The following is a 206,151-nucleotide window of genomic DNA, read 5'->3' on the forward strand; positions in this document are numbered from 1 at the left end:
ATATTTACTCAGATAATTCCGCTTTAAGGTTAGATCATTATTGATGTTCCGCATAATTGAATTAACGTTTTTTATTGCTTGTTAATTCTGTTACCGAATTATCTAACCTTTACAATTGCGAGCGCAGCGCGGCAATCGCATTATACAGAGCGGCTCTGCTTGCGTGCGATTGCCGCGCTGCGCTCGCAATGACATATCTTTTGAGTATTCTCAACAAACCCTATCTTTAACTCATGGAATTTATGTTCGGCATCCTCGGAACAATAGGTATTGCCATAGCCGGGTTGCTCTATTTTATACCGGCAGCCATCGCCCGCAAAAAGATTGATTTCAAGCTGATCTTTGCACTCAACCTTTTCCTTGGCTGGACCATTATCGGTTGGATCTGGGCGCTGATCTGGGCTTGTCAAAAAGATACAGAACCTTTAGGTTATTATAAACCAGGTTACCCGGGATATACACTCGAGAATGCACTTAGGTTAAAAGAGCTGCAAAAACAATTTGATGCAGGTGTACTTACCAAAAGCAATTATGATAATGGCGTAAAAGAGATTTTGGAAGCTATTTAAATAAACCCATCATTGCAGGGATTGAAACAATAACGTTTTTCACATCCTTTACATTATTCCAAACAATCTCAACGCGAAGCTATTTATAGCTACATTAGCCATGCAATCTACTGTATCCAAATAGCCCGCCTATGAAAAAAATGTATCCGTTTAAATCCCTGATAGTTTTACTTCATTTACAGGCTTTAATTATTTGTTTACCCCAAAAAGTTTCTGCCCAGGCCGATACCGCGAAAATCACCAGGAACAGTCCGGCGTTCATCCCCCCTGCCGTACAGCGCTGGGACGATAGGGTAATGATAGATCTGCAAAATCAACGTACGCCAAAGCAAACCGGCTTCTTCATGTTTTTGAGCGAAAATGTTTTGTATGGCGATATTGGCATCCCGGCTGGGTTATTGGTGGGCGGGATAGTAAGTAACAACAAAGAGATGCGGCAAAACGCGGGCTATGTAGCCAGTAGTACGGCGCTATCATACGGTTTTATGCTGCTGATCAAGCACGTTGTAAAACGTCCGCGGCCATTTGTACAAAATATCCAGATCACGCCGGTTTACAGGGCCAGCGGTACTTCATTCCCCTCGGGGCATACTTCATCAACTTTTGCTACAGCTACGGCACTTTCGGCGGCGTATCCTAAATGGTACGTGATAGCGCCGTCGTTTTTCTGGGCCGGGGCTACCAGTTACTCGCGCATGTACCTTGGGGTACATTATCCTACAGATGTTGGTGCGGGGATCATATTGGGTACGGGGAGCGCAGCGGCAATGTCGTTTTTGAAAAAGTAGGGTAATAATTGTTTAACAGACCTGTACATTAAGGATCATAAGCACAGGAAAAAGTTCACCTCGAAAGTATGATATTGAGATAATTAAATTCCGATTTTAAGAAACGTTTTTACCATGATCAATTTTAGGTTTGAAGATTATTTTCTATTCCTAACAACTACACCACTGTGATTCTCGTCGTGTGTGTAAATGCGTTCAAATCTTTTAATGGCGAGCATTCTTTCAATTATTCTCACCCCATCCGCATGATCTTCATAAATGCCCACAGGTAAAGGGTGATATTGTTGCGTGGATTTAATGAAACTTGTAAAAAAATAAGGGTCTAATCCGCCAAATTCAAGCCCAAAAGTAAGCTCCACTTCTATGATCTGCCCGGATTTTTTATGTTCAAATCCACAATGAAATCCATGAAAAAAGTACCTCCATTCTTCAATATTCCCAAATTGCTGTTTGGCAAAATATGGACTAAACGAATCAAGAGGGTAAGCTGGATCAATATCAACGCCCAGTTTTACAGCTAATTTATTGATCAGTATGTTTCCTAAAATGCCATAGTCTTTTGCACACTGTTCAAAAAACAATTGATTATTGTCTATTTCCTCATCTGTTATCAGCTTAGCAATGTTTATTTCGGGTTGAATGGTATGTATGGATACCTGAAATCCCACAAAATCCTTTTTTAATTTAATGCCGATTTCTTGTCTGGAATCTTGCAGCGGTTGTTCAAAAAGTAATTTTATTTTTTCCCCGCGTGGTATTTTATTAATTGCTTGTAATGTGGGTATTTGGCTGATCGAATTTATTTTTATTGTTTGAGTTATTCTTTCCACTACTTGATTTATCAATAAAATAAAGTTAATTTTTTTATAGTTATCGACAAGTAAAGATATCATTCATGGCATCTAACCATAGTTGGCTTTACCGACTAACGCGTATTTTGTAAAGCTTTGCTAAGGTTCTAATTAATAGTAGCTAACTTTATGTTTTTACTGAAGTAATTAATTATTTGCCTAATTATTCATAATATAATCGCTCAGAAATATCCTATGGAAAATACAGCTAAATCAATTCGTCCTTTTATCGGTGCCCAAAACTTCGAAACATCCCGCAGCTTTTATCGCGACCTTGGTTTTGAAGAAGTTGTGCTAAGCCATAATATGAGCTTATTTAAAACCGATGGCTTAGGTTTTTATCTGCAGGATGCTTATGTGAAAGATTGGATTGATAATACAATGGTGTTTTTAGAAGTTGCCGACGTTGATGCTTATTGGGATAAACTGGTGACATTAAACTTGCCCGAAAAATACCAAGGGGTTAGGTTAACACCTATCCGCAGAGAATCATGGGGAAGCGAGTGCTTTGTTCACGACCCATCGGGAGTTTTATGGCATTTTGGGGCGTTTAATAAGTAGCCCCCGTTTACTTAAGGCGCTTTCCAATCATTAGCATTTAAAACAGGATTAAACTCAATAGCAGTAGTTGTTGAAGTAAGCTTATTTTTTCCATCCGATGTTTCGGTAACCGCCGGATAGGTAACACCATTTACCTTAGTGAAGTTTTTATAAACAGAAATATTGGGCGAGGCTGAGTTTATAGAATAAGCATTCCCTTTCATGCTATAATCGTTACCCACCAAATAAATTACCTTGTTTTTATTTTTATAAAAGGTGATGATATAGTCATCGCCCGATGGCGTTACTGTTGCATTCAGAAAATAATTACTAAACTTTTTGTGCAGACCCAAAATGCCTTGGTATAGGTTTAGGTCCAGCTCATCTTTTTCATCTTGCGATAACGTTTTTTTCGAGCCGTTTATCCATTGCCACCCTTCATTCCTCTCAAGTTGTTTTACTATCAGCAATTTGCCGTTTTGCCTTACTTCGGCACGGATGCGGTTGTTGGCCAGGTCGGTAATGGCTACCATTTGCATATTGCCGTTTATATTAGCGGTTTCTTTAACGGTAGTGATCTTATCGATGCTTTCTCCGCCGTATTGCGCTCGGAGTTTGGTTAAAAGAATTGCCGGAGTGGGTGTACCTGCCTTTACAATTGTATTGGTTTGAGTTTTTGCTCCGGTTGTGGTTTTTGATGCTATCGAGGGGTTCTCTTTTTTATCATCCCTAAAATAAAATTCCCCATTTAACAAGATCAGGTCTTCCCCATTAGGCGGACTGTAAAAGAAACTTTGTTTGGAAACCGCTCCGTTGCCAAAGGTTAATGTTATTTCGCCGTCACCTAATTTATAAGTGCCGCTGGTTTTGCTGTTATTTTCAAATTTCCCGCCCACGGTACCGCCCGCCGCATCACCGCCTACGCCAACAACGCTTGATCTGTCTGTCGAGAAATTGCCTTTGCCATCTATATACAGTAAATTGGATGAGAATGCGCCGATCATTGGTGTGCCTGTGCCGCCGCTGGTAGAGGCGCTTCGCTTTTCATAAACGCCCTCAGGGATAGTTGTCACCTTTTTAACTTTGTGCAGAGTGTGCTTTATACCTGCGGTACTTTCGAGGTTTCCGTTGGCAGCGAGTTTGTATTTTTTGCTTTCGTAGCCGTTTTTAAAATTAAGTTGAACGATTCCGCTTTTGATAGTGTACGAGCCGGTTGCTTTGGTTTTCCAGTCGACCTGGTTCAAGGCATCGTTGAAGGAGCCATCGCTTTTAAAATAAAAAACGAGGTTGTTGATCTGCATGCCATTGAAAGGCGTGTTGTATAATTGGGCACCAACGTACACACCGTTGAGCGATTGAGCGTGCGCTGCAAATGCATTTACAATAAACAGGCACAGGAGCAGGAATTGTTTTTTGGCCATCGTTTAAAAAGACGGATAACGGGCCGGATTGTTTTGGTAGGGAGTTAAGTTTGAGAGTGGTAATAGCTTGTTGCGAAGTGAAGCTTTTAAAATATGTTTTCTAAGCCGCTTCTTTAGGAACTGTAGTAGCTATTTTTTATCATAGTGCCCCATTGCAGATACAACAAATACAGTCACTATATCGTCTTCAACTTTGTAAATTAGCCGATCTTTTTGATTGATCCTTCGTGACCAAAAACCAGTAAGCTCATACTTTAAAGCCTCTGGTTGGCCTATCCCTGTGTATGGAGTTTCAGTAAGTTCAATTAATATTTTTTCTATTTTTTTAATGCTTGCCTTATCTCCTGATTTTACGTGTTGCCGAATATGGCTTTCGGCCAATTCCTCTATCCTCTATTTTAAGTTTAAACTTCCCCATACATCGTCAGGATCAATTGTTTTGTAATTCCCTCTCTTTTCGGCATCTTTTATCATCGCCACAAAGTCAGGATCATACGGGCTTTTCTTTGTTTCAAAAGAAACTTTTAATGCTTTGGCTATCGCTTTTAAAGCCAATAACTGTTCTTTGTTCTCCGGGTGCATTATTAATGTCTCCATATAACAAATTTACGATTTTCAAGGGTAATTATCATTATCTGATATCAAACAAAAAAGCCCCCCGCTCACACGGAAGGCTTTTAAAAACCTGTTTTCCTACAAGGGCTCGAACCTCAATCTTCAGAGCCAGAATCTGACGTGCTACCATTACACCATAGGAAAATCTTATAGTGTACAAGGGCTTTTTACAGCACCATTTGCACACCACAAATATATAAATTATGCAAATTGCTGTAAAGTACCTAATGTAAAAAGCCGCCATCCAGGTTAAGGATTAGCGGCCTTTTTTACAGTATGATTATGCTTAGTCTTCGTTTACGAACGAGCGCAGCATCCAGGTGTTTTTCTCGTTGAACTGCATAAAGCGGTTGATCATGTCGTTGGTGCCATCGTCGCCGGCATCGGCGGTAATGTTCAACAACTCGCGCTCAAATTTGATCAGGGTAGCCAGGTCATCGATAATGGCTTTTACCATTAGGGTATCTTTTAAACCGATAGTTTGGATCTCTTTAAGCGTAGCAGTTTCGATATAATCTTTAAAAGTGCTGATTGGCGGCTTGCCTAATGCAAGGATCCTTTCGGCCAGCTCATCTATTGTAACAAGGGCTGCGGTGTATAGCTCTTCAAATTTAAGGTGCAGGGTAAAAAAGCTGGTGCCTTTCACATTCCAGTGGCAGCCGCGCAGTTTTTGGTAGTGGATATGGTAATTGGCCAGCAGGTCGTTCAGGTGGTCGACAACGGGTTTTACTTTGCCTTCTTCAAGACTTATTTTTTCAGCGTTCATAAATAAATTAGTGATGTTTTAAGTGTAACATGCCTTTGGCGGCAATGTTTGGTAAAGATAAACAGTTTTGATTTTAATAAGCATCTTTGCAAAATTATGACCACGCTGTTACCCATCATCCGCAAAAATTACCAGGCCCCTATATGGCGCATGGAAATTGACAACAGCACCCAAACGCTCTTCCTCGAGGTGCGCGACCACGCCAACAAACAGGTAAGTTTTTCGGCCCTCAGCCTGCAAACCGGCGAAGTTTATTTCGAAAACCTAACCACGCCCGAACGCTGGCTAACAGGCATCGAGGCGGTTTATAATTGTGTTTTACTGCTCCATAATTATCAATCAGAAACAGGCCCGGTACACAAAGGCCTTACCGCTATTGAAGGTACATCAGCGCAAAACCTTTGGAGCAATTTTACATTGGCTTTTGATCAGCTTTCGGTGAATGGTCCAATAGTTTACAATAGTCAGCTACAGCCAAAAAGGTTAACGCTCATCGATATTAAAACGGGAAACACCATCAGACCCTATGAGCCAGTGCTGGATCAGTCTTTGTATAATCAGATCAGCAGCCCCGAAATGTTGCCTGCCGACCAGATCGACGACAAATTTCTGCCCCAGCAGCCTTATGCAAATGTGGTTCATTATATCAGTTACAATAGTTTCAGAATTGTATCTTTGCACACGCTTTTGCAGGAGCAACTTATACAGCATCTTTATATATTTGACGATTCGGGTTTGCAACTATACCACGATTTGTTAAATACCGCTATAACAAAACTGCAACCCGAGGCGTTTGTACTACATAATAACCAGCTCATTTATTTAAAAGATAGATCGGCCGTAATAGTGTTGAACTTGTAAATTATTGTATTGTAACTTATTATGAAATTTAAGATTGTTTTACTGATCGCACCCATACTTACACTTTCCATATCCGCTTTTGCAAATCCCCTTGTCGATTCGATAGGTGTTGAAAACCTGAATGGCAAGAAAGTTATCCTCCATAAACTCGACCCAAAAGATAATTACTACTCGATAGGCCGTAGATACAATGTTAGTCCGAAAGCTATCATTTCATTCAATAACAACGCGGCGCTTAAAATTGGCGGCACTGTAAAAGTGCCCACCGAGTTGCCTTTTTCGGGCGAGGCAGTTGCAACTGCACCAGTACAGGCTCCGGCAAAACAGGTGGTAACTACCCCGGCACCGGCGCAGCAAAAACCGGTTACTCAGCAAGTACCAGTTCAAAATAAACCGCAGGCATCAACCCAGGCCCAGGTAAGCTCACCAGCCCCGGTTGCACAGGCTCCGGTTAGCAAACCGCAGCAAGCTCCTGCCGATACTGTAAAAAAAGTAAGCATGCTTAATGTACAGCAGTATAAAGTATCAGCAGGCGAAACTTTGTTCTCTATCGCCAAACGTTTCAATACTTCTGTTGATGATATCAAGGCTTTAAATAAATTAAACTCCGATACCCTTGCACCAAACCAGGTGATCAACGTGCGTACCGGTATGCCGCCCGAAGATACCACGGCCAAACAACCGGTAATGCAAAAGGATTCGACCAATGTGGTAATGCAGCAAGACAGCACCGGCGATCATGGTAAAGCCAACCGTTTTGGCCTGTACGAAAAAGTTGAAAAAGGTGTAGCCACCTGGATGGATGATGCCGGTCTGGATCCTAAAAAGGAACTGGTTTTACACCGCACCGCGCCGATAGGCACCATCATTAAAATTACCAACCCTATGAACAACCACACCACCTTTGCAAAGGTAGTTGGCCGTTTTACCGATAACGAAACCAACAAAAATGTTTTGATCATCATGACCAAAAACACTGCCGATGCTTTAGGTGCATTAGATAAACGTTTCCAGGTAAATATCAGCTACGGTAGCCCGAATGAATAAACCTTATATTATTGGAATTGCCGGGGGAAGTGGTTCTGGCAAAACCTTTTTTTTAAAGTCGTTTTTAGAACATTTTACTGCCGATGAGGTGAGCCTCGTTTCGCAGGATGATTATTACATCCCTGTTGCTCATAACATGACTAAGGAGGAGAACAAATTATACAACTTTGATCTTCCCTCTACCATTGATCACGAACATTTTCAGCAGGATATCAGCAAGTTGCTGAACAAAGAGTCTATCCTAAAACAGGAATATACTTTTAATAACCCGGATGCTATCCCTAAAATGATCGAGATCAAGCCTGCTCCAATTTTAATTGTGGAAGGTTTGTTCATCCTGCATTTTAAAGATATTGCCGAATTACTTGATCTGAAGATATTTATTGATGCAGATGAAGACGTTGCCCTTCAACGTCGTTTAAAGCGCGATTTAATAGAGCGTGGTTATTCAAACGATGATGCGATGTATAAATGGATCAATCACGTTGTTCCTGCTTACAAAGAATACCTGTTACCCTACAAAGATGAATGCGACCGCGTGGTGACCAACAATTCGCACGTGGCCGATGATATCATGATAATCACCGAGGAAATCTCGGCTGATTTGCGGAAGAAGTTGTTTTAAGTTTGAATTTAGCATAAAAAGCCAGGTAATTATACTACCTGGCTTTTTACAATAATAAGAATTAGAGGGACAATTGTATTTTCTCTTACCCTAACTTCTCAATAATTTCTTCGGTAGTTCCCACCTCTCCTATCCTCGGGAAAATATATTTAAAGCTATGCTCATGCGCTTCGGCAAACATGTCTGTCATGGCATCACTGGCGAATGCTATGTTGTACGCATATTCATTGGCCGAGCGGGCGGTAGCTTCAACACCAATGCTGGTAGCTACACCTGCCAATACTATTTGGGTAACACCACGTTTCTGCAATTCCCCGTGCAACCCGGTATTATAAAAAGCACCCCATTGTTTTTTAGTGATAAAAATGTCGGTAGGTTCGGTTTGTATTTCGGGGGCTATTTCGTTCCAGTCGGCAGGGAGTTCTGTCATGCTGTTGCCTTTGCTGTCGCGGCGGGTTTTAAAAGCCGGACTGATAGGTTCAACCCTTACAATTACTATCGGCTTACCGGCTTTGCGGAATGCGGCAACCAATTGAGCCGATTTTTCCAGCACACCCGGCATGGGGTGGGCACAGTTTAGCTGTACAATGTATTTTTGCAGATCGATAAGTACTAAGGCTGTGTTTTGATCAATTGTAGTTATCATATGTAATTATTGTTTTTGAATTAAGAAATTGCTTCAACGGGTTGTTGCTGCGTGGCAATCGCCTCGGCGGCTTCTTTTTTAAGGCGACTTTGACGCAGGAACCTGAAATGGATGATCCCTAAAAGCAAAGCCACCATGCCTTCGGCCATCACAGTATCCGGCACACCTATTTTTTGCGATACCGAACCTACAAGCAATCCGCCCAGGGGCTGCATACCGAAAAAGGCCATGGCGTAGTAACTGATCACCCTCCCCCGCATTTCGGGACTGGCTGTTGTTTGAATAATGGTATTGCCGATAGTTATCTGCGACATCATCCCAAAACCCGTAACAGCCGAAAAAAACAGCGCCACAGGGTAATTATGCATATGCGAAAACGCTACCAGGCCCACGCCGAACACCAGCGTGTTAATAGCGAGGATCTTTTTCAGATCGGTACCTGCCTGCAACGAGGCCAGGAAAATTCCGCCACCAAAAGCACCAAGACCAATAACACTATCTATCACCCCAAAAGTTGATGCCGTACCTTTAAAAATATCTTTGGCATACACCGGGATCAGCGTGCTGAACGGCAGTACAAACAAGCTTACCGATGCCAGCATCAGCAGAATAAATTTTATAGTAGGTGTATTTTGGATATAAACGAAGCCTTCCTTCAATTCGGCAGCTATGTTTTTATCGTGTTTTTTTGCAGCGACTTTGGGCAGGCGCATCATCAGCAAAGAGCCAATTACCGCTATAAAACTCACGGCATTGGCACCAAAACAAACGGTATCGCCAAATTTCTCCAACACCAATCCTGCTATACCCGGACCAATAAGCCTTGAAAGGTTTACCATCGAAGAGTTTAGGGCGAGGGCATTAGGCAGATCGGCCTTATCATCAACCATATCATACACCAACGATTGCCGGGCCGGTACATCAAAGGCGTTGATGATACCCAAAACCGCGCTTAAACCAATAATACCCCAAACCGAGTAATAACCTAAAAACACCATGGCCGAAAGCAGAATGGCCTGCACCATAGATGCCACCTGGGTAAGCAGCAGTAACTTAAAACGGTCATATCTATCGGACATTACCCCGCCAATAAATGAGAATAAAAACGAAGGGAACAAGCTGGCGAACAGCGTAAGCCCCAGCATAAATTTAGAATGTGTTTGCGAATAGATCACCCAACTTACAGCTGTTTTCTGCATCCAGGTGCCCAGTAGGGATACCGATTGGCCCGAAAAATACAACCTGTAGTTGCGGCTTTTAAACGCGCTGAATGTGCTTATCTTACTCATCAAAAATCTTTTCTATCAATCAAATTCAACCAGTTTGGCCAGTGGGGCCAACGCTTTTTTTAGTATCTCCAGCTCTTCGGCAGTGCAAGTGGCCTCGAGGGCGCGGTTAAGCCACTCATCTTTTTCGCTACGTGATTTATGGATGAGGTTCAACCCTTCGTCGGATAGTGAAATGATCACCTTACGTTTATCCAGTTCGGAGATTCGCCTTTTAATCAACCCGAGGTTAAGCAGGTTATTCAATATCTGCGACATGGATTGGGTAGTGATCTTTTCCATCGACGCCAGTTCGTTCGGCAGGATCTCACCATATTGAAATATCAGCGCCATGGTTGATCGTTCGGTTAACGAAAGCCTGCCGGCGGTTTCCGAATTGCGACGGATCTTTTTGCTTAAACGCCCTACCATAAACCGTAATTCCGATGCCAGCTGAATATCTTTTTCTTCACTCATAAATTTAATCAGTTAAACTTGTAAGTTTACCTTACAAATATACATATTGATTTATCATCCCTTTGTAAAACCGTTGATTTGTTTTATTACGCTGATTTGGTTGATGCCTGACGATGTAATGATTACTGGAAATGCCTATACTCCTTTCAAAAAATCGGTGTAACCAGAAATCAATCGGTGTAATCCCAAAAGAAAAAATCAACGAAATCAACGTAATCATCCCCAATCAACGGTCAGGTTTAGTTACTTTTGCCCCGTGCCTCCTGCCGATAAAAAAACACCTGTAAAAAAGAAAGCTCCAGTGCGCAAAAAGCCTGCGGCCAAACAACAGCAGCGAACGGTGATCTCTGTCGATTGGATAATAGGAGGTTTCGTTGTATTGCTGCTTCTGCTCTCTCCTTTCTATTACGGTTACATTTTAAAATTTGGGAGTGCCACCTGGCGTTGGATAGCCGATTCGACTGAAGAGGATACGCATTATCGCAAATACAAGAGTTTTAACATTCATATCCCCGATGGGTATGGCATTCATGGCATTGATGTATCATCGTACCAGGGCCGCATTAACTGGAAACAGGTAAAAGCCATGCGTGAGGGCAACGTACATATAAGCTTTGCATTTATCAAAGCTACCGAAGGCGTGCTGAGCGTTGATCCGTATTTTCAACGCAACTGGCGCGAGGCCCCCAAGGCCGGTATTGTTTGCGGAGCCTATCATTTTTTTCTACCGCAAAAAAGCGGAACATGGCAGGCAAAGTTTTTCCTGCAAACTGTAAAAACCGAAAAAGGCGACTTGCCGATGGTAGTAGATGTGGAACGCCTGTACCGAGTTAAGCCCGAAAAAATGCGTGAGCAACTGGAAAGCTTTATTAAAGTAATTGAAAGCCAAACCGGCATAAAGCCTATTATTTATACTAACGTTAAATTTTACCAGGATTACCTGCAAGGTTACTTTGATGGCTATACTTTGTGGATAGCTCATTACTATCAACCCCAATTGCTGGTATCCAACAAAACCAACTGGCGGTTTTGGCAGCACTCGGATAAAGCGCGGGTGAACGGAATTAACCATGTGGTTGATTTTAATGTTTTTAAGGGTGATAGCACGGAATTTGAGCGATTGTTGGTGCCGTAGGAGCGATACTTTATCCACCGCGTCATTGCGAGGTACGAAGCAATCCCCAAGAAGCAGAGGGGCTAAGCAAATCCGCCCTGTAAAGTCGGGGATTGCTTCGTACCTCGCAATGACGACGTTTTATAGACATTAGCAGCAATTCCCAACAAACTCATTACCTTTGCTATCCAAAAGATATCATCATCCTAAAAGATAGTAAGCATGGAAGAGAGAACCCCACCCACCCATTATTCAAAAGAGGCGTGCAAGGCCAGCGTATCCGCGGTGCGCGATACCCTTTATGTTTTAAATGGCAAATGGAAATTGCCCATGCTGGTAAGCCTCATCAACGGACCCAAACGCTTTAAAGAATTGCAGCGCGAACTGGAGGATATTACCCCTAAAGTACTCTCTAAAGAATTGCGTGAACTGGAACTGAACGGCTTTATAACCCGCACCGTTTATGATACTACCCCGGTAACAGTAATATACGCCCGTACCGAATACTCCAACTCATTGAGCAAAGTTATTGGTGAACTGCACGATTGGGGCGTTAAACACCGCGAACACATTAAAAAAATGAGTCGCGAAGAGGCTGAAGCTAAAAAACTTACGGCAGTTTAACTTTATAGATCCGGTAAGGATACTCTGTTTTATCTACGCCATCATTATACCTCGGTAAGCGGTGCATTTGCGAGGCGCTAAGGTACAGGTAGCCGTCACTGCTTATACCGAATGAATCGGGCCAGATGAGGCGTTCATCTTTCACTAAAAAATGCACCTTTCCATCAGGCGTAACATATTGAATTGCATGATCGGGCGAATCGCTTAAATAAATATTTCCTTTGCTATCGGCTATCATCCCGTGGCAAATTCCGGTTTCAGCTACGGTTTCTACTTTGGGAGATAGATCGGCATCCGTTAAATTAGCATCAGCCAAAAATTCAGTTTTGATGCGATAAAGTTTGGTTTGGTTAATAGCCCTGAAATAAAAGTACGTATTATCTTTAGTAAGCGCGATACCATTAACGTTAGATACAAAGGGGTTTCCACTTTGATCAATCACATCTTTACCATCCAAATGCAGTTTTAAATCCGGTTCTACTACAACAGACTTATCATCTCTTAACAATACCCTGCTTTTACCCGATTTAAGATCAAGCACTACAATGGCATGCAGTCCTGGATCTGACAGATAAGCCAAACCTTTGATATTATCAATACACATATCGTTCAGCGCACTTTTGTCTTTTGGCAGGTCATCAAAAGTGTAAATGTGTTTAATGGTATTATCGCTTAGATCGATCCTGATCAATTTAAACCTGCCCTGCTTAGCGCTATTTCCCTTATCAAGCACCGAAGCCGCACCTGCCGGGGCCGAATCCAATACCCAAAGGTTGTTTTGATCATCGGCATATATATCCTGTGCATTTACAAAATGAGTATCCGGGTTTTGCATATCATATTTATTCCACTCGGCGTTAGGGAATGGTACACGCTTGCCGTTAACTATTTCGGTAAGCCCGTACAAATAGGGTTCGTGGTGCGGAAAGGAAACAAACAACCGGTTAGTTTTGGGTGCTACAGTTACCCCTATCGGCTGGTTTTGTCCGAAGGAAGCCACCTCGATAAGTTTATTTTGCTGCGATTGAGCATTAAATGCTACTGCCATGATCAGTATAAAGGTAAAGATGCTTTTCATTGGGAAATAAAAATACAAAACGCCTTTGCCTGGTAAGCAAAGGCGTTTTTATTGATAACAATATTACGCTTTTTTATGCTCGGGATGATGGGTACTGTCCCTGCCCGATGTTTGATCGGAGCGTTGTCCCCCGGGCGTTACTGATACCCTTTTGTTTTTGGGCATCATTATGGTTAGTAAAGGCACGGTCGGCAGTTGGTTTGCCTTGCGCGTTGTTATTGAAATTCTGTTGAGCTTTCATAATGGTTGTATTTAAATTCAACAATGTTTATATTATAAATACAGCCTAAAAGCGATTGGGTTTTATAAAAATGCCTTAAAACTATTCCTGTTTAATAGTACCGGCCTCTACTAACTCCATAGCTCCCTCTGCACCAAGGCGTTCCATTAATTTAAAATCTTTCGATTCGAGGCGGCTGTAATTGGTAAAAAAAGCCTCGATCTGGTCGGTAAGGCTATGTGGCAGTTGCGCGGCATCATGCAGATCTGAAAAAAACTTGGATACAACCGGCACGGCCAAAAACCTATCATTACGGTAAGCGGTTCCCTCGGGACTGGTTTGTTCCACCTTAAAAGCGCCAACCAACCTGCAATCAATCACACATCCCGGAAAGGTACTTACTTCAGATATGATCAGCACATCCAGCGGATCGCCGTCGCCGCCAATGGTGTTGGGAATAAAACCAAAATCGAACGGGAAAACCATCCCGGCAGGCAGCAGTTTTTTCAGCTTGAACTGGTTTGTTTCGGCACTATATTCGTACTTATGCCCGCTGCCCTTGGGCGTTTCAACAATTACGGTTATGTTATTGGTTTGATTATCCATTTTATGTGTTTATAATCCCGGAATTTTTATTCCTGATGCTTTAATATCCTGCAAAATATTTTCTTGTACAGCAAGCTTGGTGTCCTGAAAACCGTGTGCGTGCACCCAAACGTTTACACCTACGCGGTATCCATCCGAATCAAGTCCGGCGATACCTATCCTTCTGTTAGGCGTTTCCAAAATATTTTTTGATTTATCGATAGATGAATTGATCACCGATTTAACCTCGTTATAATCAATATTGTTGGCAAACTTAAGTTCGATATCAAGTCGGCGGGTTCCCTCACGACTGATGTTGATGATCACCTCGTTGGAGAGCTTGCTGTTGGGTATAACCACAATCCTGTTATCAAAGGTTTTTACAATGGTATAAAAGATCTGGATGGATGTAACCGAACCTTCCAATCCCTGCGCTATAATATTATCGCCCACTACAAAGGGTTTAAGCAATAAGATAAGCACACCGCTGGCAAAGTTTTGCAGCGTTCCGGATAGTGCCAAACCTGCCGCCACACCAAAAGCACCAACCAGAGCGGTAAATAAAGTGATCGACACACCCATTATTTGCACTACCCCCAATATCAGCAATACCCGTAGTACCACTCCAACCAAACTTTGTAAAAACGGCTTAATGGTAGGGTCGATCTCTTTTTTTTGCATATGGCCCTGCCACCATTTCAGCAACAGATTAATGAGCCAAAGCCCGATAAATAATACCAGTAGTCCTATTAAAAATCCAGGCCCGTATTTGAATATCCAAACGGTGGCCTGGTCGTAAAACTTTTCTATCTTCATAATAACAACGTTAAGCTAAAGCATAAAAATTCATTATTGCTTAACGTTGGTTTAGCGGGATGGTTTGGATTAGATGGGGATAGTAATTAAAAACTCGTTTCGAATAGTAAGTAAAAAGGTCGTGGTGTCTGAGGGAAACGTAACATCCGGCCACGTCGTCGTGCCGAATTTGTTTCGGCATCCCACAGGACAGGTCGCCGCTTTGCTTAGCAAGTGGGATGCTGAAACAAGTTCAGCACGACCTCAATTTTAATTGTTATAGGTTGGCAGCAGTCAATCGCACGTAAACATAGCCGACCTGTATAGTTCGCGATTGCTTCGTACCTCGCAATGACATGGTGGTGATGCATTTTAACAGCCATTTAACATTTCCCCTCCCCAACTGTTAATAATTGTTAAAAGTGTTAAATTTCAATCAGTTACCCTAAATAGCCTTTAATTTAGTGTTAACTATTTGAAAAAACTTTACACTTTATCCATGACCTATAACAAAACCAACAACCTGCTGGGCTGGCTGTGTTTCACTATCGCTTCCCTTACCTATATCCTCACCCTCGAGCCTTCTGTAAGCTTTTGGGACTGCGGCGAGTTTATATCCTGTGCCTATAAACTGCAGGTATCGCATCAGCCGGGCTACCCGCTTTTTGCCATGATAGGCAAGGTATTTTCATTACTCAGCATGGGCGATGTTACTAAGGTAGCCTACTTTACCAACCTTGGTTCGGCATTGGCCAGCGGGGCAACCATTATGTTTTTGTTTTGGAGCATTACCACACTTGCCAAAAAGCTGCTTGCTGTAAAAGGTGAGGCACTTACCCAAAACCAAACCCTTCAAATTATGGGGGCGGGCTTAACCGGCGCATTGGCTTTCACATTTACGGATACCTTTTGGTTTTCGGCTGTGGAAACCATTGTTTTTGCATGGTCGTCGCTATGCACGGCGGTTGTTTTTTGGGCGATATTGAAGTGGGATACCGTTGCCGATGAACCCCGTGCCGATAGGTGGCTGGTTTTTATCGCTTATGTTATCGGTCTTTCTATCGGCATCCACCTGCTTAATTTGCTAACCATTCCGGCACTCGTGATGGTTTATTATTTCCGCAGGCACAAAAACATTAATCTTAAAAGCGGGCTGGCGGCTTTTTTCATCAGCATAGCGATACTGGCCTTTGTGCAGTTTGGCGTAAGAGGTTATACTATCAGTCTGGCAGCCCATTTTGATCTGTTTTTTGTAAATACACTCGGCCTTGGTTTTGGCACCGGCGCAATGTTCTTTTTCGCGCTGATTATCGGTGGCCTTGTGTTTGGCATCCGTTATAGTATCCGCAAGCAAAAGCACTTTTTAAATGTGGGCCTGCTTTGTGTGGTGTTTGTTTACTTTGGCTATGGATCATTTGCATATATCCCTATCCGCGCCACTGCTGGGACCAACCTCAACAACTCGCACCCAAGTGATGCTTTTACTTTGTACGAATACCTTAACCGTACCCAATACGGCGAAACTCCGTTATTGACCGGCCCTCAGTTTGATGCCAAAATTACAGACGTTACCGATGGTACGCCGCTTTACCGTAAAGGCGCAAACAACTATGAGATAGCTTACAAAAAACCCAACTATGTTTACGATCATACCACGTTTTTACCCCGCATGTGGTCGACCGAGGAAAATACCACATACACCCAGGATGCTCAATTTTACCGCGATTGGCTGCAACTGAGCGACAACGCCACCCCTACTTTCGGCGATAACATGCGCTGGATGTTCAGCTGGCAAATGTACCAGATGTACTGGCGTTACTTTATGTGGAACTTTGTTGGCCGCTACAACGATGATGATAACGAAGGCCAAACCAATATGCAGGGCATTGGCGGCAACTGGACATCCGGCATTTTTAATAACACTACCAATACCCCTAAAGCGATACTCAACAACGTTACCTACACTCCGCTTTACGCACTGCCGCTTGTGATAGGCTTAATTGGTATGTATTTCCATTTCAAGAAACGTAAACAGGACGCACTGGTAATTATCCTATTGTTTTTTTTTACAGGGTTAGCTATTGTGCTTTATGTAAACCAGCCTTCCATCCAGCCACGCGAACGTGATTACTCCTACGTTGGTTCGTTTTATGCTTTCGCGATATGGATAGGTTTAGGGTTGATAGCACTGATCAATCTCATCCCTAAAAAAATAAACCCGCGGTTTGCTACCATTGGTGCAACAATGATTTGCCTGTTGGTTGGCCCGGTTTTGTTAGGCGTTAAAGAATGGCGCAATCACGATCGGTCTACCAAAATGGCTGCGCATGATATGGCCTATAACTACCTGATGTCGTGCCCTAAAAATGCTATTTTGTTTGATCTGGGCGATAACGACACCTATTCGTTATGGTACGATCAGGAAGTAGAAAACATCCGTCCGGATGTGCGCATTGTAAACCTGAGTTTATTAAGTGCCGATTGGTCGGTTAGGCAAATGCAGCGCAAAATAAACCAGGCCGACGCCCTTCCTATTACCATGGCCTTTGATAAATACAAACTGGGCACCCGCGATGTGATCAGGTATAACGATGTTAAAATACCAGGCTATACCGAGGTAAAAGACATCTTCGATTTCATCACATCAGATGATAAACGTACCCACGTTGAATACACCAACGGTACTACCGAAAACTTTTTGCCTACCAAAAACTTCAAGCTCACGGTTAAGGCCGATGATGTGACGAAAAACAAGGTGATCACGCCCGAACAAAAGGGGATGCTGACCGATACCATGAAATGGCAGTTCCCACCAAGCTATATCACTAAAGAGAATTTGGCCATGATAGATATACTGGCGCATAATGATTGGAAACGCCCTATTTGCTTCACTACATCTATCAGCCGAGCAAACATGATCGGCTTGCAGCCCTATTTGTATGAAGAAGGTTTTACTTTCCGCCTGCTTCCGTTAAAAACCGATTCATCATTAAGCGATCAGCTTTCAAAAACCAATAGCCTGGTGATGTACAGCAACGTGATGAACAAGTTTAAGTTCGGCAATTTTAAAAACGCGAAGTATCTCGATCAGCAATCAACACAGGTATTTTACCCGCAATTGGTGAATACATTTTCTGATCTCTCGTTAGGGTTGATCAAAGACGGCCATCCCGACCTTGCCCTGAATACCCTGAAAAAATATGAAGAGGTGATGCCGGATATTAACCCCAGCCTGCTGGCAGCACAAACCAAAATGACACTGGCTGATACCTCATACAAACTCAAGTACGCCAAACTGGGCAACAAACTGATCAACAGTGTTCACGAATACATTACCGATCAGCTGGACCATAACTACCACCAGTTACAACAAGATACCGGAAAATTAAACCCACGCGAGGTACAAATAGGAATGTCGTTCCTGAACAATATGGTAGCCATTACACGCGACGGGCATCAGGACGCCTTGAGCAAACAATTAATGGCTCAGCTAACCGATTATGAAGGAAAATTCAAGAGTATTCTGCAGCTATAAAAGTCATTAGGTCATTTTGCTGCGCGTCATTTGTTTCACGTCATTGAGTCATTTTGCTTCGCGTCATAAGGTCATTCTTTATGATGCAAAGCAAAATGACCTAATGACTTAATGATTAATGACCCAACGAGCAAAGCAAAATGACTTAATGACCCAATGACGCGTAGCAAATGACGCGTAGCATTAATAATTTACGTAACTCTCGTTAAAAGTACCATCGGCATACAGATCGATCAAGCCGTAGCCCGGTGCGGTTTCGCGGCGGTTGCCTTCCCACCAGGCCCCAGATACAGCACCGTTACATAAATAAGTTACGTTATTATAGATCACTTTATCGCGCATATGCAGGTGACCGCTTAAGCACAGCTTTACGTTGGGGTGCTGATAGAACAGGTTAATGATCTTAGCGGTATCGGTGTGCATATCGCCGCCCAGCATGGTCCATTTGTTTACGATATCATCTTCTATCATCAATAAAGCAGTTAGTATAGGTATGTGCGACATTACCATCACCGGCACTTTAGCATCTGTAGCTTTTAACTCGTCGCTTAGCCAGGTCATTTGCTCGTCGCCAAGTTTGCCAATGTACCAGGTGTTATCAATATCAAGGTGCACGCTATCCAGTACAATAATTTTCCAGCCGCCTTTTACCATGCTGTAGTAAGGTTTCGCCAGTTGTAACTGATCCATCGAGTATTTTTTGCCATAGATAGCCTGGCCTTTATCATCCTCATACCACCAAATATCATGATTACCCAGGCAATAATTTACCGGCAGACTGCACTCGTTTTTCATGATGTTGTGCATCAGCTTCCATTGATCATTAATAGTGTCGATGTTTTCTTTGTTCATATCAAAAACCACATCGCCGCCGTTCAACACCAGGTCAACTTTTGGTGTTTGTTGCTGTAGGTGGTGCAGGCATTTGGTAAAACGTGCCGGGGCGTTAAATTTATCTTTCAGGTGCACATCGGTAATATGTGCAACCCTCAGTGATGGTTTACCCGGTTTTATGGTGTTATTGCCAAGGGCCAGTGACGGGGCCAACAATAGGCCACCAATATTTTTTAATGCCGATCTTCTTTCCATATTGTTAATGTAGGGTTGCCGGGATACAGCAACCGCGCGCCAAAATTACGCCTGTTAGTACTTTTGAAGTAAAGATGTGATGTTAAGATTTCATTAACAAATAAACCGCTATAAAAACAAAAGCCCGCCTGTACGGGCGGACTTAAGTATTGATTTGCGTAGGGAAGGTATGATATTTTTAAGCCTAAGCGTTAACTATCTTAGGTATGGCCTATCTGTAAAGTATTGGTTTTGGGCATTAACCACTAAGTTGCCCTCCTGCTGTTGCTGCTGGGTAGACTGGTAGTAAAGCAGCAGGAAATCGTACACAAACAATTCGTGTACACGCTGCTTGGTTTTAAACAAACGGTTCATGCTCATTTGTACCAAACTGATCAACAACAAATTCAGATCCTGCGGAACGGTATTAGATGAGATCAGCTCAGATAAAAGCAAAGCTGCCGGGCGGTTATTCAAACTCCTGAACCTGAGCAGGTCTTCGCCAACAACATCGCCGCCTACCGCGAAAAGCGATTCGATGCGACCGCGGTAATGCCTATACCTGAAGGCCAGTTGCCGGGTAAGCAGGTTATCATCAGCATCTTCCTGGTGCGATGATTTGGCAAGCAGTTCCATAACCGCGATCTTTTGCGTAGTATCCAGTTCAAAATCGCCCAATAGCCTATCTATAGATAATAAACCCCAAAGCCACCTGGCCTCGTCAAAATTATCGGTCATGTCCATTCTGGATAGCAGGCTGGCAATGGCCAGGCTATCATTAAAAAACAGTTGTTCAACCAACTCTATCGAAGCTTCGCCGTAGCGTTCCAGTTCACGCTCGTAGGTATCAAACTGTACTTTCCAGATCTGCTTTGATTTGATCAATTCCGAAAACGTGTTGTTAATGCTCTGAATAACCCTGCCCAGCGCAAATACCGATGCCAGGTGCACCCTGAAACGGATATGAGGTTCGGGATCGGCATGGCGCACGTAAAACCACTGGTCTATCAAATCTTCGTGATAAAGCTTTTTACTTAGCTGGATCAGCTCATTGCCAATTACCTGGTCGGCAGTTTTAAGGCCGCAATACAGTTTAACATACAGCCATTCATCCCCCGGAAAAAACTGCCTTTTAGCAATATTGGCGCTTAACGGGGTGGCGGTAGCGTAACGGTTTTCCGGTGTTTTTTCGCCACGTTTTAAAACGCCTACAAACTGGGTAGCAATCTGCTTTTCCTCTTTCTTTTTTAAGATGATGTTGCTGCTGCTACCTATATATTCTTTTAGTACAATTTGTTGCTTTTTCTTGCAGCTTGATAACCAGGCCACAACCTCAAGCCTGCTTGTAGTATGCACAACAAGCTCGTTATCGGCATCGGCATAGGTAAAAGTATCGGGCAGTTGCCAGTAATTCAAAAAGCGCTCCCATGCTTTATCATAGTCGCCGGTTATTGCCTGTTGCAATTCTGTTATGGCGGTGTTATTAATATACCAGGTTTTTAATGCCAGTATAACGCCTTCGTAAACAATACGCGGAGTTTTAGTTACACCTAATGTTGGCAATATATCAAGGTTGATGCCCAGTTGTTGTTTCGCGCTTTGTTGTTTTATATCATCTAAAAAACGGTAAACAGCTAAATTGTTAAGGCCATAGTTACCTGCGTTGGTAGTTGCAGGTATAACGCGGCGGTTAAGGCTAACCGAGCGTAACACCACCTCATTATTTTTTACGGTTACCATTAAATCGTTAAGGTAAACTTCGGGTTTACCGTTGCCCTGGGCATCGGTTAGGGGCGCCTGGTAGCCGCGGGGGGTACCCGGTATAAAACTGCCCAAGCTATCCGAGGGCGAATGCACTATCTCGGCCACTAAAGCCGGATCGTATATGTATGCTTCTGTTTCGGCAATTTCCGCAACAATTTGTTTAAAGCTTTTTTCGGCCGAGGCCAAGCGGTTAAAAATGGCGTTACCTGTAGGTTTGCCACAACTTTCAAGATATATTAACGGCTGCTCATCGTCAGAAACGCGGAACACAACCGAAAAGCTTGGCGGCAACTCATGTTCATCATCCATATCAACATGGCCCACCAATGCCTTTGGAAGATCAATAACTTCGCTTGCCGGATTATTTACTACCTGGCTTATCAACCACTTTACAGTAGCCGGATAACTGGTGCCGTTAATATTTACCTGCGCTTGCTTATCCTTTTTTTCGCTATGATAGCCAATCCCCGTTTCCGGATCAAGCACCTGCATTAAAGGCACTTCCTGCTCATGATATCTTTGCTTAAAGCGCTTTACAAAATTTTCCAGATCGCTATGTTTTGGCTTCGGGGTGATATTGTTTAGCATATCAATGGCATTTAGCAATTTATCAGTATAAGCTTCATCAAGCGTTGCTGTTGCCCCCTGCCTGAAATAGTCAACCTGCAAAAATGTCCCTCCCGAAACTTCGCCTATTAAATTTTTCAAAATCATAGCTATCTTATTGTTTTTTGTAATTACACTATCGGCACAGTTTAAAACCTGTTTAATGGCATCAAAACCTGCCAGATAGGTATTGGCCGAACTTGTATTTGGAGCAATACGGTTTAACACACATATGGCGTGATCAATGTATTCATTGGCGTAAAACCTCGGCTCAAGCTCACTCCATAAAACCTGGCTATCAATTAGTTCATTCAATCTTTTTGCCGCGCCATCGGCTTTCATCCCAAACGTGTGGGTAATAAATTCCAGCAAATCGCAATACGGGCGCTCAACCTGGCAAAACTCAATTATATGTTTCACATCGTCGGATACCGCTATTGATGTGGTTCGGCATTTTGCATATTGTAAAGTTTGTCCATCAATTTTGCGATACTCTTTATTGTGGGTATAAAGGGTTTTATTTGCGTGGTAGCTTAATAATGGTCTGATGGCATCATCATTAAGTAACCCAAGGCAAATACTATAAATGGCCGCCGGATTAAGTTTTGTATGCTGATGGGTTTCATTAAGGTTGAGGCTGGTTTCTGCCCCCAGGCTAACAGGCGCGTAGCCGCCAAACAAGCCGGCGGGCATATCGCCGGTATTAACCCGGTTAATAAATTTGGCCAGCGTTAGTTCAAGTTTTTCGCGCTTCTTGGCATCTGTTATGGCATCGATATTTAAAACGGCCTCGTGCAGATCTTTTGAGGTTAACCATAGGGCCTGCATAAACAGATCATCATCAATAAATTTACGCACAGAAGCCGATGTCAAAGCCTCATCGCAATTAAACGCGTGAAACTTTAACATCAGCCCTGATGAAAATTTATATAATTCAGATAGTTTTTGCATTTTCATGTTAGATGGTTAAAGCAACCTCATTAATGAAAAACCAGTGCCTGGTATAGCCCTTAAGCGCGGTATAATACCTCACCTATTAATAAATTCCAGATACCGTGTTTGTTGGCGGAACTTCGGTCGGATTCCAGCCCATCATTCCATTTACACCACCTTGTGCACCGCTTTTTGCAGCATTATTAGTTAAAACCCTGTTAAGTACCTGCACTTGTTTAATTTGAATTTTTGGCAATGAAGCTTTGTCGTGATTTTTCATATTTTTAAACTTTTAAATGGTTATGGATTAGTACTTTTTAGCCCTGATGATATAAATGTGGCTAAGGGGCTTGTGAGGAGAAAATAATTAGTACCAATGCCCGTTTCCGGATGACCAAAACCGCGTTTAAATGGGACGAAAAAAACAACCAATTAAATTTTGCAGTGAATAAAAAGATGTTTAAAACCATAGCCCAGCATTTGTTATTCTGGGTGATCTATATGGCTTACGAAAGCGTAGCAGCTATTGCCGGAGGCGTTTACAACGGTGTTATTGCCACTGCATATCCCTTTCTGATCAATGCTGCCGATTTTTATATTTTTTGGGGATGTTACGTGTGGTTGGAGAAAAAAATAAGAAACAAACCTTTAAGAATTACAACTATAGTTATATCAACTATAGCCCTCGTCATATTATCAGCCTATTCCAAAATTTGGCTTTCTATGCTGGCCCAATACCAATCATTTTCAAGCTTAGGTACTCATGAGCGTTTAATAGCGATGGGATCAAGAGCTACCTATTTTGGAACAATGGGGGTTGCGTACGGATTTTTTAAGAGGATAATAACCAAAGAGCGTGAGGCCGCACAGCTCCGTTTAGAAAAAGTTAAAATGTTGCAGCAACAGGAAAAACTGGAGAAACAAGCACTTCAGGCCGAATTAAATGTGATCAAATCGCAAATTAACCCGCACTTTGTATTTAACACCCTGGGCTTTTTATATTCTGAAACTTATAAAAAACTGCCCGAGGTTGGCGATGCCATTATCACACTTTCAAACATTATGCGGCATGCCTTAACCAAAAATGAAGACGGGTTTAGCACGCTTGAAAGTGAATTGGGTTATATAAAGGATTTTATAAAGATCCATGCTTCCCGAAGCCCTTCGTTTTTTATGAAAATAAATATCGAAACAGTTACCGCTCAGTATAAAGTAGTATCACTTATTTTAATAACGCTGATCGAGAATATGTTTAAGCATGGCATATTTAATCAGAGCACTAAAGAAGCCACTTTGAATATTACGGTTAATGATGGAATATTGCATTTTTATTCGCTTAACTTTAAAGGGGGCAATACAATGAACAAGGTAGAATCTAACGGGATAGGGTTAAGCTATATTAGGGAGAGATTGACAGAAGAATATGGGGAGAATTTTGAACTTGCTATTAATGAAACACATAATAGCTACGAGTGTAAACTTACAATGCCATTAAAAACAGTATGAAAGTAATTAATTGCATTATAGTTGAGGACGAGCAATACGCCATTAATATTTTGAGCGATTTTATCTCGAAGGTGCCTTTCATTAACCTCGAACATACGTTTAACAATCCGATAGAAGCTCTGTTGCATTTAAAAAGCACCCCCGTCGACCTGATATTTCTTGACATCAATATGCCCGAACTATCGGGTATCGACCTGATCAAATTATTACCCAAAAATACCGAGATCATCATTACATCGGGCTACAGCGAATTTGCCGTGGCAGGTTTTGAAAACAATGTGCTTGATTATCTTTTAAAACCATATTCGTTCGAGAGGTTTTTACAGGCTTCGCAAAAGGCGCTCGACAAACTTTTACTGCTTGATATACCCAAACCCACACCGGTTAGCGAACAAAGCGATTCGTTTTATCTTAAAACCGATCATGGCCGCATTGTACGGATCAACTTTAATGATATTATTTATATAGAGGGGCTTAAAAACTACTGCTCGGTATTTACCGAGCACGAACGCCATATATCGTTAGTAAGTATGAAAACCCTGGCGGATAACCTGCCGCAGCAGGATTTTGCCCGCACTCATAAATCGTACATTATCGCCTTAAAACGCATTAAATCAATAGATGGTAATATGGTGATGTTCGATAAGATCAAAGAGAAGATCCCCATCGGCGTTACCTACCGTGATAGCTTTTTCGCGCAGCTGAACAATAAAATGTTTAAATGATCAAAGCTTTTTGCGCGCTTTTTCCGATTTAAGGTATTTAAGCATCATGCCGTACAATATGCACTCGTGCAGGCGTTGCCGGGTGCTGAAGTAACGGTTAACGGCCATATGGATAATGCTGCTTAAAAATCGTTCGTTCCAATCAATGTGATAGCGTTGCAGTAAGTTCACAATGTTTTCCCGTTTTTGCTGCAACAGGTTATCATATACTAAAAGCACATTATCCAGGTTACCGTGATATTTTCTAAACAGCTGATCGATCTGTATCTTAACCGCTTTATCATCAAACTCGTTTAAAAAATAATTCAAGCCTTTTTCAACAAATTTTATTTGCACGTTAATATCATTGGTCATCAGGTTCAGGTAATCTTTTATCAACCAAAATATTAAAAACCAATCTTCAGTATCATACCGGTTAGTTTCAAGCAGGCGGAATACGTTGCAACAAAACAGCGTTTCTATACAAAATAAGCCTTCTGCCTGTTCAATTTGGTGGCCATAGCGCTCCAGCTCGCGTACATAAGTATCCAACTGAACAAGGTGTACCTGCCCGCTTGCCAAAAATGGCGACAGCGCCTCGCGTACGGCCAGGTAAACATCCTGAAAATCATCTTCCTTAAACAAATTAACCCGCACCCTGATATGATTATCGGGATCATTATACCGGATAAAAAACCACTGTTTAACATTTACAATACCCGAATGATCAAGCAGTTCATTAAACCTTAAAATAACATTATTGGCTATGTTAGTACTCAAATACAACTTGATAAACAACCACTCGCTACCCGGAAAAAAGTTACGCTGCAAACTATGCTCGGTATATTGAAAATAACCGGGCCTTACCGGGCGTTCAAAATAAAAAGGAGCCACCAGCTGATGCGCGTATGGGCTTTGATCAGGCCCCTTAACAACGCTTTCATACTGTAAATGGATACACTCCGACAGGATGAGCACCGCGCCCTGTTTAGCTATCTCTTTAGCCAGCACCTGCACCCCAACTTCGTTATTTACATCTATTAGTAACTCGTTATCGCCCTTTACTATAAAAAACTGATCGGGCAATAGCCATTGCTGCTTAAAAGCCGTAAACAATTCGGTAAACCTGGTTATTTGCTTCTCGGCCTTACAAAGCTCGGCTAATATAACCGGCGTAAATTTCCATGTAGCCCGGTGTAAAATAAGCCCGTATGTAGTTTCAACCCGCGGAAAAAAAACAAAATCTTTTGATAACGCGCCCCAGTTAAAAGATAGCGAGCCATTACTGTACTGATGCTGGATATCGCACAAAAAAGTATAAATAGGGTGTTGCGAACGATTATAATTATAAGCACTGCTCAGCCTCGGGATTATTTCCTTTTGATATTTTTTTGAAAATAGCCTGAACGCGTTTTGCTCCAATTTTACATAAATATCATCAAGCTGTAAAACAGAATTGCCCTTGGCATCATCAATGTAAGCCAGCTCATGCGGCCAAAACGGCGGATGCGACATTACGTTCAATATCCGCTCTTCGGGCATGTGGATCACTTCGGCAAACATAGCTTCCGGACTGTTTTCGGCCTCCTTTTGGGCTACTTCCAATCCGGTTTGATAGATCTCTTCATTGCCAACGGCAAAGCGTGCTACCATGTTCAAAGCACCGGGTCCGGTAAGCCTTTCCAGGTATATGATATCGTTTTCAAAAAGCTGAAAAACGGCACACATGGCAAAGGGTAGTTTATCAACCGGGCGTTCTTTTACAAAATTATCGGGCATAATGATCTTGTATTGCCGCCCAGCCTTAGCCTGGTTTAACAGATCAAGCATTTTGAAATCGAGATCGGCATACTCAATTTGCGTACCTCCTCCATCCATACCTGTGTAAAGGCCTTCTGTAAAAAGGGTTTCATGCTCATACCATTGGCCATATTCAATACCGGTATCAGTATCAAAGGCCTCGAGCAAGGCAACGCTTTGTTCTTCATAGCGTTTTCTGAAACGGTTTTTAAACTGCTCGATCCGCTTGTTTGTACCAGGATTAGTAAGATTATTGAGCAAGGTTATCCCCCTGGATATTTTCCATTGCAGCGGATTGCTGACCACCCCTGCTTCCAGCCCGTTAAAACGGGTAATATGGATCTGGTCTTTAAGCGTACGGCCTGTTATGTGATTGGTTAATTGCTCTACCCGGGTATAAAACGAGAGCCAGCGCGTGTTATCTGCAGGTTCGTCATTAGCCTCATCAAGCAAGCCCTTTAACTGATTGATGGTATCATTTAAAACCTGGTTTTCTGTTGCTTGAATAAACAACGGAAAATCGCTTCCAATAACCGGCTCATACGCGGGTTTAAGCAACTGCCCATCTATCAGGTCGTCAATAAATTCAAGCAGATCGTCGCTATCAAAATCAGGGAACCGATCAAGCAATTGTTGCTTATTCCATACATCGGTACCAATACTTTCAATAATATTGTCAAGCACCGGGTTTGAATCGATCGCGCTTACCTGGTAAACACGCTGGTTATCAATTACCTGATAAGTAATAAACCTAATATCATCGCCTACCTTATAAATAGTATTGTTTATTTTATAACCGGCAGTTAACTGGTTGGCTGTTTCAATTTGCTTTGCCAGGGCAAAACTCACCACAGCATCGGGCACTATATGCTTTTGATATTTCCCGTTAAGCCTGATATTATTGTTTGTTCCCCAATTTGCAGGAGCACAACCGGCAAACAAGCCAAACGGGGTTGCCCGGTTACTCATACGCGACAGGTATTTGTACAAGCTTGATATTAATTGTACCTCTTTAACCGGCGCTTTTTCTCCACCCGCAAAAAAAGTATCCAATTCATCGTAAAGCGATTTACTGGCTATGTAAATCCCCTCTTTTATTAACGGGTTATGCCATAGCATATACAGATTTTCTTTATCAAGCTTTTGACGGTATGATAAAGCGGCAGAACGTAAAATTAAACCGTTAATAAAATTAACTTTCATCAGCATGGCGGCAAGGTTAGGGAGCCTAAACAGTGGAACTTAAGGTACTGTTATTTTATTTAGCTGTCAAAAAACAATATATTTTTAATATATATTTCCCAATAATAAAAAAAGGGCAAAGTTTTTTTCAAGACTTTGCCCTTTTGCGGGTCAATTTAATAAAGAAATGGAATTTTAAACCAAATTACTACCCTTAAAACACGAGGTGGTTAATTAAAAGTATTTTATAGAAAATAGCAACAATGGACAAAACAACCACAGTTAGCTTAAATTAATACTATCATAAACCGGGTGGCAGGCTTTTACGGCGGTTAAGTTGCTTTATTTTCTCCTTTACCAAATATCATTCTTAAGGCCTGGTCGCGGGTTAAAAATGCTACCGCCCAGTTATAAAGCGTTTTGATTTTATTATTATAATTTACCAATGATATAAGGTGGATAAACAGCCAAACAAATAAAGCCGCTATACCGCTTAAATGCACTTTGTGCTTAAACAGATCAACCACCGCGTTATGGCGGCCTACTATGGCCATGTCTCCCCTGTCAAAATATTTAAAGGGTTTAAGGGGCTTGCCTTTTGCCATGGCTACAAAGTTTTTGGCAGTATTACGCCCGGTTTGTATGGCCACCTGTGCCAATTGCGGATGGCCTTTAGGATACAGCGGATCGGTAGTTTGTACGCTGATATCGCCAATAGCATATACATCTTCCAGGTCTTTAACCCGGTTATACTCGTCGGTTATCATTCGGCGGCCAATACCCAGGCTTGTTGCCGGGATCCCTTCAAAAGTATTGGCGATGATACCTGCCGCCCAGATCAGGGTTTTGGCTTCCAGTTTTTCGCCGTCGGCAAAGGTTACCACGCCATCGCTAAAATCACTTACATGGGCATTTAATTTAACCTCCACACCCAGTTCAATTAAAGCCTGGCGTGTTTCTTTATGGGTTTTATCGCTCATGGGTGCGAGCAGGTTAGCACCGCCATCAACAATGTAAATTTTGCCTTTGGCACCATCCAGCTCGGGGTAGTCTTTTTTAAGGATGAATTTCTTCATTTCGGCAAGCATACCGGCCACTTCAACACCAGTAGGGCCACCACCTGCTACTACTATGGTTAACAGTTTTCTACGTTCTTCCGGATCGGTAGTGATAGCGGCCTGCTCCATGGTTTTGATGAGGGCGTTACGCATACGCAGGGCATCGTCAATTTCTTTTAGCGAGATGGCATTTTGCCTGATACTTTCAATGCCGTAAAAGTTGGTGCTCGCCCCTGCCGCAAAAACCAGATAATCGTAAGGTAACTCGCCATTGGTAAGGTAAACTATTTTTGCAACCGGATCAACCTTAACCACCCCAGCCATGCGGAAGGTTAAGTGTTTATCCCTAAAAAGTTTGCGAAATGGGTAACTGATACTTGAAGGTTCAAGGAAACTGGTTGCCACCTGGTAAAGCAGCGGGGTAAAATAGTTGTAGTTGTTTTTATCAACCAAAGTTACCTCGTAATGCTTGTTTTTATATAAATGCTGTGCTACGTTTAAACCGGCAAAACCGCCGCCAACTATTACTATTTTCTTTTTGCCGCTGTTGGGTGTTGTGCTTATCATGATATGGTATGTTTTACTATCATTATACCGGCAAATAAAGCTTGGTTTGGGGTGAACCTTTTAAAAGCAGTGTAGCCTTTATTCGCCTTTGTTTTATGGTATAAATTTAGCAAAAAGTGGCGCAAACAGCTTCATCTTAGTGTAATTATTACACACTCAAAAACACACCCAAAAGCATTACAATACCCGGTATTTATACCAGATATAACAAGCCGCATACCAAACAAATAAACAACTGAATTACAATACATTAAATAATATTAAAACCACAACCTAAGCGATATACCGCCAAACATCATCGCATAGTTATGATATTTCGGCACACGTTGAATAGGCCTTGCGCTTACTGGATAATTTTTATTCCGGCGGGAGCATCTACAATAGTTTTTACCTTACCTGTACCCTGCTTCACGTGCTTTATTTTCACTACGCCAAGCGGTGTTGGATAAGTACCTTCGGCAAAAGTCAGGTCGCCCAGATGAGGTTCAATCTTGATTACCTTGCAACCCGGAGCCATTACTTTTACACCAAGCACATACTCGGTTAGCCATGGCGTTGGCCCCGATGCCCAACCATGCGATAGGCTGTGCCTGAAACCTTTGTAACAATAAGCACCATAATCGCCGTGGATATCTTTTTTACCATCGGGCACCAACTCATCAATGCGCGATGCATTAGGCAGCCAATCGATATTAAAATCTTCCCAAAATGTAGTGGCACCCAAGCCAAGCATCGGCCCCCAAAAATTACGGATGGCATCAATACCTCCCTGGTAATCGCCAGCCTTAGCTTTGGCCAGCAACATGTAATAACCAAAGAAAGTAGAATAATTATGTACCCCACCTGCAGAGAGTATCTCATTGGCCTCTCGGGCAGGCAACAAACCAGATAAACCTAATAAAGCAGCCGCCTGTTTGGATCCGGCAGCATCAGGCACATTGGTTTTAAGCTTAGCCACGGCTTTATCGCATTTTTTCGCGGTAGTGGGATCATTTAAAATTTTGCAAAGCTCAGAACCGGCGTTTAACGTCATTACCAGCATGGCCTGCAAACCGGCATGGATAGCTGGTTTGTTCTCGCTGGATGGCCAATCCAAAAACCGACCGGCACCGTCCAGTTTTTCACTGCCATTTGCATCAACCTGTACGGCGTATTGGTTTAACAGTTTAACAAGGTAATCTTTTTGCTGCCGCAGATATTTCAGATCGCCGTTGTGCATGTACCAATCGCGCTGGATCAAGATCCACCACATGGAGTAGGATACCATGCCATTCATATAGCCGGGCAATGGGGTGATATCACGCGCCAGATCGAGACTTTTGGGCACTACCGGATTGTTGCCAAATACCACGGCAATGGTTGAAGTTTCGGGGTGCATATCGCCTACCCAAACCAGGCGGTCGCGCTTGATGCCATCCCAAAGGTAATCCTGCATATTGAGGTGTACAGTGTATGCTCCCGTAAGCCAGATCTTATTAAGCAGGGTATCGCTGCATTTAAACGAGCCTAAATATGGGATATCACGATAAATAAAAATAGCCCGTGCTTCTTTCAATTTCAGTTGACTGTTATCATCAACCAGATCGATCCGCACAAAACGAAAACCTGTATTGCCTATCTCTAACTTGCCCAACCATGGCAGTGAAACGATCATATCCCGCATGGCATGATCATTAGTAGCACCCTTAATGGTATCGATGTTCGACATGGCTTCGCTGGCCGATTCTCCAAAACGGATGCGCACCCTCACAGGCTTACCTCCTCTTGATTGATCAGTTACTAATTGCAGGCCACCGTGCAGTTCTTTACCAAAATCAAACAGGATACCAGGTTTGCCTTTATCGTTGCTTTGCATAACGCAAAGGTCTCTACCTGAAAGATCGGCCTGGCCATCGCCTTGCTTTAATAGTTTTTCGGCATTGATGATATTGGTTGATGCATCAGGCGATTTCCAAAGGATGCGCGTTGGGGAAAGATATTTTCTAACCGTTTCTGTTGATTGGGCTTCGGCAGATCGTTTGGCATCAAAAACCGGGGGGAGTTTTTGAGCATGGGCAATGAGGATTGCAAACGATAATGTGAGTATGAATAGAGCTTTTTTCATGCAAGATTATATTAAAAAACAAGCGGCCGCTCGGCTCCAGCCGAGTTGCTCCGAAAAAAACATGTCATTGCGAGGTACGAAGCAATCGCATGCTATACAGGGCGGCTATGCTTCCGTGCGATTGCTTCGTACCTCGCAATGACATATTGGTATAGCTGAATAACTGTAAAATATTAATAAGCTTTTCTTTATCAATACAACACTTCCTTAACCGTAACCGGCCCGGTCAATCCTGAAGCCTCTAATTTGCTTTCAGGCTTATATGGATTAACATTAGTCCAGGTGTGGCGTTCGCTTACTGGTAGCTTGCTATCGCCAATTAAACGGTTAACCCATGTATTTGTAACCTCAATATCAACCGTGTTGGCACCGGTTTTCAAAACGCTGGTCACATCCAACTGGTAAGGAGCAGTCCAAACTCCGCCAACATATATTCCATTCACTTTCACCTTCGCCATAGCTTTTACCTGACCAACGTCAAGCAACAGGTGTTTGCCTTTTTCCAACCTCGCAATGTTAAAGGTATTATGATAAACCGCCGCGCCAGAATAGTATTTGATCTCATCTTCCGGCCTCAAGGTCCAGTCAACCAATTTATCAAAAACAACCGGCTTAGTTGGTCCCCATCGTTTCGCATCAAAGGTAACTGTCCATGGGGTATTTAGCTCCGTTAAAACTTTCTGAGCTGGAAAGTTCTCATGTTTGGTATTGCCTACGGAGGCGGGTTTTCTAAAAATCACGAATGCGCTTTGATAGGCATCCAGCTTAAGCGGTACGGTTGTTACGCCATCTTCCTGCTTATATTCGGGCAGGCTACGGCTTTGGCCTGTTGTGGCATCCCAAAGTTCCGGGGCTTTACCACTTACCCTGAAAGCGGCATTAATATCAATGTTCTGAGCCGTTTGGTTGGATACAAAATACATATCGCCATCGCTTAGTTTACGGTGGATAAACAGGGCCTGCCCTACGGTGTTAAATTTGCAATCGGGCACTACTTTAACCAGGTTGAGTACCTGCTGCATATCCAATCCATTAATCACTAATCCTTTGCCGTACTTGTTGGTTTTTACCGAAACGCTATCGATATTGCCCCAAAGTGATGCCGCCATCTTTTTGATCTCGGCATCGGCAGTAGCATAGTTTTGTAAACTCGGTGAGCGTTCAGGCTTTGGCCCCAATACCGTTAAACCATCGTTAACCAGCTTGGTGATGGTTTTTAACAATTCGGGACGCATGGTTTTTAGTTTAGGTAGCACCAACACTTTATAACTCATACCGCCGGGTAGTACTAATCTGCCGTTTATTACTTTAGCACGCTGGTTCAATACCTCGCCATTGATATAATCAAACGAATACCCCTGGGGCAATTCGGGGTCGCGTACGCCAGTCATTTTAGGGGCATCTTCGCCAATAAAGTAGGCCACATCGGCCACGTAATTGCCCTGCCTAAGCATATAATTGCAACGTTTAATATAGGCCAAAAACAAATCCATATCATTAAACCAGGTGTTGTTGCGGTTAAACTCGTTCGAGAACCAGGCGTTTGTTCCCGGCACCCGGTTATCAGCAAGTTGCGAGATAAATACATGCAGCAAGGTATTATTGATGCCTTCGGTAAAAAAGCGGTCGCCGCGTTGTTTCATCATGGCCGGGTAGCGTGTAAACGAGCCGCCCGCACAGGTAAATGATTCGGCAGAAACTTTGGTTTTACCATAAATATGTGCCGACGATGAGGCCGCCCTGTTTTCGATATTACCCAAATCACCCTCGCTCCAAAACTCCCCACCTATCTCATCCGATTGTCCTCCATATTGCAAAAACTCACCCGGGAAACCCCAATGTCCGTAATTCTCCAACCAGGTAGTGATACCGTGTTTATGGCTTACTTCACGCAGTCCGCCCACATAATCATAGGCTACCCTATCGGCAACAAAACGGCGCAAGTCCCATAAAAACCTATCGCTTTGATCCTGGCTGCCAACTACGCTGCCGTTTAGCACGGGCAGATATGGTAAGGCATCATAACCATATTTGGCTTTGAAGTTTTTAAGCATATCGTCCGTCCAGTTTTGACTACCGGTTTCGTAGCTATCTTCTACCGCTACTTTAAAGCTTTTGCGGTCGGCAGCGGGGATCCGTTTGATGATCTGGCCCAGGAAAGCGTCGAAGTGTTCGGCGATATGTTTCTTGCTCATCTTATCCACTTCCAGTCCGCGGCCTTCCGGTGGTGCGGGGGCATTGGTAACCTGCGTAGGTGCCATGCCACTACGCATAATGATCCAGTTGCCGGCAGGCACATCCCATTTCAGCGTGCCATCAGCCTGCATGTATTTGGAGATATCAATAACTTTTTGGGGATCGATAGTATAACGCGAATCGTCAATTACCGGCTGCGGCTGCCATTGGTATTCTTTCCAATACGGCAGCGGGGTTTGATACATTTTAGCCAGCGATTTCTCCGCGTAATTCTCTATGCCTGGTGATGCCGAAATTTTCAGTTCGGCAATATCACTCCCTTGCGAACCATTGTTAAACACAATACGGAAGCTGTTGCTTGTAGTGGCCGGGATAGATTTAACGCCCGGTGCATATGGATTAAAGCCCACGTTAAGGTTATCGTTGCTCCTATCTACCACAAAATGCTTAACAGTTTGATAACTACCCGAGGCATCACGTGCCTGGATATCGCCTTCAAAGCGCAATGCCTTGTGCGCGGGGTAGAAAACAAAACTACGTGCTGTATAAGGTGAAGCGGCTTCGATGGTAACCATCGGCTTCGGATCATTAGGGATAGTGTAAACCGTGCTCTCATTACCATCCATCAAATTGGCGGCATGCGCATCTACCGGCTGCGAACTAATGAACGAACTTTTCATCGCCTCGCCAAAATCTGCCGGTGCGGGGAAAGCGATAACCCTTACATCCTGAAATTGCTTTTGCGGCTGATCCAGCTTTTGATCAAGCTTAAGCGGACCTTTTACGGTTAGTGTTGATGAAGCCAAATACCGCATCGACTGCTCCGGCTTGATCCATGGTCCACCGGACTGGCTCCAACCCGGACCATTGAAAATGCCGATATCGATTTTAAGTTTCGTGGCTGTTTTAAGTGCGGCGTGCAAAATATCCCACCACTCGGGTGTAAACATTTTTACTTTACCATAGGGGATCTCATCCAAACCAATATTGCCGATAAAAGCCCGGTTGATACCTACCTTTTTCATCGACTCGAGATCTTTGATAACACCCTCTTTAGAGATATTTCCCGAGATCCAGTACCAATACACACTGGTTTGCACCGAATCGGGCACAGTTTTGAAACCGCTGTACAGTTTGTCCTGCTTAGGGGTTTTGGTTTGCGCGGAGGCCTGTTGGGTTAAGCCGGTTGCACCGAGCGTTAGTAGGGTAAAAAGAGCTTTTTTGTAGATATTTTGCATCAGAGATAGTGTTTCTGCATTTATAAAAATCACGTACATCAACCAACTGGTCGATTACACAAGTTTTATAGATGAAAGCTGCTAAGTTTATAATTAAAACAATACTAAGTTTTTCAATATAAACCGGCATCCTGTACTATCCTGTGTGGGAAATTGTTTAAGAAACAGATAAAGCCGCTATTGCGAGTAGCCATCCTGGAGCCTGCGCAATTCATGGTTCAAAAAAGCCAACAGATCATTTTTGCGCAACTCTTCCTGTTTGGCAGCGGTGATATCAACCATAGTGCCCATCATTTTCATGGCCAGGCCATCGCTGCAATAAAGTTTGCCGGTTAGTTTTAACCAGCGGCTATCGCAGTTATTGGTATTGATGTGCAGCTCAGTTTCAAACTCCTGCTGCGAAACGCAGGCGGCTTTGGCGGTCTCCAGCACGTGTTTTTGCTTCCACTCTACCAACTTTTGCATTAAAATACTCAGGCCAAATGTGCTGCTGCCTTTCATCCCTAAAAATCCGCTGGCTACAGGGCATAGGTGAAACTTTTTGCTGTAAATACTGAAACTCCACATACCTATACCCGCGGTGGCCAATACGTTGCTCACTGCCATTTCGCGGGTGTGTGCCCGTTCTGAAATATCTACCAAAAAAGCATATGGATTCAGTACTGTACCGGGCAAAACAGGGCGGCTAAAACTTTCGGCATTGCCACCAACTGAAAATTGCTGCCCGGCTTTTACTATTTGCTGCGAGGTAAGGGTTGTTGCCATGAGTTTAATTTTGTTATGATAAAACTAAGGCGATTGGCGGGCGGTTGGGGTTGTTATTCGTTGAATGGGCAAAAACTGTCGGTGAGGGATGGGACTTCAGTTTTTTTAGTTAGCTCTTACGAGAAGTATAATCGTCAATTTAAGAATAAGATTTTTAAGTTCCCCTCTTGAGAGGGGGCGCGATGGGAAAAAGTGAGAGCAGGGGTGTGTTATACGAGCGATAAACGTCGCGCAGAATAACACACCCCTCCACCCGCTCTCAAGAGGGAAATCGCACACTCCCAGGCTTTTTTCTTCCATTTACTTTTACACCAACGTAGCGTAAAACAACTTAGCTTCATCAATGGCGTTCAAACACACCGAAGTTACATCATTAACCAGCTTAAGGGTATCCATACCGGCATCTTCAACCGTTTCGAGCGCGTCAAGTATCGGCTCCAGTTTAGGTAACAGCCCCATAATGGATACCGTGGTCTTCATGTTATGGGCGATGCTTTTTAACGCGCCGAGATCTTCTGTAGTCAGCGCATTTTTTAGGGCGTTGATATCGGCCAGCGTAAGTTCGATGAATTGCGAGGTTACCAGCTTTTCATAAGCCAGGTTGCCTTTGCTGATATCTTTCATATAATTGAGATCGATGCATTGGTAAGCAGGCTCCACAACTTCCGGCTTAGCTTCCTGTTGTTGCGATGCATCGGGTACAAACTTTAATATCAGCTTAAACAGTTCATCTTCATTTATGGGTTTGGCTATGTAGCCGTTCATGCCATGACTCAGGCATTTTTCACGCTCGCCTGCCATGGCATGGGCTGTCATGGCTATAACCGGAACGTTGAGTTTTAATTCATTGCGGATCTGGTAGGTGGCCGTGTAACCGTCCATTTTAGGCATCTGGATATCCATCAGCACTAAATTATATGTACCGGTTTTAAGCTTGCTGATCGCTTCCTCTCCGTTTGATACGATATCGAAACCAGCATTCCATTGCGTGAGCAGGTGCTTCATCAGGCTTTGGTTCATGGCGTTATCATCAACCACCAGAATATTGAGCGATTCGCTTACCTTATCCTTGTTTTTTCCGGTCTCTTGATGCGCGGTTTCTGTAAACTGCTCATCGGCTATGGTGTATGGGATATAAAAGCTAAATTCGGTGCCCTTGCCCAGCTCACTGGTAACTTCTATTTGCCCTTGTTGCAAAACCACCAGATCGCGTACTATGGATAGGCCCAAACCGGTGCCTCCGTAGCTTCTGGTAATGGAATCCTCGGCCTGGTTAAAGCGCTCGAATATGGAGGCCAGTTTTTCTTTTTTGATGCCGATGCCTTCATCAGCTACCTTAATGCCTAATTGTATGGTTTTGCCTGATATCTGTTTGTTGTAAACTTCTATCCTGATCTCGCCACGCTCGCTGAATTTTAGTGCGTTACCTATCAGGTTAACCAGTATTTGCGTTAAACGGGTAGCATCCCCAATAAGCGTATCGGGCACATCAGCATGGATCTTATTACTGAATATAAGGCCTTTTTCTTTGATACGTTCATGAAATAATGTTTCTATCGAATCGATCAATCCCCTTACACTAAACGGCGACTGCACAATGCGCATCATTCCGGCTTCAATTTTTGATAGATCGAGGATATCGTTAATAATATCGAGCAGACTTTCGCCCGCCTTTTGGATCGAACCTACAAACTCATCGGCATCCTGATCAATTTTACGCCTTTTTAGCAGGTTGGTAAAACCCAATATAGAGTTGAGCGGCGTACGGATCTCGTGGCTCATATTGGCCAAAAAGTTCTCCTTGATCAGCAGTGCTTCGCGGGCTGTTTTTTCTGACACATCCAATTTATTGATCAGCCTGCTTTGCTGGCGAAACTGGTTCACTATAAACCAGCACAAACCACCTCCGCATAAAAACATAAACACCATCAGCAAATTACCGTATAAACGCGCCATCGAGCTATTTTTGATCACGGCGGCGCTCAGGCCGTCCATCATTTTTTGGCGGTTATTGTATATTTTATGGGTAACGTCGGTTATCTCGTTCGAGATGCGGCGGGCACGAGGATTAGCTATAAAACTGGTATCGTTCATGTTACCGGTTTGGGCGTAACGGTACAGCAGCATGTTTTTTATCTTCACCTTTTCGTCTGCCAAAACACTGAGGCGGTCGAGATAACCTTTCACTTGCGGGTCATGTACGCCTATCTCTATTGAATCGAGATAATCCTTTACATACTTGATCTTTGAATCTACCCCTTGCAGGTGCGAAGTATCATCGGTAGCGATGGCCGCCCTAATGCGGGATTCAACACCCAACAAATCGCGGTCAATTTCGCGCAGGTGGTTGCTGGTATGCAGTTCTCGCAACAGGCTATCATTGCCCTTGCGCATGGAGCGCATGTTTTGCGAAAAGTTGAATTGAATAATTAACAGCAATATAGTGCCGGCAGCAAATGATGCCAGTATCAGGTAAGCAAATTTCTTATTGGTCATTACAAAAGGCGTTGAACGCATTGATGATCAGTAAATATGCAGCTGTTAAACCTAAATTAAATCTACAAATCGTTGGCAGGGGAATATCTGTCGGTGAACTGGCCTAAATTAACGATGGCTAAAAAACGTTCATCCTGCTGTTAAGCGCCTTGCGGTAAGCATCGGCCACTGGTAAAAATTTACCGCCAATTACCAGTCCGCCATCCTGCAGGGTATCTATTTTATCAATGGCGATGATATACGAGCGGTGCACCCTGATAAACCTTGCGGAAGGCAGTTTCTCTTCGGCCGATTTTAACGTGCCATGTATGGCGTATTCTTTTTTTGGGGTATAAAACTTTACGTAATCGCCCATAGCCTCGGCATACAAAATATCATCAAGTTTTAGTTTGCGAGTGATGTTTGAATCGCGTACAAAAATAAACTCGTCGTTTTTTACCTGTACATCATCATCTTTGCGGCTTTCAATAATTTCGCGGGCTTTGTTTACGGCCTGTAAAAACCTGCCGGGCGTAACGGGCTTTACCATGTAATCGGCAACGTTCAGTTCAAAGGCCTCTACGGCGTACTCTTTTTTTGATGTGGTGAAAATGATAACCAGATCTTTATTTTTAAGGTTGCGGGTAAGCTCCAGCCCGTCCATTTCGGGCATTTCGATATCCAGGAAAAGCAGATCGACAGATTGGGTTTGCAGGTGGTTATAAGCCTCCATCGCGCTGCAGTACTCGCAAATTACATCAAGATCTGTAACCTGGCTGGCCAAATGGCTCAGCGTGGCACGGGCAATAGGGTTATCGTCAACAATTAAGCTGGTCATTACAGGCAGGTGGTTTTTTATGCTAAGATAAGCATATTTTGCTTTTTGCCCCGGCCCTCCCTCCCAATACGGGAAGGCCGTTTTGTGGGGCAATAAGTGGTTATGATAGTGGGGTATTGCTTATCTGAAATGCGACCTCAGCATCCAGGCCATGCCTTCGTGGGTTTCCATCAGTCCGGTAATAAAATCGCTGGTACCTGCGTCATTGTAATCGCCTGCAAAAGCATTGATATTGCCGCGGATAAATTCGATGATACTTTCATGATCTTGCAGCAGTTCTTTAATAAAACCGAGGCTATCGTTTTTATGGTCGAGCTTTTCGGTTAAGTGGGTAAGCTGCAATAGCTGGGTTAAAGTAGCAGGCGCGTAATGGCCAATTTTGCGGATGCGTTCGGCAACGCTATCCATCACCTCATCAAGCTCATTGTATTGTTGCTCGAAAAAGATGTGCATGGCATGGAAATCCGGGCCTTCAATATTCCAGTGGGCATTGCGGGTTTTGGTGTATAATACAAACTCGTCGGCCAGTAATTTGGCTAACTGATCTGAAACGGCCTTGCGGTCGGCTTCGTTTATTCCGATGTTGGTTTTCATAAAGCGTTTTGATTTATTGTGATCTATTCGATGCGTGATGGATGGCTGTAATTGCTAAACAACCGTTTAATAGGGCAATACATGGTGAAGGCAGTTACTTCGAGGTAAAAAATAACCGGGGCTATCAGCAACATGGTGTGGGTATGATAATTCCAATCAACAGCCGAAAGTACGGGCATAGTAAACACCATGGCGCCACGGACCACGGCTTCGGTAGTGCTTAAGTTTTCAGCAGTATCATCAGGAAAAAGCTTAGCGGTAAGTTTACTCCAGGAAAAACCTTCGTGTGTAACCGGATCAGATTTTGAAACGGTTTTTAGTTTGGCAGACCTGTGCTTGGTGATATCTCTGGGATCGGGTGGTAAAAGCAATGTTTTCATGGTATCCTGTTTTACTTTGGTACCATAAAATTAGCCGCACGGCCTTAAAGCCCGCAGTTAAATTCGTTGAGCGGGCAGTTTGAATCGGTAAAAGGTATTTTGAGTAGGATGATGTTTAAACAGCTACTTAAACCAACACCATTTCGATGTGATCGATGCCGTCCTCATCGTAAACATCGCCTTCGGCTTTAAAACCGAAAATCTCGTAAAATTTAACAGCATAAAGCTGCGCTCCTATCCTGAGCGGTACATCACCGTACAGTTTTTTAGCAATATCGATGGCCAACTGCACCAATACTTTTCCTGCTCCCTTGCCCCTTACTTTACTGCTGCTAACTATTCGGCCAATGGATGCTTCGGGATATGATTTACCTGCGGGCACTATACGGGCGTAAGCCACCAATTCCTGTTCTTCATCAAATAATAGCAGGTGATGACAGGCATAGTCTTTATCATCCTGATCAAGAAACACGCAGTTTTGCTCCACTACAAAAATCTCGCTTCGGAGTTTTAGCGCCTGGTATAGTTCGGTAACAGTGAGATCGTTAAAAGGCTTGCAGATGTGGGTGTAGCTCATGGTGTAAATCTTATTTCGCACAAAGGGGAAACCGCAAAGCTTTCTTTGTGCGAATACGCTAAGGTATGAATTTGTGCAGAAGGGAAAAACTATAGTACTCTTTGCATAAAATCACTTACCTCGCCATACGATGAACATTGATTGGAGCAGATTTTTTAGCCCGTTCAATTGCCGATTGATAAGCTATAAAGGCGTTAACTTTTACCTTGATCGCGTTGGTGTTTATTGACGTGGTAACATTTCCGGTTAATTGAAGCGCCTGGTTCAGCAGCGGATCTGCCGGGTCGCCAAATTGTTTGAGGGGTAGTTCTGCAAACTCATCAACGGTATAATCGGGTATTAAGCCATTGCTGTAATCGCCTTTTCCGTTAGCGTTGTATAACTTAAATATCAGCGGATGTAGAACAAGATTTATCTGTGCCGGCTTACGTTCATCACCAATGGCAAAGCTGGCCATATCCTTGCCTATTGTTGTTTGCCCTATTTGTATAACAGACGTATAAGGTTTGAGGGCGTTGATCAGCAATTCGGCAGATGAAGCTGTAGCGGCGGTGGTTAATACGATCACTTTTTCGAGGTTTAAACGCCTGCTTTTAATATCCGAAAATGATTGCGGTTGATAATCGTTCTCCAACATGGTTTGTTGGAAACTGCGGTTGCTTCTGCCCCCGTTTTTATTGGCCTGGTATATAACAAAGGTTTGATCAGCATCTGTGTTGGTTAGCATCCCCCCTATTTTCGCCGCCGATGAAACGTCTCCGCCGGGATTGTAGCGAAGATCGATAATGAGGTTTGAGATGCCTGCAGTGCCTAATTTTGATAAAGAATCGAGCATGTTCCGGTCGAAAACGCCGTTAAAAGCATCATAAAAAACATACCCTGTTTTTTTTCCTCCCGAGCTGAATATTTTAGTGAGATATACAGGCTGCTCTGTAAAATATTGGGCGGATAAACTAAGCGTACCCGCGTTGATAAAAGCGCCTTCATTCAGGCTGGCCAATTGCAGTTTAACAGGACTGCCTTGCTTAAGGATATGCTGAATATTGTTAATACTTGTGCTATTAATAACGATATCATTAACAGCGGTAAAAAAGTCACCGCGCTTTAAACCTGCTTTGTAAGCCGCGCCGCCGGGTACTACCAGGGTTACTGTGGCAACTAACCCACTGGGTGCAGCAGTATTAGTGAGTATAGCATAATCAAACCCGTAATAGCCAAATGATGAATATTCTGTTTTTACTTCATCCGGATCATCCAGGTAGGAGAACCTGTCGGCACTGTTGAGCAGGCTTTTGAAAAATGACGTTGCCGATGTGCCCAAGGCTGGGCTTTTAGGTAAAGCTTCATTCCAGTAATAATATACCTGCATACTATCCAAAATCCATTTTTGAGTGGCAGATAGGTTATTGGATGGCACATTATCCTTTTTACACGATAAACAGGTTATTATCAGCATTAAATAGAAAAGAGGGAAACAGCGCGGGGTTTTCGTTTTCATCAGATAGTATTGTACTTGTCTATGATACGTTTGGCAAAAGCCCTATTCCCTATTGAAGAATGATATTTTTATATTCTACGATATTTTCAGCCTTGATTCCTTATAACTCATTCAATAAATCACCGGCATCCTGCAATTTAATCTTTCCCTCTTTATATAATCTGATCTCTCGGGCGGATTTTTTTAAACGATCATAGATGACTTGCTCCGACAGGGTAAGTGATTTTTCAGGAATGTCAGACCGCTGTTCCGCGTAGTCTAATCCCAAGGCATCAAAAATGGCTCTAACAGCTTTTTCCATTTTTTCGTCCTCAATATCTACGATTAATCTTGACATCTCTAACAAAAATAAAAATATAATGATGCTAATCATATGCCGACCAGTTAAATACTAACAAAATACTACAGGACACATATAGGGACTAAACGCATCTATTTAATTTCTATCAACACGAACCAACATAGGCTGCCGTATCGCGATTTGGTTTCCTTGCATCTGATAATGGCGTTCAAGTGATCTAAAAAAACTATTTCAAAAAAACTTCAAATACCAATAGGGAATCCCCCTCTCCCCGGCGTAATACCAATAAAAACGGAAATACACCACCACATGGCCGATACGATCACCAAAGCATTACTCAAAAAATATTTCGAGGGCAATTGTACACTCGATGAAAAGAAACAGGTATTAGCCTACCTGGAACAGGATGATCAATCGGTACTGGATGAGTATATTATGGAACAGGCTACTGAAGGCAAACCTATTGAAACCTCGGAGGGAATTAAAAAGGATTTTTTTGCCCGGCTTAGTGCCATTATCAACAAACCTGCCGAACGTAAAATAATCAGCTGGAAAATCAGCTGGAAGCCTGCAACAACCTACCGCGTGGCGGCAAGCCTGGCTTTATTGATGGTAGTTGGTATGGTGTATTGGCTGGGCAGCAACAGGAAAAACGGACAGGCGCAACAACTGGTTACCATCAGCAACCGCGAAAAGCTTACCCATAAAATTGTTTTGAGCGATGGTACACAGGTATGGCTTAACCCCAACTCATCCATTAGCTACAGTAAAAACAACTTTGCCGATACCAGCAGGGAAGTCAGCATGACCGGCGAGGCCTTTTTTGATGTAAGCCATGATGCTAATAAACCATTCAGGGTAACATCGGGCAATATTGTTACCCGGGTTTTGGGTACGGCCTTCAACATCACTGCTTATAAAGCCGAAAAAAACATCCATGTACTACTTGTACGCGGCAAAGTACAGGTAACATCTGGCACACAACACAGGGTGCTTTTACCGGGACAACTATTAAGCTATAACAATTACAACAGCAATATCGATGTACACAGTGTGGCTATCGATGGCAAAATGGAAGCATTTACCAGCGGCAAAATGGTATTTGACAACGTTCCCTTGGCCTCTGCAATTAAACGAATTGCTGATGCTTACGCTGTGCAAATCGACCTGAAAGATAGCTCGGTGCTACAAAACAAAATGATAACAGGTGCATACGCCCGCAACACACCCGACGAGGTTTTACGCCGCGTGCTGTTCATTCACGGGCTGAAGTTTAAAAAGAAAGGGGAACATGAGTACACGATAAATAACTAAGCCCTTTCTGTAAAAATTGGGAATACCGCGGCAACGGTATCCCCGGTTAAATTTTGAAATGAGTTCTCGAAAAACGCTATCCAAAAATTTATGTACGTAATTACTAATAATAATTTCTTCAAGCAAAAAAAATACCCGTTCATCGTTCTTATCATCTTTTTTGTTCTGTTTTATGCTGTAACCAAGGCAAACGCTCAGGCTAACGTATCCCAACTGCGTAACCCGGTAAGCCTTACAATTGCTGCAGCCAATTTAGATGACGTACTGGTACAGTTAAAAAAACAATCGACCTATGATTTTTTCTACGATAAAGAAGCCGCTAAAAAAGTAAAGGTCAATAACCTAAAATTCAGCAACGCCCCCATGGGCAATGTACTAACCGACCTAAAGAAAAACCTTTCGCTCGAATATGATCTGGAAGGGAAAGAAATATCGGTGCGGATTGAAAAACGCCCAATACAAACTCCATCCAAACAACAAAAAGACGGTAAAATTACCGGTAAAGTACTTGACGATAAGGGCGAAACCCTCCCCGGCGCTACCATTAAACTGGTAGAAGCCAATAAGGCCATCCAAAGCGCGCCCGATGGTTCGTACCTGTTTGTAATTGCGCCGGGCACTTATACTATCGAAATCACTTACATCTCGTTCCAATCGCAACGCATCTCGGCCATTTTAGTTAATGCTGATAAAAGCACCTTGTTAGATATTGCCATGAAACCGGCCCAAAACGCGTTGAGCGAGGTGGTGATCAAATCCGATTACAAAAAAGCATCTGTAGAAGGCCTTTACGCCAGGCAGAAAAACAATGCCTCGATGTCTGACGGTATCACCGCCGAACAGATCAGCCGTACGCCCGATAACAATACCGCGCAAGTGCTTACCCGTGTTAGCGGTTTGCAGGTATCCCAAAACCGGTTTGTGGTAGTACGCGGTATGAGCGATCGTTACAACAACGTTATGCTTAACGGTTCACCATTACCAAGCAGCGAACCAAATCGTCGCGATTTTGCTTTCGATGTGATCCCGAGTTCGCTGGTTGATAACATCGTTGTAAACAAAACCGCCACCCCCGACCTGACCGGCGAATTTACCGGCGGGCTGGTGCAAATAACCACCAAAGATATCCCCGACGAAAATTATGTGCAGCTTACCATTGGCGGCGGCTATAACAGCCGCGCTACCGGTAAGGATTTTATAAGCGGATACCGTGGTACGGCCAACTACTTCGGCTTTGCGAATGATTATCAGCGTAAGCCAACGGGTATGAGCCTGGGCGAATATGATAATTTAGCCTTGCTAATTGCAGGCAACACCGCAACAGCCAATCAAAAGGCACAAGGCGCTAAGTTTTTGAGCACCTTACCCGATAACTGGGCTTTACGTAAATACACCGCCCAGCCCATTCAAAGCTACCAGTTTACGGCAGCGCACAGCTTTCCGTTTAAGGATAATTCAACGCTGGGCATCGTAGCAGCCCTCACCTACCGTAATGAACAGCTCAATAACCAGCATGATGTTAACCAGTTAGGAACACGAGATTATAAGGGCACAGATTATATATTCAATACACTTTGGGGCGGAAGCATAAACCTTGGCTATGCCAGCGGTAAAAATAAATTCACCCTCAAAAACACTTATAACCGCCGCTTTAATGATAAATATTTTACGTTTTCGGGTAATAATGAGGAAAATAGCGTTTACGCCAACGCCTATAGCAATCAAACGGTTATTAACCAGCTATTTCAAACCAATTTTACCGGCGAGCATACTTTAGGCAAACGCGGCATAAAGGCTGATTATGGTTTTGCCCTGGCCACTGTAAACCGTGATCAGCCTTTTACCAGGCTTATGTACCAATATCGCACCAAAAACATCCAGAATACTGATTATTACTTTTATAATTTTAACGACGGAGGCTTTAGTAACGGCAATATATTTTACTCAAATCTTGCCGAGAAACGTTATACATGGCAAGGCAACCTTAGTTTCCCATTCCGCTTTAACCAGCTAAACCACACAGTAAAACTGGGCTACCAAGGCAGTTACCGCCGCGCCGATTTTGGGGCCGATTTTTATCGCATTAAAAACACCGATGGCTTTTTTGACAATCGATATGACGGCTTAGCATATTATGATGTTTACAACTCGTCCCAATTTGCCAACGGAAGCCTGTTTTTGTTTCCCACCGTTGCGCAGGGAAACGGTATAACCAGAAATGATGCCGGCACCGGTTATAAAGGCAGGCAAAATTTAAACTCGTTTTACGGCATGGTTGATGTGAAACCTGTTAAAGACCTGCGTCTTATTGCCGGTGTAAGGTACGAACGCAACCAGCAAAATGTTTTTACAACCACGCGCGGCAAGGCCCTTCCTGGCGGAGTGTACCCACTTGTTGACAGCCTGATCCAATCAAAAAATAACGACTGGCTACCATCAGTTAACGCCATTTATGCCCTAAACCCTAAAATGAATATCAGGGCCGCTTATTACAAAACCATAGCCCGGCCCGATTTTAGAGAGCTATCGTTTTTTAGCTATTTTGATTACGACCTGTTTGCATCAGTAAGCGGAGGTAACCTAAAGCGTACCACGGTGCAAAATTACGATTTGAGGTATGAGTTTTACCCCTCTCCCGGCGAGATCCTGTCAATTTCGGGTTTTCATAAAAAATTTACCAACCCTATTGAGGTGGTGGTATCCACATCAGCATCACGTTACCAATATTATGTAAACCTGCAATCGGCTAAAAATACCGGTTTTGAGATTGATGCCCGTAAATCGCTAAATTTTATATCTCCCTCGTCCTTTTTGAAAGACATATATCTTTCGGGCAACTTTACCTACATAGATGCCAGTGTCGACCTCGGAAACGCATTTACGAAAGACCCTGATGGTAAATTAGTGTCGGCTAAACGTAACCGCCCGTTGATAGGCCAATCACCCTATATTATTAACGCGGGCATATTATACACCGGTAAGCATTTTGGCTTTAATACTACCTACAATCGCTTTGGCCGACGCATCGTATTCGCATCGCCCGACAGATCGGAAGATCTGTATGAAAACGGTAGAGATGTGATTGACTTGCAGTTGAGCTACAAGTTTATGAAGGATAACAAAGCCGAGTTTCGTTTAAATGTGAGCAACCTGTTGAACAGCCAGATGTTTTATTACAGGAATCACTATAAATCAGCTAATCCGGATAATACCCAGCTAATCCCCTCGGTGCAGCCTTACCCGGGTGCCAGTGAAGAACCTTTGCCGGCCGAACAAATTGACCCTAAAGGCACAAAATATAATGCTAAGTACGATACTAAGATATATACCTGGCAGTACGGCACTACATCTACGCTCAATTTTATTTATCGCTTTTAATTACAACCATCATATAAATTTTAAAAAGAAAGGAACACAACACATCTACCTAAAAACAAAAAAGCCCGAGCAGCTTACCGGCTTAAAAGGTGAAGCCAATTAAAAACCCAAATTGAATAAACAGAACCAAATTTCTATTTATTTAAAAAAACGCATACTATGAAAATGCAATTTAAATCTATCAGTTTATTTGTACTTGCTGCAGCTTTAGGCTTAAGCAGCTGTAAAAAAGAAGCGGCCGTTAACACTCAAAATGGTGATTTCGACCGTTCATCAAAAGCTTTATTTCCTGATACCCACACGCTGCCAACAGCTACCGGTACCATCAGCGGCCTTATCACCAGCAATATCACCCTTACAAGCGATAAAGTATGGTTTATTAACGGCCCAACCTTTGTTGATAGCTTAGTTACCATCACAATCCAACCTGGTACTTATGTAAAAGGCTTACCTGCTACATCTACAACAAGCGGTTTCCCATCTTACCTGGTAATCAGAAGAGGTGCTAAGATCGATGCGCAGGGTACTACTGCTAACCCTATCGTATTTACATCATCTAAACCAGCCGGCCAACGTAACAAAGGCGATTGGGGCGGTGTGGTACTTTTAGGTAAAGCGCCAACCAACCAGGCTAAACCACAAATTGAAGGTATCCCGGCAGCACAAATCCCTGCAGGTTTAGCAGGTAAAGACGCTATCGGTTACGGTGGTTCAACCGAACTTGATAATTCAGGTATTTTAAGAAACGTTCGTATTGAATTTGCCGGCGTAATTGTTGACGTTGAGCTTGGTAACGAACTTAACGCCCTTACTTTAGGTGGCGTTGGTGCAGGTACTACTATCGATCACGTACAAACTTCTTATGGTGCTGATGACGGTTTTGAATTTTTCGGTGGTTCGGTAAACGCTAAATACCTGATCTCTTATGGTAATGATGATGATGATCTGGATTTTGACCAAGGTTTCCAGGGTTCAATCCAGTTTGCCCTTGCAGCTAAAGATTTAACCAAATCTTTTTCATCAAGCCCTAACGGTATCGAAAGTAATAACATCTCTGCTCCTATCGCTACAACAGGTGGTTCATTTCCTACCCGCGTTACACAAGCGGTTTTATCAAACATTACCTTTGTTGGCGGTGCTACAGCAGGTCCGTCTGCAGGTATCGGTCATTTGTTCCGTGTAAACTCAAGCTATAAAGTACGCAACTCAATTAACTTTGGCTTTGATAACGGCGCAACTTTAATTAACACTACCGGCAGCGAATATTCAAACAGCTATGTACATGGTTATAGCTCTGCTGTTACAGGTACCGCTGCAACTTCAACTGCTGTTACTTCATTAACTGGTGCTAATCCTAACAACACAATCAAATTGGTTCTTCCGTTCAGCGCAACTGCTCCTGATTGGAGAATCCAGGCATCTGCACCGGCAGGTATCAGAACAGGTGCGGTATTTACCGGTTTAGCTGTTACTCACCCAGGTGGTACTTTCACAGCATTTGATACTACTCCTGCTTATTTAGGAGCATTTGGTTTACAATCTGCTGCCCGTTGGGATAGCGGTGGTTGGGCTTCTTACGAGCCTTTCACCAATGCTTACTAATTAAAATTTATTCTGAGCGGTTATAATTAAAAGATTCTGAGTACCGTGGGCATAAGCCTACGGTACTTTTTAAATTAATTTTATGAAAAAAATCAAACTCCTGTTTTTAATTACATTGATCAGTCAACTCTTTTTTGCTTGTAAAAAAGACGGGGAACTTATAGAAGCTAAAAGCTACGGAAGCTTCAACATTAGTTCAACAACTACTGCCGAAGTAGGCAACCTTTTAGTTGATGTTGATGGAAAAATAACAGATACGCTAAAAGCACCATCGGCTACCAAAACCATTAAAACATACGTAGGTAAGCGTAAAATTAAGATATATCAACCTGGTAAATCGGGCACCCCCGTAGTCGATACTACTTTAGATATAGAAGGCATAACCTCAAAACTGACATTTTTGTACACCGGCGATTTGAAAATTATTGGAGGAGGCTATGATGGCAGCACGAAACCCGCGGCCGGTAATAGTTTGGTGCAGTTTGTTAACCTTGATAAATCGTTGCCACCAGTATTGAATATGAAAATTTACGAAATTTACTACAACGAGGCAGGAGACTATTTTACGGACGAGGTAACTGCTGTAAAAGGAATAAGCAGAACAGGATTTACTCCTTATCTTGAATTACCGCCACCAAAACACGTTGATGATGGCTTTGGTGGATATTATTTTGAAGTTTTTAACGCTGCTAACAACGAAAAATTGGTTGACATTCTAACAGATTTCCCGACAATATATTTTGATTTGACAGGAGGATCAGTATTCATATCCAATAAGGTGATGTCGTTAGGGATATTAAAAGACCCTGGAAGTGGCACTTTTATTTCAACTGTTATTTACGATACAGAGATCAAATAACTCAAAAACAATCAGCATATATAACAAAAAAAGCCGGCCCCAAATCACCGGCTTTTTTTAAAAATGCAATTTATCCATCAGGTAATTTCTTATCCGGGGATATCTGCAAAAATAAGATTTTTTAGCTATTAATTCTATGTAATTTTAATATTAACCAGCGGTTGATATTTTTTGAATTAATTAAAACCGAACAACTGTGTTGTAGTTTTTCAGCGCTTTATATCAGCCCCTCAGTAATTCGGTTAATAACACCACGGTTACTGACGACAGGCTACCAACCTCGTAAGCAAGCTTTACCTGCCGCCTAATCTCTTTCGAAGCCTCATTTAAATGATTATCAACTGTTTTGGGGGAGATCCCTAAACTAAGGGCTATATTTTTATAACTCAGCCCATCCTCCTTAAACATACGGTAAACGCGCTGGCGCTTTAAAGGCATTTTTTCAATAATACGCTGCACTATCCCCTCGTACTCCTTCAGTTCGGTATTACCTGCAACTGTGTTTGATGTGCCAACTGCAAGGTAACCTAATTCTTCCTGGGCTATTTCGTGACGGCATTTTTTTCGCACTTCGTCCCTGAAAGCGTTGCGGGCGTAAACATATAATATGGGGGCATAATTGCCCTGATCTTCAAGCTCATCAAGCTTTTCCCATAGTTTAATGTAAGCCGTTTGCAGCAGATCGTTGGTTTGCTCTTCGTCGCGCGTGAGTTTTAAAAAAGTACTCCTGAGTGTGTTAAAGGTTTGGTTATAAATATCTCCGAAACGAGTTAACCGGGCGGTTTTATCAGTTAATTTCATATGCAGGTTTTACGTATGTAAATTACCCGCATCATATTAACTGAATGTTAAAACCTAAAGATATTTATAAGTATTACAAACTATCTTATAAATAATAAATACAACTAACCAATAATCAAAAGATAAGTTCCCGCTATCTAAATTAATTAGCCCCTGCTATCAACTGGATAGCCTCTTCGCGGGTTTTATTTTCGATGGCCATTACAAACTCAACCGGGCCACCACCTTTGCCGCAGCCAAAGCATTGAAAAATATTTTTTTCGGGCGATACCATCAGTGATGTTGCCTGGTCTTTATGAAAAGGGCAACGGCCTTTCAGGTTTCGGCGACTGGCCTCAAGCAATACATATTTTGAAACAATTCGTACAAGATCGGCCTGTACCGGCGACAGGGAATGAGATGCAGACATGTTGTGCAGTAGTATATTTAATCAGACCGCGAAAATAAATCTTTACCGCAAAGCACAGCGGAATTGTTGAAAAATAGCACCTTTTCAACAGGGCATTACAGCATTTCCCCGCCATAATGTAGCGATTTGCCCACCCTTCCCGTAATCCGTTATAAATCCTGTATAATTATGAAATTGATATTAAGCTTTATTTTATTAGCGGTTGTTTCGGCAAATTCATGCAAAAAAGCGAACGAACCGGTTGCCAATCTTAACGGAACTTATAAAGGTACCTTTCAACGCAAGGTTTCTGGCGCGGGAGACGTGGCCAATGTAACTTTAAATTTTTCGGCCGATAAGTGGAACGGGCAATCGCAAATAGCCAAATATCCGGCTTTAAGCGAGGGTACATTCAGCATTAAAGGCGACAGCATCAGCTTTAAAAACGAAAGTATGTGGACGGCAGAGTTTGATTGGTCGCTGATATTAAATGGTGGTTATCAGCTTAAATCATCCGGCAAAAATGTGGTGATCACCAAAACTTACAGCAACGGTAATATTGATATTTACACCCTGGCCAAACAATAGTAAATAAAAACGGGCGGGCAACTTTCATTGTCCACCCGTTAACACTAAAAGAAAACTCTTACAAAGCTGGTGTACCGCTATTAAGTATTTTCCAGATAGCAGCACCCGGCGTAGGGAAACTAACACCTTTTGTACTACCCTTAACACCGGCATCCTGGCCGAAAAAGTACAATGGGTGATTTTTATAAACCAATTGCGATTTGCCAAAAGTGTTGATCAATGTAAAATCGCCTTTGGTAAGTATTGATGGAATGCTGCCGATAGCATCAACATTATCTAAAGGCCAAACAGCATCATTGCTGAAATCAGATTTGGTAAAATTGTTTTTTTGCGACGCATCCTTAGTAAACAAGTAAAGTGTATGGCCTTTGGCATCGGTAAGGTATGATGACGCGCCTGTGCCTGCTATACCCTGATCGTTATAGTTTGCACCATCGTGGCCAACAAGTTGCGCCGAAGCAACCATCACGGTATAATCGGCTTTAGCAACTACCCAAAGACCGGCAACACCATCGCCCTTTACATCGCCCTGAGCCGCATCATTCATAAAATAATATAGTGGCCAATTTTTGTAGGTGGTTTGTTTTGAACCATCGGCACGGGTAATTACGCCAAAGTCGGCTGCATCAAGACCTGTACCAATTGATGGATTTGCTTTGTAAAATACTGGCCAGGTTACCGCGCAGCCGTCAACGCAATTTGAAGTAGTCCCGGCATCTTTGGCAAAAGCATACAACGCGCGACCTGCATTATCCGTAATTATGGCACCGAACTTAGCATCGGTAGTAAGTTTCACACCTGTAACTGCAACAGGCGTAGGCGTTGTTGGTTTGTTATCATTGTTTTTTGAGCATGAGCTGAAGATAGTAGCAGCCGAGATAAAAGAAGCTATAGCTAAATAGCGCAGATTTTTCGTTTTCATTTTTTAAAAGATTTGATTTTTGGTTGTTTTTCGAAAGCATTACAAGGCGATATGGGGATGCGTTGCTTGTAGTGAAAAAAAAATTTAAACGATTGAGCTGCTGGGGATGCTAAATTTTTCTGAACCGGGATTTGGGTGGATTTTTGAGATTAATGGGATAAAAAACAGGCCTACGGGACGTGAAGACACGCCCGCAGGGAAAACAAAATCCTATCCATCCTAAAAATCCCCCCAAATCCCGGTTCAGACCAACAACTGCCCACTGCCTACTTAAAACTGCAAACTGATATTTCTTCCTGTTAATTTTTTTTCAAAAGGCGAGGCAACCATTTGCCCGGTTTTGCTGTGATACCCTCACAATGGAAAACAAATACCGTAAACCAAAACGCCCCCAATGGTTGAAGAAGAATTACAAAAAGTATTAGCAGGTTGCCTGAAACAAGATCGGAAGGATCAAAAACTGTTATATAAGTCTTTTTATGGCTTTGCCATGGGTATTTGTTTACGGTATGCCGGCAACAGGTATGAAGCATCGGAGATCATGAACCAAGGCTTTTTGAAAGTTTTTACCAAGCTTGAACAGTTTGATACCAATAAGCCATTCAAAGCCTGGTTAGGGCGGATCATGATCAACACATCTATTAATTATTATCGCAGCAACCTTAAAATGGCCTATGCCGATGACATTGACGAGGTAGAGGTAATGAGCAATCACGAATTGCCCGATCATAAACTGGCCTATGATGATCTGCTGGCTATGGTGCAGCAACTGCCTCAGGCTTACCGTACGGTATTTAACTTATATGCCATTGAAGGTTACGCACACGAAGAGATAGGAAAAATGCTGGGGATAAGTGATGGTACATCAAAATCGAATTTATTTAAAGCGAGGGAGAAATTACGGAAGATGATCCTGGCCGCTTCTACCCTGCCGGGCACTTATGGCAGTGGTTATAGCGCTCACGACAACGCCAGTCCCTTCAAATTAAATACCTCTATTAATAACAAATAAATGGACCATTCTGATAAAAATAAAATAGATAGCCTGTTTAGGGAAAGCTTCGCGCTAAGCAACAGGCAACCCGTTTTCGTTGAGGAAGAATGGGAGATGATGGAAAGCCTGCTGGTACAGGAACCCGTAAAAAAAAACAACATTATATGGTTGTACCGCCTAACAGCAGGTATAGCCGCTGGTTTGTTATTATTTATTGGTATCCATTTCGCGGTAAAAAATACGGATAACGGGGATCAGCAAATAGCTGTTATCCCGGTTAAAACCGATACGCTACAGCATAATGCAACAACCATCAATAAGCCTTTAAAGCAGGATACCCTACCTGTTTTAAAAAATCCGGTTCTGCCTACTGTTATTTCTGCCCGGGATTATACGATGGCTAAATCGAGGAGTAGCAAAACCGTTGCGCCATCAACACAGCCGTTAGATAGCACTACCGACAAGCCAGATGATACAATAACGGAAACCAACAATAAGCTGGCCGATGCAAACGTGATAAAAACAGATACCGTGGTTAGCAATACAAACCTCACTGCTAATACTACCGCAAGCGTTGATACACCCTTAACAGTTGCGCCTCCAATTAAAAACGGTATAGCCAAAAAGCAACATTCATTCAGCGGACCAAAAATAACATTGGCCATTTTAGCCGCGCCTGATGTTAATGGGGTAAACTCGTTTAAGGGAGCGCAAACCGGTGGTAACTTTTCTGTACAAGCATCGGTTAAGCTAACGTCAAAATTAAGCGTAACTACGGGAGCCGCTTATGCTATTAAGCCTTATGAAACCGGGTTTAGTAATTACCGGTCGGGCAACCCAGCCTGGTGGCGCACCATGTGGGCAGCGAAACCGCAGGATGTGATGGCCAATTGCAAGGTGCTGGATATTCCGCTTAACCTGGATTATCAGCTGTTTAAAAAGGGAGGTAACGATTTTTCGGTAGGTGCTGGCGTGTCATCTTATTTTATGCTGAACGAACGGTATAGCTTCGCCTTTGCCGATCCTTCGGCTACTCCGGCACAGCTACAGGTTAGCAACCGTAACCAGCATCTGTTTGGAGTATTCAACATTCAGGCTACTTATCAGCATAAATTAAACAGCCGCTTTGGGTTATTGGTGCAGCCTTATGCTAAACTACCTTTTAGCCGGATAGGCTTGGGGCAGGTAAATCTGAAATCGGCAGGGGTAGCGGTTGGTTTTAACTGGAATATACATTCGTTTAACAAATGATCTGTTTGCGAAAACATCACGTTTTTTAGTCGGGGATTACTCCGCGCCTACCCATGACATAATAAAATTAAGGTCGTGCTGAACTTGTTTCACTGTTGTCCGGGGAACTTTCGTTTCCTATCTAAAAACCTTTTTTAAGGCCTCAAAAAGGCCTTTTTTTATGCTGTTTTAAATGCAAGCCCCCTGTGTTTTTAAATTATTGAATCTCTTTTTAAAATCCGGCTGTCCGGTAAAAATTTAATCGAAACTAAGCTTTTCCTGCGGTTAGACCGTTTATGGTTGCGTTGTAGTGTTTCAAAAAGTTTTTAGTGTATAATATCGCAGCTATTTCGATACCGGCTGTCCGGTAAAACTTTTTGAAAAACCTTTCCCCGGACAACAGTGAACTTGTTTCAGCATCCCACTTGCTAAGCAAAGCGGCTACTTGTCCTGTGGAATGCCGATCCGCTAACCAGCGTACGACACGACGGCGGAGAAGTGTCATATCTCCTTCAGAGGCCTCGGCTTTTATTTACAACCCATGAATAATTAAAAATGGGTGTCATGCTGAGCCTATCGAAGCATGGTGGGCAGGGCCTCTGCGCGCGACTCTTCGACAAGCTCAGAGTGACAGGCACACCCCCCAAATGTAATATATACTTAAGAGGCAACCGCTTTTACTTCCTCGCAATGACGTGGGAGAATTTATTCGTTTTTAAACAGCTTCTAAGATGATAATCAAAATAATATCCCAATTAAAGTAGCTTTTTCGCTGCTTTCAACCATTCGCGGGCTATTAATTCGTGTCCTGCTGGCATAGGGTGAACGCCATCCCAAATCCAGTGTTCAGCCGGTGCTTTTTGGAGGGCTTTGTTAAATACCTCCTGCAACGGAACATAAACCGCGTTAAACTTTAACGCGAGGGTTTTAACAACCGCTTGTCGCTTTTTAACCTCGGTAGTCCACAGTTCAGCATTTTTGTTTACCATGCCCAATGGTAAAATAAATGGTTCAAGCAAAACCAGTTTAACGTTAGGTAAGGCGGCAAGGGTATCGGTTAGCAGTTTATCGTAAGCATGTTCAAAATCTTCAACGGTAGCCTTATCGCCTTGCATCACTATCCTGTGCACATCATTAACGCCAATTAATATACTTAATACATCGGGATTGAGATCCAGCGTATCCTTTTGCCAGCGGTTGGCCAGATCGTTTACTGTATTACCGCTGATGCCGCGGTTAAAAAATTGATAATCTTTACCGGGATAATCAAAATTGGTGCGTGCTGTAATTAGATAAGCGTAACCTTGACCGTACACATGGTTCCAGTCTTTATCAAAACTGCGCCCGCCATCGGTTATCGAATCGCCCTGAAAAAGGATGACCTTTCCCTTCGCATCATCAGATAGATCATGTCCTGCTTTTGGGAATGCAGAAACTAAAGCCGGAACAGCCATAGCTGCTCCCGCAAGCGAAGTTTTCTTTAAAAAATCTCTCCTGGTATTGCTCATAGGGCGCTGGTTAACTGGTATGATTTACCTTTTTGAGTATTGAACACCAACTCATATCCTTCTTTTACTTTAGATGGCGCGGCGGCTACACCAGTCACCTTTAGTTTTGATGAAGATACTACACGGCAGGTGCCTCCTGTTTTTGATAGAATGCTTGCGTTGGTTACTTTCCCGGCGGCCCATTTCATATCTACTACAAAAGCGCCTCTTGCTACTAAGCCTTTCAACTGGCCTGCGCCCCATGCGTCTGGCAATGCAGGTAGTAAATGAATATTATTGTTTTGGCTTTGCAGCAGCATTTCGGCTAAGCCTGATGTGCCGCCGAAATTACCATCTATCTGGAATGGCGGATGGGCATCAAACATGTTAGGGTAAAGTCCCCCACCCTCGCTATAGTTGGTTTCGCTGGTTCCGGTAAGCCTTAGCAAGTCGCGGTATAATTTGTAGGCGTGGTTACCATCTCTCAACCTCGCCCAAAGGTTTACCTTCCAGGCCAGGCTCCAGCCTGTACTTTCATCACCACGCAGCTCCAAAGTTCTTTTGGCAGCGGCAGCCAGTTCGGGGTTTTTAGCTATCGAAATTTCGTTAGCCGGATAAACCGAATATAGATGTGAAACGTGACGGTGGTGCGGATCTGGAGATTCCTGATCTTTGTACCATTCCTGCAATTGTCCCTTGCTGCCAATTTGGTATGGAATCAGTTTACTTTTTTTGGCGATAAGCCTATTACGAAAATCCGCGTCAACCCCTAATATTTTGCTTGCAGCTACGAGGTTATCAAACAGATCGCGGATGATGCCCATATCCATAGTAGTGGAAACGGAAACCTCGCCGGTTTTACCGGGAGCGTATATAAAATCATTCTCGGGCGACATGGAAGGGGCCGTAACCAAATGCCCCTTACCATCAGGTACCAGCCAATCTAAAGTAAATTCGGCAGCGCCTTTCATTAATGGGTAGGCAGTATTTTTCAAAAACTCTTTATCGCCAGTGTACAGGTAATGCTCCCATAAATGGCGTGTAAGCCAATCACCTCCCATAGCCCAGTTGGCCCATTTTGGTTCGCCTTTACCAAAATCTCCTACCGGGTTGGCCATAGCCCAAAGATCAGTATTGTGGTGTGTTACCCAGCCTTGCGCATGGTAATAGCTTTTGGCTACTTCACCGCCTGTTTCAGATAAACCTTTTATCAATTGAAACAGCGGCGTGTGCATTTCAGAAAGGTTACAATCTTCAGCCATCCAATAGTTCATCTGCACATTGATATTGCTGGTATAGTTTGAGCTCCATGGCGCGCGAAGTTCTTTATTCCAGATGCCCTGCAGGTTGGCAGGTACATCTTTGGTACGTGAGCTGCTGATTAACAGGTAACGGCCATATTGAAAGTACAAAGCTTCCAAACCCGGATCGGCACCGTTGTTTTTATTGTATTCGGCCAACCTTTTATCGGTAGGCAACTCACCATGATTGCCCTTGCCATTATTCAGATTAAGGCTTACACGGTTGAAATATTTTTGATAATCGGCAGTGTGGGCTGCAAGTAATTGCGCATATGTTTTTTTAGCGGCGTTGTTCAGATAAGTTTCGGCTACTTTTTCGTTGCCATCGGGGCATTTGTTATAGGCTACAAAACTGGTTGCAGCTGTAACGTACAGCGTAATTGTCGATGCGCCTTTTACAATAATACCGCTGGTATCGGAAGTTATTTTGCCATCGTTACTTACGGCTTTGGCCAATAATTCGTAACGCATGCCTCGGCATTTATCATCATCGGCATAAACAATCGGGTTGCTCGAATCAACATAACTTGGTTCAACATGCGCGGGGGCTTTACCGGCCAGTTGCAAAACGTTGCTACCAATAACACTTTTTTGAAAACGGAGTTGGCTGCCTGTGTTTATTTTGAGATCGAGTTGTTTAGGTTTATCGGCCGAGATCCTGATCACAATAACCTTATCAGGTGCTGAAGCAAAGATCTCGCGTTTATAATTTACACCATTTACCGTATATTTTGTGGTAGCCACCGCGTTGCCAATGTTCAGGTCGCGGTAGTAAGCGCCTTGTTTTGCGCCGCCGAAAGTTTGTTTGATATGCAGATCGCCAAGTGGTAAAAAACTTTCAGAGTACAAACCCTGCATCTTTTGAGTAAGATCATGCGCTTTTTGATAATCTTCTTTCAATAAGGCTTCGCGCACTTGTGCCAGGTGTTGAAACGCCTCGGGGTTAATGTTTTTCTTAACCGGCCCGCCCGACCATAAGGTGGCTTCATTTAGCTGCAGCAACTCATCATCAACACCTCCAAAAACCATAGCACCTAACGTACCATTACCTATAGGGAGGGCTTCAGTCCATTCCTTTGCAGGTTGTTTATACCATAATGTGTTGTTTTGCGCGTTGGCAGTAAGGGCGGCGAGTTGCATGCATAGTGGTGCAACCACTAACATTAATGTTGCTTTCAGACCTTGGTTCATAAAATAGATTACAATTGTTTTTACAAGTATAACAATGCCATCGCGATAAAAAATAATGCTTATTGGCATTTTTATGCGCAAAAACGTAGGCAACTACAATTTTCAGGCGCAACACAAAATAGCGGGATGCAGTTCGCGCCTTTTAAAACGATCTGATGCGCCAGCCACAGCAAACTGTTTAAAACGCGCCATACTTTTGATGTCTTCCAGCTTACGGGAGCTTTCCGGATCTGATTGTAATTGGGCCAATACTTCAAAATCGTCTTTCAGCAGGTCTGATTTCTTGATTATTTCTTTTTCAAGAGCATTTCGTAGCACCTCTGCCAGCTTAATATTAGCATAAACATGCTCGGGCTTTTTAAAGTATTCATTGTTCAGTTCGGTGAATTTATTACTGATCCATTCGGCTGTTTCCATGCTTACTAAAGCCATTCTCCCGTCCTGCAAAACCAATTGAGATAAGAAACGGCGAACATCGTCAATACTGGTTAATCCGGCGTGGTACAGGTCACGAAGCGTATAATCAACCCTGTCCGCACAAAGATCTGGCAGCGGTTGTTCGAGTATGCTGTAGTCTTCTCTAAATAAAATTCCCTGCTCAAAACCATGCTTTTCTAAAATCGACGGGATCTCAGATCTCATGATCACTTGTTTGTAAATGCTTTCGTGATAATCTTCGTTAGCATTATCAAAAATATAATCGGCAACATGCGAGAAGGCGGTATGCGAAACATCGTGCAACAAAGCAGCGATCTGCTCTTCCATACTACCGCCAAGGTGTTTTACCAAATACATTACCCCTACCGAATGCTCGTAACGGGTATGGTTAATTGCCGGATCAATCAGGAAAATAGCCCCACCCTGGTGTACATTTTTTAACCTTTGCATTGGGGCGGAATTAAGCAAATCGATTAGCACCGGTTCTATCTCAAACTCACCGTATAGGATATCATTAAGTTGCATCATATTAGTATTACCAATGTTTGTACCAGTTACGTTGTAAAGTTAGGAACTTTAATTATAAATACTAATATTTTTAGCAAAAATCAATCGACATAAAACAAGAAAACCCGCTTTAAAAAGCGGGTTCTTTAACCTTGATGTCATTTCGACGAGGTATGAGGAGAAATCTTACACGCCTTGCAAAGCGGCTTTACAGGGCGTATAAGATTTCTCTTTCGCCCCAGCGCTCATTCCCTCCCTGCTCTATCGAAATGACATTTTTGAGATATTTTGACCTTCGAAATATTCTTTTATCTTCTTTCATTATAAACCTGGAACTCGGCTATTGAAGCCTGTTTTTCAGATTTTTCTATCGAGATCCTTACTTTACCGGCCCATACCCTATCGAAGCGGTGCACCTTGATCCTGTTGCCGTTTTCGCCTTCAAACAATGGTTTCCAAACGCCATCGAGGTAGTACTCCAATTTATAATTGGTGATGTTCGCTTTTTCTTCGGCAATAACAACGGCGTTGATGGCCTGCTCTTTTTTAAAGTCGATCTCGTACCATGGCGATTTTACGGTTGGATTTGAAACCCACGAGCTATGAAAATCATCATCATTGGCAAAATCCATAATAGCAGAATCATCGCTCCAACTTGCGCTTGCCGGTTGGTTTTTAGCCAGGTTTGATGAAATTATAGGCGCATCAAGTTTGGATAGTTTAGCCAGCGGGCCTTCGTTTTTCCAGAGCTTGCCTATTTCTTTCAACGCTGCAAGCGCGTTATCATCAAATAAACCATCACGGTTAGGCGCCACGTTCAAAATGAAGTTACAATCCACATTATTAAGCGGTTTGATAATATCATTAACCAATTTTGCAGGTTCTTTTACAGGCGTAGTTGGATGGCTTGTTTCCCAAAACCAGTTGGCCTGCAACGGTAAGCAGGCAATGGCCGGCATACGGTTGTCTTTAGTTGATACACGCTGACCGGCGCCCATTTCGTAAGTTTTAATATCTGTATAATACATGCCTTCGGCAGGATATTTGGCGCCATTCAAATCCATTACCAAACAGTTAGGCTGTAATGATTTTACCAAAGTATAGATCTCTTCGAACGGTACATCATCATAAGAGATCCTTGACCATGGAGCATCCCATCCATCAATAATTAAAGCCTGGATCTCGCCATATTTGGTCATCAACTCGGTGATCTGCGCTTTAACCATGTCAATATGTTTAGGCGTGATCATGTTTGGCCTTAACCTGTGGTGGGTATCCAGTATCGAATAATATAAAAACACCTTTAAGCCGTTAGCCCTGAAAGCATCCACATATTCCTTAACCACATCTTTTTTTAACGGACTGTTCATCACGTTATAATCGTTGGTTTTGGTATCCCAGATACAAAAGCCGCTATGATGCTTGGTAGTGATACAACCGTAGGTCATGTTGGCCGATTTGGCGGCTTTGGCCCATTGGTCGCAATTCAGTTTTTTAGGATTGAATATGGCAGGCGAGGCATCCGGATCGGCCCAGTCCTGGTCCATATAGGTTGGGATATTAAAATGGATGAACATGCCGAAACGGAGGTCGACAAATTCCTGCTGGAGCTGTGCAAGCGGTTTTACAGGCTGCGCGGCTGTTTGTGCTTTTAGTGAGAGTGTAAAAGCACAGCATGCAATTAAGCAAAATGATTTCAGTTTAAGCATAGATTGGGTAAAACGTTTAATCAACTTATTTTATCGCAATATGCCACTAAAAACAGCTCGGATAGTGTATTAAATTAACATTACGTTAAGCTTATTTGGCGTGATGAAATGTCGGTGTTACAGTTGAATGTTACTACAAATAAATCATGTCATTGCGAGTAATTAAAAGCCAAGGCATCTGAAGGATTATATGACAAAGCAGGTAAGACTTACGAAGTTTTAAAAACTTCGTAAGTCTGGACTCTAAAACTTGTCATGGGTAGCGCATCGTGGCAAGCGCACGGAAGCATGAACGCCCTGTATAGTATGCGATTGCTTCGTGCCTCGCAATGACTTGTAGGCTAACCTATTTCTTAAACACACCCAGATCCCAGCTATCCAGCCAGTTTATCTCCATATCATCGCCTTTAAAAGTAATTGGCAGCCACAGGTAGCGCCCGTCAATAGCATCTTTAGGTGTCCATTTATCGGCCATAAAAATAAACGCGTCTTTTTTACCGGCTACAGGGAGTACATGGGTGCTTTGTCCGCCGTAAGTGATGGCACTATCTGGCCCTTTGCAAGGGTTGCCATGATAAGTCCACGGCCCCCAGATGGATTTGGCCGAAAACCAGCGGGCCGCGTTAGGTGCCCAACCCGTACAGCCCGAGCCTACCATATAATAAACACCATTGCGCTTAAACAAGGCTGGAGCCTCGGTTTGGTGACCGATGTAGATGCGGATGAATTTGCCGGTATGACCGGTATAATCGGGCGTTAACTCCGCCAAGTCGAGGGTGTAATTTTCTTCGGATGAAAAAACATGGTAAGCTTTGCCATCGTCATCAACAAAAACGGTCATGTCGCGGGCCATTTGTCCGCCGGGAAGGTCGCGGCAAAAGAAGCCGTCGGTTTCTGATGCAGGGGCTGCGCAATTCACTTTCTCATTTTCGGGGGTAAGCGGCGTATAAAACGGCATTTGCCCCGGATTTGGGCGATAACTTTTAACGAAAGTATATGGGCCGGTAGCCTTATCGCTTGTAGCAACACCTGCACGGGCGGCTGCATAGCCTTTGCCCAACAGTTCGAGGTGGAACCACATTACATATTTTTTGGTGAGTTTGTTGTAAACCACTTTTGGGCGTTCGAGGATACAGCCTTTGGCGATATCGTTTTTAGGATCATCAGAAACATTTAAGGCTATCCCTTCATCCTTCCAGTTATACAGATCGGTTGAAGAGTAGCAATGCACACCTACCATGGCTCGGTTACCCGCATCGCCGGCTATTTTATGTTCGCCAAACCAATAATATTTTCCTTTTTGGTACAGGATACCGCCGCCATGCGCGTTGATATGCACACCTTTATCATCGGGCCAGATCTTACCGGGCTGAAATTCTTTTTCTTGAGCTTCGCTATGCAAGCCGACACAAAGCAGAGCGGCCGCAAGTAAAGTTGTTTTTATTTTACGTTTGATATATGGGATAGTATTCATAGTTCAATTTTATTTGAGGTCGAGCGCGTGATCCACCGGAACATCCTGCCCGCTCCAGATCTTTACGGCTGTCCATGGCAAAGGTGGGGCACTCCAAAACTCATCTGTTTCGGGCAAACCTAATGGCAGAAAAGCATCGGTACACAGGTAAAGGCTTCCTGTGGTGATATAGGAGTCTGCAAGGCCGGGTTGTTTTCCATACAGGCCAATATTTAGCCATCCGTCTTTAGTAAAGGTAGATGACGATTCGAGCGTTTTTTTGATCATAGCCGTTAACGCACAACGAACCTGGGCAGGCGGTAATGAAGCAGGCAGTTGCTTATTCAACGCCACGTTAGCCAGATGATGAAAAACACCTCCCCGGTAAACTATAGAGCGGCCGGTTGCAGGGTAACTTCCGTCAGCATTAATTAAACGCTCTAAGATCTGCGCGTAACGCTGTTCTATCTTTTTCGCTTTCTCTGCCTGGGCTTTGTATTTATCTTTTTTCTCTACCTGAACCTGTAAAATGGCACTTAGGTAAGGTTGGATCACAATGCTGTTATAATAATCCAAGTGAAAATTCATTCCGTCCGAATACATGCCATCGCCAACATACCAATGCTCGGTAAACTCGCGGATGCCGTATTCGGTACGTACCGGGTCATCGCCCAGATCATATTTACACAAAAAAGCCTCTATCATGCCTGAGAACAGGATCCAATTAGAATATACAGGCACTGTGGCGCGAGTAGTTTTCATTACCTCAACCACATTCTTTTTAGCTTGCTCATCCAAATGCTCCCAAAGCCAGGGCGCGCGTACCAATCCCAAGGCCATGAACGAGGCATCAACCAATGGCTGCCCCCCTTTCCATTCCAGGTAATCTTTTGCTTGCGGGTTTACCGCATTGGCAATAGCCTTTAATGTCCATTGGCGGTATTGATCGCGCAGTTTTATTTCGGCTGGGGTACCGCCTTCCAGTTGCAGCCAAGGGGCAATGCCGCTCAATGTGCGACCAAAAGCTTCGAGATAAGCCACTTTTGAACGGGTTTCTTTATTGTCGATATTATCGGCAAGCATTACGGGCATGTTTTGCTTTAGCTTATCTTCGGCCAAGTTGGATAATACCGGGCGGGCTATCTTATCCAGGTAATCCAACCACAACTTTCTATCGGCTAAACCATTAGCAGGTTTATTTTGTGCCGATGCGGATACGCAGGCATAAATCAACAATAAACAAACGGTAGCCTTCCTCATCTATCTATTTTTTAGCTTTTTTAATTTTCACAGGCTTCAGTTTTTCAAATACATCTACCGGTAAAATATTGCCGTCAGCATCAAAGCGCATAGGTGATACGCAGGTTTCGCGGTTATAACCATTACCATCCGGAATAGCGAAGCGGTGATAAGCGATATACCAATCATCAGTACCCGGCACCTGTACCACCGAATGATGGCCTGCCCCTTTTACCACACCTTTACCTTTTAAAACCGGGTGGCCAACAGCCTTTGTAAATGGCCCCAGTGGCGATTTTGAAGTTGCATAAGCAATTGAATACCGCGGATCGCGGGTATCATACTCCGACCACATCAAATAGTAAATCCCCTTACGTTTGATCATGAACGGGCCTTCGTTATAACCTTCGGGTTTAACCGATATAATTTTCGAGGTATCGCAGGACACCATATCATCATTCAGTTTAACAATGTTGCATTGCCCTTGCCCCCAGTACAGGTAAGCTGTGCCATCGTCATCAATAAAAGCCATTGGGTCAATCATCTGGCCGCCGCGGGTACCTCTCGGGATAAGTGGCTTGCCAATCGGATCTTTAAACGGCCCTTCCGGTTTATCAGCAACAGCTACACCAATGTTTACATTGGCCGAGTAGTAGTAATAGTACTTGTTATTTTTTGTAGCGATGGTTGGTGCCCAAGCACGTTCCTTAGCCCAGGTCAGATCGCGCGGCAGATCAAGGATCACACCCTCGTTTTTCCAATCCAACAAATTATCCGACGACCAGCAGGTAAAACTTGTAGACATCCAGCCCTCAGTACCATCGCTGGTTGGGTAGATATAAAACTTTTTGCCAAAGGTTGTGATATTAGGATCGGCATACAGGCCTTTCAATACAGGCGCAGGAGCGTTCAGGGTATCGGTGGTTTGGGCGGATGCGAAACTTGTTACACAAGCTAACAAGGCAGCGCCTGCCAGAGTTTTAAAAGAGAAGGCTTTCATTTTAAAGATATACATCAGTTTAATACATTATTATCCGAACCTAAATAAATATAATTAACCTGGTTGTAACAGGGGTAAAACTGTAAATTGTAGGGGGTAAATCGCTACTTAAGGTTAGCATCCCCCTTCAGAACTTCAAATGTATTAAATAGCCAAGCGCTATACTTAGTGTATTTTACCCTGTTTAAAGTTGATTTTGTTATACGCAAGCAAAAACCAAACAAGTGTAAAAGCAAACTGCGAAAACGTTGTAGTAGATTTATCCGCACGGAACAAGCTTTACCGATAAATAAATTTAACGATTAGTTATATTTGGGTAATTATAAACCGGCATCCTGCAAGCCTGGCCTTAAAATATCTTCACAGCGTAAATACGCTCCAGTATTTTGATCCTGCTGCATGTTGCCAACCGACTGACCAAACATTTATCAATTTGAATAAACTTTTATATACCTGCTTACTATGCTTTTTGGTGTCGCACTTAAATGCGCAACAGATCATCAACATTGATAAAAACTTACAGCAATATAAGTTTACGCTGAACGAAGTGGAATACCTGCAGGATAGCAGCAACCTCCTTACTTTTAGCGATGTACAGAAGCTAAATTCGGCATTTAAAACCAACCATACCTATTACCCTAAAAACAGGCATCAGCAAAGTACCTACTGGTTTAAGGTTAAAGTCCGCTTTACCGAATCAATTGCCACCAATAACAGTATTATTGAACTGTTTGATCAAACTACCGATAACATAACAGCCTACATGCCCGATTCGGCAGGCAGGTATGTTGAAATTGCCTCGGGAGCAAATCTTAGTTTTAATAACCGGCTTTTTCACCACAAAAACTTCGAATTCCAGATCCCCAATACCCGCAAAGGCGAATACACTTATTACTTCAAGGTAAAATCGCACATTGTGGTTAATGTGATTATTGTTTACCGCACCATTGGTTACTTTATTCATTATGCCCTTAATGAGTATATTACCTATGGCCTGTTTTACGGCATGGTGCTGGTTTTTTGCTTTCATAACTTGCTCATGTTTTTGGCGGTAAAGAAGAAACAATACCTGTACTATGTTTTCTACATACTGAGTGTTGGTTTGTATGAAATGAGCGCCGACGGGATAGCTTTCGAATACCTGTGGCCCAATTTACCGGTGCTGAACAATTATGGTAATGGCATAGCGATATACCTCACCAGTATTTTCGCGCTGATATTTACCAAGCAGCTTTTACAGGTTAAGCAAAAGGCCCCTGTTTTTGACAGGATGATCAACTACGTGTTGGTGCTCCGGACAATTTACCTGTTGCTATGCCTGTTTTTCAATAAATCGTTGTTCGTTTATAAGTTTGTAGAGGTGATCCCGCTGTCGTTGGCATTTGCTACCGGTGTGTATATTTATAGACAGGGTTATAAACCGGCGCGCTTTTTTGTACTGGCTTATTCTATTCTTTTTGTGGGCTTTATAGTAAAAGCTTTAACCGCGCTCGGCTATACTTATTTTCTGCCAGCGCCGGTAAGTTATTACAGTCTCAGTTTTTGTTTTATTATCGAGATGGTGCTGTTATCCTTTGCCATAGGCGATCAGGTGCGGATACTGCGAAAAGAGAAAGATACAGCCCACCGGGAAACCATTTTGCAAATGGAGTTGAACAGCCAGCTGAAAGACTCCATTAACGATGAACTTGAACGGCAGGTTGAAGCCCGCACCCATGAACTGGTTGAAAAATCGGACGTGCTGCGAGAGCAAAGCAATATCATCGAAAAACAAAACCAGGAGCTACTAAAAGCCAACCTGCTCCTTGAGCAACAAGCCGGCGAAATACTACGGATGAACGTGTTGCTTGAAAACGACAACGTACAACTAAAAAGTAACATAGAAAAAGTAACCGAATCGCGGGCGCTATCCACAGAACTTGATTTCGACGAGTTCAGCGCCAAATACCCCGACCAGGAAGCCTGTTACAAATTCCTATCTACGCTGAAATGGAAAGACGGCTTTATTTGCACCCGTTGCAGCAATACCACCTATTGCGCGGGCAGGTTGCCGCACAGTCGTAGGTGTACCAAATGCAGCTATGAAGAATCGGCCTTGCACAATACCCTATTTCAAAACAGCCGGATACCCATTAACAAAGCTTTTTATTTAACCTATCTTATTTACAGCACTAACGGTACTATATCCTCGCACCAGCTTTCGGAAAAACTGGAGATAAGGCAAAGCACCTGCTGGACATATGCCATCCGCATAAAAAAGGTACTACAGGAAAAGAAGAAATCGCGTAAGAAAACTGATTTACAGCAAGGTTGGACGGTGTTGGTGATGTGAGTTTCTGATTGCCTTTATTCTATCTTTTAAATGCTATTATCGCTCTTCGTATATTCTGTCTATAGATAAAGCTATGTATGTAGTCTACCAAGAGATTTGAAAGGCTGCACCAGAGGTGCAAAAGGTTTGTAGATATAAAATGATAAGCTTTCAGCGTGCCAGAGGTACGCCACCTCCGATGTTCCGTACCTCTGGCACGGCTAATTTAAAGGAACGTTCTACTACAAACCTGTTCCCCCTCTGGGGGATTGCCTTAACTTAATGAGATTGCGCCCTGAACTTGTCGAATGGGAGCGCGCAGAGGCCCGTCCACCATGCTTCGACAAGCTCAGCATGACACCCATTTTTAAACATGTCATGGGTAGGCACGAAGCAATCTCACATGAACAAATCAGCTCTGTCGAGCATGCGATTGCCGCGTCGCCCCCTCGCTCTGCCCCATCCCGCTCCTCGCAATGACATGATTTCATTTGTTTTTATAAATAATTCCACGCTTTAACTCCATTGAGAATACTCTCAAAACCACAAAATCGCCCCAATTACCCTCCCAAAGCCCTTTTTAACTCCCGGTAAAACCGTCGCAATTGTCATTTTTTAAAATATTTTCAATTTTTTTCATTGTTCAACAAGCGTATCACCTGCAAAAGCAACCAACACGTAACGTGCTGAAACGGGGCATCTATAACGTTTGAGTAGTTCGCGGGCAAAGCGTATCAAAATAATTGTAAATATCTTTATATCAATAAGTTACACAAAATAAACTATTGCATTTCTCAGGTATTCCACGTTAAATTTACCCCACCAATTACCAATAATAACACCGCTAACCAAAAGTATCACCAATGAAATAGCTGTTTTAACCGCAGGTATACCCGCATTGCTTTTTGCACGGACAAGGTTCGGGCCGAGGCTCAATCCGGCAGCTATTGCTGCTTAACCAACTAAAGAACAATTAATTATGAAGAAAAAATTTACACTGATCTTTATTTTACTGCTAACCATACTCACACAGGCATTCGCACAGAATGCTACTGTAAAAGGTACCGTTAGCGATAACCAGGGCCAGCCGCTGCCCGGGGTAACCGTAAAAAACAAAGCGACAAATGCCGCGGCGGTTACCGATGTAAAAGGCAACTATTCAATTGCCGCAAATGCCGATGCTACCTTAGTATTTACCTTTGTAGGCTTCACTACACAAGAGCAAAAAGTTAACGGCCGCTCCGCTATTAACGTTACCCTTGCCGATGCCAATAAACAACTGGAAGAGGTTGTGGTAATTGGTTACGGCACACGTGCTGTTAAAGATGTAACGGGCGCAATCAGTAGCGTTAAGGCCGAAAAACTGGAGAACGAACACCCGGCCAGCACAACAGATATCATCAGGGGTAACGTTCCAGGTATTTCGGTTGGTATGAATACATCTGCCAAAGGCGGTGGTGTGGGCGATCTTCAGATAAGAGGAAAAGCCTCACTTTCGGGCAACGTACAGCCGGTTATCGTTTTAGATGGGGTTATCTATCCGGGCCAGCTGGCAGATATCAACCCAAATGATATCGACCGTGTGGATGTACTGCGCGATCCAAGCGCCCTTGCTGTATATGGTGCGCAATCTGCAGGCGGTGTAGTAGCCATTACCACCAAAAAAGGAAAAAAGGGCGGCACGGTTATTACGTTTAACGCAAACGTAGGCGTGGCGCAGCTACTTCAAAACCAGAAATTTTATACCGGCGACGCGTTTTTAAACTGGCGTGCCGATGGTGCCCGCAGCTCAAACACTTCAAACCCATATTACTATTACAGCAATCCTAATAAACTGCCTGACGGTGTAACGCTTGCCCAGTTTTTAAATGGTGCAACCGGCGATCCTACTACCATTTGGCTGCAACGCTTAGGTTTGTTCCCTAATGAGATTGCCAACTACCAGGCTGGTAAAGTAACCGATTGGTCTAAACTGATTTTCCGCAACGGTTTCCGCCAGGATTATACCGCGAGTTTTTCGGGCAGTAATGAAACCGTTAAATATTATGTATCCGGCAACTATGTAAAAAACCAAAACCTGATACAGGGTGGCCAATACACAGATGGCCGTGTGCGTATGAATTTGGAAGGCAAAGCCGCTAAATTTTTAACCATTGGTATTAACGCGCAGTTTGCCAGCCGTGATGAGGGTGCAGCAAGCACTCCGCTAAGCGGTCAGGGTATTGATGGTACTGAAGCCGATTGGACACAGATCATCAACTCATCACCTTACGGCGATATGTACAATGCTGATGGTTCATTACGCCGTATTGATACTGATGATAGCGGTTTGAATCAGCGCAACCCTTTCCTGGGCAATCGTTATAACCAAAACGTGGCGGTGCAAAACACCTTGTTCTCGGTATTATTTGCCCGCATGGATCTTCCTTTTGGCATTAAGTACACGGTGAACTACTCGCCAACTATCGAATCGTACCGGAACTTCTTTTTCCGCCCGATAGCTAACCCTAACGAGCTTTCTGGCGGTACCGCTATCCGTACCCAGGAAAGCCGCTACAGGTATAACCTCGATAATATTTTAAGCTGGAACAAAACTTTTGGCATCCACAACTTTGATGCAACCTTCCTGCTTAATAAAGAGAAATACCAAAGCTGGTACACCAAGGCATCAAACACGCAATTAACCCCAACCGATATTTTGGGCTACCACAACATTGGCGCGGGCAACCTGCCTGTTGAAAGCAGTGATGATAATATCTACAATGCCGATGCTTTAATGGGCCGTATCAACTATACGCTATTGGGCCGCTACATTTTAACGGCTACTGTACGTCGTGACGGTTTCTCGGCATTCGGTTTGCAAAACCCGCGCGAGGTGTATCCATCGGCAGCAGTTGCCTGGGTATTCAGCGATGAATCATTTATGAAAGGCGATGCCTTTAAATGGCTCGATTATGGTAAACTACGTTTCACCTATGGCGCAAATGGTAACCGTACCTCAACCAGCACTCCAGATCCTACCATATCATTAGCTGTATTGGGTGGTGTTAAATATCCAACGGCAAACAACTCGGGTACAGTTACCAACAATAGCGGTATCTACGTAAGTACCTTACAAAATGCCCAGTTGAAATGGGAACGTACCGTAGGCCCCAACATTGGTTTGGATTTCACCATGTTGCACAACAGGTTAAGCGGTTCGATTGATGTGTATGACCGTAAAACCACCGACTTGCTGGTTAAACGCAGTATCCTTGATTTACAAGGCTACAATGCATCAGGCGATTTAGTAGGCGGCCAAAACAACTCAAATCCATTCACCAATATAGGCCAGGTTAATAACAAAGGTTTCGAGATCTCGCTGGAAGGTAAGATCATCCAAAGTCAAAATTTTAAATGGACCGCTGCCGGTACTTTTTTCCTTAACCGCAACAAAATAGTTCACCTGTATGGAGCCTTCCCGGTTACCGATGCAAACGGCGTTACAACCAATATTGAGAAGGATGATATCGGCAACGGCTGGTTCATTAACCATGATATCAATGCAGTTTGGGATTACAAAATTCAAGGCGTTTGGAAAACCGACCAAGCTACTGAAGCCGCTAAATACGGCGCGAAACCCGGCGATTTCAAATTACAGGATGTGGATGGCGATTTTAAATTCACCAATGCAGATAAACAATTTCTTGGTTCAACCAATCCAAAATTCAGCTGGTCGTTACGTAACGATTTTAACTTCCTTAAGCATTTTGATGTATCGTTCCTGTTGATATCAAGCATTGGTCAGTTAAAACAATACAACCAGGCTTTGAACAACCCAGGCAGCGTTGGCTTTGCCCGTATGAACTCGTACGTATTGCCTTACTGGACACCTGATAACCAGCTTAACGATTATGCCCGCTTAAACTCAGGTTCATCGGGTACTACTATTAACGTTTGGCGCAAAAACTCGTTCGTTAGGCTGCAAACCGCATCTATAGGGTACACTTTCAGTCCGCAATTGCTAAGCCGTGTAGGTGTAAAAAGCGCCAAATTATTTGTTAACGCAAGTAATGCCGCCGTGTTTTCGAGCTGGCCGCTTTGGGATCCGCAAAACAACGGACCAACACCACGTTACTTGTCGGCCGGTTTCAATGTAGTTTTTTAAAGGAGGGATTTAATACATGAATAAGATAAATAAAAACATCATGGCGGCGGCTATTACAGCAGCAACCATATTTATAAACGCGGGCTGCACCAAGCGGTCAGATTTATATCCGCAGGCACCATCAAAATTTACGCCCGACGTAACCTATACTTCACCGGCTGCATTTAGGGCTGCGTTGGCAACATTGAATGTGAGCGTTAGGTTTGAGTATTTCGGAGATTCGGCACCGTTATTAACCGAATCGATATTTACCGATGCGGCAGTAGAAGGCACAACCGATAAAACAACACCGGCGCAGGATCTGAACGCCCGCATCACTCCTACTGCCAACCTAAACAGCGACGACTATAACAAAATAGGCCGCTACTGGAGTTCGTGGTACCAGGGCATACATGATTGTAATGTTATTTTATCGCGGATAGATAACATTAAATGGCCTACTGATGCGGATAAAAACCTGGTGAAGGCCTCTGCTCTATTCCACAGGGCATACCGTTATTATCGTTTGGTACATGAATTTGGCGATGTGCCATTGCTGCTTAAAGAAGAAACCGCTGTAAACACAGGTTACTTCACCACGCAACGCATCGTGATCCTCAAACAAATGAAAACCGACCTGGAGTTTGCCGTTGCCAACCTTACCGATGCTAATGCTAAAGGCGATATCTCTAAAGGCGGCGCTGCTCACCTTTTATGTAAGGTTGATTTGGCACTTGGTTTATTTGATGATGCTATCACAGCTGCAAACGTTGCCATTAATGGCCCATACCACCTCATGACAAGCCGTTTTGGTATTGTAGCCAACGATGCAACGCGCAACGTGATCTGGGATCTTCATCGTCCGGAAAACAAAGCTTTAGGTTCAAACGCCGAGGCTTTGTATGTGGTACTTGACCGCGAAACACTGGATGGCGCTACGCCAAACGGATCGCAGGTGATGAGGAACTGTGTGCCGATGTGGCATAACGGTACCATCCTTACACCAGGAGCGTTAAAACCGGGTATCTCAGATAAAGTTACCGAAGAGTTTCCGCTTACCTTGTGGTACGGTCGTGGTATTGGCCGTTTACGCGGTACGCCATATGCTACCAAATACATATGGACGGATACCAGCGACTTACGCCACTCGCACGGTAATTGGATGAACATGACCGACCTTGTTTACAACAGCCCGGCCATCAAAACATCTGATCCAACCTGGTATGGCAAACACCTGGAGCAATACACCGATGCCAACGTAAACCAACGCTTTTTAAATGGCGCTAAAGATACCATTCGCGCATGGTTTGGCTGGCCGCACTACAAAGTGTTCATTGGCTCTGGCCCAATAGCGCTTGATAAATGGTGGAGCCCGCCACGCGGCACCAATACCGACTGGTACGTATTCCGCTTAGCCGAAACCTATTTATTACGTGCCGAAGCTTACGTATGGAAAGGCCAAACCGCACAGGCCATGGCCGATATTAATGTGGTTAGGGCACGTGCCAACGCGGTGTTGCTAACCGATCCATCGCAGGTTAACATCGGCACCGTATTGGATGAGCGCCAACGTGAACTTTACTGGGAAGAGCCACGCAAAACCGAGCTTACCCGTATTGCCTATATTTTTGCGCAAACAGGTATCACGGCCTACAATGGTAAAAGTTATAACGTTGCCAATTTCTCAACCAATAACTTCTTTTACGACCGTATTATGGAGAAGAATGATTTTTATAAAAACCCTAACGTTGTAACCAACTCGGGCAATCACTTCACCATATCGCCTTACCACGTTTTATGGCCTATTCCGCAAAGCGAGATCGACCTGAATGTTAACGGGCATATTAACCAAAGCAAGGGGTATCCTGGTTCTGAAACCAATATCCCACCGTTGGATAAGGTGCAATAATTTAGCAGCGTTGCTGTAACATTTAAACCGGGCAATAGTCAATGTGATTATTGCCCGGTTTTGTTTTATCCCCTATCAGTGAATAAAATAAGCGTTTGCATTAAAAATAAATACCCAATAAAGCTTTGACCTATCCGTTTTTTTTACATATTTATTTAATTATTTAAACCATTATACTTTACAGTATGGGCCTTTTCGACAGAATTGCACACGAATTAATTGATATAATTGAATGGGTTGATAACACCCAAAACACCCTGGTTTGGAAATTCCCGAGGTATGATAATGCCATAAAAATGGGCGCCAAGCTGATCGTTCGCGAATCACAAGCGGCAGTTTTTATGAACGGTGGCAGGGTTGCCGACGTTTATATGGCTGGTACTTACGAACTGCAAACCGGCAACATGCCAATCCTCACCACGCTAATGAGCTGGAAATATGGCTTTAACAGCCCATTTAAGGCAGATGTTTATTTTGTAAGCTTACGCCAGTTCACCAACCAAAAATGGGGCACCAAAAACCCGGTTATGCTTCGCGATGCCGAGTTTGGCCCGGTAAGGTTAAGGGCATTCGGATCATTTAACTTTAAGGTTAACGATCCAAAAGTATTTATTACCGAAATAGCCGCCACCAACCCCGAGTTTGTGTTGGAAGATATTAACGAGCAGTTACGGAACACAGCCGTATCGCGCGGTATGGATGTGGTGGCCCAATCAAAAATTCCGGTATTAGATCTTGCCGCTAACTATGATGAAGTTGGCGCTTTAATAACCAAAAACATCCAGCCTGATTTTGCTGAGATAGGCCTCCTGTTAACAAAATTACTGGTTGAAAATATTTCCCTTCCACCGGAGGTTGAGCAGATGCTTGATAAACGCAGCGAGATGGGCATTTTGGGTAACCTGGGTGCATACGCGCAATTCCAGGCTGCTAACGCGATAGAAAAATCGGCCGAAAATACCATTGGGGGTAACCTTGGCTCGGCAGGTATGGGTTTAGGTGTTGGCGCAGCCATGATGGGCCAGGTTGGCAATATTTTTCAGCAAAACCAATTTAACCCGAATGCTCCTAAAGCGACATCAAGTGCGGATCTGCCACCCGATCTTCCACCTACTGTACAATACCATATTGCTAAAGATGGCAAAGCCGATGGCCCGCATACATTAGCCGAGATCAATGTAATGGTAGCGAGCGGACAGATAAGCCGTGAAACTATGGTTTGGACAAAAGGAATGGCAGCATGGGCAGCAGCATCAACCGTTGGCGAAGTGGCAGAACTGTTTAATAACGTTCCGCCGCCGTTGGCTTAATTGCATGCATATCCTAAATCTATCTTGTGCTAAATGAATGATCAATCCAAGCCGTCGGCCGTTAACAACTCATTAAATTGTAACGGTTGCGGTGCCTTACTGCATTTTGCTCCGGGCACTCATAACCTGCAATGTGATTATTGCGGGGCCAGCAACCCTATTGAACAGAAAAATACTGACGGGTTAATCTACTCGTTCGATTACGATCAGTTTCTGGGTGAGATCGCCGTAGCCAAACCAAGCGATACCTTTAAACAGGTAAGCTGCAAAAACTGCGGTTCGCAAACCGCGCTCGATTCATTTGTAACATCAGATAAATGCCCCTTTTGTACCGCGCCATTGGTGTTGCTACCCGAGGGTGGGCAGCAATATGTTGAGCCTCATTATATCCTGCCTTTCGCCATCACACAGCAACAGGGTACCGAGGCATTTAAAAAATGGATAAAAAGCTTATGGTGGTCGCCAAATGATCTGGCTAAAAAGCTGGTTAGCGATGCTACTGGTTTAAAAGGCGTTTACCTGCCCCACTGGGCTTATGACAGCGATACCGTAACCGACTACACAGGCGAGCGTGGTGATTATTATTACACCACCGAAACCTACACTGAAACAGTTGACGGTAAAACGCAAACCCGTACCAGGGAAGTAAGGCATACCCGTTGGTCGTACACATCGGGTACGGTTGATGTTGATTTTAGGGATGTGATAGTGCCAGCCAGTACCTCCCTCCCCGAAAAAACACTTAACCAGCTTACGCCCTGGCAGTTTGATATGCTGGTGGATTTTGATGAACGCTACATGAGTGGTTTCCGTTCCGAAACATACCGTTTAAACCCGGAGCAGGGCTTTCAAAAGGCAACTGTGCAAATGGAACCGGATATCCGTTCGGCCATACGTGATGATATTGGAGGTGATGAACAACGCATTGACAGTACCGATACCGATTACCTGAACAAAGGCATAAAATACCTGATGCTGCCTGTTTGGGTGAGCGCCTACAGGTACAACAATAAAGTATATCAGTTTACGGTGAATGCCAGTACCGGCGAGGTGATCGGTCAGCGGCCGTTGAGTGCTATTAAGATCACATTAGCGGTACTATTTGTGATAGCGCTGATCATAGCGATAGTTATTATGGTGCAGAATGGGCAGGCGCAGCGTTAAGTTTGAGTGCAATTGCTTCGTAATTACCCATAAAAACCCGTTCTATCCAGACTTACGAAGTTTCAAAAACTTCGTAAGTCTTACCTGCTCTGTTTTACCAAATTACAATGGCCGCTTTCTTAAATTTTTCAAGCCCCCTCTAAACCATTTTTCCGTTGCCTGTTCACAATCACACATAAAACAAAACCCAGGAAAACCATCAGCATACTAAAAGGAAAAATATAAAGCATCCCGAAGTTACTGGCCACACCGCCAATAAGCGGCCCGGTTAGGCCGAGCGAAACATCAATAAACAAGCCATAGGCACCTAACGCAGCACCTTTATTTGAAGCGGGTGCCAGCTTAACAGCCTCAACCCCAAGTGCAGGGAACACAAGCGAAAAACCTAACCCGGTTATACCAGCACCAACAAGCGCCAGGTGCGGTGTACCAGCCAGCCAAAGGATCATTAACCCTATTGATTCTGTCGCTAAACAAACCATCGCCGTTTTTAAACCACCGTAATTGTTGATAGCATTTGCAAACATCAACCTGCCAAGAATAAAGAAAGTACTAAAAACTGATAGGCATAAAACGGCGTTAGTCCAGTTTAAGTAGGCGTAGTATAAAGTTATAAAGGTTGATATAGCACCGAAGCCCAAACCACCAAGACCCAAACCAACACCATAAGGTGCCACAATTTTTAAAACCGCGAGGAACGATTTTCCAGGTTCAATACTATCTCCACGTACGTTTTCTTTCTGCTGAGCCAGGAAATATCCTGCAAGTCCCACTAAAAACGTAACAATTCCCAGGCTCACCAAACCATAGGCATTAGCCAATAAAATGCCAACTGGGGCACCTGCTGCAAGCGCGCCATAACTGGCTATACCATTAAATGATATTGATTTGGCGGTATTATGCTCGCCGGCTGCGTTAATGGCCCAGGTAATAGGACTTGCCCCTATCAACCCCTCGCCAAAACCGGTAGCAAGGCGGGTTAAAGCAAGCAGTAATAAACAAATTTCGCGGTATTCTTTAAGCGATAGGGCTACCAATAAAAACAAACCACTGATGGCAAAACCGGTCATGCTGGTCAACACAGCAGGTTTCGGACCTTTTTTATCGATAATTTTACCGGCAAAGCCCCTGAACAAAAAGGTACTTAAATATTGAAGACTGATCACCACGCCGGCAACCATAGCGCTATATCCTAACTGGTTATGGATAAACACAGGCAGCACACCTAAACTTAAACCAATAGTAAAATAGCCTATAAAAGTAAATTTAACGTAGCTTATTATACTTAAGTTGATGTTTGATGATGTGCTTTTTATACCGGTATCCGCTTCCATGCTGCAAAGATACATTGTTAGGCCATATAAGGTAAGTGTTATTTATACACTTTACTTTGAGGTAACATTTTAATAAAAATTTAATGCAGAGATGCATCATCGGCATCCTGTAGAAGCATATTCATAACAGTTGTCGGAAAACGGCTTCCCAAATTTTGATTAATGCTTTTTATCAAAATTCTTGCTCAAACTTTAATTTCTGGTTGCTCTGGTATTTGAAAAAGCTCTTCATACATTTATTGTTAGCAAACATCAAACAAACCTTTTGGTTATTACGCTATGGAAGAGTCCAATAAAATTACCATAACAGGCAGCAATGCAGGCGAACACCTTGCCATTGCAGGTGGCCAATACCGCATCCTTGTAAGTGGAGATGCAACTAATGGCCGGTATGCCATTATTGAAATGAACGTACCACCCGGAGGAGGCCCTCTACCCCATGCGCATCCCGAAATTGAAGAACTGTTTTACGTAGCCGATGGCGAAGTGCAGTTTAAAACGGACTCTGGCCCTGTTACCGCCGCTACAGGTGCTTTTATCCGCATCCCGCTTGGCGGCGGCGTGCATGCGTTTAAAAACATCTCGGATAAACGGGCAAAACTGCTTTGCACCGTGATGCCTGCCGGCCTGGATAAAATGTTTGAGGAGATCAGTGCCGCCGGGCCGGGACAGGCGATAGCTATTACACAGAAATACAGGCAGCAGGTGTACCCGGCTGACTATTTTGATGGGAAGAAATAACGGAGCAAGCCAGACTTACGAAGTTTTAAAAACTTCGTAAGTCTCCGCAAGATGGCTCTACGCAGTTGTACGTTCAGCAGCCGGTCCCCTTTGTAGCATCCCGCTCAAACCTTCATATTCATCACCGCTCATCCCAACCACACCCGCTATAACATCTAATATCCCGGCACCTTGGTTAACAGTCAATAGCAGGTTAATAAACCCCACCAGTGTTTTGCTTTGAGTGATACTTAAACTCTGGAAAATTTTAGGCTCGGTACAATAAAGCTCTTTTACCACAGCTACCAGGTTGTCAGTTTTACTATTGGGTGTAGGGAGTATACCCTTGGCCTCATATTCGTTGATCAGTTTATCGGCCTGTAAATCCCTGATAAAATGTTTCTCTTTAATAAACACCAGGGTATTCAACGCTTTCAGCAGACTTTTAAATGATGGATCGGTTTGGTTGCTGCCAGAGAAACCGAATACCGGGTTATCATCTATCGTCTCCTTAAAATTATCGAAGAAGGGCGATGCAACATAAACCGAATGGTGAAAATCGATGGCCTTGTTATTGAATGAGGTATGCTTTTTGGCGGTTTCCTTTTGGTTTCCGCCTAAAAAATAGAAGTAGTACTTATCCCCTATCTTCTGGTTCCAGCGGATGAAAACGATTTTAAAGCGGTCGTCGCCAACCTCATGTATCATTTCTTCGCTATCTCCAATGATATCGGTATAAGGCAGCTCAACTTCGTTAATGAATATTTTATAACCCTTTTCCCTGTTGAGGAATAAAAACCAGCCAAACTCGCTCGACAGGAAGTTTTTAAACTCCCGTGAAGCCAGCATACCCGAACTCAGATCATAAAAATTATAAAAATTCACTACAGTGCCCGTATTTTTTTCCCGGACGATAAGCGTATCAGCCAGATCAAAATTTTGCAGGTCGCCTTTATTGATGCCGATGCTGTATCGCAGCATTTTGCCTTCCGGGCCTTTAAAAACTGTTAACCAGCTACAACTATTGGCAAACGTACTGAAGGCATAACGCCCTTTCCCCTTACGCCCTCTCACAAAACCATCGTTATTTAAAGGATCAGCCTTATGCGAATCGAGGAAATTGCCAAATGTTTCATCAATGGTTTGGATATCTATACCCGAGCCATTATCACTGATGGAAAACGCCATGAGATAGCCCAGTTCATTACCTTCAAAGTCTAACCTGACCTCTGTAGCGCCCGCATCAAAGCCATTCCATATGTATTCGGCTATGGCTTTTTTATAGTCGTTAGGCAGTCCGCTTTGTTCAATACTTTTAGTGGTAATTTTTGATGTGTGTCTGTTCATCCTTGAGGCTTAATCAAGATACTAATATACTTAGTATATCAATAATAACTTTGGGTTATTTTTCAACACAACAAGGATACCCCATTTAACTACTTAAGCGGCGTAACCACTATTGACGATGCAAATCCACCTTTACCAATTGATGATGACAGGTAAACGGGTACGCCGTTTTTCCAAAAGGTAGCGACCGATTTTTTGTCGTGAGTTGATTGACCCGATGTGTAAACATCGTTGTCTTGTACCTTGATCCCGGTAACTTCAGTATAATCACCAGGGAGCAAAGTTAACTTTTTATTTTTGAAGTAACCGGCCCCCTTGGCTGTGAGACAAGCCAGATAAACATCAGCACCGCTTACTGCTATCTCAATGGTGTTAATCGCAGTGGTTCCGTCGGCTACCGATACAGGTGTGTCATCTATCCAATAATTGGGTATCGGTTTAGCTGAAACGAGATTGTATGTAGCCGGAATATACATATGGCCATCCTGAAAAGCTATATTTTTCCCTGCGTATGACCCTACATCATTGGGAAGCTTTGTTGGAACACTGTTTTTCCAATACACCGTCGATGCCCCTCCCGCCCCGAGCTGGTAACCAGATATATAAATATCTGAACCCTGAATAGCTATACCCGCGGTACTTCCGCTATTTTTATCAGACAATAAGGAAAGTGTAACCCTTTGCCCATTTTTCCAGTAAACGGCAGAACTTTCAATAAAACCTGTTATATAAACATCATTCCCATCTACTGCTATACTGCCGGCCGACGCATTTACAGCATTGGTTGTTAAATTTACCTGCACTCCATTTTTCCAATATGTTGCAATGTAAGCGCCGTTGGCATCAGTAGTATAACCAGCAGTATAAACATCATTACCATTAACAGTAATGGCGTTCGCGGCCGCGTTTTTTGTACCATTGGTAAGAATTGTAGCAACTCCGTTTTTCCAGTAGGCTGCTTGCCTGACATAAGTTACCGAGTCATAAGTACTGCCGGCAACGTAAACATTCGCGGTTTGAACATACTTGGGGAGCGTATCGGTTTTAACAGGTTTAACGTCTGATTTATGGCTACAGGCCGCAAAAAATAGCGAAAAAGCTAAAGTTGTGTTGATAAGGTGTTTTAAGGTTTTCATAACTGTTTAATTGCAACAAATTAACAGGAGCTAATATACCTTTTTTATGATTTGTGAATCTTAAAATTTAAACTACAGCCTATCTTTAACTTATCCGCTACCTCATCAGCTTAGCATAAACCTCATTGAGCTTAGCATTACGAAGCTGCTTTTCATCCTCCAATTCACCTGCCTTTAAAAAGCCGCCATTCAACTTGTTAAATTTTTCGTCAATTAATGCTGATTGTTTTTTTAATGCGATGATAGCCGGGCGGTATTTAGTTTTCGCGTCCTCGTTAAACTCCGGGCTGTTCATTGCGGCTTCCACCTGTAATATATTGAGATAAAACAGTCTGATCTCGGCCATTAAAAGGTGCTGTTCAAACTCCTGGCTATTTTTCTGCGGGACAAGTTTATTGAGGGTGGCAAAAGCAGTCTTCGCGCTATCAACTAAATTGTCCAGCGATAAGTCCGCATTACCTTTTACCTTACCAAGTACAACGGGGTATGGAGCTGTAAACAGAGCTTTTTTAAACTGATCGGCATCTGCCTCACTAAAACCGTAATTAGTTTTGCAATAGCTTCGAATAAATGCCGAAATATCCAAAGGCTGATTGGCTTTAACAGCAGTTGTATAAGCTGAGATCAACAGGTTAAAGGCGGAAAGAGGATAAACCCTGCGGACAGGATATAAAGCTACCGGATCTTCATTCGAATCAAAAACGGTGGAATATGCGCCCGAAGTTGACCAGGAAGTCATCACTACGCCCTGGTAATGCAAAGCCTTGATCTGCGGTACAAAATTGCGGATGTTTTCGAAATGGTTATGCCATTTTTCGATGTAGAAATTATCCGGCTCGCTGCGAATGGATGGCGCCCCCCATACTTCGTAACCGCTGGCCAGCAGCTTATCGCGGTTACCGAAGAGGTTTGGGTCCCAACCGTAGTTCCAGTCAACAAATACGGTTTCTTTAGGTAACAGGTGGATATAATCCGGATATTTCAGGGCGATATCAGCCCACACTACCGGCTTTTTTCCCAGGCTGCTTACAATATCACAGATGAGCTTGATGTGATCAAAATATAACCTTGATAAACCAACCTCGGCCGCTTTTTTCTTACATTTTTCGCAATGGCCAAGCAAAAAAGTTTCGTCGCCGCCAATGTGTACGTAAGGGGAATTATGTAGGCTGATCATATCTTTGATCAGTTTGGTGAATAACTCACGGTTAAGCTCTGGTTCGCTGGGGCATACCTGCGAAAAATCTTTTTCATCTTCACGCAGAGCCGCGTATTTATAGTTTTTCAGGATATACTCAACATGGCCAAAGGTCTGCTGCAAGGGGATCACATCTATATTTAAACCTTCGCAGTACTTTATAAAATCTTTGACCTCAGCACGTGTATAAGCGTATTTGTTAGAGATAACGGCCTCGCCATTGTACGGATATGAACCCTCCCACTCCATAATTAATGTATTGATACCCTGGTTATGAAGCTGAAGTGCCAGCTGTTTTAACGCGGGCATGGTCATTACCTGGATACGCAGATCGACATGAAACCCTTTTACTTTTAATTTATCCTGCGCGTAGCTTTGATAAGCTATCGAACAAAACAAAAAAGCTATTAATAAAAAAAGCTTTGCAGGCTTCAAATAGTTGGCGCGAAGGTTTTTCATATCTGATTTCGTTTTGTCGTGTACGTACACGACAAAACGAAACTACAGGGTTGATTTTAAATTTCCAAATATTATCGCTGTAAAAAATAAAAATTAAGCTTATTTACGCTGTTCGAAGTCCCTGACTTCGAATTAGCTATGCCTGGAGTTTGTAACTCCAGGCTGTAGTCACAGACTACAGACATAATGGTTCGAAGTCTCTGACTTCGAACAGCGGTTATTTTTAAATTTCCAAATATTATCGGAGCAAATTGGATAAAATATTTAAAACCGTATCATTTGAATGTTCCCTCCAATCAACAATTAAAAAATATTTTTTTGATTTTAAAAAATCACTATCATTGCAACCGTGTACGTACACGAAAAACCATGACAAAACCAAAAACACTTTTCCCCATGCTGTTGCTTTGCGCAATGTTTTTTGCGTTTGGTTTTGTTACCTGGGTGAACGCTATCCTTATCCCCTTTTTTAAAACCGCGTTCGAGCTGGATCATTTCGCATCGTACCTTGTAGCTTTTGCGTTTTATATTTCCTATTTGGTTATATCATTACCAGCCGCGCACCTGCTTAAAAAAAGAGGGTTTAAAACAGGAATGAGCCTTGGTTTCTGGATCATGGCAACCGGTACCGCGCTTTTTATCCCTGCTGCGTATTTTAAACAATACTCTATTTTTCTACTGGCTTTATTAGTGATAGGCACAGGCCTGGCCATAGTACAAACGGCAGTAAACCCATACGTTACACTATTAGGCAAGCAGGAACATGCCGCACGCCGAATTAGCATTATGGGTATCTGTAATAAAGTTGCCGGCATTATCGCGCCTGTGTTTTTAGGCTCGTTCATCTTTTTAAATAAAGACCAGCATTTTATTGACGCGCTGCACCACATGCAACCCGCCGCTAAAGAGGTTTTCCTCGCGGCATTTATCCGCCGGGTTATTCCGCCCTATATTGCGGTTTCGGTGGTATTAGCGGCTTTGGGGGCTTTAGTGAGGTTTCCCATCCTCCCCGAAATTGAGGTGCAAGCTACAGATGAGCAGGCTTCCTCGCCGCAAAAGATCATCCATTACCCGCATTTGATATTAGGCGCGCTGGCTATATTTTTCCACGTTGGTTCGCAGGTTGTAGCTATCGATACCGTTATCAGCTATACCCGCGATATGGGCTTGCCTATCGAGAAAGCCCGGTATTTTCCTTCGGCTGTATTATTCATGACCATCTGCGGGTATTTTTTAGGGATCATTTTTGTTCCCTGGAAGTTTTCGCAGTTAACAGCTTTGCGTATTTGCAGTATATTGGGGCTTACGCTTTCGTCGCTGGTCTTGTTGTGTCACAACCAGATCTTGCTTTGGGGACATACGCTGAGCGCCTCGGTTATATTTTTAACTATGCTGGGGCTGGCCAACTCCATGATCTGGGCTTGCATATGGCCACTCTCGCTCGATAGGTTAGGCGATAAGGTGCGTATAGGCAGCTCATTACTTATTATGGGGCTATGTGGAAACGCTATAATGCCCTTAATTTACGGCTACCTGGCCGATCGTATCGGTCTGCAAAACGCTTACATTATCCTATTGCCCTGCTACACATATTTGGTATTTTTTGCCCTGCGGGGATATAAACTGAACACATGGAAACTAAGGAACAACTAATGTCACCTTTTCTAAAAATAACTAACGCACGCATTGTAATGCCCAAAGGTATCATTACCAATGGCACACTAATAGCCGAAAACGGCCGGATCAAAGCCATTGAGTACGGCCCGGTTGATTTTGCCTGCGATAACGAGATCGATGCTGAAGGAAATATCCTAAGCCCAGGTTTTATAGATATTCACGTGCATGGCGGTGGTGGATATGACTTTATGGATAATACCGTAGATGCTTATTTAAAAATAGCCGAAATGCATGCCCGATTCGGCACTACTGCTATGGCTCCTACCAGCTTAAGCACTGGCCTGCCCGACCTGGTGAATACCCTCGCCTGCTATGAAAAAGCTATAACACAAAACCATAACGGTGCCGACTTTATAGGTTTCCATATAGAAGGTCCCTATGTTTCGATGGAACAAAAAGGGGCGCAAAATCCGCTTTATATCAGGGATCCTAATCCTACGGAATATACTTCTATAATAGAGCGGTTTCCGTTTGTAAAACGTTGGAGTGCTGCCCCGGAGTTACCGGGGGCTATGGAGTTTGGCCGGTATTTGAAAGCCAATCACGTGCTCCCAGCCATTGCCCATACCGATGCTGTTTTTGAGGATGTGATCGAGGCTTTTAATAATGGCTTTACGCATGTGACACACTTCTACAGCTGCATGTCTACCGTGTTTAGGAAAGATGCCATGCGCTACGCCGGTTCGGTGGAGGCGACTTACTTTTTGGATGATATGACCGTGGAGATAATTGCCGATGGCGTGCACCTTCCTCCTGCCCTGCTCAAACTTGTTTGTAAACTAAAGGGCTATGACAATATTTCGCTGATTACCGATGCCATGCGTGCAGCGGGCTTGCCTCCCGGCGAGAGCTACCTCGGCACCATCGAAGATAATTTTAAAGTGATTGTTGAAGATGATGTAGCCAAACTCCCAGACCGTTCAGCCTTTGCCGGTAGCGTGGCCACCTGCGATAAGCTGGTTAAAAATATGGTTCAACTGGCAGATGTGCCATTCGTGGAAGCCATTAAAATGATGACCATTAACGCGGCAAAAATAATGGGGGTTGATGGACAAAAAGGCTCATTAGAGGTTGGCAAAGATGCTGATCTGGTTTTAATGACCGATGATTTTAAGGTATTGCAAACCGTTGTTAGAGGGAAAACAGTTTATAAAGCTGAAAAAGAGAATTAGAAAAAGGTATAAAATTGGGCGGTTGGGCCTGTCACCCTGAGCTTGTCGAAGGGTCGCGCGCAGAGGCCTTACCCTCCATGCTTCGACAGGCTCAGCATGACCCCCACTTCTATACTACACAAAATCACTACGCCTTTATTGTTAATGATCACTCGAACATTTAAACATTACTAAAATGACAACAAAATACCAAAACCTAAACGTTATCACCTTGGCAGATAGGCAGGCCCTCGGCGCGAAAGCCGCTGCCGATGCTTCTGCAACCATTAAGCAGCTGCTAAGCAAAAAGGAACAGATCAACATCATATTCGCGGCAGCACCATCACAATCGGAGTTTTTAGAAAACCTTAAAAACGATGACTCCATTGAATGGCAGAGGATCAACGCTTTTCATATGGATGAATACCTTGGTTTACCGGCAGATTCACCTCAGGGCTTTGGTAATTTTTTAAAGGAAGCCATATTCAGTCACGTTAGCTTTAAGAGTGTAAATTACATTAACGGTAACGCCGGGAATGTTGATGAAGAACGGAAACGTTATGCAGAACTATTGAATAACAACAAACCCGATATCGTTTTTATGGGAATAGGCGAAAACACTCACTTAGCCTTTAACGAGCCTTTCCAGGCCGATTTTGCCGACCCCGAAATAATTAAAGTAGTAACCCTCGATGCGGTTTGCCGCCAACAGCAGGTTAATGATGGATGTTTTAACCAGATAGCGGATGTGCCGGTGAACGCGCTAACCCTTACCATTCCTGTTTTAATAGGGGCACCGCATATATTTTGTATGGTTCCGGGTATAAAAAAGGCAGATGCGGTAGCGAAAACCCTGAAGGCAGCAGTTTCCGTGGCATATCCTTCAACCATTTTACGTGATCATCAGGACGCCACTTTATACCTTGATACTCAAAGTGCATCTATAATATAAACTCGCACCTTATAAACCGATCAGCCATCGCATTCCCAAAAATGATCTCGACAGAAACCATTATTCCGTTTTCCGCGGCGGGCACAGATAGCGCTGTGCTAAGCATTCAGCATGCTTTGTGGGGAACGGATGAACTGCCGAGATCAACTATTGAGATTGCACATGATGGGCAAGGCATCCTACTAAAGTTTGATGCTTTTGATAAGCATCTTCATTCAAAAAAAAGAAGTTTTAATGATGATGTTCACCTGGATAACTGCGTTGAATTTTTTCTGCGCTTTCCGGGCGATGTTAATTATTACAATTTTGAGTTTAATTGCCTTGGCTCGATTAAAGCAGCTTATGGCCCGGATAGATTTCAACGGGAGTTTTTACCGGTTGAGATCTTACAACGGGTAGAACAAAACCTTGAACTTTCCATCAGCAACCAAAATACAATAGGATTGATCAACTGGAAAGTTGACATTTATATTCCTTTAACGGCCTTTTATTTTAGTTCCATATCCTCGCTCAAAAACCTCGATTGCGAAGCCAATTTCACTAAATGCGGTGACATGCTGGCTCAGCCTAACTATTTCTCCTGGGTTTTTATCGATACCGTTACCCCCGATTTTCATCGCCCTGATTTTTTTGGGCAGATCCATTTTGCCTGATCGTTTACTAGAAGCTGTCTAAAAATATCTAAAAATAATCATTCCGAGTAACTAAAGCCGGAGCGTCTGAAGACATCAAGCGGGTCGGCCCGTCACCCTGAGTGTCGAAGAGTCGCCCGCAGAGGCTTGCCCACCATGCTTCGACAAGCTCAGCATGACATCCATTTTTAAACATGTTGTCATCCTGAGCGATAGCGAAGGATCTTCTGCGATATGCATAGCGGCCATACAGGGCGAAGAAGATCCTTCGTTCCTCAGGATGACAAAGTGGTGATGTCATATTTCCTTCAGAGGCGACCGCTTTTACTTACTCGCAATGACGTGACGGAGAATACATCTGTTTTATCCTCCGACGACGCCCCTTTTATCGCATTTATAAGCCTAAAAGCACTCCGCACTTTCTTTTTACAACCATTTTCTCCAAAAACGACAAATAAAATTCCAAAACATTTGGAAAACAATTTAAAACAAATAAATTTGTTTACGTGTACGTACACGTTTATATTGTTACCGTTAACGTAACAATATATCTTCTATAAGTTTCTACCCGTTTTTTTAATTCACAGATCAATGAACTAACATTTATTTAACCCAAACAATTAGAGCTATGATGAAACTACGACCACCAATCAACATGTACTCTTTTTCTACCCTATCCGGGGATGCCTGCCCCCGGTGTTGGCGTAGCATTACCTTAAAGCTTGTGATGCTTTTCCTGTTTATCACAAGCGGCTATAAAGCAAATGCCCAAAACCATCTAATTAGCGGCCGGGTGATTGATAGCCTTACGCTGCAGGGTGTCAGCGGCGCTACCATCAAAATAAAAAACACCACCAAAGGAACGGTTGCCAATCCTGATGGCTCGTTCAAAATTGAAGTATCTGCAGGTGCCGTGTTGGAGATCTCGGCAGTAAACTATCACCCTCTTCAGGTGAAAGCCAACCTATCTGCACCTATGCAGATATTGATGGGTTCCATCAACAAAACACTGGCCGATGTGGTGGTGGTTGGTTACGGCACGGCCAAACGATCGGACGTTACCGGTTCGGTCTCCTCCGTGCCCAAAGCAAGGCTCTCGGAAATACCTGCGGCCAACGTGCTTCAAGCTATGGAAGGTACTGTTGCGGGTGTAAATATTACCAGCGGAACTAACGCCCCTGGCACAAGCCCGAGCATTGTGGTGCGCGGTATCAATACCATTACAGGTAGTTCCGACCCGCTGATCGTAATTGACGGTACGCCCTTTCAAAGCCTTTCGTTAAATGATATCAATACCAATGATATCGCTTCGATAGATATATTGAAAGATGTATCTGCTACTGCAATTTATGGTACGCGTGGCGCTAACGGCGTATTGCTCATTACTACCAAGCATGGTAAGGCGGGTAAGGCACTGATTTCATTTAGCAGCTATGCCGGTCCGGAGTATTTTGCGCACAAGGTACACCCAATGGGGCCGGCAGAATATGTACAGAAATATGCCGATTATAAACTGGAGGCCGGTGTAAACAATAGTTTTCCCGTCCCTAACCAATACGAGCAGGAAAATTATGCTACCGGTAAAACTACCGACTGGCTGAAAGAAATTTCGCAACAAGGTTTTATCCAGGACCATAACCTAAGCATTAGCGGCGGTGGTAAGGATGTAAAATACTTTGTATCCGGCGATTTTTTCCGCGAGAAAGGTTTACTGAAAGGTTTCCAAAATAAACGCGGAAGCATCCGCTCAAACATTGATGCCACCCTGGCCAGTTTTTTAACTGTTGGCGCTAACCTGTACATGACGCTTAACAACTCCGACGGCGGACGGGTAAACCTGCAACAAGCTATGCAAATGAGCCCTTACGGCAGATTTAAAGACCCCGATGGTAATTACACCATCTTCCCGATGTCGGGCGATCTGGCTTTTCAAAGCCCGATGCTTGGCCTCACTACTACCCGGAATGATCGTCGCGAAAATTTTATCACCAACGTTTATGCCGAGGTTAAACCGCTTGAGGGTTTGAAATATCGCGTAAACGCCAGCTATAATTATCTCCCTACCCTTTTTCAATATTACCAGGGCAGGCTGGCAGGCGATATCACAAACGGCTCGGCATCGGTTAGTAACAGCGAACGCAATAACTGGGTGGTGGAAAACATCCTTACCTACGAGAAAAACTGGAACAAGCATCACATAGATTTCACCGGACTTTACAGCGCGCAGCAAAACCGGGAGTATTCATCAAATATCAATGCTTCGGGTTTTATCAATGATGCCTTGCAGTTTAATGCTTTGCAAGGGGCTTCTACCTTCTCAGCCTCATCATCGTATATCAAAACTACCATGGTTTCGCAAATGGCGAGGATCAATTATAGCTACGATAGCCGATACCTGATCACCGCTACGGCTCGTCGCGATGGATATTCTGCTTTTGGTGGCAATACCAATAAATACGGTACGTTCCCGTCGGTTGCGGTGGCCTGGAACATGAGCAATGAATCGTTTATGAAAAAGGCTGAGTTTGTTGAAAGTTTGAAACTGCGCGGTTCGTATGGCTTATCGGGTAACCAATCAGCCGTTATTCCTAACTCCACCATTACTACATTTTCAACCACCAGTATCCCATCCAACGGTAAACCAACAACAGGCATAGTTGCTGATATATTAGGGAACGGCGACCTGAAATGGGAAAGCACTTACGGTGCAAACGTTGGTGTCGATTTCAGTTTATTTAAAGGCCGTGTAAGCGGTACCATCGAAGGCTATAAAACCACCACCAAAAACCTGGTGCTTTACCGCCAGTTACCTGCCGCTACCGGCTACCTAAATATCGTATCAAACGTGGGCAAGGTTGGCAATAAAGGTATAGAGGTTACTTTGCGGACCCAAAACATTGTGAGTGGCGATTTCAGATGGGAAACCAATTTCAACTTCGCTGCCAACAATAACAAGATCCTCGACCTTTATGGCGATAAAAAAGACGATTTGGGTAACCGCCTCTTCATAGGCAAACCTATTTATGTTATTTATGATTACAAGCAGGTTGGCGTATGGAAAGTGGGCGAAGACCCATCAAAACAAGATCCCGGCGCTATCCCAGGCGATTTGAAATTTGCCGATCTTGACCATAACGGCTCCATAACATCTGATGGTAAAGACCAAACCGTGCTCGGCCAATCAACCCCGAAATGGACCGGCGGTGTTACCAGCGCGTGGCATTATAAAAACTTCCACCTAAGTGTTTTTGTCCAAACCGTACAAGGCGTTACCAAATACAACCAGCTAACCAACTTTGTTGACTATGGCGGCAGGCAAAACGTGGTAAGCGGACTTGGCTACTGGACACCAACCAACCAAAGCGATGTTCGTCCGTCCATTAATTATGTAAACTACCTTACTTACGGCTACCCGCAAAAGGCAAGCTTTACGCGCATTAAGGATGCCACATTTAGCTATACCATGCCTAATTCGCTGGCCGATAAGCTGAAGCTGAGTGCGCTTACGCTGTATATAACCGGCCGTAACCTGGCAACATTTACAAATTGGTTTGGCTGGGACCCGGAAGCTAACTACGCCGCAACCGGCGACTCGAGCGGTAATTACCCTTTAGTACGCACATTTATTATTGGCGCAAACATCACATTGAAATAAGCATTATGAAAAAATATATCAAACTGCTAACGGTGCTGCTCGCCATAAGCGCGATGCTCAATTCCTGTAAAAAGGACTTTTTGAAGGAAACCGTTTACTCCAAATTTACCCCAACGGCGCTGAAAGATTCGCTGGCTTTTGAGGCCGGGATAGTAGGTCTGCAATACACCTACAGCCTGTGGAATAACCAAAACGAAAACCAGAACGGCAACCAGGGTTTCCTCTGCGTATGGCAAATGGGCACCGATGTGGCCTACAATAAAGCCATCGACGATCTCGATCCTATGTCTATCCCCTATACCAACTATGAAAAACTAACCTCGCGCGATGTATCGATAGATTTTGTTTGGCGCTGGTGCTACCTGCTTATCAACAATGCAAACAACGTGGTAACCAATCTCGATCAGCCGGGCTTAACCCTATCTACCGGCTTCAAAAATCGTGTTAAAGGACAGGCCTTGTTTTACCGGGGATTGGCCTACAACTACCTGGCTACCTTGTTTGGCGGTGTACCTATCATAACCGCACCGCTTACTGCCCCTAAAACAGATTTTGTACGCGCGTCACTTGATGATGTAAACAAGCTGATTGTTGACGATTTAACCTTCGCTAAAGAGAACGCGCCAACGGTGGATAACCTTTCCGTGCCGTCAGCACCTCACAAAGCCATGGCATCGCAGTTATTGGCCGAAGTGTATCTGCGCACAGGTAAAAATGCCGAAGCTGAGGCTGAAGCTAACGCGGTGATCAATAGTGGCTTTTTCAGCCTCGTTAAAAACCGCTACGGTGTACATGTCAATCAGCCGGGCGATGCCTTTGCCGATATGTTCATCTTCGGCAATCAGCGCCGTAACCAGGGTAACACTGAAGCCATCTGGGTGCAGGAAACAGAAAACCCGGCATCAGTACCAAACGGTGCGGGACCAGATATCGACAGCAAATTTCCGGGCTATCACTTTACCGGCTCCCAGCACCGCAGAGTTTGGGGAAGCCGGTATTATAATACGCCGGGGATGATCATTGGCGATAGTTTGGGTGGCCGTGGTATTAGCAGGATGGCTTTAACCTATTTTGTGCTTAACCTGTACGATAAGAATGACATGCGTAACTCACAATACAACCTGCGCCGTAAGTATTATTACAATGATCCGTCAAATGCGCTTTATGGCAAACTGGTTACCGGCCCCGGTATTGATACCAACCGCAACATTGTACCCAAAACCAACAAATGGGACCAGTTTGACCCGAATGATGAGTTTGGCAGCAGCATGATCAAAGACATGATCATTATGCGCCTCGGCGAAACTTACCTGCTTAAAGCCGAAGCCCAATTTAAACAGGGCAATACAGCAGGTGCAGCCGCCAGCATCAACATACTCCGCGACAGGGCACATGCCCCGCAGGTAAATTCGGGCCAGATCACGATGGATTTTATTTTGGATGAGCGCATACGTGAACTTGTCGCCGAAGAAAACCGCCGCATGACCCTAATGCGCACTAAAACACTGGTTGATAGGGTTAAAAACCGGGGGCAGAAGATAACCGGTTTAACGGATAAATATTTGTTGCTGCCGATACCGCAATCGGAGATCGATTTGAATAAGGATGCGCAGTTGACGCAGAATCCAGGGTATTAAAAACGCTTTCTTAAATTCCCTCCTTCGGGAGGGGTGTGTTGGGTAGTGTAGTGGCAGGGAGGGGTTTATGCGCCAGGCTTGCGAATATGCAAGGCGCCGAAACCCCTCCCTGCACCCTCCCAAGGGAGGGAATCGCACAAGCCCTCGCTTTTTATATTTTCCGGATATATCGTCCGGACCTTATCGATACCCCTAAAGGGCTTGAAACCTTGGTTTCCGGCCCTTAATTTTTATAATAATGAAAGTTCTCTTTAGTAATAATATCTATCGGCATATAATTAGTCCGCTCGGCATCGCCTAAACCGAACAGATGTTTGTAAAGCGCCATAATACCGTGATAACCCTGCTCTTTGGGGCGTTGGCTAATGATAAAAGAGATAGATTCATTTTCGAGGCAGCGGATATTCTCTTCAATAAAATCATAGCCAACTAAGATCAGTTTTTGAGGATGATCGGCCAGTACTCTTGCTACCACATTCACCCTTGAGTTGGTAACAAACAATACCCGCGCGTTTGGTGCCGAAGCCAGTGCTTTGCTCAATTGTTTTTTTACCGATTGATTATCGGTATGGTTAATATTAAGCGTGAGGATTGTATTGGCAATATTATGATCTTCGAAATATTTGCGGAAGCCTTGCTCCTTACGCAACAAGTGGTGATCGAGTTCCAATTCAGTAGAGATGTTAACGATAAAAATATCATCAGCTTCACGCGCCATCATGCTGATGATCTGAGCTGCGAGCCGTCCGCTTTGAAACAGATCAGGCCCGATATAGCTTAAACTCTCCTGCCTTGGTAAATCAGAATTGATGAAAACAAAGGGGATATTAGCGTCCGTAAGTTTTTTGGTAAGTACCAACGATTCTTCAATGAAAGAAGGGGCCAGCAACACACCTTGAAGATCGGCAGCTAAAGCCCGCTCTTCGGCCTCAACAAAGCTGCTTTTCGAATCCGAATCGTAAAGAAACGGTGTTACCGTTACGCCAAACTGCTTCAACTCATCAACGGCTTGCGTAATGCCAGCCAGCGGGTACGACCAATAATTGGTTTCGCTGGATATTTTAGGGATGATCACGCCGATATTTACCTGGTCGCGACGGGCAAGCAGACTGGCCATTTTATTGGGCCTGAAATCCAGTTCTTCTATAATGGCATTAACCTTTTTGCGGGTTTCGTCGGATACGCCTTTGCGGTTATGGATCACCCTGTCAACCGTGCCGATAGAGACATTGGCAAGCCGGGCTATTTCCTTAACACCCGTTGAATTTGAGTTACTTTCTTTCATGTTCAGGTACCAAATATACAGACGAATTGGTTTATTCACACTTCTTTTAAAAACACTTGTGTTGTTTTTACACAAACTTTTACAAAACTAAATAAATTCAATCGTGTACGTACACGATTGAATTTATTTAGTTAAATTGCAGGCATAAGATATGCATTTATACAAGTAACTTAATTGATGAACCCGGTAAAAGACCGTCTGCAATCGTTAGATGTTTTTCGTGGCCTCACCATAGCGGCCATGATCATTGTAAATACCCCCGGCGATGAAGAGCACTCGTTCGGCCCGCTAAAACATTCGGTATGGAACGGCTGTACCCCTACCGACCTGGTTTTTCCCTGCTTTATTTTTATGATGGGTATCTCAATTGTATTCGCCCTGCAATCAAAAAAAGCCGATCTGGCTAAACGAGGCGACATCCTCCTCAAATCGCTAAAACGGATGGTTTTACTGATCCTTATTGGATGGGGTATTCAACTGGTGTATCACTTCAATTTCAGTACCCTACGTTTTCCGGGGGTGCTGCCGCGTTTAGGTGTGGTGTATTTTTTAACAACATTGATCTACCTCTATGTATCGCAAAAAGGATGGAAATATATTTTCGGGGGAATCCTGATAGGATATTATATATTGATCTGCCTTATTCCATTACAAGGTTCGTACGCGGTTACACCAACGCATAATATGGCGGCTGTAATAGATAGGTTTTTCCTTTCAGAAAAACACCTCGCCAAATTTGCCTACACCGATCCTTGTGGCATCATCGGTACGCTGCCTTCAGTATGCTCGGCCATGATAGGATTGTATGCAGGTACCATATTGAAAGAAGTAAACCTATCGCCCAATAATAAATTCGGCAGCCTTACTCTACTAGGATCATCGTTCACTGTGGCAGGCCTACTGTTTCAATTTATATTTCCGCTAAATAAACCACTCTGGTCAAGCTCATATGTATTATTTGCCGGAGGCGTTTGCATGGCGGCCTTCGCGTTTTGTTACTGGCTTATCGATATTGAGAAGATAAAAGCGCCGTATTGGATTTTTACGGTTTTTGGTGTTAATGCTATCGCTTCATATGTACTATCTGAGGTGTTGCCTAAACCTTTAAATTTTATCATCGTTAGCTCTGCTAATGGTAAAGTTTCGGGGATGCATATTATTAATGATCTGGTTTTCGTGAAGATCTTTTCACTGCAATGGGCATCATTGGTTACCGCGTTGGTGTTCACCTTATTGGTTTGGTCGCCGATGTTTGTTTTTTACAAAAAGAAGGTGATCGTTAAGATTTAAAAAACAGGCTAATAGTCTGTCTAAAAATGATTAAATAAACCCAATATGTCCACCACGTCATTGCGAGGCACGAAGCAATCCCCAACTTACAGAGAAATCTGCATGGCCACTCTGCTAATCGGGGATTGCTTCGTACCTCGCAATGACGACTTTTATATATTTTGATTGGGCCTTTAGCCTGTGGTCGGTGTTTTCACCGTACCACATTATTTGAAAACGTTACTTCAATTGAAACGAATTAATAAGTCGCAGAATGGTGCGGTGAAAACACCGGCCACAAGCAGGGAACACAGTAATCTCTCCAGATTATTTACAAGTTCTTCTCCTTCCGCATCATACTCAAAAAGGCTGCCGTAATGCCAATATAGCCTGCAATATGCTTTTGAGCGATGCGCTGCTCCAGGCCGGGATAGCGCTTTCTAAATTCAAGGTAACGTTCTTCGGCGGTTTTGGCCAAACCGGAAGTAATGCGCCGCTGATACATCTCAAATCCGTTTTGAGTAAGGATCCGAAAGAAGCGTTCAAATTTGGGGATCTGGACAAAAAGCTCTTCAAGCCGGGGAAGGGTGAGGTAGTAAACCTCGGTATCTTCCAAGGCCTGAATGGCATTCACAGCCGGTTTTTCCTTAAAAAAACTCACAATATCACAAGCCCACCAATTTTCGGGATAAAAGCAGATGGTGTGTTCATGGCCATTTTTATCCATATAAAACATGCGCAGGCATCCTTTATTAACAAAATAAATTCCTCGGTCAATATCGCCCTGGCGGAGTAAAAAAGAACGCCTTTTAACTGTTTTGTGTTGCAGCATAGCAAGCGCCTGCTCCTGCTCGTGAGGGGCAAGCGCTATGTGCATGGCGAAGTTTGACAGTATCAGTTCAGACATGCAGCAAGATAACGATTAGAGATCAAACTTACGGGTCATGAACAGCTTCAGATCGGCAAGCGCGGCCAAGCGGAGAGGCTCGGCTATTTCGTGATATTCGCTGCTTAAGGCTATAGTTTTAAAAGCCTCGGCGCTGGGGTATTCTACCAAAAGAATAGCATCCCAAACCTCGCCTTCTTCGGCTATGATATTGCCGAGTACATCGCTTGCCAACGAAAGCTTTGTACCTTCAACACCTAATTGCTTAACAACTTGGTTAAAAGCGGGAAGATATTCCTGAAAATATAAATCCCTGTTTTTGAACTTTAGTAAGTTCAACATTAATATGGGGCCTTGCCCCTCTTCTACTTCTGGAAATGTGACCATCGTTATCTGTTAAAAAAATCCTACTATTTTTGTGATCCGGTACTGCTCATCAAACTCAAAATAATCCATACCCTCAACAGGATAACCCTCGGGGCGAATGGCCAACCAACGGAACCGGCCACTTTGATGATGCGTATTAGGCTCGCCCAAAACCTTGAATGTCCTGGGCCCCATTTGCCCGTACGAGCTGATGATAAGGTTGGTGATCGCGTCCTGCCCGGTAATGGTATCGGTTATTTTATCGGTGTAAGTCCCCTCGGGCGACCAGCATTTTTTGATCTTCGCCAGTATGGCATCATGTTCTGTTTCATTCCACGCGCTGGTGTAAGTGAGAATGGTTTCTTCAATATTCTTTACGTTTTCCATAAAACAAAGGTCGGCGGCCTTTGCCGGAAAAAAGTTCAACTGGTTGAAGGTTTTAAAATTGTATAAGGTAACTTTCACATATCATTAACCGATTTAATTTTATTATTTGCCCGATTGTTTGATATATTTAGTTTTTCACCCCAAATGAACATGAAACAATTAACTTCCTTACTGGCGCTTTCGGCAATTACGTTCACCGCGTTTGCCCAGGAGCCTACCATTAAAGTTAAGCTGGAGGCCGCTAAACCCGAGTTTACAGTTATTAAAAACAACCAGGCTACCTCGGTTAAAAACCAGGGCAATTCGGGCACTTGCTGGTGCTTTGCTACTACCTCATTGGTTGAGAGCGAGATGCTTGCCAAAAAAGAATCAGCGCCAGATCTATCGGAAGTTTATACAGTATATAATTTATACATTGATAAAGCCGAAAAATACATCCGCCGTCGCGGTAACACCCGCTTTACCGAGGGCGGTATCCAACAGGATGTAATGTTCTCGACCGATAACTTCGGCGCCATGCCACAGGAAATTTATCCGGGCGTTGGCCGTGATACGGTATTGAACCACGACCCACAAATGGAGGTAAAACTAAAAACCTACCTGGATAATTTGCTTAAAGCTAATCCGGATACCATCCCAACAAACTGGAGAACCGATTACAAATCAATATTGAACAGCTACCTGGGCGCACCTCCCGAAACATTTAGCTACAATGGCAAATCGTACACCGCAAAAAGTTATGCCGCGCAATACGTGCCGCTTAAACTTTCGGGCTATGTGGGTTTAACTTCGTTTAAGCACCACCCTTATGGCAGCACTTTCGCCATCGAAATACCTGACAACTACAACAGCAACATGTTTTATAACCTCCCGCTTGATGAGTTTATCGCCAGCGTTAAAACTGCTGTAATGCAGGGTTATACCGTTGCCTGGGATGCCGATGTAAGCAACAACGGTTTCAGGATGAGAAAAGGGCTGGCCAAATGGGTTACCAAAGAAGACGAAACTAAAGATTTTGAAACTTTCACCGAGAAAACGCCAAGCGCCGATATCCGCCAGGACCTCTTCGACAGGCAGGTTACGCAAGACGACCACCTGATGCAGATTACCGGCATGGTTAAAGACAAAAAAGGCAACGAGTACTTTATAGTTAAAAACTCATGGGGTACAGAAGCCAGTCCGCTGGGTGGGTATTTGTATGTGAGTGTGCCTTATTTTGCTATTAACACGATATCGGTAGTGATCAATAAAAAGGCTTTGCCTCCAACTTTATCGGCTAAGGTGGGTAGTTAATTCTAACTAAAATATAATATTTATATAACGTCATTGCTTTAAACGGCAGTGGCGTTTTTTTTATTAAAGGCAGCTCTCTTAAAACAAAACGAGCGGTGGCCTGACAGAAAAGCGGGCCGGGCGTATGGCCTTGCGGGCTGAAGCTTTTTTCTGTCTTGGTTTTTTGGTTACTTTTGGGCCAAGCCAAAAGTAACAGCCTCCGCGGCAAATGAGCGGCCAATGTTCTTAATATTGAACCAAAGCCTGTTAACAAACGTGAATAACGAAAGCCACGTGCTATTCACATTAACGCGAGGATTCGTAACAAGTATTTCGCTATAAACCAACATCGTCGCCCTCTTGGCCGGGCGGGGCCAGGCACTTTTGTCTTGACACAAAAGTGCCCAAAAAGTCAAGTCACCAGGAAGGCTTCTTTGCCGCACTGGCCTGCGCCCCTTCCCACCGCTTGCCTTTGCCCTGCAAATCGGGCAGAACCACGGGCTGCTAAATTTTGCCCCACTGCGTTCGCTCGTAGTCCCTCGCTTCTGCAAAAAGTAGCTATGCCCTACCAACGCTCGAGGCCACCATTGTTCTGCCCGCTTTCGCCAGAAGCTTTCCTGCTGACGGATGCCGTCTCCGGTCGGGCAATTCGGTATGGGAAAGTAAATTTGATGTTCTTCTATTCCCGATCCCCCCTCTGCAAAAAGTAGCTATGCGCCATCCTGTGCTCATGGCCACCATTGTTCTGCCCACTTTCGCCGGAAGCTTTCCTGCTGACGGGAAACATCTACGATTGAACATTTCGTTGTTGTTATTTCATTTTGGCTTTATTCTTCGGTTATACATGCAACAAAATCGAAAGCATTTACAACACCAGCGAAAGTATTTTTTTAGCAGGTTGCGTTGCTTTGTAACATTAAAGCAAATACCTTTTATGAAAAAGACCTACCTAAACGGCATCAGCTACTTTATGCTGCACGTATTAAAATCCAGCACATTAATTATACTCATCGGCTTATTGATATTTACCGGTTGCGGAAAAAGCTCTCCCACGCCTACTAAAACCGACACGGGTACAGGAGGCGGAACTGGTGGCGGTACGGGAGGCGGAACTGGCGGAGGCACAGGAGGCGGCACCGGCGGCGGAGTTGTTGTAGTAGATACCCTCACCCCAAGCAAAGTTGCTGTTGCCGCTTTGGATGATGAGGTGAACACCTTCATGACCACCTACGATGTACCTGCCCTATCAATAGCCATTACCAAAGGCGAAAAACTGGTTTACCTGAAAGCCTACGGCATCAGCGATAAATCAAAAAACACCAAGGCGCAGATCAGCGATCGCTACCGTTTGGCCAGCTTATCAAAACAATTTACCTCGGTGGCTATTATGAAACTGCTTGACCAGGGTAAAATAAAACTGACCGACAAAGTATTTGGCGATGGTGCTATTTTAGGCAAAACCTATGGCACCAAAACTTACGGCCCAAATATCACCAATATTACGGTTGATCAACTGCTTCACCATACATCGGGCGGCTGGGGCAACACTGTGAACGACCCTATGTTCAGCAATGCCGGCATGACAACCGCCGAACTCATTACCTGGACTTTAGATAACCGTCCGCTTGATCATACCCCCGGCACTAATTACGATTACTCTAACTTTGGTTACTGCCTGCTGGGCCGGGTGATAGAAAAAATTACCGGAAAAACTTATGATCAAGCTGTAAAAGACCTGGTATTAACCCCTATCGGCGTTACCGATATGACCATTGCCGGTAACACTCTCGCCCAAAAACAAACCAAAGAGGTTACTTACTACGGCCAAAGTGGCGAGGATCCTTATGCTTACAACATTACCCGCATGGATTCGCACGGCGGATGGGTTGCTACCGCTGCCGATCTGGCCCGCTTCCTGGTTTATATCGATAAATTCCCGGTGCGCCCGGATATCCTTTCGTCATCGGCGTTAACTACCATGTACACCGGCTCTACAGCCAATACGGCTTACGGATGCGGCTGGGCTATTAACAGCAGCAACTATTATCACACTGGAAGCTTGCCCGGTACAGCTACCGAACAAGCCCGGCTTGAAAACGGATTTAACTTTGTGGTATTGACCAACACGCGCAGCTTCAAAGCTAATTTTGATAATAGCCTGGATCAAATATTCTGGAAATCTTTTGCTAAAAATCCAGCCTGGGCTAATGAAGATCTGTTTTTGAAATAGTTGATAACCAACCTAAGTAAAAGAAACAGATCACAATAAACCTTCTGCATAAAACAACTATTATGAAACGTGATAAATTCCTGAAACTGTTAACTGTAACGGGCGCTGTTTTAGCCTATTCAATTAGCGGCATCGCCAAGAGTTATATAAAGCTTAGGGAAAAATCGGGTTTTAAGATCGATGCCGGTGCAGATCGTTTTCAAAAACCGATCAACCTGTTTGATGGGGATACTTTTTACACCAAGGTATCTACCAAAGATACCGATGGTGACCTGTATGTGTACGAATCATCACGTGTAAAAAAAGGCGGACCAAATTTGCATGTCCATCCCGAACAGGACGAATGGTGGTACATTGTGGAGGGGGAATTTGTTATTAAAGTTGGTGATAACATATACAAGGTAAAGCCGGGCGATAGTGTGTTCGGTCCGCGGGGAGTACCGCACGCGTTTTCAAAAACAGGCGAAGGGGTTGGCAGGATGCTCACTACTTTTCAGCCGGCCGGTAAAATGGAAGAATGTTTTATAGCGATAAGTGAAGGGCAGATGAAAGGCAAATCTGAAGCCGAGCAAGACGAGTTTAGAAAGCAACACGGCTTTGAACGTGTAGGCCCGCCGATTGATGTTTTAAAAGCTTTTTAAGTGAAAAGCTGCCTTGCTGTTAGTTAATAATTTATGAAAATCAGTAGTAGTTATAAATTCATAGTAGTTTGTCTGTGCTGGCTGTTAGGTGCTAAAGCTTACGGCCAGCAACCAGACACCGCCAAAGAAAACAGCGCCATCAGGCAACTCATCAAAAACTACGAAGACGCCTGGAACCGCCACGACCCAAAAGGTCTGGCCGATAATTATACCGTTGATGCTACTTGGGTAAACTGGTTTGGCGCTTACTACAAAGGGCGCGATGATATCGAATTTCATTACAAGCAGGTGCATACCACCTATTTTAAAGCCACCCACTATTATACCCGCGCGATTGAAGATATTACTTATCCCTACCCTAACCTCGCCATATCACATGTACGCACAGGTTTGGATGGCGATACCCGCTACCCCGGTGAAACGTTTGAGTTTAGGCGGATGATTGTGCTGGTGAAACGTGATGGCGTTTGGAAGATACTTGCTGGGCAGAATGCTAAGTTGGAGAAGGGGGTTAAGTAGGGGTTTCTGATTGATAAAATCAATCAACTCTAATTATAATACAGGGAAAGGAACTTCTTCCCTCGGGATGAAAAAGCCCTTAATACAATTCATATTTCTGATGCATACCTGTATGTGACTTTTACGGGTAATACCAGCTCCAGTAAAAGCCGGACCTCCTTCGGAAAATGCGCCCCTGGTAGAATCAAAAACAACAGTATCACTATAGCCATTTATTGACAATTCTTCTTTATGAATATTAAGAATTGTTTTGTGCATATGTTCTATCGTTGCACAATCCAATTTCCTTACGAGTTTATCTTCGTAAGGATCGTCCGGAACGTCAATATTTTTGGGCAGCTGTTTTCCAGCCTTCTCATATTCGCTCTCCATTAATAAATAATAAGAACTAATAAGATTGGTAAATTTTGAGTCGAGAAAATCACAGCATTGCCCCAATTGCAAAATGGCTCCGAGCACAGCGGGCGTTTTTATCGTTCCTTCATTAGCTCTTTTTGTTGCCCACTCCAAAGCCCGGGTATAATTGTTTTCCCAAAAATACATACCATGACCGAGCCAATCGTAAGGTTTTTTACTAATTTCTATATGGTTTGGATCGTTTACTAATTTATTACGAATTTCCAGATCACAACCATGAAAGCCAATGATAGTGTTAGGACGAAAATCATACATGGAGATAGTAAATATTAGCGGTTAACTAATTCTTCAAGTTCGGAGTAAGCTTTTGTGAACTCGCCTTTTTTGGTTAGGATACCAGAATCGTTAAGAGATAAAATAGCTTCTTTTTTGGTCATACTTTTCACTTCCTCCAATTTGGTTTTGGCAAGTTCAAGTAATTTAGCTATGTCTTTATCGCTCATTTTGAATGGAGTTGTATTCAAATATACGAGTATTAGTTAATAGTATCAATTATAGCTTTTGTTTGGGCCGGATAAACGATTCATTAATAAAGTTACAAATATGCAGTTTAATCGGTGGGAGTATGCAATGAAAGGGTTGTGAGCTTATGATTTTTAGCCTTGCTTTTAGCGAATTTGGAACACTATAAAATCACCATACGCCACGCTTTTGCCAGCGTCGCATACTCGCGCCAGATGAGGATTCAAAATATGGTACATTTGATTTTAAACGTGAATAGCATTGTTTATCTTCGCTTGTATGGATAAAGATGAGTTAATTCAGCAATTAGAATTATTAATTAAGGAAATAGATAACTTAGGAAACTGGTCTACTGCCCAAGGCTATAACTTAGAAAGGATTTTAAAAAAATGGTTGTGTCTAAAAGATGAATCTCCAAAATGGGCTGAAAATATAAATATATACGAATTTAATGAGTTATTAGATAATGTTGCATTATCAAAAAGACAAGGGCCAGACAAGTATATTACAAATTCTTATAATCGGGCAAAAGAAACCTTAGTTGTTTTTATAACCGAACAAATTACCGCACTCGATTAAATTAATTAATTACTCAAAGTAGCGTATATGTTAGCTGGAACCCAACAAATACTCCATCGATTTTACGATATAAATACTTCAAGCTTTAAAGCCGCTGTATCTGATTTGAAGCCCACCAGAGATTATTTTAATGATGGCGAGCAAACAACTGCCTATGGCACTTTTAAGGAAATGACACTGGTTTATCAATTTTCTTATGGATTATATCTTTCGGTTGATGGAGATTTATTTAGGTGTAATTATGATGTATGTTTTGCACACCCCAAAGAAGTTATAGATAAAATCCAGGCATTACATCAAACTATATACGAGACTTCACAAACACTTCAAGAATATATAGCGAAGTATCATAAAGAACCATTTACAGACGTTGAGGATGTTCCACCGCCTATACAAATGACCTATAATGATTATAAAAAAACACTCGATACTTTAAATTATGTTTTAGAATCAGAAGAAATAACAAGCATTCTCCAGCCAACCAAACTTCATAAGCTACAATCTGAATTAGATGATATTAAATTAATTCTTAGTTGGAAAAACTATATTAACAAGTTAAGATTAAAAGCATTTCTTTACATCATTTTAGTATTAATACCAGTAGCAGTAATAGCATTAAGTGACAATAGTATTAAATACATTTCATTGTTAGCTTTATTTGTCCCATTTATAGATTCTTATTTTAGTAAGGAGAGTATTATCGAATTTATTAAACTCATGTTTAGTGAAAAGTTAAAGTTAAAATCAAAGGAAAAAATGCTCAAAGAAATTAAGGAAGATAATAAATAGAGAAATCTATGTTATAGCCATTCAGGCATCAGTACTTGACTTCTCCTACTGCCGCAAGCATTCCTTGCTTGCGGCAGTAGTGACAAATAGCCCATAGAGAGTTCGAGTCTCTCTTCGGTTAATGTTAAGAAAGTATTCTTGGGTTAAATAATTTTAAGCAACAGATTCTACCCCCGCTGCCGCAAGCGTCCTCGCTTGTGGCCCGCGTTTAGGTATAAAACTTGAAGAGCCGCTTGCATAGCTTAGCATGATGCCCACAAACGAGGAGGCTTGTCGTAGCGGTATTAGGAAAGATAGTTTTGATAAAAAATAAAAAAGCAAACAGGTTTTTAAACAAAACCTGTTTGCTAACGCGAATCCCTAAAGATATCTCAACAAGAAAAAGCGAAAATTTACTGTGCGCTCAAATGCAACCCTTTCTCAACAGATTTATAATCTCCGGCATCTATCCCTTTTTGTTTTAGTGCGTCCATTAACTGCTCTTTATTGCTGATCTGTAATGCGCCAATTGTAGATGGCTGAATGCACACCACTTTTACAGCAGTAAAATTTGATTGTGTGTAAGGTGCGCCATCCTGATCGCGTTTTAATGTTACCGAGCCAACGGCCAATGTGGCTGTTACACGTATATCTCGTTCGGTGTAGTAAGGTACCAAAGCCCATGAGTAACCGAAGTCGCTTGTTGTAACATAAACCAAGTTAACCCAATTGTTGATAATGTCGTCAGTAAGTACTGTTGCGGGTATAGTAAGGTATAGATAGCCTTTGGTACTCCCGCTTGCCTGCCATGTGGACCCGCTGATGTCTTTTGTGAAAACTTTCACATTGGCATTACCCGTAGCACCCTTGGGACCTGCAGGTCCGGTTGCCCCGGTAGCGCCGTTAGCTCCTTGTGGGCCCTGCACTCCAGTGTCTCCTTTGGGGCCTACCGCGCCGTCTTTTCCACACGACACGATCAGCAACATGTTGGCGATCAGCAATAAAAATAAATACCGTTTTTTCATAATAAAAAGATTTTAATTAGTGAATTATAAATTGATAGTCAACAAATAAACGGCGGGGCGATGGTTTAAACTTTCGCTTTTATTGCAAATACTTTCTTATTTGTTTCGTATAAATTAATTCGAGCTAATCAAAAGCATATAAAAGAATGTTTACATTAAAATGGTAATCATTGATTACTAATTAAATATTTTCGCCTTCATGAACGAAGCGGTAATCGAAAAACAACTAAAAGCATTTGATGGACTGCAGGATAAAAACTGGCAGCGGCTGATATTTAACTTAAGGAAACACCTTGATATTTGGGCGCACAATAATATCAAACCTTACTGGGGCCAAATGAAAATCTCATATATGCCGGTGCTCTGTAATATTACGGTTGAGGGGATCACCGCTACCGAACTTTCACGGCTCTCCATGACATCCAAACAAAACATGAGCCGTACCATACACGAGCTGGAAGAGCACGGCATGATCATCAGCAAAGCAAACAGCACCGATAAACGGAGCGAAACCCTGAAATTAACCCTTCCCGGCAAACAGTTTTTACTGGAGGCTAACCAGGATGTTTTTAACCTGGGCAATATGTATAAAAACCTGGTAGGTGAAAAAGATCTGGAAACTACGGTACGGGCGTTGAACAAAATACTTGATTTCCACGAAAATTTCGGTGACGGCAACGAGGAGCATATAGAGGGTTAATGCTCCTCCCCTAATCTCCATGTTTTTGGCCCTCAAACAAGCTTACCACAAGCAAATCAAACCTTTCACCTTTAGCCTTTAACCTTTCCGCCTTTTTTCATACTTTTGCGCATCCTTTCAAATAAAACATATTACATTGGAGCACCAGGAATTAACCACCGTTGAAACCGCCAAAGATCTGGGCCTTTTACCCGAAGAATTTGCACGTATAAATGAGATATTAGGGCGAGTGCCCAATTTTACCGAGCTTTCTATTTTTTCGGTAATGTGGAGCGAGCACTGCTCATACAAAAATTCAATTACATGGCTTAAAACTTTGCCAAAAGATAGTCCGCGCATGCTGGCTAAAGCAGGTGAAGAAAACGCCGGTCTGGTTGACCTTGGCGACGGCATTGGCTGCGCCTTCAAGATCGAATCGCACAACCACCCTTCGGCACTTGAGCCTTACCAGGGTGCTGCCACAGGTGTGGGCGGTATTAACCGCGATATATTTACCATGGGCGCAAGGCCTATCGCGCAGCTTAACTCACTGCGTTTTGGAGATTTAACCCTCGATAAAACCAAATGGTTGGTTAAAGGCGTGGTTAAAGGTATCAGCCACTATGGTAACGCTTTCGGTATCCCAACCGTAGGCGGCGAATTATATTTTGACGATTGCTATAATGTTAACCCGCTGGTTAACGCTATGTCGGCCGGTATTGTTAAGGCTGGCGAAACCGTTTCGGCTACATCTTATGGTGTGGGCAACCCGGTTTATATAGTTGGTTCGGCTACAGGTAAAGATGGTATCCACGGTGCCGCCTTTGCTTCTAAAGATATCACCGAAGATTCGGTAAACGATCTTCCTGCCGTACAGGTAGGTGATCCGTTCCAGGAAAAACTGTTACTGGAAGCTACCCTCGAGGTTATTAAAACCGGTGCCGTTGTTGGTATGCAGGATATGGGCGCTGCCGGTATCATCTGCTCAAACTCAGAAATGAGTGCCAAAGGCGAGCACGGTATGCGTATCGATCTGGATAAAGTGCCAACCCGCCAGGATAACATGAAACCTTACGAGATCCTGCTTTCTGAATCACAAGAGCGGATGCTGATCGTGGTGCACAAAGGCCGCGAAAAAGAGGTTGAAGATATTTTCGACAAATGGGATTTGAATTGCGCCGTTATTGGTGAAGTTACCGATACCCAGCGCCTTGAATACTTTATGAACGGCGAAAAAGTTGCCGATGTACCTGCCGATGACTTGGTATTAGGTGGAGGTGCCCCGGTTTACCAACGCGAATACCGCGAGCCTGCTTACTTTGCCGAAAACCAGAAATTTAATATTGATGACGTTGCCGAGCCTGCCAACCTTGTTGAGGTTGCCGAGCATTTGGTAAGTCACCCAAATATCGCTTCAAAACGTTGGGTAACCGATCAATATGATAGCATGGTTGGCGTACAAACCATGACTGCCAACCGTAGCTGTGATGCCGCTGTTGTTGCCGTTAAAGACACCGACAAAGCCATCGTTTTAACTACCGATTGTAACTCGCGCTATGTTTACGCGGATCCATACAAAGGTACTGCCATTGCTGTTGCAGAAGCTGCACGTAACATTACCTGCGCCGGTGGCGAGCCTGTTGCTATCACCAACTGCTTAAACTTTGGAAACCCTTACATTCCTGAAGTATACTGGCAGTTTGTAAGTGCCATTAAAGGTATGGGCGATGCCTGCCGCAAGTTTGAAACCCCTGTTACCGGTGGTAACGTGAGTTTCTACAACCAATCTGCCGATGGCGGTTCGGTATTCCCTACTCCTACTATTGGTATGTTAGGTGTGATGGATAACGTGGATAACATCATGACCTCCGACTTTAAACAGCCGGGCGACCAGATCTACCTGATCGGCGAATCGGTTAACGATATCGCTTCATCACAATACCTGGCTTCATGGCATAAAATAACCAAAGCACCTGCGCCGCATTTCGATATCGATCAGGAATATGATATGCAGCAAACCGTTAAAGAGCTGATCAAACACAAAGTTGTTGAATCGGCCCATGACGTTGCTGATGGTGGTTTATACATCGCCCTGTTAGAGTCTGCAATGCCTAATGGTTTAGGTTTCGAGATCGCTTCTGACGATAGCATCCGTAAAGATGCCTTCTTATTTGGCGAGGCACAAGGTCGTGTAGTAGTGAGCGTTGCACCTGAAGAGCAAGAGCGTTTTGTGGAGGTAATGGCTACCAGCGAAGTTGAATTTACCCTGTTAGGTACCGTAACCAACGGCGGCTTAACTGTTGATGAAGAAAACTTCGGCCATGTAACCGACCTTAAAATGGTTCACGCCAACATCCTTCACGGTATTTTAGGCGAATAATAATGCTGAAACTTAACCGGGTACATCATATAGCTATCATCTGTTCGGACTACCAAAAATCCAAACAGTTTTATGTTGAAGTATTAGGTTTAAAAATAGTCCGCGAAGTTTATCGCGAACAACGACAATCATACAAGCTTGATCTGGAAGTGGGCAACCTCTACCAGATCGAGCTTTTTTCTTTCCCCGATCCGCCACCCCGCCCCTCGCGGCCCGAGGCTTCGGGTTTACGTCATTTAGCTTTCGAGGTTGATAACCTGAACGAGGCTGTAGCACATATTACTTCATTTGGAGTTGAGGTTGAACCTATCCGCGTGGATGAGTTTACCGGCAAGCGTTTTACTTTTTTTTCAGATCCGGATGGGTTACCGTTGGAGTTGTACGAGGTTTAAGATTCAAGAAATCAAGAGTCAGGAAGCAAAAAAACTTTATTCACATGTAATTGCAAGCGAAGCGTGGCAATTACATAATTAAAACACGGTCATGTTGAATCCATTTCAACATCCCACTTGCTAAGCCACCTGCAAAGTAAATCGTAGACCTGTCCCGTGGGGTGTTAATAATATCATATATACTTCAAAGGCCTTGGCTTCAATCTACTCATGATAACATAAAGCTTAAAATTTCACCCAATAAAAAAGCCGCATCTTTTTCAAAATGCGGCTTGATATTTTTGTTGTTAATTAGGTTTGTTGAGGGGAAAGCTTGAGTTGATTACAACTCTTCGTCGTGCTGGCTGATATCCAGACCTGCAAGTTCTTCTTCAGGGGTAACACGCAGTTTGCTGATCATGTCGGTAACTTTTAATAAAAGTAATGAGCCGAAAAAAGCGAATGCTGATACGCCTACCAATGTAATCACGTGAACAATAAATAAGTGGGTTTCGCCATAAAATAAACCATTGCCGGTTGTGTTACCTGCGTTTACGTTTTGGTGAGCGAATACACCGGTTAATAACATACCAACCATACCGCCTACACCGTGGCAAGGGAATACGTCCAAAGTATCATCGATGCTGGTTTTTGTTCTCCAGATCACTACCAGGTTACTTACTACTGCTGCTACTATACCAATAATTAATGAGTGAGGGATAGTTACAAAGCCAGCCGCAGGGGTAATAGCTACCAAGCCTACAACAGCACCGATACAAGCACCTAATACACTTGGTTTTTTACCACGAAGGATATCGAAAAACATCCAGGCCATAGCTGCTGCTGCAGATGCTGTAGTTGTAGTAGCTAAAGCTGTAGCTGCCAAAGTACCTGAACCCAAAGCCGAACCAGCGTTAAAACCAAACCAACCGAACCATAATAAGCCTGTACCTAATAATACGTAGCTGATACGTGCTGGAGAGTGCGTGGTTTCGTTACGGCCTTTTAAATATAAAGCTGATGCTAATGCTGCCCAGCCTGCGCTCATGTGTACAACGGTACCACCTGCAAAATCCAACACGCCTTTATTGAATAAAAAGCCTTTTGGATGCCATGTAGCGTGGGCAAGCGGAGCGTAAATAAATACCATGAACAGGCAAAGGAAAATAACATATGAGTTGAAGCGGATCCGCTCGGCAAATGCACCTGTAATAAGGGCCGGGGTAATAACCGCGAATTTTAACTGGAACATGGCAAACAGCACCAATGGGATTGTTGGGGCAAGTTCCCAGGTGGCGTTGCCTAAAGTGCCTTTCATCATGAAGAAGGTTGACGGATCACCGATGAAGCCGCCGAGTTTATCTTCGCCGAAGGCAAGGCTGAAGCCGAATATTACCCATATAACGGTAATTACACCCATACACACAAAGCTTTGCAGCATGGTTGATAATACGTTTTTCTTGCTAACCATACCACCGTAAAAAAACGCAAGGCCGGGGGTCATGATCAATACAAGGGCGGTACTTACTAATAGCCATGCGGTATCGCCTGAGTCAATTTTACTGTCTTTAACGGTTGTTAGGGTAACTGAAGGATAAATAAGGGCTAATACTATGATAATTATAAGTATGCCAAAGGGTATGAATTTTTTCATTTGTCGGGTTTAAGGGAGGATAAATTAAAGGTTTGAATAATGCCACCCGGTACCAATCAAAATACCGGGTAGCATTAAAACTAAATTTTTTTTAAAAAACAATAAATCCCGCATGCTTAATCAGGGCATGTGGGTTTGGGTTGTTTTTTAAATCCTACCAAAACGCGTGAAACGGAAAAAGAATGAGTTTGCGGAAACGTGATAGTTGCCCGGAACGTTCGTTGCAAACAAAATCGAGATACTTAATTCGGATCGTGTAGTTAAAAGTATTGGCTAAAAAGCCATGTACTGAATGCGCCCCCCTGTGTTGCTGCACATTAATAACAGGTGCAGGCACATTATTGAGTACAAACTCTAAACTAAACGGGTTGTGATACGGTTTCGCGGATGAAACTGACGTATTTTTCTGATTTTTTTGATAATAATGGTATAATCCACCTCTTCCGGCAGCTGAATAGCCGGAAAAGAGAAGAAAAAATAAGGCAATAAGTTTATAAAGCCTGTTTACCATATCTAAAAGTAATAAAAACATTAAATAATTGTAAGATTATTTTAAAAAATTTTAATTTTTTACTGTTTTACTTATTGAAATTATTTAAAAAGTGATTTTTTATTGCTGATTTTATTGTTTTATTGATTAAAAATGGCTTTTTGAGATTTTTTTTAAGGAAATTTTAATTTATGATTGATTTTCTGCTAAAGATGAAAATCAGATGAAATTTCAAATCGGAATTATTTAAAAGAATTTTTACTTTTTACAAAATATAACTAATGCATATTCGTTATAATTGAAATTTAATTCCGAAAATATGCTTATCACCAAATTTGATTTGTACAAGAACGAGTGGCTCGACCTTGTATTTGACCACAGAAACAAAAATTACGGCGCTTATGAGTTGCGCAACACCTATGCAAAAACGCTAAACAGGGCTATGGCCATAGCATTTAGCGCAGTAACTGTTTTATCAATTGCTACTATTGTGTTTAAGGCGCATGGTAAGGACGTTGATAAACGACCAGAAACGATGATTGATGTTAAACTAACCCAATTGCCCCCACCTCCTAAAAAAGAAGATAGGATAGTGGAACCTAAAGCCGAACCGGCAAAACCGGCTAAAGCAGCGCCGGCTACACCTACTATTAAATACACTATTCCTAAAGTTGTGCCGGATGATGACAAAACCGCTATAGATCCTCCTACAAAAGCAGAATTGGATAAAAGTGTTATAGGGCCGGAAACTGTAAAGAGTGATGGCCCGGGAGCAATTGACCCAGGTTTATCACAGGGTGGCCATACCGACGGCCCGGGTGTTACAGAGGATAACGGAGTTCACAGCACAGGCGAAGTACTTGAAGTAATGCCCGAACCAGTAGGCGGTGCCGCTGCCTGGGCCAAATTCCTGCAAAAAAACCTTCGCTTTCCGCCTGCCGCGCAAGATGCCGGTGTATCGGGCAAGGTATTCATGAGCTTTGTTGTTGAAAAAGATGGCTCACTATCAAACATCAAAGTTGATCGTGGTGCCGGTTATGGTTTCGACGAAGAAGCAACCCGTGTATTGAAATTAGCTAAGGCCTGGAAACCGGGCGTACAAAACGGGCAGAATGTACGCGTTAGGTACAGCATCCCGATAAGCTTTTTACTATCACCCCAGGAATAAGTGATAATTGGTGTTTTAAATAATGTGTGTTTTAAGTTGATGATTGTGTGTAGGCCCCGCGTAAGCGGGGCTTTTTTTTTATAACTGCTTCTTATAGCAGAGGCTATAAGGAAGATCAACATAAGGCCCATAATTAGCCACCCGCTCATAACCCGACTTTTGATATACGCTTTGAGCTTCAACCTGTTTGCTGGCGGTTTCTAAAACAGTAGCGGTAAATCCAAGTTCTTTTGCCCAGGCTTCCAGCTCGGTTAGTACAAGCGTACTGATGCGGTTTCCCCTTGCTTCCGGGCGTACAAACATCCGTTTTATCTCTACCGCCTCTTCATCATATGGCTTAAAGCAGCCACATCCGGCCGGTGCATCATCAACATAGGCTATAATTACAGTGTCTATCTGTTCAATTACGTTATGCTGATCATAAATATCCATCATTTCGCCGTTACGCAAGCGGAGGTCGGCATCAAGTTCGGTGGTTAATATTTTGAAATCGGGATTGTTGCTGGTTGTTCGTTTTAGGGTGATTGCTGGCATGCTGCAAATTTAATGCTTACCCAATAATTAAATGGAAATTATTCTATATCTCAATTATTTTGAAGCTATAACCGCTATTGCTGATCCGTAGCCGGCTTTACCAATTGATGAAGTAAGGTATACAGGTACATTATTTTTCCAATATGTGGCCTCCGATTTTTTTTCGTGAGTCGACTGTCCGCTGGCATAAACATCATTATTAAAAACTTTTATACCTGCTATTTCCGCATCGCTACCCGATAGTAAGGTTATTTTGCTATTTTTAAAGTAGGCCCCGCCTTTGGTAGTACCGCAGGCTACATAAACGTCGTTGCCATTAACATCTATACTTGCAGCGTTAATTATGAGCGATCCGTCGGCCAGGGATACCGGTTGGCCATCTTTCCAATAATTAGGGATGGTACTTTGTGCCGATGCCTGAACATAGGCCGCAGGAATATAGGTATGACCATTTTGCACTACCATGTTAGTCCCGGCATAAACCATCTGGTTAGCCGGAAGCTTAACCGGAACACCGTTTTTCCAATATACAGCCGAAGGCCCGCCCGTTGCGCCATATTGGTATCCCGAAACATAAACATCCGTGCCTTGAACTGCTATGCCTGATGTACTTGCAACAGTCATGTTAGGTAGTAATGGCAAATTAACCAACTGCCCGTTTTTCCAATAAACGGCTAAGGCATTAACCGAGCCGGCAATGTAAACATCGTTGCCCTGTATTGCTATAGCGCTTGCAAGTGCCCTGCCCGAGGCGTTTGTTAAATTAACCTGCGCGCCGTTTTTCCAGTAAGTAGCAATGTAAATATTAGCGTTATCGGCTGTGGTGTAACCGGCTGCGTAAACGTCATTACCATTAACAGCGATGGCATTTGCCGATGAAACATTATCATCGTTATTTAAAACTACAGGATTTGCATTTTTCCAGTATATAGCATGCCACTTAGTGGTTACAGAATCATAAGTGCTACCTGAAACGTAAACAATAGGATCGACATTGGAAGTTGTATCAGGTTTTTCGGGGGTTACGCTTCCATTTTTTTTACAGGCGGCAAGCAATATCAAAAAGACACAGCCCAGGTTGATAAGGTTTTGATAGGTTTTCATAACATTGGTTATCGTTATTGATAACGTGCGAATATACTTTTTAATATGTTGAAAATTGTTAACCTATTAAAAAGTACACGGTTAAATTGCGTTACCCCTCAAAAAGATACTATTGCTTTACCGGGATAGTTTCACCCCTACGTTTTGTAGTGATACAGTCTTTGTCATTTTCCTGATAACGGCACCAACTTAGCCTTCAAATCCGGATCTTTCATATCCTTATCCAATGGAAACATCGGTCGTTGGATACGGTGATAGGGCAATCGCTCAATATTTTGGTCAACCCCGCCTGGAGTGATGGCCAGCAACCAATCGGCGCGCATGGCATATAATTCGGGTTCGAGATAGCCTATTTTTACCACTACGATATCTGCCGTGCGGGGTTTTAGGCCGAGGCGGGTAAAATCTATCTCTTTATGATATGGCTTGCGTTTTTGGGTGATGATCACGTGCACACTCCCCTCTTTTATCACCGCTTCAACTTCGGCATCCTTATCCCCGCTAACTATTGATTCTACCGTGCCCGAAAGTTTTACCGGCGGCGCAAAGCGGTGATCTACCGCGGCACCGGCCTCCCCTTCTACATGGCTACCTACACCGGCAGCAATGGCTTTTTTAATCAGTTCAGGAGCAGGAATAGAAGCATAAATTAACGACGGACCATTATCCTCCCTAAACTCTTTACGCGCCAGGATTCGTGTTAACGTCCAGGTAGCATCCCCTGCCCCACCGGCGGTTGGGTTATCGCCCGAATCGCTGATGTAAAACGGATGTTTGGGGCTGGCTATGGCTTTGTCAAGGCATTCGGTTAAAGTACCCGTTGGGGCTACAAACTCAAATTTGTTGCGTACATCCCAAAAGTTTTGAGCCAGTTGTTCGGCAGTATGAGTTACTTTTTCCTTATCATCGCCGGTAACCATTACTACGGCATGGTTACGGGGTTCGTCGGCCCAGGCGTAGCCTATCCAAATAGCGGCATCGGTTATACCGGGTTGTACAGATGCAGGGGCCACAGCTGCATATAATGTTTTGCCCGGCTCAATGCGGGTACTTGTTTTTTCGCCGGGGAGCAGGATAGGTACGGCTATGTAAGCTTTATAAAGCGGCTTGCCTTTGCCGCTTTCCAACCTGTTGATAAGGTTTTGCACCGCGCGTTGTTTGGTTTGCAGGGCATCCTCGTGCGGGGCCATGCGGTAGCAGGTTATCAGATCGGAGTTTTGAGCCAGTCGCCATGATACATTGCCATGCAGGTCCATGGATGTAGAGATCAAAGTTTTATAACCTATCACTTTCCTGATCCTTACAATAAAATCACCCTCCGGATCATCAAGCCCCACAACACTCATAGCCCCATGGATATCAAAATACAAACCATCATAAGGCAGGTGTTTTTTAAGCGAATCGAGTGTTTTATTTACGAGCGATTCGTAAGCCTGCCGGGTAACTGCCCCACCCGGTAACGATTTACCTATTATAGTAGGGATCCATACCGCTTTGCTCCGCAATAACGAATCGGCCGCCATAAACGGGTATGCGCTGAAAACTTCCGAACTGTATTTGGCATGAAAAGCGGCCTCCTCTGTTAGTGCAGGCGAAAATGTACTTGATTCGATAGCCAGACCTGCAATGGCTATGCGGGGCAAAGGTTTTGTTTGGGCTTGGGTGATGAATGGAAGCAGTATTATTATAGCTAAAAATAGGCGGGGTGTTTTCATTAGCATAAGATTTGAGTGAGGCTTTTGCTAAAAATAAGGATTGTAGCCGATAAAAAACAGAGCCTATCTATCAGATTTGTTTTTAATACTTTTCGAGGTATTCTTTAGGGTAATTATCAAACTCTGTTTTCGGTATTTCCGTAGCTCTATAATCCATTCCGTTTTTGTTCAGAAAATCAGCTATCTGCATTTTCTTTTTATATTCAGCCGAACCGAGGTCAAAATGCCAGTACCGCATATCATCAGTCAGATACTTCTCCTCACCCTCTATCGTTTTATAAAGTACTTTTTTAAACCCTGCGCCATTATCTATTAAATACAAAACCAATTCTGGCCGTCTGTATAAGCCGGCAGCTAAGGAGGCACTTTCTAATGGACTATCGCCATATTTATTAACAGTATCCACTTTTGCTCCCGCTTTAACCAATATCTTCATATAATCGAGGTTACCTTTTTCACAAGCTATCATCAAAGGTGATCGCAATGTTGTTTTAGGCCCGTGTTGTACAGCGTTTGGATCACCCCCAAATTTTAATAACAATTGTAAAAAACGAGGTTCAGAGCCAGACACGAGGTTTTCCAGGCTTGAGGCATCCATCAGTGCGGAGTCGCCAAAATAACGATCTTGCAAATCAGGATCAGCTCCCAACTCAAGCAATGTTTTGGCCGAAGTGTAATTCATATTCATCACAGCAAGCATCAGTAATGTTTCCCCAAATCTCGGTTCTCTGGAATCAACAGGTATTTTATTGATGGCTATTTCTTTTTTTATTCGCCCTATATCGCCGTCCTGAACTGCTTCAGCAAGCTCCCAGGCTGGTGTTTGTTGAAAAAGGCGGTAATCAACGCCTAATAATTTACTTCTATCAACCAGCGAGTTGCGGTTTGTGCAACTGGTAAAAAGAAAAGCGATCGCGATAAATACTTTTAATTTTCTGATCATACTGATTTATAAGGTTAGGTTATTTGATGGCGCCATTAAACCGGGCCTGAAAAGGAGCCTGTATCTTATTCAAATAATGCTCCCATGAAAAACATTATTAATACCCCTTCATCACCTTAACCAACATATTCGCAATTCGCTGGTGCCCCGCATCTGAAGGATGCAAACCATCGTAGGTCATGTTCATAGCTTCTACCGGGTAGGGATAATCATCGGTAGCCGGGTCGTAAGGTATTTTGGTATAATCTGGGTATTTGTAATTGCGGTATTCACGATTTTGCGGATCGCGCAGGCGGCGGAAGTTTACCGCGTTTTTGGTGGTAATGCCGCTTTTATAATACAGGTCAACCAGTTTCAGGTGTTCGGCACCGGCGATGGCTTTGATAGCATCGGCATATTGTGAAAGATAAACGCCATCCTTATCCAGGTAATCGCCATGAATAAAAACTGATGGATTGTTTAAGTCAACATAATCGGTACGGTGCAGCGGGGTTATCAGGATGATCATGGCATCGGGGTTAAGTCCCCTGATCTTATCTATAATGGTACGGTACGAACCATATACGGTTTGGTTACCTGTTTTATTTTGATAATCGCTCATGGTACCTATAGGTAAGCCTACCCACCAATCGTTTGTGCCGAGAAAAACGGAATAGATATCTGTTTTTACCAGGTCGAGTTTATCGATGTTATCTGCAATGCTTTTCGCCGTCCAGCCGGGATGGCCGTTGTTGGTGAATTTGATGTAAGGAAGTTTTGCTACTACATCGTCCATATATCCCTTGGAGATCCGATTTTTTGTCAGTTCGGGTCGGCCGTTTAAATAGGTGATCGAATCGCCAATGGCCATCCAGGTCAATTCTTTTTGCGGAGTAAAGGATGATAAAAGCACCGATAGTGCAAGCAGAAATAAGATTGGCTTTTTCAATTGGCGTTTGGTTTGCAATAAAAATAGGTAATAATCAGGTTTCTGTCAATTGTAAAAGTGCCTATGGTGCTGCGCGACCGTAGTTTATACCGCGTAAATTCGGATGTCCTACACCTGCGTATCTTCAGTTGTAGGCTACCCAAATTTTTTAGTTGGTTTTTAGCTAACTTTCGTTTTATTTTGTTGGTTCCTGTATAACAAGCAAAGCACTAACCGATTAATTTAAAAAGTTGTTTATTCGCAAAACGGCGAAAAGTGATGGAGAGCAATGGGCGTGATTAATGATTACCCGATATCAACTCAGGAAACTGATCTTTGGGATCTTTTCAGGCAGGGTAACCAAACAGCTTATACAGAGCTGGTAAGGCGCTATGCAAAGCCTTTATTTAATTATGGCTATCGTTTTCATCAAAACGAAGCGCTTATTGAGGACTGTATCCAGCAACTTTTTCATGACCTTTGGGAGCGCCGCGAGCGCATTGGCGCTACACCAGCTGTAAAAGGCTATCTTTTTAAAGCGATGCGGCACCGCGTTTTCCGCGAACAACAAAACTGGAACCGCCACCAGGAACTTGATGAGCAATATGATTTTCTCGTCGATTTCAGCATCGAATCTAAACTGATTGAGGATACCAATATTGTTACGTTAAACTCCAGGGTAACCAAGGTGCTTAATGAACTACCCGCCCGCCACCGGGAGGTGCTTTACCTACGCTTTTTCGAAGACCTTGATTTTACCCAGATCGAACAAGTGATGAGCATCAACCGGCAATCAGTACATAACTTATTACAGCGGGCCTATAAAAGCTTCAAGGCCAGCTGGACTATTATGAGCATTTGGGGATATATCTTAATAAGATTAGCTAAATTATTTTATTGATATACAGCAAATTGCAAAATTTCCTGAATTTTTATTCCACCAAGTGAGTATTTCAGGGCTGTTTTCTGATATATAAGGGTAGAAACCAATCGAGCCCGAATTTCAGATGACCGATTACTCAACTTTCGAAGTCGAAGACTTTTTGCATGACGATTTTTTTATTGACTGGGTTGTAAAACAACAGCCAGATCATGCAGTTTTTTGGCTGGAATGGCTGGCACTACACCCCGAGCGGCAAAGCGTTGTGGAAGAGGCCACCTCTATGGTAAAATCGTTAAAGATAAAACCATTGGAGGTCTCTTTATCTGATGACCGGGTTGATGAACTCGTTAATTCCTTACAGCAACGTATCAACCGGCAACCTGTAACAGAAAAAGCATCTGTACCTATTTATAAAACCACGTGGTTCAGGGTAGCCGCAGCCGTCCTGCTGTTTGGCACTATAGGTATTGGGCTTTATACTTTACGTGATCAAAATATAATAAGCAAGCCGGCCGTGGCTGCCTTAGCAGATGATTTTCTGAATGTTTCTAATCAAACCGACACCACCCAATTGGTACGAATGAATGATGGAAGCCTCGCCGTGCTAAAACCGGCATCATCATTACGGTATCCTGCTAAATTTGGCAATACCAGGGAAGTGTTTTTAACCGGCGAAGCCTTTTTTGAGGTTCATAAAAACCCGGCTAAGCCGTTTTTAGTACACAACGGCAATGTGGTGGTGAGGGTACTTGGTACAAGTTTTACCGTAAAACGTATTGAAGGCCGCAAGGATGTTAAGGTGGTTGTTAACACCGGTCGGGTTGCTGTATATGATGGCGCGGCGGCAGCAAAAGATCCGAAACATAGTAATCAAGTTATCCTTACGCCTAACCAGCAGGTTGTTTACTCGGCCGAAAAATTAGATAATAAGAAAGAATTACTGCCCAAGCCGTTAGTGCTTTCAAAAGAGCGCGCCGTTAAAGAATTTACTTTTGATAATACCCCTGTTATAACAGTGATCGAAAAAATTAACCAGGCCTACGGCGTAAATATCGAATACGACCGTGAAAAGCTTGAAAAGCTTACCATCACAACCTCTATTTCAGAAAAACCGCTGGATGAGAAAGTGAGGATAATTTGTAAAGCACTTGATATGGAGTGCCAGTTTACCGACGGCAGGATCATTATCGGCTCGCCAGATGCTAAAACCAATTCTGATAAATAACCAATTATTACAAGTTTAATTTAACCCATGAAGAGAAGCAGATCACCAAACACACTCCTTTAAATAACAAAACCGGCAATATTTGCGGTACTGCCGGCTAAGTTGTTCGCCCCAATTTTCACACGTTCAAATGTTTCCTTGGTTCTTAGAGATCCGAGATGGGGCTTTTTTGCCAGTTACTAAATCAATAACTAACCAAAACTAAAGTATGAAATATAAACCTATACTCCTAAAAATAATGAGAATTACGCTTGTACAACTAACTATAATTCTAACATTATTCGGAAGTGCTTTTGCTAAAAATTCTAAAGCGCAAGCGGCGCTTGAAACCCGTGTTTCTGTATCAGAGAGTAATAAGTCGCTTAAAAGTGTTTTAAAAACGCTTGAAGATAAAACCAATGTATCGTTCACTTATGTTGCCGAACTGATCAATGCCGATCAAAAAGTGAATCTTAACGTAAGCGGCAGTAAGCTGGGCGATGTACTTAACCTGCTTTTATCTCCGCTTAATTTAGCTTTTGATGCCTCGGGAGATGTAATCGTGATCAGGGCGCTGAAGGCGGCTCAGCCTAATATTGAAGCGTTTTCGCACGCCGAAATTGACATGTCGCGTGCCCCTATAAAAGGTAAGATAGTTGATGAGGCCGGGTTGCCATTGCCTGGGGTATCCATTAAAGTAAAAGGAACCCAAACAGGTACGGTAACTGATGTTAACGGCGATTTCACGCTGAACGTCGCCGCCGGAACAGTGTTGGTAGTAAGCTACATCGGCTTCGAAACGCAGGAAGTAGCAACAGGTAACGATCCGCTTAAAATTAAACTGGTTTCAAGCAGCAACAGCCTTAACGAGGTGGTTGTGGTAGGTGCTACCTTCAAAAAGTCAGACCTTACAGGAGCTGTGGCCAATATCGAATCGAAAACACTGGAAGAAAGACCAGTTACCAACGTTGGCGAAGCTTTGCAAGGCCGCGTTTCGGGCGTGTTTGTAAGCGGCGGTTCAAAACCAAGTGATGACGCCAGCATCCGGATCCGCGGTATCAACACCATTAACTCGGGCTCTACCCCTATTTATGTAGTTGATGGTTTGGTGATGGAGAATAACCAGGGTGGTTTTAAATCCATCAACCTGAATGATGTGGCATCGGTACAGGTATTGAAAGATGCCTCGGCAACTGCATTGTACGGTTCGCGCGGTGCCAATGGTGTGATTATTGTCACTACCAAAAAAGGCAAAAGGAAAGCGGGTGACGGTACGGTTACTTACGAAGGCTGGGGCGGTTTCACCAATGTGATGAGAATGCCATCTACCATGAATGCTAACCAGTTGTTCGACCTCCGTTTGGATGCCTATGCAAACGGTTATATGAAAGATAACCCGAACGCCAACCGCCAGGATTATATCAACAACACCCTGTTAAAAACCAATATCGCGTTTTCGCAGCAGGAATTTGATACCCACAACAGTGGCCAAAGCTTTAACTGGCTTAACCAGGTTAAACAAACCGGTTATCAGCAAAACCATTCGGTAGCTTTTGCCGGTGGCTCTGAACGCGGAACCTTCTATTTAAGCTTAGGCTATGCTGGCGTAAAAGGTATTATTGACGATACCAAGCAAAACAAGTACACAGGCCGCTTCAATGCCGAGTATGATGTTAAACGCTGGTTAAAAGTTGGTACCAACACAGGCTTTACACGCACAGATGATAATATCCCAACGGATGACGTGTACAATAAAGCCCTTAACGGCAACCCGCTTTTAAATTATGGACCGTACAAAGATCCGGCAACCCGTTATGGGAGTGACTACTTAACAGTATATTACAGATCCCACGGAGAGCAGAACAATAACGATTTTAACCCGTTCAACTCGTTAGATATTACCCGCCAGCAAAACAGGAACAGGTTGGTAACATCAAACTATATCAACATCAACCCTATAAAAGGTTTGGATATCCGTTCAACCTACGCGGTTGATTACGCGCAGCAAACGTTTTTCACCTTCACGCCAAATAACATCCAGGAAGCTATCCGTAACTACAATGGTGACGCGCGTGCAAGACACGAGCGCTGGGCCGATCTGTACTGGCAATGGGATAACACCGCAACCTATAACACTACATTTGGCGGCAAACACCACTTTACAGGCTTATTAGGTACAAGTACCAGCAAACGCTCATCAAACTATACATCGGCACAAGGCGATCGTTTTGCCAGCAATGATCTTTTGTATTATGATCTGGGAGGTGCCGCCGCTGTAGAAAAAACAGTATTAGGGTCGGCTTTCGACAATAATTCGCTGTTTTCGGTAATTGCGAGGGCTAACTACGATTATGATAATAAATACTTTTTAACAGCAACTGCCCGTCGCGACGGATCATCAAAATTCGCAGCCGATAAACGTTGGGGTACTTTCCCTTCGGTTTCTGCAGCCTGGGCCGTTACAAACGAAAACTTCTTTAAAAATCAAAAGGTTTTTGATCTGTTGAAGGTTCGTGTTGGTTATGGTGTGGTTGGTAACCAGGATATTGGTAATTATGCTTACCAAACGCTTTATGGTTCGAAGATAGATAACGGCAACGCGTTAATTTATAACGATGGTCGCCGGGGTAATCCTAACATCACCTGGGAAAAACAGAAACAAGCCAATTTAGGTTTGGAAATGGCCTTCTTCAAGTCGCGCTTAAATGTCAATGCCGACGCGTTTTATATCAACAACGATAACTTGTTACTTAACCGTTCATTAGCCGGAACTACGGGTTATAGCGTTGAATGGGAAAACATAGGCCGGGTGAACAATAAAGGTATCGAGCTATCGCTTAACGGACAGGTAATACAAGGTAAAGACTGGAACTGGAACCTTGCCGGTAATATCTCCTTCACTAAAAACACCGTGAAGAAACTGTACGGTAACGCTACTGAGATCTATAACCTAAACGAGAACGTTATTCAACGGGAAAATAATATTTTCCTTGGCCAATCGCTGCATACCATTTATACCTACGTATCTGGCGGCATTGCCCAGGAATCAAACCGTTCGGAATGGGAAGGCCTTAATTATAACGGAAAAACTGTTGGCCTGGGCGATTTATTTGCCAAAGATGTATCAGGCCCCAACGGCGTAAAAGATGGTGTGGTTGACCAATACGACAAGCAGGTTGTAGGCAAATCAGATCCTAAGTTTTTTGGTGGTTTCTCAACAGATTTCTCGTATAAAAACCTATCCTTGAACGCGGTATTTGTTTACTCTGTTGGTGCTAAAAAAATCAGCAGCTATTACGAAGGTTTGATCAACAGCTATGGCGAAAGCATGGCTTCAACAGGTCTGCTTAACCGATGGACCCCGCAGAATACCAATACCAACATCCCGAAGGTAATAGCCAATACAAGCTACAACAGGTACAACCCTTCTGATCTGGATTACACGGTACAAAACGCGTCGTATTTACGCCTTTCAACTTTAACCTTGTCTTATAATTTTTCGGATAAGCTGTTAAGCCAGTGGAAAGCAAACCGCCTGCGCGTTTATGCAACCGGTTCAAACCTTTTTGTGGTTACCAAATACAAGGGTATTGATCCTGAAACCGGAGATTACGGTTACCCGCCGGTTAGAAGCTTTGTTTTAGGGATAAACTTTGGATTTTAAACCTGAATGATTATGAAAAAGACATTATTTACCATATGCCTTGCGGGTGCGTTGTTAAGCACAGTATCCTGCAAAAAATTCCTGACACACGATAGTTTAACTAAACTGGATGAGTCGCAGGTATATTCTGACGTTAACCTTACCGAGACCAGCCTTAAAGGCGTGTACTCGAATTTTAAAAATTTCCGTACCGACGAGCAAGGCCTCATTACCATGATGGGTACCGACGAGACCCAACAGGGCGCTTTTCAGATGAAAAGTGACGCGATAAAGGGTGGTCTTGATAAGTACGATCTTAACCTGAACTCATTACTACCGCATCTTGCCAATCAGTGGAATATTCGCTGGCCCGTAGTAAACGAAGCAGCCAAGATCATTAACGGCTTGGAAAAGTTGAACCCTAAAGCAGGTAGCCGCGAAGGCAGCCTATTGGGCGAAGCTTACTTTTTACGTGGTTTTGTTGATTTTGAATTGGCCATGTACTGGGGCGAGATCCCTATCCGCGATATCAGCCGGGAAGCTACGCTGGGCTTTAAACGCCAGCCGCTTAAGGATGTTTGGGCATTCATTATCAATGATTTTGTAAAGGCATCTGAACTTTGCCCGCAAACGAACGCGGCCGGAAGGGCGACAAACGGAGCCGCTTTCGCTATGCTCGGTAAAGCCTACATGTCGGCCCCGGTATCAACAGATCTGAGGGATTTTGACAAAGCACGTTTGGCTTTTGAGCAAATGATGGGCAAGTACGCATTAGTGCCTTATAAGGACCTGTGGGATTATACAAAAGGTAACACTGCCGAATCGATATTTGAATTGCAGTTTGGCCCGGTTTATCCTAATAACAACAAATTACAGTTCCAGATAGGTTCGCGTGCTGTACAGGCTGCATTTGGCGATGGTTGTTATTACTCAGGTTACGATAAGCTGGTACCAACTATCCACGCTTACGAAACGGTTGCCAACGGTGGTGTTTGGGAAGATGGCGACCTGCGCAAGGACGAAAGTATCCGTTATGACTTTACTTATTATGGTACTACCCCTACTTTAGATCCAATCCTTTGGGAAGATCTTGGTAATAACTACGATGAGTTGAAGCCACACGTTAAAAAGTACGAGGATTTCCGTACCGATAAACACTCCGATCAAAAGATCAACAACATGTGGAACTCCGGCAAAAACATCCCTGTTTTACGTCTTGGCGATATCAAGCTTTGCTATGCCGAGTGTTTAAACGAGTTGAACAGAACCAATGATGCGGTAACTGTTGTAAACGAAGTGCGCACCCGCGCCTGGGGCGGAACATTACCGGCCGATAAACGCTGGGTTGCAATGAGCCAGGATGGTTTCAGAACAGCCATTATGGACGAGCGCATCCGCGAGCTTTTTGCCGAAAATTGGCGCCGTATCGATTTGATTCGTACCGGTAAGTTTGTTGATTATATAAAATCGCGTAATAAATGGGCTAATCAGTCGGGTTCGATCCAGACCTTCCAGATGCGCTACCCGATACCTGATGTTGAGATGAAGCTGAACGATCAGATCACACCTGCAGATCAGAATCCGGGTTATAAATAAAGATTACCATATCATTCTGCAATTACGAGCCGGGCGTTTTACGCCCGGCTTTGTTGTTGATTAGGGTTTTATTAAAGTTTTTAGCCGTGTAATTGCCGGTATAATACGCGCTACTTTGTACTTAGCGGTAATACAATAAAATCTATTACTAACGAAACAATTTCGTTATCCTTGGTCATGCCCCAATAGGCAGGGTAGCTTCCATCTCCGTAACCCGAGTGAAACATGGTTATATTTAGATCAGAGTTAGGGATCTTTAAATTTATCCAGTCACCAATATCCTTGGGATCATTTGCATCTTTCGCGCTCTTTTTAAACTCGGTTGCCAAATAATCATCATAAATATTCCCGCCCGGATGCTCTTTTTGAAATTGATCTTCGAATTTCCTGTATGCTAAAGCTGCTTTATAATCAACAAATCCACCAAGCCCGGCATCTACCGGGAAACCAAAATACTCGTCAGGGTCTTTTAATTCTGAAGTGTTTTCTCCATCGTGAAGGGCAAGTACCCATTTATCCGCCTTTTTCGAACTGAATTCCAACTTAGCGATCGCATATCTTTCGCCTGCTTCTTTTGTTTGAGCAACATAAATTTTAACAGGATATATGCCTGGTTTAACAGTTTTATTAAAAGGGATGAAATCTACTGTTGTAAGCGGATCGCATGCTACAATTTTCCCTGTTGGTACGTTGAGGTTACCTATTTCCAAAAGTTGGATAGGTATTTTGTCGATCACTTTACTTTCAAAAAACTGATTGTAATTTATACGAGATAATACATCATGCTGGATGACTTTTTTTTTCAGGGCATCAGAAGTGCGATTATTTGGTGTCTGACTTTGATGATTACCAGAAGGTTCATTTGCAGATTGTTGTTGCTGATTGCATGAGCAGGTAATCAGACAGACACAAGCGATAAGGTTTGTAATTTTCATTGTAAAATTTGTTTAAGTTAAAAAAAACGAATTAATCAAAAGCGCGATTTATGTAGATATCTGGTACAAAATTTCGGTTCTGGCGCATCGTTCTTAGCTGCCAATACAAACCCGGAAGTTTAGGTTATATGTTAGAAGGTTATTTGCAGATTGATTACTTATCGATATGTGTTTATAGGTATTGTAGACTTTGATTTACAGGTGCAAAATTAAAATGTCACTACAACATATGTTGTTGATGCGCCACCCTGATTAGCTCAGCTACATTTTTCACTTCAAATTTCTGGATAAGGTTTTTGCGATGGGTATCAATTGTTAAAGGGCTTAAAAAAAGCTCAGTCGCTATACTCTGACTTGTTTTTCCTTCGGCAATGAGCGACAGGATCTGTTTTTCGCGGCGGGTTAACTGCGGGCGGCCTTGTAATTGATTTTTAGTTGGGCGGCTGATAATATCAGTAACCTCTTTGCTAAAGCAGATATTCCCTTTCACGGCCTCGGTAATGCAATTGCGTAATTCATCAATCGAACTGTTTTTGAGCAGGTAGCCGCTGGCCCCGTTTTGAATGGTTTGCATAATAATGCTCCGTTCGGTATGGTTGCTCAAAATCAGTATCATGGTAGCCGTCGATTCTTTTTTGATCATCCTGCATAGGTCCATCCCATTAATATCGGGCAGGGTAATATCCAGCAAAATCAGGTCGACCTTGTTTAAACGGGTATAAGCCAGGATTCCTTCTCCATCGCTAAAGCCAGCTACTACTTCAAGGTTTTCCTCGTTTTGCAATAACATTTTCAATCCCTCAATTACTATGGGATGGTCATCTACTATGGCAATGGTAAGCCTATCCGTCTGCATTGGTGTTTAGTTCAATATTAATGGTGGTTCCTTCGTTAATTTCAGATTGGATCTCAAACCTGCCTTTTAAAAAGGCTATCCTGTTTTTAAGGTTATCCAGTCCCATCCCTTTTTTGTTATTTAACACGGCGGTATCAAATCCGCAGCCATCATCTTCAAGGGTAATGAAAAAGGTGTCGCCGTTTTGGCTGCATTGCAGCATAACGTTTTTGGGGCTGGCGTGTTTTATAGCGTTCGAAATAAGTTCCTGCACAATGCGGTATATATGCAGCTGCACGGCAAGCGCTATGTTTTTATCAATATCGAAGGCCTGGTATTCGATGTGTAAACCATCGCGCATGTAAAACTCGCTCAGATCTTTTAGCGCTACCTCCAAGCCAAATTTTAGTAAAGTTTCCGGCACCATGTTACGGGCAATGCGACGTAGTTCTGTTACCGAGGTATCTAATTGGTTAATAATGCGGTGAAGGTCTTTATCGTCGGAGATATCAGCCTTGCTACTTGTCCACCCGGATAAACCTATTTTTACGCCCGAGAGCATTCCACCCAGGCCATCATGCAGGTCGCGGGCTACGCGTTCACGTTCGTGTTCTTCGCCATCAAGCATGGCTTTGGCTACTTTTAATTGTTGTTTTTGCTCGAGGTCTTTAAGCTGCTGCTGATAGTTGATCTCCTTTTGTGCCGCGAACTTGTGCTTGATCCTTGCGTTGGTGATCATAAACGCGAGACCCGCCAACAGGAATACGCAACTCAATCCCAGGATCCAATTATAAAGGCGCTGGTTTTTAGCATTTAACGCAGCATGCTTGTTTTGGGCTTGCAAGGACGTTATCTTTTCCTGCTTTTTTGCTGTTTGATATTTGGTTTCCAGTTCGTTGATCTTTACCTGGGTTTGCCCTTTATGGATGCTATCTGCCAGAACCTTCTGTTTGGCTTGCCAGTTGTAAGCTTCCTTGTAGTTATTCATCAGGGCATTGGTTTTAGCCAGCTCGCCGAAAATTTCGGCACGGTCATTAGCGTCGGTAGTCAGGGTGCCTTCTTTCACTATATCGAGTAATACCTGCCTCGCTTTGGCATATGATTTTTGCTGACTGAAGATCTCGTACTTCCTGAAAATGAATTGCTGATACAGCTGCTTCTGGTTATATTTTTTTGCAAGGATCAAACCTTTTTCGGTACTGATCAGCGCCTTATCTGGTTGTTGGATGGTGGTGTAGTATAAAGCCTCGTTATAACAGTACAGCGTATAGTTTACCGATTCGGGGAAGGCTTTTAACAGCAACTCCGCCTTTTTTAAAAGCGGGGCGGCGAGTGCGGCTTTGTTGTCATAGCAATAAATACTCACGCCACTTAAGTAAGCAAAAAGCAAGGTTGATGATCCCGGCCCTGCTTTTTCCAATAACTCAATAGCTTTCTGGTCGTACTGGCCGGCTTTGGCAAATTGATAATTATTCATAAAAATGGTAGAGAGTTGGGTGTAATAATGCGCCAGCATAACAGGGTTATTTGCCTTTTCGGCGTTGGGGATGGCTTTTTCGAGGGTGATGGTTGTTATAAAATCGTACCCTTTTGCATCCTTATTCATCAAGGCGTAATTAAACCAAGCCGCTGCCCGGTTGCCATAAGCCCGCCTATCGTTAAATGCAGCCAAAGCCTCTGCCGACTTTTTAAAAGCTTCCGAAGCTTTTGCATGGTTCCAGTTAAAGTAATACTGGCCTTCGTAAAAAAGAGCGAGAGCGTTGTAGTAAGGATAATTTGATGCCAGTTTTTTACCGCTTAGCAAATAGCTTTTGCTTTTTGAGGTGTCTTTAAATTTCCAATAATCTACCAGCAGGAAACTGGCATTGGCTTTTGAGCTATCGGCGTGGCCTGGTTTCAGGATGTTTTCCAGGCTATCAACATATCGTTTTTCGTTAAGCGGTATTTGCTGTTGGGATACTCCCGGCAATGCGCACAGCATTAAAAGCAGCAGCAGGTATAAGTTTTTCATGTGGTAGACGGACCGGCCCGGGCTATCGCGGTAAAGCTTTAACCGACCGAATCAACTCACAATATGCCTTTTTAAATCGGAATCTCGGTCGCTATCCTTTTAGTTAAATAAAAAATACCTAAAAATCAGGAGAATAAAATCGACAAATCAGGGTATTTCAGTTCAAAAGTAGATAGGATAGCTTTGCAATTAATCTATCGTTAAATAAATATTTTATGAAAACATCTATTTTCAATAAGGTTTATCTGCATCAAATATTGTTGCCTGGCACTTATTTATAGCCAAAACAACAGCCACATTTTATAAGGCTTTAAACCTAAACCTTATCACTTAACCGCTTCGGTTTTAAAAGCGCAATTGTCTATTCTATTTATATTTTATCAAACATCTAAATGAAAACATCTATTTTAAAAAGAATCACTTTATCATTTTTCGGTATCGCGCTTTTAGCGGGCATTTCATCATGCAGCAAAAAGAACGACGGCCCTACTACACCTACCTCCAAAGGCAAAACAGCCAAATTTACGGTAACCGTTAAAGGTGCACCTTCATCGGCCTATATCTCATTTGTTATGGCTGGTGTGGCTACAGATCCATCAAACACAACAGTTTGGAAAGTAAACGGAACTACGCAAAGCAATGAACAAGCTGTTAGCCTGGGTGCTAATAAATTTACAAGCACTACGCAAACCTATGTTATTGAATCGGTAACACCGTTACAGGCTATCAGTGTTGGCGTACAATGCCTTAGCCCTGCAAATGTAGCCTACACCATTAGTTACAAGGCCGAAATTAATGGTGAGGTAAAAGCCGATAATCAAAACGTAGCGGTAACCAAAGATGCCGACTTTACCCACGATTATACTTATTAATAATACCCCTATAATCTAAATCTTATCAAGTTAAGATAACGACATGAAACTAAAACATTGTGTAATTTTTGCCAGGTATGTATTATTCCTGGCAATTTTTTCATTACCGGTAACTTCTGCATTGGCGCAATATAAAGAGCCAGAGGAGAAAGAGAAAATTGACGTTTCGTATCCCGAAGCCCCTTTCGATTCACTGCAGGCTAAAAAGATGCTGGCCAGGGGCACAGGTACCATAAAAGGGGTGGCCTTTACTAAAATAAAAAACAGCCTTGGTTTTAGCCCGCTGATGGCTAAGCGCATTTATGCCAACAAAATTAAGGTGGTATTGCTGCCTGTTACTCCATATTTTGAGGAATGGTATAAGTTGAGAGACAAGAAAGAGAACCTTAAAAAGAAACGGTACGTTTACCTAAGCGACGATGCATACAGGTACCGCCTTGAAGCGATCACCAACAGCGAAGGCAAATTTACCTTCCCCGAAATGAAGCCCGGAAAATATTTTCTGCAGGGGCTGCTGGGCTACACCACCACAGGCTCATACGATGAGTACACCGGTTCGGGTTATACCACTGGAGGTTATACTACAGATTATTACCAACGAAATCAATATTCCATAGCGCACGAAGACCGTATTGAAACATTTGTTGAAGTGAAAGCGGATGGAGAGTTGGTGAATATTAAGCTGAAATGAAGCTATCCAATTAGCAAAAAGGATGCCTGGCGTGCCAGGTATCCTTTTTTTATAGCTTTTTACGCTTTATTATTCTGCGTCACTCTTTTGTTATTGAGGTATAAATATACCAGATGGTAAAGCATAAAAAAAGTCTCCCATTTTAATGAGAAGCTTCCGAGGACGATTGTGGTTCGAATTTCAAAAAAACTTATTACTGATCTACAAGCAATCGCCAATTTCCGACTAATTACTTATAGTTCAATTATCTAACTATTTAATGCCAATCAATGTATTATCTCTTGCCAATCATTGCAACATCTTATGCCGCTGTACGTAAACTATTATAAATCATATAGATGACTTATAATTGCGAGGAAAGGATCGGAGTGCATTCAATTGCTAAAATCTTTAATGAGGAATTAAGATGGATATTTAGAGAGCAGTCAATAAGTGACTGCGGTATTGATGCTTATGTTGAGATAACGAGAACCGGCTTTAAAACAGGATGCTTTACACCAACAGGGAAATTAATTGCTATTCAGATAAAATCCGGGCTGAGCTTTTTTAAAGAGGCAAGGGCTGACCATTTTGTCTTTCGCGGCTCAAAAAGGCATTTGGATTACTGGTTGGAGCATTGCATACCTACCATACTGATAATTTACGATAAAGTCACTGGAAATGCTTACTGGCGAGAAGTCAATAGATCCACGATCGTTTTAACTAAAAAGGCTTTTAAAGTTAACATATTCAAACAAAACTTACTAAACCGTTCAAGTAAAGAGGCTTTGACTAACATTGCCTTTTTTAGCAATAAATATCAATACAAGCTTTGGCAAATACAAAGTTCAATAGACGAAATTAAATTATTGATAACTACACCTCTATTTCTGTATATAGAAATAGACGAGATCCCCGGCTCTAATAGTTGCAATATTACGTTATTAGTTACGGATGATGGTCATACAAGTTTCCCCGAAATAATTTATACCGGCAATAATAATAATGCAAATCGCTTTGAATATAGGTTTAAACTTTCGAAAGACAGCAGCTTACGACAAGCGTTAAGCGATACGATACCGTGGGCTGATTTCTTTTTTGGTAATGAAGACTTTACTGACGAAATATTAGCAACGACAATTGCAGACGAAATTTCAAGTTTTAACCAAGACGAATTTAGCCAGGATGTTTTAGAATTAAGAAAACAAAACATTTTTTTTCACTTGGTGTGTTACTTGACCGGCTCTTATTGCTTCCGATTAGACTTGAAGGCCAATAATTTAACGTACGCGTTTCTTGAAATGGAACGCTTTTTGGAGAAAGAACCTATTGTAAGGACACGAGTATGCTACTAAAAAAATATAACAAAAAAAGCCCCCCATTTTCATGAGAGACTTTTGGGTAAATGATGGGGCTCGAACCCACGACCCTCGGTACCACAAACCGATGCTCTAACCAACTGAGCTACATCTACCGTTCAGTTTTCCTTTTTTGCTTATGGCCTGTGTTATAACCATAGCAGTATTTTTAAATAAAAAGCCTCCCATTTCAATGAGAGGCTTCCGGGTAAATGATGGGGCTCGAACCCACGACCCTCGGTACCACAAACCGATGCTCTAACCAACTGAGCTACATCTACCGTTTTTGGAGAGTGCAAAAATAGAAATCTCCCGGGTATTTGCAAACTCTTTTTTAAAATTACATTTAGCTTACCCATTTTATTTAGAACGATTACAGTTAATAGGTAGCTTTGTAACTATGGCTGAGCAACTGATTGAACTGAATGTAACCGGCATGCATTGTAATAACTGTGCTATGTCTGTCCATAAATTCCTCGAAAAAAAGGGCTTACATAATATCCTCGTTGATTTTGCCGGCGAAGAAGTAAAATTTTCTACCAGCGATGAAGCCAAACTGCCCGAAGTAATAAAAGGGATAGAAAATTTAGGTTTTAAAGTTGTTGAGGATATTGCAAACCACACTACAGCATTTTACGAGCGGGTGGAGAACAAATTTATCTTCTGCGCAATTTTCACCGCTCCGCTGTTACTGCATATGCTATTTCCATGGCATTTTCTACATCAGCCCATTGTTCAATTGCTTTTATGCCTGCCCGTATTTACTGTTGGATGCCTGCATTTTGGTAAAAGCGCTATAAGTTCAATTAAAGGCGGCATCCCCAATATGGATGTATTGATTTTTGTTGGATCAACCTCGGCTTTTGTGTATAGTCTTATCGGTACTATCCAAAACCTTGGTCCGCAGTACCAGTTTTACGAAACCTGCGCCACTATTATAACCTTGGTGCTATTGGGTAACGTGTTCGAGAAACGATCGGTAAATCAAACCACATCAGCAGTAAAAGACCTGATCAAATTTCAGCAGGTAAAAGCAAACCGGGTTATCAATGGCAGTACCGAAGTAATTGATGCGCGTGACGTGCGACCAGGCGATACGCTTTTAGTAAACCAGGGCGATAAAGTACCTGTTGATGGCGAGATCCTGTTTGGCGATGGTTCAGTAGATGAAGCCATGCTAACCGGCGAAAGTATCCCGGTAGATAAACAAAAATATGATAAGGTTATTGGCGGTACCATTTTGGTTAATGGCAACTTCCATATGCTGGCCACCAAGGTTGGCTCAAATACCATCCTGGCGCAAATTATCGATCTGATGAAAAAGGCGCAGGCGGCCAAACCTCCCGTACAAAAACTGGGCGATAAAGTAGCCTCAATATTTGTACCGGCTGTGATATTGATAGCCCTCATTACTTTTATGCTTACTTATTTTGTGGGCCAGGCCGGTTTACAGCACGCTATTATGAATGCCATTGCTGTATTGGTGATCTCTTGCCCTTGTGCCATGGGTTTGGCCACGCCAACCGCGGTTATGGTCGGCCTTGGACGGGCTGCCAAAAACGGCATCCTGGTAAAAGGTGGCGACACTATCGAGGCAGTTACTAACACCAAATACGTGGTGTTTGATAAAACAGGTACGCTCACTACGGGCAAGTTCACCGTAAACGAGATCAGCATTGAAGATGGTGCCGATATCGAGCAGATCAGGGGAATGATCACCGCTATTGAAGAACGCTCTAATCACCCGATAGCCAAATCATTGGTGCATGGCTTAAAAAGCCTTCCCCAGCAAAAACTCATCCTGAAAACGGTTAAAGAAGAAAAAGGCTTAGGCATGCGTGCCGAAGATATTAATGGCAACCATTATTTTTTAGGCACTGCCAAAACCAACAACGGTCATTTCAACCTGGCTTTATATAAAAACCAGGTTTTAATGGCCAAAATTGCGGTAGATGACCAGATAAAGCCCGAAGCAGAATCGCTCATAGCCCAGCTTAAAAAAATGGGCATGACACCAGTGCTGCTAAGTGGCGATAAAAAAGACCGATGCGTTAGTGTAGCCAATAAATTAGGCATCACCGAGATCCAATCAGAAAAACTGCCCGACGAAAAGCTTACCGTTATTGACGTTTATAAAAAGAAGGGCAAAACCATTATGATAGGCGATGGCATTAACGATGCCCCTGCCCTAACCCATGCCGATGTTGGCATCTCCATGAATGATGCCAGCCAGGTAGCCATTCAATCGGCCAGTGTGGTACTGCTCAATACCGATCTTAACTCAATAGTCAAATTTCTGCAGATCAGCAGACATACCTTGCTTACCATCAAACAAAACCTTTTCTGGGCCTTCGCTTACAATATTATCGCTATCCCAATAGCCGCTATGGGCTTTCTTAACCCCATGGTTGGCGCACTCACCATGGCATTTTCGGATGTGGTGGTAATCGGTAACTCGTTGAGGTTGAAAATAAAGAAGATCAGCCCTCCTGCCCCCTGAAGGTTTTTTTTAATCCCGTTCCTTTTCCAAACTATTTATTGGTTCCCTCTTTAGGGGCTTAGCAGGCTTTAGTATATTTGCCAAATGATCGAAATCTTTACAGACGGGGCTTCAAGCGGTAACCCGGGACCGGGTGGATATGGTGTTATTTTGCGTTCGGGACAGCATTATAAAGAGCTATCCGAAGGTTTTCGCAAAACCACCAATAACCGTATGGAACTGCTGGCTGTAATAAAAGGACTGGAAGCGATCAAAGCTCCCGGCCAGGATGTGATCATTTTTTCCGATTCTAAATACGTTATTGATTCAATCGAAAAACGCTGGCTTAACGGCTGGGTAACCAAAGGTTTCGCGGGTAAAAAAAATAAAGACCTGTGGATGCGTTATCTCGCCATCAGCAAACTACACAAAATCAAATTTAACTGGGTCCGCGGCCACAATGGGCACCCCGAAAATGAACGTTGCGATCAGTTGGCGGTTGCAGCCGGTAAACGTGCGCCGTTATTGATAGATTCTGTTTTTGAGGCCGAAAATGCAAAGGCTGGGATGGTGTAAATGGAACAACATAACTATATTTATTATTCCTTATCAAATACATTAGGAAATTCTTCAATTTCTTTTCTTAAATTTCTCATATGAATGCTGATTTTTTAGAAAATTATTCTCTGTTTAGAAGATTTACTTTTAACGTGCCTGACACTTTAGATAGGCTACCTCATGTTCCTATCCACATGTTTTGTTCGATTTGCAAATCAGAACAAACGTTTAATATGATTAATAGATATCATGAGTTTTTCAACTATTCAAATGCACCTTCCGCTAACGCTAAACTTCGGCTTGTGTATCAATGTCAATCCTGTAAAAAATTTGAAAGACTATTTTTTGTTTATATAGACCCACATCTTAAATATGCCTATAAAATAGGGCAATATCCTGAATGGGAAATAAAAATTGAAAAGCAAATCGAAAAAGCGCTTGGGAAACATTCAACCAATTTCAGGAAGGGCTTGGTGTGTGAATCGCAGGCTTATGGTATCGGTGCATTTGCCTATTACAGAAGAATTATAGAAGAAATCATTGACGAATTGCTGGAATCGATTTCTGACATTATTCCGAATGAAGATAAAGAGAAATATAATTTGGCTCTTGAGCAAACAAAAAAAACGAGAGTAACTCAAGATAAAATAGAAATAATAAAAGATTTATTGCCAGCCATTTTAAAGCCAAACGGAGTTAACCCACTTGGGGTATTACATAGTGAATTGAGTGAAGGAATACACAATCTATCAGACGCTGATTGCTTAGAGCGTGCAGAACATATCAAAAATGTTTTGATTTTCTTGCTCAACCAAATCATTCACACGAAAAATTCAGCCTCCGCTTTTTCTGAAAGCATGAAAAAACTATTAGATAGGCGGGGAAAACAGTCTCTATAGAATTATACCACCATTCACTACCCCACCAACTCAATCACCTGCAAATCCTGAATTTTATCGCCATCAATATTAAAACGCATCAGGGTTTGCACTTTGTGCCAACCTTGTTTCCCTGCTGCGCCGGGGTTAAGGTGCAGGCAGCCGATGGTTTTATCAAACATCACTTTTAAAATATGCGAGTGCCCGGTGATGAATAGCTTAGGGGGATTCAAATAGATCTCTTTTTTTACCGCCGGGGCGTACTTACCAGGATAGCCGCCAATATGCGTCATCCATACATCCACCTCCTCACATTTAAAGCGTAGATGCTCGGGGTAAACCGTACGTACATCCTTATCATCAATATTGCCGTAAACGCCTTTTAATGGCTTAAACGCGGCAAGCTGATCTGCCAGTTCGAGCGTGCCAAAATCGCCGGCATGCCAAATCTCATCACAGTTTTCAAAATGTTTAAAAACGGCGTCGTCAAGGTAACTGTGGGTGTCGGAGATCAGGCCAATGCGGGTCATAAGGATGATTGTTTTGCGATTGGCAAATATAAGCGAGGTTTAAAATATCGTCAGGAAATCTTTTAACAGTTTCTGGTATTTGGTGTTGTAAACTTTATGCCCATCGTAAATGGTAAGTTCATCAGCAATAACAGGTGTTTCCTGCATTCCAAAACTTAATATTTCGCGGTGAGGAACATCGGTGCTGAACGAACGAATAGTTATAATTCTTTGCAGATGCAGATCATGTTGCCCTGCTATGGCTTTAACCAGCCCGGCAGTGTCAACAGGCAATATCAGCCAAAATGATCCACCATCTTTAAGCCGTTTGGATACCTCAGTCACCATCAACTCAAAAAAACCTTTCGGCGCGTGTTTTGCCAAATTCAACTTCTCGCCCGGCGACTGTAGCGAGTTAATATAAAATGGTGGGTTGGAAACAATTAGATCGTATTTTTTTTCGGGGTATTGATTAAAATATGCCTCAAACCCTATCGGGAATATTTTAAGCCTATCAACAAAAGGTGAATTTTTAAAATTTTCTGTAGCTGTTGTGGCTGCGCCTTTATCAATCTCAACAGCATCAATACCGGCACCCGCAAAACGCTGGGCAAGCATCAGTGCTATTACGCCGGTTCCCGCGCCAATATCAAGTATGCTTAACGGGTTGTTAGTTGTAGCAGTAGCGCCAAGTAACACGCCATCAGTATTGATCTTCATGGCGCAACCGGTTTGATCAACGCTAAACTGTTTAAAACGAAACATTCCTTTTTTTTAAATTTGGCTTCTGGCTATATTTAAGAACAAGGGCGTTCCCGTTAGCCAACGGGCGGGCTTTACGCTCCAAGTCCTCGCCTTTCCTTCCCTCAAGCCCAAAGCACGCTCCGGGCTTTCCACTGCAATCCCTAACGCGGCCAGCGCGCAAAACAATTATTAAATATCTACCACTCTTTAGTAGATACTCTTTTCACCTTTTTAACGTCATGATGCTCTACAGAAGAAGCCTTCAGCATATAAGTTTTCAACTTATCCCCTACCTGTTTACTACTAATAAGCACCTGGTTCAGGCAAGTGTTAAAATCAGCTTTTGATAATTTGTCAGAAGCTTTTTCAAGCGCGATATCTTTACCGTGCATAATTTCGGAATTACCATACCGATTACGCTGATAAGGCTGGTATACAAAATCGGTAAGCCAATAGCGATACTTATTATCCCTTACCTCTACTTTAATAGTATAAGCAAGCTCGCCACCTTCGCTATTGCCTCCAAAAAAGTTCTTTTTATTGATCACAAAAACACCGGCTCCGTTAAGCGCATTGCCGCTTTTATCGGCCTTTACCAACTTAAGCTCCTTCTTAGTGTAAGCCTTGGTTAAAAAAGATAAAGCCCTGTCGTAAAGCGTATCAGCTACAGCGCCAGACTGGTCGGCGGTTTTATAATAGATGTATTTATTGTTCTCATCAAGCGCTAACGAATCTTTCTGAGCGAACGCGCTTACCGAAAAAAGCAGACCAGCAAAAGCAAATAGTATTTTTTTCATGTACCAAATATAAAAAAGCCGTTCTGGTTTTAAGCAGAACGGCCTGTGATAAAAATAAGTTTCGGTAATTGAACTTCTTATTAGAAAGCGTAAACAGCAGCCACAACAAACTGACCGGCTGATTTTGACGCGTTACCAGAGTGGTTCAGGAACGACTCTGATGAGCCTTTATCTAACCTAACCTCTGGCATAAAAGTAAGCGGACCAGATTTGATAGCAGCGGTTAAAGTTAAAGCAGTTACGTTTTCGCCCGGAGGAGGGCCAAATGTTTCAAGCGCGCCTTTTTTAGTTTTAAAATACTCGCCCCTTAAACCAAAAGTAACAGCTTTTGAAACAGCTAACTGCGGATATAAAGCCACGCCACTGAAGCCACCACCGTTATCAGGTGCTGAATAAGTAGCGCCGTTTAAACCCAGTTTAAAGGCATCGCTAATTTGGTAAGCAGTAGTTAAATCAACTTCGGTACCCGATGTAGTTCCTGTAGCAAGGTTAAGGTAGGCTGTCCAACCTTTTACAGGCGATACAAATAACTGCGAGCCGAAAGTGTTAACCTGTTTTGTAGAAGTATAGTTATTCCAGCTATCATTAAAGATACCAGCCATTAAGCTCACTTTATCGCTAAAGGCATAAGTAAACTTCAAACCCGGATTTTGGAACGGGCCATTAGTAAACAAATACGAAGTTGAGTAATTGAAGTTACCTACAGGGCTAATAACCTCGTAACCAATAAATGTAGCCATATAACCACCGGTAACATTCAATTTATCGGTAATATCATATGATACATATAAATTTTGAATGTGGAAAGAATCGCCATTTGGCCCGTTAGGGATTGACTGAGCCTGACCGCGGGGACCAAAAGAAAGCTCGCCAACAAATGAAGCTTTACCTACTTTTTTCTTTAAACCCAAATCAAGCATACCAATTGATATTGAATTATGATCGCTTGCAAAACTGGTAGGGATCTGCGAACCCCTGTTTGCAAAATCATATTTATAATACGCATCTGCCGAACCGTAGATAACCAACGGGGCATCAGATGTGGTTTTTACCGTGTCCTGGGCCTTCACCGTAAAAGCCGCAATTGAAAAGAATGATAAGAGTAAAAATACTTTTTTCATGATAACGTGTAAATTGTGAATGGATAAACTATTTGTTAATTGTTGTTTTTTTGGGGATAAAGCACTGTAATTTATTTATTATCAACGCCTTGCAGTTACCGGGATCGTTTATGTATCGGCATAAAAAATCCCTGTACGGTTGGCACGTTCATTTAAAGTTTTAAGTCATCAGTTTTTAGCTCTAAGTCAACAAATAAACTTTTGACTTTAAACTCAGCACTACTGACTTAGTACTACCACTTACCAACCGCACAAGGCATCAAATATTTTTGTTAAGCTGTAAAGCTTATCAGGTATTAAGCTTCAGAGGCAACTTTAGCACCTTTATCAAAAAGGCCGCTTAAGCTGATCTCATCATCCTGAACAGGGTAAACTTCAATACCGTGATCAAACACGTCGATACCACCGGCACCGGTTTCACCATGCTCTTCGATACGCAATTTCCATGGATGACCTAATTTGTTGATCACAAACATCATGGCATAAGAAATCACAAATACAGCAAGCGTGATAGTTAAGCTACCGATCAATTGAGCTTTCAATACATCAAAGCCACCACCGTAGAATAAACCAGTTACAGGAGCAGAGTTATCGGCACCGGTTGGGCCAGTAGCACCATATTGGCCAGAAGCGAATAAACCTAATGAGATAGTACCCCAGATACCGTTAAAGCCGTGTACAGAAACTGCGCCAACCGGATCGTCGATACGGAACCACTCTACCAGGTAAACACCACCGAAGATGATGAAACCAGAGATAGCACCCAAACCGAGCGCACCAAGCGGGCTAACCCAGTAACAAGGGCAGGTAATAGCAACCAAACCTGCAAGGAAACCATTAATTGTAAAGGCTAAGTCGAACTTGCCTTTTGTTGGGCCAAACCATAAAGCGGCAAGCATAGCGGTGAAACCACCGGCACAAGCAGCCAAAGTAGTGTTAGCAGCAACACGGCCAATACCCTGCATATCCATTGCTGACAATGTTGAACCAGGGTTAAAACCGTACCAACCAAACCAAAGTAAAAAACCACCTACAGCAGCAACCAATAAGTTGTGACCGGCAGGCAATCCGCCTTTTTCTTTATCATCACGGGCAAAGATCCTACCCAACCGTGGGCCTAACACCATTGCACCTGCCAACGAAGCTACACCACCGATGGTGTGTACTACTGTTGAGCCTGCGAAGTCGCGGAAAGGCTGAGCACTGATTGATTTGAAGAAACCAGAAGTTCCCATTGTAGCAAGGAAACCATCCGGACCCCAGGCCCAGTGACCGATGATAGGATAGATAAAGCCGGTAATACCGATACTGTAAAGGATATCGCCACGGAAGCTGGTACGACCGATCATAGCGCCCGATACGATAGTTGAGCAGGTATCAGCAAAAGCGTACTGGAAAATCCAGTGTGCCAATACCGGGATACCGGTTGAACCGTAAGTTTCGGGAGTGTTTTGAAGGAAGAACCAGTTTTTGCCATCAGCACCCCAGCCAATAAAGCCGTTGCCGTTGCCAAACATAAAGGCGTAACCTATGGCGTAGAAAAGTAAGCCACAAAGACATGTATCAAAAATACACTCCATAAGCACGTTCACTGTTTCGCGTTTGCGTGCAAAACCAGCCTCAAGCATTACGAAACCTGCCTGCATACCAAATACTAAAAAGGCAGCAACCAGTGTCCAAACAGTATTAACTGTGTTAATTAATGCTGTTTCGTGGGCGGTATATGTTTCAGCAGCGTTAGCCTTTGTGCCGAACATACCAGGTAAAACCATCATTGCCGCAAATACCAGCAACAGGCCAATCATTTTTCCTGTAAAAATGGTTGCGCCCAGCGCCCATTTTTCGCGTGTCAGCTGTCGGACTGAACTTAGGAAGTTGTGTTTTGTAGAACCTACTTTCATCGTTTAATTTAGTTTGATTGTTTTTTAAAAATTAATTAGTTTGATTGTTGTATATAAATTTAGTTTGATTGCTATTTAGGCTTCACAAAAACACCTTTTCTCTCTAATCGCTGGTTTTACGGTTCAATTATTTCATTTTTTTTATAAAAAACTCAATAATTGGAGTGTTTTTGTAAATTATTTTCTGAAATTATGTATCATTTTTAACAATAACAAATTATTAATGATAATTTAATGGTAAAAAATCGAAAAATTATGAAAATTGCAAAATCAGAGACCTTACAGTACCATTTTTTGAGTATTTGAAAATGATATTTTCAGAAAAATTTCAAAATACTTATTAAAAAATTTAAAAAACTTACTTTTTTAAAGACCAAATACCATTTTTATCTATTTTTAATCATAAAAACAGGCAAATCACCATAAAAAACAAGCTTTTTATCGTTTTAAGTAAAACTTTAACGCGAATTGATCATTTTAGAGCTACAAACCTTCCTTTTTACTGTTATTAGGCATAATGTTATATTTAACTTAATTTTGCCCCGTATTTTAAAGGATAGTTATAATTTTGACCACTAACCTTTATTTAAACCTCAATAAAATATGTCCAACATCAGATTTAAAGCATTACAGGATGTACTTTCACGAACTATACCTGAAGTAAAGCCACCTTCACCAAAAATTTCTGACTATTTCGGGTCAAATGTTTTCGATAAAAAGAAAATGAAGGAATATTTATCGTCAGAAGCCTACCAGGGAATAGTAAACTCGATTGAAAAGGGCGAACCAATCCCCCGCGACCTGGCAGAACAGATCGCTTCGGCCATGAAAGCCTGGGCTTTAGGTAAAGGAGCTACACATTATACACACTGGTTTCAGCCATTAACCGGCACCACAGCCGAAAAGCACGACGCCTTTTTTGAACCAACTGCCGATGGCGGCGCTATCGAACGCTTTTCGGGTGATGCATTGGCCCAGCAAGAGCCGGATGCATCAAGCTTCCCGAGCGGCGGCATCCGCAATACTTTCGAAGCCCGTGGCTATACCGCCTGGGATCCTTCATCCCCTGCCTTTTTAATGGCGCGTACCTTATGTATCCCTACCGTATTTGTATCATACACCGGCGAAGCTTTAGATTATAAGGTACCTTTATTAAAGGCGTTAAATGTTTTGGATAAAGCAGCGGTTGATGTTTGCCACTACTTTGATAAAGGTGTTGAAAAAGTAAACGCTTCATTAGGTATTGAGCAGGAATACTTTTTGGTCGATCTGGCCTTATTTAATGCCCGTCCGGATCTTTATTTAACCGGCAGGACCTTATTCGGTCACATGTCGGCAAAAAACCAGCAATTAGAGGACCATTACTTTGGTTCGATTCCCGAGCGCGTGTATGCCTACATGCAGGATATGGAAGCTGAAGCTTTACAGTTAGGTATCCCGCTTAAAACCCGCCATAACGAGGTTGCACCATCGCAGTTTGAGTGCGCACCTATATATGAAGAGATCAACCTGGCCATAGACCATAACCAACTGTTAATGGATTTGATGGACCGTGTTGCCAAACGCCATAACTTTAAAGTATTACTGCACGAGAAACCTTATGCAGGCTTGAACGGTTCGGGCAAGCACAATAACTGGTCGCTAATTACTAATACAGGCAAAAATCTGCTATCGCCAGGCAAAACGCCAAAAAACAACCTGATGTTCCTTACCTTTTTTGTGAATACCATAAAAGCGGTTCACGAACATGCAGATCTGTTAAGGGCATCTATCGCTTCGGTAAATAACGATCACCGTTTGGGTGCAAACGAAGCTCCTCCGGCAATTATATCTATCTTTTTGGGTAGCCAGCTAAGTGATGTTTTGGATGAGATCGAAACCTCACGCATAAGCAAAAAGATCAAGGAAGACAACATGCTATGGCAGGGTATCCCGAAGATCCCACAGATCTTACCTGACAATACCGACCGTAACCGCACCTCCCCTTTTGCCTTTACCGGTAATAAGTTTGAGTTGCGTGCAGTAGGTTCGTCAGCCAACTCGGCCAGCCCGATGACCATCCTTAATCTCATCGTAGCCGATCAGCTTAAAAAATTCAAGTACGATGTAGATAAACTGATGAAAAAAGGCGAGAAAAAAGACCTTGCCTTATTAATGGTGATCAAAAAATACATCAAAGAATCAAAAAGCATCCGTTTTGAGGGTAATGGCTACAGCGAAGAATGGGAAAAAGAAGCAGCCGTACGTGGTTTATCAAACGTTAAAACCACTCCAAAAGCGTTAGATGCGCTGATCAACGATAAAGCAGAGCATCTATTTGCGGAAACTGGCGTATTCAGTGTGCGTGAAGCCCATGCCCGCCACGAAATCTTACTGGATGCCTTCTATAAAAAACTACAGATAGAAGCCCGCGTAATTGGCGAACTGGTAATGAATGTGATCATCCCATCAGCTATCTCTTATCAAAGCAAATTGATAGAAAATGTTAAAGGCTTAAAAGATATCGGCCTGGATAAATCAACTTACGAATCGCAGCTGGATATCATTAACCGTATCTCCGAGCACGTAAACTTCATTAAAACCAATACCGAGCAAATGGTTAATGAACGTAAAAAAGCCAACGTGATCGACGATATCCGCCAACGCGCTATTGATTATGATGAAAAGGTAAAATCATTTTTCCAACCTATCCGCTACCATGTTGATAAACTGGAACAACTGGTTGATGATAGCTTATGGCCGCTGCCTAAGTTTAGGGAGTTGTTGTTTATAAAATAAAGACTCGTTAAAAAACGAAAGCCGCTAATTGCAAAGTTAGCGGCTTTTTTGTTTATGTACAGTTCCCATCACGTCATTGCGAGTAATAAAAGCCGAGGCCGGTGAAGAGATATGACATTTTTCCCATTTGTCATACTGAGGCACGAAGCATCTTCTTCGCCCTGTATAGCGGCCATACTTGGTGAAGAAGATCCTTCGCTATCGCTCAGGATCACAACCCTTTTTTAACTTGTTATGGGTAGGTACGAAGCAATGACGGGAGGAGCCCCCCCCTCTATACAAACAAATCACTCGCCCTATGCTGCTCAATAATCACCTCACGGTATTTACTCAGCAAGGCTGATTTGGAGATAAACCCAATAAAAATATCATGCTTAACAACCGGTAATTGCCAAACATCAATAGCATCAAAAGTATCCATAACGCTGCTGGCCGGCTGATCATAATCAATGAGCATGGGCGGCGCAACCATAATATCGGCAATAGTACTATCAGCAATTTCACGGTTAAATAAGCGGCGGCGGATATCGTCAATCAACACCACTCCTTCCAATTGCCCGTCTTCTTTTAATACCGGAAAAATATTGGTATCAGTTTTAGCCAGTATCTTATAAAAATCCGCAACTGTAGTGCTTTTATCTACCGGGGTAAACTTCCTGTTGATGATGCTATCCAGGGTAAAGCTGTTCAACATGCTGTAATCCTGCCCTGGATGAATGTTATTTTCATGAATAAGATGGCTCCAGTACATATTATGCGGCGCATAATAGCGGGATATGATGTAGGATATAGCCGATACGATCATGAGCGGAATAAACAGAACATAACCACCCGTAATTTCGGCAATCAAAAATATAGCGGTGAGGGGTGCGTGCAATACACCAGCCAAAGCCCCCGCCATGCCCACGGCGATAAAATTACTGGTGTTTAAATGGATAAGTCCGGTTTGATTAACGCCATACGCCACAAGTAAACCTAAAAATGCCCCGGTAAACATTGTTGGCGCGAAAGTACCGCCGTTACCGCCCGAACCGATGGTAATACCAGCGGCAATGATCTTCATAAAAACCAACACCGCTATAAATAACAACATCACCCAGGGATTATCAAGTAGATTGGCAAACAGGGTTTCCTCTTTCAGTACATGAATATTGCCATTCAATATAGCCGTGAGATAATGATATCCTTCGCCAAACAACTGCGGAAATACCATAATGATCAAGCCTAAAATAACGCCACCCGCTATAGCACGCACATAACGGTTTTGTTTTTTAAAGATCCCGCCTTCCAGGTTACCACCTACTTTGGCTATGTATATTGAAATCCAGCCGCTAAACAAGCCTAAAACAATATAAAACGGCAAAGCTCCCATAACCCAGCCCTCAGTTACCAAATGGAATAATTGCCCGGAGTATAAAGCTTTGGATACCACTACCCCGGTGGCCGATGCTATTAATAAAGGTATAAACGTGGGGATGGTGATCTCGCCAATTAAAATCTCAAGCGAAAACAGCACCCCGGCAATTGGGCTATTGAACACGGCAGCGATGCCTGCTGAAGCGCCCGCCGCCAACAGTACGGTTTTCTCGTACGGTGTAAGTTTAAAAAACTTGCCCAGGTTTGAGCCTATAGCTGCTCCGGTACAAACAATAGGAGCCTCCAAACCAGATGAACCGCCAAAACCAACAGTTAACGAACTGGTGATGAGATGCGAATAAAGATTATTAAACTTGATATTGGAGCGGTTCTTTTTAATGTTGATAAGGATCTTACCTATCCCCTTTTCAATTTTATCACGGTTAACAATATGCTGATAAGCTACTGTTAAAAAGATGCCGATAGCCGGTAAAAAAACGTAAGCAATGTGATAGTACAGGTGCGACGATATGTTACGACTAACATCTTCCATAAAATGAACCAGGAACTTAAGTGCTACGGCAGCAAGGCCGCCAATTAAACCAACAACAACACTACAATAAATTAAAAAGTTGCGTTGGCTGTTACGCTTTAGCCGCCAGCGGTTTATTTTGAAAGAAAGCGTTTTTAACATCATCAGAAGTAGCTACTAAACCCGGTTGATGAAGGGATATCAACGCGAATTGTTTTACAGATCGGGTAAAAATGCAGGCTAGATAATATAAATCAGCCCACGTTTGCAAAGTAACGGTTTTTTGGTGAGTTTTTGTTGGGTAGATCAGGTATTAGTGAAGTTTGAGTTTTGCTTGAAGACTAAACGAGACTTGCGAAGTTTTAAAAACTTCGCAAGTCTTCATCCCCGTAGCACGTTCAAGCGTCAACGCTTGAATGCTCTCTAAAGTAAGCGTCCACGCTTATCAAACTAAGCTATGCTACGTAAGCCTGAACGCTCACTATTTTATTTATTCAAGCATAGACGCTTGAACTTGCGGAAAATTCTTATAATTAAGCACAATCGCCTTATATTTGCCCATGATTTCTTCGCAAAGATATGATCAGCGTGGCGTATCAGCCTCCAAAGACGATGTTCACAATGCCATCAAAAACATAGATAAAGGCATTTTTCCTAAAGCTTTCTGCAAAATAGTTCCGGATATCCTTACTAACGATGCCGAGTATTGCAACATTATGCATGCCGACGGTGCTGGTACCAAATCATCATTGGCCTACACCTATTGGAAAGAAACCGGCGATATCTCTGTTTGGCGCGGTATTGCCCAGGATGCCATCATCATGAACCTCGACGATCTGCTTTGTGTTGGTGCTACAGACAACATCCTATTATCATCAACCATCGGCCGCAACAAAAACCTGATCCCCGGGGAAGTGATCGCAGCCATCATTAACGGTACTGAAGAAATTTTAGCCGAACTGCGTGAAGCTGGTATAGGCATTTACTCAACAGGAGGCGAAACAGCCGATGTGGGCGATTTGGTACGCACCATCATTGTTGATTCGACAGTTACCTGCCGCATGAAACGTGAAGATGTGATCTCGAACCATCGCATTGAACCCGGCGATGTAATTGTTGGTCTTGCCTCGTACGGTCAAGCTACTTACGAAAAAGAATATAACGGCGGTATGGGTTCAAACGGCCTTACCTCGGCCCGTCACGATGTGTTTAATAAAACTATCGCCAATAAATATCCTGAGGCTTACGATGCGGCAATCCCTGATGAGCTTATCTTTTCGGGCAGTAAAAACCTTACCGATCCAATTGAGATAGGCAACGGAGAAACCATAACCGCGGGCAAACTGGTATTGAGCGCAACCCGCACCTATGCCCCAATCATTAAACAAATATTAGATGGCTACCGTAGCCAGGTACATGGCATGGTACATTGCAGCGGAGGCGCGCAAACCAAGGTGTTGCATTTTGTTGAGGGCTTACACATTATTAAGGATAACCTGTTCCCTGTTCCACCGCTGTTTAAACTCATCCACGAAGAATCAAAAACCAGCTGGCAGGAAATGTACAAGGTATTTAATATGGGGCACCGCATGGAGCTTTATGTACCTGAAGCCATAGCTGCCGATCTGATCAATATTTCCAAAAGCTTCGGTGTCGATGCGCAGATCATCGGCCGTGTTGAAAAAGCGGATACTAAAAAAGTAACCGTAACATCCGAATTTGGGGTGTTTGAATACGAATAAATAATAACGATATAAGCTTATGCTGAGGTTTTTGGCTACTTTATCACCATTGCAATTATGGTTGATATTTTTAGCCGAAAACCTTTTGGTTACTATCCTGGCCTTACTCTTCGGTTGGCTGATCCTCAAACTATCCAACAAACCAATAAAAGGGGCAAGCCGAAACGAGATCTTAACATGCCTGCTAACCAATGCCATCAATACGGGTATCACCTTTGCAGGGTACTATCTGTTTAAGCACAATTATATTTCGCTTACATTCGAAATAAACTGGTACATCCTACTCGATTTTTTACTGCTGTTTTTGCTGATGGACCTGGCTATGTTCATTTTCCACTACCTCATCCATCATTCAGTAATTTATAAAGCAATCCACAGGTTTCATCATCATTACGCCGATCCGATCCCTATCGATCTGTTTGTACTCCATCCTGTAGAAACCATTGGCTTTGGTTCGCTATGGCTGATAATATTAACACTGTACGGTTTTAATTTTTATGCGGTGCTGATTTATTTAACTGCTAATGTGTTTTTCGGAATCATGGGGCATTTAGGGATCGAACCTGTTCCTGCATCAATAAGAAAACTGTTTCCTTTTAAATATTTAGGTACGTCCTCCTTTCATCATCGCCACCACCTCGAGATAGGTTATAACTTTGGTTTTTATACCAATATCTGGGATAAGGTTTTCAGAACTTATAAACCCTGATTGCAAGGGATATATCTTGCAATCAAAAACCTTTAAATTTTCATATTGCCCCATAATAAACAAAAAAGCCCCGGCCAAATTGACCGGGGCTTCATTATAATATTGTAAGCAATTACTTAATTACCTGGATCAGGTTACCAAGAGTATTTGCTACGTAAACAGCACCTGCGTTATCAGCAACTACTGCCGATGGGCCGTTAAATGGAGTGATTACAGTAGAGAAACCACTACCAGCCAATGATGTTACAACACCGGCAGGAGTAATTTTACGTACCAGGTTGTTACCTGCATCAGCTACAAACAGGTTACCGTTAGCATCAATAGTGATACCGCTTGGGTGGCTAAATGAAGCTGCTTTACCAGTACCATCAGCGTTACCTGCTTTACCGGTACCTGCAAATGTGGTTACGTTACCTGATGCATCAATTTTACGAATGGTGTGGTTATTGGCATCAACTACAAATAAGTTACCTGCAGCATCAATAGCAATAGCACGCGGGCCGTTAAACAACGCAGCGGTACCGGTACCATCAGCATTACCTAATGATTTACCGGCAACAGTTGATATTGTACCGTCTACAGCAATTTTACGGATCAGGTTGTTACCATAATCAGCAACATATAAGTTACCAATAGCGTCAAGTGCTAAACCAGCCGGGTTATTGAAACGTGGATTAATAGCGGCAACTGTTGCAGTTGCCGGGATCACCGCATTGTTATTACCAGAGTTTCCGCTTACACCTGCGTACACATTAACAATACCTGTAGATGTGGCGATTTTACGAATAGTGTGGTTACCAAAATCGGCTACGAAAATATCGCCTGCTGCATTAGCAACAACACCAGTAGGACCGTTAAATGAAGCGGCATCACCAATTTTTGTGGCATTGGCGCTACCTGCAAGTAATGTTCCCGAAACGGTAGTTACAACACCAGCTGTGGTAACTTTGCGAATTTGGTTATTGCCTTTATCAGCGATCAGGATGTTACCAGATGCATCGATAGTCAATCCGTTTGGATAGTTGAATGAAGCCGCTGTGCCTTTACCGTTTGATGCACCAAATGCACCGCTACCTGCTAATGTGGTCACCACACCAGTAGTTGCTACCGGGTTTGGCAACGGCGCTACCTTATCATCTTTACAAGCCTGTAAAAAAGTGGCTGTAAAAAGTGAAAGGGATGCAATAATTATATTTTTATTAAATTTCATAATGCTACTTTCTTTAAATCAATAATAACTTAGTTAAAAATGTACCTAACACCAATTTGGGCCTGGAAACGTGAAAACTGGCTAATATCCTGTTTAAACGAGTTGGTAACAGGAGTTGAGGTATTTGGATCAAGATAAGGGAACGAATAAGTTGCCCTGCCTGTACCCGCATCTTTACCCATATAGGTTAACACGGTTGTTGCACCACTGTTAAAGCCATTATATGAAGTTTGATACAAGCCCCAGTTACGGTTAAGTAAGTTGGTAAAGTTGATCACGTCGAAGGTGAACTCCAATGTGTTTTTAACTTTTCCGGTTTTGACAAAGAAATCCTGAGCAAAGTGTAAGTCTAACCTTTTGTAGGTAGGCAAAATGGTACCGTTTCTTTGAGCGTACTGACCTCTGTGCGCGCTTAAGTACGAATCCTGGTTAATGAAGTTATTTAATTGTGTCCAGATTTGTGCTGGTGTACGTGTATCAACAGTACCATTTGAAGCGTTAGCAGCTCTAACTAACTGAATATCGCCTTGGTTTTTAGGAATGTACATCAAATCGTTAGTAGCGCCATCGTTGTTAGGGTCGCCCGAAGTGATGTAAGAGATAGCACCGCTGTTAGCTGCTTCGAAAACTAAACCAATTGTGCTGGCAGCGTTTTTAGAATATTGCTTACGGTATGATACTGTAGCGATGATACGGTTTGGCTGTACGTATGAGCTGTTTGAAAGATTATCGGCGTTAGGGTTACCGGCAACATACCTGGTATTCCAGATAGTAGCAGCAGTTGAACCACCGTCGTTAACATCTTTTGTTTTGGTGTAGGTATAAGCTACGCTTGCAGCAAAACCGCTGGTGAAGCTTTTTTGTAATTGACCGGTAATGAAGTATGAAAAACCTTTGTTTGTATTTTTCATATAGTATAAACCGGTGATACCAGGATTTGTAGCCGATTGAGCCGATGAAGCCGACGGAGTGATATTTTTAGAATCGTACTGGATCTGGCCTTCAACACCAGGAAGAGTAGTATAGCCATCAGACAATACTAAGTTTTGGTGATAGATAGCGCGGATATCTTTGGTGTAAGCACCTTCGATAGTACCAACGATGCCGAAAGGTAATTTCTGGTCGATAGCAAGGTTAGTTCTCCAGATTTTTGGATATTTTAAGTTTGGATCGGCTACGTCTAACTCGTATGAAGTAGCAGCTGCTCCGTTTGCTGGCCTGTTTTTGTTAACATCTTTATCAAATATTAACTGACCTTTGTTAGCATCGGTAGCATTTGCTTTGGTAATAGTGTATGAACCAAATAACAAACCGTTGTTTGATGCCTGGTTTGAGATCCAAACAAATGGTACAGAACCGGTAAATAAACCAGAACCGCCACGTACCTGAGTAGATCCATCACCATTAACATCCCAGTTAAAGCCTAAACGAGGTGATAATTGAACCCTGTTTTTTGGCAATCTTGAAACATCAACATGAGTACCGCCCTGGAAAGTTAAAGCGGCAGCATTTGAGTTTGAAGCCAAAGTAGTAGGGAATACATCATAATCAGCCCTTAAGCCGTAAGTTAACCTGAAATTATCAGTTACGTGGAATTTATCCTGTACGTAAACGCTATAGATCGAAGCTTTTATTTTAGCATAAGGAAAATCAGTACCAACGGCAGAGTAACGTAAAGTGTACGCTTGTGCCGGCAGGCCGTTTATGAAATCAGAAGCTGAGTTATAAGTATATAAACCGTTATAATCAGGAGCAAAACCGTTAGTGTAGCTCTGGATCTGGTTGCTTGTACCAATTGTAAACTCATGTTTACCTGAGAAGATGGTCAAGTCATCAGCAAACTGCCAGATGTTTGTGCTCAATAAGTTACCCGCTGTGTAAAGCTCAGAACCAAAGCTGGTTGCTGTTGCGTTAGCTGCAGTTACCACGTTACCGCTTGCATCACTAACACCGTTGCCTATATCAACCATTGGTATAGTTGAACTACCAAGGAAGTTACGGAAATCCCTTAAAGCAGAATAACCAACAGTAAGTTTGTTTGATACTTTATTGCTTAAACGTGTATCTAACTCAATAATACCGATATTAAAGTTATTGTTGATGGTGTAACCAGAACCGTAAAAAGGTAAAGTGGCTGAACCTGGCGCGCGCGTGGTACCATAGCCGATACCGCCGTTAGTGATACCCGAGTTACTTGCAGGCTGATCTTTAAATGATTTTAAGTAGAAATACTTAGCACTTAAAGTATTGTTTTTATCGATGTTCCAATCAAGTTTTGCAGTTAATTTATTGCTTGATGTACGATAGTTATAGCCTTCGTAAACACCTGGATCATAACCATAATCTGCAAGTTTTTGCTTAATGGCATCAAGTGTAGATGCTTGTACTTGCGATACGTTTGCACCGCTACGGCCGTCTTTTGCAGCCTGATAAACTGCTGAAGGTGGTTGAGTGATCCTTTCCTGCTCGCCTGATACGAATAAGAACAATTTGTTTTTGATGATTGGACCGCCTACGGCAACACCATTAGTATGGTAGTTTACATCAGTTACGTTAAGGTTGGTTGGGCCAACATGGTAACCTTGCAATTTTGAACCACGCGCAAAATAGTAAGCGGTACCTTTTACCTCGTTAGTACCTGATTTTACTACAGTATTTACACCGGCACCGGTAAAGTTACCCTGACGAACGTCGTAAGGAGCGATATCAACCTGGATCTGGTCGATCGCGTCTAACGAAATTGGCTGTGAGCTTGTTTGGCCACCTAATGTACCTGACAAACCAAATGAGTTGTTGAACAAGGCACCATCAACAGTAATGTTGTTAAAAGCGCTTGAACGACCACCAAAAGATAAACCGTTGGCAGATGGGGTTAATTTGGTAAAATCAGTTAATGAACGTGCAATAGTTGGCAGGTTTTCAATTTGCTGGCGGCTAATGGTTTCGCGAGCACCGGTACGTGAAGAGTTAATTACTTTTCCTTGTGTACCTACAATTTTAACCTCACCTAAAGCGGTAGTGTTATCTTTCAATGAAGCAGCGATCCTTTGATCCTGACCAATTGAAAGGGTAATGCCATCCTGAACGTAAGTAGCGTAGCCAATAAAGCTTACTTTAAAGGTGTATGGACCACCTACCCTTAAGTTAGGAATGTTGTAACGGCCATCGGCACGGGTTACAGTTGAGTACACAGTTCCGGTTGGATTGTGTGTAATAGTTACGGTTGCACCGGGAATAGCACCTTTAGCATCGGTAACGGTACCGTTAATGCTGGCGGTGGTTACACCCTGGGCTAATACGCTCTTACCAGTGAAGAACGAAAAGCCAATGAGTAGTAATAAAAGAAGGTAATGCTTCCTCATAAATTGCTTTTTTAATTATACGTTTAATTAATTGGCGCAAAGATAATTAATGGACTAATTACCAATGTTAAATTAAGGTTAACAATTATTATATATTTATCAACATTTTACAACATAAATACAAAACCCACAAAATAATGGCTATTATTAATAAAAATATTGCAAATTTTATATCCTAAATCATATTGGGGCAACGGTTAAAATTAACACATTACATATTTTGACATAAGGAAGATATAAAGCGCCCCATGCCGGTCATTATGCATTTGTTTGCATTTCATTGTTTCAGCCCTTTTACTTAGCTTTGGCATTCAAAAAATGAAGCCCGTTTTTTAAGACTTATTAAAAACAGGGCATTATTTACCTTTTTGAAGAAATTAAAAAGTATATCAATAATATGGATTACGATGTAATTGTTATTGGGTCTGGTCCGGGTGGTTACGTAGCAGCTATCCGCGCATCCCAGCTTGGTTTAAAAACCGCCATTGTCGAGAAAGAATCATTAGGCGGCATCTGCTTAAACTGGGGTTGTATCCCAACCAAGGCTTTGTTAAAAAGCGCCCAGGTTTTTGAATACCTTAACCATAGTGCCGATTACGGTATTAAAATTAACGGTGCCGGCGAGGTTGACTTTGCCGCTGTTGTTAAAAGAAGCCGCAACGTTGCCGATGGCATGAGCAAAGGTGTTCAGTTTTTAATGAAGAAAAACAAAATTGACGTACTTACCGGCTTTGGCAAATTAAAAAGCAAAGGCGTAGTTGAAGTTAAAGCTGCCGATGGCACTGCTAAAGACTATAAAGGCAAGCACATTATATTAGCAACCGGCGGCCGCTCGCGCGAGTTACCAAACCTTAAACAGGATGGTAAAAAAGTTATCGGCTACCGCCAGGCTATGGTATTGCCTCAACAGCCAAAATCAATGGTTGTAGTTGGTTCGGGCGCTATCGGTATTGAGTTCGCTTATTTCTACAACTCTATCGGCACCAAAGTTACTGTGGTGGAGTTTTTAGATAACATTGTTCCGTTAGAGGATGAAGATGTATCACGTGGTTTAAACCGCATCCTTAAAAAACAAGGTATCAATATCATGACCAGCTCAAACGTTGAGTCGGTTGATACCAGCGGTGAGTTGTGCAAGGTAACTGTTAAAACAGCTACAGGTACTGAAGTACTTGAGGCCGAGATCGTATTATCTGCAGTAGGTATCGCTACCAACCTTGAAGGCATTGGTCTTGAAGAAAACGGCGTTAAAACCGAGCGCGGCAAAGTATTGGTTGACGATTACTACCGTACCAACGTTGAAGGCGTTTACGCCATTGGCGATATTGTTAAAGGTCAGGCTTTGGCCCACGTAGCATCTGCCGAAGGTATTATCTGCGTTGAAAAAATCGCTGGTCAAAACCCTCATCCACTTGATTACAACAACATCCCTGGCTGTACTTACTGCTCGCCGGAGGTTGCTTCTGTTGGTTATACCGAAAAAGCCGCTAAAGAAGCTGGTTACGAAGTTAAAGTTGGTAAATTCCCATTCTCAGCATCGGGTAAAGCAAGTGCTGCCGGCGCTAAAGATGGTTTTGTAAAAGTGATATTTGACGCTAAATACGGCGAGTTTTTAGGAGCGCACATGTTAGGTTATAATGTTACCGAAATGATTGCCGAAGTGGTTACAGCCCGCAAACTGGAAGCTACCGGTCATGAAATTATCAAATCGGTACACCCTCACCCAACCATGAGCGAAGCTGTAATGGAAGCAGCTGCCGAAGCTTACGGCGAGTGTATCCACTTATAAGTCGAAAGTATTAAGTTTTAAGTCTGAAGCCCGAAGTATTGATTATAATACTTCGGGCTTCTTTTTTATATGATATATTTGGATACCGACTTGAGACTTAAAACTTACGACTTTGAACTTACATACCATCGATACCGGTTTATTTAAATTAGATGGCGGCGCTATGTTTGGCGTAGTACCCAAGACCATCTGGAACAAAACCAACCCTGCCGACGAGAATAATCTTTGCACCTGGGCCATGCGCTGCCTCCTGGTTGAGGATGGCGATAGGCTTACCCTGATAGATACCGGCATCGGCAATAAACAAAGCGAAAAATTTTTCAGCCATTATTATTTACATGGCGATGCAAGTCTGGATAGTTCGCTTAAATCACTGGGTTTTCACCGGGATGATATTACCGATGTATTTTTAACCCACCTACATTTTGACCATGTTGGCGGTGCTGTTGTTCGCGACGGAGAATCACTTAATCCAGCCTTTAAAAACGCCACCTACTGGAGCAACCCTAAACATTGGGATTGGGCAGTAAACCCAAACGAGCGTGAAAAAGCTTCTTTTTTTAAAGAGAATATTATTCCGATACAACAGAGCGGACAATTAAAGTTCATCGACGCTATAGATGGTGTAAACTTCAGCAATGATTTTGATGTGCGCTTTGTATCAGGCCATACCGAATCAATGATGTTGCCGCTTATTAATTATAATGGCCGGAAAATATTATATATGGCAGATCTGTTACCATCAACCGGGCACCTGCCTATCCCCTATGTAATGGGATATGATATGTTCCCGTTAACTACGCTTGCAGAGAAGAAACTGTTCCTGAACGAAGCACTGGAAAACGAGTATGTTTTATACTTTGAACACGACCCTGTAAACGAATGCTGCACTTTACAACAAACTGAAAAAGGCATTAGAGTTAAGGAAACCTTTAAGCTTAGCGAGTTATAATTTCCCGCATTCCGCAAAAATCATACCGCTTGCAGCATTCCTTAACAATAACGTTAAAATTACACTTATTCTTAATTTAATTTTCACAATACACTAAATATCAAGCTATTAAAATTTTTCTTAATTACACATTTTTTTTCAAAATACGTTATGCAATTGTAATTTTTTAGAACAAATTTGTAGCTTTACATGTTGTAATCCCTAAACACGAATAGCGAGGCTTAATAACTAAATGAGACAACTCAAAATAACGCAATCCATTACCAATCGCGAATCGCAGTCGCTTGATAAATATCTGCACGAGATTGGTAAGGTAGACCTAATAACCGCTGAAGAAGAAGTAATTTTAGCTCAAAAGATCCGCGAGGGCGACCAGGCGGCTTTAGAACGTTTAACTAAAACCAACCTCCGTTTCGTTGTATCTGTTGCTAAACAATACCAAAACCAGGGCTTAACGCTGGGCGATTTGATCAATGAGGGGAACCTCGGGTTGATCAAGGCTGCCAAACGTTTTGACGAAACCAAGGGTTTTAAATTCATCTCGTACGCTGTATGGTGGATCCGTCAGTCGATTTTGCAGGCTATTGCCGAGCAATCGCGTATTGTGCGTTTACCGCTTAACCAGGTAGGTTCATTAAGTAAAATAAGCAAGGCATTTTCAAAATTAGAGCAAGAATACGAACGCGAACCATCGCCCGAAGAACTTGCCGACATTTTGGAAACCACCGTTGATAAGATCTCGGATACGCTGAGTAATTCAGGCCGTCATGTATCAATGGATGCCCCGTTTGTTCAGGGTGAGGAAAATACGCTGTTAGATGTACTGGAAAACCAGGAACCTAATACGGATTCGATCCTGATCAATGAGTCGTTATCTGAAGAGATCAAACGTTCGTTATCTACACTTACCGAGCGTGAGCGCGAGATCATCGTGTTGTTTTTCGGTTTAGGAACCAACCACCCGCTATCTTTAGAAGAAATAGGCGAAAAATTCAACCTTACCCGCGAGCGTGTTCGCCAGATCAAGGATAAAGCATTACAACGCCTTCGTCATACTTCAAGGAGCAAGATCTTGAAATCGTACTTAGGTTAATTAAAGCCTTCTCAATATTCGAAGCCATCGGTTATAGCCGATGGCTTTTTTTGTTTAGTACACACTACTAACCTCCAGCCTCTACCTTTCGTCTTCTCCAACATGTCATTGCGAGGTACGAAGCAATCGCACGGAAGTCGAGGAGTTATGCAAATCCGCCCTGTACAGTTCGCGATTGCTTCGTATCTCGCAATGACATGCTTTATAGTTGACCTTTTCAACACACAAACTTGAACCACTCAACACATTCCATTCCCTCTCCTATTCCGAAGTTTGTGTTATTGAAAAACACAAACATCCTAACAAATGAAAAAAACAGTTTTAATAACAGGAGCATCATCAGGCATAGGTAAAGAAGCTGCCAAATATTTCGCGGCAAACAACTGGAATGTGATAGCCACCATGCGCAACCCCGAAAAAGAAACCGAACTAACCGGTAACGAAAACATTCTAATAACCCGCCTCGACGTACAGGATCGGGATAGTATTAAAACGGCAATAGCAGCAGGCATCAATAAATTCGGCCAGATAGACACGTTGATAAACAATGCGGGCTATGGCCAGTTCGGCATATTCGAAGCCACAGCCGAAAAACAAATACGCGACCAGTTTGATGTAAACGTATTTGGTGTGATGGATACCATCAAAGCTATACTCCCCCATTTCCGCGAACGTAAAGAAGGTACCATTATCAATATAAGCTCAGGAGCGGGCAAATTCACCATCCCGCTTATCTCTTTATACGCTGCGTCCAAATTTGCTTTAGAGGGCTTTTCTGAGGCCTTATCCTTCGAGCTGGCCAGCCTTAACATCAAAGTAAAAATAGTTGAACCGGGCGGCACCGAAACCAACTTCAGCGCGGTGAGTAACGAAGCTTTTTCGCAAACTGAAAAAATTGCCGATTATGACCCGTTTATAGCATCCGCAGCGCAAATGTTCCAAGGCATGCGCGATGCAAAACTGGTTACCGCCACAAATGTAGCAGAGGTAATTTATAACGCAGCAACTGATTGTAATGATAAACTCCGCTACCCGATAGGTAATGATGACTTTGGCAGGCGTATGGCGGCCCGCAAGGATATGAGCGATCAGGAATATATTGATTTTATTAAAAGCGGTTATTTAAAGTATTTGTAGGATCAATTTCAATTCTCTCCCGAGATGGGGGGCGATGGGAAAGAGCGATGGCAGGGGTGTGTTATGCAAGCGATAAGCCGGGTGCACAATAACACACCCCTCCACCCCTCTCAAGAGGGGAATCGCACGACCCACGCTTTCTTCTTTGCTAACATTATCTTACCCCACATTCTCTTTACTTTTGTATTCATGAGCACCTCCCAACCCAAGCTGCCGCCCATAGTTCACGCCTGCTACTTCGCTTCATCAAGCAGGGGCGAACAATTTATACCTGTGCACACCTTTAGCTATCAACAGGCAGGAAAAATTGCAGCAAACGACGGCACAAAGGAGTACGAGTTTAATGAGGGCGAATTTAGGTTTGCAGTAGGAAATAAACTGGCCAAATATTATAAGATCCCGCCACCAAACGGTGCATTCAGATCAATAGCCATATTTTTTGATGAAGAAATGCTGCGTGAAATGAGCGCCATCCATGGTTTCACGGCAACTCAAAAACCGGGTAGTGATATTTTCCTGAGGCTTACACCTCATCAGGCTTATAAAGATCTTTTCAATTCGCTCATCCCCTACCTCAATGCCGACCAGACCCTGGATAAGGAGCTACTCAACCTAAAAGCAAGAGAAGCCCTGCTCATCATCATGAAAGTAAATCCCGAACTTAAAGATATCCTGTTCGATTTCAGCAAACCCGGAAAGATCGACCTGGAAACTTTCATGCAGAAAAACTATCACTTTAAAGTTAGCCTCGAACGTTTCGCGTTTTTAACCGGGCGTAGCCTCGCTACTTTTAAACGCGATTTTGAAAAAGTATTTAACATCTCACCAAGTCGCTGGTTAACCCAACGTCGCTTGCAGCAGGCTTATTATCTGATCAAAGAAATGGGGAAACGCCCGTCAGAAATATATGTAGATCTCGGCTTTGAAGATTTTTCGCATTTTACTTATGCGTTTCGGCAGCTTTACGGGGCTTCTCCTACAAAAATATAAGCGACCTTTTTTTATCTATATCCCGCCACGTCATTGCGAGGAACGAAGCAATCGCACGGAAGCCGAGAGGCAATGCAGAGCCGCCCTGTATAGTTCGTGATTGCTTCGTACCTCGCAATGACATGGGGAAGTAACTGGGCTTACAAGCACAAAAAAAGCGGCGGGTAAAACCCACCGCTTTCATATTTTAAAAGGTTTAGCAACTAATCTCTAATCACCAACCTCTAATCTCTAAATTACAACGCTAAAACTTCTTTAACGCGATCAGCAGCTTCTTTCAGCAATATAGCCGAGTAAACTTTTAAACCTGAGTTATCGATCAATGCTTTGGCTTCGGCAGCGTTAGTGCCTTGCAAACGAACGATGATAGGCACAGGGATATTACCAATTTCGTTATAAGCATCAATTACACCTTGCGCAACACGATCGCAACGAACAATACCACCGAAGATATTGATCAGGATAGCTTTAACGTTAGGATCAGACAGGATGATATTGAAACCTGCTTTTACGGTTTGCGCGTTGGCAGTACCACCTACGTCCAAAAAGTTAGCCGGCTCACCACCTGCAATTTTGATAATGTCCATGGTAGCCATAGCTAAACCTGCGCCGTTAACCATACAACCAACGTTACCGTCAAGTTTTACATAGTTAAGGTTTGATTTGCTTGCTTCAACCTCGGTTGGATCTTCCTCGTCGGTATCACGCAATGTAGCGTAATCCGGGTGACGGTAAAGCGCGTTATCGTCAAGGTTTACTTTGGCATCAACGGCTAAAATTTTATTATCTGAGGTTTTTAAAACCGGGTTAATTTCAAACTGTGATGAATCGGTACCTTCATAGGCTTTGTATAAAGCAGCAATGAATTTGGTCATGTCTTTAAACGCTTCGCCTTCAAGGCCAAGGTTAAAAGCGATTTTGCGGGTTTGGAAACCTTGCAGACCAACTTTAGGATCGATCTCTTCTTTAAATATCAATTCGGGAGTTGAATGAGCAACGTCTTCAATGTCCATACCACCTTCGGTACTGTACATGATAATGTTACGGCCACGAGCGCGATCAAGCAATACGCTCATGTAAAACTCCTTGGTTTCGCTTTCGCCAGGGTAGTAAACATCCTGTGCAACTAAAACCTTTTTTACTTTTTTACCTTCGGGACCGGTTTGCGGTGTTACCAATTGCATACCTAAAATATTGCCGGTAAGTTCTTTTACCTGGTCTATATTTTTAGCCAATTTAACGCCACCACCTTTACCACGGCCACCGGCGTGGATCTGTGCTTTTATAACTACCCAGCTCGAACCCAGGTCTTCTTTCAATTTTTGGGCAGCTTCAACAGCCTGCTCAACAGTATCGGCAACAATGCCTTCCTGAACTCTAACGCCATAGCTTTTTAATATCGCTTTACCCTGATATTCGTGAATATTCATATTTTGAAGAATTTGCGGTAAAGCTACAATTTTGTTTGAAACGGTAAAGTGCTTGTTTCAGTTTATTTGGCCTAACAGACTTAAATAACATTGTATTTACAAATACGTCAACTACAATTAAAACGGGCAACCTGCGTTATTCAGCTAACCTTTCATAATTAGTTCCATGCGCGATGCCTTAAAAGTCACCTGGTATTTTTACAGATCCATATTATGGTGGTGCGTGATCACCAGTCTGGCTTGTGCCTATTACACGCTTCCGGGATATATCAACGTAGTTGAATCATATATTTTAAAGCTGATGAGTTACGGCTTGATCGTTGGTTTTCAATACATTTACCATAACGCTAATAAAACATTCTTTTATTACCGCAACGCCGGATACAATATTGATAGCCTGTACATTTATAGTTTTACGGCCGATGCCTTGGCCTACGGTATATTCATTTCCATCTCAAAACTCATATTGCATTGGGTCAGCATATTTTAAAAACCGATAGCGTTCACCTGGAGTTTGATGGACGCAAAATATTACAGGATATTTATATCGATTGCCGCCAGGGCGAAGTAGTTGGCATGCTTGGCCGAAATGGCTGCGGCAAATCATCCTTGTTGCGTATTATCTTCGGATCGTTAAAGGCATCGTACAAACACATCAGCATCAATGATATCTATGTAGATAAAGGCTATCACAACGGCCGGGTAGCTTATCTGCCACAGCACGGTTACCTTCCACTAAATATAAAAATCAACCAGCTTGCCGAACCCATTATCGATCCGCAATTTTGGGACGATTTCAGCAACCATCCCATCTACCAACAATATCATAACCAAAAACCGGCTCAATTATCCGGAGGAGAGTTACGACAGCTGGAAACACTGATGTGCATTTACAGTCGTGCCGATTTTATTTTGCTGGATGAGCCTTTTACCCATGTATCGCCGGTACAAACGGAAATGTTTAAAGATATCATTCGCAAGGTGGCGCGGGTGAAGGGAATCATTGTAACAGACCATCAGTATTATAATATATTGGATGTGGCTGATAGGATAATTTTGATCACCAATGGAGCTACTAAACCTATTGCTACGCCTGATGATCTGATAGTTCATGGTTATGTGAGCCACCTGCGGGAAGTGTAATAACCCAAAAAACTTTGTCATCCTGAGGCACGAAGGATCTTCTTCAGGAGGCAGGTTCACCGTACAGGGCGAAGAAGATGCTTCGTACCTCAGCATGACAACCATTAATTTTTTAATTCCGCATCCCTGTAACGTACCCTCGCCAATCATAGTCTATTAGGTATAGTATTAATGCGATGCCTAAGGTTTATATATTGATCACAATTTTCATTCTTTGCTGCTTTGGCGCGGCAGGGAAAGATCATATGACCCTAAACGGCATCACTTTTAAAAACGCGAAAGTAGAACCCGATCCCGCGCCTACCGCCGATTTTAAAACGCTGGTTATCCCTATAAAACGGGCAGGCAACCTCATCATTATTGAAGCGCAGATAGATACCCTGGAAGGTAATTTTGTACTTGATACCGGGGCGCCATACCTGGTACTGAACGAAACTTATTTCCGGGATCTGCCGCATGTATCCGAACAGGAATCTGGCGGGGTGAATGGTTTGGCGGGCAGTTCTTTCAGTACATACATCCGTAACTTTGATATTCTCGACCTACATTACCCAAAACTCAAAGCCGATGTTACCGACCTATCGGCCATAGAAAATGGTAAAGGGATAAAAATATTAGGCTTATTAGGCACTAAGCTTTTTGCCGATTTTGCTATCACTGTTGATCTTTTCCGCAATACCCTCTACATACAAAAGCTGGACGAGAAAGGCGAAATACCTGAGGCCGAAAAGGTTTTTCATGATAGGTTTATGACCAGTCCCTTTAGTTTGTTGAACGATGTTATTTTATTGAAAGGCACCGTGAACGACAGATCATTATGGTTTGCCTTTGACAGCGCGGCCGAAACCAGTCTGCTTGATTATAGCCGCGCTAAAAAGTTGTTGCCGCAGATGGAAGTTATCAGTCGTTCAAAAATCATGGGTATAGGCGGCACCTCTATCGAAGTAATTTATACCCGCTTTGATGATCTGGTGGTGGGCGACCGGAAGTACATGAAAAACCGGATCCTGATCACCAATCTCGAAAAAATGAGCACAGCTTATGGTTATAAAATAGATGGCGTGCTGGGTTACGACTTTTTTGTACGCGGCATATTCACTATCAACTTTGTTAAAAAACAATTTGAAATGTACATTTACAATAACCAGTAAATATGAAAAGGAGCGGGCGTATAGTTATTGTTTTGTTTGCGATGCTTTGCATGGCCCTGCATGCCATGGCGCAAAAACGTAACAGCCTGCTTATTGGCGACGATAAACTCTCGCTGTTTATTGATACCCGATCGTCGAAAACTGAAATAGAGCAGCTACTAAAAAAGGCAGGTTTAAAAAACCCGAATACCAATTCCATACTACAAGGCGATTTTACCTCGCTAAAAAGCGATGGTTGGGCAATGGTTGGCAAGCAAGGGAACATTATTGAATTTAACAGGCCCCTCAATACTATCAATCAAAACCCGCAGCCTCACCCCTATCTCATTACATCTAACGTAGATAGCGATAATGAAGGCTCGCCCGGTTACCCTGCCGATGTAAACTTCGGTATCAATAACTTTAATAAAGTTACCGTGCATGACCTGCCATCGGGCATAACCCGCTTTTTTGTTCCTGGTTACCAGCAAAGCAGGCGCATGCTGCTCTCTGGCGATTTTAACAATTGGAGCACCCTTAAAGGCACCATGACCAAAACCGATAGCGGTTGGATAGCCGATGTAAAGCTTAAACCCGGCAAACACGAATACAAATTTATTGCAGATGGTCACTGGATGGGCGACCGCAACAATAACCTGGTTAGCGACCATGACGATAACGCCATATACTACCGCTACAATTACATTTTTAAACTCAACGGCTATCCCAACGCCCGCAAAATAACCCTCGCAGGCAGCTTCAATAATTGGGACGCCAACAACATCGTACTCGAAAAAAAGGCAGGAGTTTGGCAAAAGCAACTCTACCTGCATGATGGTACCCAAGCCTACCGTTTCCTGGTGGATGGCAAATGGATCACCGACCCGGCTAACCCCAACACCATAAAAGGTGCCGACGGCAATATCAACTCGGTGCTGAACCTTGGCGAAACGGTTGTTTTTACGCTCGATGGATATCAAAACGCGCAAAAAGTTTATGTAGCGGGCGGATTTAATAACTGGAAACCGGGAGAGATCCTCCTCACTAAAACCAAAACCGGCTGGACATTGCCGCTCATTATCCCGGCAGGCAATTACGGCTATAAGTTTATTGTAGATGGTAACTGGATCACCGATCCCAAAAACCCACGCAATATGGAAGAGGGCGGTATTGTTAATTCATATATTTCGGTTAAGCCAAATTACACCTTCAAGCTAAGTGGTTTTGCCAACGCCAAAAGCGTGCGCTTAGCAGGTAGCTTTAACAGTTTTAATGAGTTTGGATATACCCTTGCTTTTAATGGTAAAGAATGGACAGTGGGCGTAAACCTAAAACCCGGCAAACAGCTGTATAAGTTTGTTGTAGATGGCAAATGGATGATCGATCCTGGTAATAAACTTTACGAGCAGAACCAATATAATTCGGGCAATTCCGTTTTATGGATAGAATAATTTAGAAGCAAGAAAGGGAGAATCAGGAATCAAGGCCTAAAAAGCAAGGAGAAAGACCGGCTTCAAATAAAAAATCAGAATATCTGCGTGCTGTAATGATATTCGTTTTTTTATTCTTGCTTCTTGCATCTAAAATCTTGCATCTAACTTACTATATTAGCTAAAACACAATACGTTATATGACTATCCCTATATACCAGGCCGATGCTTTTACCGACACCCTTTTTGGCGGTAACCCAGCTGCTGTTTGTCCGCTAAACGAATGGTTGCCCGATGCTACTATGCAGAAGATAGCTATTGAAAACAACCTTGCCGAAACCGCCTTTTTTGTAAAAACCGACGAGGGGTATAAGCTGCGCTGGTTTACGCCCGAGTACGAGATCGATCTTTGTGGCCATGCAACATTAGCATCGGCACACATCCTGTTTAGCGAACTGGGTTATGAGGGGGATAGCATCAGTTTTGAAACAATAAAAGCTGGAACGCTTACCGTAAAACGCGACGGTGATAAATACACCATGGATTTTCCATCACGCCCTCCAATCCCTATAGAGGCCCCTAACGGATTAGCCGAAGCCTTAGGTGATAAACCACCGGTAGCCTTCCTGCGCTCGCGCGATTATTTTATCGTTTACGAAACAGAGCAGGATATCCGCGACCTTACCCCCGATTTCTTTGCGATGTCGAAAATGGATACGGTGGGGATCATAGCCACCGCTCCAGGCGATAATTCTGATTTTGTTTCACGCTTTTTTGCGCCGGGTGCCGGTATCCCTGAAGATCCCGTTACAGGCTCAGCGCATTGTAACCTGATCCCTTATTGGGCTAAGCGCTTAGGCAAGGATACCTTGCATGCCTATCAGCTTTCTTCCCGTAAAGGTGAGCTTTGGTGCGAGCTTAAGGGTGATAGGGTGTTGATGAGCGGTAAGGCGATTACTTATTTGAAGGGGGAAATAAGGTTTTAGTGATTAAGATTATAATTGCATAAAAAAGCCACCTGAAGGTGGCTTAAAATATTCATTTTGAACTTCCGGCCCTTTTGGCTGCAAGTTCAAGTTCAGCCATAAAATTCTCGGCATCAACTTTTGATCTGATTACCTGGCTCAAACTATCGTTGTTCGCAACTTTAGTGTGAGATAATGTCTCATGCCCTTGAATTGTTGCCAGCTTTTTAAACTGCTCAATTTTATTCCTAGTATGCTGATTCATAATACAAATATAACTAAAAAGCTTTCAATAGCGCTAAGTTTATTTAAGCCTGAACATGTAATAGCGATATAAGTCTTTGCTATCGCGTACATAGTCAAAAGGTGCAGGTATAGGTTTAGCTATCGGTGTTTTTTGTGCATCTTTTTCATAGTCGCCATTCCTAAAAATACGCACATACCAGTCTACACCAATGGCCGCAAAATAATCACTTAAATATTGTCTATTCGATTTATACATTCCATGATAAAGCCTCGCCCTTAAATCATCAGAGCCATCAATTCCAATAGTTGATGCGGGATTTTTCTCTAAAAATGCAAGACTTAAAAACAATACAGTAGAAAAAACCATATTCAAATCAAGATGCCTCAATCGAACATCATCTCTAAACCTTCCATTGCCATCCGCAGGACCAAAACCGAGATTAAAAACTCCAGGCAAAAGCGGATCAGGATGGGGCATGATCAACACAAGAATTGTTTGGAATGATCCATCTACTTGTGGCGATTCAAAGGTCATTAACGTCAAATCATCTCTAAGCGTTGTTGGCTGATAGGTATGATCAAAATCTATAGTAACCTGCATAAAATGTGAAAGTAGGTTTAAGGTTGATAAAGATATCAAAAACCGAATAAATGGCCAAACCTTTCGCCTTTAACCTTTTCCCTTTCACCTCAAAAATATTCTTTCAAAACCCAATTATTTATGATTACTTTGAAGGTTTGAACTTTGCACGGTACTTAATAAATTAAATGCAGCTTACCCGTTTAGAAATCAAGGGCTTCAAGAGTTTTGGCGATAAAATAACCATCAATTTTAATGAGGGTGTTACCGCTATAGTGGGGCCTAACGGTTGCGGCAAGTCGAACGTTGTTGATTCTATCCGTTGGGTTTTGGGCGAGCAAAGCACCCGGATGCTCCGCTCGGAGAAAATGGATAACGTTATTTTTAACGGTACCAAGAGTCGCAAGTCGGCCAATCTTGCTGAGGTTTCCCTTACTTTTGATAATACCAAAAACGTACTGCCTACCGATTATTCGCAGGTTACCCTTACGCGTAAACTTTACCGTACCGGCGAAAGCGAGTACCGCTTAAACGACGTGCAATGCCGTTTAAAGGATATCACCGATCTGTTTTTGGATACCGGTATCGGCTCTGATTCGTACTCGATCATCGAGTTGCGAATGATCGACGAGATCATCACCAACAAAGAAGGTTCACGCCGTAATTTATTTGAGGAAGCATCGGGTATCTCTAAATACAAGCTCCGCAAAAAGCAAACCTTCAGTAAGTTGAAAGATACTGAAGCCGACTTGGAGCGTGTGGAAGATTTGCTTTTTGAGATCGAGAAAAACTTAAAAACCCTTGAGAACCAGGCGAAGAAAACCGAGCGCTACTATCGCCTAAAAGAGCAATACAAAACGCTGAGCATTATGCTGGCTTCGTTCAGGATAGTGGCTTTCAGCGAATCGTTAAAAAAGATAGAGGACCAGGAGCAAAAGCAAAAAGTTGAAAAAAGTGCTATTGTAGCGCAGATGGATACATTGGAGGCGGCTTTACAACAACAAAAGCTGGATAGCATCACCAAAGAAAAAAACTTATCCGTTCAGCAAAAAACAACCAACGAATTTGTTTCGAAGATCCGTGCTTACGAGAGTGAGAAGAAGGTTAAGAACGAGCAGCTCAAATTTCAGCAGGATAAAGAATCGCGCTTAACCGAAGAACTGGAGCGTGATAAGCAACAGCTGAACCACGTACTATACAACATCAAGCGTTTAAGCGAAGAAAAAGCCACCGAAGAGGAAATGCTGCAAACCGTTCAAAGCCGTGTTACCGACTTGAAAGAGGCGGTTGACGAACTTCGTGCCCAGCAAACCGAAGCCCGTGGCGAACTTAATGAGCTAAACAGCATCAACACCCGCCTGCAAAACCAGACTTACAAGGCCGAAAAAGACCTGGACATTTTACAGATCCAGCAACAGGCCCTGGAGCAGGAGAGCCAGCGTAACATGGAAGATGCTACCAATAAAGAGGTAGAGCTTTCGCACTTTAACCAGGTGGTTGCCGAGTTGCAATATCGCAAGGAATCGTTGGATAGTGAGTTTGAGCAGGCCGTTGAGTTTGAAAATAAATTAAAAGAGCAAATTGCCGAAACTGATATCGAACTGAACTCGGTTAAGGATACTGTTATAAAAGAAAGCCGTAAGCTGGATGCCAAGCAAAACGAATATAACCTTACCAAAAGTATGGTGGATAGTTTGGAAGGTTTCCCAGAGTCGATCCGCTTTTTGAAAAAGAATACCGATTGGGCCAAGAACGCGCCGCTGTTTAGCGATGTGCTTTTTTGTAAAGAGGAATATCGCGTGGCCATCGAGAATTATCTCGAAGCGTTGATGAACTACTACGTTGTTGAAACGTACGACGATGCAGTAAAGGCCATCAACCTGCTCAGTAACTCGGCAAGAGGGCGCGCCAACTTTTTTGTGCTGAACAACTATGCCGATGAAACTGCTACACAGGTAAATTTCGATGGCCCGAATGCCATTCCTGCATTAGGGGTTATTGAGGTTGAAAAACGTTACCTACCACTCTGTAACCACTTATTAAAAGGTGTTTACCTGGTTGATGATGATAAAGAAGGTCAGATCAACGGCGAAGCTTTGCCACAAGGCGTTGTGTTGATTGGCAAAAGTGGTAAGTTCAATAAATCAAAACATACCATGGCTGGTGGTTCGGTTGGGTTGTTTGAGGGTAAGAGGATCGGTCGTGCTAAAAATTTGGAGAACCTGGCCAAAGAGATCCGTGGTATTGAAAACATGGTTGGTGGTTTGCGCTCAAAATCGGATGAATTGCAAACCAAACTGGGCGCTTTAAAGGCCTCTACCAAAGCTGCCGAAATTAACGAGCAGCAACAGATCCTGAACAGGTTAAACAATGAACTCATCACCGTTAAAACCCGCCAGGAACAATATCAAACATTCATCGAAAACAGCCTTAACCGCAAGGAAGATATTGCCCGCAAAATTGCAGGTATCAACGATGAAATGGCTGCTCTGCAGCCGCAATTGGCCGAACTGAAAACCCAACGCCAGATACAAAGCGATTTATTGGCCGATAAGCAAATGGCTTTTAATGAGCTTAACGAGTACGTATCGGTACAATCAAACGCTTACAACCAGGAAAATATCCGCTTCCACCAGCAGCAAAACAAGGTATCAGGTTTATTAAAAGATTTGGATTACCGCGACACGCAACAGGAAAGTTTGGAAGGCCGCATCAAGCAAAACAACTCCGAACTGGAAAAAGTTAAAGTTGCTATACAGGAAAACCTGAAACAATCCGACAACTCCGACGATAACCTGCTGGAGATGTACGAGCAAAAGGAAAACCTGGAGAAAGCCACCCAACAGGCCGAACAGGAATATTACCAATGGCGCGGACAGATCACCGAAAACGAAAATGAAATAAGCGCCCTAAGGCGTAAAAAAGATAACAGCGAGGTAATTGAAAACGAACTTCGTGACGAGCGTAATAATTTAAAGCTCGATCTGAATGCTTTGAAAGAACGCTTATCAGTCGAGTTCAATATCAACATAGAAGATCTGCCCGAAGCCGAAGTACCCGAAGGAGAAAACGAGCAAGACCTGCGAGAAAAAGCCGAAAAGTTAAAAAAACAACTGGATGATTTCGGTGCCATTAACCCGATGGCAGTTGAGGCCTATAACGAAATGAACGAGCGTTATACCTTTATCCAGGCCCAAAAGAAAGACCTGAGCGAAGCCAAAGCATCCCTATTGGCCACCATCCAGGAAATTGATGATACCGCCAAAGATAAATTCATGACGGCCTTCATCATGGTGCGCGAAAACTTTATTAAAGTATTCCGCTCGCTGTTTAATGAAGAAGATTCGTGCGATTTGGTACTTACCGATCCGGATCACCCGTTAGAATCAGATATCGATATTATTGCCAAGCCAAAAGGTAAGCGTCCATTATCCATCAACCAGTTATCGGGTGGTGAAAAAACGCTTACGGCCACTGCCATCCTATTCTCGCTGTACCTGTTAAAGCCTGCCCCATTCTGTATTTTTGATGAGGTTGACGCGCCGCTTGATGATACCAATATTGATAAGTTCAATAATATCATCCGCACCTTTAGTAAAGATTCGCAGTTTATCATTGTATCGCATAACAAGCGTACTATTGCCAGTACAGATGTTATTTACGGCGTAACGATGGTTGAACAGGGGATTTCGAGGGTGGTACCGGTGGATTTAAGAGAGTTGGCTGATTAAACCAAATCATCAAGCGCTCTAATAGCCAAAGCAATCACACTACTATCCATAAATAGATAATCACCTCACAAAGGTAGTTACAAAAAGCGCGTTGGCCTGACAGAAAAGCGGGCCGGATGTATGGCCTTGCGGGCTGAAGCTTTTTTCTGTCTTGACTTTTTGGTTCCTTTTGTGTCAAGACAAAAGGAACAGCCCCCGCGGCAAATGAGCGGCCAATGCTCTTAATATTGAACCAAAGTCAGTTAACTAACGTGAATAACGAAAGCTTCATGCTATTCAAACTAACGCGAGGTTTCACAACAAGTATCTCGCTACAAACAGACATCGTCGCCCTCTTGGCCGGGCGGGGCCAGGCACTTTTGTCTTGACACAAAAGTGCCAAAAAAGTCAAGTCATCAGGAAGGCTTCTTTGCGCTACGGCCACGCTCATGGTCACCGCTTGGCCTTTGCCCTGCAAACCGGGCAGAACCACGGGCTGCTAAATTTTGCCCTATTGTATTCGCTCGTTGCCCCCGCTTCTGCAAAAAGTAGCTATGCCCCTCCCTGCGCTCAAAGCCACCATCGTTCTGCCCGCTTTCGCCCGAAGCTTTCCTGCTGACGGGAGCCGCTCCATACAAACATTTCGTTTTGCATGTAAGAAAATAAAAAAGGCGAAAAGTCTTTTACAACTCTTCGCCTTTGTATGTTGATTATAATAATCTTTACTTCTTCTTTTTAAACACTGCTGGTGTTTTCAGCATCAAGCCTTTGATCTTGCTTTGGTTAAACTTCTGCACCATTACGCGTTTTTGCTCGGTGGTCATTACGCTTTTTGATGAACTTGCAAAGCTTTGCGTTTGGGTTGATGTGGTTTTGTATTTTCCATTAGCTATATAATATAAAGCCTGCGACACAAGGTTTTCTGTTGGGTCGCCAAAATCTTTGGTGAGGTCGTCATCCGCTAATTTCCCTTTGTAAACACCTGAACCAGGAAGCATCCCATCGTAATAGTCGCCGTTGCCAGATGCGTTTTTGGTTGAGAACATCGGCATGTACAATTGGTATTTGTTGATGTCGATGCCATAAAAACCAACCGGCTTGCCATAGGTTTGATCGCCAATTAACTCAACATCCAAGCCCGATATTCCCAATAGATTATTGATAGTCAACTCGCTGGCTGATGCTGTACCACCGCCAACCAGGAAGATTATCTTACTAAAATTAAATGAACCCTGTTTTTGAAAATTCACCGTTTGATTGCTTACCGAGAAATATCCGTTAGGAATATCATACAGTTTTTTAAACAGTGTGTAATTATCGTTAGTAAGCTTATCATTAAAATAAGCGGTGTACATTTTGGTGCCATTTTTAGTAGATGGAACCAAAAGGTTATCAAAGTATTCAGCCGTTTCTACCGAGCCACCACCGTTATACCTTAAATCGATAATAACATCCGACAGGCCGCTAAAGCTGTTTAAAGCCTCCAATATTTTTGGTCCGGCGTTGGTTTTATCGGTAAATGAATTGAACACCATGTAACCTACTGATTTGCCAGATCCTGCATCCAGAGTTTTATAAGTAATAACCGGATTAATTGTATAATTAGCAGTATTGAGCGTAACATCTATTGATGTGCCATCATACCTGGTTAAGGTCATGGTGATGGTTTTACTGTAAGCATAGGCCTGGATCACAAATTGAGTGGTGGAGCCACCATCATCATAAGTAAGATCTGTGCGACCGTTGATCTTGGTGATCTGATAACCGCGTTTTACACCCAATTTATCGGCCGGCGAACCTGGATATACATATTTTATACGCAGATCTGAACGGCTTGGATAAAATACCGAAAAACCAAAGTCGCCGCCATTACCTCCCAATTCGTTCGATACCGCGCCATCATCAATAAATGAATATTTGGCCGTACCACTGGCATCGTAGTATTCGTATGGTCTCTTACTTGTGGGGTTAATAGCAAATTGCGAAAGCTTATCCACCTCAGTGCTAAGACCTGTAATGGTATCGGCACTTACATAATTACGAGGTTGGAAATTTTTGTACGATGGTAGTTGATTATACCATAAATAGGTTTCCTTAGGATATAAATAAACCGAATCCCTCAGTTTATCGAGCGCAGTGCCGGTAGCCGGTGGCCCCGAACCATCGTCGTTAGTGTTATTACCACCTTGTTTGTCTTTTTTACAAGCAGCTAACGAAACAACAAAAATAACGGCTAAAAAGTAAAATATTTTCTTCATAAAAACAGACTTTGAGTATTTAAACGCCTTATTGTTAAGTATGTTATAACACTTGTTATAAAAACTCCTCAACATTAATATAATCAACCCCGCAGGCCTCGGCACATAACATATCGGCTTGTGAATTGCCTATCATAACAATATCACGCCGTTGCAAATTATCGTCTTTCATCAATAATTCAATCACATCAGGTTCAGGTTTAGGGGCGGTTTCTTCGGCAAAATAGCAGCGCAGGTATTTCTCCAATCCGTGCCACTCGGTTTGCTTTATTTTGTTTATCTGCTCCTGAATGTTTCCGTTGGTTACAATAAACAGCTTTTTACGATCAACCACTATATCCTGCATCAAGGTAAGCATTTTTTGGTATAAAAGCAGCTTCAACGGCAGTTTAGCGGTTGTCAGCTGGTTTTCAAACTTATCCCTGTATTGCTCCGCCTCCGGGAACTGCTGCGCCAAACTATCAAACGCGGCATCCTTCCCTTCAGCTATATACGTATCGGTGAGTACTTTGGTTGCCGCTTTGGCATCGGTAAGCTCAACATACTCAAGCATATTGGCAAACAAATAATAAACCTGGAAATAATAATCCTTTTCGGGATATAGTACGTTATCCAGTTCGAAGATGAAAGCGGTTTTACGTTTATCGATGTCCTTATACTCCATTAAGCAATAACCTGTAGGGTGATATTATATTCGTTAAAAAGGGTTTCGGCCTTTAATAATAGTTCGGTTTCGTCGGCCCGTAATAAATAAACCTGTTCTACATCTTTGTCAAGGCAAAGTGTAAGCATTTCGTGCGTATAACTTGCTGATGTTGGTTTAGGCAGTACGATCATTTTGCCGGTTTTTACCATAAATTCCGGCAGATCCATATGATCGCCTAAAATGATATCCTGGCCTTCGAGTTTATTTTTAAGCTGATAGGCCTGCGCGGATGTTGCGGCGGTAATTAAAATGCTCATATCAATGCCCCTGTACAATTAATCCGTCCTTCATGGTTACTGTCCTGTCGGCCAGGTTGGCCAGATCTTCATTGTGGGTAACGATCACAAAGGTTTGTTTAAATTCATTTTTTAGCCTGATGAAAAGTTCATGCAACTCGAGTGCGTTCACCGAATCAAGGTTGCCCGAAGGTTCATCAGCAAAGATCAATGCAGGATTATTGATCAGTGCACGAGCTACGGCAACGCGTTGTTGCTCGCCACCCGATAGCTGGTTGGGTTTGTGATTTAAACGATCTTTCAAGCCCAGCATATCTAACAACTCACCAGCACGTTTTTCGGCTTCAGATTTTGATTTGCCGGCTATAAAAGCAGGGATACAAACATTTTCGATAGCGCTAAACTCGGCCAGTAAGTGATGGAATTGAAAAATGAATCCTATCTGGCGGTTTCGAAAATCGCTTATTTGTTTATTGTTGAGTTTACTTAGTTCGAGACCGTTGATGGTTAAAGTACCGGAATCAGGCCTATCCAGCGTGCCCAATATATTGAGCAGCGAGCTTTTACCCGCGCCGGATGCGCCAACTATAGTAACAATTTCGGCCTTTTGTACCTCAAGGTCAACACCTTTAAGTATTTGCAGCTGCCCGTACGATTTATGAATAGATTTTGCTATCAGCATTTGGCAAAGTTAACGGATTAGCTGATTTATTTGTTTTGTTATGCGGGATAATGTTAAGGGATTGCAAAGAATCAAACACTCCCAGACTCCGCCTTTGTAAACAATCAAACCTGTCTTCCAAAACACAACCACTCACCTAATCAACCCAATCAACCATTCACCCTAATACGAACTCACATTACTATAATCAATATTTGTTACCCCACTATAATCGGGCACAAAAGTATTTTCACTGCTGATGGCCATATCAAACTCGAACGATGCCGGGTAAGGGGTTTTGAGCAGCGTACCTTTCGGGATGTATGGGAACAGTTCGCCGTAAGTAAGGATCTGACTGTGGTTAATACGACGATAAATGTACATGCGATGCAGATCGCAGGGTTTGGTTAAACCTGCTGCGCCTATCATTTGGATGGCGCTGCCAACCGTTAGCTTATGAAAATTAGCTACACGTACTTTCTTGTCATCAACTACCAAACCTTTCATCAGGCTTTTATCCTGCGTGGCTACACCTGTTGGGCAGGTATTGCTATTACATTCCAGAGCCTGAATACAGCCAAGCGCGAACATCATGCCACGGGCGCTATTACACATATCAGCACCAAGGGCGAAGTTTTTAACCAGATCAAATCCGGTTGCTACTTTGCCCGAAGCTATCAGTTTAATATTCTTTTTTAAGTCGAACCCAATCAAAGCATCGTAGACAAAAGCCAAAGCTTCTCGTAAAGGCATCCCTACCGAATTACTGAACTCAAGCGGCGCAGCACCAGTACCTCCTTCTCCCCCATCAACAGTAATAAAATCCGGACTGATCCCAGTTTTAACCATCGCTTTGCAAATAGCCAAAAACTCGCTTTTATGGCCCACGCAAAGTTTAAAGCCGATTGGTTTACCGCCAGATAGTTCGCGTAGCTTTTGAATAAAGGTCATCAGCTCCATAGGGTTGGTGAACGCGGTATGATATGGCGGTGAGATTACATCCTCTCCCATCTCCACCAACCTGATCCTTGCAATCTCGGGCGTTACCTTAGCAGCTGGTAAAATACCGCCGTGCCCAGGCTTTGCTCCTTGCGAGAGTTTGATCTCAATCATTTTTACCTGTGGCAAAACCGCGCGTTCGGCAAATGCATCGTAATTGATGGTTCCGTCTTTATGTCGGCAGCTGAAATAGCCGGCACCTATCTGCCAGATGATATCGCCTCCGGGTTGCAGGTGGTAATCGCTCAGGCCACCCTCGCCCGTATTGTGAGCAAAGTTATCCAGTTTGGCACCGCCGTTAAGGGCAAGTATAGCATTCATACTCAACGAACCAAAGCTCATGGCCGAGATATTGAATACACTCGCCATGTAAGGCTGACTACAAGCCGGACCTCCTACTTTTACGCGGGGATCCATATTGAGTTTATGGTGATCAATAGCGGCAATGCTGTGGTTAAGCCATTCGTAGCCGTTATCATAAACATCCAGCTCGGTGCCGAACGGTCGGGTATCGTCAACCTTTTTAGCACGTTGGTAAACTACGCTCCTATTTTGACGGTTGAAGGGTGTGCCGTTGGTATCGCTCTCTATAAAATACTGATAGATTTTTGGTCTTAACTCCTCCATCAAATACCGCAGATGGCCAAACACCGGGTAGTTGCGCACAATGCTGTGCTTAGGCTGCACCATATCATAAAAACCAATTAAATATATCGGCCCCATAAAAAGGAATGACCAGCCAGCCGGTGGCCAAATGATGGTCCAGGTGGCCAGCATACTGAAGATAATGAAGAACGAAACAACGAAGAGCTTTCTCATGAGCGGTTAATTTTATATGAAGCGGCTATTAAGTTTGATAAAATTAAATCTATAATTTAAACAAAGGCCCAAATTTGTGGTTAACAAACTTACTCAATGTCGGTTTAAAGTCACAAAGTATAAATACATGTTTAAACATCTAATTTTGTGTTTATCTTTGTATCAACAAAAAAAAATAAAAAAATCATGGCAACAGAAACAGCAACAAAATGGGTTATCGACCCAATGCACTCAGAAGTACAATTTAAAGTTAAACACCTGGTTATCTCAACCGTAAGCGGCTTTTTCAAAAGCTTTAGCGGCGAGTTATTAACTGATAATGATGATTTTGAAAATGCTGAAATTGATTTCAAATTAGATATCGACAGCATTGACACTAACCAGACCCAACGCGACGAGCACTTAAAATCAGCCGAGTTTTTCGACGCTGCTCAATACCCACATATCTCTTTCAAATCAACTTCATTCACCAAAACTGAAGATGAAGAATACGAATTGAAAGGCGACCTTACCATTAAAGATCAAACTAAACCGGTAACCCTTGCGGTAGAATTTGGTGGCTCAGCTGCTGATTTTTATGGCAACACCAAAGCTGGTTTCGAGATCAGCGGTAAAGTTAACCGTAAAGATTTTGGTTTAACCTGGGATGGTGTAACCGAAGCAGGTTCGATTGTGGTTGGCGAAGACATTAAATTGTTGATCAACATCCAGTTCACCAAACAAGCTTAATTGTTTTAATACTGTTGCTGTGTTTTAACTTTTAAAATGCCGCTGTTGTTTAATGGATCCAAACAACACGGCATTATTGAAACGGCAAACGGTTTAAAATTTTGATAAGAAAGCCATTTCGATTTGATCGGGATGGCTTTGTTGTTTTCCCTGCTTACCAAACTTGCGAAGTTTTAAAAACTTCGCAAGTTTCCTTCAGCTGTAATAACCTTGATTTTCAAGCGCTTTTTAAACCAAGTAGCCGTATATTTGTTCTAACATTTATGCTAATTAAAATATATCCCGAAAACCCCAACCCCAAAGCCATCGAACAGGTGGTTGAGGTGTTAAAAAAAGGCGGTTTGATCATATACCCTACCGATACCATTTATGGTTTGGGCTGCGATATCACCAATCACCGGGCCATTGAGGCCATTTGCAAACTCAGGAATATCAAACCCGAAAAGGCTAATTTTTCATTCATTTGCTACGATCTGAGCCACATTTCAGATTATATCAAACCGATTGATAACACTACGTTCCGTGTACTGAAAAAAGCATTACCAGGGCCGTTCACATTTATTTTCAATGCGAGCCACATGGTACCCAAGATGCTTAGCTCCAACAAAAAAACGGTTGGCATCAGGGTGCCGGATAATAATATAGCCCGCGAGATTGTGCGTGTTTTAGGTAACCCTATTCTTTCTACATCTATTCGCGATGACGACGATATAATCGAATACTCAACCGATCCCGAACTGATCCATGAAAAATATGAGGATATGGTTGATATTGTGATTGATGGTGGTTATGGTGATAATATTCCATCAACCGTAGTTGATTGCACCACCGGCGACTTTGATATTATACGTGAAGGTAAAGGTGATTTGGAGTTGTATTTATAAATATATCCATAAGTGTAAGGTTTAAATAGATTAACTTTATAGGCTATTTAAACCTTATGCACGATCTGGCGGAATATTTCTTTTTTATTGTACCGTTATTTTTCCTGATATGGATTTTTACCATATCAGTGACAATCACCCTGCATGAAATGGGACATGCAATACCAGCTTTAATATTCACGAAAGAGCGAGTTGTAATTTATCTCGGTTCATACGGTAACGAACATAACTCGATAAAACTACAGTTTTCAAAAAAATTCTGTATCTATTTCAAGGTTAACGTATTCAAATGGCGAACTGGTATGGTGCAATTTTACTCATCCAACGTATCTAAAAAGCAGCATCTGGTTATCCTGATTATGGGGCCTTTAATGTCGTTAATATTGGCTTGCATAGCTTTGTACGTGGCCTTTTCTTATGATCTTCATGGCTTCTTAAAACTCAGCGCCATCATTTTCTCTGTCTCAGCTCTGATCGATCTTCGAAATATCTACCCAAACCCTCACCCAATTATAACGGAAAGCGGTTCTGTTACCTATTGCGATGGTTACCAAATTGCCCGGTTATTAAAAAACAAGGAAAACTATTATACCAAATTAAACGAAGCGTATAAATATTATGCTGAGGCAAACTACCATGAAGCATTAAACTGTTTTGAAAAATTAAAGCCCGATTATATAGATGAAAACAATCTCGTATTCGTTATAGATGCCTGTTTGCAACTTAGGCTATATTCAAAGGCTAAAGAATTTTACGCTATTGTTATGAATAGGCCCGTACATAACATAACAGCAGAATTATGGGGGCAAATCGGGCTTATCGAATCGATGTTAGACGATCATCATACCGCATTTATTTACTACAATGATGCCCTCGCCATTGACGAAGTTAACATGAATTCGCTTAGTAACAGGGCCTTCACATACATTCAATTAAATCAGTACGTTGAAGCTATCAAAGATTTTGATCTTGCAATCAAGCTCCAACCCGAATATGCTTATGCATGGGCAAATAAAGGCTATGCAAAAATTAAACTCGATTTATTAGATGATGGGCTGGCCGATATCAGATATGCTATAAGCATTGATGAAAATGAAGCTTACGCACACTATGCGCTCGGGATGTATCATTTTGAAACCAAGAAATTCGATAAGGCTTTGGAATGTTTCCACCGCGCTTCTGAATTAAATCCAGACACTTATAAAATTGCCGAAAAAATAAAAATGGCCGAAAACGAACTTCCGGCCATTTAGTAAGTACTTCTTTTAATGCCTGATGCTTTTCACAAATCCCTCTATCTTATCCATATATCCATCCTCGCCCAATAGCTTTACAAAGCGACTACCTATTATAGCGCCTTTTGCATAATTAGCCGCTTTAGCGAAACTGGCGGCATCAGTAATACCAAATCCTATTATGGTTGGATTTTTCAGCTTCATAGCGTTGATACGTTTATAATAATCCTCAACACTGTTGCTCAACTTTAAATCGTAACCGGTTATAGTTGATGATGATAGCAAATAAATAAAGCTATTGCTCAACTCATCAATTTTACGGATCCGCTCTTCGGATGTTTGTGGCGTTACCAGGAATATATTGCTTAAGCCGTTGTCGATAAAATATGATGAATACATGTTTTCGTACTCGTACAATGGCAAATCGGGCACGATGATACCATCAACACCTACTTCGGCGGCTTTTTTGCAAAAACGCTCTATGCCGTATTGAGCAATGGGATTAAAATAGCCCATCAACAAAATTGGGATGCTTACTCGTTTACGCAATTCGGCAAGCTCGTCAAATAACACTTTTAGGCTCATCCCGTTTTCTAAAGCAACTTCCGAGCTATGTTGAATAGTAGGACCATCGGCCACCGGATCGGAATATGGGAAACCAATTTCCAGGAAATCGGCGCCGGATTTTTCAAGGGCTTCGGCAATATCAACCGTGGTATTAAGGGCCGGATAACCTGCTGTAAAATATATAGATAACAGGTTACTGTTTTTTGTTGCAAAAAGCTTGTTTAAACGGTTCATGATATTAATAGCCAAAGTATTTAATGTACGTATCCAGATCCTTATCTCCCCTACCCGATAAGCAGATCACTACATTATCGTTAGGCTCAAAAGTCATTTTTTCTAATTGCGCCAAAGCATGAGATGTCTCTATCGCCGGGATGATACCTTCCAACTGGCAGCAAAGCAAACCGGCCTGTAAAGCTTCATCATCAGTAATACTTACATATTGCCCGCGATTGGTTTTAAACAAATGTGCATGCTGCGGCCCGATGCCAGGGTAATCCAATCCGGCCGATATTGAGTATGGTTCAACTACCTGCCCATCTTCGGTTTGCATCAATATGGTTCGGCTGCCGTGTAATACCCCCTCGTTGCCTAAAGCTGTAGTAGCGGCAGATTCGCCGCTGTTTACGCCCTTACCTGCTGCCTCAACAGCAACCAATTTTACACCTGCTTCATCAATAAAATGATAAAACATACCCATCGCGTTACTACCGCCACCTACACAGGCCAATACGTACTGCGGTAACTCGCTGCCTGTATGTTCTAAAAGTTGTTTTCTTGTTTCTTCGGAGATGATAGACTGGAAACGGGCCACCATATCAGGATAAGGATACGGGCCAACTACAGAGCCAATGATGTAATGGGTATCAACCGGGTTGCCTATCCAATCGCGCAGGGCCTCGTTAGTGGCATCTTTTAGCGTTTTACTGCCCGATGTAGCGGGCACCACTTTAGCGCCAAGCATTTTCATGCGCGATACGTTGGGTGCCTGACGGGCCATATCTATTTCGCCCATGTACACCACACACTCAATACCCATCAAAGCGCAAACAGTTGCAGTTGCTACACCATGCTGCCCGGCACCGGTTTCGGCAATGATGCGCTTTTTGCCAAGGCGTTTGGCCAGCAATATCTGCCCTATGGCGTTATTGATTTTGTGAGATCCGGTGTGGTTAAGGTCTTCGCGTTTAAAAAATATGTTCGCGCCATATTTCTCTGAATACCTTTTGGCGTGGTACAAAGGTGAAGGCCTGCCTACGTAGTTTTTAAGCAGATCATCAAACTCGGCTTTAAAGCCCTCATCGTTTATAATATTGAGGTATTGCTGCCTTAATTCCTCTACGTTAGGGTACAACATTTCGGGGATGTACGCTCCGCCGAAATCGCCGTAATACCCTTGCTCATTAACTCCGTATTCCATTTGTTATTTTTTATTGTTTGATGATGGCAAATGCCTTCTCTAATTTTTCGATATTCTTTAATCCTGGTTCAATTTCAAACCGGCTGTTCAAATCAACTCCATAAAATTGCGGATGGTTGATATTTTTTACCTCTTCAATATTTTCAGGGCCAAGTCCGCCTGATAAGAAGAAGGGAACATCCAGACTGTACTGATCTAAAATGCCCCAATCAAATGTTTTGCCCGATCCGCCGTATTCTTTCGTTTTGGTATCGAACAGAAAAAAGTCGACATTGTTGGCGTAAGCTTTTAATTGTTCAAAATCAAAATCTTCGTTAATACCAAAGGCTTTAAGTATTGTAACCTTACCTTTAAATCCGGCGCAAAACTCCGGGCTTTCATTGCCGTGCAATTGAATGGCTTCGAAACCATATTCAGCTATCAGACCGTTGATGTTTTCGGCGCTCTCGTTTACAAAAACACCTGTCGTTTTTATTCCTTCAGGTAAGCTTTTCAAAACATCGGCGGCTAAACCGGCCATGTACCGCGGCGATTTTCCGTAGAAAATAAAACCCACATAATCGGGTTTTAAAGCGGTAACCGCTTCAATATTTTCAGGATATTTTAAACCGCAAACCTTAATTTTCATGGCTTAGTTTTGGATTAGCCTATTAAAGCTTAATAATGCTTTTTTGCTCAACAAAGCTTCTTCTGCTTCATAAAAACAATCGGCAAAAGTTTTTTCGGGGTTGATGGTGCGGATGGCCAGCGCAGCGTTGGCTAATACTACATTGTTTTGTGCCGATGTGCCATCGCCCTTTAATACATTGCTAAATATCGATGCCGATTCGCTTACGGTTGATCCGCCTGCAATTTCTTCGGGATTTAATTTTTCAAAACCCAGGTCTTCAACCGAATTGATCTTTTCCCCATCGGCCGAGAAAGTTTTAAAATCGCAGGTAAGGGATACTTCGTCGTATCCTTCAAGCGCGTTTACGATGGTATAATTAGCATCTGATTTTTGATACAGGTAAGCATAAACCCGTGCCAACTCCAGGTTAAACACCCCAACCAATTGGTTTGAAGGTTTTGCAGGGTTAACCAGCGGACCAAGCATATTAAAAAATGTTTTCACCCCTAACTCCCTGCGGATAGGAGCAACAGTTTTCATAGCTGGGTGAAAAAGCGGCGCGTGCAGAAAACAGATATTAGCTTCATCGGCATTGCGTTTCAGCTTATCGGTATCGTTAGTAAACTGGTAACCCAAAAACTCCATCACGTTTGATGAACCACAACCTGATGATACACCGTAATTACCATGCTTGGCTACTTTATAGCCTGCACCTGCAACCACAAAGGATGCCAGGGTAGAGATATTAAAAGTATCCTTACCATCGCCGCCGGTACCGCAAAGATCAATAAGATCATTAGTACCAAGATCGATAGGCAAACAAAGCTCCAGCATAGCATCGCGAAAGCCTTCCAGCTCATCAACAGTAATACTCCGCATGCAATAGGCGGTCATGAAGGCAGCCATTTGCGAGTTATTGTACTGCCCCTGGGCAATATTCATCAAAATATTTTTCGACTGCTCCCTTGTAAAGGTTTTGTGCTCAAAAAGGTGATTTAATATCTGTTTCATGATCCCTGCCCCTAATGGGGGAGTTAATTGTTTAATACTGTTTTATTTTCAGCCCCGCCCAAATAGTTGGGGCAACAAAAAAGGGTTGCCGTATGGCAACCCTCCTGAATATATCTTGTTAAAAAACAAACATGGAATTGCCTTACGATTACTCGTTAAGCCACCACCAATTGTTGTTTAATTTTATCATTGTTGTTTGTTGGCACAAATATGGAAATAGTTTTTATAAAAACAAACAGAATGATAAATTTACCATGAAGCCTATAGCTTTTATATAAAATGTCGATACGTAAAGAGAAAATTAATCCCGAAGATGACCTTGGCTTTGGCACCCAGCCGGTTATTAAAAGTCAGCCGGTTATTAATAAGGATGGGAGTATTAATGTAAAACGTACCGGGCTTCCATTTTTTAACACATCCAACAATTACCATTCGCTTATTACCATGAGCTGGCATAAGTTTTGGGTTATTGTATTTAGCGCCTACTTTGTAGTTAACATCATTTTCGCGATCATTTACTTTTCATTGGGACGTGATGTGTTGGATGGCAAAAGCGGCAGCACTGATTTTGATAGGTTTATGGATGCCTTCTTTTTTTCGGCACAAACCATATCAACGGTGGGTTACGGGCATATCAGTCCGAAAGGCATCATCCCCAACACCATTGCCGCACTCGAATCCATGATGGGCTTATTGGCTTTTGCTTTGGCTACAGGTTTATTGTACGGGCGTTTTTCACGGCCATCGGCCAAGATCATGTATAGCCGCAATGTATTGATAGCACCTTATCGAGATGGTGGTAAAGGACTAATGTTTCGCCTGGCCAATCAGCGTAAAAATATTCTGATAGATCTGGAAATGGAAGTGGTTTTTAGTTATAACGATGAGGAGAATGGCAAAACCGTCCGCAAGTTTTTTCAGTTAGAGTTGGAAAGGAAGTTTGTGAGTATCCTCACCCTGAACTGGACAGTTGTACACCCGCTTGATGATAATAGCCCGATCAGAGATATCAACCCTGAAGAACTGGAACGCAGACAGGCTACCCTATCAGTAATATTAAAAACCTTCGATGATACTTTTTCGCAAACGGTGCATTCCCGCACTTCTTACACTGCCGAAGATTTTGTATGGGATGCTAAATTTAAGCCTGCCTTTGAAAGGGATGAGACCGGGCGGGTGGTTTTGGATTTGAGCAGGATAAGTGAATATGACGCTTTGGGTCATTAGGTCATTGCGTCATTAAGTCATTTTTAAATAGCTATTAAAGAATCATGTCGAAAAAACGAATAAAGGCAGTCCTTAACAAAATCAGGAAAACAAAACCGGCAATAAGGGTTCGTATTAGTGAAAATGATCCAGCTGTAGGTTACATTTATCTCCCCAATCATCCCAAACCATCATCCGGCTGTGTAGATAACACCATATCAATAACAGAAGTACTCCCAAATTATAAAGGCGTTCCTATATATCTTGATTTCAAAGATGGAGAACTAATAGGCATAGAAATAGTCCCCTAACCCACTTTGCAACAATGACTCGATGACCTAATGACTCAATGACCTATCTTAACAGGGGATCCCTCTCCTTAGTAAAATGCTTATAAACCATTTTATCCAAAAACGCCGGAACAAATTTGCTTAACGCCACGGTAAGTTTACCCTGACCTGTTAGCGTCAACGTACGCGAGCGGTTTTCAACGGCATCGGCAATGTGTTTGGCCACCTCGTCGCTGCTCATCATTTTTTGTTCTTCGAGGGTGCTTTCACCTTGTTGTTTACCGTCTTTATTAAGGGCGCTGTTGCGAATGTTTGATGCGGTGAAGCCCGGACAAGCCGTTAGCACATGTACTCCGGTTTTCAGGTTTTCAATACGCAATGAGTCTAAAAAACCATTCATAGCAAATTTAGATGCCGAATAGCCTGAACGGCCCGGCAGTCCTTTATAGCCTGCGATGGATGATACCCCTACTATGCTGCCTTTGGTTTTAACAATTTCGGGCAGGGCGTATTTAATGCAGTTTACCATTCCCCAAAAATTAACGTCCATTACTTGCTTAAGTACATCAACTTTGGTATCCTGGAACAGGGCACGCATGGTGATACCCGCGTTATTGATCAGTACATCAACTTTACCAAATGTGGTTAGGGTTTGCTTAATAAGTTGCTTGCAATCTTCCTCATTGGTAACATCGCATTCAATAGCGAGGGCTTTTATTTTGTATTTCTGCTGTAGATTTTCGGTAAGTTGGCAAAGGGTAACATATTGGCGTGCTGCCAGTACCACATGAGCGCCGCGTTGAGCGCATTCATAAGCGAGTGATTTACCTATGCCGGACGATGCACCGGTAATTATAACAACTTTATCATTTAACTTCATACGAAGGCGGTATTAGCTGGGGGATGCCTTCAACCTTAATTTCGGGCACCTTAAATAAATATTTGGTGGCGAATATAATCATCGCTCCATAATATTCCTTAACGTGTTTCCAGCTAAATTTAACCTTGTTTTGTATATCGAAGTTGATAATATATGTTTTGCCGAAGTAGTAATTTTTGAAACCGGCCAGTTTTATCCTATACGAATAATCGATATCATATCCGTAAGTGTGAAAATGCTCGTCCATTAAGCCTGCACTATTTACAGCGCTGCGGCGTAGTAACATAAAAGCACCGTTTACCACATCGGTTTCGGAAGTTTGAAACTCATCTACCCAATCCTTACTTGGCGGGTTGTTCAGCCGTGATTTTGAGAAATAACGAGCCAAGCCGGTAAGCCTGAAAAAAGCTTCCCAGGGGCGGTTGAAGCCCCGTTTTGATTCTTTCAGGAAGCTACCCTCTGGGGTGATCATCCTTACACCCAAACCACCGGCATCGGGGTGGTGATCCATAAACTCAAGAGCCTTCTCAACAGTCTTCTTGCCTGTAATTGTATCCGCATTGACCAGTAAAATATACTCCCCTTGCACCTGCCTCAGGGCCTGGTTATAGGCCTTGGCAATGCCCTCGTTTTTATCGTTGGCAATGATGTTGATATCCTGAAAATCATTGTTAAGCATGGCGATAGAACTATCCACAGAAGCGTTATCAACCACAAAAACCTCGTGACTGATGCCCTGTGCCGCCCTGATGGCTGCATTGAGACCAATCCGGAGCAGGTTACATGCGTTATGGCTAACTACAACTATTGATAATTTCATGCTATTTAGATAGTGAATTTTCGTACGGTACACGGGTAGCGATCGATCTGCCGAGCGTTATTTCGTCTACGTACTCTAATTCACCACCAAAAGCTATGCCACGGGCTATAGTTGTGATAGGAATGTTGAAATTTTTTAATTTTTTATGAAGATAGAACAGCGTAGTATCCCCCTCCATCGTAGCACTGAGGGCAAAAACCACTTCGCGCACCTCCTTATCACCGGTTTGTTTCAGGCGCTCAACAAGGCTTTCCACTTGCAAATCTGACGGCCCAACGCCATCCATCGGCGATATTAAGCCACCTAACACGTGATAAACGCCGTTAAACTGGTTGGTATTTTCGATAGCCATTACATCGCGGGTATCTTCCACTACGCAGATGAGGCCATGGTCGCGGCGGTGTGATGAGCAAATCTCGCAGACCTTTTGATCAGAGATATTATGGCAAACCTCGCAAAACTGAATTTCATTTCGCAGCTTAGATACCGCCGTGCTGAAACGCTCCACATCCTGCTTATCCTGGTTAAGCAAATGCAGCACCAAACGCAGGGCGGTTTTTTGCCCCACACCCGGTAATTTAGCAAATTCGGCTACAGCATTTTCCAGTAATTTGGACGAGAAATTCATTGTGCGAAGATAGGGATTTTAAGTCGGAAGCACTAAGTCAGAAAGTCCGTAGTCCCAATCGCGAAAAACGGAACTTCCAGCTTGTGGTCGGTGTTTTCTCCGCACCACTTTCATGGGCTATTGTTTTCGTTTAAAACGATGTAATCTCTCCTAAATCATGCGGTACGGTGAAAACACCGACCACAGGCTAACAACACGTTGTTAAAAACTTAAGATTGTCAAATTCACTTAGGTATTTGTATTTTGCAAGAAAACTTTCGGACTCCGAACTTCGGACTTCCGACTTAAACACACGCCTATGTCGCCCGGAGTATTATTATCATTCATTATCGGTTACTTTTTGGTATTGCTCATTATTTCGTGGCTCACATCCAAAAAATCATCGGATAATGATACTTTCTTTGTAGCCAACCGCAACTCCAAATGGTATTTGGTAGCCTTCGGAATGATAGGAACGGCGCTGAGCGGGGTTACTTTTATTTCGGTGCCGGGCAAGGTTGGTTCTGATCAGTTCGCTTATTTTCAGTTTGTATTGGGTAACGCGGCGGGCTTTATAGTGATTGCTACCGTATTACTACCCTTGTATTACCGGCTTAAATTAACATCAATTTATAGCTACATCGAAGGCGCTTTAGGCACCTGGAGTTATAAAACCGCAGCAGCCATATTTTTAGTAAGCCGGGTTATAGGTTCGGCATTTAGGTTGTACCTGGTGGTTATTGTATTGCAGAAATTTATTTTTGATAGCTATCATATTCCTTTCGCGGTTACGGTGTTGATCTGCTTGCTGCTCATCTGGTCGTACACCTTTAAAGGGGGATTAAAAACCATTATCATTACCGATAGTTTGCAAACGTTTTTCCTGGTGCTTTCTGTTTTCCTGTCGATATACTTCATCTGCCAAAGCCTGCACATGAATATTTTTGAGGCAGCTGAAGCTATTAAAAACAGCAGCTACTCCAAGATCTTTTTCTTTGAAGATTTCGCGGCCAGCAAGCTACATTTAGGCAAGCAATTTTTCGGTGCGCTGTTCATTACCATCGGCATGACGGGCCTTGATCAGGATCTGATGCAGAAAAACCTCAGCCTAAAAAACATTAAAGAAGCACAAAAAAACATGTTCAGCTTTGTGGGGGTATTTGTGGTAATCAACATCTTTTTTTTAAGCGTTGGTGCTTTGCTTTACATGTACGCTGCCAAAAACGGCATCAGCGTAGCCAAAACCGATTATCTGTACCCTACCATAGCCCTGCAATATTTAGGCGTGGTACCGGCCATGGTATTTATGCTGGGTTTAACGGCTGCAACCTTTGCCACTACAGATTCGGCGCTTACCGCTTTAACAACTTCTTTTTGCGTAGACTTTTTAGGCTTTAACAAACGCGCCGACGTAAACACCCCAAAAATGGTAGCCGTGCGGCACTGGGTTCACATAGCCTTTTCGGGGTTGATGTTCCTTACCATCATAATATTTAATGTTATTAATGATGATGCCGTGGTTAGCGCAATATTCACAGTAGCCTCTTACACTTACGGGCCGCTGTTAGGCTTATATTCGTTCGGCTTGTTTGTGAGCAACAGGCAGGTGAAGGATAAGCTGGTGCCTTTTATTTGTATCCTCTCTCCTGCTATATGTTATTTATTAAATGCCGAATCAAAAAAATATTTAGGCGGATATGTTTTTGGTAACGAACTCATCATTGTAAACGGATTACTTACTTTTGTTGGGTTGTTGCTTACATCATCACCTAAAAACAAATTAGCAACCACATAGTTAAAACAAAACTTCACATACAGAACAGATATGACCGGAGAAGATAAAATAAGACAAGCATTCGAAAACAAAGACTGGCAGGAAATTAAGGTAACCGACTCCTGGCAGATATTTAAAATAATGGCCGAATTTGTTGACGGCTTTGAAAAACTGGCCAAGATTGGCCCCTGCGTATCCATCTTCGGATCGGCACGTACTCATACCGATAACAAATACTACCAACTGGCCGAAGATACCGCCCGCCTGCTTACCGAGCATGGCTACGGTGTAATATCGGGTGGTGGTCCGGGTATTATGGAGGCGGCCAACAAAGGAGCTTACGAAAACGGCGGTAAATCGGTAGGTTTAAATATCGAGTTGCCTTTTGAGCAGTTCCACAACAAATACATCGACAGGGATAAACTGATGGAGTTTGATTACTTTTTTATCCGCAAGGTAATGTTCATGAAGTACTCGCAGGGTTTCATTATCCTGCCGGGTGGTTTTGGTACGATGGACGAATCGTTCGAGGCTATCACCCTCATCCAAACAGGTAAAATTGCCCGCTTCCCAATCATCTTTGTGGGCGTTGATTACTGGAAAGGCCTGTTTGATTGGGTTGAAGATAAAATGCTGAATGATCAACATAACATCAACCCGGATGATTTGAACCTTTACCGCGTAGTTGATACCCCGGAAGAAGCGGTTGAGCATATCACGCGTTTCTATAACAAATACGTGCTTAAGCCGAATTTTTAAGAGCATACCAAACAAAAATGCCGCTCCATTGGGGCGGCATTTTTACTTGATATAGTTTTAGGTTTGCAATAGTAAAACTCATCTGCTTTCAGCCTTAAGCGTTCTGCTTTCAGCTCGAAAAACTATTTCATATTTTCTTTCGACGCAGGCGATGCATTGGCAGTCTCACCCAATTCCTTAACCATATCTACAGCTGCACTTACTTCTTCCAAAACAGCTTCGTCCGATCCGCTGTATCCTCTCATGCTAAACCTGATATTGCCATTTTTATCGATCACAAACTTGGTTGGGATAGCCTCAACCCCAAATTGAGATACAACTTTCGATTGACGGCCATCGCTGCCTTTTTCATCAAATAGCACATTAAAAGTGTATTTATTATCTGCAATAAATTTCTTTACGTCATAGGCATAGTTATCGCCGTTTTCCCAGGTATCGATAAACAGGAATTTTACGTTAGGGTCGTCCTTGTATTTATTCACTGCCAACTGCATCCCCGGGAACGATGCTTTGCACGGGCCACACCAGGTTGCCCAAAAATCAACCACTACGGTTTTGCCTTTCAAGTCTGCCAAAGAAACTGTACTACCGGTAAAATCTTTCAAGGCAAAATTAGTAACCGGCTTATTGATCATCTGTTTAGCCAAGTCTTCATGCTTCTTTTGATTGGAGATCTTGTTTAACCCGGCAAAATACTCATCGAAACCTTTATCGTTTTTGTTTAGGCCGATGTAAGCTTTTTTCACCTCTTCGTTCAATACTTTAGTTCCCCTACCCCCTTTTATCCCTTTTTCGGCAACAGCTTTTGCCTCGGCGTATTTACCCAAAGCATTCAATGTTAAGGCATAGTGTTCGTTGGTGGTTGGGTCGTTTTCGGTATCATAATCAAAAACTTCTTTCTGGTATGGCAAGGCTTCGGTATATTTTTTTTCGCGATACAGAATATAGGCATAACTATCCTCGTACATGTTGTAGGTATCCTTGTTTAGTTTTACCAATGCTTTTGGCGAATAGTATGGCATCGGTTTTGGTGCTTTAGATGCTTCTTGCACAATATCTAACGATTGTTTGGATAGTTTTTCGGCCAGCTCGAGCTTTTCGCCTTTTTCGGCCCAATCATAAGCTATATTATTATAGCTACTGGCCAGATTAGTTTTATTTTTGATAAGGCCTACATATTTTTCATAACCCTCATTATTACCGGCGTTTAAATAGCCAACAGCTATTTGGGTGCGAACATAATCGAGGTTCAAATTTTTACTTTCAGGAAAAGCTGCAATAAAAGATGTGTAAATTGAGTCTTTCTTTGCAATATCCCTTTCCCTCACCATCGCAAAAACTGTTTCATTCTCAACAGTCTCTCCTTTCGGGAATTTGGCTTTCAAAATATTACTTAATGAATCGGCAGATGTCTTTTTGCCTAACCATGTGTAAATATTGGCCGCCAGTTGTAAATCAGTTTCCCTGGTGCTTTTTTCAAACTCCTTTACCTTATCATTTAAAATGGCGATATATGGCGCTTCCTTCTTTTTGCCCAATAAATAATAGTAGGTGTAATCGTATTTCTTCTCTCCGTTAGGATAAACTTCCTTTTCTTTTTTAAACAAGGCTAACGCAGCATCCATATCCGGTTTTATCTTGGCGAAGTTGGTGCCAACCCCACTTAATATAATGTAAGCCTCAGATTCATAAGCGCCTTCAATTGGCTGCTTATCTTTATAAACAGGAAAAATGTATCCTTTGTCGCCGTTGCTATCAACATCATTACCGCTAAAAACCCTGACAAAAAAAGCCTTTGCTGCAGATGGAATTGTAAACTCTCCTGCAAGGGTTTGCCCCGAAGCTTTTAAGTCGACATCCGCTACGGGATAATCCTTGCCATCCATAAAAAACACCTGCGCGCTGATATCCTTTTTACCAGCCAACAAGGAGCCCTCAGGTTTGTAGGCAATTTTAATTTTCTCGGTAGCCGAAGGATAGTTATCTGATAATTTAAGATTGTTGTTTTGCGCGAAAGCGCTCTGCATAGCCAACAAGGCCGGCAGCAGCAATACTGATTTGTGTGGTTTCATAGGTTTAACTAATTTTATAGTTGAAGTTAGATACAAATAATTATAAATACAATTATTTTAACAATTATTAACCTTAATAATTTACTTTGCGGTATGGACTCCGCCCAAAATAAACCTCAAAAAGCCCTTGGCTTTATTTTTATTACTTTACTGATAGATGTAGTTGGCTTAGGTATCATTATACCCGTGCTGCCTAAACTAATTGAAAAACTGATCCATGCGGGCTTAAGCGAGGCATCGTTATATGCCGGTTTTTTAACGCTGGCCTACTCGGTAATGCAGTTTTTATTTTCACCGCTGATAGGTAACCTGAGCGACAAATATGGTCGCCGACCGGTGTTGCTGTGCTCTTTATTAGGTTTTGGGGTTGATTATCTTTTCCTGGCTTTTGCTCCATCTATCGGCTGGTTGTTTTTAGGCAGGGCTATTGCAGGTATCACCGGCGCAAGTTTCACAACTGCTTCGGCCTATATTGCCGATGTTAGCACGCCCGAAAAACGGGCACAGAATTTTGGGATGATCGGTGTAGCTTTCGGTCTTGGATTTATTATTGGTCCGGCTATTGGTGGTGTGCTGGGTAAAATGGATGTACAATATCCGTTTTTCGCGGCGGCAGGTTTGGCTTTTTTAAATGCTATTTACGGTTACTTTATCCTGCCCGAATCTTTGGACGACGCCCATCGTCGTCCCTTGGATATGAAAAGGGCTAACCCGATGGGTTCGCTGCTTCAACTTAAAAAGTATCCGTCGGTAATGGGGCTGGCTCTATCGCTGTTCCTGGTTTACTTTGCCGGGCAGGCCGTACAAAACGTGTGGACTTATTTCACCTTCGAAAAATTTAAATGGGGCGAAGATACCGTAGGCTATTCGCTCGCCTTTATCGGCTTAATGATAGCCCTTGTACAGGGTGGTTTAATGCGGATCATACTCCCTAAATTGGGTATGGAACGTTGCATTTGGGTTGGGCTGCTTTTATACAGTGTTGGCCTTATCTTGTTTGCAATGGCAACGCAAGGCTGGATGATGTTTGCCTTTATGGTGCCTTATGCACTTGGTGGTATTGCCGGCCCGGCACTACAGGGCATCATGACCAACCAGGTACCGGCCAACGAGCAAGGGGAACTACAAGGCGGTCTTACCAGTTTAATGAGCCTGAGCGCAATTTTTGGCCCCTGGGTGATGACTACCTTGTTTTATTATTTCACTAATGATAAAAGGCCGTTCTTTTTGCCGGGGGCACCATTTATTTTAGGTGCGGTACTGATGCTGATCAGCGCGTTGCTTGCTATCCGTAATTTTAAAAACGTTAAAAAATCATCGGCAGAGAATTTTGATGCCGCTACACCATTGCATTGATCTTCTATTTTAAACAATAATGACCTTTCCTGAATTATCAGGGAGGGCCATTATTGTTTTATCGTGTTCATATCTTCTGCAAATAGTGACCCTGCCTGCTGTTAATGAATGTTAAAAGAACCAACCGGGAGTTTAAAGCCGAAGAAGGCGTATCCCCTGCCACTTTCTGTGTTAATGCCGTATCCTAACTGCAAAAAATCTTGAAATAGGGTAAAAACGCCTCCTATACCCAGTTCTGCCGCGCCATCGCCATTAAAATCAAGTCCTGAAAAGTTTAGGCCTACACCCGGGGCATATAATTTATGATAGTTTAAGCTTTGACGGCTTTGCTCGGCACTTTTCCAAAAGCCTTTTAACAGGATACTATACGAGGGTGCATATCGGAAAAACGCCTTATCGTCAGAACGTTTAAAGGATGGTGTAGGGCTAACAAATAAAAAGCCTACGGCTGTTCGGGCATACACTTTACAGAAATACAAGTTGTAATGAAGCTGTTCACGCTCGGTTAATTTTTTGCCGGCCTGGCCCGAAGCAAGTTTAATGGTTACCCGATCGCCCAGGTTTCGGGAGCCCGCAATATTCAGATCAACAACAGCCACGTCAGGTAAACTATCAATTGATAGTTGTTTCACTTTTTCGGTAAATTCATAGGCCGAGGCCGCAAGGTCATCTCCTGCGGTTAGCTGTTCTAAAATATCTTTTGCTTTTAGGGGGATGTTTTTAAAATCAAAAATTATACTTTGATATAGTTTAGGAAACAGCGACAAGAGACTCGTGATCTCAGGCCGCAGATCTGCAACTGCATTTTTTACATGCCCACGAATAGTTGCGGAGTCCGCAACGAGGTTGGTTTTTAAAGTCAAGCCGGATGCAAGTAACTGTTCGGCATCATCATTTATCTGGTTTAATAGCTGAAAGTTATCAGATGCTGCAGGTTTGGCGTATTTATCGGCTATGCCCTCTGCCAGTTGTTTAACATCATTCACACTTTTCAACAGGTTATCAAACTCGGTCTTTAATCCGCCGAGTTCGGCATTGGTATGTTGAGCAAGTGCTTGTATTTTATTATAAACTATCAACAGGGTATCATATGAACCCAATTTGGTAACGCTACCAGGTAGTTCGGCTAAGTTGGCCTTAGCCAGTTTGATCACGGCGGGTAAACCGCTGGTGTTTGCCGTATCTACTAAAGATGAGATCTCTTGTAATTCCTTTTTTTGATCAGCGGTAAGGTTTATCTGGAAACGCTCGACTGTTGTTGGTGCTTGTGGCTCGTAGGTATCAAATCCGGGAATATGTATAGGAGTTGCTGCCTGTTTTGTTTCGAGCCAGGCCCCCAGCTGCACAACAGTACCGTTCTTTTTAGCTTCCTGTAGCAAACGGGTTTGCAGATCTGTCAATAATAAATTAGCGGTTTTAGCAAGATCAAGGTAGCCCTGCTGAACGGAAGCAGGCATACCGAAGCGCGCCCTTATGGCCCGTGCTTCAGGGTCGCGATTGATCACATTGGTTAGCGGGTACAATTGCTGCATACTGGTGAAGTAGCCTTTTTTTTGGGGCGAACTACTGTAAGCGGCTAAAGCATCGTTAACAATTTTAATAACTTCCGTTTCTCCTTTTAACACCTTTTTGATACGGTTCATCCGGAAGGTAATATCCTGGCTCAGCGCCGAATTATCCAGCGCAGCAAGGGCACCTTTATCAATTTTTAGTTCCAGTTTACTATTGGGATCAACAATAATATAACCGGGGTTAAAGTCAATCCTTTTACCGTCCTCATCAATTTCAGTTACTTTTATAAAGAGTTTACTATCCGGTCCGGACTGAGCGGTTGTATCACGCCTTGAGGTAATTCCTGTTTTGCCTTGTCCATAAACACGCCCAATGATCAATACCACGATCATTAAACTTAATAGTGATTTGGTTTTCATTTTCAATCGGGATAAGTTTCAGCCAGTTCGAAGCCTAATTCTGCATTTAAAGGGTCGTAATCTCCATAAATCTCTACAATAGTAGCTTTAGGCGATAAAGCGATCGCACACCAATCATCAAAGTTTAGCTGTTGCGCATCATCTGCCACCGCCAACGCTCGTAGTTTTAATTCCAGGGAAGCCGTGTTAGTGATACGCATCACAAATCTCGGTGTATTTGAAAAAGCCACCTGCAATGAAGCGCTGGCAAGCGCATTAGCCTCAGCACTATTGCCAAGCACGGCGAAATAACATTTGTTTTCATCCTCAAACGCGGCATCAAATTCGGCCGCGGTATTTACGGTTATTAAAGGATTTGACATAGTAATACAGTTTAAAGGTTAAGGCAACGTGACCCTACTCACAAAAACAATTTATAGGTTCAATTAGGATCAAATAACAGATGTAAATAAGCCTACTACTTTCGCAATTAATGATATTGAAGCAACATAGGTACCAGAAGGACGTAATAAAATTAAGTTACTACTAACCGGCGTTAGTTGCCACAACTCATACGAACAAGCGATTCATTTTTATTGAAACCACTCTTCAATAAGCATCCCTCTAATTTTAAACAAATGTACAGCTACCACGTTATCAGCCATCAGTATAATCACGGTAATTACCCACGTAATATTACGTTATTTAAATAGCTATTTAATAATAAATAAACTACTTTGCCGCCATTAGGTAAGTATTTAAAAACATGGTGACTGACGATATCAGTACAGAACTTCGGGCAGTTACATACTACGAAACTAACTATAAATTAAAGCCAAACTTTTAGCCTGTTTAAACCTTTATCATTATTAATGAGTGCCAAACCTAAAAAAAAACACACCGCCGCCTTAGGGTTTATCTTCATAACGCTTTTTATTGATGTGCTTGGCCTGGGCATTATCATCCCGGTTATGCCCAAATTGCTCGAAACACTGGGCCACGTTGACGTGAGTACCGCGGCGCAATATAATGGCTACCTTACGTTTACCTATGCTTCAATGCAATTCCTGTTTTCATCTTTTTTGGGCAACCTGAGTGATAGGTATGGTCGTAGGCCGGTGTTATTAGGGTCATTGATCGGTTTTGGCATCGATTATATTTTTATGGCCTTTGCCCCTACCATTGGCTGGCTGTTTATAGGCCGGGCCATCGCGGGCTTTGCCGGGGCAAGCAACACCACTGCAACAGCTTACATTGCCGATATCAGCACAGGAAAAAACCGGGCGGCCAACTTTGGATTGGTAGGCGCGGCATCAGGTCTGGGTTTCATTATCGGTATAGGTACAGGCAGCTTTTTGGGCGAATTGAATGTTAAATTCCCATTTATGCTTGCGGCAGGGCTGGCGCTGATCAATGCCATATATGGCTATTTTGTATTGCCAGAATCATTGGCCATCAAAAACCGCAGACGCTTTGAATGGAAAAAATCAAACCCGATAAGTTCTTTACGTAATTTAGGCAGATACCCATCTTTAACCGGTTTGATAGGAGCTTTCTCTTTAGTATATATTGCCCAAAAATCGGTTGAATATGTGCTATCATTTTATGTTACCGAAAAATTTGACTGGACACTAAAAAGCATCGGTTTTTTAGGTTTTTTTATTGGGATTGTATTGGTAGCGATACAAGGCGGGTTGATCAGGCTTACCATCCCCAAATTTGGCCAAGAGAAAAATATTATAGCCGGATTATTGTTTTATACCATTGGCTTAACCCTCATTGCTTTTGCCAACCAAGGCTGGATGATGTATGTATTTATGGTACCGTATTGCCTTGGCGGTATTTCGGGGCCATCATTGCAAGGCATGATCACAGGTACTGTGTCGGCCAAAGAACAGGGGGAACTACAGGGTTCACTCACCAGTATCAGCAGTCTGGCAGTTATTATTGGTCCGCTGTTGATGAGTTCAGTTTTCCATTTATTTACGCATCGTAATACATCTACTTATTTTCCGGGTGCTCCTTATATTTTAGGGGCAGTGTTGATGTTGATAGCTGTTTTTTTGGCGGTGAAGAGTATTAAGAAGAATAGGTTGAGTGATGTAAAAGAGGTGAAAACGCTACCGTAAGCTCGAGTCTAAATCGACGAGAGTTCTAAAGATATTTTGAGCTAACACAACAACATTGGCCGCTCATTTGCCGCGGAGGCTGTTACTTTTGGCTTGGCCCAAAAGTAACCAAAAACCCAAGACAGAAAAAAGCTTCAGCCCACGAGGCCATACGCCCGGCCCGCTTTTCTGTCAGCCCCACGCACTTTTGATAGAGGTAAACACGATCTGTCTTCTTCTCTCTTGATTCCTGATATCCTGACTCTGGTCTGTCTTATTATTCTATCCTGATTCTTGACTCTTGATGTCCTGCCTCTCTCCTCTTACCTCAGTCCAATCCACTCACCCCTCCCGATATTACAAACTTCATAATATCGGCAGCGCTTTTATCTATCGGCTTTACCTTATCGGCAGCAATAATAACTACCTGGCCTGCAAAAGAGTATGAATATGGAAAATACACGGCAACCTCGCCCGGCAGGCCTATCTTAGCCAGATCTTTCTGAACCAGGAAACCTATCTTCTTTAAGCCGAACTCGTTTACATCAACCAATACCGGTTCGTTAAACTTTTTCTCTTCGCCTACAAAAGCTTCAGTAAGGTCTTTTATTGATGAGTACAGGAAAGCGAAAATAGGCAAACGTGCAAACCAGCGCCTGAACCAGGCTTTTATTGGCTCTGTAATAACATTGGTTACCAGCACGCCCATCACCATGATCACCACCACCACGTTCAGGATGCCTAAACCGGGGATGTAGATATGCTTACCTGCTTTATCAACCCACAGATCGCTCAGGTTAAGAGCTTTATCAATGCTCGCCACAGCCCAATACATCAGGAAAATAGCCGCACCAACCGGTACAACTACCAGCATGCCCTTTACAAAATACCTGAATAATGCCCGTGCTACCCTGTTCATTTAATAACTCAATTTACTCGTAAAAGTACACTCTTTTTACCCTTTGCGAAATATTAGTTAGTATTTCATACGGGATGGTGCCTATCTGCTTAGCCAGTTCTTCAATGCGTTGTTCGGCATCGAATATGATCACCTCATCGCCTTCATGCACGTCAAGGCCGCTTACATCAAGCATACACATATCCATGGTGATATTGCCCACTGTTGGTACAAGAGTGCCCTTTACCAGCATTTTGCCTATACCTTTTCCGAAAGCCCGTAGATAGCCATCGGCGTAACCAATCCGTACGGTGGCAATTTTACCATCTTTGGGTAAACTGCCGCTACGGCCGTAACTAATGGTATCGCCCGCGTCGATCTTTTTCACCTGCGCCACACTTGTTTTTAAGCTTGCAATGGGTTGCAAGCCTGTATCAGATGCAGGAACTGATGAATCAATTCCATACAAGCCTATCCCTAACCGCACCATATCATAATGTGCCTGCGGCCAACGGGTAATGCCCGAAGTATTGCAGATGTGTTTGATCACTTTATAACCTAATGTCCGCTCTATCTCTTTAAAAGCCTTTTCAAAACGCTTGATCTGTTTTTTGGTAAACTCGTCATGTTCTGGTGCCTCGCTTGCTGCCAGGTGCGAGAATACGGATTGAACCCGTACATACCGATTAGCTTCCAGCATATCGCATAGTGTTTCTATCTCATAACCTTCAAAACCGAGGCGGTGCATTCCTGTATCAATTTTCAGGTGAACAGGATAGTTAGCAATATTACGCCCGATGGCGTAGGTCACAAAATCGTCCAGTAAACCAAAGCTGTAAATAACCGGCTCCAATTTGTATTCTATCAGTTTATCAAATGCCGAAGCTTCGGGGTTGAGCACTTTGATGGGTAGATTAATGCCAGCTTGTCGCAAGGCTACGCCTTCGTCGATGTAGGCAACCGCCAGGTAATCAACCTTATTGTATTGCAGCATATTGGCTACCTCGAAAGTGCCGCTGCCATAGCTAAACGCCTTAACCATGGCCATCACTTTTACACCCGGTTTTAGTTTGGAGCGATAAAAGTTGAGGTTATTCAGCAAACTATTCAGGTTGATCTCCATAATGGTTTCGTGCGCCTTTTGGGCCAGCGCACGGCTTACCTGCTCAAACTCAAAACTGCGCGAACCTTTAATCAGGATAGTTTCATCCTTAAAAGCAAGCGACTTTAATTGCTGTAACAGCGTGGTAGTATCTTTATAAAAATGCTGCTCGGCTACATCGAAATACTGTTGATGCGCCTGCAAAGCCTCGCCCACCCCAACAAATTTATCCACCTTTTTGGTGCGGATCAATTCGGCTACTTGCTTGTACAATACGTCTTGTTGAAGTCCGGATTGATAAATATCCGACAGGATGAGTGTTTTTTTCTGATGCTGATTTTGCTGCGATAAAAAGTTAAGCGCTATCTCCAGCGATTGCAGATCGGAATTGTACGAATCATCAATAACCGAACAATTATTTACGCCGTTTTTTAATTCGAGGCGCATGCTTACCGGGGCGAGGCGTTCGATGCGTTTATCAGTCTCTACTGCGCTATAGCCCATGGCCAACATGGTTGCCCAACAGGTAATAGCATTCTCTACCGATGCCTGATCTGTAAAAGGGATCAAGCATTCAATTTCTTTAGCCTGGTACCGTGCCCGCAGGTAGTAATTTTTGCTGATCACCGTCTCGCTGAAAACATACAGGTCGGCCTCACGGAACTTGCGGCTCCAGGTAAAAGTTTCTTTGGCGGTGATATCTTTCTTAAAATCCAGCAGCTGATCATAATTATGAATTAGCAACTTGCTGTTTTTAAACAGCAGCAATTTTTCAAGGATCTTTTGCTTTGGCGATTCAAAACCCTCATCATGCGCCGGGCCGATATGGGTAAGTACACCTATTTCGGGCTTGATGATGGCTTCAAGATGCTCCATTTCATTAATGGTAGAGATGCCCGCTTCAAAAATACCCAACTCGTTGCGCTCATTAATTTGCCACACTGAAAGCGGCACGCCAATTTGCGAGTTATAGCTTTTAGGGTTGCGTACAATATTTTTATCGGCCGAGAGCAACTGATACAACCACTCCTTAACAATGGTTTTGCCATTACTACCCGTAATACCTATCACCTGCAAATCAAAACGACTGCGATGATACGCGGCCAAAGCCTGCATAGCAGCCAGCGGATCAGGAACCAATAAAAAGTTAGCGCCCGGCAAGTTAAACTCAGGACCATGCTCCACTACAAAATTACGCACACCGGCAGCATAGGCCTCGGCAACAAACTCGTGCCCGTTACGCCTGCCACTAAGCGCAAAGAACAGGCCCTCGGCCGGGTTGTTAATGCGGCGACTATCGGTGAAAAGAGCGCTGATAGTATGATCATGTACGATATTGCCGCTTGCGTTTATAATTTCCTTAATAGCTGTTATAGTATATGTAGTGTTGGGCATGCTGCTAATTTGGAGATATTTAAAACAAATAGCATAATTTTTAACGAATTTTGACGTGTGATGGACCAGCCGCGATCTATAAAAATTACCGACCCTAAAGTTGGCCTCGCCAAAGCCGAGCATTATTGCGCCTACCAGGAACGCTCGCAGCAAGAAGTACGCGACAAACTTTACGAATGGGGGTTATGGCCAGATGCCATCGAACAAATTATCAGTCAGCTTATTGAAGGCAATTTTTTAAACGAGGCCCGTTTTGCCAATGCCTACGCGCAAGGCAAATTTAACCAGAAAGCCTGGGGCAAGATCAAGATAAAGCAAGGCCTTAAGTTAAAACGGGTGCCTGATGTACTGATAAAAAAGGCGTTGCTTGGTATCGACCTTGACGATTACTTAGCCGCACTCACCCGCCTTTTGCAAAAAAAGGCAAGCACCGTGACCGAAAAACACGAACTGAAACGCCGGTACAAACTACAGCAGTACGCGATGAGCCGCGGGTACGAAGCCGAGTTGATCGCTGATGTTTTGAAAAACAGCGGGTTATAAACTATTTTAAAAAAAGTGAAAATTTTTCTTGCAGGCTATTCAATTCTGCCTATATTTGCACTCCCGCAAACGAGATAGGCAAACGGTTAACGAAAGCCAACTCTGAAAGCGAGGAATACCAATGCGAAAGTAGCTCAGTTGGTAGAGCACGACCTTGCCAAGGTCGGGGTCGCGAGTTCGAATCTCGTCTTTCGCTCAAAGCCCTTCGATAACAAAGAAGGGTTTTATTTTAAGAGGTTAACACCCGCTCAGATGGTGGAACTGGTAGACACGCAGGACTTAAAATCCTGTTCCCGTAAACGGAGTGCGGGTTCGATTCCCGCTCTGAGTACAAAAGCAGAGTAAAATCGCTTCAAAAGCCCTTAAATCATATGATTTAGGGGCTTTTTCTTTTAAAACCCCTCCAAAAGATTCATTCAACCGCATGTTTTCGTTGAACGATTCGTTGAACTCGCAAGAGTATTCAAAATCGTTCAACGAAAAGCTCACAACATACTGTATGTCAACCTGTTCTACAGGCGAACATCTTGATAAAAAGGCCATCAAAATCGACATTTGTTTAACTTTTTTATTGAATGATTATGTTGGAAAAAAGCTTCGGGTTAATGTTCTTCATGCGCAAACCCAAAAACAGCCCAAATGGTATTTATCCTATCTACCTGAGAATTACAGTCGATGGTAAATCCAGTGAGCTATCTACCAAAAGAAAATGTCACACTTCTACCTGGAGTGCAAAGACCGGACGGTCAACCGGTAGCAAAGAAACGACCCGGGAATTAAACACCTTCCTGGATACACTTACACAGCAAGTCTACCAGGCAAAGCGGCGACTGATGGAAGCTGATAAAGAACTTACAGCCGAGGCCATCAAAAAGAATATGACAGGTGCCGATGAAGAGAAAAAAACAATCATTGAAGTATTCAATAAGCATAACCAACAATTGAAAGCGCTTGAAGGGAAGGAATTTGCAAGCAATACCATCAAGCGATACGCCACAACACTGGAGCATACAAAAAGCTTCCTAAAATGGAAATATGGCGCAGAGGATCTTGACATCAGAAAACTGAATCATGAAACGATAGCAGAATTTGATTTCTGGCTGAAGGGCATTCAAAAATGCAACCATAACTCAACCATGAAATATCTGTCAAACTTTAAAAAGATTGTTTTAATTGCAGTTAAAAACAAATGGCTGTCATCTGATCCCTTCGCAAACTTCAAATTCACTAAAAAGCCTGTTCAGCGACACGCTTTAACTGAGTATGAGTTAAATGCCATTGCTACCAAAAATTTCAATAACGAAAGATTACAAAGCGTAAGGGATATTTTCGTTTTTAGTTGCTACACTGGTCTTTCTTATGCTGATGTCCAAAAATTACGGACAGATGAACTGCATATTGGCATCGATAAAAATCTATGGATTTTTACTAATCGGCAGAAAACCGGCGCTTCGACAAGAATGCCACTCATGCCAGAGGCTCTAGCCATCATTGAGAAATATAAAGCGCATCCAAGATGCGTTGTAAGCGGATTACTCCTGCCTATTTTAAGCAACCAAAAGATGAATTCTTATTTAAAAGAAATAGCTGATACTTGTGATATAGATAAACCACTTACATTCCATATCGCAAGGCACACATTTGCTACTACGGTTACATTGAGTAATGGAGTTCCCATAGAAACCGTTTCTAAAATACTCGGACATTCATCGATTAAACAGACACAACATTATGCTAAACTTACTGATAATAAAGTCAGCGACGATATTAATCAGTTGATCACCAAACGCCATCTAATAGATTGATATTAAACATCCAGCATTTACAATCACTAAAAACCTAACGTAATGGAGGATTTGATAATACTGAAGAATATAGACAACCAAAAGCAGCATAAGGTATATTATAAGCTTATGCTGCTTCAAAACATTGATTTAGATAAATTATTTTAGTTAATTTTGTATGAGAACATCACAACAGATCATGCGCAGCACAGTAAAAGACATACGTTCCAAATCGATATTCGAATTGTCGGGTCAGGAACTGGCCGACAGGCTTCGTCCTACCGCTGATGCCGTTATGCGCGAAACATTCAACAGGAATGGCTATCTCACCTACTTCGATAAAGCGGTCTGTCCCAACACCGACTACATGGTGCATGAGTATCGTGATAGAAAAGAGCTGGTACGAATAGATGACCAAGGCACAGCACACCTGATCAAAATCCTTTAGTTATGACCTTGGATAACCCGCAACTACTGATCGTAGCGGGGCCGAACGGTGCAGGTAAATCTACTTTTTCAAAAGATTTATCCGCAGCCGGTGCATTTATCTTTGACGCTGATAAAGAGGCTGCAAAGATTGAAGCACTTTATCCCGGCCTCCCAGGCGAAAGTGTTTCTTACGCAGTTGAGCAATATTTTCAGGACTGCATAATACAAGCAATAAGTAAAAAAACAGATTTTACGGTAGAAACAAATCTCAGGGATACCGGACTAATGAATATCGTAAACCGGTTCAAGGAAAATAACTATATCGCCAACATAATTTATATTGGCCTGGGCAATGTTAAGCAATCCATGGACCGTGTGACTGCGCGTGTAAAAGGAGGCGGTCATTTTGTCGACACAGGTAGCATCCGTTATAATTATATCGAAGGATTAAAAAACTTTGAATACCTGGCGGATCGTTTCGACAATCTTGAATTCATCGATGCCAGTGGAGATTTATACGAACTAAAATCATTACTAAGCGTGCAGAACCGGCAAATATTTTTTGTGAGTAATGACTTGTCTGAATGGGCTAAGTGTACTATTTCGTCAATTGTACAGCAATTCGGTCGTACTTTTCCGGAGCGAGACAACAATAATGAACATCGTCAAGGTCCCAGACGTTAGAGAAACGATTGAATGTATATTTCTATTTAGAAATCAAATGAAGTGTCGATACCATTTATAGGTATTTATTTTTCATTGGCACAATGAGAGCCTAAATGCGCCACACTGACCAAATTTATTAAGTGTCTTTTACATCATAATCGTTCGATATAGAGTTCGAATCTCTCCGGGATCACATTTTTAGGCAAGTTGTCAAATTTACTGGCAACTTTTTTTATGGAATTTTATAAACGCGATTTCGCCATAATTGTGACTAATTGAATGAAAGCGAAGCGTGCTAAATCACCGAAATAAGTGTTCAATCTCAATTTTGTGAAAACACTTTTGCATCCAGAAAGTATTAAATAGATTGTTAAACTGTAAGTTCTGAATTACTGACACTAAATAATAAACACCGATTTGCCCAGTTTAAATGCTTTTTTAGACTATCCTAAAGGTCAAATAAACATTATAATAAAATGTTGGTTGGATATAGATGACCGAGCATAACACTTTCCCCGGAGAACAGCCCGAAATGCCGCTGCCCGGTAAGAAACCAGAGATCGAACAGCCACACGATCCTAAGCAAGCCGAAATACCCGAGGAAGACCCGCAGCACGAACCGGAGGAATTGCCACCAAACGCATCCCCGCCGGATGAGCCGCCGCTCACTCCCGGCAACTTATTTGAGGAATAAAAAACTATATCCGTTGAATTGCGTTAAGCTTAGGGATAAACATATCTTAGCTATTTAACCCCCAGGCATGAATCCAATTCTCAAACGCAATAACGTCAACATCATTGGAGACGGTGATCAGGTGATGTTGTTCGCCCATGGTTTTGGCTGTGATCAGAATGCCTGGAAATTCGTGGTCGACGCGTTCAGCGATGATTTTAAAATCGTCCTTTTCGATTATACCGGTTCCGGCCAATCCGATATACAGCAATACAGTTCTTCCAAATACAGCACACTGGATGGGTACGCCCAGGACGTGATCGATATTTGTGAAGCATTAAATATCAGAGATGCCATCTTCGTCGGCCATTCGGTCAGCAGCATGGTCGGTATCCTGGCCGCTAACCGCCACCCCGAATATTTTTCAAAAATGGTGTTGATCGGGCCGTCACCGAGATACCTGAACGCCGACAATTACACCGGTGGCTTTGAACGCCAGGATTTGGAAGGCCTATTCGAGTTTATGGAAAATAATTATCTGGGTTGGTCAAGCGCGATGGCCCCGGCCATTATTGGCAATCCCGACAGGCCCGAATTAGGAGAATTTCTGACGGGCAGCTTCTGTTCGACAGATCCCGATGTCGCCCGTGACTTTGCCCGCGTAACCTTCCTGTCCGATAACCGCGCCGATCTGGCCAAGCTTTCCGTTAAAAGCCTGACCCTGCAATGTGCGGACGATATTATTGCCCCGACCGCCGTGGGCCACTATGTGCATCAGCATACGCCCAATAATGAATTTTTTCAAATGAAAGCGGCCGGCCATTGCCCGCATATCAGCGAACCCGAAGAAACGATCAACGCGATCCGCTCGTTTATCCAACTGAATTAAACGATGAAAAAGCCGACCGGTGACGGAAAAAATGAAGTAGCGTCACTGGTTGATCTGGAGGAATTGTACCAGCACGCGCCCTGCGGTTATTTTTCACTGTCATCCGCCGGAACGATCATCAAGATCAATCAAACGCTGCTGAACTGGCTGGGTTACACATCCACCGAACTTTTGGACCAAAAATTCTCACAGCTTTTATCCAAAGGCGGGCAAATGCATTTTGAAATGTTTTTTTGGCCGATGGCGACCGTGAACAAGGGTGTTAAGGAATTCAGCTACGAGATCCTGAAAAAGAATAGGGCCGTACTCCCGGTATTGCTCAATGCTTCCGCCAAACTGGACAATAACAACCGCTTACTGGCGGTTAACGTTGTGCTTATCGATATTTCTGAACGCAAGACTTTTGAAAGGGAACTCCTGCAATCCAAAAAACTGGCTGAGAACGAGAAAAAACGACTGGAGTTTATGGCCGACCTGGTGCCCGAGATCATCTGGACGGCTACGGGCACTGGTTATGTGGATTATGTGAATGCCCGCTTTTGTCAATACTTTGATTGTGACGGAAAATTCACCCGCGTGAGTTTTATCATTTCCAAAGTACATCCTGATGACCGCAAAGATGCGCTACGTAACTGGCATGAAAGCCTGCGCAGCGGCGAGCCTTTTGAACAAAAGGTCCGGCTCATCAACCCCACAGGTGTTTATGAATGGCACTTGCTCAAAGCAGCCTTATTTTTGGATGAAGACGGCAAACTCACCAACTGGTTCGGCTCCTGCGCCAATATCGACCAGCACATCCAGGATGTCAGCAGACGCGATGATTTTATCAATATCGCCAGCCATGAACTGAAAACCCCGATCACCAGTTTAAAAGGTCTGCTGCAACTGCTGGACCGCATGAAAAGCGACCCGGGCAATAAAATGTTTCCCGGCCTGATCGAAAAGGCCAACCGGAATGTCAATAGGATCAGCGACCTGGTCTCCGATCTGCTGAACACGAATCAGATCAAAGAAGGACAGCTGCCGTTGAACAAAACCCTGGTCAATTTGACCAACCTGATCGGTGATTGTGTGCACCAGATACGGATCGACCAGCACTATGAGGTGATCACCGAAGGCGACACAAATATCACGGTGATGGCTGATGAAGGCCGCATCGAGCAGGTAATGAACAATTTAATTACGAATGCCGTGAAATACGCGCCGGACAGCAAACTAATACTTATTCAGCTATCCCGAACCAGCGAAACTGTTCGCGTGGAAGTCAGTGATAAAGGGCCGGGTATCCCGGCAGATAAAATACCTTTTTTATTTGAACGTTATTATCAGGTAAACAGCCAGATCAGTTATTATTCAGGCCTTGGTCTGGGGTTATATATCTGTGCCGAGATCATCAAAAAACATGGTGGAGAAATTGGAGCTACTAGTATATTAGGCAAAGGCAGCATTTTTTGGTTTACGCTGCCTTTATAATTTATTGTTTTTACCAATGTGCAGGTCCATATCAATTACAGATCATGTGCTTGGTACTTCAGAGACCAATAAAAACTTTCCGATACATTTTTTCGTCCGAAATTAATATTCAAACTACTTGTCAGCATACTAATAAATCAACTTATGCTTAAAACCTTTCAACCGGCAAGGTGAACCAAAAGGTGCTGCCTACTCCGAGCACGCTATCGGCGCCAACGCGGCCGCCATGTCGCCTAATGATCTCCGCGCAGATAAACAGACCCAAACCCAAGCCGTTGTACTTCGGTGCGGATTGGTCGGCTTGCCAGTAACGGTCGAACAAATGCGGGAGCTGTTCCGCAGGGATACCTGCGCCGGTATCCTTCACTGATACTTTTACGTTGTCGCCCAGGTCGTCAACAATCAGCCAAATCTTTCTGCCATGGGGTGCATATTTCACCGCATTATTCACAAAATTCACCACTACCTGATCAATCCGGTGCTCATCGGCATAGATGTACAATTGCTTATCACCTTCCACGATCAGTTCATACTTTCCGTCCACCCGCACATGGTTTGAGCAGGCATTCAGCATTTCCCAGACGCTGAACCGCGTCTTCTGTAGTTGGAGCTTGCCTTCGCTGAACCGGTTAATGTTGAGCAGGTCGTCGACCAGCGTACTGATCTTATACATGCTTTTGTTCGAACTGTCGATCAGATTTGGGGCCATCGGGTTCGACAAATTATCCTTCATCCGCTCCAGTAACTGCAGGTTGGCTTTCAGGCTGGTCAGCGGCGTTTTCAGTTCGTGGCTGGCGATGCTGATAAAATCATCTTTTTGCTCGTCCAGTTTACGTTGCTCAGTAATATCCGTGTTGGTGCTGAACCAACTGATGACCTTTCCGTCCGCGGCCGTGGTTGGTACCATGCGGGAAAGGAACCAGCGGTATTCCCCGTCCGCCCGGCGCAATGGAAAAGTATCTTCCCAGGCTTCGCCGTTCTTAAAATTACGGGCGATCTTTTCGACAACGCGGTCCACATGATCCGGGTGATGGACTTCGCGCCAGCCCCAGCCCCGCATCGCTTCGAGCGTGGTGCCGGTATAATCGAACCAGCGCTGATTATACCAGAAGATAGACCCCTCCGGATCAGCCATCCAGGCAAACTGGGAAATATTATCGGCGATCAGCCGGAAGTTTTCCTTGGCCAGTTCTATTTCCCGGCGGGCGTCCACCTGAACTGTCACGTCGGTCGCAACACACCCAGTCATATCACTGCTTAAACAACCGGAGCTGTTAGCAGGAAAACTGTCAAGGCCCGGCGATAGCCGGTTTATATAGCCTTGACTGTTTTCCTGCGTAGCTAATTTTGTGACTGCGGTGCTGTGACTAACCGATAATCTGTGGGCGGTCAAGGCAGGTGTGTATAAGGAACGAATACACTCCTGCACGAGCGGTGGCGAGGCTGGCGGCGTAATGGAACCCGGAGCGAAGCGCGTGGTGTAATGCAGCCGCCTGCCGCAGCCGCATGGCCGCATCATCTATCAAAACAAAAATATCCATTTATAATAGCACACTGCTTCAACGTGATATCTGCTGGCCCTGAGATTTTTTCTTTCGCCTTTTCTTTTCCTCAATCTCACTTTCCGGAACAATGTTAGCACTTCCAGAATATATAGGTTCCAGCATCACTTCCAGGAAACTTGCCGTTGTCTTACCTGCTGCCGATAGCATCCCGGTAGTAGTTGTAAATAAGCCATTAGCAACCCCATGGGCAAGTTCATTAGCCACCGACCTGCTTTCATAATTCTGCGAAGCACCTTCTACCAAAACACCCAGCTGTTCCCGTTGTAATAGTTCTCCGTTCTTCTGAACATTGGCGTAAGCCATCGTGTCCTTAAGCGGCCTGTCAAATTCAAAAAGGCCGTCAAAAAGGGATTCCCCGCTCTGTTTAAATGCTACCCGGTCAAACTGCCCCATCTTTTTAGAATGCTCCGCATTCTTTCCTCTTGAAGTATTCATCGGGCTAAGCTTAATCTTATTGGTTATATCCTTACGGCTAACAATAACCTGCACATGCATCTGCTCGCCCTCTTTAGGTTCGCCCCGCTGTTTAAAGCCCTTTTTTACCTCCTGGTCATTATAGCTGTAATAACGGTAGTTTTCCAGCTTGGCAAACCATAACAGGTCTTCGTTAGTGTTCACGCCGCCCCGGTTGAAGTTTTTTGCATAGGCATCCATCACCCTGACCGCGAAACCTTTCATCTGTTCTTTAGCACCATCCTCACCATACTGTTCTTTTAAAAACCTGATCTCCTTCTGGCTCGGGCTGATATTGACCAGGAAAAACTTAGCATCGTCTTTACCCAGTTTCGCGACATTATTATCGATACTGCGCATGACCTCATAAGGCTCGATCCTGATCTGCTGTCCGTTAAACCAGTATTCTGGTTCCGGCTTATGGTCGATCCGGTTTTCTTTTTCCAGGTAATTTACCAGCCCCGCGCTGCTGCCTTTGTTTGCCGCTTCTTTACTATCTGTAATATTGATAAACATAATACCCCCTATCCCCTAAAGGCGAATAATAAATATATAATCAAATCAAAGCAAACCGACCTGTGATCTGGCAACAGCGATCAGCTCATCTTTTTCCCGGCCCGAGGTCATCATCCCGAAAGCATCCCTGGATTTAATATAACCATCAAGAATGAACAGGAACTGTTTTTTTAAGTTATCTTTGCTCTTTTGACTTTTCGAGATCGTTTCCATCAGCGCATCTATGCCGGTTAACTTCTGCGCCAAAGCATGCTGATTATTCAGCAGGTCCGTATTTGCCTTGAGGACTTGCGTATTGAAACTCTCGATGATCTTGACTTGTGATACAATCATCCTGTCCATTTCCGTTTTGATCGGAATGAGCAGCATATTCTCCTGGTTTCGGATAAAACCAATATACTGCTGATGATTTTTCATCAGCGCATTCCTTAACAACTCATCATTCAGGTCCAAGGGATCTTTCTTGCTTTTATAAAAGTAATCGACCATCTGAATAAACACCTGCCGCTTGGTCCTGCCCAGTTTAAGGGCGATCTTTTCAAACTTCTGATCTACCGCAACCGGGTATCTCACTGATCTCACATTAATGTCTTCTATGCTCATATTCTCAAAACGGTCAAATAGCTGTATATGCAGCTAAGTTTTTATTCCCCTATCGAGGATACCGCCGGGTATCCTGTTTTCTTTTATTTCATAGGCGGAAACGCCCTAAAGTATCCCCGGAGGATACGTAAAACCCCCGTAGCGAAGCGTAGGGCAAGCAAAGTAGGGCTCTGCCCAACTTCCGCTTGCTCCCTCCGCTTTCGCGAAGCGACCACCGCTTC

Annotated in this window: 169 protein-coding genes and 4 tRNA genes; 83 read left to right on the forward strand and 90 right to left on the reverse strand. The window is 43.0% G+C overall.

The window, feature by feature from the left end:
* Positions 1-233 precede the first annotated feature (233 nt).
* Positions 234-569, forward strand: coding sequence for a superinfection immunity protein (locus AAFN85_RS28035; RefSeq protein ID WP_347531280.1), 336 nt, complete (start codon positions 234-236; stop codon positions 567-569).
* A gap of 131 nt (positions 570-700) precedes the next feature.
* The gene (locus AAFN85_RS28040; RefSeq protein WP_347531281.1) at positions 701-1,357 is read left to right on the forward strand and encodes a phosphatase PAP2 family protein; all 657 of its coding nucleotides are present in this window, start codon (positions 701-703) and stop codon (positions 1,355-1,357) included.
* 137 nt (positions 1,358-1,494) lie between these two features.
* Here the strand turns inward: AAFN85_RS28040 and AAFN85_RS28045 are convergent, their stop codons facing one another.
* The gene (locus AAFN85_RS28045) at positions 1,495-2,187 is read right to left on the reverse strand and encodes a hypothetical protein (protein WP_347531282.1); all 693 of its coding nucleotides are present in this window, start codon (positions 2,185-2,187) and stop codon (positions 1,495-1,497) included.
* Positions 2,188-2,403: 216 nt separating this feature from the next.
* On the opposite strand from AAFN85_RS28045, the gene AAFN85_RS28050 reads away from it, so the two are divergent.
* Positions 2,404-2,769, forward strand: coding sequence for a VOC family protein (locus AAFN85_RS28050; RefSeq protein ID WP_347531283.1), 366 nt, complete (start codon positions 2,404-2,406; stop codon positions 2,767-2,769).
* Between the two features lie 11 nt (positions 2,770-2,780).
* Here the strand turns inward: AAFN85_RS28050 and AAFN85_RS28055 are convergent, their stop codons facing one another.
* From AAFN85_RS28055 to AAFN85_RS28070, 4 genes are all read right to left on the reverse strand, one after another.
* The gene (locus AAFN85_RS28055) at positions 2,781-4,169 is read right to left on the reverse strand and encodes a hypothetical protein (protein ID WP_347531284.1); all 1,389 of its coding nucleotides are present in this window, start codon (positions 4,167-4,169) and stop codon (positions 2,781-2,783) included.
* A 129-nt stretch (positions 4,170-4,298) separates the two neighbouring features.
* The gene (locus AAFN85_RS28060; protein WP_347531285.1) at positions 4,299-4,550 is read right to left on the reverse strand and encodes a Txe/YoeB family addiction module toxin; all 252 of its coding nucleotides are present in this window, start codon (positions 4,548-4,550) and stop codon (positions 4,299-4,301) included.
* A gap of 12 nt (positions 4,551-4,562) precedes the next feature.
* Complete coding sequence (locus tag AAFN85_RS28065; protein WP_347531286.1) at positions 4,563-4,766, reverse strand: DUF2683 family protein; 204 nt, start codon at positions 4,764-4,766, stop codon at positions 4,563-4,565.
* Positions 4,767-5,070: 304 nt separating this feature from the next.
* Positions 5,071-5,550 carry a DNA starvation/stationary phase protection protein gene (locus AAFN85_RS28070; RefSeq protein WP_347531287.1) on the reverse strand — a complete coding sequence of 160 codons (480 nt, stop codon included), beginning with the start codon at positions 5,548-5,550 and terminating at the stop codon, positions 5,071-5,073.
* A gap of 96 nt (positions 5,551-5,646) precedes the next feature.
* On the opposite strand from AAFN85_RS28070, the gene AAFN85_RS28075 reads away from it, so the two are divergent.
* The 3 genes from AAFN85_RS28075 to AAFN85_RS28085 are packed head-to-tail and all read left to right on the forward strand — an operon-like array spanning position 5,647 to position 8,083.
* Positions 5,647-6,411, forward strand: coding sequence for a DUF4905 domain-containing protein (locus AAFN85_RS28075; protein ID WP_347531288.1), 765 nt, complete (start codon positions 5,647-5,649; stop codon positions 6,409-6,411).
* Between the two features lie 21 nt (positions 6,412-6,432).
* On the forward strand, positions 6,433-7,458 hold the full coding sequence (locus AAFN85_RS28080) for a LysM peptidoglycan-binding domain-containing protein (protein WP_347531289.1): 1,026 nt from the start codon (positions 6,433-6,435) through the stop codon (positions 7,456-7,458).
* Complete coding sequence (locus tag AAFN85_RS28085) at positions 7,451-8,083, forward strand: uridine kinase (protein WP_347531290.1); 633 nt, start codon at positions 7,451-7,453, stop codon at positions 8,081-8,083. The genes AAFN85_RS28080 and AAFN85_RS28085 overlap by 8 nt, the downstream gene beginning before the upstream one ends.
* Before the next feature lie 85 nt (positions 8,084-8,168).
* Here AAFN85_RS28085 and AAFN85_RS28090 read toward each other — a convergent pair whose 3' ends face one another.
* From AAFN85_RS28090 to AAFN85_RS28100, 3 genes are read right to left on the reverse strand one after another with little or no spacing between them, the layout of a single operon-like run.
* The gene (locus AAFN85_RS28090) at positions 8,169-8,729 is read right to left on the reverse strand and encodes an isochorismatase family protein (protein WP_347531291.1); all 561 of its coding nucleotides are present in this window, start codon (positions 8,727-8,729) and stop codon (positions 8,169-8,171) included.
* A 20-nt stretch (positions 8,730-8,749) separates the two neighbouring features.
* Positions 8,750-10,018, reverse strand: a complete 1,269-nt coding sequence (locus tag AAFN85_RS28095; protein WP_347531292.1) for an MFS transporter — start codon at positions 10,016-10,018, stop codon at positions 8,750-8,752.
* Between the two features lie 15 nt (positions 10,019-10,033).
* On the reverse strand, positions 10,034-10,471 hold the full coding sequence (locus tag AAFN85_RS28100) for a MarR family winged helix-turn-helix transcriptional regulator (protein ID WP_347531293.1): 438 nt from the start codon (positions 10,469-10,471) through the stop codon (positions 10,034-10,036).
* A 256-nt stretch (positions 10,472-10,727) separates the two neighbouring features.
* Here AAFN85_RS28100 and AAFN85_RS28105 point away from each other — a divergent pair, with 256 nt between their 5' ends.
* A complete protein-coding gene (locus AAFN85_RS28105; protein WP_347531294.1) occupies positions 10,728-11,606 on the forward strand; it encodes a glycoside hydrolase family 25 protein in 879 nt (292 codons plus the stop codon).
* 201 nt (positions 11,607-11,807) lie between these two features.
* Complete coding sequence (locus AAFN85_RS28110; RefSeq protein WP_347531295.1) at positions 11,808-12,209, forward strand: helix-turn-helix domain-containing protein; 402 nt, start codon at positions 11,808-11,810, stop codon at positions 12,207-12,209.
* Here the strand turns inward: AAFN85_RS28110 and AAFN85_RS28115 are convergent.
* The 4 genes from AAFN85_RS28115 to AAFN85_RS28130 form a co-directional block, all read right to left on the reverse strand.
* Complete coding sequence (locus tag AAFN85_RS28115) at positions 12,196-13,287, reverse strand: L-dopachrome tautomerase-related protein (protein ID WP_347531296.1); 1,092 nt, start codon at positions 13,285-13,287, stop codon at positions 12,196-12,198. The two genes, AAFN85_RS28110 and AAFN85_RS28115, sit on opposite strands and share 14 nt — an antisense overlap.
* Positions 13,288-13,360: 73 nt before the next feature.
* Entirely contained in the window at positions 13,361-13,528 is a 168-nt protein-coding gene (locus AAFN85_RS28120) for a hypothetical protein (RefSeq protein WP_347531297.1), read from the reverse strand.
* 81 nt (positions 13,529-13,609) lie between these two features.
* A complete protein-coding gene (locus AAFN85_RS28125) occupies positions 13,610-14,113 on the reverse strand; it encodes an inorganic diphosphatase (RefSeq protein WP_347531298.1) in 504 nt (167 codons plus the stop codon).
* A 9-nt stretch (positions 14,114-14,122) separates the two neighbouring features.
* Positions 14,123-14,908 (reverse strand): mechanosensitive ion channel domain-containing protein, encoded by a 786-nt coding sequence (locus AAFN85_RS28130; RefSeq protein WP_347531299.1) that lies wholly within the window; start codon positions 14,906-14,908, stop codon positions 14,123-14,125.
* 454 nt (positions 14,909-15,362) lie between these two features.
* On the opposite strand from AAFN85_RS28130, the gene AAFN85_RS28135 reads away from it, so the two are divergent.
* Positions 15,363-18,422 (forward strand): DUF2723 domain-containing protein, encoded by a 3,060-nt coding sequence (locus AAFN85_RS28135; protein ID WP_347531300.1) that lies wholly within the window; start codon positions 15,363-15,365, stop codon positions 18,420-18,422.
* Between the two features lie 183 nt (positions 18,423-18,605).
* On the opposite strand, the gene AAFN85_RS28140 is transcribed toward AAFN85_RS28135, so the two are convergent.
* The 3 genes from AAFN85_RS28140 to AAFN85_RS28150 form a co-directional block, all read right to left on the reverse strand.
* A complete protein-coding gene (locus tag AAFN85_RS28140; RefSeq protein ID WP_347531301.1) occupies positions 18,606-19,511 on the reverse strand; it encodes a metallophosphoesterase in 906 nt (301 codons plus the stop codon).
* 195 nt (positions 19,512-19,706) lie between these two features.
* Complete coding sequence (locus tag AAFN85_RS28145) at positions 19,707-22,811, reverse strand: lantibiotic dehydratase (protein ID WP_347531302.1); 3,105 nt, start codon at positions 22,809-22,811, stop codon at positions 19,707-19,709.
* Positions 22,812-22,896: 85 nt separating this feature from the next.
* Positions 22,897-23,073 (reverse strand): hypothetical protein, encoded by a 177-nt coding sequence (locus tag AAFN85_RS28150; RefSeq protein ID WP_347531303.1) that lies wholly within the window; start codon positions 23,071-23,073, stop codon positions 22,897-22,899.
* Between the two features lie 110 nt (positions 23,074-23,183).
* On the opposite strand from AAFN85_RS28150, the gene AAFN85_RS28155 reads away from it, so the two are divergent.
* The gene (locus AAFN85_RS28155) at positions 23,184-24,299 is read left to right on the forward strand and encodes a sensor histidine kinase (protein ID WP_347531304.1); all 1,116 of its coding nucleotides are present in this window, start codon (positions 23,184-23,186) and stop codon (positions 24,297-24,299) included.
* Positions 24,296-25,024 (forward strand): LytTR family DNA-binding domain-containing protein, encoded by a 729-nt coding sequence (locus AAFN85_RS28160; RefSeq protein ID WP_347531305.1) that lies wholly within the window; start codon positions 24,296-24,298, stop codon positions 25,022-25,024. The genes AAFN85_RS28155 and AAFN85_RS28160 overlap by 4 nt, the downstream gene beginning before the upstream one ends.
* On the opposite strand, the gene AAFN85_RS28165 is transcribed toward AAFN85_RS28160, so the two are convergent.
* From AAFN85_RS28165 to AAFN85_RS28220, 12 genes are all read right to left on the reverse strand, one after another.
* Complete coding sequence (locus AAFN85_RS28165; RefSeq protein WP_347531306.1) at positions 25,025-28,006, reverse strand: lantibiotic dehydratase; 2,982 nt, start codon at positions 28,004-28,006, stop codon at positions 25,025-25,027.
* Between the two features lie 311 nt (positions 28,007-28,317).
* On the reverse strand, positions 28,318-29,610 hold the full coding sequence (locus AAFN85_RS28170; RefSeq protein ID WP_347531307.1) for an NAD(P)/FAD-dependent oxidoreductase: 1,293 nt from the start codon (positions 29,608-29,610) through the stop codon (positions 28,318-28,320).
* A gap of 343 nt (positions 29,611-29,953) precedes the next feature.
* Positions 29,954-31,714, reverse strand: a complete 1,761-nt coding sequence (locus tag AAFN85_RS28175) for an alpha-L-rhamnosidase (RefSeq protein ID WP_347531308.1) — start codon at positions 31,712-31,714, stop codon at positions 29,954-29,956.
* Between the two features lie 191 nt (positions 31,715-31,905).
* On the reverse strand, positions 31,906-35,148 hold the full coding sequence (locus AAFN85_RS28180) for a glycosyl hydrolase (RefSeq protein WP_347531309.1): 3,243 nt from the start codon (positions 35,146-35,148) through the stop codon (positions 31,906-31,908).
* 177 nt (positions 35,149-35,325) lie between these two features.
* Positions 35,326-35,913 (reverse strand): hypothetical protein, encoded by a 588-nt coding sequence (locus AAFN85_RS28185; protein ID WP_347531310.1) that lies wholly within the window; start codon positions 35,911-35,913, stop codon positions 35,326-35,328.
* Positions 35,914-36,219: 306 nt separating this feature from the next.
* Complete coding sequence (locus AAFN85_RS28190; protein ID WP_347531311.1) at positions 36,220-38,430, reverse strand: response regulator; 2,211 nt, start codon at positions 38,428-38,430, stop codon at positions 36,220-36,222.
* 97 nt (positions 38,431-38,527) lie between these two features.
* The gene (locus AAFN85_RS28195; RefSeq protein ID WP_347531312.1) at positions 38,528-39,226 is read right to left on the reverse strand and encodes a LytTR family DNA-binding domain-containing protein; all 699 of its coding nucleotides are present in this window, start codon (positions 39,224-39,226) and stop codon (positions 38,528-38,530) included.
* A gap of 120 nt (positions 39,227-39,346) precedes the next feature.
* Positions 39,347-39,820 (reverse strand): DNA starvation/stationary phase protection protein, encoded by a 474-nt coding sequence (locus AAFN85_RS28200; RefSeq protein WP_347531313.1) that lies wholly within the window; start codon positions 39,818-39,820, stop codon positions 39,347-39,349.
* Between the two features lie 23 nt (positions 39,821-39,843).
* Entirely contained in the window at positions 39,844-40,200 is a 357-nt protein-coding gene (locus AAFN85_RS28205; protein ID WP_347531314.1) for a hypothetical protein, read from the reverse strand.
* Between the two features lie 127 nt (positions 40,201-40,327).
* Entirely contained in the window at positions 40,328-40,777 is a 450-nt protein-coding gene (locus AAFN85_RS28210; protein WP_347531315.1) for a GNAT family N-acetyltransferase, read from the reverse strand.
* Positions 40,778-40,892: 115 nt separating this feature from the next.
* A complete protein-coding gene (locus AAFN85_RS28215) occupies positions 40,893-42,275 on the reverse strand; it encodes a S41 family peptidase (RefSeq protein WP_347531316.1) in 1,383 nt (460 codons plus the stop codon).
* 100 nt (positions 42,276-42,375) lie between these two features.
* Positions 42,376-42,648: a hypothetical protein gene (locus AAFN85_RS28220; RefSeq protein WP_347531317.1), complete on the reverse strand. Its 273-nt coding sequence runs from the start codon at positions 42,646-42,648 to the stop codon at positions 42,376-42,378.
* Positions 42,649-42,885: 237 nt separating this feature from the next.
* Between AAFN85_RS28220 and AAFN85_RS28225 the strand changes: the two genes are divergently transcribed.
* The 4 genes from AAFN85_RS28225 (at position 42,886) to AAFN85_RS28240 (ending at position 49,729) form a co-directional block, all read left to right on the forward strand.
* Complete coding sequence (locus AAFN85_RS28225; protein WP_347531318.1) at positions 42,886-43,890, forward strand: FecR domain-containing protein; 1,005 nt, start codon at positions 42,886-42,888, stop codon at positions 43,888-43,890.
* A 90-nt stretch (positions 43,891-43,980) separates the two neighbouring features.
* On the forward strand, positions 43,981-47,268 hold the full coding sequence (locus AAFN85_RS28230) for a TonB-dependent receptor (RefSeq protein WP_347531319.1): 3,288 nt from the start codon (positions 43,981-43,983) through the stop codon (positions 47,266-47,268).
* 159 nt (positions 47,269-47,427) lie between these two features.
* Positions 47,428-48,870, forward strand: a complete 1,443-nt coding sequence (locus AAFN85_RS28235; RefSeq protein WP_347531320.1) for a hypothetical protein — start codon at positions 47,428-47,430, stop codon at positions 48,868-48,870.
* Between the two features lie 82 nt (positions 48,871-48,952).
* On the forward strand, positions 48,953-49,729 hold the full coding sequence (locus AAFN85_RS28240; protein WP_347531321.1) for a hypothetical protein: 777 nt from the start codon (positions 48,953-48,955) through the stop codon (positions 49,727-49,729).
* Between the two features lie 222 nt (positions 49,730-49,951).
* Here the strand turns inward: AAFN85_RS28240 and AAFN85_RS28245 are convergent, their stop codons facing one another.
* Both AAFN85_RS28245 and AAFN85_RS28250 read right to left on the reverse strand, forming a co-directional pair.
* Positions 49,952-50,530: a sigma-70 family RNA polymerase sigma factor gene (locus tag AAFN85_RS28245; RefSeq protein WP_347531322.1), complete on the reverse strand. Its 579-nt coding sequence runs from the start codon at positions 50,528-50,530 to the stop codon at positions 49,952-49,954.
* A gap of 142 nt (positions 50,531-50,672) precedes the next feature.
* The gene (locus AAFN85_RS28250) at positions 50,673-50,939 is read right to left on the reverse strand and encodes a CHC2 zinc finger domain-containing protein (protein ID WP_347531323.1); all 267 of its coding nucleotides are present in this window, start codon (positions 50,937-50,939) and stop codon (positions 50,673-50,675) included.
* Between the two features lie 168 nt (positions 50,940-51,107).
* On the opposite strand from AAFN85_RS28250, the gene AAFN85_RS28255 reads away from it, so the two are divergent.
* Positions 51,108-51,506 carry a hypothetical protein gene (locus AAFN85_RS28255; RefSeq protein ID WP_347531324.1) on the forward strand — a complete coding sequence of 133 codons (399 nt, stop codon included), beginning with the start codon at positions 51,108-51,110 and terminating at the stop codon, positions 51,504-51,506.
* Between the two features lie 58 nt (positions 51,507-51,564).
* On the opposite strand, the gene AAFN85_RS28260 is transcribed toward AAFN85_RS28255, so the two are convergent.
* Positions 51,565-52,428 (reverse strand): hypothetical protein, encoded by an 864-nt coding sequence (locus tag AAFN85_RS28260; protein ID WP_347531325.1) that lies wholly within the window; start codon positions 52,426-52,428, stop codon positions 51,565-51,567.
* A 394-nt stretch (positions 52,429-52,822) separates the two neighbouring features.
* On the opposite strand from AAFN85_RS28260, the gene AAFN85_RS28265 reads away from it, so the two are divergent.
* Positions 52,823-53,440, forward strand: a complete 618-nt coding sequence (locus tag AAFN85_RS28265) for a sigma-70 family RNA polymerase sigma factor (RefSeq protein ID WP_347531326.1) — start codon at positions 52,823-52,825, stop codon at positions 53,438-53,440.
* Entirely contained in the window at positions 53,441-54,673 is a 1,233-nt protein-coding gene (locus AAFN85_RS28270; RefSeq protein ID WP_347531327.1) for an outer membrane beta-barrel protein, read from the forward strand.
* 734 nt (positions 54,674-55,407) lie between these two features.
* Here the strand turns inward: AAFN85_RS28270 and AAFN85_RS28275 are convergent.
* The 7 genes from AAFN85_RS28275 to AAFN85_RS28305 all read right to left on the reverse strand — a co-directional run bounded on the left by AAFN85_RS28275 (position 55,408) and on the right by AAFN85_RS28305 (position 64,992).
* A complete protein-coding gene (locus AAFN85_RS28275) occupies positions 55,408-56,160 on the reverse strand; it encodes a GDSL-type esterase/lipase family protein (protein ID WP_347531328.1) in 753 nt (250 codons plus the stop codon).
* On the reverse strand, positions 56,157-58,631 hold the full coding sequence (locus AAFN85_RS28280) for a glycoside hydrolase family 95 protein (RefSeq protein WP_347531329.1): 2,475 nt from the start codon (positions 58,629-58,631) through the stop codon (positions 56,157-56,159). Before AAFN85_RS28280 ends, AAFN85_RS28275 begins: the two co-directional genes overlap by 4 nt.
* Before the next feature lie 102 nt (positions 58,632-58,733).
* Complete coding sequence (locus AAFN85_RS28285) at positions 58,734-59,597, reverse strand: HD domain-containing protein (protein ID WP_347531330.1); 864 nt, start codon at positions 59,595-59,597, stop codon at positions 58,734-58,736.
* Positions 59,598-59,884: 287 nt separating this feature from the next.
* Complete coding sequence (locus AAFN85_RS28290; protein WP_347531331.1) at positions 59,885-61,285, reverse strand: alpha-L-fucosidase; 1,401 nt, start codon at positions 61,283-61,285, stop codon at positions 59,885-59,887.
* Between the two features lie 346 nt (positions 61,286-61,631).
* Positions 61,632-62,759, reverse strand: coding sequence for a glycoside hydrolase family 43 protein (locus AAFN85_RS28295; RefSeq protein WP_347531332.1), 1,128 nt, complete (start codon positions 62,757-62,759; stop codon positions 61,632-61,634).
* 9 nt (positions 62,760-62,768) lie between these two features.
* Complete coding sequence (locus AAFN85_RS28300; protein WP_347531333.1) at positions 62,769-63,998, reverse strand: DUF2264 domain-containing protein; 1,230 nt, start codon at positions 63,996-63,998, stop codon at positions 62,769-62,771.
* Positions 63,999-64,002: 4 nt separating this feature from the next.
* Positions 64,003-64,992, reverse strand: coding sequence for a family 43 glycosylhydrolase (locus AAFN85_RS28305; protein ID WP_347531334.1), 990 nt, complete (start codon positions 64,990-64,992; stop codon positions 64,003-64,005).
* A gap of 418 nt (positions 64,993-65,410) precedes the next feature.
* Here AAFN85_RS28305 and AAFN85_RS28310 point away from each other — a divergent pair, with 418 nt between their 5' ends.
* The 5 genes from AAFN85_RS28310 to AAFN85_RS28330 all read left to right on the forward strand — a co-directional run bounded on the left by AAFN85_RS28310 (position 65,411) and on the right by AAFN85_RS28330 (position 75,797).
* Positions 65,411-67,309, forward strand: coding sequence for a 7TM diverse intracellular signaling domain-containing protein (locus AAFN85_RS28310; RefSeq protein ID WP_347531335.1), 1,899 nt, complete (start codon positions 65,411-65,413; stop codon positions 67,307-67,309).
* A 958-nt stretch (positions 67,310-68,267) separates the two neighbouring features.
* On the forward strand, positions 68,268-71,435 hold the full coding sequence (locus AAFN85_RS28315) for a SusC/RagA family TonB-linked outer membrane protein (RefSeq protein ID WP_347531336.1): 3,168 nt from the start codon (positions 68,268-68,270) through the stop codon (positions 71,433-71,435).
* Positions 71,436-71,451: 16 nt separating this feature from the next.
* Positions 71,452-73,323 carry a RagB/SusD family nutrient uptake outer membrane protein gene (locus AAFN85_RS28320; RefSeq protein WP_347531337.1) on the forward strand — a complete coding sequence of 624 codons (1,872 nt, stop codon included), beginning with the start codon at positions 71,452-71,454 and terminating at the stop codon, positions 73,321-73,323.
* 185 nt (positions 73,324-73,508) lie between these two features.
* Positions 73,509-74,633, forward strand: coding sequence for an SPFH domain-containing protein (locus tag AAFN85_RS28325; protein ID WP_347531338.1), 1,125 nt, complete (start codon positions 73,509-73,511; stop codon positions 74,631-74,633).
* Positions 74,634-74,666: 33 nt separating this feature from the next.
* Positions 74,667-75,797: a hypothetical protein gene (locus AAFN85_RS28330; protein ID WP_347531339.1), complete on the forward strand. Its 1,131-nt coding sequence runs from the start codon at positions 74,667-74,669 to the stop codon at positions 75,795-75,797.
* Positions 75,798-75,925: 128 nt separating this feature from the next.
* Here the strand turns inward: AAFN85_RS28330 and AAFN85_RS28335 are convergent, their stop codons facing one another.
* On the reverse strand, positions 75,926-77,131 hold the full coding sequence (locus AAFN85_RS28335; protein WP_347531340.1) for an MFS transporter: 1,206 nt from the start codon (positions 77,129-77,131) through the stop codon (positions 75,926-75,928).
* A 279-nt stretch (positions 77,132-77,410) separates the two neighbouring features.
* On the opposite strand from AAFN85_RS28335, the gene AAFN85_RS28340 reads away from it, so the two are divergent.
* Positions 77,411-77,872: a cupin domain-containing protein gene (locus tag AAFN85_RS28340; protein WP_347531341.1), complete on the forward strand. Its 462-nt coding sequence runs from the start codon at positions 77,411-77,413 to the stop codon at positions 77,870-77,872.
* A gap of 57 nt (positions 77,873-77,929) precedes the next feature.
* Here AAFN85_RS28340 and AAFN85_RS28345 read toward each other — a convergent pair whose 3' ends face one another.
* From AAFN85_RS28345 to AAFN85_RS28355, 3 genes are all read right to left on the reverse strand, one after another.
* The gene (locus AAFN85_RS28345) at positions 77,930-79,198 is read right to left on the reverse strand and encodes an ATP-binding protein (RefSeq protein WP_347531342.1); all 1,269 of its coding nucleotides are present in this window, start codon (positions 79,196-79,198) and stop codon (positions 77,930-77,932) included.
* Between the two features lie 89 nt (positions 79,199-79,287).
* Positions 79,288-80,334, reverse strand: coding sequence for a hypothetical protein (locus AAFN85_RS28350; RefSeq protein WP_347531343.1), 1,047 nt, complete (start codon positions 80,332-80,334; stop codon positions 79,288-79,290).
* A 97-nt stretch (positions 80,335-80,431) separates the two neighbouring features.
* On the reverse strand, positions 80,432-81,991 hold the full coding sequence (locus tag AAFN85_RS28355; RefSeq protein ID WP_347531344.1) for a beta-N-acetylhexosaminidase: 1,560 nt from the start codon (positions 81,989-81,991) through the stop codon (positions 80,432-80,434).
* Positions 81,992-82,360: 369 nt separating this feature from the next.
* Between AAFN85_RS28355 and AAFN85_RS28360 the strand changes: the two genes are divergently transcribed.
* The 6 genes from AAFN85_RS28360 (at position 82,361) to AAFN85_RS28385 (ending at position 91,695) form a co-directional block, all read left to right on the forward strand.
* Positions 82,361-83,644, forward strand: a complete 1,284-nt coding sequence (locus AAFN85_RS28360; RefSeq protein WP_347531345.1) for a sugar MFS transporter — start codon at positions 82,361-82,363, stop codon at positions 83,642-83,644.
* On the forward strand, positions 83,644-84,840 hold the full coding sequence (gene nagA, locus AAFN85_RS28365; RefSeq protein WP_347531346.1) for an N-acetylglucosamine-6-phosphate deacetylase: 1,197 nt from the start codon (positions 83,644-83,646) through the stop codon (positions 84,838-84,840). Before AAFN85_RS28360 ends, nagA begins: the two co-directional genes overlap by 1 nt.
* Before the next feature lie 175 nt (positions 84,841-85,015).
* Entirely contained in the window at positions 85,016-85,771 is a 756-nt protein-coding gene (locus AAFN85_RS28370; RefSeq protein WP_347531347.1) for a 6-phosphogluconolactonase, read from the forward strand.
* Positions 85,772-85,812: 41 nt separating this feature from the next.
* Positions 85,813-86,424, forward strand: a complete 612-nt coding sequence (locus AAFN85_RS28375) for a carbohydrate-binding family 9-like protein (protein ID WP_347531348.1) — start codon at positions 85,813-85,815, stop codon at positions 86,422-86,424.
* A gap of 607 nt (positions 86,425-87,031) precedes the next feature.
* Complete coding sequence (locus tag AAFN85_RS28380) at positions 87,032-90,058, forward strand: TonB-dependent receptor (RefSeq protein WP_347531349.1); 3,027 nt, start codon at positions 87,032-87,034, stop codon at positions 90,056-90,058.
* A 5-nt stretch (positions 90,059-90,063) separates the two neighbouring features.
* Positions 90,064-91,695: a RagB/SusD family nutrient uptake outer membrane protein gene (locus tag AAFN85_RS28385; protein WP_347531350.1), complete on the forward strand. Its 1,632-nt coding sequence runs from the start codon at positions 90,064-90,066 to the stop codon at positions 91,693-91,695.
* A 223-nt stretch (positions 91,696-91,918) separates the two neighbouring features.
* Here AAFN85_RS28385 and AAFN85_RS28390 read toward each other — a convergent pair whose 3' ends face one another.
* Complete coding sequence (locus AAFN85_RS28390) at positions 91,919-92,980, reverse strand: substrate-binding domain-containing protein (RefSeq protein WP_347531351.1); 1,062 nt, start codon at positions 92,978-92,980, stop codon at positions 91,919-91,921.
* Between the two features lie 177 nt (positions 92,981-93,157).
* On the opposite strand from AAFN85_RS28390, the gene AAFN85_RS28395 reads away from it, so the two are divergent.
* Positions 93,158-94,270, forward strand: coding sequence for a heparan-alpha-glucosaminide N-acetyltransferase domain-containing protein (locus tag AAFN85_RS28395; RefSeq protein ID WP_347531352.1), 1,113 nt, complete (start codon positions 93,158-93,160; stop codon positions 94,268-94,270).
* Between the two features lie 310 nt (positions 94,271-94,580).
* Here AAFN85_RS28395 and AAFN85_RS28400 read toward each other — a convergent pair whose 3' ends face one another.
* From AAFN85_RS28400 to AAFN85_RS28410, 3 genes are read right to left on the reverse strand one after another with little or no spacing between them, the layout of a single operon-like run.
* Complete coding sequence (locus AAFN85_RS28400) at positions 94,581-95,156, reverse strand: Crp/Fnr family transcriptional regulator (protein ID WP_347531353.1); 576 nt, start codon at positions 95,154-95,156, stop codon at positions 94,581-94,583.
* 15 nt (positions 95,157-95,171) lie between these two features.
* A complete protein-coding gene (locus AAFN85_RS28405) occupies positions 95,172-95,522 on the reverse strand; it encodes a hypothetical protein (RefSeq protein WP_347531354.1) in 351 nt (116 codons plus the stop codon).
* Positions 95,523-95,531: 9 nt separating this feature from the next.
* Positions 95,532-95,966 carry an isomerase gene (locus AAFN85_RS28410; protein WP_347531355.1) on the reverse strand — a complete coding sequence of 145 codons (435 nt, stop codon included), beginning with the start codon at positions 95,964-95,966 and terminating at the stop codon, positions 95,532-95,534.
* A 72-nt stretch (positions 95,967-96,038) separates the two neighbouring features.
* Here AAFN85_RS28410 and AAFN85_RS28415 point away from each other — a divergent pair, with 72 nt between their 5' ends.
* The 4 genes from AAFN85_RS28415 to AAFN85_RS28430 all read left to right on the forward strand — a co-directional run bounded on the left by AAFN85_RS28415 (position 96,039) and on the right by AAFN85_RS28430 (position 100,550).
* The gene (locus AAFN85_RS28415) at positions 96,039-97,181 is read left to right on the forward strand and encodes a C1 family peptidase (protein ID WP_347531356.1); all 1,143 of its coding nucleotides are present in this window, start codon (positions 96,039-96,041) and stop codon (positions 97,179-97,181) included.
* A 913-nt stretch (positions 97,182-98,094) separates the two neighbouring features.
* Positions 98,095-99,390 (forward strand): serine hydrolase domain-containing protein, encoded by a 1,296-nt coding sequence (locus tag AAFN85_RS28420; protein ID WP_347531357.1) that lies wholly within the window; start codon positions 98,095-98,097, stop codon positions 99,388-99,390.
* A gap of 62 nt (positions 99,391-99,452) precedes the next feature.
* Positions 99,453-100,031: a cupin domain-containing protein gene (locus AAFN85_RS28425; protein ID WP_347531358.1), complete on the forward strand. Its 579-nt coding sequence runs from the start codon at positions 99,453-99,455 to the stop codon at positions 100,029-100,031.
* Between the two features lie 33 nt (positions 100,032-100,064).
* Complete coding sequence (locus tag AAFN85_RS28430) at positions 100,065-100,550, forward strand: SgcJ/EcaC family oxidoreductase (protein WP_347531359.1); 486 nt, start codon at positions 100,065-100,067, stop codon at positions 100,548-100,550.
* 33 nt (positions 100,551-100,583) lie between these two features.
* On the opposite strand, the gene AAFN85_RS28435 is transcribed toward AAFN85_RS28430, so the two are convergent.
* Both AAFN85_RS28435 and AAFN85_RS28440 read right to left on the reverse strand, forming a co-directional pair.
* Positions 100,584-101,222 (reverse strand): hypothetical protein, encoded by a 639-nt coding sequence (locus AAFN85_RS28435; protein WP_347531360.1) that lies wholly within the window; start codon positions 101,220-101,222, stop codon positions 100,584-100,586.
* 14 nt (positions 101,223-101,236) lie between these two features.
* The gene (locus AAFN85_RS28440; RefSeq protein WP_347531361.1) at positions 101,237-101,410 is read right to left on the reverse strand and encodes a hypothetical protein; all 174 of its coding nucleotides are present in this window, start codon (positions 101,408-101,410) and stop codon (positions 101,237-101,239) included.
* 298 nt (positions 101,411-101,708) lie between these two features.
* On the opposite strand from AAFN85_RS28440, the gene AAFN85_RS28445 reads away from it, so the two are divergent.
* Together AAFN85_RS28445 and AAFN85_RS28450 are read left to right on the forward strand one after the other, a co-directional pair.
* Positions 101,709-102,008 (forward strand): hypothetical protein, encoded by a 300-nt coding sequence (locus AAFN85_RS28445; RefSeq protein WP_347531362.1) that lies wholly within the window; start codon positions 101,709-101,711, stop codon positions 102,006-102,008.
* A gap of 27 nt (positions 102,009-102,035) precedes the next feature.
* Positions 102,036-102,797: a hypothetical protein gene (locus AAFN85_RS28450; protein ID WP_347531363.1), complete on the forward strand. Its 762-nt coding sequence runs from the start codon at positions 102,036-102,038 to the stop codon at positions 102,795-102,797.
* A gap of 392 nt (positions 102,798-103,189) precedes the next feature.
* On the opposite strand, the gene AAFN85_RS28455 is transcribed toward AAFN85_RS28450, so the two are convergent.
* On the reverse strand, positions 103,190-103,801 hold the full coding sequence (locus tag AAFN85_RS28455; RefSeq protein ID WP_347531364.1) for a collagen-like protein: 612 nt from the start codon (positions 103,799-103,801) through the stop codon (positions 103,190-103,192).
* A gap of 199 nt (positions 103,802-104,000) precedes the next feature.
* Between AAFN85_RS28455 and AAFN85_RS28460 the strand changes: the two genes are divergently transcribed.
* The 3 genes from AAFN85_RS28460 to AAFN85_RS28470 all read left to right on the forward strand — a co-directional run bounded on the left by AAFN85_RS28460 (position 104,001) and on the right by AAFN85_RS28470 (position 107,252).
* The gene (locus AAFN85_RS28460) at positions 104,001-104,501 is read left to right on the forward strand and encodes a MarR family transcriptional regulator (protein ID WP_347531365.1); all 501 of its coding nucleotides are present in this window, start codon (positions 104,001-104,003) and stop codon (positions 104,499-104,501) included.
* A gap of 136 nt (positions 104,502-104,637) precedes the next feature.
* On the forward strand, positions 104,638-106,860 hold the full coding sequence (gene purL, locus AAFN85_RS28465) for a phosphoribosylformylglycinamidine synthase subunit PurL (protein WP_347531366.1): 2,223 nt from the start codon (positions 104,638-104,640) through the stop codon (positions 106,858-106,860).
* 2 nt (positions 106,861-106,862) lie between these two features.
* Positions 106,863-107,252, forward strand: a complete 390-nt coding sequence (locus AAFN85_RS28470) for a VOC family protein (protein WP_347531367.1) — start codon at positions 106,863-106,865, stop codon at positions 107,250-107,252.
* Positions 107,253-107,574: 322 nt separating this feature from the next.
* On the opposite strand, the gene AAFN85_RS28475 is transcribed toward AAFN85_RS28470, so the two are convergent.
* Positions 107,575-108,885, reverse strand: coding sequence for an ammonium transporter (locus AAFN85_RS28475; protein ID WP_347531368.1), 1,311 nt, complete (start codon positions 108,883-108,885; stop codon positions 107,575-107,577).
* Between the two features lie 809 nt (positions 108,886-109,694).
* Between AAFN85_RS28475 and AAFN85_RS28480 the strand changes: the two genes are divergently transcribed.
* Positions 109,695-110,543 carry an energy transducer TonB gene (locus tag AAFN85_RS28480; protein ID WP_347531369.1) on the forward strand — a complete coding sequence of 283 codons (849 nt, stop codon included), beginning with the start codon at positions 109,695-109,697 and terminating at the stop codon, positions 110,541-110,543.
* Between the two features lie 78 nt (positions 110,544-110,621).
* Here the strand turns inward: AAFN85_RS28480 and AAFN85_RS28485 are convergent, their stop codons facing one another.
* The 5 genes from AAFN85_RS28485 to AAFN85_RS28505 all read right to left on the reverse strand — a co-directional run bounded on the left by AAFN85_RS28485 (position 110,622) and on the right by AAFN85_RS28505 (position 115,767).
* Positions 110,622-111,077, reverse strand: a complete 456-nt coding sequence (locus AAFN85_RS28485; RefSeq protein WP_347531370.1) for a GNAT family N-acetyltransferase — start codon at positions 111,075-111,077, stop codon at positions 110,622-110,624.
* A 54-nt stretch (positions 111,078-111,131) separates the two neighbouring features.
* Complete coding sequence (locus AAFN85_RS28490) at positions 111,132-112,181, reverse strand: hypothetical protein (protein ID WP_347531371.1); 1,050 nt, start codon at positions 112,179-112,181, stop codon at positions 111,132-111,134.
* A 164-nt stretch (positions 112,182-112,345) separates the two neighbouring features.
* Positions 112,346-113,896, reverse strand: a complete 1,551-nt coding sequence (locus AAFN85_RS28495; RefSeq protein ID WP_347531372.1) for a M81 family metallopeptidase — start codon at positions 113,894-113,896, stop codon at positions 112,346-112,348.
* 82 nt (positions 113,897-113,978) lie between these two features.
* Positions 113,979-114,839 (reverse strand): ankyrin repeat domain-containing protein, encoded by an 861-nt coding sequence (locus AAFN85_RS28500; protein WP_347531373.1) that lies wholly within the window; start codon positions 114,837-114,839, stop codon positions 113,979-113,981.
* A 97-nt stretch (positions 114,840-114,936) separates the two neighbouring features.
* Complete coding sequence (locus AAFN85_RS28505) at positions 114,937-115,767, reverse strand: SGNH/GDSL hydrolase family protein (protein ID WP_347531374.1); 831 nt, start codon at positions 115,765-115,767, stop codon at positions 114,937-114,939.
* Between the two features lie 268 nt (positions 115,768-116,035).
* Here AAFN85_RS28505 and AAFN85_RS28510 point away from each other — a divergent pair, with 268 nt between their 5' ends.
* The 4 genes from AAFN85_RS28510 (at position 116,036) to AAFN85_RS28525 (ending at position 123,072) form a co-directional block, all read left to right on the forward strand.
* A complete protein-coding gene (locus tag AAFN85_RS28510; protein WP_347531375.1) occupies positions 116,036-116,647 on the forward strand; it encodes a sigma-70 family RNA polymerase sigma factor in 612 nt (203 codons plus the stop codon).
* A gap of 106 nt (positions 116,648-116,753) precedes the next feature.
* Positions 116,754-117,854, forward strand: a complete 1,101-nt coding sequence (locus AAFN85_RS28515) for a FecR domain-containing protein (protein ID WP_347531376.1) — start codon at positions 116,754-116,756, stop codon at positions 117,852-117,854.
* 238 nt (positions 117,855-118,092) lie between these two features.
* Entirely contained in the window at positions 118,093-121,497 is a 3,405-nt protein-coding gene (locus AAFN85_RS28520; RefSeq protein ID WP_347531377.1) for a TonB-dependent receptor, read from the forward strand.
* A gap of 12 nt (positions 121,498-121,509) precedes the next feature.
* On the forward strand, positions 121,510-123,072 hold the full coding sequence (locus AAFN85_RS28525) for a RagB/SusD family nutrient uptake outer membrane protein (protein WP_347531378.1): 1,563 nt from the start codon (positions 121,510-121,512) through the stop codon (positions 123,070-123,072).
* Between the two features lie 110 nt (positions 123,073-123,182).
* On the opposite strand, the gene AAFN85_RS28530 is transcribed toward AAFN85_RS28525, so the two are convergent.
* The 3 genes from AAFN85_RS28530 to AAFN85_RS28540 all read right to left on the reverse strand — a co-directional run bounded on the left by AAFN85_RS28530 (position 123,183) and on the right by AAFN85_RS28540 (position 126,853).
* Complete coding sequence (locus tag AAFN85_RS28530; protein ID WP_347531379.1) at positions 123,183-124,007, reverse strand: DUF4241 domain-containing protein; 825 nt, start codon at positions 124,005-124,007, stop codon at positions 123,183-123,185.
* Between the two features lie 220 nt (positions 124,008-124,227).
* Complete coding sequence (locus AAFN85_RS28535; RefSeq protein ID WP_347531380.1) at positions 124,228-124,863, reverse strand: response regulator transcription factor; 636 nt, start codon at positions 124,861-124,863, stop codon at positions 124,228-124,230.
* Positions 124,850-126,853: a sensor histidine kinase gene (locus AAFN85_RS28540; RefSeq protein ID WP_347531381.1), complete on the reverse strand. Its 2,004-nt coding sequence runs from the start codon at positions 126,851-126,853 to the stop codon at positions 124,850-124,852. Before AAFN85_RS28540 ends, AAFN85_RS28535 begins: the two co-directional genes overlap by 14 nt.
* A 392-nt stretch (positions 126,854-127,245) precedes the next feature.
* On the opposite strand from AAFN85_RS28540, the gene AAFN85_RS28545 reads away from it, so the two are divergent.
* The 3 genes from AAFN85_RS28545 (at position 127,246) to AAFN85_RS28555 (ending at position 129,750) form a co-directional block, all read left to right on the forward strand.
* Complete coding sequence (locus AAFN85_RS28545; RefSeq protein ID WP_347531382.1) at positions 127,246-127,725, forward strand: hypothetical protein; 480 nt, start codon at positions 127,246-127,248, stop codon at positions 127,723-127,725.
* Positions 127,726-127,768: 43 nt separating this feature from the next.
* Positions 127,769-128,416 (forward strand): hypothetical protein, encoded by a 648-nt coding sequence (locus tag AAFN85_RS28550; protein ID WP_347531383.1) that lies wholly within the window; start codon positions 127,769-127,771, stop codon positions 128,414-128,416.
* Between the two features lie 338 nt (positions 128,417-128,754).
* Positions 128,755-129,750, forward strand: coding sequence for a DUF4365 domain-containing protein (locus tag AAFN85_RS28555; RefSeq protein ID WP_347531384.1), 996 nt, complete (start codon positions 128,755-128,757; stop codon positions 129,748-129,750).
* A gap of 45 nt (positions 129,751-129,795) precedes the next feature.
* Here the strand turns inward: AAFN85_RS28555 and AAFN85_RS28560 are convergent.
* Together AAFN85_RS28560 and AAFN85_RS28565 are read right to left on the reverse strand one after the other, a co-directional pair.
* Positions 129,796-129,869: transfer RNA gene (locus tag AAFN85_RS28560), tRNA-His, on the reverse strand.
* A gap of 91 nt (positions 129,870-129,960) precedes the next feature.
* Positions 129,961-130,034 (reverse strand) — tRNA-His (locus tag AAFN85_RS28565).
* A gap of 119 nt (positions 130,035-130,153) precedes the next feature.
* Here AAFN85_RS28565 and AAFN85_RS28570 point away from each other — a divergent pair.
* From AAFN85_RS28570 to AAFN85_RS28580, 3 genes are all read left to right on the forward strand, one after another.
* Positions 130,154-132,253, forward strand: coding sequence for a cation-translocating P-type ATPase (locus tag AAFN85_RS28570; RefSeq protein ID WP_347531385.1), 2,100 nt, complete (start codon positions 130,154-130,156; stop codon positions 132,251-132,253).
* Between the two features lie 84 nt (positions 132,254-132,337).
* Positions 132,338-132,808, forward strand: coding sequence for a ribonuclease HI (gene rnhA / locus AAFN85_RS28575; protein WP_347531386.1), 471 nt, complete (start codon positions 132,338-132,340; stop codon positions 132,806-132,808).
* Positions 132,809-132,888: 80 nt separating this feature from the next.
* Positions 132,889-133,689, forward strand: coding sequence for a hypothetical protein (locus AAFN85_RS28580; protein WP_347531387.1), 801 nt, complete (start codon positions 132,889-132,891; stop codon positions 133,687-133,689).
* A 17-nt stretch (positions 133,690-133,706) separates the two neighbouring features.
* Here the strand turns inward: AAFN85_RS28580 and AAFN85_RS28585 are convergent, their stop codons facing one another.
* The 5 genes from AAFN85_RS28585 to AAFN85_RS28605 all read right to left on the reverse strand — a co-directional run bounded on the left by AAFN85_RS28585 (position 133,707) and on the right by AAFN85_RS28605 (position 138,740).
* Positions 133,707-134,198, reverse strand: coding sequence for a metallophosphoesterase family protein (locus AAFN85_RS28585; RefSeq protein WP_347531388.1), 492 nt, complete (start codon positions 134,196-134,198; stop codon positions 133,707-133,709).
* A 39-nt stretch (positions 134,199-134,237) separates the two neighbouring features.
* Complete coding sequence (locus AAFN85_RS28590; protein ID WP_347531389.1) at positions 134,238-134,942, reverse strand: methyltransferase; 705 nt, start codon at positions 134,940-134,942, stop codon at positions 134,238-134,240.
* Positions 134,943-135,118: 176 nt separating this feature from the next.
* Positions 135,119-135,718 carry a DUF4468 domain-containing protein gene (locus tag AAFN85_RS28595; RefSeq protein ID WP_347531390.1) on the reverse strand — a complete coding sequence of 200 codons (600 nt, stop codon included), beginning with the start codon at positions 135,716-135,718 and terminating at the stop codon, positions 135,119-135,121.
* Positions 135,719-135,798: 80 nt separating this feature from the next.
* Positions 135,799-136,839 (reverse strand): porin, encoded by a 1,041-nt coding sequence (locus tag AAFN85_RS28600; protein WP_347531391.1) that lies wholly within the window; start codon positions 136,837-136,839, stop codon positions 135,799-135,801.
* A 296-nt stretch (positions 136,840-137,135) separates the two neighbouring features.
* Positions 137,136-138,740: an ammonium transporter gene (locus tag AAFN85_RS28605; protein WP_347531392.1), complete on the reverse strand. Its 1,605-nt coding sequence runs from the start codon at positions 138,738-138,740 to the stop codon at positions 137,136-137,138.
* 603 nt (positions 138,741-139,343) lie between these two features.
* Between AAFN85_RS28605 and AAFN85_RS28610 the strand changes: the two genes are divergently transcribed.
* Complete coding sequence (locus tag AAFN85_RS28610) at positions 139,344-141,518, forward strand: glutamine synthetase III (RefSeq protein ID WP_347531393.1); 2,175 nt, start codon at positions 139,344-139,346, stop codon at positions 141,516-141,518.
* A gap of 274 nt (positions 141,519-141,792) precedes the next feature.
* Here the strand turns inward: AAFN85_RS28610 and AAFN85_RS28615 are convergent, their stop codons facing one another.
* A complete protein-coding gene (locus AAFN85_RS28615; protein WP_347531394.1) occupies positions 141,793-143,571 on the reverse strand; it encodes a chloride channel protein in 1,779 nt (592 codons plus the stop codon).
* Positions 143,572-143,966: 395 nt separating this feature from the next.
* Here AAFN85_RS28615 and AAFN85_RS28620 point away from each other — a divergent pair, with 395 nt between their 5' ends.
* Together AAFN85_RS28620 and AAFN85_RS28625 are read left to right on the forward strand one after the other, a co-directional pair.
* On the forward strand, positions 143,967-145,148 hold the full coding sequence (locus AAFN85_RS28620; RefSeq protein WP_347531395.1) for an AIR synthase related protein: 1,182 nt from the start codon (positions 143,967-143,969) through the stop codon (positions 145,146-145,148).
* 19 nt (positions 145,149-145,167) lie between these two features.
* Positions 145,168-145,857 (forward strand): sterol desaturase family protein, encoded by a 690-nt coding sequence (locus AAFN85_RS28625; protein ID WP_347531396.1) that lies wholly within the window; start codon positions 145,168-145,170, stop codon positions 145,855-145,857.
* 112 nt (positions 145,858-145,969) lie between these two features.
* Here AAFN85_RS28625 and AAFN85_RS28630 read toward each other — a convergent pair whose 3' ends face one another.
* Positions 145,970-147,067 carry a hypothetical protein gene (locus tag AAFN85_RS28630; RefSeq protein ID WP_347531397.1) on the reverse strand — a complete coding sequence of 366 codons (1,098 nt, stop codon included), beginning with the start codon at positions 147,065-147,067 and terminating at the stop codon, positions 145,970-145,972.
* Positions 147,068-147,096: 29 nt separating this feature from the next.
* On the reverse strand, positions 147,097-150,429 hold the full coding sequence (locus AAFN85_RS28635) for a TonB-dependent receptor (RefSeq protein ID WP_347531398.1): 3,333 nt from the start codon (positions 150,427-150,429) through the stop codon (positions 147,097-147,099).
* A gap of 397 nt (positions 150,430-150,826) precedes the next feature.
* On the opposite strand from AAFN85_RS28635, the gene lpdA reads away from it, so the two are divergent.
* The 5 genes from lpdA to AAFN85_RS28660 all read left to right on the forward strand — a co-directional run bounded on the left by lpdA (position 150,827) and on the right by AAFN85_RS28660 (position 156,390).
* Positions 150,827-152,218 carry a dihydrolipoyl dehydrogenase gene (lpdA, locus tag AAFN85_RS28640; RefSeq protein WP_347531399.1) on the forward strand — a complete coding sequence of 464 codons (1,392 nt, stop codon included), beginning with the start codon at positions 150,827-150,829 and terminating at the stop codon, positions 152,216-152,218.
* Between the two features lie 112 nt (positions 152,219-152,330).
* Positions 152,331-153,170 carry an MBL fold metallo-hydrolase gene (locus tag AAFN85_RS28645; RefSeq protein ID WP_347531400.1) on the forward strand — a complete coding sequence of 280 codons (840 nt, stop codon included), beginning with the start codon at positions 152,331-152,333 and terminating at the stop codon, positions 153,168-153,170.
* A 232-nt stretch (positions 153,171-153,402) separates the two neighbouring features.
* Positions 153,403-154,263 (forward strand): RNA polymerase sigma factor RpoD/SigA, encoded by an 861-nt coding sequence (locus tag AAFN85_RS28650; protein WP_090466905.1) that lies wholly within the window; start codon positions 153,403-153,405, stop codon positions 154,261-154,263.
* Positions 154,264-154,569: 306 nt separating this feature from the next.
* Positions 154,570-155,400: an SDR family oxidoreductase gene (locus AAFN85_RS28655; protein WP_347531401.1), complete on the forward strand. Its 831-nt coding sequence runs from the start codon at positions 154,570-154,572 to the stop codon at positions 155,398-155,400.
* Positions 155,401-155,589: 189 nt separating this feature from the next.
* Complete coding sequence (locus tag AAFN85_RS28660; RefSeq protein ID WP_347531402.1) at positions 155,590-156,390, forward strand: AraC family transcriptional regulator; 801 nt, start codon at positions 155,590-155,592, stop codon at positions 156,388-156,390.
* Positions 156,391-156,626: 236 nt separating this feature from the next.
* Here the strand turns inward: AAFN85_RS28660 and sucC are convergent, their stop codons facing one another.
* Complete coding sequence (gene sucC / locus AAFN85_RS28665; RefSeq protein ID WP_347531403.1) at positions 156,627-157,820, reverse strand: ADP-forming succinate--CoA ligase subunit beta; 1,194 nt, start codon at positions 157,818-157,820, stop codon at positions 156,627-156,629.
* 166 nt (positions 157,821-157,986) lie between these two features.
* Between sucC and AAFN85_RS28670 the strand changes: the two genes are divergently transcribed.
* The 5 genes from AAFN85_RS28670 to AAFN85_RS28690 all read left to right on the forward strand — a co-directional run bounded on the left by AAFN85_RS28670 (position 157,987) and on the right by AAFN85_RS28690 (position 162,509).
* On the forward strand, positions 157,987-158,310 hold the full coding sequence (locus AAFN85_RS28670) for a hypothetical protein (protein WP_347531404.1): 324 nt from the start codon (positions 157,987-157,989) through the stop codon (positions 158,308-158,310).
* Positions 158,292-158,963: an ATP-binding cassette domain-containing protein gene (locus AAFN85_RS28675; RefSeq protein ID WP_347531405.1), complete on the forward strand. Its 672-nt coding sequence runs from the start codon at positions 158,292-158,294 to the stop codon at positions 158,961-158,963. Before AAFN85_RS28670 ends, AAFN85_RS28675 begins: the two co-directional genes overlap by 19 nt.
* Positions 158,964-159,139: 176 nt before the next feature.
* Positions 159,140-160,114: a pepsin/retropepsin-like aspartic protease family protein gene (locus AAFN85_RS28680; RefSeq protein WP_347531406.1), complete on the forward strand. Its 975-nt coding sequence runs from the start codon at positions 159,140-159,142 to the stop codon at positions 160,112-160,114.
* A gap of 2 nt (positions 160,115-160,116) precedes the next feature.
* A complete protein-coding gene (locus AAFN85_RS28685; protein ID WP_347531407.1) occupies positions 160,117-161,544 on the forward strand; it encodes a glycogen-binding domain-containing protein in 1,428 nt (475 codons plus the stop codon).
* A 179-nt stretch (positions 161,545-161,723) separates the two neighbouring features.
* Positions 161,724-162,509 (forward strand): PhzF family phenazine biosynthesis protein, encoded by a 786-nt coding sequence (locus AAFN85_RS28690; RefSeq protein WP_347531408.1) that lies wholly within the window; start codon positions 161,724-161,726, stop codon positions 162,507-162,509.
* Between the two features lie 52 nt (positions 162,510-162,561).
* On the opposite strand, the gene AAFN85_RS28695 is transcribed toward AAFN85_RS28690, so the two are convergent.
* Together AAFN85_RS28695 and AAFN85_RS28700 are read right to left on the reverse strand one after the other, a co-directional pair.
* A complete protein-coding gene (locus tag AAFN85_RS28695) occupies positions 162,562-162,753 on the reverse strand; it encodes a hypothetical protein (protein ID WP_347531409.1) in 192 nt (63 codons plus the stop codon).
* Between the two features lie 39 nt (positions 162,754-162,792).
* Positions 162,793-163,335 carry a hypothetical protein gene (locus AAFN85_RS28700; RefSeq protein WP_347531410.1) on the reverse strand — a complete coding sequence of 181 codons (543 nt, stop codon included), beginning with the start codon at positions 163,333-163,335 and terminating at the stop codon, positions 162,793-162,795.
* Between the two features lie 167 nt (positions 163,336-163,502).
* On the opposite strand from AAFN85_RS28700, the gene smc reads away from it, so the two are divergent.
* Positions 163,503-167,045 carry a chromosome segregation protein SMC gene (gene smc / locus AAFN85_RS28705; RefSeq protein WP_347531411.1) on the forward strand — a complete coding sequence of 1,181 codons (3,543 nt, stop codon included), beginning with the start codon at positions 163,503-163,505 and terminating at the stop codon, positions 167,043-167,045.
* A gap of 701 nt (positions 167,046-167,746) precedes the next feature.
* Here the strand turns inward: smc and AAFN85_RS28710 are convergent.
* From AAFN85_RS28710 to AAFN85_RS28730, 5 genes are all read right to left on the reverse strand, one after another.
* On the reverse strand, positions 167,747-169,282 hold the full coding sequence (locus AAFN85_RS28710) for a S41 family peptidase (RefSeq protein WP_347531412.1): 1,536 nt from the start codon (positions 169,280-169,282) through the stop codon (positions 167,747-167,749).
* A gap of 55 nt (positions 169,283-169,337) precedes the next feature.
* A complete protein-coding gene (locus AAFN85_RS28715; RefSeq protein WP_347531413.1) occupies positions 169,338-169,946 on the reverse strand; it encodes an HAD hydrolase-like protein in 609 nt (202 codons plus the stop codon).
* A complete protein-coding gene (locus AAFN85_RS28720; RefSeq protein ID WP_347531414.1) occupies positions 169,946-170,245 on the reverse strand; it encodes a hypothetical protein in 300 nt (99 codons plus the stop codon). The genes AAFN85_RS28715 and AAFN85_RS28720 overlap by 1 nt, the downstream gene beginning before the upstream one ends.
* Before the next feature lies 1 nt (position 170,246).
* A complete protein-coding gene (locus AAFN85_RS28725) occupies positions 170,247-170,906 on the reverse strand; it encodes an ABC transporter ATP-binding protein (RefSeq protein WP_347531415.1) in 660 nt (219 codons plus the stop codon).
* Positions 170,907-171,068: 162 nt separating this feature from the next.
* Positions 171,069-172,703, reverse strand: a complete 1,635-nt coding sequence (locus tag AAFN85_RS28730; protein WP_347531416.1) for an FMN-binding glutamate synthase family protein — start codon at positions 172,701-172,703, stop codon at positions 171,069-171,071.
* Between the two features lie 186 nt (positions 172,704-172,889).
* Here AAFN85_RS28730 and AAFN85_RS28735 point away from each other — a divergent pair, with 186 nt between their 5' ends.
* The 3 genes from AAFN85_RS28735 (at position 172,890) to AAFN85_RS28745 (ending at position 175,569) form a co-directional block, all read left to right on the forward strand.
* Complete coding sequence (locus AAFN85_RS28735; RefSeq protein WP_347531417.1) at positions 172,890-173,432, forward strand: YceI family protein; 543 nt, start codon at positions 172,890-172,892, stop codon at positions 173,430-173,432.
* A 263-nt stretch (positions 173,433-173,695) separates the two neighbouring features.
* Positions 173,696-174,316: an L-threonylcarbamoyladenylate synthase gene (locus tag AAFN85_RS28740; protein WP_347531418.1), complete on the forward strand. Its 621-nt coding sequence runs from the start codon at positions 173,696-173,698 to the stop codon at positions 174,314-174,316.
* Between the two features lie 56 nt (positions 174,317-174,372).
* A complete protein-coding gene (locus AAFN85_RS28745; RefSeq protein ID WP_347531419.1) occupies positions 174,373-175,569 on the forward strand; it encodes a tetratricopeptide repeat protein in 1,197 nt (398 codons plus the stop codon).
* A gap of 12 nt (positions 175,570-175,581) precedes the next feature.
* On the opposite strand, the gene trpA is transcribed toward AAFN85_RS28745, so the two are convergent.
* The 4 genes from trpA to trpD are packed head-to-tail and all read right to left on the reverse strand — an operon-like array spanning position 175,582 to position 179,159.
* A complete protein-coding gene (gene trpA / locus AAFN85_RS28750; RefSeq protein ID WP_347531420.1) occupies positions 175,582-176,352 on the reverse strand; it encodes a tryptophan synthase subunit alpha in 771 nt (256 codons plus the stop codon).
* 4 nt (positions 176,353-176,356) lie between these two features.
* A complete protein-coding gene (trpB, locus tag AAFN85_RS28755) occupies positions 176,357-177,538 on the reverse strand; it encodes a tryptophan synthase subunit beta (protein WP_347531421.1) in 1,182 nt (393 codons plus the stop codon).
* Between the two features lie 10 nt (positions 177,539-177,548).
* Positions 177,549-178,166, reverse strand: a complete 618-nt coding sequence (locus AAFN85_RS28760; protein WP_347531422.1) for a phosphoribosylanthranilate isomerase — start codon at positions 178,164-178,166, stop codon at positions 177,549-177,551.
* Positions 178,167-178,169: 3 nt separating this feature from the next.
* Positions 178,170-179,159, reverse strand: a complete 990-nt coding sequence (gene trpD, locus AAFN85_RS28765; RefSeq protein ID WP_347531423.1) for an anthranilate phosphoribosyltransferase — start codon at positions 179,157-179,159, stop codon at positions 178,170-178,172.
* Between the two features lie 279 nt (positions 179,160-179,438).
* Here trpD and AAFN85_RS28770 point away from each other — a divergent pair, with 279 nt between their 5' ends.
* Together AAFN85_RS28770 and AAFN85_RS28775 are read left to right on the forward strand one after the other, a co-directional pair.
* Positions 179,439-180,386: an ion channel gene (locus tag AAFN85_RS28770; protein WP_347531424.1), complete on the forward strand. Its 948-nt coding sequence runs from the start codon at positions 179,439-179,441 to the stop codon at positions 180,384-180,386.
* Positions 180,387-180,430: 44 nt separating this feature from the next.
* Positions 180,431-180,676, forward strand: coding sequence for a hypothetical protein (locus AAFN85_RS28775; RefSeq protein ID WP_347531425.1), 246 nt, complete (start codon positions 180,431-180,433; stop codon positions 180,674-180,676).
* Between the two features lie 43 nt (positions 180,677-180,719).
* On the opposite strand, the gene AAFN85_RS28780 is transcribed toward AAFN85_RS28775, so the two are convergent.
* From AAFN85_RS28780 to recR, 3 genes are read right to left on the reverse strand one after another with little or no spacing between them, the layout of a single operon-like run.
* Positions 180,720-181,535, reverse strand: coding sequence for an SDR family oxidoreductase (locus tag AAFN85_RS28780; RefSeq protein WP_347531426.1), 816 nt, complete (start codon positions 181,533-181,535; stop codon positions 180,720-180,722).
* The gene (locus tag AAFN85_RS28785) at positions 181,522-182,355 is read right to left on the reverse strand and encodes a glycosyltransferase family 2 protein (RefSeq protein ID WP_347531427.1); all 834 of its coding nucleotides are present in this window, start codon (positions 182,353-182,355) and stop codon (positions 181,522-181,524) included. The genes AAFN85_RS28780 and AAFN85_RS28785 overlap by 14 nt, the downstream gene beginning before the upstream one ends.
* Position 182,356: 1 nt before the next feature.
* On the reverse strand, positions 182,357-182,983 hold the full coding sequence (gene recR, locus AAFN85_RS28790) for a recombination mediator RecR (protein ID WP_347531428.1): 627 nt from the start codon (positions 182,981-182,983) through the stop codon (positions 182,357-182,359).
* A gap of 298 nt (positions 182,984-183,281) precedes the next feature.
* On the opposite strand from recR, the gene AAFN85_RS28795 reads away from it, so the two are divergent.
* Both AAFN85_RS28795 and AAFN85_RS28800 read left to right on the forward strand, forming a co-directional pair.
* Complete coding sequence (locus tag AAFN85_RS28795) at positions 183,282-184,757, forward strand: sodium:solute symporter (protein ID WP_347531429.1); 1,476 nt, start codon at positions 183,282-183,284, stop codon at positions 184,755-184,757.
* Between the two features lie 30 nt (positions 184,758-184,787).
* Positions 184,788-185,495, forward strand: coding sequence for a TIGR00730 family Rossman fold protein (locus AAFN85_RS28800; RefSeq protein WP_347531430.1), 708 nt, complete (start codon positions 184,788-184,790; stop codon positions 185,493-185,495).
* Between the two features lie 122 nt (positions 185,496-185,617).
* Here AAFN85_RS28800 and AAFN85_RS28805 read toward each other — a convergent pair whose 3' ends face one another.
* Positions 185,618-187,567 (reverse strand): TlpA disulfide reductase family protein, encoded by a 1,950-nt coding sequence (locus AAFN85_RS28805; RefSeq protein WP_347531431.1) that lies wholly within the window; start codon positions 187,565-187,567, stop codon positions 185,618-185,620.
* A 93-nt stretch (positions 187,568-187,660) separates the two neighbouring features.
* On the opposite strand from AAFN85_RS28805, the gene AAFN85_RS28810 reads away from it, so the two are divergent.
* Positions 187,661-188,923 carry a TCR/Tet family MFS transporter gene (locus AAFN85_RS28810; protein WP_347531432.1) on the forward strand — a complete coding sequence of 421 codons (1,263 nt, stop codon included), beginning with the start codon at positions 187,661-187,663 and terminating at the stop codon, positions 188,921-188,923.
* 101 nt (positions 188,924-189,024) lie between these two features.
* Here the strand turns inward: AAFN85_RS28810 and AAFN85_RS28815 are convergent, their stop codons facing one another.
* Positions 189,025-190,854 carry a hypothetical protein gene (locus AAFN85_RS28815; RefSeq protein ID WP_347531433.1) on the reverse strand — a complete coding sequence of 610 codons (1,830 nt, stop codon included), beginning with the start codon at positions 190,852-190,854 and terminating at the stop codon, positions 189,025-189,027.
* 2 nt (positions 190,855-190,856) lie between these two features.
* A complete protein-coding gene (locus AAFN85_RS28820) occupies positions 190,857-191,216 on the reverse strand; it encodes a hypothetical protein (RefSeq protein WP_347531434.1) in 360 nt (119 codons plus the stop codon).
* 489 nt (positions 191,217-191,705) lie between these two features.
* Between AAFN85_RS28820 and AAFN85_RS28825 the strand changes: the two genes are divergently transcribed.
* A complete protein-coding gene (locus AAFN85_RS28825; protein WP_347531435.1) occupies positions 191,706-192,962 on the forward strand; it encodes a TCR/Tet family MFS transporter in 1,257 nt (418 codons plus the stop codon).
* 307 nt (positions 192,963-193,269) lie between these two features.
* Here the strand turns inward: AAFN85_RS28825 and AAFN85_RS28830 are convergent, their stop codons facing one another.
* Entirely contained in the window at positions 193,270-193,860 is a 591-nt protein-coding gene (locus AAFN85_RS28830; RefSeq protein ID WP_347531436.1) for a DUF502 domain-containing protein, read from the reverse strand.
* 13 nt (positions 193,861-193,873) lie between these two features.
* Positions 193,874-196,336, reverse strand: coding sequence for a bifunctional UDP-N-acetylmuramoyl-tripeptide:D-alanyl-D-alanine ligase/alanine racemase (locus tag AAFN85_RS28835; RefSeq protein ID WP_347531437.1), 2,463 nt, complete (start codon positions 196,334-196,336; stop codon positions 193,874-193,876).
* Between the two features lie 60 nt (positions 196,337-196,396).
* Between AAFN85_RS28835 and AAFN85_RS28840 the strand changes: the two genes are divergently transcribed.
* The 9 genes from AAFN85_RS28840 (at position 196,397) to AAFN85_RS28880 (ending at position 202,793) form a co-directional block, all read left to right on the forward strand.
* Positions 196,397-196,879, forward strand: coding sequence for a RecX family transcriptional regulator (locus AAFN85_RS28840; protein ID WP_347531438.1), 483 nt, complete (start codon positions 196,397-196,399; stop codon positions 196,877-196,879).
* 123 nt (positions 196,880-197,002) lie between these two features.
* Positions 197,003-197,075 (forward strand) — tRNA-Gly (locus tag AAFN85_RS28845).
* 50 nt (positions 197,076-197,125) lie between these two features.
* Positions 197,126-197,210: transfer RNA gene (locus AAFN85_RS28850), tRNA-Leu, on the forward strand.
* 244 nt (positions 197,211-197,454) lie between these two features.
* Positions 197,455-198,684, forward strand: a complete 1,230-nt coding sequence (locus AAFN85_RS28855; protein ID WP_347531439.1) for a site-specific integrase — start codon at positions 197,455-197,457, stop codon at positions 198,682-198,684.
* 157 nt (positions 198,685-198,841) lie between these two features.
* Positions 198,842-199,111, forward strand: a complete 270-nt coding sequence (locus AAFN85_RS28860) for a hypothetical protein (RefSeq protein ID WP_347531440.1) — start codon at positions 198,842-198,844, stop codon at positions 199,109-199,111.
* Positions 199,112-199,113: 2 nt separating this feature from the next.
* Positions 199,114-199,776, forward strand: coding sequence for a zeta toxin family protein (locus tag AAFN85_RS28865; protein WP_347531441.1), 663 nt, complete (start codon positions 199,114-199,116; stop codon positions 199,774-199,776).
* A 475-nt stretch (positions 199,777-200,251) separates the two neighbouring features.
* On the forward strand, positions 200,252-200,452 hold the full coding sequence (locus AAFN85_RS28870; protein WP_347531442.1) for a hypothetical protein: 201 nt from the start codon (positions 200,252-200,254) through the stop codon (positions 200,450-200,452).
* A 67-nt stretch (positions 200,453-200,519) separates the two neighbouring features.
* The gene (locus AAFN85_RS28875) at positions 200,520-201,320 is read left to right on the forward strand and encodes an alpha/beta hydrolase (protein ID WP_347531443.1); all 801 of its coding nucleotides are present in this window, start codon (positions 200,520-200,522) and stop codon (positions 201,318-201,320) included.
* A 3-nt stretch (positions 201,321-201,323) separates the two neighbouring features.
* Complete coding sequence (locus AAFN85_RS28880) at positions 201,324-202,793, forward strand: PAS domain-containing sensor histidine kinase (RefSeq protein ID WP_347531444.1); 1,470 nt, start codon at positions 201,324-201,326, stop codon at positions 202,791-202,793.
* A gap of 148 nt (positions 202,794-202,941) precedes the next feature.
* Here AAFN85_RS28880 and AAFN85_RS28885 read toward each other — a convergent pair whose 3' ends face one another.
* From AAFN85_RS28885 to AAFN85_RS28895, 3 genes are all read right to left on the reverse strand, one after another.
* Positions 202,942-204,186 (reverse strand): PAS domain-containing sensor histidine kinase, encoded by a 1,245-nt coding sequence (locus tag AAFN85_RS28885; protein ID WP_347531445.1) that lies wholly within the window; start codon positions 204,184-204,186, stop codon positions 202,942-202,944.
* 166 nt (positions 204,187-204,352) lie between these two features.
* Positions 204,353-205,327: a DUF5712 family protein gene (locus tag AAFN85_RS28890; protein WP_347531446.1), complete on the reverse strand. Its 975-nt coding sequence runs from the start codon at positions 205,325-205,327 to the stop codon at positions 204,353-204,355.
* 45 nt (positions 205,328-205,372) lie between these two features.
* Positions 205,373-205,930: a BfmA/BtgA family mobilization protein gene (locus AAFN85_RS28895; protein ID WP_347531447.1), complete on the reverse strand. Its 558-nt coding sequence runs from the start codon at positions 205,928-205,930 to the stop codon at positions 205,373-205,375.
* Positions 205,931-206,151: the final 221 nt, after the last annotated feature.

It is taken from the genome of Mucilaginibacter sp. CAU 1740 (assembly GCF_039839285.1).
Lineage (GTDB): Bacteria > Bacteroidota > Bacteroidia > Sphingobacteriales > Sphingobacteriaceae > Mucilaginibacter.

Bases quoted from the DNA above. Each gene is read 5' to 3' on its own strand.
- AAFN85_RS28035 (WP_347531280.1), top strand. From the start codon at position 234: ATGGAATTTATGTTCGGCATCCTCGGAACAATAGGTATTGCCATAGCC.
- AAFN85_RS28040 (WP_347531281.1), top strand. From the start codon at position 701: ATGAAAAAAATGTATCCGTTTAAATCCCTGATAGTTTTACTTCATTTA.
- AAFN85_RS28050 (WP_347531283.1), top strand. From the start codon at position 2,404: ATGGAAAATACAGCTAAATCAATTCGTCCTTTTATCGGTGCCCAAAAC.
- AAFN85_RS28055 (WP_347531284.1), bottom strand. From the start codon at position 4,169: ATGGCCAAAAAACAATTCCTGCTCCTGTGCCTGTTTATTGTAAATGCA.
- AAFN85_RS28065 (WP_347531286.1), bottom strand. From the start codon at position 4,766: ATGGAGACATTAATAATGCACCCGGAGAACAAAGAACAGTTATTGGCT.
- AAFN85_RS28070 (WP_347531287.1), bottom strand. From the start codon at position 5,550: ATGAACGCTGAAAAAATAAGTCTTGAAGAAGGCAAAGTAAAACCCGTT.
- AAFN85_RS28075 (WP_347531288.1), top strand. From the start codon at position 5,647: ATGACCACGCTGTTACCCATCATCCGCAAAAATTACCAGGCCCCTATA.
- AAFN85_RS28080 (WP_347531289.1), top strand. From the start codon at position 6,433: ATGAAATTTAAGATTGTTTTACTGATCGCACCCATACTTACACTTTCC.
- AAFN85_RS28085 (WP_347531290.1), top strand. From the start codon at position 7,451: ATGAATAAACCTTATATTATTGGAATTGCCGGGGGAAGTGGTTCTGGC.
- AAFN85_RS28090 (WP_347531291.1), bottom strand. From the start codon at position 8,729: ATGATAACTACAATTGATCAAAACACAGCCTTAGTACTTATCGATCTG.
- AAFN85_RS28095 (WP_347531292.1), bottom strand. From the start codon at position 10,018: ATGAGTAAGATAAGCACATTCAGCGCGTTTAAAAGCCGCAACTACAGG.
- AAFN85_RS28100 (WP_347531293.1), bottom strand. From the start codon at position 10,471: ATGAGTGAAGAAAAAGATATTCAGCTGGCATCGGAATTACGGTTTATG.
- AAFN85_RS28110 (WP_347531295.1), top strand. From the start codon at position 11,808: ATGGAAGAGAGAACCCCACCCACCCATTATTCAAAAGAGGCGTGCAAG.
- AAFN85_RS28115 (WP_347531296.1), bottom strand. From the start codon at position 13,287: ATGAAAAGCATCTTTACCTTTATACTGATCATGGCAGTAGCATTTAAT.
- AAFN85_RS28120 (WP_347531297.1), bottom strand. From the start codon at position 13,528: ATGAAAGCTCAACAGAATTTCAATAACAACGCGCAAGGCAAACCAACT.
- AAFN85_RS28125 (WP_347531298.1), bottom strand. From the start codon at position 14,113: ATGGATAATCAAACCAATAACATAACCGTAATTGTTGAAACGCCCAAG.
- AAFN85_RS28130 (WP_347531299.1), bottom strand. From the start codon at position 14,908: ATGAAGATAGAAAAGTTTTACGACCAGGCCACCGTTTGGATATTCAAA.
- AAFN85_RS28140 (WP_347531301.1), bottom strand. From the start codon at position 19,511: ATGGAAAGAAGATCGGCATTAAAAAATATTGGTGGCCTATTGTTGGCC.
- AAFN85_RS28145 (WP_347531302.1), bottom strand. From the start codon at position 22,811: ATGCAAAAACTATCTGAATTATATAAATTTTCATCAGGGCTGATGTTA.
- AAFN85_RS28150 (WP_347531303.1), bottom strand. From the start codon at position 23,073: ATGAAAAATCACGACAAAGCTTCATTGCCAAAAATTCAAATTAAACAA.
- AAFN85_RS28155 (WP_347531304.1), top strand. From the start codon at position 23,184: ATGACCAAAACCGCGTTTAAATGGGACGAAAAAAACAACCAATTAAAT.
- AAFN85_RS28160 (WP_347531305.1), top strand. From the start codon at position 24,296: ATGAAAGTAATTAATTGCATTATAGTTGAGGACGAGCAATACGCCATT.
- AAFN85_RS28165 (WP_347531306.1), bottom strand. From the start codon at position 28,006: ATGAAAGTTAATTTTATTAACGGTTTAATTTTACGTTCTGCCGCTTTA.
- AAFN85_RS28170 (WP_347531307.1), bottom strand. From the start codon at position 29,610: ATGATAAGCACAACACCCAACAGCGGCAAAAAGAAAATAGTAATAGTT.
- AAFN85_RS28175 (WP_347531308.1), bottom strand. From the start codon at position 31,714: ATGAAAAAAGCTCTATTCATACTCACATTATCGTTTGCAATCCTCATT.
- AAFN85_RS28180 (WP_347531309.1), bottom strand. From the start codon at position 35,148: ATGCAAAATATCTACAAAAAAGCTCTTTTTACCCTACTAACGCTCGGT.
- AAFN85_RS28185 (WP_347531310.1), bottom strand. From the start codon at position 35,913: ATGGCAACAACCCTTACCTCGCAGCAAATAGTAAAAGCCGGGCAGCAA.
- AAFN85_RS28190 (WP_347531311.1), bottom strand. From the start codon at position 38,430: ATGCGTTCAACGCCTTTTGTAATGACCAATAAGAAATTTGCTTACCTG.
- AAFN85_RS28195 (WP_347531312.1), bottom strand. From the start codon at position 39,226: ATGACCAGCTTAATTGTTGACGATAACCCTATTGCCCGTGCCACGCTG.
- AAFN85_RS28200 (WP_347531313.1), bottom strand. From the start codon at position 39,820: ATGAAAACCAACATCGGAATAAACGAAGCCGACCGCAAGGCCGTTTCA.
- AAFN85_RS28205 (WP_347531314.1), bottom strand. From the start codon at position 40,200: ATGAAAACATTGCTTTTACCACCCGATCCCAGAGATATCACCAAGCAC.
- AAFN85_RS28210 (WP_347531315.1), bottom strand. From the start codon at position 40,777: ATGAGCTACACCCACATCTGCAAGCCTTTTAACGATCTCACTGTTACC.
- AAFN85_RS28215 (WP_347531316.1), bottom strand. From the start codon at position 42,275: ATGAAAACGAAAACCCCGCGCTGTTTCCCTCTTTTCTATTTAATGCTG.
- AAFN85_RS28220 (WP_347531317.1), bottom strand. From the start codon at position 42,648: ATGATTAGCATCATTATATTTTTATTTTTGTTAGAGATGTCAAGATTA.
- AAFN85_RS28225 (WP_347531318.1), top strand. From the start codon at position 42,886: ATGGCCGATACGATCACCAAAGCATTACTCAAAAAATATTTCGAGGGC.
- AAFN85_RS28230 (WP_347531319.1), top strand. From the start codon at position 43,981: ATGTACGTAATTACTAATAATAATTTCTTCAAGCAAAAAAAATACCCG.
- AAFN85_RS28235 (WP_347531320.1), top strand. From the start codon at position 47,428: ATGAAAATGCAATTTAAATCTATCAGTTTATTTGTACTTGCTGCAGCT.
- AAFN85_RS28240 (WP_347531321.1), top strand. From the start codon at position 48,953: ATGAAAAAAATCAAACTCCTGTTTTTAATTACATTGATCAGTCAACTC.
- AAFN85_RS28245 (WP_347531322.1), bottom strand. From the start codon at position 50,530: ATGAAATTAACTGATAAAACCGCCCGGTTAACTCGTTTCGGAGATATT.
- AAFN85_RS28250 (WP_347531323.1), bottom strand. From the start codon at position 50,939: ATGTCTGCATCTCATTCCCTGTCGCCGGTACAGGCCGATCTTGTACGA.
- AAFN85_RS28255 (WP_347531324.1), top strand. From the start codon at position 51,108: ATGAAATTGATATTAAGCTTTATTTTATTAGCGGTTGTTTCGGCAAAT.
- AAFN85_RS28260 (WP_347531325.1), bottom strand. From the start codon at position 52,428: ATGAAAACGAAAAATCTGCGCTATTTAGCTATAGCTTCTTTTATCTCG.
- AAFN85_RS28265 (WP_347531326.1), top strand. From the start codon at position 52,823: ATGGTTGAAGAAGAATTACAAAAAGTATTAGCAGGTTGCCTGAAACAA.
- AAFN85_RS28270 (WP_347531327.1), top strand. From the start codon at position 53,441: ATGGACCATTCTGATAAAAATAAAATAGATAGCCTGTTTAGGGAAAGC.
- AAFN85_RS28275 (WP_347531328.1), bottom strand. From the start codon at position 56,160: ATGAGCAATACCAGGAGAGATTTTTTAAAGAAAACTTCGCTTGCGGGA.
- AAFN85_RS28280 (WP_347531329.1), bottom strand. From the start codon at position 58,631: ATGAACCAAGGTCTGAAAGCAACATTAATGTTAGTGGTTGCACCACTA.
- AAFN85_RS28285 (WP_347531330.1), bottom strand. From the start codon at position 59,597: ATGATGCAACTTAATGATATCCTATACGGTGAGTTTGAGATAGAACCG.
- AAFN85_RS28290 (WP_347531331.1), bottom strand. From the start codon at position 61,285: ATGCTTAAACTGAAATCATTTTGCTTAATTGCATGCTGTGCTTTTACA.
- AAFN85_RS28295 (WP_347531332.1), bottom strand. From the start codon at position 62,759: ATGAATACTATCCCATATATCAAACGTAAAATAAAAACAACTTTACTT.
- AAFN85_RS28300 (WP_347531333.1), bottom strand. From the start codon at position 63,998: ATGAGGAAGGCTACCGTTTGTTTATTGTTGATTTATGCCTGCGTATCC.
- AAFN85_RS28305 (WP_347531334.1), bottom strand. From the start codon at position 64,992: ATGTATATCTTTAAAATGAAAGCCTTCTCTTTTAAAACTCTGGCAGGC.
- AAFN85_RS28315 (WP_347531336.1), top strand. From the start codon at position 68,268: ATGAAGAAAAAATTTACACTGATCTTTATTTTACTGCTAACCATACTC.
- AAFN85_RS28320 (WP_347531337.1), top strand. From the start codon at position 71,452: ATGAATAAGATAAATAAAAACATCATGGCGGCGGCTATTACAGCAGCA.
- AAFN85_RS28325 (WP_347531338.1), top strand. From the start codon at position 73,509: ATGGGCCTTTTCGACAGAATTGCACACGAATTAATTGATATAATTGAA.
- AAFN85_RS28330 (WP_347531339.1), top strand. From the start codon at position 74,667: ATGAATGATCAATCCAAGCCGTCGGCCGTTAACAACTCATTAAATTGT.
- AAFN85_RS28335 (WP_347531340.1), bottom strand. From the start codon at position 77,131: ATGGAAGCGGATACCGGTATAAAAAGCACATCATCAAACATCAACTTA.
- AAFN85_RS28340 (WP_347531341.1), top strand. From the start codon at position 77,411: ATGGAAGAGTCCAATAAAATTACCATAACAGGCAGCAATGCAGGCGAA.
- AAFN85_RS28345 (WP_347531342.1), bottom strand. From the start codon at position 79,198: ATGAACAGACACACATCAAAAATTACCACTAAAAGTATTGAACAAAGC.
- AAFN85_RS28350 (WP_347531343.1), bottom strand. From the start codon at position 80,334: ATGAAAACCTTAAAACACCTTATCAACACAACTTTAGCTTTTTCGCTA.
- AAFN85_RS28355 (WP_347531344.1), bottom strand. From the start codon at position 81,991: ATGAAAAACCTTCGCGCCAACTATTTGAAGCCTGCAAAGCTTTTTTTA.
- AAFN85_RS28360 (WP_347531345.1), top strand. From the start codon at position 82,361: ATGACAAAACCAAAAACACTTTTCCCCATGCTGTTGCTTTGCGCAATG.
- nagA (WP_347531346.1), top strand. From the start codon at position 83,644: ATGTCACCTTTTCTAAAAATAACTAACGCACGCATTGTAATGCCCAAA.
- AAFN85_RS28370 (WP_347531347.1), top strand. From the start codon at position 85,016: ATGACAACAAAATACCAAAACCTAAACGTTATCACCTTGGCAGATAGG.
- AAFN85_RS28375 (WP_347531348.1), top strand. From the start codon at position 85,813: ATGATCTCGACAGAAACCATTATTCCGTTTTCCGCGGCGGGCACAGAT.
- AAFN85_RS28380 (WP_347531349.1), top strand. From the start codon at position 87,032: ATGATGAAACTACGACCACCAATCAACATGTACTCTTTTTCTACCCTA.
- AAFN85_RS28385 (WP_347531350.1), top strand. From the start codon at position 90,064: ATGAAAAAATATATCAAACTGCTAACGGTGCTGCTCGCCATAAGCGCG.
- AAFN85_RS28390 (WP_347531351.1), bottom strand. From the start codon at position 92,980: ATGAAAGAAAGTAACTCAAATTCAACGGGTGTTAAGGAAATAGCCCGG.
- AAFN85_RS28395 (WP_347531352.1), top strand. From the start codon at position 93,158: ATGAACCCGGTAAAAGACCGTCTGCAATCGTTAGATGTTTTTCGTGGC.
- AAFN85_RS28400 (WP_347531353.1), bottom strand. From the start codon at position 95,156: ATGTCTGAACTGATACTGTCAAACTTCGCCATGCACATAGCGCTTGCC.
- AAFN85_RS28405 (WP_347531354.1), bottom strand. From the start codon at position 95,522: ATGGTCACATTTCCAGAAGTAGAAGAGGGGCAAGGCCCCATATTAATG.
- AAFN85_RS28415 (WP_347531356.1), top strand. From the start codon at position 96,039: ATGAAACAATTAACTTCCTTACTGGCGCTTTCGGCAATTACGTTCACC.
- AAFN85_RS28420 (WP_347531357.1), top strand. From the start codon at position 98,095: ATGAAAAAGACCTACCTAAACGGCATCAGCTACTTTATGCTGCACGTA.
- AAFN85_RS28425 (WP_347531358.1), top strand. From the start codon at position 99,453: ATGAAACGTGATAAATTCCTGAAACTGTTAACTGTAACGGGCGCTGTT.
- AAFN85_RS28430 (WP_347531359.1), top strand. From the start codon at position 100,065: ATGAAAATCAGTAGTAGTTATAAATTCATAGTAGTTTGTCTGTGCTGG.
- AAFN85_RS28435 (WP_347531360.1), bottom strand. From the start codon at position 101,222: ATGTATGATTTTCGTCCTAACACTATCATTGGCTTTCATGGTTGTGAT.
- AAFN85_RS28440 (WP_347531361.1), bottom strand. From the start codon at position 101,410: ATGAGCGATAAAGACATAGCTAAATTACTTGAACTTGCCAAAACCAAA.
- AAFN85_RS28445 (WP_347531362.1), top strand. From the start codon at position 101,709: ATGGATAAAGATGAGTTAATTCAGCAATTAGAATTATTAATTAAGGAA.
- AAFN85_RS28450 (WP_347531363.1), top strand. From the start codon at position 102,036: ATGTTAGCTGGAACCCAACAAATACTCCATCGATTTTACGATATAAAT.
- AAFN85_RS28455 (WP_347531364.1), bottom strand. From the start codon at position 103,801: ATGAAAAAACGGTATTTATTTTTATTGCTGATCGCCAACATGTTGCTG.
- AAFN85_RS28460 (WP_347531365.1), top strand. From the start codon at position 104,001: ATGAACGAAGCGGTAATCGAAAAACAACTAAAAGCATTTGATGGACTG.
- AAFN85_RS28470 (WP_347531367.1), top strand. From the start codon at position 106,863: ATGCTGAAACTTAACCGGGTACATCATATAGCTATCATCTGTTCGGAC.
- AAFN85_RS28475 (WP_347531368.1), bottom strand. From the start codon at position 108,885: ATGAAAAAATTCATACCCTTTGGCATACTTATAATTATCATAGTATTA.
- AAFN85_RS28480 (WP_347531369.1), top strand. From the start codon at position 109,695: ATGCTTATCACCAAATTTGATTTGTACAAGAACGAGTGGCTCGACCTT.
- AAFN85_RS28485 (WP_347531370.1), bottom strand. From the start codon at position 111,077: ATGCCAGCAATCACCCTAAAACGAACAACCAGCAACAATCCCGATTTC.
- AAFN85_RS28490 (WP_347531371.1), bottom strand. From the start codon at position 112,181: ATGAAAACCTATCAAAACCTTATCAACCTGGGCTGTGTCTTTTTGATA.
- AAFN85_RS28495 (WP_347531372.1), bottom strand. From the start codon at position 113,896: ATGAAAACACCCCGCCTATTTTTAGCTATAATAATACTGCTTCCATTC.
- AAFN85_RS28500 (WP_347531373.1), bottom strand. From the start codon at position 114,839: ATGATCAGAAAATTAAAAGTATTTATCGCGATCGCTTTTCTTTTTACC.
- AAFN85_RS28510 (WP_347531375.1), top strand. From the start codon at position 116,036: ATGGGCGTGATTAATGATTACCCGATATCAACTCAGGAAACTGATCTT.
- AAFN85_RS28515 (WP_347531376.1), top strand. From the start codon at position 116,754: ATGACCGATTACTCAACTTTCGAAGTCGAAGACTTTTTGCATGACGAT.
- AAFN85_RS28520 (WP_347531377.1), top strand. From the start codon at position 118,093: ATGAGAATTACGCTTGTACAACTAACTATAATTCTAACATTATTCGGA.
- AAFN85_RS28525 (WP_347531378.1), top strand. From the start codon at position 121,510: ATGAAAAAGACATTATTTACCATATGCCTTGCGGGTGCGTTGTTAAGC.
- AAFN85_RS28530 (WP_347531379.1), bottom strand. From the start codon at position 124,007: ATGAAAATTACAAACCTTATCGCTTGTGTCTGTCTGATTACCTGCTCA.
- AAFN85_RS28535 (WP_347531380.1), bottom strand. From the start codon at position 124,863: ATGCAGACGGATAGGCTTACCATTGCCATAGTAGATGACCATCCCATA.
- AAFN85_RS28540 (WP_347531381.1), bottom strand. From the start codon at position 126,853: ATGAAAAACTTATACCTGCTGCTGCTTTTAATGCTGTGCGCATTGCCG.
- AAFN85_RS28545 (WP_347531382.1), top strand. From the start codon at position 127,246: ATGAAAACATCTATTTTAAAAAGAATCACTTTATCATTTTTCGGTATC.
- AAFN85_RS28550 (WP_347531383.1), top strand. From the start codon at position 127,769: ATGAAACTAAAACATTGTGTAATTTTTGCCAGGTATGTATTATTCCTG.
- AAFN85_RS28555 (WP_347531384.1), top strand. From the start codon at position 128,755: ATGACTTATAATTGCGAGGAAAGGATCGGAGTGCATTCAATTGCTAAA.
- AAFN85_RS28570 (WP_347531385.1), top strand. From the start codon at position 130,154: ATGGCTGAGCAACTGATTGAACTGAATGTAACCGGCATGCATTGTAAT.
- rnhA (WP_347531386.1), top strand. From the start codon at position 132,338: ATGATCGAAATCTTTACAGACGGGGCTTCAAGCGGTAACCCGGGACCG.
- AAFN85_RS28580 (WP_347531387.1), top strand. From the start codon at position 132,889: ATGAATGCTGATTTTTTAGAAAATTATTCTCTGTTTAGAAGATTTACT.
- AAFN85_RS28585 (WP_347531388.1), bottom strand. From the start codon at position 134,198: ATGACCCGCATTGGCCTGATCTCCGACACCCACAGTTACCTTGACGAC.
- AAFN85_RS28590 (WP_347531389.1), bottom strand. From the start codon at position 134,942: ATGTTTCGTTTTAAACAGTTTAGCGTTGATCAAACCGGTTGCGCCATG.
- AAFN85_RS28595 (WP_347531390.1), bottom strand. From the start codon at position 135,718: ATGAAAAAAATACTATTTGCTTTTGCTGGTCTGCTTTTTTCGGTAAGC.
- AAFN85_RS28600 (WP_347531391.1), bottom strand. From the start codon at position 136,839: ATGAAAAAAGTATTTTTACTCTTATCATTCTTTTCAATTGCGGCTTTT.
- AAFN85_RS28605 (WP_347531392.1), bottom strand. From the start codon at position 138,740: ATGAAAGTAGGTTCTACAAAACACAACTTCCTAAGTTCAGTCCGACAG.
- AAFN85_RS28610 (WP_347531393.1), top strand. From the start codon at position 139,344: ATGTCCAACATCAGATTTAAAGCATTACAGGATGTACTTTCACGAACT.
- AAFN85_RS28615 (WP_347531394.1), bottom strand. From the start codon at position 143,571: ATGATGTTAAAAACGCTTTCTTTCAAAATAAACCGCTGGCGGCTAAAG.
- AAFN85_RS28620 (WP_347531395.1), top strand. From the start codon at position 143,967: ATGATTTCTTCGCAAAGATATGATCAGCGTGGCGTATCAGCCTCCAAA.
- AAFN85_RS28625 (WP_347531396.1), top strand. From the start codon at position 145,168: ATGCTGAGGTTTTTGGCTACTTTATCACCATTGCAATTATGGTTGATA.
- AAFN85_RS28630 (WP_347531397.1), bottom strand. From the start codon at position 147,067: ATGAAATTTAATAAAAATATAATTATTGCATCCCTTTCACTTTTTACA.
- AAFN85_RS28635 (WP_347531398.1), bottom strand. From the start codon at position 150,429: ATGAGGAAGCATTACCTTCTTTTATTACTACTCATTGGCTTTTCGTTC.
- lpdA (WP_347531399.1), top strand. From the start codon at position 150,827: ATGGATTACGATGTAATTGTTATTGGGTCTGGTCCGGGTGGTTACGTA.
- AAFN85_RS28650 (WP_090466905.1), top strand. From the start codon at position 153,403: ATGAGACAACTCAAAATAACGCAATCCATTACCAATCGCGAATCGCAG.
- AAFN85_RS28655 (WP_347531401.1), top strand. From the start codon at position 154,570: ATGAAAAAAACAGTTTTAATAACAGGAGCATCATCAGGCATAGGTAAA.
- AAFN85_RS28660 (WP_347531402.1), top strand. From the start codon at position 155,590: ATGAGCACCTCCCAACCCAAGCTGCCGCCCATAGTTCACGCCTGCTAC.
- sucC (WP_347531403.1), bottom strand. From the start codon at position 157,820: ATGAATATTCACGAATATCAGGGTAAAGCGATATTAAAAAGCTATGGC.
- AAFN85_RS28670 (WP_347531404.1), top strand. From the start codon at position 157,987: ATGCGCGATGCCTTAAAAGTCACCTGGTATTTTTACAGATCCATATTA.
- AAFN85_RS28680 (WP_347531406.1), top strand. From the start codon at position 159,140: ATGCCTAAGGTTTATATATTGATCACAATTTTCATTCTTTGCTGCTTT.
- AAFN85_RS28685 (WP_347531407.1), top strand. From the start codon at position 160,117: ATGAAAAGGAGCGGGCGTATAGTTATTGTTTTGTTTGCGATGCTTTGC.
- AAFN85_RS28690 (WP_347531408.1), top strand. From the start codon at position 161,724: ATGACTATCCCTATATACCAGGCCGATGCTTTTACCGACACCCTTTTT.
- AAFN85_RS28695 (WP_347531409.1), bottom strand. From the start codon at position 162,753: ATGAATCAGCATACTAGGAATAAAATTGAGCAGTTTAAAAAGCTGGCA.
- AAFN85_RS28700 (WP_347531410.1), bottom strand. From the start codon at position 163,335: ATGCAGGTTACTATAGATTTTGATCATACCTATCAGCCAACAACGCTT.
- smc (WP_347531411.1), top strand. From the start codon at position 163,503: ATGCAGCTTACCCGTTTAGAAATCAAGGGCTTCAAGAGTTTTGGCGAT.
- AAFN85_RS28710 (WP_347531412.1), bottom strand. From the start codon at position 169,282: ATGAAGAAAATATTTTACTTTTTAGCCGTTATTTTTGTTGTTTCGTTA.
- AAFN85_RS28715 (WP_347531413.1), bottom strand. From the start codon at position 169,946: ATGGAGTATAAGGACATCGATAAACGTAAAACCGCTTTCATCTTCGAA.
- AAFN85_RS28720 (WP_347531414.1), bottom strand. From the start codon at position 170,245: ATGAGCATTTTAATTACCGCCGCAACATCCGCGCAGGCCTATCAGCTT.
- AAFN85_RS28725 (WP_347531415.1), bottom strand. From the start codon at position 170,906: ATGCTGATAGCAAAATCTATTCATAAATCGTACGGGCAGCTGCAAATA.
- AAFN85_RS28730 (WP_347531416.1), bottom strand. From the start codon at position 172,703: ATGAGAAAGCTCTTCGTTGTTTCGTTCTTCATTATCTTCAGTATGCTG.
- AAFN85_RS28735 (WP_347531417.1), top strand. From the start codon at position 172,890: ATGGCAACAGAAACAGCAACAAAATGGGTTATCGACCCAATGCACTCA.
- AAFN85_RS28740 (WP_347531418.1), top strand. From the start codon at position 173,696: ATGCTAATTAAAATATATCCCGAAAACCCCAACCCCAAAGCCATCGAA.
- AAFN85_RS28745 (WP_347531419.1), top strand. From the start codon at position 174,373: ATGCACGATCTGGCGGAATATTTCTTTTTTATTGTACCGTTATTTTTC.
- trpA (WP_347531420.1), bottom strand. From the start codon at position 176,352: ATGAACCGTTTAAACAAGCTTTTTGCAACAAAAAACAGTAACCTGTTA.
- trpB (WP_347531421.1), bottom strand. From the start codon at position 177,538: ATGGAATACGGAGTTAATGAGCAAGGGTATTACGGCGATTTCGGCGGA.
- AAFN85_RS28760 (WP_347531422.1), bottom strand. From the start codon at position 178,166: ATGAAAATTAAGGTTTGCGGTTTAAAATATCCTGAAAATATTGAAGCG.
- trpD (WP_347531423.1), bottom strand. From the start codon at position 179,159: ATGAAACAGATATTAAATCACCTTTTTGAGCACAAAACCTTTACAAGG.
- AAFN85_RS28770 (WP_347531424.1), top strand. From the start codon at position 179,439: ATGTCGATACGTAAAGAGAAAATTAATCCCGAAGATGACCTTGGCTTT.
- AAFN85_RS28775 (WP_347531425.1), top strand. From the start codon at position 180,431: ATGTCGAAAAAACGAATAAAGGCAGTCCTTAACAAAATCAGGAAAACA.
- AAFN85_RS28780 (WP_347531426.1), bottom strand. From the start codon at position 181,535: ATGAAGTTAAATGATAAAGTTGTTATAATTACCGGTGCATCGTCCGGC.
- AAFN85_RS28785 (WP_347531427.1), bottom strand. From the start codon at position 182,355: ATGAAATTATCAATAGTTGTAGTTAGCCATAACGCATGTAACCTGCTC.
- recR (WP_347531428.1), bottom strand. From the start codon at position 182,983: ATGAATTTCTCGTCCAAATTACTGGAAAATGCTGTAGCCGAATTTGCT.
- AAFN85_RS28795 (WP_347531429.1), top strand. From the start codon at position 183,282: ATGTCGCCCGGAGTATTATTATCATTCATTATCGGTTACTTTTTGGTA.
- AAFN85_RS28800 (WP_347531430.1), top strand. From the start codon at position 184,788: ATGACCGGAGAAGATAAAATAAGACAAGCATTCGAAAACAAAGACTGG.
- AAFN85_RS28805 (WP_347531431.1), bottom strand. From the start codon at position 187,567: ATGAAACCACACAAATCAGTATTGCTGCTGCCGGCCTTGTTGGCTATG.
- AAFN85_RS28810 (WP_347531432.1), top strand. From the start codon at position 187,661: ATGGACTCCGCCCAAAATAAACCTCAAAAAGCCCTTGGCTTTATTTTT.
- AAFN85_RS28815 (WP_347531433.1), bottom strand. From the start codon at position 190,854: ATGAAAACCAAATCACTATTAAGTTTAATGATCGTGGTATTGATCATT.
- AAFN85_RS28820 (WP_347531434.1), bottom strand. From the start codon at position 191,216: ATGTCAAATCCTTTAATAACCGTAAATACCGCGGCCGAATTTGATGCC.
- AAFN85_RS28825 (WP_347531435.1), top strand. From the start codon at position 191,706: ATGAGTGCCAAACCTAAAAAAAAACACACCGCCGCCTTAGGGTTTATC.
- AAFN85_RS28830 (WP_347531436.1), bottom strand. From the start codon at position 193,860: ATGAACAGGGTAGCACGGGCATTATTCAGGTATTTTGTAAAGGGCATG.
- AAFN85_RS28835 (WP_347531437.1), bottom strand. From the start codon at position 196,336: ATGCCCAACACTACATATACTATAACAGCTATTAAGGAAATTATAAAC.
- AAFN85_RS28840 (WP_347531438.1), top strand. From the start codon at position 196,397: ATGGACCAGCCGCGATCTATAAAAATTACCGACCCTAAAGTTGGCCTC.
- AAFN85_RS28855 (WP_347531439.1), top strand. From the start codon at position 197,455: ATGATTATGTTGGAAAAAAGCTTCGGGTTAATGTTCTTCATGCGCAAA.
- AAFN85_RS28860 (WP_347531440.1), top strand. From the start codon at position 198,842: ATGAGAACATCACAACAGATCATGCGCAGCACAGTAAAAGACATACGT.
- AAFN85_RS28865 (WP_347531441.1), top strand. From the start codon at position 199,114: ATGACCTTGGATAACCCGCAACTACTGATCGTAGCGGGGCCGAACGGT.
- AAFN85_RS28870 (WP_347531442.1), top strand. From the start codon at position 200,252: ATGACCGAGCATAACACTTTCCCCGGAGAACAGCCCGAAATGCCGCTG.
- AAFN85_RS28875 (WP_347531443.1), top strand. From the start codon at position 200,520: ATGAATCCAATTCTCAAACGCAATAACGTCAACATCATTGGAGACGGT.
- AAFN85_RS28880 (WP_347531444.1), top strand. From the start codon at position 201,324: ATGAAAAAGCCGACCGGTGACGGAAAAAATGAAGTAGCGTCACTGGTT.
- AAFN85_RS28890 (WP_347531446.1), bottom strand. From the start codon at position 205,327: ATGTTTATCAATATTACAGATAGTAAAGAAGCGGCAAACAAAGGCAGC.
- AAFN85_RS28895 (WP_347531447.1), bottom strand. From the start codon at position 205,930: ATGAGCATAGAAGACATTAATGTGAGATCAGTGAGATACCCGGTTGCG.